The following is a 221,436-nucleotide window of genomic DNA, read 5'->3' on the forward strand; positions in this document are numbered from 1 at the left end:
TTGCGCAGCGCCTCGCCCTCGCGGACGATGGTGCTGCGGCAAAAGCTGCAGACGGCGAAGGCCGACGCGGCCGAGCGGAAGTCGACCGGCGCGCCGCAGTTCGGGCACGCGGCGCGGTAGGCGCGCTGTGGGCTGGGTTCGGTGACCAAGAGCGGCTGGCGAGGCTTAGATCAGCTTCTTCAGCAGCTCGGCCTTCTTGGCGTCGAACTCTTCCTGCGTGAGGATGCCCTTGCCCTTGAGGTCGGCGAGTTTCTCGATGGTGGCCATCACCTCGTCGGGGCGGATGGCCGCAGCAGCCGCTGCGGCGGCGGCCGGGGCTGGCTGGCCACCGTGCAGGCCGCCCGCCAGCTGGCCCGCCAGCACCTGGCCCAGCGCCACGCCGGCGCCCAGGCCCATCGCATCGCCGGCCACACCGCCACCGCCAGAGCCTGCGCCTTCGGCGAACTTCGGGATCGACTGCGCGGTCTGGTACTGCATGAACTTGCCCATGTCGTTGCCGACCATGCCCATGCCGATCTTCTGGTCGAGGATCTTCTGCAGCTCCTCGGGCAGCGAGACGCTCTGCATCGTCACACCTTCGAGCTTCAGGCCGAGCGCCGCGAACGACGGGGCGGTGGCCTCGTGCAGCGCCTTGGCGAACTCGATCTGGTTCGCCGCGAGATCGAGGAAGGCCACGCCGCTCGACGCGACCGCATCCGAGATGTGCTGCAACATCAGCCCGCGCAGCTGGCCATCGAGGTCAGAGACGGTGTAGGTGTCGCGCGTGCCCGAGATCTCGGTGTGGAAGAGCTTCGGGTCGACGATGCGGTAGCTGTAGTTGCCGAAGGCCCGCAGGCGCACGGCGCCGAAGTCCTTGTCGCGGATCGTCACGGGCTGGGTGGTGCCCCAGCGCTGGTCGATCTGCTGACGGGTGCTGAAGAAGTAGACGTCGCTCTTGAACGGGCTCTGGAAGAGCTTGTCCCAGTTCTTCAGATACGTGAGCACCGGCAGCGTCTGCGTGGTGAGCTTGTACATGCCGGGGCCGAACACGTCGGCCACCTTGCCCTCGTTCACGAAGACCGCCATCTGCGACTCGCGCACCGTGAGCGAGCCGCCGTACTGGATTTCATTGCCCGCCATCGGGTAGCGCCAGGCGAGCACGCCGTCGCCGGACTCCGTCCATTCCAGAACGTCGATGAACTGTTTCTTGATGAAATCCATCAGGCCCATGGTGATCTCCCGTTGAAGAGGCCAACGATCATAGGGGCGAACCTGGGCCCCCAAAAAGCAAAAGCGGGCCGAAGCCCGCTTTGCAAGACACACCCGAAATGGCGATCAGCTCCGCTGGCGGCGGCGGACCGTGGCGCCCACAGCCAACAGGCCGGCGGCCAGCAGTGCGTAGGTCTCAGGCTCCGGCACCGGAGCCGCCACGGCGTTGGCGGTGACCATCGTGCCGACGTAGCCGACCTGGCCGAACCAGTCGAAACCGTTGCGGCCGGTCACGTCACCCGTCACCACGAACTGGTACACACCCGCAGCGAGGTTGCTGAAGCTGAAGGTCGACGGCGAGGTGTCGGTCAGCGCGCTCGACAGGCCGCCGCCGGTCAGGCTCAGCGAGCTGATGTCGATGTTGCGCAGCGAGGAGAGGTCGAACTCGAACGTCGCACCGAAGGAGTCAGCGGCGCCGGTGAGCGTGAAGTTGTAGCAGTCCTCGAAGTGCGTGGTCGAGCCGAAGTCGTTGCCGAACACGCGCAGCGCCGGGGGGCCCATCACGCCGAGGTTGAACGTCTGGGTGCACGCGGCCGAGGCGGGGGTGCCTGCAACCATTGCCAGCAAGAGCAGAGCCAGCGCCTTGAACTTCATGAACAACCTCCGGGGTGTTTTTGGTGATGTCTGAATACGTTTCAGAATGTGCCAGCCCGCACGACCGCGGTGTTGCGCCGCGGCCCCCCGTTCACGGGGCGCAACGCGCGGCAACGCCCCCCTCGATCAGGTGGAAGAAAACGGTGGAATTTTTCGAAGCCCGCGCGGGGTGTGAAATACCTCTCACCCCAGGCCGATTTCCCCGGATTAAGGGCGAATGCACATCGCGCGCGTATGCTGCGGCCCATGTCTGAACTCGCCCCTTCTTTGCGGCTCGCCGTCGTGGGCGCCGGGCCGGTGGGCCTGAGCCTCGCGCTGCACGCCGCACGCGCATTGCCACACGCCCGCGTGAGCCTCTACGACAGCCGCGCCGCCACGCAGGATGTGTCGGCCGACCCCCGCACGCTGGCCCTGTCGCTGGGCAGTGTGCAGCTGCTTCAGCGCCTGGGCGCGTGGGACGGCGAGCGCGCGCAGGCCATCGTCGAGGTGCATGTGTCGCAGCAGGCGCCGTCGCTGGGCGGGCTGCTGGCCGACGTGATGGGCGAACCCGAGGTGCGCATCAGCGCGGCAGAAGAACGGGTGCCGCTGCTGGGCGCGGTGTTGAGCTACGGCGCGATCGTGGCGCCGCTGCAAGCCGCGTGGCTGGCCGCCTGCGAAGGTGAGCCGTCCCGGCTGCACGCCTGCTTCGACGCCAAGGTGCGGGCCTTGAAGCCGCTGGCCGACGGCGTCGAAGTGGATGCTGGCATCGCCGACACCTTCGACCTCGTGGTGGTGGCCGAGGGCGGCGTCTACACGAACGAAGCGGCGAGCACGGTGGCCCAGCCGGCGAAGCCCCCGCTGCGCCACGACTACGGCCAGCACGCCTGGGTGGGCACGGTGCAGCTCACCAAGGCCCGCCCCGGCGTTGCCTACGAGCGCTTCACGCGCCACGGCCCGGCGGCGCTGCTGCCGCTGAAAGACGGTCGCGCCGCGCTCGTGTGGTGTGTCAACGCCGAAGAAGACCCGGTGCTGGAGCTCAACGACACACAGCGCCTGGCCGTGCTCAACACGCTCTTCCACCCCGAGGTCGGCCCGCTCAGCGCGGTCTCGCCCCTCAAGTGCTTTCAACTCGGGCTGGTCGCCGAGCGCACGCTCACGCAAGGCCGCACGGTGCGCATCGGCAATGCGGCGCAGACGCTGCACCCGGTGGCCGGCCAGGGGCTCAACCTCGGGCTGCGTGACGGCTTCTCGCTCGTGCAGGCCCTGGCCCGCTCGAACGACGTGCCGGGCGTGCTGCGCAAGCTCGAATGGCAACGCGCACCCGACCGCTGGGCCATGATCGCCGCCACCGATTTCCTGGCGCGCAGCTTCACCTGGAAGCTGCCGGGCGCCGGTGCAGCACGCGGTCTGGGGCTGGCCGCGCTGCAGGCGCTGAAGCCCGTCAAGTCGGCGCTCGCGCGCCAGATGATGTACGGCTCGCGCTAAGCCGATTCAGCACAAGCGCCGGTGCGTCAACGCCGGCAGCTGCGCCCGCACTTCGGCGATGCGCTTGGTATCGAGCTGCGCCATCGCCACCCCTTCGCCTTCTTCCACCATCGCCACCACCTCGCCCCACGGGTCGACGATGAGGCTGTGGCCCCAGGTGCGCCGGCCGTTCTCGTGCAGACCGCCTTGTGCGGCCGCGATCACGTAGCACTGGTTCTCGATGGCACGGGCGCGCAGCAGCACTTCCCAGTGCGCGCGTCCGGTGGTGTGGGTGAAGGCCGAGGGCACTGCGATCAAGTCGCAGGGTGGCGTCATCAGCGCGCGGTAGAGCTCGGGGAAACGCAGGTCGTAGCACACGCTCAAGCCCAGCCGCAGCCCGCCCACTTCGCAGGCCTGCGGCACCTGCCCCGCCTGGAGCACGCGGCCTTCGTCATAGCTCTCGCGGCCGTTGTCGTAGCGGAAGAGGTGGACCTTGTCGTAGCGGGCGGCCAGCACGCCCTCGGGTGAGTACACGCAGCTCGCGTTGAACACCCGATCGGCCTGCTCGCTGCGCAGCGGCAACGTGCCGCCCACGACCCACACCGCGTGGCGTTTGGCGGTCTCGGCCAACATGGCCTGGATCGGCCCCTCGCCGGGCAGCTCGGCCAGCGCCAGCTTGTCGCGGTCGTGGTGACCCATGAAGCAGAAGTACTCGGGCAGCACCACCAGCTGGGCGCCATCACGCGCAGCCTCGGCGATCAGGCGGCGGGCGGTGTCGAGGTTGCGTTCCACATCCGGCGTGGCAACCGTTTGCAGCGCAGCAATCCACATGGCGGCTCTCCCGTGTCTTGACCTGTGAGATGGGTCGCACAAGCTTACCCATGCGCCTAAGCCACGCTGCCGCAAGGCGGTTAAGGCTGCGGCAAAATCCGCGCGCCATGGGCACCGAGACCTCCTCCGCCGGCGCAGAGCACAGCCGCTTCGTACAGCGGGTGCGCCGCCGTTATGAAGCCGAACTGCCGCTGCTGGCGCCGGGCCTGCCGGTGCGCGCAAGCATCGATGCCCTGATCAACGAGTTGCTGACGCGAGGCCGCGCCCTGCCGAGCGCACTGCGCGTGGCGCGCCACGTGGTCATCGAGCGCCTGGCCGTGCTCGACATCGAGCAAGCCGCGCCGATGACCGACATCACACGCGCCATGACCGAGCTGGCCGAGGCCACGCTCGACCGCGCGCTGATCCAGGCCTATGCCGACCAGGACGAGCGCCACGGCCCGCCGCTCAACGAGCAGGGCGAGCGCATCGACTTCTGGGTCGTCGGCATGGGCAAGCTCGGCGCGCACGAGCTCAACGTCTCGTCCGACATCGACCTCATCTACGTCTACGAAGAAGACGGCCAGACCACTGGCCCCAAGGTCATCACCGCGCACGAGTATTTCGCGCAGGTGGCGCGCAGCCTCTACACCCTGATCGGCGACACTACCGACGACGGCTTCGTCTTCCGCGTCGACCTCGCGCTGCGGCCCAACGGCAACTCGGGCCCGCCGGTGGTGAGCCTGTCGATGCTGGAGGAATACTTCCTCGTGCAAGGCCGCGAATGGGAGCGTTTCGCCTGGCTCAAGAGCCGCGTGATCGCGCCCTCGGCCAGCATCACGAGCGGCCGGGCCAAGCAGCTATCGGCCACCGTCACACCCTTCGTCTACCGGCGCTACCTCGACTACGGCGTGTTCGACGGCCTGCGGCAACTCCACCGCAAGGTGCGCGAGGAAGCGCAGCGCCGCGCCGCCGGCCGCCCCGAGCGCGCGAACGACGTGAAGCTCTCGCGCGGCGGCATCCGCGAGATCGAATTCATCGTGCAGCTGCTGCAGGTGGTGCGCGGTGGCCAGTTCCCCGAAATGCGCACGCGCTCCACCTTGAAGGCGCTCGACAAGCTCGCCGCCGGCGGCCTGATGAAGCCCGAGAGCGCCAAGCGCCTCGCAGAGGCCTACGTCTTCCTGCGCCGCGTGGAGCACCGCATCCAGTTCCTCGACGACCAGCAGACGCACGTGCTGCCCACGTCCGACGCCGACCTCGGCTGGATCGCCCGCAGCATGGGCTTCACCTGCACCGAAGACACCTGCGAACTGCTGCAGCACCTCGGCGAGACGCGCGAGTTCGTGGCGATGGAATTCGACGCGCTGCTGCACGACGGCAAGACGCCGGCCAGCCCGGCCGGGAACGACGGCTGCCGCTCCTGCGGCCAGCCGCCGCAGCCGGTCGACAGCCCCGCCTTCATCGAGCGCCTGCCGCCCGCGCTGGCCGACCGCGTGCGCGGCTGGGTCGACCACCCACGCGTGCGCATGCTGCGCGAGGAAAGCAAGCTGCGCCTGTCCAAGCTCGTGATGCGCTCGGCGCAGGCCGTGGCCGACGGCAGCTGCAGCCAGGAGGCCGCGGGCCGTTTCATCGACTGGCTGGAGCCGCTGCTGCGGCGCGAGAGTTACCTCGCGCTGCTGGTTGAGCGCCCCGAGGTGCAGAACCGGCTGCTGCGCCTGCTCGGCCTGGCACGCTGGCCCGCGCAGTTCCTGATGCGCCACCCCGGCGTGATCGACGAGCTGGCCGACGAGCGCCTGCTGCACGGCCGCTTCGAGCGCGACAGCTACATCGCCGACCTCGAAGCGCGCCACACCGCCTGGAGCCGCTTCAACCAGGCCGACGAAGAATCGCTGCTCGACACGCTGCGCCGTGCGCACCACGCCGAGGTCTTCCGCACCCTGGTGCGTGACGTCGAAGGCCACATCACCGTCGAGCAGGTGGCCGACGATCTTTCGGCCTTGGCCGACGCCACCGTCGAGTGCAGCATCAGCTGGGCCTGGCAGCACCTGAAGCAGCGCCACCGCGACACGCCGCAGTTCGGCGTGATCGCCTACGGCAAGCTCGGCGGCAAGGAGCTCGGCTACGGCAGCGACCTCGACCTCGTCTTCATCTTCGACGACACCGCCGAGCCCGACACCGACACCGCGGTCGTCGCCTACGGCGCCTTCGTGCGCAAGCTGATCAATTGGCTCACCACGCGCACCGCCGTCGGCGAGCTCTTCGACATCGACACGGCGCTTCGGCCCAACGGCAACTCGGGCCTGCTCGTGACCTCGCTCACCTCGTACAAGAACTACCAGGAAGGCCGCGGCAGCAACACCGCGTGGACCTGGGAGCACCAGGCCATCACCCGCGCCCGCTATTGCGCCGGCGCACCGGGCCTCGCGCCGCGCTTCGAAGCCGTGCGCCGCGCGGTGATCTGCGCAGAGCGCGACCCGGTGGCGCTGCGCGGCGAGATCCAGGCCATGCGCGAGAAGCTGCGCGCCGCCCGCCCGGTGAAGGAAGGCTTCTTCGACGTGAAGCACAGCCCGGGCGGCATGGTCGACGCCGAGTTCGCGGTGCAGTACCTCGTGCTCGCGCACGGCCGGCAACACCCGGGCCTGCTCGACAACGTGGGCAACATCGCCCTGCTGCAGCGTGCCGAAGCCTGCGGCCTCTTGCCCGCCGGCGTGGGCACCGCCGCCGCCGACGCCTACCGCGAGCTGCGCCGCGCGCAGCACCGCGCGCGCCTGGACGAGAAGCCCACGCAGGTCGACCCGGCCAGCGCCGCCACCGAGCGCGATGCCGTGCTCGCGCTGTGGCGCACGGTCTTCGCTTGAACCATCGCCACCGCCCCGGCGCCGCCTGGTGTGCGATGGCGCTGGTGCTGCTCGCCGGCAGCCTGATCGCCCAAGGGCCCACCGCACGGGCGGTGCTCGAGTGGCGCCCCGATGCCATCGTCGACGACCCCTGGCGTGCGTGGAGCGCGGCCTTCGTGCACTACAGCCGCCTGCACCTGATCGGCAACCTGACCGGGCTTGCACTCACCGCCGCCTTCGGCTGGGTGTCGCGCCTGCCCACCTCGGCCACCATCAGCTGGGCGCTGGCCTGGCCGCTCACGCATCTCGCCTTCTTGTGGCTCGCGCCCGAGCTGCGCCACTACGGCGGCTTGTCGGGCGTGGTGCATGCAGGCGTGGCGATCGGCCTCGTGCACCTCTTCGTCACCGGCACGCGCAGTCAGCGCCTCATCGCCGCCGCGCTCTGCGCCGGCCTCGTCGCCAAGATCCTCAGCGAGACCCCCTGGCGTGGCGCCGTGCAGCAGCAAGACGGCTGGGACATCGCCATCGCCCCCATCGCCCACGTGACCGGCGTGCTCGCCGGCACCACCCTCGCGCTGGCCGCGCACGCCCTGCGCCGGCTCAACGCGCCGCGCCCTTCCGCATGACCGAGCGCAAGACCCACCTCGACTCACTGGCCGTGGTCTCGCTCATCGGCTGCAGCTTTCTCTGGGGCCTGAACCAGGTCGCCGCGAAAGCCGCGCTCGGCGAAGTGGCGCCGCTCGTGCAGGCGACGATCCGCTCGCTGGGCGGCGTGTTGCTGGTGCTGCTGTGGGCGGCGTGGCGGCGCATCCCGCTCTTCCAGCGCGACGGCACGCTGCCCGGCGGCCTGCTCGCCGGCGCGCTCTTCGCGGCCGAGTTCGCCTGCATCTTCATCGGGCTGCAGTACACGACCGCCTCGCGCATGATCGTGTTCATCTACTTCGCGCCTTTCATAGTGGCGCTGGGCATGCCCTTCATCGCGAAGTCGGAACGGCTGGGTTGGGTGCAGACGGCGGGGCTGGTGCTGGCGTTCGCGGGTGTGGCGAGCGCCTTCGCCGAAGGTTTCACGCAGCCAGCGATCGGCCCCAAGCAATGGATCGGCGATGCGCTGGGTGTGCTGGCCGCGGCGCTGTGGGCGGCCACGACGCTGTCGATCCGCGCCACGCGGCTCGCGTCGGCCTCGGCGGAGAAAACGCTCGCCTACCAGCTCGGCGTCTCGGGCGTGCTGCTGGCCATCGGCACCTGGTGGCTGGGCGAGCCGGTTCCCCATTCACTGTCGCTGATGGCCAGCGCCTCGCTGGCGTACCAGACGGTGATCGTGGTGTTCGCGAGCTACCTGCTTTGGTTCTGGCTCATCCGCCACTACCCGGCCACGCGGCTCGCGGCCTTCACGCTGCTGACGCCGGTGTTCGGGCTCCTGATGGGTGTGGTCATGCTGAGCGAACCGCTGACCCTGCGCCTGCTGCTGGCCCTGGCCGGCGTCGCCGTCGGCATGGTGCTGGTGAACCGGAAGTAGTCAGCCCCGGATGCGCTTGACCAGGGACGTGGTCGAGTAGCCGTCGACGAAGGAGATCGCCCGCGCATCGCCGCCCCAGCTGCGCACGAGCTTCGTCTCGGCCAGCGTCTCGATGTCGTAGTCGCCGCCCTTCACGTAGAGGTCGGGCCTGACGATCTTCAAGAGCTCCACCGGCGTCTGCTCGTCGAAGAGCGTCACCAGGCTCACGCTCTCGAGCGCGGCCAGCACGCAGGCGCGGTCGGTCTCGGCGTTGAGCGGGCGGTCGGGGCCCTTGCCGAGCAGGCGTGCCGAGGCGTCGCTGTTGAGCCCGAGCACCAGGCAGGCGCCGAGCGCGCGCGCCCGTTCGAGGTAGGTCACGTGGCCGCGGTGCAGGATGTCGAACACGCCGTTGGTGAAGACCATCGGCCGCGGCAGTTGCGCCAGGCGAGAAGGCAGGTCGGCCCGGGGGCACAGCTTGTCGAAGAAGGTGGCGCTCATGGCGGTCGATTGTCGCTTGCGCGGCAGCCGCGGCGCACGCGTGCCACCTAGACTGAGTTGTCATCACCAGACCAGGAGACTCCCCATGATCACGCTCTGCGGCTCGACCATCTCGAACTACTACAACAAGGTGAAGATGGTGCTGCTCGAAAAAGGCATCCCCTTCACCGAAGAGCTGGTGAAGACCGGCCGCACCGACGAAGCGGTGCTGAAGGAGAGCCCGCTCGCCAAGGTGCCCTTCATCCGCACCGAGCACGGTGCGATGTGCGAGAGCCAGGTGATCGCCGACTACCTCGAAGCCACGCACCCGACGCCGGCGCTGGTGCCGGCCGACCCGTGGCAGGCCGCCAAGGTGCGCGAGCTGTGCACCTTCATCGAGCTGCACCTGGAGCTCGTGGCGCGCGAGCTGTACTACAAGGCCTTCTCTGGCGGCGAGCTGAGCGAAGCCAACCAGGCGCGCATCCGCAAGCAGCTCGAGAAGAACATCGCCGCCTTCAAGCGCCTGGCGAAGTTCTCGCCCTACGTGGCCGGCGACACCTTCACGCTCGCCGACTGCGCGGCCTACCCGAGCCTGCCGCTCGTGAGCATGTCGACCAAGATCGTCTACGGCGAAGACCTGCTGGCCGCCGCCGGCATCGACACCCGCGCGTACACCAAGCTCATCGGCGAGCGCCCCTCGGCGCAGAAGGTGACGGCCGACCGCAAGGCCGATCAAGCCAAAGGCTGAAAAAAAGGGCCCGCATCAGCGGGCCTCGTTTCTTGGAGCGGTAGCGCTCAGGCCGGCAGCGGACCGCCTTGCGACTTGCCCTTGGCCGCTGCGGCCACCGCGGCCGTCACTTCCTTGCGGAAGCGGTTCAGCTCCTGGACGCTCGCGAAGCTGCGCTCCATCAGCAGGCTCATGTTGTGCAGGATGCGCTCGACGACCTTGGTTTCCCACACGGCGTCGAACTGGATCTGCTTGTCGAGCCATTGCTCCAGCCACTGCGGGTTGGGCAGGCGGCTCTGGATGGTGTCGCGCGGGAAGAGCTTCTCGTTCACGTGCAGGTTGGTCGGGTGCAGCGCCTGCGCGGTGCGGCGGGCGCTGGCCATCAGCACACCCACCTTGGCGAAGGCGGCACGCGCCTCGTCGCCGAACTTCTGCAGCGCGCGCTTCATGTAGCGGAGATAAGCGCCACCGTGGCGGGCTTCGTCGCGGGCGAGCGTCTCGTAGATGGCCTTGATGACCGGCTCGGTGTGCCACTCGGCCGCGCGGCGGTACCAGTGGTTGAGGCGGATCTCGCCGCAGAAGTGCAGCATCAGCGTCTCGAGCGCCGGGGCCGGGTCGAACTCGAAGCGCACTTCGTGCAGCTCCTGCTCGGTGGGCACGAGGTCGGGGCGGAAGCGGCGCAGGTACTCCATCAGCACCAGCGAGTGCTTCTGCTCTTCGAAGAACCACACGCTCATGAAGGCGGAGAAGTCGCTGTCATCGCGGTTGTCGCGCAGGAACATCTCGGTGGCCGGCAATGCCGACCACTCGGTGATCGCGTTCATCTTGATGGTCTGGGCTTGCTCTTCACTGAGCTGGCTGCCATCGAACTGATCCCAGGGGATGTCCGTGTCCATGTTCCAGCGCACGGCTTCGAGCTGCTTGAAAAGTTCGGGGTAAAGCATGGTCAGCTTTCAAAGGTAGACCCGGCATTTTAAGGGGGGCTGTTGTGACAGGCGTGTGCAGGGCGGCCATTCCCGGCGCGCATCCGGACTTTCGGCGCGTGCGTAAGGGCCCGGAAGGGCGCAGCATTGGCGCTTTCCAAGCCACGAGGACCGACCATGCCCCTTCGACACCTGCTGTTTGTCTTGCTCACCCTCGCCGCCGGTGCCAGCCAGGCGGCGGACTGCCCGCCCCTGCTCCAGCGCGAGGTGCCGCGCCTGCAGGACGAGAAGCCGCAGAACCTCTGCCAGTACGCCGGCAAGGTCGTCGTGATCGTCAACACCGCGAGCTTTTGCGGCTTCACCGGCCAGTACAAGGGGTTGGAGGCGCTGCACCGCAAGTACAAGGACCGCGGCCTCGTCGTGCTCGGCTTCCCGTCCAACGACTTCTCCCAGGAGCCGGGTGACAACAAGGCCATCGCCGAGTTCTGCGAGAACACCTACGGGGTCAAGTTCCCGATGTTCACCAAGACCCGGGTGGCCGAATCGGCCGGGGCGCAGCGGCACCCGCTCTACGTCGACCTCAAGCAGATCACCGGCGAAGCGCCCCGCTGGAACTTCCATAAGTATGTGGTCGCTCGCGACGGAAAGGCCGTCCTCAGTTTCGGCAGCACCACGTCACCCGACAGCGCCGTCTTCATCGGCACGATTGAAAAACTGTTGGATGCAAAATGAAGACTGATGAGTTATATTTCATACCACTCAGTTCAACGCGGAGTGGGCCATGGCCAAAGCCAACGTCAGATTCAGGGAACTTCGATCTGGGGAGTGCTTCAAACCCCAGGCCGGCGCACACTGCGTTCCGGTAGCGACCAGTTCTATGCTGCACAGCCAGCCGGTTGATCCGGCTGGAATCCCGGGGCGGTTTTCCTCCTCCCTCCTCCCTCCCTTGTTCCCCCCGGGGCGCTGTGCAGCAATCTTTATTTCGCGGACCGCCCGAAGCGGCGCGCCGCACCCCCTTGATGGCCTGACGCCGGCGGTTCACCCATGAGCCGCCGCGTTGCCGTCATCGGCTCGGGCATCTCGGGGCTGGCCACCGCCTACTCGCTGGCCGACGACACGCAGGTCACGCTGTTCGAGGCCGGCTCGTATTTCGGCGGCCACACCAACACCGTCGACATCACGCTCGACGGGCCCACGGGCCAAGTCACCCACGGCGTCGACACCGGCTTTCTCGTCTTCAACGAGCGCACCTACCCGCAGCTGATCCGCCTCTTCGGCGAGCTGGGCGTGGCCACGGTGCCGTCCGACATGTCGTTTTCCGTCCAGGTGCCCGACCTCGGCCTGGAATGGAGTGGCAGCGACCTCAACACCGTCTTCGCGCAGCGCCGTAATCTCGTTCGGCCGGCCTTCCTGGGCATGCTGCGCGACATCCTGCGCTTCAACCGGCTCACCACCGCACTCGCGGTGAAAGGCGAAGACGCCCAACTGCAGCAGCCCATCGGCGACTTCCTCGCCGAGCACCGTTTCTCGGACGCGTTCCGCGACTGGTACTTCCTGCCCATGATCGGCTGCATCTGGTCATGCCCGACCGACCAGATGCTGCGTTTCCCCATCGCGACCATGATCCGCTTCTGCCACAACCACGGGCTGCTGCAGGTCGCGAACCGCCCGCGCTGGTTCACCGTCACCGGCGGCGCCCGCGAATACGTGCGCAAGATGCTGCCGCGCATCGCCGATGCACGCCTCAACACCCCGGTGCGCAGCGTGCGCCGCACACCGCAGGGCGTGATCGTCAGCACCGACCACGGCAGCGAGCGCTTCGACGAGGTCGTGCTCGCCTGCCACAGTGACCAGTCGCTCGCGCTGCTGGCCGACCCGACGCCCGACGAGCGCGCCGTGCTCGGCGCCATCCGCTACCACCGCAACCGCGCCGTGCTGCACACCGACACCTCGGTGCTGCCCACGCGCCCGCTCGCCTGGGCCGCCTGGAACTACGAGCGTGCCACCGACGCGCCGCGCGAAGACGCCGCGGTGTGCCTGCACTACCTGCTCAACAAGCTGCAGCCGCTGCCCTTCCAGCAGCCGGTGCTGGTGTCGCTCAACCCGGTGCGCGAGCCCGACGCCGCCAGCGTGCACGCCGAGATCGACTACGCCCACCCGGTGTTCGACCGCGCCGCCATCGCCGCGCAGGCCAAGGTGCCGGCCCTGCAAGGCCAGCAGCACACCTGGTATTGCGGCGCGTGGACGCGCTACGGCTTCCACGAAGATGGCCTGATGTCGGGCCAGGCCGTGGTCAACGGGCTGCGCCGCCGCTGGGTCGGCGAATCGCTGCCGGTGCGCATCGCGGAGGCCGCGTGAGCACGGCGCCCGCCCCGCTGATCGGCACCGGCCAGGTGCGCCACACGCGGCTGCGGCCGGTGGTGAACGACTTCAGCTACCGCACCTACTTCCTCATGCTGCCGATGCGCAGCCTGCGCGCGCAACCGTCGGCCGAGCTCAAGCGCAACCGCTTCGGCCTCATCAGCTTCCACGACCGTGACCACGGCGACGGCCGCGCCGACAGCCTGGCCTGGGTCGACGAGCTGCTGAAGAGCGAAGGCATCACCGACGCTGACGGCGAAGTCTGGCTGCATTGCTACCCGCGCGTGCTCGGCCACACCTTCAAGCCGGTGAGCTTCTGGTACTGCCACCGCGCCGACGACTCGCTCGCCGCCATCGTGGTCGAGGTCAACAACACCTTCGGCGAACGCCACTGCTACCTGCTGCGCGGAGACCGCCTCGCCTTCGGCCAGGAGCTGCAGGCGGCGAAGGTCTTCCACGTCTCGCCCTTCTGCAGCGTGAGCGGCCGGTATCGCTTCCGCTTCCTGCGTACCGCGCTGCATCCACACGCCGACGGCGCGCGTAACACCGCGCAGAGAACGGTGGTGCGCATCGACCACGACGACGAGCACGGCCCGCTACTGCAAACGAGTGTGGCCGGCCGGCTCGAAGCGTTGACGAAGGCATCCACCCTGCGCGCCTTCTTCGGCATGCCGCTGATGACGGTCTTCGTCGTCGCGCGAATCCATTGGCAGGCGCTCAAGCTGTGGACCCGGCACGTGCCGTTCTTTCGCAAGCCCGAGCCCCCTCGGGCCTTCATCACCCGCTGAGCGCCCCTGCGAGAGACCCAGACGATGAACACCACCACCCACGCCTCCCTCAACCCGCTGCAGCTGTCGCTGCCCGACAGCGCCCCGGCGACCGCGCGCGCCGTCTTCCGCCTGCTGGCCCGGCTGCGCCACGGCAGCCTCGACGTGCAGTTGCCCGACGGCACGCAGCTCCACTTCGGCCAAGCTCAAGGCCTGCGCGCCGCCATCCGCCTGCGCAACTGGAACGTCTGCAGCGCCGCGCTGAAGTCGGGCGACATCGGCTTCGCCGAAACCTTCATCGCCGGCGACTGGACGACGCCCGACCTCACCACGCTGCTCAAGCTCTTCATCGCCAACCGCGACGAGATCGAGCAGGTGGTCTACGGCAGCTGGTGGGGCTCGCTGCTGTACCGCGTGCGGCACCTCTTCAATCGCAACTCGCGCACCGGCAGCAAGAAGAACATCCACGCGCACTACGACCTCGGCAACGAGTTCTACCGTCTGTGGCTCGACCCGACGATGAACTACTCGAGCGCCTGGTTCGAGGGCGATGCGAGTGGCAACCTGGTCGACGCGCAATGGGCCAAGGTGCGGCGCGCGCTGCGCGAGTGCGACGTGAAGGCTGGGGACCGCGTGCTCGAGATCGGCTGCGGCTGGGGCGCGCTCGCCGAAAGCGCCGCCCGCGACTTCCAGGCGAGCGTGACCGGCGTGACGCTCTCCAGCGAACAACTCGCCTGGGGCCAGCAGCGCCTGCGTGACGCCGGCCTCGCGGGCGAGCTGCGCTTCCAGGACTACCGCGACATCACCGACGGCCCCTTCGACGCCATCTGCTCCATCGAGATGTTCGAAGCCGTCGGCCGCGAATACTGGAGCGGCTACTTCGACACCCTCAAGCGCAACCTCAAGCCCGGCGGCAAGGCCTGCATCCAGAGCATCACCATCCGCGACGATCTCTTCGAGCGCTACGTGAAGTCGACCGACTTCATCCAGCAATACATCTTCCCGGGCGGCCTGCTGCCCAGCCCGAGCGCCTTCCGCGAAGCCGCGGCCAAGGCCGGCCTGCGCGTGGTGAACGAACTCTCTTTCGGCACCGACTACGCCGAGACGCTCAAGCGCTGGCGCGAGAAGTTCCTCGCCGAAGAAACCCAGGTGCGACGCCTCGGCTTCGATACCCGCTTCATGCGCATCTGGGAGTTCTACCTCGGCTACTGCGAGGCCGCCTTCGCCACCGGCAACACCGGCGTCATGCAGTTCACGCTGCAGCGCGACTGAGCATGCTCACGCGCCGCCCGATCCTCGCCGCTGCCCTGCTGGCCCTGCCCTGGGCAGCGCAGGCGCGGCCGGCCGAGCTGAGCAGCGAGCTGCCGGGCGCCAAGCTGCAAGGCCAGGGCCTGCTGCGCTTCTTCGGCCTGCGGGTCTACGACGCCCGCCTGTGGGTGACCGAGGGCTTCAAACCCGACGACTACGCGCTCCACCCGGTCGCGCTCGAGCTGGAGTACGCGCGTGAACTCGTCGGCAAGCTGATCGCCGAGCGCTCGCTCGTGGAGATGCGCAAGGTCGGCGAGGTGCCCGCCGACAAGGGCAACGCCTGGCTCGCCGCGATGGAGCAGGCCTTTCCCGACGTGAAAGCCGGCGACCGCATCACCGGCCTCTACCGACCGGGCGAAGGCATGCGCTTCTTCGTCAACGGCAAGGCCGGGCGCGAGGTGCGCGACGCCACCTTCGCCCGGCTCTTCATCGGCATCTGGCTGTCGCCGCGCAGCTCCGAGCCGGCGTTGCGGCGCGCCTTGCTGGGCCTCGCATGAGCGCGGTGGCCGCCTCGACGCCCTCGACCACCGCACGCGGCTGGGACGGGTTGCGCTACGGCGCGCCCGGCTTCCCACTGGCCTTCGTCGCCCTGCCGCTCTACGTCGCCCTGCCCAACCACTACGCCGCCGAGTTCGGCGTGCCGCTCGCTGCCCTCGGCGCCGTGCTGCTCGCCGCCCGCCTGCTCGACGCCCTCGTCGACCCGTGGATCGGCCGCTGGGCCGATGCGCTGCTCGACCGTTCGGCTCACGCCGCGTGGCTCGCGATGGCCGGCGCGGCGGTGGTGCTGGCGCTCGGCTTTCGCGGGCTCTTCTTTCCGGCGGCGTCGGCGAACACCACCGCGTTGCTCGTGTGGTGCGGCGGGTTGCTCGTCATCACCTACCTCGCCTACAGCGTGATCAGCGTCATCCACCAGGCCTGGGGCGCCCGGCTGGGCGGCAACGAGCAGGCGCGCGCCACCGTCGTGGCCTGGCGGGAAGGGCTGTCGCTGTGCGGCGTGCTGGTGGCGAGCGTGCTGCCCTCGATGGCGGGCCTGCAGGTGAGCACGCTGGTGTTCGCCATCGTGCTGTGCCTGGCGCTGGCGCTGATGCGGCAGGCGCCCGCACCGCGCCGCCTGGCGGTGCTGGCCACCCACTCGCTCGCGCTGCCGTTCGGCAGCCCGGCCTTTCGCCGGCTGCTGGCGGTCTACCTGCTCAACGGCATCGCAAGCGCGGTGCCGGCCACGCTGGTGCTGTTCTTCATCCGCGACCGCCTGCAGGCGCCGGCCTACGAGCCGCTCTTCCTCGCCAGCTACTTCGCCGCGGCGGCCGTGTCGGTGCCGCTGTGGGTGCGGCTCGTGGCGCGCCTGGGCCTGGCGCGCAGCTGGCTCGTCGGCATGGGGCTGTCGGTGCTCGTCTTCGCCTGGGCGGCGCTGCTGTCGGCGGGCGATGTGGCGGCCTACACCGCCATCTGCCTGCTGAGCGGCGTGGCCCTCGGCGCCGACCTCGCCTTGCCCGCCGCGCTGCTGGCGGGCGTGGTGCAACGCGCCGGTCATGCCGGCCGTGCCGAAGGCGCGTACTTCGGCTGGTGGAACTTCGCGACCAAGCTCAACCTCGCGCTCGCCGCCGGCATCGCCTTGCCGGTGCTGCAGGCCTTCGGCTATGCGCCCGGCACGCGCGGCGCCGACGCCCTGCAGGCCCTCACCATCGCGTACTGCGTGTTGCCGTGCGTGCTCAAACTCGTTGCCGCAGCGCTCCTGTGGCGTCACTGGACCCAGGACCTCCGATGAAGAAACTTGCCCTCACCCTCGCCTGCGTGCTCGCCCTGGCCGGCTGCGCCTCGCCCACGCCGCAGGACTACGCCGCCGAGAAACCCACGCTCGACCTGCAGCGCTATTTCAACGGCGACGTGGTCGCGCACGGCATCTTCAGCGACCGCTCCGGCAAGGTCGTGCGCCGCTTCACCGTGCTGATGAAGTGCGAGTGGGTGGGCAACGAAGGCACGCTCGACGAAGCCTTCACCTACAGCGACGGCAAGACCGACCGCCGCATCTGGCGCCTGAAGAAGCTCGAGGGCGGGCGCTACACCGGCACCGCCGACGACGTGGTCGGCACGGCCAACGGGCAGGTCGCCGGCAACGCCTTCCAGTGGAACTACACGCTCAAGCTGCCGGTGGACGGCAAGGTCTACGAGGTGCAGTTCGACGACTGGATGTACCTGATGGACGAGCGCGTGATGCTCAACCGCGCGGTGATGAGCAAGTTCGGCATCCGGCTCGGCGAAGTCACGCTCGCCTTCCAGAAAGCGCAATGACATGCCACTCAACCCTCGCATCACCGACTGGAACGGCCAAGTGGTCTGGCTGGTCGGCGCCTCGACCGGCATCGGCCGCGCCACCGCCTCGGCGCTGCATGCCCGCGGCGCACAGGTCATCGTGTCGGCCCGCAACGAGGGCGCGCTGAAGGCCTTCGAGAAGAGCCACCCGGGCAGCGTGGGCCTGCCGCTCGACGTGACCGACCGCGAGGCGGTGTCGCGCGCCGCGCAGCAGCTGGTGCTGCACCACGGCCGCATCGACCTCGCGCTCTACTGCGCCGGCTACTACAAGGCACTTCGCGCCACGCAGTTCGACCTCGACGAAGCGGTGCGCCACCAGCAGGTCAACTACATCGGCGCGCTGCACCTGCTCGATGCGGTGCTGCCGGTGCTGCTGCAGCAGAAAAGCGGGCACCTGAGCCTCGTCTCCAGCGTGGCCGGCTACCGCGGCCTGCCGAATTCGCTGGCCTACGGGCCCACGAAGGCAGCGCTCATCAACCTCGCCGAAACGCTCTACCTCGACCTGGCACCGCTGGGCATCGGCGCGTCCGTCATCAACCCCGGGTTTGTCGAAACGCCGCTCACCGCGCAGAACGAATTCGCGATGCCGGCCTTGCTCACGCCCGAGCAGGCGGCCGAAGAGATCCTGAAGGGCTGGGCGCAAGGGCGCTTCGAGATCCACTTCCCCAAGCGCTTCACCTTGTGCCTGAAGGCGTTGACGCACGTGAGCGATGCGCTCTACTTCCGCGCCATCCGATGGAGCACCGGCCTGTGACGCAGAAGACGGCCGATCCGCGTGTCGCACGCATCGTCGAGCTTTTCGAGCACTTCACCCGCGATGACGTGGCGCGGCTCGGCGAGTTCTACGCCGCGCGTGCGCACTTCAAGGACCCGTTCAACGACGTGCGCGGTCTGGCGGCGATCCAGCAGGTCTTCCACCACATGTTCGAGGCGCTCGACGAGCCACGCTTCGTGGTGCGTGACGCCATCGTGCAGGGCGACCAGTGCTTCCTGAGCTGGGACTTCCTCTTCCGCTTCAAGCGCTACCGAGAGGGCCTGCAGACGGTGCACGGTGGCTCGCAGCTGCAGCTCGACGCGATCGGGCTCATCCTCCACCACCGCGACTACTGGGACGCCGCCGAGGAGCTGTACGAGAAGCTGCCGGTGATCGGCGGCCTCATGCGCTGGCTGAAGAAGCGCGCCTCAAGCTGACCTGCCTGACGGGGCGGCCCGCATCGCGAGCAGGTAGCCGATGCCCATGAAGCGGTGCAGCCGGAAGCGCTGCGTCAGTGGGTTGTAGCCGAGGCCGCGCTGCTCGTGCTGCGACAAGCCGGCGCGCGTGGCCATGTCCAGCAGCTCGGCCGGCTTGATCAGGCGCGCGTAGGTGTGCGTGCCGCGCGGCAAGAGGCGCAGCACCCGCTCGGCACCGACGATCGCGACGAGGTAGCTCAGCGGGTTGCGGTTGATGGTGGAGAAGAACACCCAGCCGCCCGGCTTGACGAGGCGCGCGCAGGCGGCCACCACCGCGGCGGGGTCGGGCACGTGCTCCAGCATCTCCATGCAGGTGACGACGTCGTAGCGGCCGGCGTGCCGCTGGGCCCAGTCTTCGGCGCTGCTGTCGGCATAGGCCACGTTGGCCTCGCCCACGCGCTCGGCATGCGAACGTGCGATGCGCAAGGGCATGGGTGCCATGTCGATGCCGTCGACCCGGGCTCCACGCCGCGCCATGCTCTCGGCGAGGATGCCGCCACCGCAGCCCACGTCGAGCACCTGCTGGCCGCGCAGGCTGGCCAAGGCGTCGATCCAGTCGAGGCGATGCGGGTTGATGCGGTGCAGGGGGCGGAATTCGGAGTTCTCGTCCCACCAGCGCTCGGCCAGGGCGTTGAAGCGGGCGAGTTCCGCGGGGTCGGCGTTGATCGTGCTCATGGCTCCCTCCTTGTGGCGAAGACGGTTGTCACCAATGGCCGCGCCGGCGGTTCCAGCGGTAGAGGGCGCGCGCGAAGGCGTTGTAGAGCGGCCGGCTGAGCCAGCGCAGGCGACGCGCCAGTCCGCCCAGCCAGCGCTGGCCCGGCGACTGCGACCAGAGCGCCGCGAGTGCATCGGCGCCGACGTGCAGGCGGCCGTCGGCGCCCTGCACGTGCAGGCGCTCGCGCACCCGTTCCAGCTCGACGCCCAGCGCCTGCGCGGCCTGCGGGTTCTCGTGCACGTCGACCCAGCGCACGTCGCAACCCTGCATGTGCTCGCGCTGCGATCTGATGCCGGCGTCGCACACCGGGCAGGCGCTGTTGTAGTAGACGGTGGCCGCCGCTTCGGGGGCATCGGGTGCTGCAGCTTGGGCCGGCGGGCGGTGGGTGGCATGGGTCGCATCCATGGCGCCCATCATAAGCCTATAGTTAGCTAAATGCCTAATTAAATAATCAACGAACAGCGCTATCATCCGCCGCCATGGACAAAGTGTTCGAAGCCCTGGCGTCCACGCCGCGCCGCAAGATCCTCGCCTACCTCGCCGAGACGGAGCTCTCTGCCGGCGAGATCGCCTCGCGCTTCGACATGACGAAGCCTTCGCTGTCCAAGCACCTGAAGATCCTGGAATCGGCCGGGCTCGTGACCGGCGAGAAGCGCGGGCAGTTCGTGTTCTACCGGCTGCAGGGCGACAACCTGGCCAGCACGCTGGCGTCGTTCATGCAGGCTGTGTGCCCGGTGTCGCGCGGGCTCAAGAAGGAAAGCAAGGCGCTGGCGGCTTCGAAGAAGAAGCCAGCGCGCTGACTACTTGAAGCTCACCGTCACCGGCTTGGCATCGGGCAGGCCGATGTAGGTGAGGCTGGCGCCCGCACCGGCCTTGGGTGGCAGCAGTGGCGAGAAAGAACCGAGGCTGATCAGGTCGCCCGGCTTCATCGCCTTGCCCTCTTTCGCCAGCGCCTCGGCCAGCCACACCACGGCGTTGAGCGGGTGGTTGAGGATGTCGCTGCCCTTGCCGCGCGCCAGCTCGGCCCCATTGGCGTCGCTCAGCACCACCGTCATGTCGCGCAGCGCGTCGAGCAGCGCAAAACGCTCGGCCCGGTACGGCGGGATCGCCACCGGCGTGCCCATCACGCCGAAGCGCGCGCCGACGTTGATCGCGCTGATCGCCGGGCCGTTGAGCTTGGGCGGCGCCTGCACCATCAGGTCGGGCAGCTCGATGAAGGGGATGAGCTGGTCGATGGCGGCCAGCACGTCTTCGGGTGTCTTGGCCTGGTTGACGGCAGCGCTCTTCACGCGCACCAGCAGGTCGGCCTCGTACAGCGGCCGCGCGCCGAAGCCGGCCTCGACGGTGCTGCCATTGGGCAGCAGCATGCCCTGGTAGAGCACGCCCCACACCGGGCGGTTGTAGTTGAAGCGCTTCTGCACCGCGGGGTTGGTGAGGCCAGCCTTGTAACCCACCACCGCGCCGTAGCGTTGGGCGAGCAGCGCATTGACCTTGGCGCGGCTGCAGCTGCCGTCGGCCTCGTTGAGACCCTCCGGGTTGGCCGCGGGCGCCTTGGCCACGAAGGCCTCGACCAGGGCCGCGGCCTGGGCATCGCTCAGGCATTCCGCCTGCGACGCCGCACCGACGGCGGCAAGGACCAGGGCAACAACGAAACGCGGAACGGTCATGGCAAGCTCTCCTCCGGAGGTGTTCACACCTTACTTGAGCCAGCCCTTGCGGTTGAAGTACCAGAAGGGCGACACGATGCTGACGATCATCAGGCCGATGGCAAACGGGTAGCCGAAGCGCCAGGTCAGCTCGGGCATGGCCTGGAAGTTCATGCCGTAGATGCTCGCGATCAGCGTCGGCGGCAGCAAGGCCACGCTCGCCACCGAGAAGATCTTGATGATCTTGTTCTGGTTGATGTTGATGAAGCCGACGGTGGCGTCCATCAGGAAGTTGATCTTGTCGAAGAGGAAGGCGGTGTGCGAATCGAGGGAATCGATGTCGCGCAGGATCTGCCGCGCCTCCTCGAACTGCTCGGCGTTGAGCATGCGGCTGCGCATCATGAAGCTCAAGGCACGGCGCGTGTCCATCACGTTGCGGCGGATGCGGCCGTTCAAGTCTTCCTCTTTGGCGATGGCGGCGAGCGCCTGGCCGGCGGCCTGGTCGTTGACCTCTTCCTTCAGCACGCGCGCGCTGACCTTCTCGAGGTTGTCGTAGATGCCTTCGAGCGCATCGGCGCTGTACTCGGCGTCGGCGTCGTAGAGCTTGAGCAGCACGTCCTTCGCGTCTTCGATCAGCGCCGGGATGCGGCGCGCACGCAGGCGCAGGAGGCGGAACACCGGCAGGTCTTCGCCGTGGATAGAGAACAGCACCTTGTTGTGCAGGATGAAGGCCACGCGCACGTTGCGGCGGGTCTCGTCGTCGTCGATCAGGAAGTCGGAGCGGATGTGCAGCTCGCCGTTGTCTTCCTCGTAGAAGCGGGCCGATTCCTCCAGGTCGTCGTCGACCACGTCTTCGGGGATGGTCACGCCGAAGCGTTCGGCGATCCAGGTCTTTTCTTCGGGCGTGGGCGACTCCAGGTCGACCCACACCGGGCGCACGTTGGCCAGGGCGCCGGGGTTTTCGATTTCTTCTTGGAACAGCCGGCCGTTGGCCAGCGTAAAGACGTTGAGCATGCAGGGCTCCGACAGGTCCGCACGGGCTGCATGGAGGCGCCGTGGGGTGTGGCCAGAAAACGGGTGAGGGGCTGACGCGGGGAACCGTCTCACTCAGGGCCACGGGCACATCACCGAGGGGTGGGCGCCTGTCGAGCGTCAGAGCGGACGGTCACCGAGGGTGACTGCTGTCCATATGCGGGGGTCGCACTCCGTGTACGAAAACGGCGGATTATCACACTCGTTTTGCAGGGCCATCAAGCCGAGCCAACCCGCGAAACACCCCCGAAAAACGGTGCTTCCGTGATGGAAAAGACGCCAGTTTGATCCGACGCAGAAATGCGCGCAAACAAGCCTGCGAACGTCGTTGTCACCCGCTTGTCACTGTTCGGTTTCGGGCGCACACTGATCTCGACTTCTCCGATTCCGCCCCCTCTTCCCCGCCTCCCCTCCTCTTTCTTCCTTCCCCCGGTTTTCCCACCCGCCTTGCGAAAGGAGTCCCCGATGAATTTGACGATCAGCGGCCATCACCTCGATGTGAGCCCAGCCCTGCGTGAGTACGTGCTTACGAAATTGGACCGGATCACGCGTCACTTCGATCAAGTCGTGGACATCAACGTGCTGCTGTCGGTCGAGAAGCTGAAGGAGAAGGAACGAAGGCAGAAGGCCGAGGTCACGCTGCACGTGAAGGGCAAGGACATCTTCGTCGAGCACTCGCACGAAGACCTCTACGCCGCGATCGACCAGCTGATGGACAAGCTCGACCGCCAGGTCATGCGGCACAAGGACAAGCTGCAAGACCACCACCACCTCGCGCCCAAGCGCATGGACGCCACCCTCTGAGCCGGAGGCCTCATCACGGTGCACACAAGCGGCCTGCGGGCCGCTTTTTCGTGCGTGCCACGCTTTCGCACGTTCACCACACACCCGGCCCCAGGGAGCCGCAGTCGTTGCTGCTGCGCAGCAGCGAGTGCACAATTCCTCGCATTGCCGATGCACGAGCGTGCGCAAGGAAAGGGCCCGGTTCTATGATCGGTCACCCGGGTCGCTCGTGGAACCGGGCGCCTCTTGCGAGGCTCGAACGTGACCTGCGATGAACCGACTGTCCGCCATCCTGCCGCTCGCCAACGTACTCGTTGACGTGGAGGCCACCAGCAAGAAGCGCGCGTTCGAGCACGCCGGTCTGCTGTTCGAAAACCAGCACTCCATCGCGCGTGCCACGGTCACCGACAACCTCTTTGCGCGCGAGCGGCTGGGCTCCACCGGCCTCGGCCACGGCGTGGCCATCCCCCACGGCCGCATCAAGGGTTTGAAGAATCCGCTGGCTGCGGTTGTGCGCGTCCAGCAGCCGATTCCCTTCGACGCGCCCGACGACGAGCCGGTGAGCCTCCTGATCTTCCTGCTGGTGCCGGAAGCGGCCACGCAGCGCCACCTCGAGATCCTGTCCGAGATTGCCGAGATGCTGAGCGATCGCGAGTTGCGTGAGCGCCTCAAGACCGAGCACACGGCAGCGAAGGTGCACGAGCTGATCTCCAACTGGGAACCGCTGAAGTCGGTCGCCTGAGCGGCCGGCTCGCCACTCGGTTTATCCTCGCCGCGTGAAGCCCTCAGTCATCAGCGCGGAAGCGCTGTTCGAAGAACACCGGCCAGCCCTGCGTTGGGAATGGGTTGCCGGCCATGCCCACCCCGAGCGTCGCTTCGACGAAGCCGCCGTGCGCAACGCGCAATCGGCGGCGGACCTCGTGGGTTATCTCAACTACATCCACCCCTACCGGGTGCAGATCGTCGGCCGGCGTGAAGTCGCCTATCTGCAGGACTCTTCTCCTGAAGACCAGGAACGCCGCATCCAGCGCATCGTGACGCTGGAGCCGCCGGTGGTGATCGTGGCCGACAACCAGACGCCGCCCGACAAGCTCGTGGCCCTGTGCGACCGCGCCGACATTCCGCTCTTCGTGACAGACGGCTCCGCTGGCCACGTGATCGACGTGGTGCGCGGTTACCTGGCGCAGCTGTTCGCAGAGCGCACCACGCGGCATGGGGTCTTCATGGACATCCTGGGCGTGGGCGTCCTGCTGACCGGTGAATCGGGCCTGGGCAAGAGCGAACTCGGCCTGGAATTGATCTCCCGCGGCCACGGCCTGGTGGCCGACGATGCGGTCGACCTGTACCGCATCTCGCAGACCGCCATCGAAGGCCGCTGCCCCGAGTTGCTGATGAACCTGCTCGAAGTGCGCGGCATCGGCCTGCTGGACATCAAGTCGATCTTCGGCGAGACGGCGGTGCGCCGGAAGATGAGGCTCAAGCTCATCGTGCACCTGGTGCGCAAGGAAACGCTGGAACGCGACTTCGAGCGCCTGCCCTATGAGCCGCTGAACGAAGACGTGCTGAGTGTCCCCATCCGCAAGGTGGTGATTGCGGTGGACGCCGGCCGCAACCTGGCCGTGCTGGTGGAAGCCGCGGTGCGCAACACCATCCTGCAACTGCGCGGCATCGACACCTACCGCGAGTTCATCGAGCGCCACCAGAAAGCCATGCAGAAACCCGAGTAGGGCTTACTTGCTCTGCTTGTACTGGCAGTTCTTCTTCGTGCAGACCGCGTAGAGCGACAGCGCGTGGTCCTGCAGCTGGAAGCCTTTGGTTTCGGCGATGGCGTTCTGCCGCTTCTCGATCTCGGGGTCGTAGAACTCTTCCACGCGCCCGCAGTCGATGCACACCAGGTGGTCGTGGTGCTGGCCCTCGTTGAGCTCGAAGACCGCCTTGCCCGACTCGAAATGGTTGCGCGACAGGATGCCCGCCTGCTCGAACTGCATCAGCACCCGGTAGACGGTGGCCAGGCCGATGTCGGCGCCTTCGGTCAGCAGCGACTTGAACACGTCTTCCGCGGTCATGTGCCGTTGGCTGGACTGGTGGAACACGTCCAGGATCTTGATGCGCGGCAGGGTGGCCTTGAGGCCACTGCTCTTGAGGTCTTCGGCGTTTGACATGGGGGCTGTCCAGCGGGGCGCAACGCACCCCTAGAATCCGCGGATCATATCGAGGTTGGCCTCTTCCCAGCAGGCCGCCACCCCTTCTGCAACGCCCCATGCGCATGTCGTTTCCTCGCATTGCCGGCCCGCTGGCCGCCATCCTGCTCGCGGGCTGCAGTTCGCTGCAATCCAGCGACCATTTCCTCGGCTTCATCACCCCTTACCGCATCGAGGTCGTGCAGGGCAACGTGCTGACCCAGGAGCAGGTCGCGCTCGTCAAACCCGGCCAGACGCGCAGCCAGGTGCGCGACATCCTCGGCTCGCCGCTGCTCACCGACGTCTTCCACGCCGACCGCTGGGACTACGTCTTCACCATCCGCCGCCAGGGCGCCGAGCCGCAGCAGCGCAAGGTGGTCGCACTCTTCGAGGGCGAGAAGCTGAAGAGCCTCGACGCCCCCGACCTGCCCTCCGAGCGCGATTTCGTGTCGTCGATCGACACCGCGAAGACGCCGCGCAAGGCGCCCAAGCTCGCCCTGACGCCTGACGAGATCAAGGCCCTGCCGGTGCCGCCCAAGCCCGAGCCCGCCGCCTCGGCACCCGAAGGCCCGGCGCGCAGCTACCCGCCGCTGGAGCCCCGCACATGAGCACCTCCCCCCTGCGCATCGCGATTGCGGGCGCCTCCGGCCGCATGGGCCGCATGCTGATCGAGGCGGTGATGGCCGCTGACGACTGCCAGCTCGCCGGTGCGCTCGACGTGCCCGGCAGCCCCGCCCTGGGCCAAGACGCTGCCGGCTTCCTCGGCCGCACGAGCGGCGTGCACATCACGGCCGACCTGAAGAGCGGCCTCGCCAACGCCGAGGTGCTGATCGACTTCACCCGCCCCGAAGGCACGATGGCCCACCTGGCCGTGTGCCGCGAGCTCGGCGTGAAGCTCGTGATCGGCACCACCGGCCTCACCGACGCCCAGAAGGCCGAGATCGCCGCGCAGGCCAAGCACATCGCCATCGTGCAGTCGCCCAACATGAGCGTGGGCGTCAACGTGCTGATGCGCCTGCTCGACGTGGCCGCGCGTGCGCTGAGCGAGGGCTACGACATCGAGATCATCGAAGCCCACCACCGCCACAAGGTCGACGCGCCGAGTGGCACCGCGCTCGCGATGGGCGAAACCATCGCCGCGGCGCTCGGCAAGAACCTCAAGGACTGCGCTGTGTACGCCCGCGAAGGCGTGACCGGCGAGCGCGACCCCTCGACCATCGGCTTCGCCACCATCCGCGGCGGCGACATCATCGGCGACCACACCGCCCTCTTCGCCGGCACCGGCGAGCGCATCGAGATCTCGCACAAGAGCGGCAGCCGCGCCGGATATGCCCAGGGCAGCGTGCGCGCCGCGCGCTTCCTGCGCGACAAGGCCACAGGCCTCTTCACCATGAACGACGTGCTGGGGCTGCGCTGAACATGGGCGGCTTCGCACAGTTCTGGCAACAGGGCGACGCCATCACGCGCGGCGTGGCCGTGCTGCTGCTGCTGATGTCGATCAGCGCGTGGGTGCTCATCTTCTGGAAGGGCTGGGTGCTCGGCCGCGTGAAGCGCGACATCGCCCGCGCCGTGCCGGCCTTCTGGGGCGCCGCCTCGCTGGACGAAGGCGAAAAGCAGCTCGCCGTGTTCGACCGCGAAGGCGTGCTGCGCCCGCTGCTCGCCGCCGCCACCGCCTCGCACTCCGGCCAGACGCTCGAATCGCGCGGCCACCTGGCCTCGCAGCTCACGCGCCGCCTGCGCGATGCGCTGCACCGCGTGCTCACGCAGCTGCAGTTCGGCCAGGTGGTACTGGCCTCCATCGGCAGCACCGCGCCCTTCATCGGCCTCTTCGGCACGGTCTGGGGCATCTACCACGCGCTGCTCAGCATCTCGGCCGCCGGCACGGTGACGATCGACCGCGTCTCGGGCCCGGTCGGTGAAGCGCTCGTGATGACGGCCGCCGGCCTCGCGGTCGCGATTCCCGCGGTGCTGGCCTACAACGTCTACAACAAGCGCGTCGCCGCCTGCGAAGCCGATCTCGAAGGCTTCGCCCACGACCTGCGCGAGCTGCTGGCCGAGCCCTCGGCCAACAAGACGGACGTCTGAGCCATGGCCTTCGGCCGCCTCGAACGCAGCTCGGCGCCCCCGCCGATGAGCGACATCAACATGACGCCGCTGATCGACGTGATGCTGGTGCTGCTGGTGATCTTCATGATCACCGCGCCGCTGATGAGCTCGAGCCTCAAGCTCGACCTGCCCAAGAGCGAAGCCGCCACCGCGAGCGACCAGCCCGACTTCATCGCCGTCTCGATCGACCCGCAAGGCCGGCTCTACATCGCCGACCAGCCGGTCAACGCCACCACCTTCGCCGAGCGTGTGGCCCAGGCCGCGCGCAAGAACCCGCAGACCGAGGTGCAGCTGCGCGCCGACAAGACCGTGCCCTATGGCCGGGTGGCCGAACTGATCGGCACGGTGCAGAAAGCCGGTCTCAACCGCATCGGCTTCGTGGCCGAGCCCGCGCCGGCCGAAGGCCAGAAGCCCTGAACAGCCCCAGCGCGCCGTGCACTGACGCTCAGTGCAAGGTGACGTTCATCCGGCTCTCGCCCTTGAGCTTCATCGCCGACAGGCGCGTCGTCCAACCGGTGGACCACGAGATGAATTCGCTGCTCGGCAGCGGCCGGCTCATGTGGAAACCCTGCGCTTCGTCGCAGGCCTGCTCGCGCAGCAGCTGCCACACCTGCGCGTTCTCCACCCCCTCGGCCACCACGGTGAGACCCAGGCCGTGTGCGAGGTCGATGGTCGAGCGCACGATGCGTGCGTCGTTGGGGTCTTTCTCCATGCTCATCACGAACGAGCGGTCGATCTTGATCTCGTCGACCGGCAGGCGCTTCAGGTAGGCGAGCGAGGAATAGCCGGTGCCGAAGTCGTCGATCGACAGGCGGAAGCCCAGGCCCGAGAGGCGCTCCAGCGTGCTCATCGCACGCTGGGGGTCGTCCATGATCGCGCTCTCGGTGATCTCGAGGCAGAAGCCCTCGGCCGGCACGATGTGCTTGACGAGCAGGGCCTCGAACTTCTGCGGCAGCTCCACGTCGAGCAGGTCGCGCGTCGAGAGGTTGACCGAGATGGTGATGCGCAGGCCCGATTCGTTGAGCACGCGCCACATGCGTGCCGACTCCTCGAACACCCAGAGCGTGAGCGTGCGGATGAATCCCGTCTGCTCGGCGAAGGGAATGAACTGCATCGGCGGCACCAGGCCGCGCTGCGGATGCTGCCAGCGCAGCAGCGCCTCGGCCCCCACCACGTGGCCGGTGTCGAGCGCGAGCTTGGGTTGCAGGTACAGGCGCAGCTCGCGGTGGTCGACGGCGTGGCGCAGCTCGCCCAGCAGCGTGAGCGTCTGGCTGCTGGCGGCGTCGAAGGCCGGGTCGTAGAGCACCGGCCCGTCGTTGCGGCGCTTGGACTGGTACATCGCCACTTCGGCGCGGTTGAGCAGGCCGTCGGCGTCTTGCGCGTGGTGCGGCCACACCGCCATGCCGAAGCTCGCGTTCATGTCGACGGTGTGATCTTCGAGCGTCATCACATCGCCAAACGCGGCATGCAGGCGCTGCGCCACCGAGCGGGTGTGCGCCAGGTCATCGGCCGGCTCCAGGTCGGCCAGCAGCACGGCGAACTCGTCGCCACCGAGGCGGGCCACGAGATCGCCGTTGCGCACGGCCTGCTGCGACAGGCGTTCGGCCACGCCCTTCAACATGAGGTCACCGAAGCGGTAGCCCAGCACGTCGTTGACGTGCTTGAAGCGGTCGAGGTCGAGCATCACCACCGCGACGGAGCGGCTGTCGGCCGCAGCCAGCGCCATCGCCTCCATCACCGCGTTGCGGAACTGCACGCGGTTGGGCAGGCCGGTGAGGCTGTCCCAGTAGGCGAGCTTGAGGATCTCTTCCTGCTGGCCGGCCACGTTGATGCGCATGCGCTCGAAGGCGTGGGCCAGGTCGCCGACCTCGTCGGTGCGGTGCTGGCCGCCGAGCGGGGTGGCGTAGTCGCCGGCGCCCAGGCGTTCGGCCGCGGCAGCCAGGCGGCGCAGCGGCGTCGTGACCCGGCGTGCCGTGAGCACGCTGCCGATGCCGAACACCAGCACGCCGAGCAGCGTGAGCGCGGCCAGGCCGAGCTGCAGCTGGCGGAACGGGGCCACGGCCTCGTCGACCGAGAGCATCAGCAAGGCCGAGACCGTGGGGCCGGGCACGTCGCCTTCGGTCAACGGCACGGCGCGGGTCTGGTATTCGCCGCTGGGCAGCACGACGCTGCCGGACTGGTCGCGGTCGACGCTCTGTTCCAGCCGCAAAAAGGCGTTGCGAGACTCCTGCGGCAGGGTCGAGAGCAGCAGCGTCCACGGTGCCTGCGGCGCGGGCCGCGCTTCGAGGATCACGTGCAGCGACGAATAGCCGAGCATTTCGTCGACCAACCGCTGGTCGACCGGGAAGCCCATCAGCACCCAGCCCACCGTGACCGGCGCACGCAGCGGCACCAGCACGAACTGGAAGGGCCGGTTGTCGACCATCACCACGTCGCCCGCGGCCTTGCGATCGTGCAACTGGCCCAGGCGGTTCAACACGGGCTGCAACGAGCGCGCATCGGCATGGGCCGAGGCGCGCAGCTTGAAGTCGGTGTCGAGCAGTGCGGCCACGCTCGCGCCGATGCGCTCGCCGTGGTTGGCGAGCACCGAGCCGATGGTGGCCTCGTCACCACTAGACACGGCCGAGCGGAAGCCGTAGTCAGAGGCGAGCAGCGTCGCGCCCTCGGTGAGCTTGGCGGCGTTTTGCAGCAGCAGGCGCCGCAGCAGCCGCTCGCCCACTTCGAGATCGCCACCGATCGCGGCGCGAGCGTTGTGGTCGATGCTGGCGCGGATGGCGAGGAAGCTCAGGCCCTGCACCACCAGCAGCAAGCCAAGGAACACGAACACGATGCGCGCGCTGAGCGACTTGCGCAGCCAGCGCCGCACCCGCGCGATCGGACCAGGGCGGGGCGACGGGGCGCTCATGCTCGTGTGGTTCACAGCGGCGCCGCCGGCAGGGTGAGCTGAGCGCGGGCATCGCCCCCGGCCACGGTGAAGGCGACGGGCGCCGGCTCCTTGCCCGCCGGCACCCCGGCGTGCCAGGCGCGCAGACGGTACTGACCGGGTGGCACGCCCTCGAGCTGCACCTGGCCCTGCGCATCGGTGCGCGCGAAATACGGCGTGTCGACCACCACCACCCAGGCCGCCATGCGGTCGTGGATGTTGCAGCCGAGCACGGCGGCACCCGGTTTGTCGAACACGATGGGCTTGGCCGGCACGCCGGCGTAGAGCTTCAGCTCGAAGGTCTTGGTCGGCGAGAACGAGTACACATGGTGGCGCACGGTGTCGAAGTTCGGGAAGTTCACCGGCGTGCCGACCGTCACCACCGTGAGGCTCGGGTTGAACTTGCGCTGCGCCTGCGCGATCTCGACCGTGGGCATGGGCTTGACCGGCGGGCGTGGGCCGGTCGCGTCGAGCATCACCACCGCGTCCGCGAGCGCCCGCCCGCCTTCATCGGTCACGGCCACGTGGACCGCGGCATGGGCGAGCGCCGGCACCAGCACGCTGAACGCAAACACGAAGGCAAGGGGAAATCGGGGCATGGCGGCGCGTCGACAGCAGCGCCCGGCCGGTTGGTCGGGCTCCTCGGTGTATCGGCTTGCAACCGGGGGACTTGAAGACGCGCGTGCCATCACACGCCGGGGCGTGCAGCAGTTCACGGCCATTTCCCAGGCCGTGCGTTGATGAGCGCTGGCTTACCTGGCTTCGGCTGTCTCGGGCTCGGTGATCGCCGCCGAGATCACGCCCCCGCCCAGGCAGACCTCGCCGTCGTAGACCACGGCTGACTGGCCGGGGGTCACGGCCCACTGCGGGCTGTCGAAGTGCAGCGTGAAGCCGCCCGCCGTCGGGGCGATGGTGCAGGGCGCATCGCTCTGCCGATAGCGGGTCTTGGCCGCCACCGGGCCGGCCTTCGGCGCTTGGCCGGCGACCCAGCTCAGGTCGTCGGCGACCAGGCCCGACGAGAGCAGCCACGGGTGGTCATGGCCCTGCACCACCGAGAGCGTGTTGCGCGCCATGTCCTTGCGCGCCACGAACCACGGCTCGTGCTCACTGCCACCCTTGGCCGCACCGCGCTCCTTCAGGCCGCCGATGCCGATGCCCTTGCGCTGGCCGAGCGTGTAGAAGGAGAGGCCCACGTGCTCGCCCACCTTGCGCCCGCGGTCGTCGAGGATGGGGCCGGGCTGGTTCGCCAGGTAGCGGTTGAGGAACTCGCGGAACGGCCGCTCGCCGATGAAGCAGATGCCGGTCGAATCCTTCTTCTTCGCATTGGGCAGGCCGATCTCGGCGGCGATGCGGCGCACCTCGGTCTTGGGCAGCTCGCCGACCGGGAACATCGTCTTGGAGAGCTGCGCCTGCGTCAGGCGGTGCAGGAAGTAGCTCTGGTCCTTCAGCGGGTCGAGGCCCTTCAGCAGCTGGAACTCGCCCTTCACCTCACGCACGCGGGCGTAGTGGCCTGTCGCGATCTTCCCGGCGCCGAGCCGCATCGCGTGGTCGAGGAAGGCCTTGAACTTGATCTCGGCGTTGCACAGCACGTCGGGGTTGGGCGTGCGGCCGGCCTGGTACTCGCGCAGGAATTCGGCGAAGACGCGGTCCTTGTACTCGGCGGCGAAATTCACGTGCTCGATCTCGATGCCAAGCACGTCGGCCACCGAGGCGGCGTCGAGGAAGTCCTGCCGTGACGAGCAGTACTCGTCGTCGTCATCGTCTTCCCAGTTCTTCATGAAGATGCCGATGACCTCATGGCCCTGCTGTTTGAGCAGGTGCGCGCTCACCGCGGAATCGACACCGCCGCTCAAGCCCACGACCACACGCTCTTTCACCATGGGGCGCGATTGTAGAAAGCGCGCCCCGGCGGCGCTGGCGCAAGGCCACTGAGAGCCTTCTCGCGCCGCCCCTCAGCGCGTGGCGTAGAAGGGCACGAACACCTCGTTGGCCTCGCGCCCCACGCTCTGCAGCCATTCGAGCGAGAAGCGCTCGCCGAGCCGGCGGATGACCGGCTGCAGCAGCGGCGGCGCCGGCTCGATGCGCAGGCCGTTGCGTCGCAGCTCCTGCGCCGATTCGGTGGCGGCCACGCGGCTGGCCGCCCAGCCGGCGGTTTCGGCGGCGCTGGCGGACTGGCGCACCGCCTGCCGCTGCGCGTCCGACAGCGCCGCATACGCGGCGGCGTTGGCGAAAGTGAGGTTCTTCGGGAACCAGGCGTTGATCTCGTAGAAGAACTTGAAGGCGCTCCAGACCTTGTTCTCCACGCCGGTCACGGCGGAGGTGATCATGGTGTCGATGCGGCCCTCGGCGAGCGCCTGGCCGACCTGGGACATCGGCACGTCGACCGGCTCGGCGCCAAGCAGCTGGGCGATCCGCACGGTGGTGGCGTTGTAGGTGCGCATGCGGCTGCCGCGCAGGTCGTCGGCACTGCGCACCGGGCGGATCGTGTAGAGCCCCTGCGGTGGCCACGGCACGGCAAAGAGCGGCTTCAACCCACGCGCCTCGAAGTGGCGCTCGACCAGCGGCCGCTGGTGCTGCCACAGGCGCTGCGCGTCTTCGTAGCTGGCGACGACAAAGGGCACGGCGTCGGCGCCGGCGATGGGGATGTCCTGCGCCAAGCCGGTCATGATGACCTCGCCCGCCTGCACGCGGCCGGCGCGCACCGCGGCGGCGATCTGCGGCAGCGGCACGCCCTGGTTGTCGGGCTGCACCTCGATGCGCAGGCTGCCGGCGCTGGCGGCCTCCACGCTCCGCGCGAAACGCGCGACGTTCTGGCCCTGGAAGGAATCGGCCTTGTAGCCGGTGGGCAGCGTCCAGGTCGTCGTCGCGGCCTGGCTCACGCGGGGCGCGAGCGTGGCGGCGGCGGTGAGCAGCAGGTGTCGGCGTCGCATGGGGCCTCCTGTCGTTCCGAGGTGCGCATGGTGAGGCGCGGCGCCCATGTGGTGGATGGAAAGTTTTTCGGTCGCGGCATCGGAAAAATCGATGCCCTCGCGTGCCTCGTCGCGCGCGGTGTCGTGCAGATGACAGCCGCGGCGCACGCGTTGGCCAAAGATCGCGGCGCCGGCCTTCGAGCCGGCACACGTCTTCAGGGCGGGGCGGAATTCCCCACCGGCGGTATGCGGCGCAAGCCGCGAGCCCGCGAGCGCCTCGCTCTTCTCAGGGCGAGGGTCAGCAGACCTGGTGCGATGCCAGGGCCGACGGTCACAGTCCGGATGCAAGAAGATGTGCCGACACATGGCTGCCCAGCCGGGCCACCGGCGTGGGCGTCGTGTGTCTGCGCGCCCTGAAACGTTTTTCGTCCACTCAACGAGGAGCGTTTCATGTCTCAACCGACCTTCAACACCTTCCCCCATCGCCTGCGAACCGCGCTGCGTGCGCTCTATGCGGGCCGGCCCATTCTTCTGTTCGACGACGACGAGCGCGAGAACGAGGCCGACCTCATCGTCGCCGCCGAGCACATCACGCCCGAGGTGATGGCGATGTTCATCCGCGAGGGCAGCGGCATCGTTTGCCTGTGCCTGCCGCCCGATCGGCTGGCGCAGCTCGCGCTGCAGCCCATGGTGCCGTGCAACGAGAGCCGCTACGGCACGGCCTTCACCGTGTCGATCGAGGCGCGGCATGGCGTGGCCACCGGCGTGAGCGCGGCCGACCGCGTGACGACGATCCGCGCGGCGATCGCCGAGGGCGCGCAGCCGCACGATCTGGTGCGCCCGGGCCATGTGTTCCCGCTCTGCGCCCGACCGGGCGGCGTGCTGGAGCGCGAGGGCCACACCGAAGGTTCGGTCGACCTCATGCGCATGGCGGGCCTGAAGCCCGCCGCGGTGCTGTGCGAGCTGATGAACCCCGACGGCACGATGGCGCGTGGCGACGAGGTGAGCCGCTTCGCACTCGCGCACGGCCTGCCCACGCTCACCATCGCCGAGATCGTGCACTGGCGGCGCCAGAGCGCGCCGGCGATGGCCTGAGGCACCGGCTCAGACCATCTTGAAGCTCGCGTTGCCGCGTGCGATGAGGCGTTCGCCACAGACCACGCGGCACTCGGCGAATGCAAGGCTGCGGCCGAGCTTGAGCACGGTCGGCCGCACCTCGAGGCACTCGCCGATGCGGGCGGTGTCGAGGTAGTCGAGGGCCAGCGTCACGGTCACCGCGCTGGCCTGCTCGTGGCCGGGCTGCAGGCGCGCCAGGCGCACGACCGACAGGCCCATCGCGTTGTCGGCCAAGGCGCTGATGAAACCGCCGTGTGCGAAGCCCCGCGCGTTGCAATGCGCCTCGCGGACCTCGACCGCGAGCTGCACCGCTTCGCCCGTCTCGCGCGCATAGAGCGGCTCCCAGGGGTCGGTGAGCGGGCTGCGCCGCGTGTGGCGTGTGTAGCCGTCGGGCATCATGCCGCGGGCCTCGCGTCGAAATTCCGGGCCGTGCCGAGCAGTGTGGCGCACAGCGTCTCTTCGCCTTGCGCATCGATGGCGTAGACATCAGCGGCGCAGACGGTGAGTTGCCGGCTCGCATCGACCACACGGCCCCGCGCGCGCAGCCGCACGCCGGAGGCGGGCGCGAGGAGCTTGAGCGTGGCGTCGACGGTGGCATTGGCGCTGCCGGCGGGCAGCAAGGTGCCCGCGGCCGACACGGCGGCAAAGTCCGCGGCGGCGAACAACGCCGTGGCCTGCAGCCGCCCAGGGGCGAAGCACCAGGCGTCTTGCACCGGCATCTCGAGCTCCACCTCGCCGGGGTCGAGGCGCGTGAAGCTGAGTTGTAGCGTGCGTGCCATCGGCATGGCGAGCACCGCGTGGCGCACACGGTCGAGCTGGGTCATGGGGGCAGTCATGGGCGTTCCTTTCGGGGGCGAGGCCAGGGACTCTTCGAGGTGGTACGGGCCGTCACGGCCTCGCGCTGGCGCTGCTGCAGCCAGCCGATGTGCGAGACCAGCTTCTTGCGCAGCGCGCGCTGCTCGGCGACGAGCGCGTCGACCTCGGCGATGCGCGCCTGCATGGCCTCGATCATGTGCTCGAAGGTGAGCGTGCCGGCGCGATAGCGCGGCACGGCATCACCGAGGTCTTGCAGCGAAAAGCCGAGGTCGCGGCCCATCGAGAGGAACACCACCTCGCGCACCGTGCGCTCGCCGAACTCGCGGTAGCCCGAAGGCTGGCGTTCGGCGTGGATCAACCCGGCGTCTTCGTAGCGCCGCAGTCGGTGCACCGAGACGCCGGTGCGGCGGGCCAGTTCGGAAATCTTCATGCCGGCAACCTTAGCAAGCCTCGCACTGTGCGAGGGTCGCGGCTGCGACCGGCGGACAGCGGATACTCGCGCCTCCGCTCTACTACAACACCCCCGAGACATGAAACACGTCCTCGCCCTGGCCCTGTGCCTCGCCCTGCCCGCCTTCGCCGCCGACCCGGCGCCCAAGCTCACCACCGAGGCGCAGAAGGCGGCCTATTCCATCGGCTTCAACTTCGGCTCCTCGGTCAGCAAGGAAGTGCCCGACATCGACACCGAAGCGCTGCAGCGCGGCGTGCAGGACGCGCTGAAGAAGAAGCAGCCCGCGCTCACGCAAGAGCAGCAGGCCGAGGTGATGGGCAAGTTCCAGCAGCAGTTGATGGCGCAGCGCACCACGCGCATGGAAGCCGCCGAGAAGAAGAACAGCGACGCCGCCGCCAAGTTCATGGCCGAGAACGCCAAGAAGCCCGGCGTGACGGCGCTGCCAAGCGGCCTGCAGTACCAGGTCATCACCAACGGCAAGGGCGCGAGCCCGAAGGCCACCGACCGCGTGAAGGTGCATTACACCGGCACCCTGCTCGACGGCACGGTGTTCGACAGCTCCGTCAAGCGCGGCGAGCCGGCCACCTTCCAGGTCGACCAGGTGATCCCGGGCTGGACGCAGGCGCTGCAGAAGATGAAGGTCGGCGACAAGTGGAAGCTCTTCATTCCGCCCGAGCTCGGCTACGGCAAGCGTGGCGCGCCGGGCGGCAAGATCGAGCCGAGCATGGCACTCGTCTTCGAGGTGGAGCTGCTGGAAGTGATCGCCTCGAAGTGACGCGAGGCCGCAGCCTTCAGCGCAGCGCGCGGAAGGCCGCGAGCAGGTAGTGCTCGGGCGGGTGGGTGTCGCAGGCGCTCGCGGGCTCGTCGAAGACGAGCAGCAGGCGTTCGTCGCCCACCCTCACGCTGCTCGCCAGGCAGGCCGCGGTGGCGGGCAGGAGCGGCAGCACCGCGTTTGTCGCCGGCCCCTTGAAGGATTCGAGCACCTGCAGCCGCGCGCGGCCGGTGGCAGGGTCGACCTCGATCACACGGCCGTAGACCGCCACCCGCGCTTTGTCGAGCGCCTCGCGCGCCGTCTTCTCCTGCACCTCGGGCGGGAAGCAGTTGCAGCCGCCTGCCCCCTGCGCGCCGGCGGCACCGGCCAGGGCCAGCCAGCCGAGGCTGCACAGCAGGGCGCGGCGGAGGCGGTCAAGGTTCACGGCGGGTGAACTCCATCGTCCAGTTGGTTTCCCAGGTGGCGCCGGCATCGGGCGAGAAGGCCTGCTCCCACGTCGGGCGGTCACCGCCGTTGGGCCGCCAGGTGAAGCGCACGCGGATGGGCCGCCCGTCCAGGGTGTCGTCGGCCAGGAAGACCCCCACCCCGCCGGAGAACCGGCCCACCACCGGCACGTCGAGGCGGTGCGGGTGACGGCCATCGAGCCACCAGATGGCCCAGGTGCCTGTTGCCGGGTCGAAGGACCGCATCGCGATCGCGCGCACGTCGCCGTCGGGAAAGTGCAGCAGGTTGTCTTCGACGTTGCCGAAGCCGCCCAGGGTCGCGCGGGTGGACGACAGGCCCTCGAACGCGGTCCATTCCGTGCAGCCCGACAGGCGGGCGTTCAGGCGGCGGTGCCGCACGCGCCAGTCGCCGAGGATGAAGTCGAAATCGTGCGGGGCGTCGGGGGCGGTGGGCAAGGGCATGTCGGTTCCTGGGCGAGTGGTCGAGGGGGCCGATCGTGCGCGAGGGCTGCCGCCAGCGGCGTGTCAGGAGCGTGGAGCCTCAGCGCTTGATCTCGGGCTCGTGGACCGTGGCATCGGCGTGCACCAGCGAAAGCGGGTGGCGCCGGCCGGCAAGGTAGTCCTCGATGCAGGTGAGCACCAGGGCGCTGCGGTGCCGCTCGCGACTCGCGCGCAGCTCGGGCAGGCTCATCCACAGGGTGCGGACGATGCCTTCGTCGAGACGGCGCGTCGGGTCGGGCTCGCCGACGGTGCCACCGTAGGCCAGGCGCAGATAGGTCACGTCTTCGCCGGTGGCCGGCCGCTGGAAGCGCGACAGGTACACGCCCACCAAGCATTGCGGCGAGAAGACGCAGGCCGTCTCTTCGAGCACCTCGCGCCGCACGCCCTGCTCGGGCGACTCGCCCTCTTCGAGGTGGCCGGCCGGGTTGTTGAGCTTCAAGCCTTCGGCGGTGTCTTCTTCCACCAACAGAAAGCGGCTCTCGCCGTCGACCACGCGCTCGATGACCGCGGCCACGGTGACACTGGGCTTCCAACGTTCAGTCATGGGCGGCATGGTAGTCGCGTGTCTCTCCTGTGACACCAAGGCGACGACGGCGTGCGCGCGATGCGTTACGCTCGCGTGTTTTTGTAAGTTCAGCGCAAGCTCGATGGGCTGCGCCCGCGACGGAGGAGTCAGTTCCATGTTGATTGGGGTACCGCTCGAGACGGTGGCCGGTGAGACGCGCGTGGCCGTCACGCCTGAAACCGCGAAGAAACTCAAGGCGCAGGGACACACCCTGCGCATCCAGTCGGGCGCCGGCGTGGCCGCCAGCGCCACCGACGAGGCCTACATCGCCGCCGGTGCCGAGATCACCGACCAGGCCGGCGCCTTCGGTGCCGACCTGGTGCTCAAGGTGCGTGCGCCGGTCGACTCGGAGCTGTCGCTGATGAAGAGCGGCGCCAACCTCGTGGGCATGCTCAACCCCTTCGACGCCGCCGGCCTGCAGCGCATCGCCCGCGCCGGCCTCACGAGCTTCGCGCTCGAAGCCGCGCCGCGCACGACCCGCGCACAGAGCATGGACGTGCTGTCCTCGCAGGCCAACATCGCCGGCTACAAGGCCGTGATGATCGCGGCCGACAAGTACCAGCGTTTCTTCCCGATGCTGATGACCGCGGCCGGCACGGTGAAGGCCGCGCGCGTGGTGATCCTCGGCGTGGGCGTGGCGGGCCTGCAGGCCATCGCCACCGCCAAGCGCCTGGGCGCCGTGATCGAAGCCTCCGACGTGCGGCCTTCGGTGAAGGAGCAGGTCGAGTCGCTCGGCGCGAAGTTCATCGACGTGTCCTACGACACGCCGGAAGAGAAGGAAGCCGCCGAAGGCGTGGGCGGCTACGCCAAGCCGATGCCGCAAAGCTGGCTCGACCGCCAGAAGGTCGAGGTCGCCAAGCGCGTGGCCGCAGCCGACATCGTGATCACCACCGCGCTGATCCCGGGCCGTGCCGCGCCGGTGCTCGTGACCGAAGAGATGGTCAAGGCGATGAAGCCGGGCTCGGTGATCGTCGACCTGGCCGCGGCGCAAGGTGGCAACTGCCCGCTGACCGAGGCCAACAAGACGGTCGTGAAGCACGGCGTCACGCTGGTGGGCGAGACCAACCTGCCGGCGCTGGTCGCCGCCGACGCGAGCGCGCTCTACGCGCGCAACGTGCTCGACTTCCTGAAGCTCGTCATCACCAAGGAAGGCGGCTTCAACGTGCCGATGGACGACGACATCGTGGCCGCCTGCCTGATGACGCAGGGCGGCGAAGTGAAGCGGAAGTAAGAGGCCAGCATGAACAACCGCGTGATGCTCCGTGCCAAGCTGCACAGAGCCACCGTCACCGAAGCCGACCTGCACTATGAGGGCTCGTGCGGCATCGACGAAGACCTGCTGGAAGCCGCCAACATGGTGGAGTACGAGCGCATCGAGCTCTACAACATCAACAACGGCGAGCGCTTCTCCACCTACATCATCAAGGCGCCGCGCGGCTCGGGGACGATCTCCCTCAACGGCGCCGCCGCCCGCCGGGCACATGTGGGCGACCTGCTCATCATCTGCACCTACGCGACGATGAGCGAGGTCAACTCCGCCACCTACAAGCCGACCGTGGTGCTGCTCGACGAGCGCAACAAGGTCAAAGAAATCCGCAAGCTGTAATTCCGCCAGAACCCATTCCAAGGAGAACGTCGAGATGGACATCATTTCGCCGACCATCACCAACCTCATCATCTTCGTGCTCGCGATCTACGTGGGCTACCACGTCGTCTGGACGGTGACCCCGGCCCTGCACACCCCGCTGATGGCCGTGACCAACGCCATCTCGGCCATCGTGATCGTGGGCGCCATGCTGGCCGCTGCGCTCACCGAGACGCCGCTCGGCAAGACCATGGGCGTGCTCGCCGTGGCGCTGGCCGCGGTCAACGTGTTCGGCGGCTTCCTCGTCACGCGGCGCATGCTCGAGATGTTCAAGAAGAAAGAGAAGAAGGCTCCCGCCGCCGCCAAGGAGGGCGCGAAATGAGCATGAATGTCGTCACGCTGCTCTACCTCGTTGCGAGCATCTGCTTCATCCAGGCCCTGAAGGGCCTGAGCCACCCCACCACCTCGATCCGCGGCAACCTCTTCGGCATGGTCGGCATGGCCATCGCCGTGGTGACCACGGGCGCGCTGATCGTCAAGCTGGCCGGCGGCAGTGCCCTCGGCCTCGGCTGGGTGCTGCTGGGCCTGCTGGTCGGCGGCACGGCCGGCGCCATCATGGCCAAGCGCGTCGAGATGACCAAGATGCCCGAGCTGGTCGCGTTCATGCACAGCATGATCGGCCTCGCGGCGGTGTTCATCGCCGTGGCCGCCGTCGCCGAGCCGCATGCGTTCAACATCGCGGCCAAGGGCGACCCCATCCCCACCGGCAACCGGCTTGAGCTCTTCCTCGGTGCGGCCATCGGCGCCATCACCTTCAGCGGCTCGGTGATCGCTTTCGGCAAGCTCTCGGGCAAGTACAAGTTCCGCCTGTTCCAGGGTGCGCCGGTGGTCTTCGCCGGCCAGCACATGCTGAACCTGGTGCTGGGCCTGGCCACCGTGGGCCTGGGCCTGGTGTTCATGTTCACCGGCAACTGGAATGCCTTCTTCGCGATGCTGGCGCTGAGCTTCGTGATGGGCGTCTTGATCATCATCCCGATCGGCGGTGCCGACATGCCGGTGGTGGTGTCGATGCTCAACAGCTACTCGGGCTGGGCCGCGGCCGGCATCGGCTTCTCGCTCAACAACAGCATGCTGATCATCGCGGGCTCGCTCGTCGGTTCGTCCGGCGCGATCCTGAGCTACATCATGTGCAAGGCGATGAACCGCTCGTTCTTCAACGTGATCCTCGGCGGCTTCGGCGGTGACGCCACGGCCGCGGTGGGCGGCGCTCAGCAGCAGCGCAACGTGAAGAGCGGCAGCGCCGACGACGCGGCCTTCGTGCTCGGCAACGCCGAGACGGTGGTGATCGTGCCGGGTTACGGCCTGGCCGTCGCCCGCGCCCAGCACGCCGTGAAGGAACTGGCCGCCAAGCTGACCGAGAAGGGCGTGACGGTGAAGTACGCCATCCACCCGGTCGCCGGCCGCATGCCAGGCCACATGAACGTGCTGCTGGCCGAAGCCGAAGTGCCTTATGACCAGGTCTTCGAGATGGAAGACATCAACGGCGAATTCGGCCAGGCCGACGTGGCCATCATCCTCGGCGCCAACGACGTGGTGAACCCGGCCGCGCACGTGAAGGGCAGCCCGATCTATGGCATGCCCATCCTCGAGGCGTACAAGGCCAAGACCATCATCGTGAACAAGCGCTCGATGGCCGCCGGTTACGCCGGCCTCGACAACGAGCTCTTCTACATGGACAAGACCATGATGGTCTTCGGCGATGCAAAGAAGGTCGTGGAAGACATGGTGAAGGCGGTCGAGTAAGCCCCCGCCCAAGCGTGACGCAGTTCTCGGCCCAGACCCTCCCAAAGGGGGTCTGGGCCGACGTCCTTTGGGGCCCGCCCTAGAGGCAAAACCTCAGAAAAGAACGATCGTTCGCTCGAAACCCCTGATGGAGTACACGTCAGTTCCACGTCAGAATCGCCCGCTTCATGCAGACCGCGGTCTCGGACTCTCTTTCGGAGAAATCAAAAATGGAAAAAGTGTGGCTCAAGCAGTACCCGGCCAGCGTGCCTGAGCAGATCGACTTCGGGCAGTACCCGTCTTTGCTGGCCCTGCTCGAAGAGTCGTTCAAGAAGCACGCCTCGGCCACGGCCTACAAGTTCATGGGCAAGGGCTTCACCTTCGCCCAGATCGACGAGCAGTCGCGTGCGCTCGCCGCCTACCTGCAGTCGCAAGGGCTGGAGAAGGGCGACCGCGTGGCCATCATGATGCCCAACGTGCCGCAGTACCCGGTGGCCGTGGCCGCGATCATCCGCGCCGGCCTGGTGGTGGTGAACGTGAACCCGCTCTACACCCCGCGCGAACTCGAGCACCAGTTGAAGGACTCGGGCGCCAAGGCCATCGTCATCATCGAGAACTTCGCCGCCACGCTGCAGGCCTGTTATGCCGCGGTGCCGACCAAGAAGGTGATCCTCGCCTCGATGGGCGACCTGCTCGGCGTGAAGGGCCTGATCGTCAACTACGTCGTGCGCAACGTGAAGAAGATGGTGCCGGCGTTCACGCTGCCCAACGCCGTGCGCTACAAGGACGCCGTGGCCGCCGGCCGCAAGGCCGCCTACCGCGCGCCCGACACCAAGCCGACCGACATCGCCGTGCTGCAGTACACCGGCGGCACGACCGGCGTGAGCAAGGGCGCGGTGCTGCTGCATCGCAACCTCGTGGCCAACACGCTGCAGTGCGAAGCCTGGTACCAGCCCGCGCTGAAGAAGATGACGCCGGGCGAGCAGATCACCACCGTGGCCGCCCTGCCGCTGTATCACATCTTCGGCTTCACCTCGAACATGATGCTGGGCATGCGCATGGGCGGCTGCAACATCCTGATCCCGAACCCACGCGACATCCCCGCCGTCTTCAAGGACCTCTCGCGCGAGCGCATCCACAGCTTTCCGGCGGTGAACACGCTCTTCATGGCGATGGCCAACCACCCCGACTTCAACACCGTCGACTGGAGCCACCTGAAGATCTCGGTCGGCGGCGGCATGGCCGTGCAGCAGGCGACCGCCAAGCTCTGGCTCGAGAAGACCGGCTGCCCGATCGTCGAAGGCTACGGCCTGTCGGAAACCTCGCCCACCGCGACCTGCAACCCGACCGACAGCGACAAGTTCACCGGCACCATCGGCCTGCCGCTGCCCGGCACCGAGCTCAAGCTGCTCGACGACGACGGTAACGAGGTGCCCCCGGGCACGCCGGGCGAGATCGCCATCCGCGGCCCGCAGGTGATGGCCGGCTACTGGCAGCGCCCCGACGAGACCGCCAAGGTGATGACGGCCGACGGCTTCTTCCGCACCGGCGACATCGGCACGGTGGACGACCGCGGCTTCTTCCGCATCGTCGACCGCAAGAAGGACATGATCCTCGTGAGCGGCTTCAACGTGTACCCGAACGAAGTCGAAGACGTGGTCACGCAGATGCCCGGCGTGCTCGAATGCGCCGCGGTGGGCGTGCCCGACGCGAAGGCCGGCGAAGCGGTGAAGCTCGTCATCGTGCGCAGCAACCCGGCCGTGACCGAAGCCGACGTCCGCGCCTACTGCGAGGCCAACATGACCGGCTACAAGCGGCCCAAGGTGGTGGAGTTCCGCAACGAGCTGCCCAAGACGCCGGTCGGCAAGATCCTGCGCCGCGAGCTGCGCGACAAGGCGGCCTGAACGCCGCCCAGCCCACGACTCACCCGCCGCCGGCAATACCTTCGCAAGCGGCGGGAATTCGTGAAAATTTCGTGGCGAGGCGGTTCTAATGCAGAACGTCGCCCCCACACGGGCGACCAAAGGGGTACCAACAGGCCCCAAGGGAGTTTGGTGACGGGCCGACCGAGCCCCGCAGCCGAAACCAGGTGGTCCACGGGAGGTTGTCAGTGATCTGGAGCAAGACCGAAGCAGGACGAGCGGAAGTGCAGGCACGCGCACTGGTGAAAGAGCGCCTGCAGCGCAACCTGCTGCTGCTGATCGACGGGGTCAAGACCGAAGAGATGCTGCTGGCCAACGTGGTCGGCCTGAAGCCCGAGGACTTCAAGTTCCTCGAATCGCTGCACCTGATCGCCCCGGCCCCTTCGTCGTCGAACGGGCGCTCGTCCGGTTCGTCGTCGGACCGCGGCGGCGCCGCGACCCAGCCGATGACGCTGCCCCCGCCGCTCGAAGACGCCGCGGACATGGACTACGGCCAGTTCACCGCCAAGCTGACGCAGCTCATCTCGAGCGAGCTCGGTCTGCGCGGCTTCACGCTCACGCTTGCGGTCGAGAAGGCCTCGACCATCGAAGAGCTGCGCGCCGTGGGTGAGCGGGTGCTGGAACAGATCCGCGAACGCAAAGGCGTGGCCGTCGCCGACAAGGCGCGCCGCTCGCTCTACGGCGGCTGAACCCGGCTGACCGCCGGCCGCCCCTCTTCACCTTGAACCCGCTGCAAGCGCTGCGGCGCGGCCTTCGGGCCGTGCTGCTGGGCGTGGCCGCCATCGTGCTCTTCGTCGAAGAGTGGGGCTGGCGCCCGCTCGCGGCCTGCGTGGCCTGGTTCGCCCGCTGGCCGCCGCTTGCGCGGCTCGAAGCCGCGATCCGGCGCCTGCCACCGCTCGGCGCGCTGCTGCTCTTCCTCGTGCCTGCGGTGCTGCTCTTTCCGGTGAAGCTGGCCGCGCTGTGGCTGATGCACCGGGGCCAGGCGGGCCTCGGCCTCCTGGTGATCGTGGTGGCGAAACTGGTCGGCACCGCCCTCGTGGGCCGCATCTACCTGCTCACGCAGGCGCAGCTGATGCAATACGCCTGGTTCGCGCGGGCGCTCGGCTGGTGGATCGCGACGAAGGCGCGTGTGAAGGCCGCGCTGCACCGCTCGGCGCTGTGGCGCAGCTTGCGCGGCCTGCGTCGCCGGGTGCGAGTGATGCTGCGCCGATTCCCTCGCTGAGCGCGCCGCCTGACACGGCTTGCGGCACACTCGCCGGATGCCCGCCCGCGTGTTCGTCGACCAAGCCCTTCCCCCCGATTCCGTGATCGACCTGCCGCCCGGCCCGGCCCGGCATGTGCAGGTGCTGCGCCTGCAACCCGGTGACGCCCTCACGCTCTTCAATGGCCAAGGCGGCGAATGCGCGGCCCGCGTGCAGCAGATGGGGCGCAGCCAGGTGAGCGTGCAGATCCTCGCGCACGATCCGGTCGACCGCGAGCTGGCCCAGCACGTCACGCTGGCCGTCGGCATGCCGGCCAACGAGCGCATGGACACGCTCGTCGAGAAGGCCACCGAACTCGGCGTGGCCGCGCTGCAGCCGCTGGTGTGCGAGCGCTCGGTGCTGCGGCTGGCCGGCGAGCGTGCCGAGAAGCGCCAGGCGCACTGGCAGGCGGTGGCCGTGGCCGCCTGCGAGCAGAGCGGGCGCACCCGCGTGCCCACCATCGCGCCGGTGCTCACCTTGCCCGCGTGGCTGGCGACCGGGCCGGTGCACCCCGGCGCCACCGCCTGCGTGCTTGACCCCCGCGCCGGCACCACAGCCCTGCCGCTGGCCGGCGCGGCCGTGTTCCTGAGCGGCCCCGAAGGCGGCCTGAGCGACGCCGAAGTGCAGCTCGCCGAAAACGCCGGCTTCCGCCGCGTCGGCCTCGGCCCGCGCGTGCTGCGCGCCGACACCGCGCCACTCGCCGTGCTCGCCCATCTCTCCCTGCGTTCGCTTTGAAAGCCCGCCCATGAATGCATCGCTGCTGTGGCTCACCCTCTGCCAGGGTTTCCTGCTGATCAACAACGTCACCTTCATCGCGATCAACGGCCTCGTCGGCCTGCAGCTCGCGCCCAACATCTGGCTCGCGACGCTACCGGTGATGGGCTACGTGGCGGGCGGTGCGCTCTTCACCGGCCTCGTGGCCCGCCATCACCGCGCCTGGGGCCGCCGGCGTGCCTTCCAGGTGAGCCTGCTGGTGGCGATGGCCTCCACCGCGCTGTGCGCCTGGGCGGCGATGGCCCACCAGTTCTGGTGGCTGGTGGCCGGCACGGTGATCGCGGGCTACTACAACGCGAGTGCCGGCCTCTACCGCTTCGCGGCCACCGAGCTCGTCACGCCCGCCTTCAAGGAGCGCGCGATCTCGTGGGTGCTGGCCGGCGGCATCCTCGGCGGCGTGGTGGGGCCGCAGCTCGCCAACCTCACGCGCGACGTGCTGCCGGTGCCCTTTGCAGGCGCGTATGCGGCGCTCGTCGTGGTGGCGCTGATGTCGCTCGCGGTGATCTCCTTCATCCCCTTCCCGCCGCTGCCGCTGCCGAGTGCCACCCACCCGGGGCGGCCGCTGCGCGAGATCGCCCGCCAGCCGGTGTTCATCGCCGCGGTGATGGCCTGTGCCCTCGGCTATGGCGTGATGAGCCTCTTGATGACGGCCACGCCGATCGCGATGGCGCAGTGCAAGCACCCGTTTTCCAGCGCGGCCCTGGTGCTCGAGTGGCACGTGCTCGGCATGTTCGTGCCGAGCTTCTTCACCGGCAGCCTCATCAAGCGCTTCGGCGTGATGCCGATCCTCATCGTGGGCCTGGTGCTCAACATCGCCTGCGTCGTCATCGCGCTGTCGGGTATCGACCTGATGCACTTCATCAGCGCGCTGCTGCTGCTCGGCGTGGGCTGGAATTTCCTCTACGTGGGCGGCACCACGCTCTTCACCGAGGCCTACCGGCCCGAAGAGCGCACCACAGCCCAGGCGGCGATGGACTTCTGGGTCTACATCACCATGGCCCTCACCGCCTTCGGCTCGGGCGCGCTCGTCACCACCGGTGGCTGGACGTGGATGAACCTCGGCACCCTGGTGCCCCTTGCCGTGCTGGCCGGCACGCTGGTGTGGCTGGCGCGGCAGCGGCGCGCCGCGCCCCCAAGAAGGGGGGCCGATCGCGGCGGGGCGCGCTGATATTCTGCTTCGCTCCCTTCCAGCGCACTTCACCTCATGATCGTCGGCATCGACCTCGGCACCACCAACAGCCTCGTGGGCGTGTTTCGCGATGGCCGCCCGCAACTCATTCCCAACGCCGTCGGCGACCTGCTCACCCCGTCGGCCGTGGCCCTCGACGCCCAGGGCCACACCCTGGTGGGCCTGCCGGCGCGCGAACGGATGGGCAGCGACCCCACCTCGGTGCAGCAGGGCTTCAAGCGCTGGATGGGGACGGACAAGCGCCTGCGCCTGGGCCAGCGAGACTTCCGCGCCGAGGAGCTGTCGGCGATGGTGCTGCGCTCGCTCAAGGCCGATGCAGAGGCCTTCCTAGGCGAGCCGGTCACCGAAGCGGTGATCACCGTGCCGGCCTACTTCAACGAGGCGCAGCGCCGGGCCACCCGCACCGCCGGCGAGCTGGCCGGCCTCAAGGTCGAGCGCCTGCTCAACGAGCCCACCGCAGCGGGCCTCGCCTACGGCCTGCAGGAACGGCCCGACCACAGCACCTTCCTCATCTTCGACCTGGGCGGCGGCACTTTCGACGTGTCAGTGCTCGAATACTTCGAAGGCGTGGTCGAGGTGCGTGCGAGCGCAGGTGACACCCGCCTCGGCGGCGAGGACTTCGCCCACGCACTGGGCCGCCTCTTCATCGAGCGCGCGTGCAGCGGCCTCAGCGCGACGCAACGCCAGCGCCTGCTCGAAGAAGGCGGCTGGTGGCGCGCGGCCGAGCAGGCCAAGCGTGACCTGAGCGACCGCGAGCGCACGGAGATGAGCCTGCTGCACAACGACCAGCGGCTGGCGTGCGAGGTCACACGCGCCGAGTTCGAAGCGGCCAGCGCCGAGCTGCTGCTGCGCCTGCGCCGGCCAATCGAACGCGCGCTGCACGATGCCCAGATCTCCCCGGGCGGCCTGAACGAGGTCGTGCTGGTGGGCGGGGCCACCCGCATGCACATGGTGCGCCAGCTCGCCACACGCCTTTTCCAGCGGCTGCCCCTTCGGACCATCGACCCCGACCTCGCCATCGCGCAGGGCGCGGCGGTGCAGGCCGGCCTGAAGGCGCGCGATGCCGCGCTGGACGAGGTCGTGCTGACCGACGTGATGCCCTACTCGCTGGGCATCATCGCCTCCGACCAGATCGACGGCCGACGTCTCGATGACCGCTTCTCGCCCATCATCGAGCGCAACACGCCGGTGCCCGTGTCGCGCGTGCAGACCTACGTCACGCTGCAGGACAGGCAGCCCCTGATCCGCATCGACATCCGCCAGGGCGAATCGCCGGTGGGCAGCGAGAACCTGCACCTCGGTGCGCTCGAGATGGAAGTCCCGCCGGCACCTGCCGGGCATGCGGGCGTGGAGGTGCGCTTCACCTACGACGCCAACGGGCTGCTGGAGGTCGATGCGCGCGAAACCAAGGGCGGGCGCACGATGAACACGCTCATCCGCAACACGCGGGCCGAGATGAGCGATGACGAGGTCCAGGAGGCGCTCGCCAAGCTGCGCCAGCTCAAGCTGCACCCGCGCGAGGAGCAGGACAACCGCTACCTGATCGAACGCGCCAAGCGGCTCTACGAAGACCGGCTAGGAGAGGAGCGCACCATGATCCAGGGCTGGCTGTCCCGTTTCGAGGCGACACTGGACACGCAGGATGGCCGCCTGATCCGCCAGTCGCGCGACGCCTTCCGCGAGGCGCTCGACAGCATCGACCGCGGCTTCCGCTTCTGACGCCTTCGCATGTACACCTCCGACTGGGAGCGGCTGGGCATCGGGCCCACACGAGACATCCCCGCCATCAAGCGGGCCTACGCCCTCAAGCTGAGGGCGACCCGGCCCGACGACGATGCGCGGGCGTACCAAGCGCTGCGCGCCGCCTACGAGCGGGTGCAGGACTGGGCGCGCTACGCACCGGACGACGATGACGCCGTCGACGCGGAGGCCGACGAGACGGAACGCGAAAACTCCCCGCCCGCCGAGCAGCTCGTGCAGGTGGCCACGCCGGCCTTGCAGCACGAGCCGCCGGACGAGGTCGACCTGCCCGCACCGCCTGCCGCGCGCGCCGAAACCGAGCCCGTGGGCGAAGCGACCGCCTGGCCGGAAGAAGCTGCACTGGCGCCTGACGAAACACCGGAAACCATCGTCGACGGCATCTACGAACTGTGGCGCGAGCAGGGTGGCGGGGCCTTGATGGACGCGTGGCCGCGACTCGAGCAGGTGCTCGATCGCCTGCCGCTGGACCGCCGCCCCGAGGCGTCGGCGCGCTTTGCCGATCTCGTGATCTCGTGTGCGTCCAGCCTGCCCCACGAATTCATGCAGCGCCTGCAGACCCACTTTGGGTGGATGGGTGACTTCCGCATCGACCGCATGATCGGGCCTGCGCGTGCCGAGGCCTTGCGCCAGGCCTTGAGCGACATGGTCGTCACGCCCGTGACCGATCAGCAGGTGCTGCGCCAGTACGCCGACGTGCGAGGCCTGCACCAGCTGTTGCAGCGCCGCTGGCGGCTGCATGCGTGGTTGCACGCGGCCTTGCTCGGGTGGCCCTTGCTGCGCCAGACCGCCGAGGCCGGCTCGCGCCTGCTGCGTCGTTTCGGCATCGAGCTGCCCGCGCAGGAGCGGCTCGCCGAGGCCATGACGGTGGGCATGTGGTGGCGCGTGGCGCTGATGACGGCACTGCTGTTCGGCGCAAGCGCCCTCGTCGCACGCGGCGACTGGGTGGTGGCGATCGCCGCCACGGCGACCACGCTGGCGGCCGGCACGGCGGTGTTCGGGGGTTCGTTGATCTTCGGTTCCCGGCTGTCCAACTTCCTGAACGAACTCGTGCAGGCCGACACCCGACCCGGCCGCTGGCTGCAGCGCTGGCGCGCGTCTCGCTGGGCCCCATGGATCGGCCTGGTGATCGGGCTGCTGGCCTTGCCCTTCTACGTGTGGGCTGCCACCGGCGACGACGCCCTCTGGTGGTGGCCGGTCGGTGTGGTCCTCACGCTCGTGCAGCTGTTGCTGGCCTGGCCGCAGCGGCCCGATGTCGGCGTGGTGACCCTCGGCACCTGGGGCTTCCTGCTGGCGTGCCTGATGCCGGTGGCATCGCTCGAAGTCCCCTTCTTCGCGCTGCTGGGCGGCGCCGGCGCGGTCACACTGCTTGCGGCGCAACATGCCGAGGGGCGGTGGCAGTTCGCGGGCGGCGGTCGCTGGACGTGGTGGATCGCGCTGGCGGCGTTTCAATTCGTTCGCCTGAACGAACGGGGGCAGGCGAGCAGCGTCATGCAGTGGCTCACTGTGACGCTGTGCGCGCTCGCCGCCGCGCTGCTCACGCTCTCGTGCGTGCCGCGCGACGGCTACCGCACCGCCATGGCACCGATGGCGCTGGCTGGTGGGCTGGTCTTCGCCCTCAGGAGCGTCGATGCGGTCGAGCGAGGCCCGCTGCTGCTCTATCTCTGGGTCGGCGCATGCCTCGTGGTGATGCTTCTCCAGCGCGGCGCGAACTGGCTCGATGCGCGCTGGTACGGCCGCGTCACCGACACGGACTGAGGAAGTTCAGCGCGCCGAGCCCGCCACGAGGTCGAAACGGAACAGGCGGCACTCGATGGGGCCGTTCCACATCGGCACGCGGCGCGATTCCTTCAGGCGCATCGCGCTCGGCAACTTCATGTCGGGGCTGAGCACGAAGGCCGTCCAGCCGGCCGGGTGCTGCGTGTAGGCGCGCTTCCAGTGCGCCGACAGGCGGGGGAAGAAATCGTCGGGTGCGGCGCGGTTGTCGTCGGGGCGCTCGTGCACGGACGGCCGCGCGGCCTTGCCGGCGACGTCGATGCGCTCGCCATACGGCGGGTTGATCATCAGCGTGCCGTGCAGGCCCTCGGGCAGCGGCGGTGCCGGCCGCTCGAGCGCGTCGCCGCCGTTGAACTGGATCGCATGCTCCACCCCCGCGCGCTGTGCGTTGCGGCGCGCGAAGTCGACCATGCGGAACGACACATCGCTCGCGAAGATGGGCACCGCGCTCGCGTGGATGCGCGACTGCGCGTGGCTCTTGAGGCGCTGCCACTGCGCGCGGCTGTCGGGGTCGGCGAAAGGCAGCAGGCGCTCGAAGGCGAAGCGGCGCTTCAGGCCCGGCGCCACGCCACAGGCGAGCTGCGCGGCCTCGATGGCGATGGTGCCCGAGCCGCAGCAGGGGTCGTGCAGCGCGCCACCTGCCTCGGGCGTGCCCTGCCAGCCGGCCGCAGCCAGCATCGCGGCAGCGAGCGTTTCCTTGAGCGGCGCCTCGCCCTTGTCTTCACGCCAGCCGCGCTTGAAGAGCGCTTCGCCGGAGGTGTCGACGTAGACCGAGGCGTGCGTCTCGCCGAGGTGGAGCGACAGCGGCAGGTCGGGGTGGCGGGTGTCGACGCTCGGGCGCTCGCCGGTCGCATCCCGCAGGACGTCGCAGACCGCGTCTTTCACGCGCAGCGCGACGAAGTTCAAGCTGCGCAGCGGGCTGCGGTGGGCGGTGGTGTCGACGCGCAGCGTGTGCTGCGGGGTGATCCATTGCGTCCAGTCGACGCTGCGGGCGAGCGCGTAGATGTCGTCTTCGGCGAAGTACGGGCCCGAGGCCACTTCGGCGAGCACCCGCTGCGCGAGGCGGCTCTCCAGGTTGAGCGCCATCACGTCGGCCGGGTCGCCATCGACGCCCACGCCGCCACGGCCCACGTGCACCTCGCGGCCCGGCAGGATGCGCTTCACCTCGTCCGCCAGCAAGGGCTCGACGCCGGCGGCACAGGGCAGGAAAAGTGGCAACGCCATCTACATCGCCTTGCGCAGGTTGGCCGGCGCGATGCGCAGCGCTTCGCGGTACTTGGCCACCGTGCGGCGCGCAACCTGGATGCCCTGCTCTTCCAGCATCTTCGAGAGCTGGCTGTCCGACAGCGGCTTGGCCGTGTCTTCGGCGGCGACGAGCTGCTTGATGAGCGCCCGCACCGCCGTGCTCGACGCATTGCCGCCCGCCTCGGTGTTGAGCGATGAGCCGAAGAAATACTTGAGCTCGAAGGTGCCGAACATGGTCGCCATGTACTTGGCGGTGGTCACGCGCGAGATGGTCGACTCGTGCAGGCCGAGCTCGTCGGCGATCTCGCGCAGCACCAGCGGCTTCATCGCGATCTCGCCGTGGGTGAAGAAGCTCTTCTGCCGCTCGACGATGGCCTGCGACACACGCTGGATGGTGTCGAAGCGCTGCTGGATGTTCTTCATGAACCAGCGCGCTTCCTGCAGGCGCGAACTGAGCGCGCCATTGGCGCCGCCTGAGCCGCGGTTGCCCCGGATCGCCTGCGCGTAGAGGTCGTTGATGCGTAGCTTGGGCATCACCTCGGGGTTCAGCACCACCTTCCAGTTGCGGCCCGACTTCTGCACGATCACGTCGGGCACGATGATGTTGGCCTCGGCGCGTGCGAACTGGCGGCCCGGCTTGGGCTCGCAGGCGACGATGAGCGCCTGGGCCTCCTTGATCAGCTCTTCGTCGGCGCCGGTCGCGGCCATGAGCTTCTTCATGTCGCGCCGGGCGAGCAGCTCCAGGTGCTGCTTGCAGATGAGGATGGCGATCATCTGCGCCTCGCAGCGCGGCGTGGCGCGCAGCTGCAGCGCAAGGCACTCGGAGAGGTCGCGCGCGCCCACGCCGAGCGGCTCCATGTTCTGCAGCCACTTGAGCGCGCAGCGCAGGCGCTCGAGCAGCTCTTCGCGTGCTTCCTCGTCGTCGCCCGCGAGGCTCGCGGCGATGTCTTCCAGCGGGTCGTCGAGGTAGCCGTCGTCGTTGAGCGACTCGATCAGCACCTTCACCGCGGCGGCGTCTTCGCCCGAGAGGCGCATGCCCAGCAGCTGGCGGTGCAGGTGGTCCTGCAGGCTCTCGCCGACGCTGTTGCGCTCGTGCGGGTCGAAGTCGTCGTTGTCGTTGTTGCTCGACGAACTGCTGCTCGGCTGCTCGCGGATGCCGTCGAAGTCGTCGCGCTCGGTGCCGTTTTCCCAGTCGTCGCGCTCGGTGGCGCCGAGTTCGACGCTGTCGACGCCCGGCGTGTCGTCACCGCCGCTGGTCTCGACCTCGGCAGACCGCTCGCTCTCGCGTTCGCCCGCCTGCTCGGACGCACTCAAGCGCTCGGTCATCGGCTCGAAGGCGGGGCCGTTGTCCTCTTCCATTTCGAGGAAGGGGTTGGCTTCGAGCATCTGCTCGACTTCCTGGTGCAGCTCGAGCGTCGACAGTTGCAGCAGCCGGATGGACTGCTGCAACTGCGGCGTGAGCGCCAGATGCTGGGAGAGGCGGACCTGAAGCGACGGTTTCATACTGCGGCCGTCACGTCACATGCGGAAGTGTTCTCCGAGGTAGACCTTGCGGACGTCGGCGTTCTCGACGATCTCGGTCGGTGTTCCCTCGGCCAACACCCGGCCTTCGCTGATGATGTAGGCGCGGTCGCAGATGCCCAGCGTCTCGCGCACGTTGTGGTCGGTGATCAGCACGCCGATGCCACGCGCCTTGAGGAAGCCGATGATGCGCTGGATCTCCAGCACCGCGATCGGGTCGACACCGGCGAAGGGCTCGTCGAGCAGGATGAAGCGCGGCTGCGTGGCGAGCGCACGGGCGATCTCGACACGGCGGCGCTCCCCGCCCGAAAGCGCCGGGGCCGGGCTCTCGCGCAGCTTCTCGATGCTGAGGTCGTTCAAGAGGCCATTGAGCAGCTGCTCGATCGTGGCCTTGGGCAGCGGCTTGCCATCGGGCCCGTGCTGCAACTCGAGCACGGCGCGGATGTTCTCTTCCACCGTCAGCTTGCGGAAGATCGACGCTTCCTGCGGCAGGTACGACAGCCCCATGCGCGAGCGCTGGTGGATGGGCAGGCGCTCGATGCGCTCACCGTCGATGGTGATCTGGCCGGCGTCGGCGCGCACCAGGCCCACGATCATGTAGAAGCTCGTGGTCTTGCCCGCGCCGTTGGGGCCGAGCAGGCCCACCACCTCGCCGCTGCGCACGCCCAGGCGCACGTCTTTCACCACCTTGCGGGCGCCGTAGGTCTTCTGCAGGCCGGCCGCTTCCAGCTGGCTCGGGCTGGCCCCCCGCTCGGGCAGCGCGGCGGCGGCGTTCAACGGCGGGCTCCCGGGGGCACGGCCGAGGCGGCCTCGGCAGCGGCCGGGCTGTCCTGGCGGGGCGACAGCACCGCGCGCACGCGGCCGGTCGGGTTGCCGGGCGTGGCGGCCGAGGCGCCACCGGCCACGGTGAAGAGTTCGGCGGTGTTGTCGTAGGTGATCTGGGCGCCGCTCACTTCGTCGGCCACCGTCTTGCCGCGCAGGCGCTTCACCGACGCCTTGCCGGTGAAGCGGATGGTGTCGGCCTTGCTGTCGTATTCGAGCTTCTCGGCCTCGCCCTCGATGTATTCGTCGACGCCTTCGCGCTTCTGGCGGAAGGTGGCGAGGGCCCCGGGCGCCCCGAGGGCGGTGGCGTGGTGGTAGCCGTCGGGCGTCTCGCGCACCTCGATGCGGCCGGCGCGAATGCTCATGGTGCCCTTGCTCACCACCACGTTGCCGTTGAAGACGACGATCTGGTTCTGCAGGTCGACCTTGCCCGGTTGGTCGGACTCGACCTCCATCTTCTGGTACCGATCGGCCTTCTCCGCATGCACCGGGAACGCCATGCTGCACAGCAACAAGGCACTCCACAGCGCGCGGCGGGGCCAGGAGGGGACCAGAAGGGGGGAGAAAAGTTGGCTCATGGCGGCATGAAACTTGCAGGCCATTCTAGCCACAGATCCGCGTCGACGACCCGGATCGCAGGGAAAAAAGGCCGCTTCGGAGCGGCCTTTTCACGCAGGGCAGATCAGCCCTTGCGAAGCGTCTGCAGCAGGTATTCGGTGACCTGCAAGGCCTTTTCCGGCGTGCCGGCGATGGTGCCCGAGGTGAAGAACTTGCCGTGGATGCCCATCGCGGGCACGCCGTCGATCTTGTAGGCGTCGGCCAGGCGGGTCGCCTGCTTGGCCTTGGTCTGCACCGCGAAGGAGTTGAAGACCTCGAGGAACTGCGCCTTGGGCACGCCGTTCTTTTCCATGAAGGCGACCATCTGGTCTTGCTTCTCGAGCGGGGCGCGCTCGTTGTGGATGGAATAGAAGACCTTGCGGTGCAGCGCCTCGACCTTGCCCAGCGCCTCGATCGCATAGAAGAACTGCTGCTGCCCGGCGTACATCTCGCGGAAGGCCACCGGCACACGGCGGAAGGCCACGTCGGCCGGCAACTTCTTCTGCCAGGCGTCGAGGTTGGGCTCGAAGGCGGCGCAGTGCGGGCAGTTGTACCAAAAGAACTCGATGACCTCGATCTTGCCGGCCGGGGCGCTCACCGGGGCCGGCGACCCCAGCTTCACGTAGTGCTTGCCTTCGACAGGCTTTTCCTGCGCCAGCGCGGGCAGGCTGGCCGACAGGGCGGTGGCACCGAGCCCCAGGCCCATCAGGTGTGCAGAGAAGTCGCGACGGTTCATGTGGTGTGTGAGTTGGGGTGAATGAACGGGGTGTGGAGTGCGCCCGGGCTTGATTGGTTCAAAGCTTCGTGTCGGGATTGTTTCCGGCCGGCGTCATTTCTGGACTTGCACCAGCGCCGACTCCACGCCGGTGCTTTCGAGCTTTTCCTTCACTTGCGCAGCCTCTTCCTTCTTGTCGAACGGCCCAAGCCGCACCCGGTACACCGTGCGGCCGGACTGCTCGCGCTCGGTGACCTTGGCCTGGTAGCCCGACATCGCGAGCTTCGCGCGCTGGGCCTCGGCGTCTTCGATGCGACCGAACGCGCCTGCCTGGATGAAATAGCTCAACGCATCGCTGCCGGGTTTGGTGGACGCATCGGGCGGCAACTTGCCCGCGAGGATGGCCGCCGGGTCGGGCTTGGGCGCACTCGCCGCCGCGTTGGGCGCAGCACCCGGCGGCAGCACAGCAGAAGCGGGCGGCGGCGCGCTCACCACGCCGCTCGATGCCGCACCCGGGCGCGGCACCTTGCTGTAGAGCGAGCTGTTCGGGTCCCAGTTCTTGTTCTTCTCGGCTTCGGCGGCGTCTTGCTCGGCGGTGCGCTGCGGCACCTTGTTGACGAAGGGCACCGGCACCTTGGCGATGTAGAGCGCCACGCCCAGCGCCAGCGCCAACCCGACCAGCAGGCCGACGATCAGGCCCAGCACGAAGCTGCCGCGCTGGCGGCCGGGGGTGCTACGAACAAGCTTCTTCATTCGGTCTCCGTCACATCTTGTCGGGGTGGCTCACGCCGAGCAGCGTGAGGCCGTTGCGCAGCACCTGGCGGGTTGCGGCCAGCAGGGCGAGGCGGGCCTGCGTGAGCGCGGCGTTGTCGTCGAGCAGGAAACGCTCGGCGGCATAGTAGCTGTGGAAGCTGGCCGACACGTCGCGCAGGTAGAAGGCCACGTCGTGCGGCGCGAGGTCGGCCGCGGCACGCTCCAGCATCTCGGGGTACTCGGCGAGCTTTTGCATCAGCGCGACTTCGGTGGGCGCGCCGAGCAGCGTGAAGTCGGCCTGCGCCAGGTCGTCGCCCGCGCGCTGTGCCAGCACCGAGCAGATGCGCGCATGGGCGTACTGCACGTAGAACACCGGGTTCTCGTCGTTCTGCTTCAACGCCAGGTCCACATCGAAGGTGAACTCGGTGTCGGCCTTGCGGCTGATGAGGAAGAAACGCACCGCGTCGCGGCTCGTCCACTCGATCAGGTCGCGCAGCGTCACGTAGCTGCCGGCGCGCTTGCTGATCTTCACCTCGGCGCCGTCGCGCACCACGCGCACCATGGTGTTGAGCACGTAGTCGGGGTAGCCCTTCGGAATGCCCACGCCCACGCCCTGCAGGCCGGCGCGCACGCGTGCGATGGTGCCGTAGTGGTCGGTGCCCTGGCAGTTGATGACCTTGGTGAAGCCACGCTCCCACTTGCTCACGTGGTAGGCCACGTCGGGCACGAAGTAGGTGTAGGTGCCGTCGGACTTGCGCATCACGCGGTCCTTGTCGTCACCGTCGTCGGTGGTCTTGAGCCACAGCGCGCCTTCGTGCTCGTAGGTCTTGCCAGCCTCGATGAGCTTCTTCACCGTCGCTTCGACCTTGCCCGTGGTGTACAGGCTCGACTCGAGGAAGTAGTGGTCGAACTTCACGCCGAAGGCCTGAAGATCCAGGTCCTGCTCATGGCGCAGGTAGGCCACCGCGAACTGGCGGATGTTGTCGAGGTCGTCGGGGTCGCCCGAGGCGGTGAACTCCCGGTCGTCGGCCTTGATGGTCTTCTTGTCGAGGTAGTCGCGGGCGACGTCGGCGATGTAGTCCCCGTTGTAGGCGTTCTCGGGCCACTCGGCGTCACCGGGCTTGAGGCCCTTGATGCGCGCCTGCGTCGACATCGCGAGCGTGGCGATCTGCACGCCGGCGTCGTTGTAATAGAACTCGCGCTGCACCTTCCAGCCTTGCGTCTCGAAGAGGTGGCAGATCGAGTCGCCCAAGGCGCCCTGGCGCGCATGGCCCACGTGCAACGGACCGGTCGGGTTGGCCGAGACGAACTCGACCATCAGCTTCTGCCCGTTGGCCGGCTTGCGGCCGAAGGCCTCGGCCTCGCGCAACACCTGCGGCACGATGGCCTGCTTGGCGGCAGCCTTCAGGCGCAGGTTGATGAAGCCGGGGCCGGCGATCTCCATCGCGTCGACCCACTGCTGCACCGCGGGGCGCTGCTGCAGCGCGGCGATCAGCGCCTGCGCGAACTCGCGCGGGTTCTTCTTCAGCGGCTTGGCCAGCTGCATCGCAGCCGTGCAGGCCAGGTCGCCGTGGGCGGCCTGCTTGGGGGACTCGAAGGCCGCGGGCACCGAGGTGCCGGGCGCGAGTTCGGCGAGCGCTTCGGCCAGCGCGGCCAGCAGCTCCTGTTTGGCTTGGATCATCGGCGGATTCTAAGTGGCCCCACCGGGCGTCTTGCACTGCACAAGAGCAGCCGGACGGGGCGTTTGACCCAGGGAAAATGGGCTACGTTTTGTGCTCAATTTGGCAAGCAGGGCCATGCGGGCGGTGCCAAGATGGCAGCTCCCATGTCGTCGTTCTCGCCCTCGTTCACCCCCGTTCCCAGTGCCACGCCCAGCGGGTTCGGTGGCTTGCCGTTGCCCACGCAGATCGGCAAGTACCCGGTGCTGCGCCGGCTCGGCGAAGGGGCGACAAGCGAGGTCTTCCTCGCACGCGACGACTTCCAGCAGCGCGACGTCGCCATCAAGCGCGTGCGCGCCGGCGCCACCAACGACCCCGGCGACGGCCGCTACTTCGAGCGCTTCTTCGCCGCCGAGGCCGCACTCGTGGGGCGGCTCAAGCACCCGAACGTGGTGCAGATCTACGACGCGGTGGTCGACCCGGCCGACTCCTATCTGGTGATGGAGTACGTGAACGGCACGACGCTGCGCCCCTATTGCCGCGCCGACCAGCTGCTGCCGCTGGAGCTCATCGTCGAAATCGGCTTCAAGTGCGCGATGGCGCTCGGCTATGTGTACCGCCAGGGCCTGATCCACCGCGACGTGAAGCCGGCGAATCTCCTGGCCGTGATCAACAACGGCCACATCACCGACGTGAAGATCAGCGACTTCGGCAGCGCGCTCAACATGGCGAGCGAGACGACGCAGGTCTACCGCGTGGGCTCGCTCGCCTACATGTCGCCCGAGCAGCTCGACGGCAACACGCTCGACTGCCGCGCCGACATGTACTCGCTCGGCGCCGTGCTCTACCACCTCATCGCCGGCCGGCCGCTCTTCGACTCGACCTCGCAGTCGGCCATGATGAACCAGATCTACAGCGCCGAGCCCACGCTCTTGAGCAGCCTGCGCTCGGGTGTGGGGCCGGGCGTCGACAGCGTGATCCTGTCGGCCGTGGCCAAGCGCCCGGAGGATCGTTACGCCAGCTGGGACGACTTCGCCCAGGCACTCTCCAGCCTCATCACCACCCAGCAGGTGCCGCGCGGCCACCTGCAGGGCGTGCTCGACTCCGAGCGCTTCAACCTGCTGCGCACGCTCGACTTCTTCTCCAACTTCGGCGACGTGGAGCTGTGGGAAGTGGTGCACCGCGCGAAGTGGCAACGCTTTCCGTTCGGCCACGCGCTTTACACCAAGGGCGAAGAGGGCAACACCTTCCACATCATTGCCCAGGGCGAGGTAGAGGTGTACCGCGAGGGCGACAAGGTGGCCCAGCTCGGCTCGGGCACCTCGGTGGGCGAGATGGCCTACCTCGCGCCCAGCCCCGAGCTGCGCCGCCACAGCACCAACGTGATCGTCACCGACCCGGCGACCACGATCTCGTTCACGCCGGAGACGCTCGCGCAGGTGAGCCCGAATTGCCGGCACTTGTTCGACGAGGCGTTCATCCGCGTGCTGGTGCGCCGATTGCACGTGGCCCACGAAGCACTCGCCCATCCCCGCAGAATCCTCTGATCTGCGTCAGCCACGCAACGCGCTGTTGCGTTGTAGCCATTGCTGGGCCCCTGGGGCAGTGCTTCAATCCGACCCGGCGAACCCCCTCGTCAACATCCCACCGGGAAGGAAGGACTACTCCATGAAGACACTTCTCAGCGCGATCGCCTTGGCCGTGGCCGGCTTCGCAGGCTCCGCACACGCCGCCGATGCCGCATCGGCCCCCACCAAGCAGCAGAACAAGATGGTTTCCTGCAACAAGGAAGCCGGCGACAAGAAGGGCGACGAGCGCAAGGCGTTCATGTCCGACTGTCTGAAGAAAGAGAAGGACGCGAAGACCGCGCAGCAGAACAAGATGAAGACCTGCAGCGCCGACTTCAAGGCGACCAAGAAGCCCGGCAGCGAGCGCCAGGCCTTCATGAAGGAATGCTTGAGCAAGTAAGGCCCCCCAGTCGCTAGCGCTCCTGCCCCCGAGGGGCGCCACCCAGCGGCCCGGCAGAGCCGGTTCCGCGGGTGTTGCTTGATGGGGCACTCGCTATGCTTGCGCATCGCCCGGCTTGCCGGGCGTTGTCGTTTATGCGGCTTGTTGCCAGTACGCCGGGTCGCCGTAGGTCTGCTTCAGGTGATCGACCCACAAGCGCACGCGCAGCGGCAAGTGCTTGCGTTGGGCGAACACGGCGTAGATGCCGTTGGGCGGCGCGGCGTAGTCGTCGAGCACGCTCACCAGGTCGCCGCTCGCAAGGTGGCTTTCCACTTCCCAGGTCGAGCGCCAGGCAAGGCCGAGGCCGGCGAGGCACCAGTCGTGCAGCACCTGGCCGTCGTTGCAGGAGAGGCTGCCGGTGAGGCGCAGGTGGTTCACCTCGCCATCGAGCGTGAAGGCCCAGCCGCGGGTTTGGCTGGCCTCGGTGCTCAGGGTCAGGCAGTCGTGCTGGGCCAGGTCGTTGGGGTGTCGGGGCGTGCCGGCGCGGGCCAGGTAGCTGGGTGACGCCACGCAGAGGCGGCGGTTGTCGGCCAGGCGCACGCTGACGAGGCTGCTTTCGGGCAGGTCGCCCACGCGCACGGCGCAGTCATAACCTTCGTTGACGATGTCCACCAGTCGGTCGCTGAGGTTGAGGGACACGTTCACATCCGGGTGCTGGGCCACGAAGCCCGGCACCAGCGGCGCCACGTGGCGGCGGCCGAAACCGGCCGGGGCGGTGATGCGTAAGTAGCCACTGGCTTTCACGCCGCCGGCACTGACACTGGCTTCGGCCGTGGCCAGGTCGGCCAGCAGGCGCTGGCAGTCTTCGAGGAAGGCGCTGCCCTCGTGGGTGAGCGTGATGCGGCGGGTGGTGCGCACAAGCAGCTTCACGCCGAGCCGCTCTTCCAGCGCGTCGATGCGCCGGCCCACCACGGCCGGGGCGATGCCCTCGGCGGCGGCCGCCGCGGTCAGGCTGCCCTTGGCGGCCACCGCGACGAAGGATTCGAGTTGCTTGAGTTTGTCCATGACCGGCGGAGATTACCCCCTTCCAAGTCATGAATCCCGAACTTGCGCGCCACTTACTCTTCGCCGCGAGATCGAATAGATTGGCGCCTTTCGTCTTTTTGCACCGCACATAAAAGGAGAGGGTTCATGTCCGCACGCACCACCGTCCACAGCCTGCAGGTCGATTCGGCCCTGCACGCGTTCATCGAAAACCAGGTGCTGCCCGGCACCGGCGTCGACGCCGCCGCCTTCTGGAAAGGTTTCGACGCCATCGTGCGCGACCTCGCGCCGAAGAACGTCGCCTTGCTCGCCGAGCGCGACCGCCTGCAAACCGAGATGGACCAGTGGCACACCGCCAACCCCGGCCCGATCTCGAACATGAAGGCTTACCGCGCCCACCTTGAGAAGATCGGCTACCTCGTGCCCCCGCCCAAGAAGGCCAAGGCCACGACGAAGAACGTCGACGCCGAACTCGCCATCCAGGCCGGCCCGCAGCTGGTGGTGCCCATCCTCAATGCACGTTATGCGCTCAACGCTGCCAACGCCCGCTGGGGCTCGCTGTACGACGCGCTCTACGGCACCGATGCCATCAGCGAGAAGGACGGCGCCGAGCGCGCCGGTGCCTACAACCCGGTGCGTGGCGCCAAGGTCATCGAGTACGCCCGTTACGTGCTCGACCGCACCGCGCCGCTGAAGAAGGGTTCGCACATCGACTCCGTGGGCTACACCGTGGAAGACGGCAAGCTCGTCATCACGCTGAAGAACGGCAAGACCACCGGCCTCGAAGAGAAGGACCAGTTCGTCGGTTATCAAGGTGACGCGAAGTCGCCCTCGTCGGTGCTGCTCGCCCACAACGGCCTGCACCTCGACATCCGCATCGACCGCAACACCCCCATCGGCAAGACCGACCCGGCCGGCGTGAGCGACCTGGTGCTCGAAGCCGCGCTCTCGACCATCCTCGACCTCGAGGACTCGGTGGCCGCCGTCGACGCCGAAGACAAGCTGCTGGCCTACAGCAACTGGCTCGGCATCCTGAAGGGCACGCTGACCGAAGAAGTGAGCAAGGGTGGCAAGACCTTCACCCGCGGCCTGAACGAAGACCGTGTCTACACCGCCCCCAAGGGCAAGGGCGAAGTCGTGCTCCATGGCCGCTCGCTGCTCTTCGTGCGCAACGTGGGCCACCTGATGACCAACCCCGCGATCCTCTACGCCGACGGCAAGGAAATCCCGGAAGGCATCATGGACGCGGTCATCACGACCACCATCGCGCTGCACGACCTCAAGCGCACCGGCAACAAGAAGATCCGCAACTCGCGCACCGGCAGCGTCTACATCGTGAAGCCGAAGATGCACGGCCCCGATGAAGTGGCCTTCGCCGCCGAACTCTTCGGCCGCGTCGAGCAACTGCTCGGCCTCGCCGACAGCACGGTGAAGCTCGGCATCATGGACGAAGAGCGCCGCACCAGCGTCAACCTCAAGGCCTGCATCGCCGCCGCCGCGAGCCGCGTGGCCTTCATCAACACCGGCTTCCTCGACCGCACCGGCGACGAGATGCACACCGCCATGCTCGCCGGCCCGATGATGCGCAAGGGCGACATGAAGACCAGCGCCTGGATCCAGGCCTACGAGAAGAGCAACGTGCTCGTGGGCCTCGGCATGGGCCTGCGCGGCCGCGCGCAGATCGGCAAGGGCATGTGGGCCATGCCCGACCTGATGGCCGGCATGCTGGAGCAGAAGATCGTCCACCCCAAGGCCGGTGCCAACACCGCTTGGGTGCCGAGCCCCACTGCCGCCACGCTGCACGCCCTGCACTACCACCAGGTGAAGGTGAGCGACGTGCAGAAGGAGCTGGAGAAGACCGACGCCGACGAGATGCGCGACGAGCTGCTCAAGGGCCTGCTGCAGGTGCCCGTGGTGAAGGAAGCCACCTGGTCTGCCGCTGAGCGCCAGCAAGAGCTCGACAACAACGTGCAGGGCATCCTCGGCTACGTGGTGCGCTGGATCGACCAGGGCGTCGGCTGCTCCAAGGTGCCCGACATCCACAACGTCGGCCTGATGGAAGACCGCGCCACGCTGCGCATCAGCAGCCAGCACATCGCCAACTGGCTGCAGCACAAGGTCGTGACCGAGAAGCAGGTGCGCGACACCTTCGAGCGCATGGCCGCAGTGGTCGACAAGCAGAACGCCGGTGACCCGCTCTACAAGAAGCTCGCGGGCAATGCGAAGACCTCGATGGCCTATCAAGCGGCGCTCGACCTCGTCTTCAAGGGCAAGGAACAGCCGAGTGGCTACACCGAGCCGCTGCTGCATGCGTGGCGGTTGAAGTTGAAGGCGGCTTCGCGCTGATTCTTCTTTGTTGATTTGAAAGCGGCGTCCTTTTCGGGCGCCGTTTTTCTTTGTGTGCGTGTAGTGGCGCGACGAGAAGGGCTTGGGGACGCGGATTCCTCCATGTCCCCCGGGCTGGGCTTGCAGCCCAGCCCTCCTCCTTTACTTACGGAATCCGCGTCCCCAAGCCCTTCTCGCGACACACAGTGCACCGCCACCTTTTCGGGCGGGCACGGTGGTTCGCGCCAAGGGGCTGGGGTGAGTGAATCCCGCAGGTTAAGGAGGAGCGTTTGATCGCGGGAGCGATCAAACGCGGGGGACACGGAGGGATTCACTCACCCCAGCCCCTTGGCGCCGCTCCGAAGACACGAAGCAGGGAAACTCCCTCCCCCACTGGCACGACGCGCCAGCCTTTGGCGCGGATTGCCACTTACGCCAATCGCGCAGCAGTTCAAGAATTTCCTGCATCAACGTATCGCCCCGTCAGTGGACGAACGGTGATCGTCAGGCGCCTGGAGGGCGTCGGCGCATCTCACCCCACAAGCAGGAGACAACATGACCCTTCGCCATCGCCTGATGCGCGGCCTGTGCAGTGCCGCGCTCGCTGCAGGCCTTTCCTTCGGTGCCACCACGCACGCCGCTGCCGCCGACACCTACACCCAGACCAAGTACCCCGTCGTGCTCGTGCACGGTGCCTTCGGCTTCGACGCCATCGGGCCGGTGAGCTATTGGTACGGCATCGTGAGTGCGCTCCGCAGTGGCGGTGCCACCGTCTACACACCGAGCGTGTCGGGTGCGGAAACGTCCGAGGCGCGCGGTGAACAGCTGCTGCGCGCGCTTCGCTCGTACAAGGCCGCCTATGGCCACCAGAAGTTCAACCTCATCGGCCACAGCCACGGCGGCCCGACCGCGCGCTACGTCGCGGCGGTTGCACCTGAACTCATCGCCTCGGTGACGACGGTCGGCTCGCCGCACGCCGGCAGCAAGGTGGCCGATGCAATCGAGGCCGTGACCTCGTGGACCGGCACCACCGGCTTCGCCGCCACGCTCGCGAATGGCCTGGCCTCGACGATCGCCTTCCTCTCTGGCTCGCCCACGCTGCCGCAGGATGCACTGGGCTCGCTCAAGTCGCTCAGCACGCGCGGCGCCGCCGATTTCAACCGCCGCTTCCCGCAGGGCAAACCCACCTCCTCGTGCGGCCAAGGGCCGGCCTCGGTGAACGGCATCCGCTACTGGTCGGTGGGCGGCACGAGCGTGGCGACCAACGTGCTCGACGTGAGCGATGCGCTGCTGGTGTCGACCAGCGTGCTTTTCGGCTTCGAGCAGAACGACGGCCTCGTGAGCCAGTGCTCCAGCCACTGGGGCACGGTGCTGAAAGACAACTACGCGTGGAACCACCTCGACGAAGTGAACCAGGCCTTCGGCCTGCGTGGCCTCTTCTCGCAGGACCCGGTGGCGTTCTACCGCTCGCAGGCCAACCGCATCAAGTCGGCAGGCCTGTGATGCTCGCGCGGCACCGTTGGCTCTACGGCGCGGTGCCGCTCGCACTCGCATTGGTGTGGGCCGCCCACGGGTGGCTCACATCCGAAGACGGCCAGCGGCCACAAGCGGCTGCGCCGGTCTTCACCGATTGGAACTTCAGCCCCTACGCCAAAGGCGAGCCGCTGCCCGCGGTTCAACACAACGCCGATGCTGCACGTGCAGCCGATGCGGCACGCGCCCATGTGCAGGCCGTGCTCGAGCGTGGCTCGCTGCGCGAGTCGGAACTCGACGGCGACTGGGGCCGCTGGGTCGACGTGCAACTGCAGCCCAGTCGCAGCTTGCGGCAACGCTTCGACTACCTGCTCACCTCGCTCGGCGAAGCCGACCCCACGCAACTGCGCCACTGGATCGAGCAGGAGGTCACCGCGCAGAAGAGCGCCGCCGCCGCGCGCCAGGTGCTCGCCGTGTGGGACCGCTACATCGCCCTGCAGCAACACCGCTTCCGCCACGCGCCCAACGTGGCCGACCCCGGCACCTGGGCCGTCGCCCTCACCGAGCGCTCGCAAGTGCGCCAGCAGCTGCTGGGCCGCGACTGGGCACAAGCGTTCTACGCCGATGAAGAAGCCACGTTGACGCAGTACATCGAGCAGCGCAAGCAACAGCGTGTCGAGCCAGACCCGAGCGTGCTGCTGATCGCCACCCCCGGCACCGCACCCGACCAACTGCACAGCCAGCGTGTGCAGCAACTCGGCGCCGACGCCGCCGAGCGCCTGCGCGCCGAAGACCAGGCCTGGGCCGATTGGGAGCGCCGCCTTGCCGCCGCACAACAAGCGCTCAACACCCTCGCCGCCGCACCGAACCTGTCGGCCCCGCAACGGCAGCAGGCGCAGGACGACCACCTCGCGCAACACTTCAGCGGCTCCGAGCTGCAACGTGCGCGTGCCTTGTTGCTGAAATAGCCTGCACGCCACAATCGCGGGCGTGACGACCTTCACCGCCCGCCTCCGGCGCCTGCTGCTCACCGCGCTGCTGGCCTGCACGACCAGCGCCCACGCCGCCGACGGCTACACCGCCACCCGCCACCCCATCGTGCTGGTGCACGGTCTCTTCGGCTTCCACACCATCGGCCCGGTCGACTACTTCCACGGCATCGCCGATGCCCTGCGTGAGGGCGGCGCCACGGTCTATGCGCCCGCGGTGTCGGCCGCGAATCTCTCCGAGGTGCGCGGCGAGCAGCTGCTGCAGGAGCTGCTCGCGCTGAAGGCCGCCTACGGCCACGAGAAATTCCACCTGATCGGCCACAGCCACGGCGGGCCCACCGCGCGCTACGTCGCCGCCGTGGCGCCCGAACTCGTGGCGTCGGTGACCACCATCGGCTCGCCGCACACCGGCAGCAAGACCGCCGATGCGATGAAAGACCTGTCTCGCAGCAGCGGCGTGCCGGCCTGGCTGGCCAACACGGTGTCGGGTGCGTTGTCGTGGCTGGCGGGCGCACCGAGCCTGCCGCAAGACGCACTCGGCGCGCTGGCCTCGCTCGACAGCGCGGGCGCGGCCGCCTTCAACCGGCGATTTCCGCAGGCGATGCCCTTCCAGCCCTGCGGCGAGGGCGCGGCGGTGGTCAACGGGGTGCACTACTTTTCGATGAGCGGCACGCGCGTCGCCACCAACGCGCTCGACGCCAGCGATGCGGTGCTCGCCATCACCAGCCGCGATTTCGGCGACGAACCCAACGACGGGCTCGTGGGCCGCTGTTCCAGCCACTGGGGCACGGTGCTGCGCGACGACTACGAGTGGAACCACCTCGACGAGGTGAACCAGGCGCTCGGCCTGCGTGCGCCGCTGTCGCCCGACCCGCTGGCGGTCTACCGACTGCACGCCAACCGCCTGCGCAAGCTGGGGCTGTGACGATGAAACGCGTGCTGATGCTGTGCCTGCTCACCACCGGCCTCGCCGCGTGCGCCGCACCGCCCACGGCGACCACCCCGCGCAGCGTCGACGAGGTGCGCGCCCGCGGCTCGCTGCGCGGCACCGACCTCGACGGCGCCTGGGCCACCCCCGGCACGCGCCGCGACGCCGAAGCCCAGCTGCTGCGCCGCTTCGACCACCTGCTCACCGCGCTCGGGGAGACCAGCCTGCCCGAGCTGCGCCGCTTCATCGAACGCGAGGTGACGCGCGAGCGTGGCGCCACCGCCGCGCAGGAGACGGTCGCCGCGTGGGACGCCCACCTCGCCCTGCTGCGCGGCGAGCCGCCCGCGCAGCTGCCGAACAACCCGGCGCCCGAGGCCACGGCGCCTACACCGAAGCGGCCCACCGTCGCCCCGCGCGCGCTGCTCATCCCCGACCCGCCCGCCAGCGAGGCCGAGGCCCAGGCCGTGCACGCCCAGCGTGTCAGCCAGTTCGGCAGCGCCGCGGCCGAACGCCTGCACGCGCAGGACCTCGCCCGCTGGGACTGGGCGCGCCGCCTCGAAGAGGCGCGAGCCGCCCTGCAAACCATGCCGGCCCCGGCGCAGGAGGCCGAACTCGCACGTCGCTTCAAAGGGCCTGAGCTGCAGCGCGCGCGGGCCCTGCTGCTCAGAGAGCGCTGACGCCACCCACCGCGTGGTCGTCGGCGCCAGTGGGTGCGCTGCGATGTGGCGCGAGCGGCAGCGACACCTGCACCGTGGTGCCCTCCGAACTCTCGATGCGCAAGCGGGCCCCGATGCCGCGGGCGCGCTTTTCCATGATGCCCACGCCCTTGCCACGCGAGGCCGGCTGCTCCGACAGGCCACGCCCGTTGTCCTGCACCGTGATGTGAAGGTGCTCGGCGTCGCTCGTGAGCGTCACCGCGATGCGGGTGGCCTGCGAGTGCTTGAGCGCGTTGCTGAGGCTTTCCTGGAGGATGCGCAGCAGCGGCAGCGCATGCGCGGCGGGGATCACCGCCGAGTCCTGCAGGCCGGCGCTGTGCCAGGTGAGGGTGATGCCGGCGGCGCGCAGGCGCGGCGCCATGCGGAAGCGCAGGTTGCCGGCCATCACCGCGAAGGCGTCTTCGTCGCCCGACAGGCTGTCGATGGCCAGGCGCAGGTCGTCGATGCATTCGCGCAGCAGGGCGCTGGTCTGCTGCGCATCGAGCTCGCCTCGCTCGCTCAGGGCCAGCGAGCTCACGAGCTGCGAGCCGAGCCCGTCGTGGATGTCTTGCATGATGCGCTGGCGCTCTTCCAGCGCGGCGCGCTCGCGCTCGCGCTGCTGGCTCTGCTCGTGCAGGCGTTGCAGGGTGAGCTGCTGCTCTTCGAGCTTGCGGGCCATCAACTCGTTCTGCTGGCGCTGGGCGACGAGGAAGGTGGCGAAGTCCTTCACCAGCACCGCCACCATCGCCGTGAACCACAAGGGCGAGGTGGCCTGCGCCGAGTAGCCGATGGCACCGAACACGCTCTGGCCGGTGGCCGACATGAGCAGGTCGGCGCCGCCGGTGAGGATGCCGGCGACCGCGGCAATCAGGTACACACCGCGCCGCCAGTCCCACTGGCGCAGCAGCGCCCGCGCCAGACGGAAGAGCGGGTACAGCCCAAGCGCGAGCAGCGCGCTGCCCCACACCGCCTCCAGGCGGCTCGAGTCCGTGCTGTTGTGCAGCCAGAGATCGCCCAGATACCACAGCGGCCCCACCATCGCCCACGCCACGCACAAGCGACCGAAGCCCTGGCGCTCGGGCGCGGTCTCGAGCCACAGCACCAGCCAGCAGCAGGCGGCCACGCCCGAGATGCCGAGGATGCGCACGAAGAGCCAGTACGGGTACAGCGCGGCCGGCATCGGCGGCAGCAGGTAGGCGAAGCAGACGTTGGCCCAGCTCAGTGCCGTGAGGCCCATCAGCAGGTAGCGCACCTCGCTGCGGCGCAGCGCGAAGATGCCCATCAGCATCGCCGCGTTGACGAGCGCGAAGTCGAGGCCCACCTGGGCCATCGTGTTCTGCCAGAAGAAGCGGCGCTCGTAGTGGGCCCGCACCAGGTCGAAGGGCCCGACCACCATGCCGGCCACGTGGACCATCGAGTCGTGCGTGGCCCATTCCATCTCGATCCGGTTGGGCCCGTTGCGCAGCAGCTCCACCGGCAGCACGAACATGTAGGGCCGCACGTTGAGCACGGCGGTCGTGGGCGTGGAAGTAGCCACGTCACCCACCACCACGCCGTTCACGCGCACGCGCGCGCCATCGCTCAGCTGGTGGTGGTAGATCGCCCACAGCGGCGCGGCCGTCTTGTCGGGCAGATCGAACTGCGCGTCGAGCCGGTAGTGCCGGAAGACGCGTGGCGCGCGGGTGAGCCGGGCTGGCAGCGTGGCCAGTTCCCTCGTCGAGCCGGCGTCGCCCAGCTCCTGCAAGGTGGCGTGGTCGATGCGGATGGCGAGCGCCTCGGGCGACACCGCCGGCTGCGCCGACGCGCAGGGCAGCGCGCCCATCACGAGCGCGAGGCACAGCGCCGCAGCGCGCCACATCTAGAGAATCCCGCGCTGGCGTGCCTCGAAGACCGCCTCGCCGCGCGAGTGCACCTGCAGCTTGCGATACACCCGCCGCAGGTAGGCGGTGACGGTGTGCCACGACAGCGCGAGCACCTGCGCCACCTCGTCGTAGGTCATGCCCTTCTCGATGAGGCGCAGCACCTCGAGCTCGCGCTGGCTCAGCGGGTTGTCTTCCGGCGGCTCCTGCGCGCCAGCGGCCGGCTTCACGAAGCGCCGGATCACCGAACGCGCCACCGACGGGCTGATCGGCGAGCCGCCTTCGAAGAGCTCGACGATGCGGCCGGCGATCTCGCTGCTCGGCGAGTCCTTCAGCAGGTAGCCCATCGCGCCGGCCTCCAGGCTCGTGAGCACGTGTTCGTCGTCGCCGAAGACGGTGACCACCATCGGCAGCGCGTCGGGGCACTGCCGCACCAGCCAGCGGATGAAGTCGCGCCCGTCGCGGTCGGGCAGGCCGAGGTCCACCAGGTACACATCGGCCTGGCGCTGCGCCGCGAGGGCCATCGCCTCCGACACGCTGCCCGCCGAGAACTGCCACGACAAGCGCGGATGCGCGCGCACCGCGTCCTCGAAGCGCTGCCGCACCTCGCGTTCGTCTTCGACGATCGCCACGGCGATCGGCAGCGCGCTCGCGGCCGAGTCAGGCACAGCGGTGGCGGTGTCAGCGTTCATGGATCGGCCCTCTCGATGGCGCGACGCTAGGGCTTCGACCGGCGGGCGTCAATCCAGTGCCGCGCCGTCGAGGCGCGCTCAGGCCACCTCGCGCTGCGCCCGGCCTTCGAGCAGGTCGAGGATGCGCGGCAGGTGGTGCGTCGCCGCGCGGCGGCCGGCTTCATAGAGGTAGGGCAACGCACCGGTCTCCCACAGGCCCACCTTGCGCTCCAGGCCGAGTTCGATGCTGACGATGCGCTGGCCCCGCGCCACGGCAGCTTCGAGCCGCGCCTGCATCAGGTTGTTGATGAGCGAGGTGGTGGCCTGGGCGACCAGGCGCGAGGCGCGGTCGACACGCCGCGGCATGGCCCCTTCGAAGCCCAGCGCGAGGATGAGGTCGGCATCGCGGGCCGCATCGAGCGGCAAGGGGTCGGACACCACGCCGTCCACCAGGCGGCGGCCATCGACCTCGACGCTCGGGAAGATGAAGGGCACGGCCATGCTCGCGAGCAGCGCCTGCGTCAGCAGCCCTTCGGACAGCACCACCGGCTTGCCCGTGGTGGCATCGGTGGCCGCCACACGCAGCGGCGTGGGCAGCGATTCGATCTTGCGTCCCCCGAAGGCCGCCTCCAGGCGCAGGGCGATGAGGCTGTTGTCGCGCAGCCCGAAATCGGCGTCGAAGCCCATCAGCTTGGGCGCCACCATCTGCGGGTAGGCACGCCAGCGCGGCTGCTGCGTCAGCTCGGCCGACCACAGCGTGGTGGCGGCGTGCAGCGCGTCCTTCGGCGACATCTCCATCGCGATGGTGGCGCCGAAGAGCGCGCCCGAGCTGCAGCCCACCACCAGGTCGGGCCAGATGCCTTCCAGGCGCAGGCGCTCGACGATGCCGACGGCCGCGATGCTGCGCACGCCGCCGCTGCCCAGCACGAGCGCCACGCGCGGGCGGCGCTTGCGGGGCTGCACCGGCACGGCAGCGCGGGGGTAGGCAGCGGCCACGGCGTGGCCGTTGAGGGGATGAGAAGAAGAAGGAGAGGTCTGGGGCTGCATGACAGGGGCTCCGAAAGCGTTTGAAGAAGGCGACCGCAGTATTCGTGTCGCCCCGTGCCCTGTCTGCACCCAGAGCTTGTACGCACACGCGCCGGCTGTCGCAAGGGTTGGGGACACGCCGGCCCTGCCGCCTTCATGACAGGCAGGGCACAAGCCACCGCTTAGGATGCCGGGGTGTCCGGCACCTCCCATCCCCACAGCCTTGCGCTGATGCAAGAGCGTCACGGCCCCGCCTACCGCTGGCGGGTGCTGATCACGGTGATGCTGGGCACGATGGCGTCGATCATGGCGTCGACCATCGTCAACGTGGCCCTGCCCGACATGAGCCATGTGTTCACGCTGGGCCAGGAGCGGGCGCAGTGGCTGTCGGCCGGCTTCATGGCCGCCGTCACCGTGGCGATGCTGACCACGCCCTGGCTGCTCGGCCGTTTCGGCTACCGGCACACCTACTTCGCCGGTGTGTGGATGCTGCTGGTGGGCGGCATCGCGGGTGGCCTGAGTTCCAGCTTCGAGATGGTGCTCGCCATGCGTGTGATCGAAGGCCTCGCGGCCGGCATCATGCAGCCCATCCCGCCGGTGATCGTGCTGCATGTGTTCGGCCGCCAGGAGCAGGGGCGCGCCATGGGCCTCTTCGGCTTCGGCGTGGTGCTGGCACCGGCGCTCGGGCCGTCGATCGGCGGCATCCTCGTCGAGGCCTGGGGTTGGCGCTCGATCTTCTTCGTGGTGGTGCCGTTCTGCCTGGCGGCGTTTGCGATGGGGCGCGTGTACCTGCCGCACACCTCGCCCGGCGCCGAGTCGGTGAACCAGAGCGAGCGGCGTTTCGACCTGCCGGGCCTCGTGCTGCTGGCCATCGCCGTCGTCACCGGCATGAACGGGCTGGTGGAGCTGCACAGCCCCACGCCGCATGCCTACGTGCTGCTGGCGGTCTCGGCGGTCACCGCTGGCGTCTTCATCTGGCGGCAGCGCCACGCCGAGCACCCGCTGATGGAGTTCAAGCTCTTCGACATCCGCTCCTTCCGCATGGGCGCCTGCGTGGCCTTCATCTACGGCATGGCACTCTTCGGCTCGACCTACCTCGTGCCGGTGTTCATGCAGATCGGCCTGAAGCTGCCGCCCTCGCAGGCCGGCGCGGTGCTGCTGCCGGCGGGCATCGTGCTCGCGTTCATGCTGCCGCTGGGCGGGCGGCTGGCCGACCATTACCCCTTCAATAAGCTGGTGGCCATCGGCATCACGCTGCTCACGCTGTCGTTCTGGTTGATGGCGCTGGTGGGGCTGCAGACCTCGCTGTGGGTCATCACCGCATTTGCCATCGTCGGCCGCATCGGCCTGGGCACCGTGCTGCCCTCACTGAACCTCGGCGCCATCCGCCGGCTGCCGATGGAGAACATCTCGCACGGCTCGAGCACCATCAACTTCCTGCGCCAGCTCGGCGGCGCGGTGGGCGTGGCGACGGCAGGCATCTTCCTCGAGTGGCGGCTCAAGGTGCACGTCGACGACCCGATGCGGGCGTTTCATCAAACGTTCGTGCTGCTCGGTGCGATCTGCGCACTGGCGATCGTGGCAGGCTGGCGCATGCAGCCGCCGGGGGCCGGCGTGGTGCGGCGTGATGCCGAGCCGCCCGCCAGCGAACACCAGGCGACCGACATCACCTGACCCCCAGCGCGCCTTGGGGTTTGCCCAGGTTGGACTTCACGCATTTGTTGGCCGATGCTTCATCGAGCCGTGCGACAGCAGCAGCACCCGGTGATCGCACGTCCCACCACAAGGAGACACCACCGTGAGCACCAGCCTGAAGATCAACGGCAAGACGATGACCGTCAAGGCCGAACCCGACACCCCGCTGTTGTGGGTGATCCGCGATGAAGTCGGCCTGACCGGCACCAAGTTCGGTTGCGGCATGGCGCTGTGTGGCGCCTGCACCGTGCACCTCGACGGCCAGCCGGTGCGCTCATGCCAGACCCCGCTGTCGGCCGCGGCCGGCAAGTCGGTCGCGACCATCGAGAGCCTGTCGCGCAACAACACCCACCCGCTGCAGAAGGCCTGGATTGCGCACGACGTGCCGCAGTGCGGTTACTGCCAGAGTGGCCAGCTGATGAGCGCCGCCGCGCTGCTCAAGGCCAACAAGAACCCGAGCGATGCCGACATCGATGCCGCGATGAGCGGCAACATCTGCCGCTGTGGCACCTACTCCCGCATCAAGGCCGCGATCAAGACCGCTGCGGCCGAGATGAACAAGGCCTGAAGGAGGAGATGACATGACCACCATCACCACCTCGCGCCGCGGCTTCCTGCAAGCCTCCACCCTCGCCGCCTCGGGCGGCCTCTTGCTGGGCGTCGACGTCGGCGGCCTCGGCAAGGCGCTGGCCGCCGGCACCGTGCACACGCCCAATGCCTGGGTGCACATCAGCGACGACAACACCATCACGCTGATCTCGGCCCGCTCCGAGATGGGCCAGGGGGTCTACACCTCCATGCCCATGCTCATCGCCGAAGAGCTCAACGTCGACATCAAGAACATCCGCGTCGCGATGGCGCCGCCCAACGGCAAGATCTACGGCAACGCCCTGCTCGGCGGCCCGCAGCTCACCGGCGGCTCCACCTCCGTGCGCGACGGCTGGGACAAGCTGCGCGTGGCCGGCGCCCAGGTGCGCATGATGCTCACCACCGCCGCTGCGCTGAAATGGAACATCCCGGAAGACCAGCTGCGCGCCGAGAACGGCATGGTGCTCGGCCCGAAAGGCAAGAAGGCGACCTACGGCCAGCTCGCGGCCGACGCCGCCCGGCTGCCGGTGCCGCAGACCCCGAAGCTCAAGGACCCGAAGGACTTCCGCATCGTCGGCAAGCCCACCAAGCGGCTCGACACGCCCGCCAAGACCAACGGCACGGCCGAGTTTGGCATCGACGTGAAGCTGCCCGGCATGGTCTACGCCGCGCTTGAGCAGTGCCCGGTGATCGGCGGCAAGGTGAAGAGCTTCGACGCCAGCGCCGCCAAGAAGATGCCCGGCGTGATCGACGTGGTGCAGATCCCTGACGGCGTGGCCGTGGTGGCCGACACCTGGTGGCACGCCAACAAGGCCCGCACCGGCGTGAAGATCGAGTGGGACGAAGGCGCCGGCGCCGCGCTCACCGACAAGACCATGCTCGCGAGCATCAAGGCCGCCGCGGTGGCCGAGGGTGCCAAGCCCCTGCCGCTGCCCAAGGCGGGCGATGCCGACGCGGTGATCAAGGCGGCGGGCGCCAAGGTCTTCAAGGCCGAGTACGTGATGCCGCTGCTCTCGCACTCGCCGCTGGAGCCGATGAACTTCACCGCCTGGTACCACGACAACAAGGTCGACCTCATCGGCCCCACGCAATGGCAGGACGCCGCCGCCGGCACCGTGGCCAAGGTCTGCGGCGTGCCGATCGAGAACGTGACCCTGCGCACCACCTTCCTCGGCGGCGGGTTCGGGCGGCGCATCGACATCGACTTCATCATCCAGGCCGCACAGATCAGCAAGGCGGTCGGCAAGCCGGTCAAGCTCGTGTGGACGCGTGAAGACGACATGACGCACGACTTCTACCGGCCGCAGTCGGTGCACCACCTGGCCGCGGCCATCGGCGACGACGGCAAGCCCACCGCCATGACCTTCCGCATGACCTCGCAGTCGGTCACCGGGCGTGTGTTCGGCCTGCCCGCCCCGGTGCAGGACCCGCTGATGACCGAGGCCGCGATGGCGGCCTACGAGATCCCGGCGACCAAGCACGAGATCCTGAAGCACGACGCCGGCCTGCGCGTGGGCTACTGGCGCAGCGTGAGCCACGCGCTCAACGCCTTTGCCAACGAGACCTTCATCGACGAGCTGGCGGCCAACGCCAAGCAGGACCCGTATCAGTACCGCCTGTCGCTGCTCGCGAACAAGCCGCGCTTTGCCAACGTGCTCAAGCAGGTGGCCGAGAAGTCGGGCTGGGGCACGGCCGCGCCGGCCGGCCGCTCACGCGGCATCGCGCTGATGGAGGGCTACGACACCTACATGGCGATGGTGGCCGAGATCTCGCTCAAGAACGGCGAGATCACCGTGCACAAGGTGACCACCGTGGCCGACCTCGGCCGCATGGTCAACCCCGACACGGTGGAAGCGCAGATCCAGTCGAGCATCGTCTTCGGCCTCACGGCCGCGCTCTACGGCGAGATCACGCTCGACAAGGGCCGGGTGCAGCAGACCAACTTCCACCAGTACAAGCTCTTGCGCATGAACGAGTCGCCCGAGATGGTGACGGTGCTCGTGCCGAGCACCGAGAAGCCTGGCGGCGTGGGTGAGCCCGGCACGGCGCTCATCGGCCCGGCGGTCGGCAACGCGGTTTTCGCCGCGACCGGCAAGCGCCTGCGTTCGATGCCGTTCACGCCGGAGAAGATCCAGTCGGCCTAGAACGATTCGACGGGGGTTGTTGATGGCGGGACCAGGCCACCTTCGGGTGGCCTTTTTTGCGGCCGGGGAATTCGATCGCCGAGCCCGCCTGTATCCTGACGGGCTCATTCACTCGAAAGGATCGACATGGCACTGGCAAAGAAGAAGCGCGTGGGCAAGAGAACCATCTCGGCGACCCAGGTCCGCAAGACGGCAAGCGGGCGCAAGCGCCGCAAGTCCGACGGCACCCAGCCGTCGAAAGAAGCCCTGCTGGCCAAGACGCAGACGCCCGCGGCGTCCTGAGGACGCCGGCGGGGCCTCGCCCCGCTCAGCAGGGCGAGTTGGTCTGCGTGAGCAGGCCCAGGCGGTACGGCAGCCGGTCGTAGCTGCCGCTCGCCCCGGGCGCGAGCCCCTGGTAGAGCATGCGCATGTTGCAGGCGCTGATCTCCAGGTTCTGGTCGTAGCCGGTGCGCAGGATCTCGCCGTGGCTGATGCCCTGGCTCCACTTGCCGGTGGGGAAACTCACGTTGGCGTCGCCGGCAAAGGGGTTGCTCTCGGTGGCGGCGAGCGTCGTCCACGGGCCGCTCAGGCTCGGTGAGGTGAACGAGCGGAAGTAGCGCCCGCTGCTGCCGATGGCCTCGACGATCATCAGGTACTGCCCCGTCTCGCGCACCTTGTAGACCTGCGGTGCTTCGAAGAGGTTGTTGCGGTTCGAGTCCTGCAAGGTGACCACCGTGCTGCCGAACCCGTTGGGGAAGTTCGCGAGCGTCGTCTGCGAGCGGTAGATCTTGCCGTTGTCGCCCGCCGAGAAGAGGTGGCAGTTGACCGTGTCGCAGGCCACCGCGAAATCGAGCCAGTTGGCGCCGGCGCGGATATCTGCCTGGATGTTGCTCGGCACGCTGCTGTAGAAGGTCTTCACCGCGCTCCAGCCGCCCGGGTTGTTGATGTCGGGGTTGGTGGAGTAGGCGGCGTTGCCGTTCTGGAACACGAGGTACCACAGCCGCGAGGGCGAGTGATAGAAGACGAAGGGTGCCGCGCGGTAGCCCGCGCCGATGGCGGTGGAGTCGAGGAAATACGGGTTGGCCGAGCCGGCGTTCGACCAGTCGGTGAACGAGCGGTATTCGAGCCCCCAGCCGTTGCCCTTGGCCTGCGTGGAGAACACATGCCAGCGGCCACCGTAGTAGACGACGGTCGGGTCCTTGATCGCCACTTCGGGGTACTGCGACGAGGGCTTGGCCACCATGAGCGCTGCGCTCGACGTCCAGCGGAAGCTGGTGGGCAGCTTCACGCCGCCCGTCGGCGGCGGCGTGGTCGTGGTGACGGGCACCAGCGCCCAGGTCTGGTTGCTGCCCGCCCAGTCGGTGTACTGCTGGATGTCGCCACCGTCGGCCGTGGACCCACCGACCACGTCGAGCGCCTTGCCCGAATTGGCGTTGACGAAGCGCACCGCGCCGTTGTCGCTGCCGGCCAGGCGGAATTGCTGGCTGGCCGCGTTCTGGTCGGTGTACTGGTTGATGGCCGCGCCGTTGGCCGTCGACGCGCCGGCCACGCCCACCACCTTGCCCGAGTGGCGGTTCTTCAGCCGGTAGTAGCCGTTGCCGGAACTCACGAACTGGAACTGCTGGTTGTTGCCATCGGCACGCGTCCACTGGCGGAATTCGGCGCCGTCGGCGGTGACCCAGTTGTAGAGGTCGAGCGCCTTGCCGCTGTTGGCGTTGACGAGCACGTACCAGGCGTTGGTGTCGATGGTGATGGCGGCATCGGCTGAGCGCGGGCCCAGCAGGAGCGCCGCGCCGGCGGCGAAGACGAGCGCCGAGATCGTGCGGCGCGCGCGGGTGGTGATGAGGTTCATCGGGTGTCCTTTCGCAACCGGCGGGTTCACAGGTCGCCGAAGCCGATGGCGCCGTTGCAGTGCAGCCACTCGCTCAGGCCATTGCCGCCGCCGCAGGCGCCGTTCTGGTAGACGCCGGTGTTGTAGCTCTGCGCCTCGGCCTGGCGCACGCTGCCGTTGACGCTGAGGTAGTCGACCTGCACGTCACGGCCGGTCGCGTCGTTGGTGAACTCGACGGTCGAGCCGCCCGACAGCGAGGTGGTGATCGTGTAGTTGGTCATCGTGGTGCTCAACGTCCAGGTGCGCACCGCCGTGCCACCGATGCGCAGCGTCACGCTTTCCTGGCCCGTGGTGCCGCGAGCGCGCACGACGATGTTCTTGCTGGTGCCGCCGCCGCCACCGCCGATGGTGGTGGTGCGCACGTAGTTCTTGAGCCAGGCCATCGCCGGGCGCTCGCTGCCATCGCGGCGCACGAGGTGGGTGTTGTTGACCCAGGTCTGGCCTTCGATGTAGCCCCAGAGCGTCACGTGGGCCACGCCGGGGTGCGTCCACAGGCCGGGGAAGAGCCGCTGGTAGCGCGCGAGCTGGGTCGAGTCGTCGCCGGTCATGTCGAGCTCCGAGACGAAGATGGGCACGCCCGTCTGCGCCAGCGCGTCGAGGTTGCTCTTCATCGTGGCCGCCGTGAGGTTGTCCATGCTGAAGTGGTGGGCCTGGATGCCCACGCCGTCGATCAGCCCGCGCGCCTTGAGGATGTTGACGATGCCCTTGTAGCGGTTCAGCTTGTTGATGTCGTTGATGATCCCGTACTCGTTGATCAGCAGCTTGGCCGTGGGGCAATGCTGGCGCGCCTTCTGGAACGACCAGACGATCCAGTCCCAGCCGGTCGAGCCCGAGCCGCCCAGCGCATTGCGGTAGCTGGCCGGCTGGCTGATGGGCTCGTTGACGACGTCGATGTACTGCGTCTGCGGATAGCGCGCGCAGTACAGGCGCATGAACTCTTCCACCTCATACGCCTGCTGCGAGGCGCTGACCGAGCCGATCCAGCCCGGCTCCTGCGCACCCCACACGAAGGTGTGCTGCTTGAACGGGAAGCCGTTGGCGCGTGCGTAGTTGTAGGCGGTGTCGAGCGGGCCCCAGTTCATCTGGTTGCGCGTGGCCTCCACCGAGCCCCATTTGCCCGCGTTCTCGGGCGTGACCTGGTTCCAGTAGGCGTTGAAGTTCGAGGGCACGCCGCCCGCGATGATGTTGCCCAGGAACTTGGGCTTGCCCGTGGCGATCTGCGCCTGCGCGAAGCCGGCCGCACCGAGCAGCGCGACGGCGCCAGTGCAGACGACGGCGCGGCGAAGCGCCTTGAAGACGAAGTGGGAAGTGATCACAGGCGCGCTCCTTGGACGTGCTGAGCGGACCGGGATGGCCCAGCTGGGGACGCGATCCTCGTGGAAGCGCCCGCGTGGTGCGATTGGTGCTTGTGTGCCCCCTTTTTGTACAAGCTGGGGCCAGTCGCCTGTGCTACGGCATGCGCCTCACGGTCACGCCGCACAATGCGCCGACCTCCCCGCACGCCGGCTCTCGCACCCGGCCTTCGTCGCCATGCGTCTTCGCCACGGACTCGCCCGCTGGTCGACCCTCGTCATCGCCCTCTTGTTGGCGGGGCTCAGCGCTGCGGCGCCGGCCGGCGCCGCACCCCCATCGATGCCGGCCTCCGCACCCACCCTCGGTCCGGGCCATCTCGACGTGAGCGACGCCGAGGCCGCGGGGCTGCTGCGCGCGGTGGCGGATGTGGCCAAGGTCAACCTGGTGGTTGCAGTGCCCCTGGATGAGCGCAGGCTGTCGCTCACGCTGCGCTACGCGTCCATCGACGACCTGCTCGCCAAACTGGCAACGGCGCTCGACCTCCAGCTCACGGTGCAGGGGCGGGTCATCGTGATGCACCCTCGCTGCGAGCGCGCGGTGCGCGACGCGCGCGATGGCCTGGCATCGAGCGTCGGCGGCGAGGGTTGCTGGCGCGGCAAGTTGGCCGTGCAGCCGGTTCCCTCGTTGAGCGCGTCCAGCCGCCCGGCGCTTGCCCCCCACGGCCATTGCCCGTATCGGGCGCCCAGCTCGGAAGAGAACGCCAGGGTGTGCGAGCCGCTGGAGTTGTTTCCACTGGGATCGCTCGTGATGCGCGGCCACATGGAGTGGTCCGGCCGCTGGAGGGCCTTGATCGAGTCGCCCGACGGCCTGCTGCACGCGGTGGGGGTCCAGCATTACATGGGGCGCGATTTCGGCCGCATCCAGTCCATCGGCGCGGACGGGCTGATCCTGAGCGAGATCATCCAGAACGACAAGGACGAATGGGTGGAGGTGCGCACACAGGTGAAGCGTGGCGTGAAGACGCGGCTGCCGCCTGAGCGACTCGGCCTGTACTACCTGGGCGCCAGCTCACCCCAACAGCTGTACGACAAGGCCGTGAACGACCTGCTCGCATTCGTCGAGACGGTCGCGGCCACGCCGGGACTGTGCCGCGAGCCGCTTCCACAGGCCGAGCACGCCCTCGATCAGGCCGCCGAGCATTGGCGGGCACGCAACGCCGCACCGCTGGACGTCGTCGAGCGGCATGCCCGAGCCCATGTGGAACGTCTGGCCCAGGACTTCGAGCTGTCGCCTTGGCGCGTCTTCGCGCATGAGCGCGACCGGCGTGCCACAGCCCGGGCCCGTGCGTTCGAAGCGCTGGGGAAACCCGGTGGCGACGCGGTCCAGGCCCACTGCAAGGGCTACCTCGCGAAATTGCAGGGCTCCGCATTCGACCTGCAAGTGCTCTTCCCCTCGGAACTCCAGCGGCTGCGCAGCTGCCGCGAAGACCGGACCTGCTACAACCTGCCCTCGCCATGAAGCACCGCCGACGCGAGGCCGGCGGGTTCACGGAAACGCCAGGCGGCGAACGTGCCTACTTCTTCGGCCGGATCGAATCCGGCACGCCCTGGATGAAGGCCTTCAGCTTCGGGATGTCTTCGGGCTTCAGCCGGCCGGTGAAGTCGGGCATGCCACGCTCCTTGGCCGCGCCGCCGAGCACGTAGGCCTCGAGGTTGTTGATCACGTCGGGGTGCGAGTAGCCAAGGTTGGGGATGTTGCCGCCTCGGTCGACGCCCGGCACGCCGTGACAGAGCACGCAGCTCGCCACATACAGGCCCTGCCCTTCGGGCACCTGCTTGGGGTCGTAGGCCACGCCTTGCAGCAGCGCGTTCATCTTCACCTGCGCCATCTCGGGCATCGGGTTCTTCGCCCCCACCGCGAAGGTGTAGACCGTGCCCGGGCCGACCTTGTCGCTGGCGCGCTGGGAGACGCCGTAGGAGCCGCCCCAGCCGACCGCGATCGACACGTACTGCTTGCCGTCGACCATGTAGGTGCTGGGCGCGGCGATCACGCCCGTGCCGGTGGGCGTTTCCCAGAGCTTCTCGCCGGTCTTGGCATTGAAGGCCATGAAGCGGCCCTCGGCCGTGCCCTGGAAGACGAGGTTGCCGGCGGTGGCGAGCGTGCCGCCATTCCACGGCGACACATGCTCATGCCGCCAGGCTTCCTTCTGCTGGATCGGGTCCCACGCGAGCAGGCGGCCGAAGGGCTTGCTGGTGGCGGGCACCGCGCCGATGAACATCGCGGTGTTCCAGCCCTGGTTGGAGCCGGGCACGCCGAGCGTCATCTCGTTGAACTTGTAGTTCTTGTTGTCCATCAGCGTGAGCGGGATGTTCTGCGCCGGCAGGTAGACGAGGCCCGTCTTGGGGCTGAACGACATCGGGTGCCAGTTGTGCGCGCCCAGCGGGCCGGGGATGCTGTCGTAGCCCTTGTCGGGGCTGCGCGCGATTGCGGTCTCGATGGGGAAGCCTTTCTCGTCGTAGCCGGTGGCCCAGTTCACGTCGACGAAATTCTTCGCGCTGATGAACTTGCCGTTGGTGCGGTCGATGACGAAGAAGAAGCCGTTCTTCGGGGCGTGCAGGATCACCTTGCGCGTCTTGCCGCCGAGCTGGATGTCGGCCAGGATCATCGGCTGGGTGGAGGTGTAGTCCCAGTTGTCGCCCGGGGTCTCCTGGTAGTGCCACACGTACTTGCCGGTGTCGGGGTTGATCGCGACGATGGAGGCGAGGAAGAGGTTGTCGCCGCCGCCCGGGCTGCGCTTGGCGCGCGACCACGGCGAGCCGTTGCCGGTGCCGATGTAGAGCAGGTTGAGCTTGGGGTCGAAGGTGATGCTGTCCCACACCGTGCCGCCGCCGCCGGCTTCCCAGTACTTGTTGCTCGGGTCCCAGGTCTTGGCGGCGCGGGCCAGCGCTTCGTTCTCATACGGCTTGGCCGGGTCGCCCGGCACGGTGAAGAAGCGCCACTTCTCGGCGCCGGTCTCGGCGTCATACGCGGTGATGTAGCCGCGCACGCCGTACTCGGCGCCGCCGTTGCCGATGATCACCATGCCCTTGAACACTCTTGGCGCGCCGGTGATCGTGTAGGGGCGCTTGCGGTCGATGGAGGTGTCTTTCTCCCACACCAGCTTGCCGGTGGCGGCATCGAGTGCGATCAGGCGTGCGTCGAACGAGCCGACGTAGACCTTGCCCTTGTAGAGCGCCACGCCGCGGTTGACCACGTCGCAGCAGCCCTTGACGCCCACCTCGCGCGGCACCTTGGGGTCATACGTCCAGAGGCGCTTGCCGGTGCGCACGTCGATCGCGTGCACCACGCTCCACGAGGCGGTGACGTACATGATCCCGTCGACCACCAGCGGCGTGGCTTCCACACCGCGCGTGGATTCGAGGTTGTAGCTCCAGACGAGGCCGAGCTCCTTGACGTTCTTCTCGTTGATCTGGTCCAGCTTGCTGAAGCGCGTCTCGGCGTAGTCGAGGCCGTAGCTCGGCCAGTCGCGCGTGGTGGTGTTGTTGGCGATGGCCTTGCCGTCGATGCGCGAGGTGACGGCGCGGATGTGCGCTTCCGAGCCCTTGGCCGGGGCTTGTGCGTGCGCGGCCAGGGGCACGGCGGCGCCCACGGCCACGGCGAGCATGGCGATCCAGTGCTTCTTCATGCGGGAGGTCTCCTGTGTGATTCGAGGCTGGCCGGCTGGGCGCCGCCATCCGTCCCTGCATCGAGTCGGCAGGGTGTCGATGGATCATCAGGAGATCGCAGATCGATCACAACAAGGTGTTTTCCCGCAAGCCTGAAGCCTCTTGCTGCGGTGGTGTCGCACCGCGTGCGCCAGCCTGTCACACGGGTGGGCGAAAGCGGCCCGCTATGCTTGCCGGATGAACTTGACCCTGGCCCAACTCCCCGAGCGCTGCGAGGTGCTGGTGGTGGGCGCCGGCCCCGCCGGCAGTGCTGCCGCCACCGCGCTTGCGCGGGCCGGCAAAGACGTGGTGCTGGTCGACCAGCGCAGCTTCCCGCGCGAGAAGGTGTGCGGCGACGGGCTCATCCCCGATGCGCACACCGCGCTCGCGCGCCTGGGTGTGCTCGACGAGGTGATGGCGCGCGCGCAGCGGGCCACGCACGTGGGCTGCATCGCGCCGCGCGGCGGGCGTGTCGACGTGCCGGGGCGGCTGGCGGTGCTGCCGCGGCGCGAGCTTGACGACATCGTCTGCCGCAACGCGGTGCGCGCGGGGGCGCGCATGTTTGCGCCGGTGCATTTCGAATCGCCGCTCACCGACACCGCCGGCCGCGTGAGTGGCACGAAGCTTTCGCACGGCGGCGAGACACGCGAGGTCTACGCCGACTGGGTGGTGCTCGCCACCGGCGCGGTGCCGCAGGCGCTGCTGGCCGCGGGCCTGTGCGACCGGCAGGGGCCGTCGGCCGTGGCGCTGCGTGGTTATGTGAAGAACGAGTCGCAGGCCAGCCAGATCCGCGCGCTCGAAGTGGTGTGGCACCGCCAGCTGCGGCCGGGCTACGGCTGGATCTTCCCGTGCGCCGAGGGGGTGTTCAACATCGGCGTGGGCGTCTTCGGCCATGCGAAGGAAGACGTGAACCTGAAGCGCCTCTTCGAGAGCTTCTGCGAGTTCTATGCGCCGGCGCGCGAGCTGATGGCCGGTGGCGAGCTGCTCGGCCCGCTGAAGGGCGCGCCGCTGCGCTGCACGCTCGACGGCGCACGCCACAGCCGCCCCGGCCTGCTGGTGACGGGCGAAGCCGCAGGCAGCACCTATGCGTTCACCGGTGAGGGCATCGGCAAGGCGCTCGAGACCGGCCTGCTCGCGGCCGAAGCCATCCTCTCGCAGCGAGCTGACGCCGACGTGCGCCACGCCTACGACAAGAGCCTGCAAGCCCTCAAGCCCCGCTTCCAGCTCTACGAGCGCGCCAACCGCGTGAACGCTCACCCGTGGCTGGTCGACCTCCTGATCTGGCGTGCGCGCAAGAGCGAGCGCCTCGTGCGGCGCATGGCCGGCGTGCTCGAAGAGAACGGCAACCCGGCGCAGCTGCTGAGCGCGAAGGGTGTGTTCCGCTTGTTCACGGAGTAGCCGCCATGTGTCAACTCCTCGGGATGAATGCCAACACACCGACCGACCTGGTGTTCAGCTTCACCGGCTTCTCGAAACGCGCCGAGGAGCACAAGGACGGCTTCGGCATCGCCTTCTTCGAAGACGCCGGCGTGCGCCTCTTCGTCGATGCGCAGAGCGCCGCGGTCTCGCCCGTGGCCGAGATGGTGCGGCGCTACCCCATCCACAGCGCCAACGTCATCGCGCACATCCGCAAGGCCACGCAGGGCCACGTGGCGCTGCAGAACACGCACCCCTTCCAGCGCGAGCTGTGGGGCCGCTACTGGGCCTTTGCGCACAACGGCGACTTGAAAGGCTACGCGCCCACGCTGCACAGCGCCTTCCACCCGGTGGGCGACACCGACAGCGAGCGCGCCTTCTGCTGGCTGATGCAGGAGCTGGCCAAAGCGCACGCGGGCGTGCCCTCGATCGCCGAACTCACCCGCACGCTCGGCGAGCTCGTGCCGCGCATCGCCGCCCATGGCACCTTCAACTTCATGCTGAGCAACGGGCAGGCGCTGTGGGCGCACTGCTCGACCAAGCTGCACTACCTGGTGCGCCAGCACCCTTTTCGCGCCGCTCGCCTGCAAGACGAGGACATGAGCGTCGACTTCTCGCAGCTCACCACGCCGCGCGACCGCGTGGCCGTCGTCGTGACGGAGCCGCTCACGGCCGACGAGCCCTGGATCGCGCTGCAGCCGGGCGAGCTGAAGGTGTTCGTGGACGGGTCGGTGGTGTGACCTCGTAAGGCCCCACCACTGGCCGCTTGCCGCTGGCGAGCCACTCGCCGTAGTAATCGATCTTGCGGTCGAGCAGCTTCAAGCCGAGCTTCCAGTCTTCGATGGTGGCCAGCACCCGCTCGCGATGCGCCGCGAAGAGTGCATGCCGGTCGGCGATGGTGGCCTTGCCCTGCTTCACGAGCGTGGCGTAGCGGCGCATCTCGCGGATCGTCATGCCGGTCAGGCGCAGCCGCTCCATCAGGTCGAGCCAGGCCACGTGCTCTTCCTGGTAGAGGCGGCGGCCCGCCGCATCGCGCTGCACGCCCGGCATCAGGCCCTGCGCCTCGTACCAGCGGATGGTGTGCACGCTGCGCAGCGTGCGGCGAGACAGCTCGCCGATCTTGATCGTGCCGGGCTTGCGGGGCATCAGGTGCTCTTGGTGAGTTCGGGGTCGTCGGGGCGGAAGAAGGTGTCCCACACGTGGAAGGTGTCGTAGTACTCCTTCAGGTCGACGATCTTGCCCTCGCGCAGGGTGATGAGCATGTGGTACTCGTTGTTGTAGACGCGGCCGTTCTTCATCTCGCCGCGTGACTCGACTTCCATCGCCACCTGATCGCGTTCGGCGATGGTGTTCTTGACCCACATGCGCAGGCCACCGTTGAGGCGCGAGTTCATGCGCTCGAAGACGGCGGCGATCTGCGCCTTGTCTTTCGGCCCCGCGCTCGGCAGCCGGTCGGGCTTGCCCATCAGCCGGTAGCAGATGTCGTCGGCGAAGAGCTCGAGCACGCCTGGGATGTCGTTGTCGTTGAAGCGCTCGATGAAGTGGCGGGCGACGCGGGTGTTCTCGGCCGCAAGGGTGGTGGTGCTCATGGTCAGCTCCTGATGAGGTGAAGGGGAGCTCGGCATTGGGCGATCTAGAGTGCACTCTATGTCAAGGCCCTTGCTAGGCTGACTATCACGCCCGACCGGGCCATATCATTCATTCCGCGACTGACGCTGTGCAAAGTGACGTCACGAGGCGACAGGGGACGGCATGCGGCAACTGACTTTGTTTGATGTATTGACGCCAACCAGCGAAGGCAACGACATTGAGTTCAAGGCCGCTCGCGGGGGTCTGCCTGGGGCCTTCTGGGAAACCTATTCGGCCATGGCCAACACGCAAGGTGGCCGCATCATCTTGGGTGTGTCAGAAAAACAGGGCGCGCTGTCGTGGGACGGTGTACCGGATGCTGCAGCACTGCGCACGGTACTCTGGAATCAACTCAACGACCGCAACAAGATCAGCGCCAACCTGTTGACCGACGGCAACCTCGAAACCATAGACCGCGATGGGCGAACCTTTCTGATTGTCACGGTGCCGCGTGCGTCACGTGCGCAACGCCCCGTCTATGTCGGGCCGAACCCGATGGCCGGCACGTTCCGCCGGGCCGAAGAAGGGGACTATCGCTGCAGCGAAGACGAAGTGCGCCGCATGTTGGCCGATCAGTCTTCCACGCCGGCCGACGCTGCCATCCTTGAACATTTCGGCATTGCCGATTTCGACAGCGACACGCTCAAACAGTACCGCAATCGCTTTGCTTCTCGTGACCCGGATCACCCATGGTTGTCCGAAGACGACGAAGGCTTGTTGTACAAGCTCGGCGCGTTGCGACGTGACCGCGCCACTGGTTTGCAAGGCGCCACCGTGGCCGGCTTGGTGATGTTCGCGACCTTCGATGCCTTGCGCGAAGGACTGCCCACGTTTCACATCGACTACCGGGAGAAGCTGTCTGCCGACCCTAAGGTGCGCTGGACAGATCGCCTCGCGCCTGATGGCTCTTGGCAGAGCAACGCCTTTCAGTTCTATCAGCGCGTAGTGCAGCGCCTGGCGGCTGACCTGAAGATTCCGTTCCAGCTCAGCCGGGAGCTTTACCGGCGCGACGACACCATCGTGCATGAGGCCTTGCGCGAAGCCGTGGTCAACGCTTTGATTCACGCCGACCATCACGGGCAGGGCGGCATCGTGATCGAGCGCTACGCAGATCGCATCGAACTGTCCAACCCGGGCTCCTTGCTGCTGTCTCGCGAGCAGCTGCTGCGTGGGGGCGTCAGCGAGTGCCGCAACAAGTCGCTGCAGTTGATGTTTCAAATGATCGGCGGCGGTGAAAAGGCTGGCTCCGGCATGGACAAGATTCGCAGCGGCTGGCGCAGCCAGCACTGGCGCTCGCCCAAGATCGAAGAAAGCGTGCAACCTGATCGCGTCAAGCTGGTGTTGCCCATGGTCAGCCTGATCCCTGATGAAGTCGATCGGGCGTTGAACCAGCGCTTCGGTGAGCGCTACACCCAGCTCAGCCCGCTGGGGGTACAGGCAGTAGTCACCGCGCAGATCGAAGGGGCGGTAACCAACAGCCGGTTGCAAGAGATCACTGGCGAGCATCCGGCCGACATCACCATTGCCTTGCAAGGCCTGGTGCGCCATGGCCTGCTGCGCCAACAAAACCAGCGGCGATGGACCAGCTACTCGGTGCCCGAGGACTTCCCTCAATCCGACCTGAGCTCCCCTCAATACACAGGTGACTCCCCTCAATACACAGGCGACTCCCCTCAATATGCGGAGGACTCCCCTCAATCGGGCGCCGAATCACCTGAAACTTCAGCCACCGACAACGGCCTGTGGCAGCGAGCCGCTCCCGCACGCGAGCGACCGCGCATGCGCATCGAGACCTTGAAGGCGCTGATTGAGGACTTGTGCCAGGGCCGTTGGCTCACGAGCCGCGAGCTGGGACTTTTGCTGGGGCGAGAGCCCGACAACCTGCAAACCCGGGTGCTGACGGCCATGGTGCGTGAGCAGCGGCTGGCCATGCGCTACCCCGACGTGCCGAATCGACCGGATCAGGCCTACCAGGCGGTGGAAGCCGCGCGTGCACGGTAGCCCGACCTGGAAAACGCCTGTCATCCATTTCGACCCCACCATGCCCCAGCCGCCCGCCCAACGCTTCGACAGCTTCTACCCCTACGACGCGCTGACCCAGCTGCTGTTCGACTACGCCACCGCCTACCCGGCCCTGGTGCGGGTCGACAGCATCGGCAAGAGCCACGAAGGGCGCGACATCTGGGTGGCCACCGTCACCAACCAGCACACCGGCGACGCGGCCGACAAGCCCGGCTTCTGGGTCGACGGCAACATCCACGCGGCCGAGCTCACCGCGAGCACCGCGGTGCTGTACTACCTGCAGCAGCTGGTGCAAGGTTTCGACACCGACCGCGAGATCGCCCACCTGCTCGACACCCGCGTGGTCTACCTCTGCCCGCGCCTCAACCCCGACGGCGCCGAGCTCGCGCTGGCCGAGCGGCCGCGGCACATCCGCTCGTCCACCCGCCGCTACCCCTTCGACGACGAGCCGGTCGACGGCCTCACGATGGAAGACGTGGACGGCGACGGCCGCATCCTCTTCATGCGCCAGCGCGACCCGCACGGCGCCTACAAGAAGTGCGCGCAAGACCCGCGGCTCATGGTGCCGCGCGAGCCGGGCGAGTTCGGCGGCGAGTACTACCGGCTGATGCCCGAAGGCTTCGTGAAGAACTACGACGGCCTCACCATCCAGGTCAACAAGGACCTCGAAGGCCTCGACCTCAACCGCAACTTCCCCGCCGGCTGGCGGCAGGAGCACGAGCAGGTGGGTGCCGGCCCCTACCCGACCAGCGAGCCCGAGGTGCGCGCGATGGTCGACTTCATCTTCGCGCACCCCAACATCGGTGCCGGCATCAGCTACCACACGCACAGCGGCGTGATCCTGCGCCCGCCGGGCACGCATGGCGACGACGACATGACGCCCGAAGACCTGTGGGCCTACAAGCGTTTCAGCGCTTTGGGCGAGAAGCTCACCGGCTACCCCGCCATCAGCATCTGGCACGACTTCAAGTACCACCCGAAGGAAGTCATCACCGGCACACAGGACTGGATGTACGAGCACCTGGGCGCGCTCTTCTGGGTGGTGGAACTCTGGGCGCCGAACCGCGAGGCCGGCATCACCGACTACAAGTGGATCGACTGGTACCGCGAGCACCCGGTGGAAGACGACCTCAAGCTCATCAAGTGGAGCGACGAACAGTGCGGTGGCCTCGCACACGTCGACTGGAAGCCCTTCCACCACCCGCAGCTCGGCGCGGTCGAGATCGGCGGCTGGGACAAGATGAACTACTGGCGCAACCCGCCGCCGCACCTTCGCGAACGCGAGGCCGCACGGTTCCCGAAGTGGATGACGCAGATCGCTTTGAGTCTGCCCAGACTCGAAGTGCTGCGCACAGAAGTGCGCGCGCTCGGCCCCGACACCTGGCGTGTGCGCTTCGCGGTGGGCAACAGCGGCTGGCTGCCCGCTTACGTGACCAAGCGGGCGCTTGAGCGCAAGGCGGTGCGCGGCGTGGTGTTCGAGATCCACCTGCCGGCCGGTGACCCGACGGTGTCGCTCGTGAGCGGCCAGGAGCGCCTCGAAGGCCCGCAGCTCGAAGGCCATGCGCCGCCCAGTTCGCTGCAGGCCTTCCTGCCGCAACGCGAGGTCACGGCGGATCGGGCCGTGGGCGAATGGGTGGTGCGCGCACCCAAGGGCACGCGCCTCGCGCTCAGTGCGCGTGCCGACCGCGCCGGTGCGGTGCGCGCCGAAGTCTCACTCGATTGAGTCAATCCAGGTCGCGACTCGAGGCCGGCTTCGACAGCACCGGCGCCTCGCTCATCGCATCGCGCCACACCTTCTTGGGCAGGAAGGTGCGCAGCTGCTCGATGGCTTTCTCCATCAGCGCGGGGTGCAGCTCGTGGCCGATGTGCGGCAGCACGTCGGCCGTCACGTCGCCACCGAGCGCCACGAGCCGCTCGGCCGAGTCGATGGCCGGGCCGGGCGGGATCACCGTGTCGGCCATGCCGTGGAAGAGGTGCACCGTGGTGTCGTGCGGCGCGTGTTCAGGCGGCGTGGCATGGCGGCCGGCAAACGCGAGCACGCGGCCGGCGAGCTGCGGCTCGGCCTGCACGGCTTCGAGCGACATCACAGCGCCTTGCGAAAAGCCGGCGAGCGCCGTGCGCTCCCAGCCCATGTGGAACTGCTGCTGCACCGCGCGCACGATGCCCACGAACCGCGGCAGCGCGGCGGCCACCCGCTCCACGCGCCGCGCCTCGGTCAGCCCGACCGGCGAAAACCACTGCCAGCCACTTCCCTTGCCTTCGAAGGCGTCAGGCGCGTTGAGGCAGACGATGGCGGCTTGCGGGTACTCGGCCGCCAGGCGCTGCGCGAGCGGCGTCATGGTCGACGCGTCCTGCCCCACGCCATGAAAGAGCAGGAACAGCAGTTCGGTCGGGCCGTCAGGCGGCAAGTGGGCAAGGGCAGAAGCGGTCATGCCCCGGAGTGTGGATCAACACAAAGGCCAGGGTTTCTCGGGGGTCGCACCCCCTTCCGGCCGTGAAATGCCGCACGTAGACTACAAGTGGTTACAGGCACCACGCGTGCCGCTTTCCACCAGTCCGCCACAGAGGAGGTCTCATGAGCGACGCGATCCAAGCCCGCGAGTACCAGGAGTCCCGGATTGAAGACGAACCCATCCTCGGCCCCGTGCTGGCGATGCCCGATGGGCGCATCCAGCCGCTGACCTGGGTGGAGCGCCTGATGGTGAGGCTGCACCTCACCAACGCCAAGACGCTGGAAGCGCGCTACTTCAAGCCGGTGAGCGCCTGATCGGCGCCCGCGCCGGGGCGGCACCGCCCGCCCTGCCCGCGCAGACCCTGCGCCCCCTGAGCGTCGACCCGCGCCAGCACCCGCGCGGGCTCGCCCACGTGTCGGCCGCGAGCGGCCTCGTGTGCGCGTTCGGCCACGCCTACGTGGTGTGTGACGACGAGCACCACCTCGTCGTGTTCCACGACGCGCATCGCCCCGGCCGCCTGCACCGGCTGCTGCACGGCGACCTGCCGGCCGATGCCGCCGAACGCAAACGGCGCAAGGCCGACTTCGAAGCGCTGGTGCTGCTCGACGACCACCCGCGCCGGCACGCCCACACCCTGGTGGCGCTCGGCTCGGGCTCCACCGCGCAGCGCGACACCGGCGTCGCCCTCGTGCTCGATGCGAACGGCCGGCCGACGAACGCGCTGCGCCGCTTCACGCTGACCGCGCTCTACCAGCCGCTGCGCCACGCGCTCGGCGAGATCAACATCGAAGGCGCTTTCATGCAAGGCGATGATCTGGTGCTGCTGCACCGTGGCGGCCAGGGCGGCGCCGACAACGCGGTGCTGCGCCTGCAACGCGCGCAGCTCGTGGCCGCCATCGACGGGCGCGGCGGCATCGGGCCCGCACCGCGCATCAAACCCATGCCGCTGGGCACGCTCGACGGCGTGCCGCTTGGCTTCACCGACGGGGCGGCACTGCCGGGGGGAGGCTGGGTGTTCTGCGCCGCGGCCGAAGACACCGCCAGCAGCTATGCCGACGGCGCCTGCGCGGGCGGCGCCATCGGCCTCGTGAACGCCGGTGGCGAGCTGGCCGCGCTGCACCGCCTGGCCACCCCCCACAAGCCCGAAGGCATTGCAGTGCGCGAACACGCAGGCGGGCTCGACGTGTGCCTGGTCACCGACGCCGACGACCCGGCCCGCGCCGCCGAGCTGCTGCTCGTGCGGCTCTGATCAGGCCACGCCGGTCAGAACTTCACCCGCAGGCCGAGCGCGAAGGTGTTGCCGGTGTTGGTGCCGGTCAGCTTGTCGTTCATGTAGACCGCGTACACATCGGTGGCCTTCGACAGCCAGTAGTCGTAGCCCAGTGTGAGCGTCTTGTTCTTCACGTCGGCGGTGGGGAACTCGGCCGTCGCCGCGCCGTACTGCGCGAGCACCTTGCCCGCACCCACCGGCACCGAGACGCCGAGGCCGAAGTAGTTGGTCTCGGTGTCGGTGGCGGCCTCGGTCTTCACGAGGGCGTACTGGCCGAACACCTTCACCACCTTCGCGTCGTAGGCAACGCCGACGGTCGCCGCGTCCTGGTACTTGAAGCCGGTGGACACGATGGCCGGCGTGAAACCCGACAGGCCATGCTTGACGCGCTGGTAGGCCACCGTCGCCGAGAACGGGCCGCCGAAATACAGCACGTTGGCGCCCACGCTGTGGCCGACCGCGCTCGCGCTGCCTTCGCCGAGCGCGCCCTGCAGGTTGAAGCTGAAGCCACCGGCGCTCGGGCTCGAATAGAGCAGCGAATTGCTCCAGCCGGTGTCGCCAAGGAAGGGCAGCATCGCCGCCTTCGGGATCAGCACCTGGCGGATCGACGGCGAGTAGCCGAACGAGTCGCCGAAGGCATTGAAGATCAGCGTGGAGACGAAGTATTGGTTGGTGGTGCGGCCGAGCGTGGTGGAGCCGAAGTCGCCTTCGAGGCCCACCCAGGCCGAGCGCGCCCAGAAGGCGTCGCCGGTGAAGCGGCCGGCGCTGCCGGTGTCGGCCAGCAGAAAGCCCTCGATCGCGAACTTGGCCTTGAGCGTGTTGCTCAGCTGCTCCTTGCCGCCGAAGCCGAAATAGCTGGTGGCCATGTTGCCGCTTTGCACCTTGTTCACCTTGCTCGTGCCCGCGTCCTGGAACTGCCCGGCTGACATGTCGATCAGGCCGTAGAGCGACACCGACGACTGGGCGTGGGCGGGGGCGGCGAGGCACAGCGTCGCGGCGGCGAGTGCGACGGCTTTGGCGAGGGGCGAGAGGTTCAGCGAAGAGAGGTGCAGGGAAGATTGCGAAGGCATGAGCGGGCGAAGCATGGCGAGAGGCTCCAACGGTCGTTTGGTTTGAGGGAAGAGTGTGTCGTGTGAGACGCGCAACTTGTATGCAAGCGCCGTACCTGCAACATTTGGTGCCAGCGCATTGTGTGGGGTGATCGGCCTACAGCTCTTGGCTGAGAATGCGCCACCCCCGACCTCGGAAAGACTTGTATGGACCTGAGCGTCAACGGCCAGACCCACCGCCTGCCCGAAGCCGACGTGCCGCCCGACATGCCCTTGCTGTGGGTGCTGCGCGACGTGCTGAACCTCACCGGCACCAAGTTTGGGTGCGGCGTGGCGGCCTGCGGTGCCTGCACGGTGCACGTCGACGGGCTGGCCGTGCGCTCGTGCGTGACGCCCATCGGCGCCGTGCAGGGCAAGCCGGTGCGCACCATCGAAGCCCTGGGCACCGCCGCGCAGCCGCACGCATTGCAGAAGGCCTGGGTCGACCACCAGGTGCCGCAATGCGGCTACTGCCAGAGCGGCATGCTGATGGCCGCGGCCGACCTGCTGGCGAAGAACCGCACGCCCACCGATGCCGACATCGACGCGGCCATCACCAACATCTGCCGCTGCGGCACCTACCCGCGCATCCGCGAAGCCATCAAGTCGGCGGCAAAGCAGCTGCGCAGCGGCGGGGTGGCGACATGAGCGCCCCCGCCCGGCAGCCCGAAGGGGGCGCTCATCCTCCCTCGGGGAGGACGTCACGCAGTGACAGGAGGGCTCCATGAAGCGGCGCAGCCTGCTCCTGCTGGGCGCTGGCGCGGCCGGCGCACTCGTCGTCGGCTGGGGCCTGATGCCGCCGCGCAGCCGCCTGGGCAGCGCACAGCGCCCGCCGGCCGCCGAGGGCCCCGTCATGCTCAATGGCTGGCTCAAGATCGCGCCCGACGGCCACGTGCTGCTGGCCATGAACCGCAGCGAGATGGGCCAGGGCGTGCACACCGCACTCGCCATGCTGGTGGCCGAAGAACTGGACATCTCGCTCGGCAAGGTCGAGCTGGTCGAGGCCGGCCCGAGCAAGATCTACGGCAACGTGGCGATGTTCGTCGGCAGCCTGCCGCTGCACCCGAAAGACAGCGAGCCCGGCCACGAAACGCAAGGCGTGAAGGCCGGCCGCTGGATCGTCAGCAAGGTGGCACGCGAACTCGGCATCAGTGTGACGGGCGGCTCGTCGAGCGTGGCCGATGCGTGGGACGTGCTGCGCCTGGCCGCCGCCACCGCACGCGCGCAGCTGCTGGGCGCCGCCTCGCTGCAATGGAAGCTGCCGCGCGAAGAGCTGCAGATCGTCGACGGCGTGATCGGCCACGCCGGAGCGAAACAAAGCGCGCATTTCGGCCAGTTCGCGAAAGAGGCCGCCGCCACGCCGGTGAGCACCGTGCAGCCGAAAGACCCGAAGACCTGGCGCCTCGTCGGCACCCGCGCGCCGCGCACCGACCTCGCCGACAAGGTGAACGGCCGCGCACGTTTCGGCATCGACGTGCGCCAGCCCGGCCAGCTCTTCGCCTCGGTGCGCCACAGCCCGGTGCTCGGCGGCAGCCCGGGCCGCGTCGACGTCGAGGCGGCGATGAAGCTGCCGGGCGTCGAGCGGGTGGTGCGCCTGAACCCGCTGGGCGGTGCCACCGCCGCCGTGGCCGTGGTGGGCCGCAGCACCTGGCACGCCAAGCAGGGCGCGCAGGCGCTCGACATCGAATGGCGTGCACCGCCCGCCGGCACGGTCGACTCGGCACGCATCGCCGCCTCGCTCGAAGCGGCGGCCCGCGAGGCTGCGGCACGGCAAGGCGGCTTCGCCTTCCACAAGCAAGGCGACGTGCAGGCCGCGAGCGCCGCCGCCACGCGCCGCATCGAAGCCGTCTACCACGCGCCCTACCTCGCACACGCGGCGATGGAGCCGATGAACTGCACCGCGCAGGTGAAAGACGGCCGCGTCGAAGTCTGGGTGCCGACGCAGGTGCCCGACATGGCGCGGGCGATGGCTGCGCGTGTGGCCGGGGTCGACGTGCGCAACGTGGTGCTGCACGTGACCTACCTCGGCGGTGGCTTCGGGCGCCGACTGGAGGTCGACGTGGTGGGCCAGGCGGTGCGCATCGCGATGGAGACCAACGGCCGCCCGGTGCAGCTCACCTGGCCGCGCGAGGAAGACACCACGCACGACTTCTACCGCCCCGCCGGCGCGGCGGTGATGCAGGCGAGCGTCGACGACAAGGGCGCGGTGAGCGGCCTCTCGATCACGAGCGCCGGCGACCTCATCACGCCGCGCTGGATCGAGCGCGGCCTGCCGGCGCTCGCCGGCCCCATCGACGCGCCCGACAAGACCGCGAGCGAAGGCCTCTTCGACCTGCCCTACGCCATCGCCAACCAGCGCATCGCCCACGTGGCCACGAAGAGCGGCGTGCCCATCGGCTTCTGGCGCTCGGTGGGCCACTCGCACAACGCCTTCTTCTCCGAGTGCTTCATCGACGAACTCGCGCACGAGCTCCAGCAAGACCCGGTGGCCTTCCGCCTCTCGATGCTGCACGACATGCCGCGCCACGCGGCGGTGCTCAAGCTCGCAGCCGACAAGGCCGGCTGGGGCAAGCCGCTCGCGGCCGGCCGGGCGCGCGGCGTGGCGCTGCACGAGAGTTTCGGCAGCATCGTGGCCGAGGTGGCCGAGGTGTCACTCGTGGACGGCAAGCCACGCGTGCACCGCGTGGTGTGCGCCGCCGACATCGGCACCGTGGTCAACCCCGGCATCGTGGCGCAGCAGATGGAAGGCGCGGTGATCTTCGGCCTGAGCGCCGCGCTCTACGGCCGCATCGACATCGAAGGCGGCGCAGTGAAGCAGACCAACTTCCCCGACCTGCCGCTGCTCAAGATGGCCGACGCGCCGCCGGTCATCGAGACGCATCTCGTCCAGAGCGTGAACCCGCCCGGTGGCGTGGGCGAGCCCGGCACGCCGCCCATCGCGCCGGCGGTGGCGAATGCACTCTTCGTGTTGACCCAAAAGCGTGTCCGCGCGCTGCCGCTGGTGTCTTAAGCCTTCGTGATCCGCAGGCCGGCGTCGACGAGCAGCAGCTCCCCCGTCGTCTTCGCCGCGCTCGCGCCCAGGTACCACGCCGTCTCGGCCACGTCGTCGGCCGAGATCACCTGCTCCAGCGCCGCGCGGCCCTTGTACCAGTCGACACCCGCCTGGTACTTCTCGGCGCCCAGGCCTTCCTGCAGCCACGGCGTCTCCACCAGCCCCGGCGCGATCGCGTTGACGCGGATGTGCGGCGCGAGCGCACGCGCCAAGCCCACCGTCATCGCATTCAACGCGCCCTTCGAGGCCATGTAGGCGAGCGACGAGCCGCGCCCCATGATCGAGGCCACCGACGACACGTTCACGATGCCGGCCACCGGGTGCTGGCGCATCAGCGGCGCGAAGGCGCGCACCATCTGATACGCGCCGATCACGTTCACGCTGTAGATCTTGTGGAAGTCGTCGGCCTCCAGGCCGTCGAGGTCCTTGATGTCGACGAACTTGGTTGTGCCGGCGTTGTTGACCAGCACGTCGGCGCGGCCGAAGCGGGCTTGCGTCTCGGCGGCGAGGCGGCGGCAGTCGGCGTCTTGCGAGACGTCGGCCTTCACCACCAGCACCTCGGCGCCGAGCGCCTTGCATGCCTCGGCCACGGCCTGCGCCGGCGCCGGGTCGCGCGAGTAGTTGATCACCACGTTCCAGCCGTGGCTGGCGTACAGGCGGGCCGTGGCCGCCCCGATGCCCGACGACGACCCGGTGACGACGGCGACTTTTTTCTGGCCTTGCTTGTGGCTCATGGCAGGGGCTTGTGCAAGAGTGGCGAAGCGGCCATCGTAGCCAGGGCCCTTTTTCCCTGCTGTCCCCTGCAGCACATCCGCAGGCTGGCTCGAAACCTGCTGGAAGCGTGCATCCGATGCTGACCCCACTGCCGCCCATGAACACCCTCATCAAGGCCGTCGAAACCTGGTTGCCCACGCCCGACGGCAGCCTGCTCGAATTCGGCGGCGGCCTGTACGGCCGTGCGACCGCTTTTGGTGCGATCAGCCGCAGCCTGTGCTTCGGCCGTGGCGAAGGCCTGCCGGGCCGCGCCTGGTACGACGGCCAGCCCATCGTGCTGAAGGAGCTCGACGGCTCCTACTTCCGCCGCGCCGAAGTGGCCCGCGACGCCGGCTACACCTGCGCCATCGGCCTGCCGCTCTTCCACGGCGACGCACTCTCCGGCGTGGTGGTGCTCTTCTGCGGCCCCAACCGGCACGAAGACGGCGATGGCGACGACGGCGCGGTCGAGCTGTGGCGGCACAACGCGCGGGTGTCGTCCGACATGACGCTCGTCGACGGCTATTTCGGCGGGCGCATCTCCGAGAGCTTCGCCGCCATCAGCCGCGACACCTACCTGCCACGCGGCACCGGCCTGCCCGGCCTCGCCTGGCAGAAAGGCGCGGCCGTGCTGATCGACGACCTGGGCCAGGCCGGCAAGTTCGTGCGCGCCGACACCGCCGCCGAACTTGGCATCAACCGCGGCCTGGCCATCCCCTGCGCCACGCCCAGCGACGACGCCTACGTGCTCACGCTGCTGTCGACGGCCGACACGCCCATCGCGTTGCGCGTGGAGTGCTGGGCGCCCGACGACGGGCACCTGGGGCTGCAGCGCGTCTTCGGTTTCTGCGAACGCATGGGGGCACTGCGCGCCTCCGACGGCGGCACCGTGCTCGCCGGCTCGATCGGCAAGGCCTTCGCGAGCGGCGTGCCGGTGATCAACGAACACGCCGAGACCGAGCCCGGCCCGGTGGGCGACGCGGCACGCGATGCGGGCCTGAGCGCCCTGGTGGCGGTGCCGGTGATGACGAACGATGGGGTGGGCGAGGTGATCGCCCTTTACTTCTGACGGGTGCTCAGCCGAGAAGGTTGAGCGAGAGCAGCAACCCGAGGCCGATGGCGATCGCGAGGCCACGCGCCTGGCGCGTGAGCATCGGGGCCGACACCGGCTGGCGCTGCTGGCGCAGGCCCAGCACGCCCATCACGAAGGCCGCCGAGGCCGCGGCGACGAACACCGTCGAGATGCCGAAGCCGGCCCAGCCGGCCGCATTGCGCTGCGCCATCAGCGCGACGACCTGGCCGAGCAAGAGCCCGAGCATCAGGGCCATCGCTTGCGGATGGCGGGTGAGGGTGTGGACGACCGTGTGGGAGAGGGCAGAGCGCTTCATGGTGAGCGGCATCGTGGCACGCAGGCCGCCGCCCAGGCGCATCAAATCGTGACGGTTCTCCCCGCAGCGCGTGGCATTCCGCACGCCGGCGCCGGCTTTCAGGGCTGGCCGAGGAAGAGGTAGGCCGAACGGTTGCCGCGGTCGCCCACGCCATAGGCCAGGTAGAAGGGGCCGATGGGCGTGTCGAGCGCGAAGTAGAGCGCGCTGCCGCGGCGCAGCGGCGCGCGGTCGGGGCCGAAGACGGTGTCGCCGATGCGCCCGAATTCGAGAGACCCTCCGACGTACATGCCATCGAGGAAGCCCGGGCGGGCCAGCCGGTAGTTGTAGACGAGGCGGCCGAAGCGCATCTCCTTGCCGAGCAGCTGCCCCGTCTGGTAGCCCGACAGGTTCAGGAAGCCGCCCAGCTGCAGGATCTCGTGGTCGGGCAGCGGCCCGGAGCGCAGGTTGCCGCCCAGGCGCGTGGCGGCGCGCAGCGTGTGCGGGCCGGTGTGCGTGGCGCCCTGCAGCGCGAGCTGCGCCTTGCTGTAGGTGTCGCTCGCGCCGAGCGCGGTGTGTGACATGAACACCTGCAGCTCGCCCGCATACCCTTCGCGCGGGAAGCGCAGGTTGTCGAGCCGGTCGATGCGCACGCGGCCGAGCACGCCGGCCAGCTGGCGGTCGATGCCGAGCAGGCGCGCCGGCACGAAGCTCGTGTCGTCGGCCAGCGTCACCCGCCCGCGCACGACCCCGAGCCGGCCTTCGCCCAGGGTGCCGATCGGCACGCCCACGTCGAGCCCGAACACGTAGGCGCGACGGCGAAAGCGCGCCAGGCGCTCGCGGGTGTCGTCGTCGTACACGTCGAAGGGCTCGTCGACCGCCTCGAGGCGCGGCGCGACGAAGACCCGCTGCGCGGTGGTGAGCGGCTGGTACCACTCGGTGTGCAGCGCGCTCGTGTGGCCGAGCTGCACGTCGTTGCGCCACTCGGCGCCGAGCGCGTTGAGCCAGGTGGCGCGGTGGCTCGCCTGCAGGTTGAAGAAGGCGTTGCCCTCCAGCGTGGACGAGAGCGACAGGCCCAGGCGCAGGTAGTTCGGCCCCCACGATTTCTCGTTGGCCTCGACCTGCAGCACACGGCCGATGCCGGCTTCTTCGAACACGCTGTAGTTGACGCTCTCGAAATCGCCGCGGCTGTAGATGCGCTTCAGGTCGCGGTCGAGGCGCTGCGCGTCGAGTGCGTCGCCGGCCTGCGTGTCCATCGCGGCGAGCACCACGTCGGGGTTGACGACCCGCGCGCCGACCACGCGCACCTCGTCGATCTTCAGCGCCTCGTCGCCCGGCGCACTGGCACGCGCGCGGCGCAGCGCGGCCCAGGTGGGCTCGGGCAGGCTCAGGCGCTCGAGCTGGCCGGTCACCGCGCGGGCCGCCACTTCGCCCGCGGCGGCGGCTTCGCCCAGGCGGTCAAAGGCGGTGGAGCCGATGTCCTTCAGGTCGGGGGCGATCAGCACGTCGCGCTCGCTCAGCTCCTTCAGCGACTGGGTGACGTTGGCCTCGGTCAGGATGCGCAGCACCTGGTCGGTCACGTCGAGCAGCGAGTGGATGTCGCCGCGCTTGAGCAAGGGGGTGCCGATGTTGACCGCGATCACCACCTCGGCCCCGAGCTGGCGCGCCACGTCGACCGGCAGGTTGCGCTTCAAGCCCCCGTCGACCAGCAGCCGGCCATCGATCTCGACCGGGTTCACCGCGCCCGGCACCGCCATGCTCGCGCGCGCGGCGAGCGCCAGCTGGCCGTGGCCGATGACCACCATCTCCGAGCTGGCGAGGTCGGTGGCCACCGCGCGGAAGGGAATCGGCAGCTTGTCGAAGTTGCTGGTGTTCTGCCGGCGTGTGAGCCGGCGCAGCACCGCTTCGAGCGAGACACCGGCCACCGCACCCTTCGGCAGCGCGATGCCCCGGGCGTTGATGCCCATCTCGGGGCCGAGGTAGTTGACGCCGTCGTCGGCCTTGCGCCGAAAGGGCGCGTCGATGCGCGACACGTCGCGAAAGAGGGTGGAGGTCGACAGGCCCTTCATCTCCTCCTCGATCTCGGCCAGGGGCAGGCCGCTCGCGTAGGCCGAGCCGACGATGGAGCCGGCGCTCGTGCCCACGATCACGTCGACCGGCACGCGCAGCTCTTCGAGCACCTTGAGCACGCCGATGTGCGCACCGCCGCGGGCCCCGCCACCCGAGAGCACGAGGCCGACCTTGGGCCGGGCGGCCGGCGCCACGGGTGTGGGGGTGGGCGTCTGCGCCGGTGCCTGCGCCGTCAGCAGCGAGAGCAGCGCCGCCAGCACGGCGGCGCGACGCACGGCACCGCCCATGCGCGCCCGCTCAGCGCGACGCCGCCGAGGCCGGCGCCGACGCGCCGGGCGGCACCGGCACGATCACGCCCGGCATCAGCGAGATCTCGTCCTGCACACGCACGCCGGTCACGAAGGCGCGCGTCTCGCCGAAGCAGCTGGTGGGCAGCCCCACCTTCTCTTCGTAGTGCAGCGCCACGCGCTTGCCCATCACCTTGTTGATCTCGGCAGCGACCGCGTCGTCGTGCACGGTGAAGAGGAATTTCTCGGGCGCCGAGCCCGGCATCGACACCAGCGACAGCTCGCCTTCCCAGGTCTTGCAGAGCCAGCCCTTGCGCGAGAGCTTCTGCACCCAGCCCGCCCGCTCGCCATCGGAGTAGCTCCAGCTCATCACCACCGCGATGTACGCGGCACCGAGCAGCACGACGACGAGAAGCGCGATCAGCCAACGGGTCGCACGCATAAGGAATCCTCCGGGGGTGGGTGTTCTTGGGTGCTCGGTTTATAACCCACGCATGAAGAAAAACGCCGCCAGCGCCGAGCCGTTGCCCGAGGGCCTGGACAAGACCGACGCCCGCATCCTGCGCCTCTTGCAGGCCGACGGGCGCATCAGCAACCTGAAGCTCGCCGAGGCGGTGCACCTGTCGCCCACGGCGGTGCTCGAGCGGGTGAAGCGGCTCACGCGCGATGGCTACATCCTCGGCTACGAGGCGCGGCTCAACCCGAAGAAGCTCGGCGCCGGCATGATGGTCTTCATCCAGGTGGTGCTCGACCGCACCACGCCCGACGTGTTCGACCATTTCAAGGCCGCGGTGCAGGTGCGCCCCGAGATCCTCGAGTGCCACATGGTGGCCGGCGGCTTCGACTACCTCATCAAGACCCGCGTGGCCGACATGGAGGCCTATCGCGCGCTGGTGGGCTCGGTGATCTGGACGCTGCCCGGCGTGCGCGAAACCCACACCTACGCGGTGATGGAAGAGGTGAAGGACACGACGGCGCTGCCGTTCTGAGCGTGTCTCAGCTCAAGGGCGCCAGCAGGTCGTGCAGGTCCTGCTCGCTGAACTTCGCCGCCGCCTCGTCGTCGTGCCCGAGCACACCGTCGGCCAGCGTGCGCTTGCGCGCCTGCAGGGCCAGCATGCGCTCCTCGATGCTGCCTTCGGCGATGAGCTTGTAGACGAAGACCGGCTGCGTCTGGCCGATGCGGTGGGCGCGCGCGGTGGCCTGCGCTTCGACGGCCGGGTTCCACCACGGGTCGAAGTGGATCACGGTGTCGGCCGCGGTGAGGTTCAGGCCCTGGCCGCCCGCCTTCAGGCTCACCAGCAGCAGCGGCGCCTCGCCACGCTGGAAACGCTGCACCACCTCGCCGCGCCGCGCGACCGGCGTGCGGCCGGTGAGCGCGAGCCAGGGGAGTTGCAGCTCGTCGAGCGCCAGTTCGATGAGCGACAACGCTTGCGTGAACTGCGAGAACAGCAGCACGCGCCGGCCTTCGGCCACCAGCGCGGGCAGCTGCTGGCACAGCCAGTCGAGCTTGGCGCGCTCCATGCCGCGCGGGTTCTGGTGGCCTTTCAGCAGCCGCGGGTCGCAGCACACCTGGCGCAGCTTGAGCAGCGCATCGAGGATGGTGATCTGCGCCCCGGCGAAGCCGCGCCGCGTGAGCAGGCGCCGCACGATCTCGTCGGAGGCAACGCGCACGCTCTCGTACAGCTCGCGTTGCTGGCCTTGCAGCTGCACCCGCTCGACCACCCCGGTGAGCGGCGGCAGCTCGGTGGCCACGTCCTGCTTGCGGCGGCGCAGGATGAAGGGGCGCACACGCTGCGCGAGCCGCTCGGCGCGCAAGGTCTCGCCGTTCTCTTCGATGGGCTTGCGCCACTGGCGGGCGAAGCTGCGGCTGTCGCCGAGGAAGCCGGGCATGAGGAAGTCGAACTGCGCCCACAGTTCGGAAAGGTTGTTTTCGAGCGGCGTGCCGGTGAGGCAGAGGCGGTGGCGCGTCTCCAGGCGACGCAGGGCGCCGGCGCTGCGGCCGGTGGCGTTTTTCACCGCCTGCGCTTCGTCGAGGAGGACGATGTGAAAGCTGTGCGGGAGCAGTGCCTCGATGTCGCGCCACAAGAGCGGGTAGGTGGTGAGCACCACGTCGTGCTCGGCGATGCGGGGGAAGTCTTTCGCGCGCTCGGGCCCTTGCAGCACGAGCAAGCGCAGGCCGGGCGCCATGCGCTGCGCTTCGGCGCGCCAGTTGAAAAGCAGCGAGGTGGGCAGCACCACGAGCGCGGGGCGGTCGAGGCGGCCGGCTTCTTTCTCGACCAGCAAGTGCGCCAGCGCCTGCGCCGTCTTGCCCAGGCCCATGTCGTCGGCCAGGATGCCGCCGAGCCGGTGCTCGCGCAGGTATTGCAGCCAGTCGAGGCCGCGTTGCTGGTAGGCGCGCAGGCTGAGCTGAAGCCCCGCCGGTGGCGGCACCGGCGGCGGCGTGCCGGCGCTGCGCAGCCGCTCGGCGAGCAGCTGCAGGCCGGCCTCGCCCTGCAGTTGCCAGGCGCCGTGCGGGCCGGCGCGCTGCGCCTGCGTGTCGTGCAGCGCGCTGCGCAGCAGCTCGAGCCGGTGCGCGTCCCAACCGCCGAGCGGCAGGGGCCCGTGCTGGCGCGCGGGGTCGGTGAGCAGGTCCACCATCGCGCGCACGATGGCCTTGATCGGCGCGGCGGGCGCGTCGATGCGCCGGCCGCCGGGCGCGCGCAGGCGCACCGTCGCGCGGTCGTCGAGGCTCGCGATGTGGGCCACCGAGAGCCAGCGGCTGTCGCGCTTGAGCAGGTCGGCCAGCAGGGGCACGAGGTCCCAGGTCTCGCCCGCGATCTCGACGCCGAGCGAGAGCATCCAGCTGCCTTCGCGCCAGGGCTGGCGCAAGGCCTCGACGGGCACCTCGTCGCGGCGCAGCGGCGCGGCGAGTTCGCGGCCCAGCACCTCGCCGGTGGCCGGCTCGACGACGAGCTTCCAGCCCTGCACCTGCAGCGTCTCGTGCGCGAAGCCGGGCAGCACCACCACGCTCCAGCCGGCGGCCTGCCACTCGGGCACACGCTCGGCCCAGAACTCGCCGAACTGCTCTTCGCGCAGCAGCGTCCACAGCGGGCCCGCCGGGCGCGGCAGGTCGGCCGAGCGCCATTGCAAGGCGTCGTCGGGCAGCGGGTGCAGGCCGGCGGCCCACACCGCGTCGAGTGCGTCGGCCTCGGCGGCACGCTCGCGGGTGAGCGACCACGGGCCGCCGTCGGCGTCGTCAACCTGCACGACCGCCGGGCCGCGGCTGTTGAGCACCGAGGTGGGCGCGGGCAGCTCGGTCTCGCGGCCGTCGTCGTGGCGGTAGAGCCAGCCGATGCGCGCCACCGTGACCTCGGGGCCACGCGGGCCGAAGGGGCCGCTCGGCCGCAGGCCCAGCAGGCCGTGGCCGCGGTTCAGGGTCTGCAGCGTGAGGCGTGGGCGGAAACGTGAACGGGATGGGGACGGGGCGGTGTGCGCGGGCCCGGGAACACTCATGCGCCCGATTGTGGGTGCCCCGGGCCCTCGGCCGGCGCCGGGGCCACCGGCAGCGAGACGGTGAAGAGCGAGCCCTGGCCCGGCTCGCTCTGCGCCTCGATGCGCCCGCCCATCAGCTCGACCAGGCGGCGGCTGAGCGCCAGGCCGAGGCCGCTGCCGGGCACGGCCGTCGCTTCGGCGCCGAGACGGTCGAAGGGGGTGAAGAGGCGCTGCAGCTGGGCGGCGTCCATGCCGATGCCGTCGTCTTGCACGCGCAGCGCGATCTCGTCGCCGCCGACGCGCGCCGACACCGTCACCCGCCCGCCCGCGCGGCCGTACTTGATCGCGTTCGACAGCAGGTTGTGCACCACCTGGCGCACGCGCCGCGGGTCGGCGTGCACCGGCAGCGCCTGCGCCGGCAGCGAGTCGACGAGACGGATGCGCGCGCCCTCGGCCACCTGCGACAGCTGCACCAGGCAGCCGCGCACGACCTCGGCCAGGTCCATGCGGGCATTGGCCACGCGCAGCTGGCCCAGCTCGGCACTCGACAGGTCGAGGATCTCGTCGATCAGGTCGAGCATGTGCTGCCCGCTGCTGCGGATGAGGCCGCCCCAGCCGCGGTGCTTCTCGGAAAGCGAGAGGTCGATCTCGAAGAGCTGCGCGAAGCCGAGGATGGCGTTGAGCGGCGTGCGCAGCTCGTGGCTCACGCGCGAGAGGAACTGCGTCTTGTTGACGCTCGCGGCTTCGGCCACGTCGCGCTCGACCTGCGCGCTCTGCATCAGTCGACGCGCAGTGATCTCGGTCACCGTGCCGCGCAGGCCGGTGCTTCGGCCGTGCTCGTCGCGCACGGCTTCGCCGCGGGCTTCGATCCAGCCGCCCCCGCCGCCGCGGCGCCGGTACTCCACTTCGAGGGCGAAGGGCTCGCCGGTCTTCATCGTGCGCACGACGGCCGCCTGCACGATCGCCAGGCTGCGCGGCGGGTAGGTCTGGGCACGGCCCGCGTCGGCCGGCGGCGGCGGCTCGCTGGGGTCGTAGCCGAAGATGGCGTAGAGCTGCTCCGACCAGGTGGTGCGGTTGGTGGCCATGTCCCATTCCCAGCTGCCGATCTGGCCGAGGCGCTGCGCCTCGCGCATGGCGGCCTCGCTGCGTCGCAGCAGGTCGAGCGCCCGTTGGTGCTCGGCCACCTCGGCGCGCAAGGCGGCTTCGATCTCCTTCAGCCGCGTGACGTCGGTGACCTCGACCATGAAGCCGACCGCGCGGCCGTCGACCATGTCGGGCAGGTAGTGCGCCACGATGTGCCGCATGTCGCCGCCAGGCGAGCGCACATGCCGCTCGAACATCTGTTCCTGCCCCGCGAGCGCACCGCGCGCATAAGGCTCGTTGAGCGCGAACACCTTCGGGTCGAGCAGGTCCTGCAGGCGGGTGCCGACGAGGCTGCCGGGCGCGGCGCCAAACCAGCGCTCGTAGGCCCGGTTGGCAAAGCGGCAGCGCAGCTCGCTGTCCCAGTAGCCGAGCATCGACGGCACATGGTCGACCAAGCGGCGCACGTGATAGGCGACGCCTTCCCTGAACGGGTCCTCACTCATGCAGGCCACGCTATCCCTGGGCCGGCACTTGTGTATCGGGGAGAACGAGGGGCACGCGCGAGCGCGATCGGCTCAAGATGCGGTGTTGCGCCCCCACGCGACTCCCCTCGAACATGGCGATGACCACCTCCGAATCCACGCCCACCCGTGACGACGCCCCTCGGCCCAGCACCGCCTTCGACATCCCCTTGCGCCCGCTGGCCTGGCGCACGCTCGTGCACTGCCTGCGGCTCGGCCTGCGCGACTTCGCCCGCGCCCCGTGGATCGGCCTCTTCTACGGCGCCTGCTTCGTGGCGATGGGCTGGGCGCTGCTGGCGGTGTTCCAGCATGCGCCGGTGTACGTGCTCGCGCTGTCGGCCGGCTTCCTGCTGATGGGGCCGTTTCTCTGCATGGGCCTGTACCGCGTGAGCCAGCAGCTCGAAGCCGGTGGCGCGCCGCGCTTCGCCGACTCGCTCTTCGCCTGGCGCACCCGGCTCGGCACGCTCGCGATCTTCGGCTTTGCGCTGCTCGTGCTCGAGATGCTGTGGGGCCGCGCGGCGCTGGTGGTGTTTGCAGTGAGCTTCGACGGCATGCCCGACTTCAAGGGCTCGCTGCTCGCGCTGCTCGACCTCGACAACCTCGGCTTCATCGTTGCCTACCTGGCGGTGGGCGCGGTGTTCGCCGGGCTCATCTACGCGGTGAGCGTGGTGGCGATCCCGATGATCCTCGACCGGCAGACCGATGCGATCACCGCCGCGCTCACCAGCCTGCGCCTGGTGCTCACGCAGACGCCGGTGCTGCTCGCGTGGGGCGCGATCGTCACCGTGCTCGTGGTGCTGGCGCTGCTGCCGGCCTTCGCGGGGCTGCTCGTGATCGGCCCGTGGCTCGGGCATGCGAGCTGGCACCTGTACCGGCACGCGGTGGGCTGACGCTCACCGCCACAATCGGGGGCTCCTCCGTCTTCCGCCCCTGCCACTTTGCTCGCCCTCAAGCTCCTGCTCGTCCCCGCCTTCCTGCTGATGGTCTCGCTGGCCGGCCGGCGCTGGGGGCCGCAAGTGGCGGGCTGGCTGGCCGGGCTGCCGGTGGTGGCCGGGCCCATCCTCTTCTTCCTCGCGGTGGAGCGTGGCGCGGGCTTCGCGGCCACGGCGGCCACGCTGTCGCTCTCGGCGGTGCTGGCCTCGGTGAGCTTCAGCCTCGCCTTCGCCCACGCTGGGCGGCGCGGGCCGTGGTGGCCGGCCTTGTTCGCAGGGCTGGCGGCTTGGGCGCTCGCCGCCACGGCGCTCGCGCGTTGGCCGCTGCCGATCGGGTGGGCATTGGCGCTGTCGCTGGCCACCTTGTGGATGGCCCCGAGGCTCTTCCCGGCCGTCGCGCCTCAACCTTCGGGCCGCGCGATGGGCCGCGGCGAACTGCTGCTGCGCATGGCCACCGGCGCCGGGCTGACGGTGGGCGTCACCGCCGCCGCGGCGGCGCTCGGGCCGGCCTGGAGCGGGCTGCTGGCGGTGTTCCCGGTGCTGGGCATCGTGCTCGCGGTGTTCTCGCACCGCAGCCAGGGAGGCGGCTTCGCCGCCGCCTTGCTGCGCGCGATGGCGACCGGGCTTTACGCCTTCGTCGCCTTCTGCTTCGTGCTCGCCCTGGCGCTGCCGGCCTGGGGCACGGGCTGGGCCTTCACCGTGGCCACCGTGGCGTCGCTCGCGGTGCAGCTGGCCACCCGCGGGCGCGTGGCCGTGCAGCGCCCGCAGGCGGCTACTTGAAGCACTGGCCGCGCCGCTCCAGCCAGTAGACGACGTTGCCGATCACGGCGATGCTGCCCGAGATGACGGCACTCGCCGTGGCCACCGCCCCCGCGCCCACCAGCAGCGTCACGCAGCCTTCGTTGGCGCAGCCGCCGAACCAGCCGATCTGCTGCACGTCGAGCACCATCTGGCGCTTCTGGATCTTGCAGTCGTCGTCGAACACGATCTCGGTGCGCGGCACCACGATGCAGGCCGACAACAGCAAGGGCAGCAAGAACAGGCTGGGGACTTTCACGTAAGCGCGCACGGGGACGGTCCGATCGTGGTGTTTGCCACAGCCTAACCCACGCTGCACAGGGCACCCGCACCTTTGTGCAAATTGCTCACGGAATGCGCGGCGCGTCGTCAGGGAGCCCCTCCTAACATCGCGACCATGCACCGATTGCTGCTCGTCGAGTCGTCGCCCACCCTGCGCCGCGGCATGGAGAAGCTGCTGCTGCGCCACGGCTTCGCCGTGGTGGCGCTGCCGGCCGACGCGAGCGCGCTCGACACCTTCGACCAGGAGCTGTCGCGCGGCCTGGCCACGCTGATCCTCGGCTGGTCGAACACGCCGGCGGCCGTCTGCGAGGCCTTCGTGCAGCGCCTGCAGAAGCCCGACTGCCAGCAGCTCGCGGTGGTGGTGCTCGCCGCCGACCCGGCGCGTGTCGACGCGGGCCTCTCGTCGGGGCGCGCCTACACCCGCGTGCAGCGCCTGCAGCGCCCGTCTGAAGTGCCGCGCCTGGTGCGCGGCCTGCTGGCCCAGGTGGCCAGCGAGCTGCGGCCCGATGCCGAGTCGCCCGCGGCGCTGAAGGTGCTGCTGGTCGACGACTCGCGCACCAGCCGCACCAAGTACCAGCGCCTGCTGCGCCACCACGGCTATGCGGTGGTCGCCTGCGAAGACGCCGAAGCCGCGCTCGAGCGGGTGCAGACCGAGCACTTCGACCTCGCCGTCATCGACTACTTCATGCCCGGCATGAACGGCGCCGCACTCTGCCGCGCGTTGCGCGAGCTGCCCGCCACGCGCGACATGACGCTCGCCGTGCTCACCGGCTCGTATGAAGAAGGCCTCATCAGCGACTGCCTCGAAGCCGGCGCCAGCGAGTGCATGTTCAAGAACGAGTCCGACGAACTCGTGGTCGCCCGCGTCGACAGCATGGCGCGCCTGTGCGAGCGCGAGCGCCGCCTGAAGGAAGAAGGCCAGCGGCTGGAGCTCATCCTCTCGTCGGTGGGCGACGGCGTGTACGGTGTCGACCGCCACGGCCGCATCACCTTCGTCAACCCGGCTGCGCTGCGCCTCCTGCAGTGCACGCACGAAGACGAGCTCGTGGGCCTGTCGGCGCACGAGCGCCTGCACCACCGCGACGAGCGTGGCCGCCCGGTGCCGGCCGAGACCTGCTTCCTGCAGCAGGCCTACGAGCTGGGCGATTCACTCAGCAACTGGGAGACGGTGTTCTGGCGCGCCGACGGCGAGATGCTCAACGTGGAATGCACGGTGCGCCCGCAGCATCAAGGCGACGAGTGCGTGGGCGTGGTCGTCGCCTTCCGCGACATCGCCGAGCGCAAGCGCCACGAGGCCGAGACGCAATGGCAGCTGCGCCACGACCACCTCACCAAGCTGCACAACCGCCGCCACTTCGAATACATGCTGGAGCAGGAGATCTTCCGCCTGCGCCGCAGCGCCGAGCAGAGCGCGCTGCTCTTCATCGACCTCGACCGCTTCAAGCACATCAACGACACCGCCGGCCACGCCGCCGGCGATGCGCTCTTGGCGAGCATCGGGCGCAAGCTCAAATCGCGCTCGCGCCAGTCCGACCTCGTGGCGCGGCTGGGCGGAGACGAGTTCGCGGTGCTCCTGCGCAACGTCGACGACGGCAGCGTGCTCGCACTCGCCGAGAAATTCCGCGCCATCCTCGACGACGGCAACTTCAGCCACGGCGGGCGCGAGTTCGAGGTCTCGGGCAGCGTGGGCATCGCGCGCCTGAGCCGCCACACGCTCTCGCCGGCGTATGCGATGAACTGCGCCGACGCCGCCTGCCACATCGCCAAGCGCGAAGGCCGCAACCGCATCCACATGTTCGACCTCGGCGGCGACGCCGGCGCGCTGGCCACGCTGCAGCAGTCGTGGTCGGAGCGGCTCAAGATCGCACTCGCCGCCGGCAACTTCGCGCTGCAGTTCCAACCCATCTTCGACCTGCGCCGCCTGCCCGAGGAGGCGGCCGACGAGCTGCCGGGCGAGGCCGTCTACGGGCACGAGGTCTTCGTGCGGCTCGATGACGTCGACACCCTGCTCGCCCCACGCGCCTTCCTCTCGCAGGCCGAGCGCTTCGAGCTGATGCCCGCGCTCGACGGCTGGGTGATGGACCGCATCGCGCTCATGCTCGCCCGAGAGGCGCGGCCCGTCACCTCGCGCTTCCACCTCAACGTGGCCACCGCCTCGCTGCTCGACGCGGGTTACCTCGCCCGCCTCACGACGCTGCTGCGCGAAGGGGCCTTCGCGCCCGGCCAGCTGTGCCTGGAGATCAAGGAAAGCGAACTCGCCGGCCAGCTGCAGGCGCTGCTGCCGGTGCTGGGCGAGCTGCACCAGCTCGGCGTGCGCCTGCTGCTCGACGAATACGGCCGTGGCCTCGGTGGCCTCGGCCACCTGCGCGGCCTGCCGCTGTCGGCCGTCAAGCTCGACGGCAGCCTGGTGCAGGGCCTCGCCGGCGACGAGGTGGGCGTGCTGATGGTGCGCGCCATGACCGACCTCGCCCACGCGATGAAGGCGGTGGTGATCGCCCCGCTGATCGAAGACAACACCGTGCTGCAGCGCCTGCGCAGCGCCGGGGTCGACTACGCCCAGGGCTTCGTGCTCGGCGAGCCACGCACGAGCTGGTCGGAGCTGGCCGCGCACTGAGCGCCGCCAGGCGGTCAGTGCTTGGCGCGGCGGCTCAGCCCGGCCGCTTCGGGATCTGCAGCCCGCGCTGCACCGCCGGGCGGGCCTTGAACGCCTCGAGCACCCGCTGCACCTGCTTGAAGTCGGCAAAGCCGACCAGCTCGCCCGCGCCGTAGAAGCCCACGAGGTTGTTGACCCAGGGGAAGGTCGCGATGTCGGCGATGGTGTACTCGTCGCCCATGCTCCAGGTGCGGCCGGCGAGGTGCCTGTCGAGCACGCCCAAGAGCCGCTTGCTCTCGGCCACGTAGCGGTCGCGCGGGCGCTTGTCTTCGTAGTCCTTGCCGGCGAACTTGTGGAAGAAGCCGAGCTGGCCAAACATCGGGCCGATGCCGCCCATCTGGAACATCAGCCACTGCAGCGTCTCGTAGCGCTTCGCCACGTCGACCGGCATCAGCTGGCCGGTCTTGGCCGCGAGGTAGACGAGGATCGCACCCGACTCGAAGAGCGCCAGCGGCTCGCCGTTGGGCCCGTGCGGGTCGATGATGGCGGGGATCTTGTTGTTCGGGTTCAGCGAGATGAACTCGGGCGAGAGCTGGTCGTTGGTGTTGAAGTCGACCAGGTGCGGCTCATACGGCAGGCCGGTCTCTTCGAGCGCGATCGACACCTTCACGCCGTTGGGCGTGGGCAGCGAGTAGAGCTGCAGGCGGTCGGGGTGCTGGGCGGGCCACTTCTTCGTGATGGGGAAGTCGTTGAGGTTCATGGGGGTCGTGGAGGTCAGGCGCGCCGGGAGGGCTCGGACTGGTGGAGGAATCGGGTGAAGAGGTCGCGCGGCGGCGTGAGCGCGGCACTCTTCATCAGGCGGCCGACTTCGCCGCGGTGGTAGGCGCCGTGCGTGATGACGTGGGCGAGGATCTCCTCGCGCGACATCAGGCCCTTGTCGCCGTCGGTGAAGGTGAAGGCCAGGCGCTCGTCGAGCTGCGGCTGGGTGAGCTCGCGCGTGTAGTCGACGTACCAGCGGTCGAGTTCGGCCACCGCGTCGCGCAGCTGCGCCACGGTGGGCGTCTCGGGTGTGTTGGTGCCGTCCAGGCCGTGCGCTTGCCCGCTCAGGTGGCCGCGGAAGATGCGGTCCACCGTGTGGATGTGGTTGAGCGTGCGCAGCGCGGTGTGGCGGTTCGCGTCGTCGAGCTGGTCGAGCTGCGCGAAGAACTGCGCGTTGATCCAGGCTTTCTCCTGGAAGAGAGACTGCAAGAGGGTCGATGCGCTCATGACGTGGCTCCTTTTGCATCATCGGGAACGAGCACCGCCATCGTGATGCGCGACAGGCAGGTGAGCTTGCCTTCCTCGTTCTTGATCTCGATCTGCCACACCTGCGTGGTGCGGCCGATGTGCACCGGCCGCGCCGTGCCCGTCACCCAGCCGCCCGTCACCGGGCGGATGTGGTTGGCGTTGATGTCGAGCCCCACCACGCGGTGGCCTTTCGGTGCGGCGAAGGCCGCGCCACAGGAGCCGAGCGTCTCGGCCAGCACCACCGACACCCCGCCGTGCAGGATGCCAGCCGGTTGCTTGGTGCGCTGGTCGACCGGCATGCGGGCGCTGAGGTAGTCGTCCCCCAGCTCCGTGAACTCGATGCCGAGGTGCTCGGAGGCGGTGTTGACGCTGATCTTGGTGAGCAGCTCGACGGAGGCAGGTTGTTTCCAGATCGCAGGCATGGCGGTGCGGGTGGCCGGGAAGCGGCGAGTGTGGCAGAGCCTCGTGCTTCGTGCAGGCCGCGGGGTTCAGGCCGGGCGTTCGTAGACGAGGCGTGTCCAGGTGACACCAGCCGCCTGGTTGTGCAGCTGGCGCGATGGGGTGCGCAGGCGCAGCCGCGGCAGCAGGCCGTTCCGTGCGGCGAGGGCATCGGTTTCTTCGGCGCTCACCTCGAACATGCGCCGGCCTGCCGGCACGGGGCCGTGGCGCAGCGCCATCACGAGGCGGCCGCCCGGGGCGGTCAAGGCGGCCAGGTGCGGGAAGGCTTCGCGGCGCTCGCCAGCATCGAGGTGCATCCACACGGCGGTGAGCATCACGAGCGCGTGCTGCTCGCGCCGGGCGCGCGCGTGCGTGAGGTCGGGCAGGCCGTCGTCGAGCCAGGTGATGCGCGGCGAGCCGTGCAGGCGCCGGCCGGCTTCGCGCAATTCGGCGGTCGGCTCCACCGCGAGCACCGTGTGCCCCCGGTCGGCGAGCCAGGCGGCATCGGCCCCGGTGCCGGCACCAATGTCGAGCACGCTCGACGGCGCTGCCGGCAACAGGTGCAGCACCTCGCTGTGCTTGTGCTCGAAGCCGAGCGCCTCGTACTGCTCGACGAGCGCCTGCGCCTGTTCGGCATAGCCCTGCGTGCCCGGCCTCACGGCGAACTCACGCCGGCTTGTGGCACACGGCCTCCACGTTGTGCCCATCCGGGCCGATGACGAAGGCGCCGTAATAGTTCGGGTGGTAGTGCGGGCGCAGGCCGGGGCCGCCGTTGTCCTTCGCGCCGGCCGCCATCGCGGCCTTGTAGAAGGCGTCGACGTCGGCGCGGCTGTCGGCGCTGAAGGCGAGGTGCAGCTTCGCGGGCTTCTCGTCGGTGGGGTGGATCCACAGCGTGGGCTTGCCCTGGCGGCCGAGGCCGGCGCCGGCACCGGGCGGGCCTTCCATCGCGACCGCGTAGCCCAGCGGCGCGAGGGCCGCCTTGAAGAACGCCATGCTGGCGGCGTAGTCGCTGACGCCGAAACCGAGGTGATCGATCATGCAAACCTCCTGGGGATGTGGGGGCGGGCCAGCTTGCCACGCGTGACAGGCGCCGTCATGCGCCAAGTCAAGGCCGCACGGCGGGCGACTCGATCGCCATGCCCTGGTCGCGCTTCGCAAGATACAGCTCCAGTTCGACCAGCGCCATGTCACCAAACGGGTAAGGCTCGGCGCGCACACCGGTGAGGCAGTTGCGCAGGCGGCGCTGCAGCGAGCCGAGCGATTGCCACTCCAGGCGGTACAGCGGGTAGCCGTTCGCATGGCCCTGCGGGATGCGGCTGCCGCCCAGGCGCAGGCCGGCGCGCTGGTCGTGGCATTGCGCGCACGAGAGGTCGAGCTGGCCGAGGCGCTGGCGGTACATCGCCTCGCCACGCGCGCGATACGGCTGCAGGCGGGCGTCGTCGGGCGGTGCGATGGGCAGGCCGCGCGACTGGTGGGCGACGAAGCTTTCGAGGGCCAGCAGCTCCGGGCCCTCGTAGGCGAGCGGCGCGGCCTTCTGGTGGCGCTCGCGGCAGAGGTTGAGGCGCTGGGGCAGGTTCACCGGGCGCTGCAGCACCGCGTCGATCGCCGGGTAGCGTGGGGCCACGCCGCGCATCGAGGCCACCGTGTGGCAGCCGCTGCAGGCCGGGCGGTCGCCGGGCGGTGGCTTGGCCCACAGGGCCGCGCCCTCCTGCACCCACAGCATGCCGGGGTTCTGCAAGTCGTCGCGCTGCATGGCCTGCGTCTCGCGGCTCATGTCGTCGAAGCCGGAGCGGCGCGCGTCCTGGGCCCACACCGCGGTGGCCGCACAGGCGAGGAGCAGCGCCACGAACTTCATGTGACGGTGATCTTCACGCTCTCGCTTTGCTGGAAGCCGTTGTCGCCGGTCCATTCGAATTGCAGCGTGCCGCTCTCGGTGGCCACGGTGCTGAAGACGATGTACGGGTTGGCGGCCACGGCGGGGTACAGCTCGGCGTTGAAGACGAGCTCGCCGTTGTAGCGGCAGCTGAAGTGGGTGATGAGGTCGCGCGGCTTGGTGGTGCCGTTGGCGTCGGGGCGGAAGCCGGTTTCCATCACGTGCGCGATGAGCGTGCGCAGCTCGATCACCTCGCCTTTCCTGGCGGTGCTGGGGGCGGTGATCAGGGTGCGGGCCATCGTGCGCTCATTCCAGGCAGGCGGCGAGCGTGACCAGCACGTCCACCGCGTCCGACCAGTAGCTGCCGTCGCTCAGCCGCGCCACGGCGACGAGCTGCTGCGAGGTGGCGAGCCGGATGCGCGTCGACACCTGCGCGCGGCCCGAGCGCGGCGTGAGCGTGAAGCGCACCACGTCGCGCTGCGGGTTGCGGTCGTTGAAGACGGCGATGCCGGTCACGTGCGCCTCGGGCGTCATCGGGCTGTCGACGCTGACGGTGATGGGCACCGCGTTGCCGTTTTCCACCAGCGGCGGCACGTCGAGCTTCACCTTGCCGCGTGTCACCGGCTTGCCGTCGGCATAACCGCGGATGGCGGCCTCCATCTCCGACGAGGTGGCGTGCGCCGGCAGCACCACCACGGCTCCGAGGGAAAGAAGCGCATCGCGTCGATTCATGCCACGACCCTACTTCAGCGTGACCAGCCAGGCGACCACGTCTTCCACCTCCTGCGCCGTCAGCAAGGTCTTGCCGCGCAGCGCCGGGGCCACGCGCGTGAGCCCGTCGCTGCGGTGGTACGCCGGCATGATGGTCTCGGGGTTGAAGCGGCGTGCGTCGACCACGCGCGCGCGCAGCTGGCCGGCGCTGTAGCGGCTGCCCACGCCCGCAAGATCCGGCGCGAGCGTGCCCTGGAAGCGGTCTTCGGGAATGGGTGCGGTGTGGCACAGCAGGCACAGGCCCGCCTGCCGGCTGGCCGCGATGGCACGACCGCGCGCCGCATCGCCGGGTGTGGCGGTGAGCGGTGGCAGCGTGTCACCCGGCGGTGTGGCGCAGGCGGCCAACAGCAACAACGGCAGCGCAAGCAATCGCCGCATCAAGCCTTCTTCAAGCTGTGGTGCCGCAGCGGCAGGTCGCGGATGCGCTTGCCGGTGGCGGCGAAGATCGCGTTGAGCACCGCTGGCGCGGCCACCGCGATGGTGGGCTCGCCCACCCCGCCCCAGAAGCCGCCCGACGGCATGACGATGGTTTCGACCTGGGGCATGCCGTCCATCTGCAGCACGGGGTAGGTGCTGAAGTTGTCTTGCTCGATGCGGCCGTCTTTCACGGTGCACTCGCCGAAGAGCGCGGCCGAGAGCCCGTAGACGAACGAGCCTTCCACCTGCGCCGCGATCTGCTGCGGGTTCACCGCATGGCCCGGGTCGGTGGCGGCCACGATGCGGTGGATCTTGAGCTTGCCCTCGTCGCTCACCGAGACCTCGGCACACGCGGCGACATAGCTGCCGAAGCCCATCGTCTGCGAGAGGCCGCGGTACACGCCCGCCGGCGCCGGTGTGCCCCAGCCGGCGCGCTCGGCCGCCGCGTTGAGCACCGCCAGGTGCTTCGGGTGGTTCGCCATCAGCGCGCGGCGGAAGGCGAGCGGGTCGGTCTTCGTCGCATGCGCCAGCTCATCGATGAAGCACTCGAGGTAGATGGTGTTCTGGTTCAGGTTGACCCCACGCCAGAAGCCGGGCGGCACATGCGGGTTGCGCATCGCATGGTCGACGAGCAGGTGCGGCACGCTGTAGCCGATCGACGCTTCGGGCCCCGGCGGGTTGAGCCCCTGGAAAACGACCGGGTCCTTGCCGTCGCGGATCATCTGCGGGAACACACCCGCGAGGATCGACTGGCCTGAGATGCGCATGTGTAGCGCCTGCAGCTTGCCGTCGGCATCGAGCCCCGCGCGCAGCTTGCACTGCGTGACGGGGTGGTAGCGGCCGTGCGTCATGTCTTCCTCGCGCGACCAGATCAGCTTGACCGGCGTGCCGGGCAGTTGCTTGGCGATCGCCACCGCCTGGTGCACCCAGTCGTGCACCGCGCCACGCCGGCCGAAGCCGCCGCCGAGCAGCAGCTTGTAGACCTCGCACTTCTCGGCCGGCAGGCCCGAGGCTTCACTGGCGGCGGCCAGCGCCGCTTCGCCGTTCTGCGTGGGTGTCCAGGCCTCGCATTTCTCCGGCGTGTACTTCACCGTCGCGTTCATCGTTTCCATCGTCGCGTGGTTCTGGAAGGGGTACGAATACACCGCTTCGATCACCCGCGCGCTGCTGGCGAGTGCCGCCTTGGCGTCGCCGTTGCTGTTGCCGACCACCGCCTGCGGGGCGTCGAGGCCTTCCTTCAGCATCGCCGCGATGTCGGCGCTCGACACCTTCGCGTTCGGCCCTTCGTCCCACTCGATGGGCAGCGCATCGAGCGCGCTCTTGGCGTGCCACCAGGTGTCGGCCACCACGGCCACGGCGCTCTCGCCCACGCGCACGACCTTCTTCACGCCGGGGCGTTTGGCGATGGCCGCTTCATCGATGCGCTTCACCTTGCCGCCGAAGACCGGGCAGTCTTTGATCGCCGCGTTGAGCATGCCGGGCAGTTGCAGGTCGCTGCCGTAGATTTGCGCGCCGGTGGTCTTGTCGATCGTGTCGAGGCGGGCGAGGGGCTTGCCGGCGAGCTTCCAGTCCTTCGGGTCTTTCAGTTTCACGTCGGCGGGTGGCGTGAGCTTCGCGGCATCGAGCGCGACCTGGCCGTAGCGGAGCGTGCGGCCGCTCGGCGTGTGCGTGATGAGGCTGTTGGCCGCCGTGCATTCGCTCGCCGGCACCTTCCACTGGTCGGCCGCGGCCTGGACGAGCATCACGCGCGCGGTGGCCCCACCCTTGCGCACGTACTCATGCGACTCGCGGATGCCGCGGCTGCCGCCGGTCGAGAAGTTGCCCCAGGCGCGCTTGCGCGCGAGGTTCTGCCCCGGCGTGGGGTACTCGGTCGTGACCTTGGCCCAGTTGGCCTCGAGCTCTTCGGCCACGAGTTGCGCGAGGCCCGTCAGCGTGCCCTGGCCCATCTCGGAACGAGCGATGCGGATCACGATGGTGTCGTCGGGTTTCACCACCACCCAGGCGTTGATCTCGGGCGTGGCGGTCGGTGTCGCCGCGCGCGCGAACGGAATGTGGAAGCCGACGACGAGTCCGGCCGAAGCGCCCACGAAGGAACGGCGAGAGAGCGTCACGGTGTTCATGCCCGGCCCCCTTCCGCCACGATGTGCTGGATGTCGACCGCCAGCTTCTTCATGTCGCCACCCTTCGCCGCCGCCTTGATCGCGGCGCGCACGCGGTTGTAGGTGCCGCAGCGGCAGATGTTGGTCATGGCCGCATCGATGTCGGCATCGGTCGGGTCGGGCTTGGCCTTGAGCAGCGCCGCCGCGGCCATGATCATCCCGGACTGGCAGTAGCCGCACTGCGGTACGTCCATCGCCTGCCAGGCCTTCTGCACCGGATGGTCGCCCTGGGCCGACAGGCCTTCGATGGTGACGATCTTCTCCTTCGCGCCCACCGACGACACCGGCCGCACGCAGCTGCGGGTCGGCTGGCCGTCGATGTGCACCGTGCAGGCGCCGCACTGCGCGATGCCGCAGCCGTACTTCGTGCCGGTCAAGCCCAGCTGCTCGCGCAGCACCCACAGCAGCGGGGTGTCGGGTTCGACCTTGAGGGTGCGCGGTGTGCCGTTGACGTGAAGGGTGGCCATCGAAACGTCTCCTCGTGGCGGTCGGGGTGGATGAGGCAGGCGAGCATGCGGCAAGGCTAAAACCCTGACGTGACAGGGGAATGGGGTGGTGCGGCGCAAGATGCGGCGCCTCACGACGCGGAGACCCACGCATGGCGAGACGACACGCGAGCATTCTTCTGGCCGGCCTCGTGGCGGCGGCCGCAGCCCCGGCGCAGACGGCCGCCCCCCTCGCCACGCGCTCGCTCGCCGCCACCTGCGCCGCCTGCCACGGCACCGACGGCCAGGCCGTCGGCGGCGCCGGCATGGCGAGCCTGCGCGGGCTCGACCGGCAGTACCTGCGGGCGCAGCTCGTCGCGTTTCGCGACGGCAGCCGCCCCGCCACCGTGATGCACCAGATCGCCAAGGGCTACACACCCGAGCAGATCGACCAGCTCGCCGCCTACTTCGCGGCCCTGCCGAGGGTATCGCCATGAAGCGCCGCCGTCTGCTGCTGGGCGCGGGGGCCGCCACCACGCTCGCGGCCTGCGGCACCCCGGCCACCCGCGTGCCGGCGCGAGCGCAGGTCGTGGTGGTGGGCGGTGGGTATGGCGGAGCGACGGCCGCGCGCTACGTGCGGCTGCTGTCCGACCACCGCATCGACGTCGTGCTGATCGAGCCGCAGGCGAGCTTCGTCTCGTGCCCGGTGTCGAACCTGGTGCTGAGCGGCCTGCGCAGCCTGGCCGACATCACCACACCGTATGACACGCTCGTCTCGCGCCACGGCATCCGCTGGGTGCGCGACCGTGCCACGCGCCTCGACACCATGGCCAAGACCGTCACGCTCGCCAGCGGGGCCGCGATCGGCTACGACACGCTGGTGGTCTCGCCCGGCGTGGAGCTGCTCTTCGACGAGATCGCCGGCCTGCGCGCCGCGCACGCGAGCGGCCAGGTGCTGCAGGCGTGGAAGGCCGGGCCCGAGACACTGGCGCTGCGCCGCCAGCTCGAAGCCATGCCCGACGGGGGCGTGTATGCGATCTCGGTGCCCGAGTCGCCCTACCGTTGCCCGCCCGGGCCCTACGAGCGGGCGAGCGTGATCGCGGCCTACTTCCAGCGCGCCAAGCCGAAGTCGAAGGTGCTGATCCTCGACGCCAACCCCGACGTCACCTCCAAACCCGCGCTCTTCAAGAAGGCCTGGGCTGAGCTCTACCCCGGCATGGTGGAGTTCCGGCCCCTGCACAAGGTGGTCGGCGTGGAGGGCCGGCGTGTGCGCATCGAAGTGCAGGACGACGTGCAGGCCGACGTGCTGAACCTGCTGCCGCCGATGCGCGCCAACACCATCGCGGCCGAGAGCGGGCTCATGAACGCCGGGCGCTGGTGCAAGGTCGATTGGCTCAGCTTCGAGTCGACCGCCGCGAAAGACGTGCACGTGCTCGGCGATGCGGTGCTCGCCGCGGGCGGCATGCCCAAGAGCGCCCACATGGCCAACGCACACGCCAAGGTGGCGGCGGCCGCCATCGTCGCGCGCCTGCGTGGCCTGCCGGTGAACCCGCAGCCGATGCTCACCAACACCTGCTACAGCTATGTGGGCGATGCGAGCGCCATCCACGTGGCGAGCGTGCACGAATACGTGGTGGCCGAGGCCACCTTCAAGCCGGTGCCCGGCTCGGGCGGCGTCTCGGCGCAGCGCAACGAGGCCGAGGCCGCCTACGCGGCGGGTTGGGCGCGCAACATCTGGGCCGACACCCTGGGCTGACAGGCTCGGCAGATCTCGCGCCCCGGCCTGCTTTTTGCGAGCAGCCCGGGCATGAGCCCGATCCGCATCTTCCCCAGTGCCGAGTTCTTCCAGCCCACCACCGAGGGCGAGCCGCTGCGCACCGTGGTGGTGGAGACCGCCGATGCGGTGATCGTGGCCTGGCACGTCGCGCCCGGCCAGTGCATCCCGGCCCATGTGCACCCCGAGGGGCAGGACACCTGGACCATCCTCAGCGGCACCGGCCAATACCGGCTCGACCCCGAAGGCACGGCCCGCGAGGTCTACGCGGGCGACGTGGTGGTGGCGCCGCGCGGCTTCGTGCACGGCGTGTTCAACCACGGCCGCCATCCCTTGCGCTTCATCTCGGTGGTGTCGCCGGGCAGTGCCGGCTACGAACGTCTGCCCGACTGAGCCTCAGCGCGCGCCGCTCAGCAGGCCGGCGTAGCCGGGGGCAAGCGAGATGTCGTTGTGGCCGGTGCCCGGCAGCAGGTGCAGGGTGGCGCGGCCCGCGGCGAAGCGGGTCATCAGCGTCTCGGTGCTGTCGCGCGGGATCACCTCGTCGTGCTCGGCCATCAGCACCGTGGTCGGCGCCTGCACCTGCGCGGCGTAGCGCCACGACGCGTATTTGTCGAGCAGCAGCCAACGCACCGGGAAGACACGAAAGCGTGCCGCCGCGATGTCTTCGATGCTGTCGTAGGGCGTGACCAGCACCAGCCGCGCCGCCGGCCGCCGGCTCGCGAGGCGCGTGGCCACACCGCTGCCGAGGCTGCGACCGATCACCGTGACCTGCGGGTGCTGCCGGTGCACCTGGTCGAAGAGCGCGAGTGCGTCGTCGGCGATGTCGGCCTCGGTCGGCTTGCCGCGGCTTGCGCCATAGCCGCGGTAGTGCAGCAGGTAGAGCGCATGCTGCGGAAAGGCCTGCGCGAGCGGCGCGAAGGCCTGCGTCACGTCTTCGCCGTTGCCCCCGAAATACACCACCGCCTGTGCGCCCGGCAGCGCGCGGTGGCTGGCGACCACGCCCACGCGCCCGTCGACCGGCACGAGCGGCGTGGCCACATGCGCCGGCTGCGGGAAGTAGAGCAGCGAGCGCTGGAAGAAGAGCGCCGCGCATGCGGCCACGTAAGCCAGCACGGCAACGACGAGAAGGCTGCTCAGCACGCGCCGCATGGCCTCAGCTCGACAACCAAGGTCAGCCCGCCTTTCCGTACAACACCATCTGCGTGCAACGGAAGAGTGCGATCGTCTTGCCGGTCTCGCGGTGCGTCACCACCGAGTCCCACACCTGCGTGTTGCGGCCTTTGTGCACCGGCGTGGCGGTCACCTCCACCGTGCCGTCGCGGGCCGTGCCGAGGTGGTTGGACTTGAGCTCGATGGTGGTGAAGCCCACGGCACCGTCGGGCAGGTTGGCCAGGCAGCCGAAGCCGGCCGCGGTGTCGGCCAGCGTGACCACGCTGCCAGCGTGCAGGAAGCCGTTGGGCGCCATCAGGAATTTCTCCACCGGCATCTCGGCGCGGATCACGTCCGGCCCGCCCTGGGTGATGGTGATGCCCAGGTGCCCGGGGAGGTTGTGCGCAGCGCGCTGGTTGAAGTCGTCGGCGGTCCGCATGGCTCGATGGGGTGAGTGAGGTGGCGTCGATTCTGCCGAGGCGCCGCCATTCCTGCTGACGCGGGCAGCAGTTGTCTTGGCCGCCGGCTTGTGACACGCTGGCTGCACAGGCTCGCCCCACGAGGTCAGGCCATGCATGAACGGAGACAACACGGCCACGCACGATGGGCCGTGCCGGTCGCAGCCGGCGCGGTGGGGGCATGGCTGTGGCTGGCACAGCCGGCACCCCCCGGGCCCCACCCCGCCGTCGTCACCGCGCCGGCGCCAGTTGCATCGGCCCAGCGGCTGGCCACCGCCCCCACGCTGCCCTACACCCGCCCACCCGTGCTGCGCACCCCCACGCCACGGGCCTCACCGCCGCGCCGCCCGACCGGTGTGGCCGAGGTCTGCGGCTACGGCGAGGTGCAGCTGCCACCCGACGACCCCGACCCGGTGCAGCGCATTCCACCCGATGTGCGCCGCGCGGCGCTGGAGGCGATGGACGCGCTGATGCTCGCAAGCGACGACGACCAGGTGCGCGCCGCGGCCCTTTGGATGGGCGCCCGCCTGCGTGGCCGCGAGGTGACGAGCCGCATCGAGCAGATCGCGCGCCTCGCGGCCGCCTCGCGAGACCCTTTCGTCTACGCCATCGCCCTCGAAGCCTGCCGCGGCCGGCAGGGGCCCGAGGGCGGCTCGTGCAACCTCCTGAGCACGGCGCAGTGGGTGCGGCTCGACCCCGACAACGCCGTGCCCTGGCAGGCCCTCGCCGCCGAAGCCCGCGCACGCGACGAGCCGCAAGCCGAAGACGAAGCCCTGCAACTGGCCGCGCTCGCCGCCCGCTCCGACGTGCACACCGGCCGCCTGCCGCGCCTGGTCGACAAGGCACTCGGCCCGCAGGTCACGGCGCTGCAACGCACGCTCGCCCTCAGCGCCGGCCTGAGCGCGGAAGCGGTGTGGTCGGCATCGCACGGGGTGGCGGTGGTGCACACCGCGCAGGGCTTCGACCTCAGCTGCGAGGGCATGCAGCGCCGGCTGGCGCTCAACAGCGTGCGCTGAGCCGGGCCCGCGCCTCAGCCGATGCCGGCTTCCTTCTCGGCCCGCAGGCGCGCATTGACGTAGGCGCCCTGCGGCACGTGCAGCAGGTCGGCGATGCGCCACAGCACGTGGCGTTCGTGCGCGCTCAGGTGGCCGTCGGCGTAGGCCACGCGCCACATGTGCTCGACCATGCGCAGCTTCTGCGGCATCTCGAAACGCTCGTTGATGCGCGAGGTGAAGCTGAAGAGGTCGGTGGCGCGCTTGGCCGCGTCTTCAGCCAGCTCGGTGAGGCGCTGGGCTTCGTCGTCGGACAGCGCGAACTTGTCGCGCAGGCCAGCCAGCACCGCCTCGCGCTCGCCGGCGTGGAAGCCGGGGTCGGCGCGCATCACCTCGACCAGCATCACCGCGGTGGCGAGCTGCAGCGCGTGTTCGGCGGCGGCGGGGTCGGTGGCCGCCGCGGGCGGGCACAGGCTGTCGAAGAGGTCTTTCAGCGTCTTGAGCATGCGCCGATGATGGCACCGCACGCCGCGCGGCCCGCTCGCCCAGGCGCGTAAACCCTCGGTGCAACGATACGAATCGTTGCACTCTCCAGGGACGCACCGCTCGGCCTCGCCCGCCATCCCTAGAGTCGGGTGGTAGGGTCTTCCGAAAAGGGAAGTCGCGACTGCCAAAATTTTCAACACCTGTTGCCTTCCGAGGTGGTCGATGGTGTTGTCAAGCTTGGCTGGCACATGGCGTGTACGGCGTTTTCTGGTGAGTTCCCTGGTGGTCGCCGGCCTTCTGGCCGGCTGCGGCGGCGGCGGTGACGACGGCACGGCCGCAACCGGCGGCACCGACCAGACCACCCCCGGTGTCGACGACGCCGAAGGCCTGGGCCTCGACGGCCTGCTCGGCCGCGGCAGCGAATACTTCCCGCTCGGCCAGCAAGACCAGTGGGTCTACCGCACCGGCGACGGCGGGCAGCTCAAGTTCAAGGTGACGGGCCGCGAGCGCGTGGGCGAGATCGACACCAGCGTCATCAGCCACAACGTGCCGGGCTTCGCGCCCTTCGAGCAGGTCAACTTCGCGGTCAACGGCCGCGCGCTGCGGCAGGTGCCCGGCCCGAACGCCGGGCCGGTGCTGCAGGCGCTCGGCCCGCTCGACGTGATGCGCTTCCCGCTCACCCCGGGCGAGCGTTTCACGCAGGTCGACCGCACGGTCGACGCCGGCGTCGACATCGACGGCGACGGCCGCAACGACATGCTCAGCGTGCGTTCCGACGTGACCATGGTCGGCTTCGAGCTGCTCACGCAGACCGAGGCCGGCCGCTTCGCCCGCACCGCGCACTTGCGCACCCACATCGAGCAGACGCTCGTGGCCTCAGCCACCGCCACCCGCTCCACCATCACCGCCACCATCGACGACTGGTACGCGCCGGGCGTGGGCCTGGTGCGCAGCCGCGGCGTCTTCCGCGACGGCGAGGCGGTGCAGAACACCAGCCAGAGCCTGCTCGCCTACCGCGTGGGCGGCCGGCGCAGCGATGCGATCGCGCCCACTGTCACCACGCTGGACCCGGCCCCGCGCAGCCTCAACGGCAGCCGCACGGTCGTGAACGTCGACTTCAGCGAGCCGCTCGATGCCGATGCGCTGGTGCCCACCAGCGTGGCGGTCACCGATGCAAACGGCCGCGCGGTCTACGGCAACCTCTCGCTCAACGGCAGCCGCCTCACCTTCGTGCCCTACGAGCCCTGGCCGAGCGGCGTGTACACCGTGCGCCTGGGCGCAGGCCTGGTCGACCTGGCGGGCAACGCGCTGCGCCCGCGCAGCTGGGCCTTCACCATCGAAGCCGAGGCCCCCACCGCGGTGCGGCTGTCGCCGGCCCGCGATGCGGGCGACGTGGCGCTCGACGCCGTGCTGCGCGCCGAGTTCAGCGAAGCGCTGGCCGCGAGCACCGTGCCCGGCAACGTGCACCTCTTCGACACCGCCACCGGCACCGAGGTCGCGGCCACCGTGACGCTCGTGAACCCGCGCTCGATCACCATCCGCCCGCAGGCCCCGCTGCAACGCGCCACGCGCTACCTGGTGCAGCTCGACCCGGCGATCACCGACCTGCGCGGCAACCCGCTCCTGATGAGCCAGCCCTGGACCTTCGGCACCGACCCCGGCCTCTTCGGCTACCCCACGCTCGTGCAGCCGCAGTACGCCCCGGAAGCCGTGGCCATCGGCGACGTGAACGGCGACGGCCTCGACGACGTGGTGATGAGCACCTATTTCTCGTTCGACCCCGCCAACGACTTCAAGCTCGTGGTCTACCTGCAGCAGGCCGACGGCACGCTGGCCGCGCCGGTGCGTTATTCGAACGCCAGCTACAGCGAGTGCAAGGCCAGCTCGCTGGCGATCGCCGACCTCGACGGCGACGGCCGGAAAGACGTGGCCATCGCCCAAGGCGGCTGCGGTGTCGAGATCTTCCTGCAGCGCCCCGACGGCACGCTCGCGAGCGGCAACTGGCTGCCCTACGGCGAATCGCACCGCATCCGCGCCGCCGACGTCAACGGCGACGGCCTCGCCGACCTCGTGGGCATGAGCGCGCAGACCGGCCAGGTGGCCGTGTGGTACCAGGTCGGTGGCCGCATCTCGCTGCCGACCTTCTACCCGGTCGATGCCGGTGGCGGCAGCGTCTTCACCGCGGGCGACCTCGACGTGGGTGACCTCAACGGCGACGGCCGCCCCGACATCGTGGTCAGCAACCCCAATGGCGACGCGGCCCGCTCGATCGCCGTGCTGTACCAGCAGGCCGACGGCCGCTACGGCGCGCCGCTCACGCTGAGCGTCGACAGCAGCTGGGCCGCACGCGGCGTGGCGATCGGCGACCTGAACGGCGACGGCCGGCGCGACCTCGCCGTCACCTGGGGCGGTGCGGCGCCAGCTGCGCTCTCGGTCTTCTACCAGCGCACCGACGGCACGCTCGCGCCGCCGGTCACGCTCACGAGCCTCGACTACCCGGGCGCCATCGAGATCGCCGACTTCAATCAAGACGGCCGCCTCGACGCCGTGGTGGCGCACGACGGTTGGGGCAGCGTGGGCGTCTACCTGCAGGCGGCCAACGGCACGCTGCAGGCCGAGGAGCGTTTCGCCGGCACCGACGGCAGCGCCAACCCGCACGGCCTCGCGGTCGGCGATCTCAACGGCGACGGCCGCATCGACATCGCCCAGGCCGGCGTGTCGGTGCTCTACAACCGCGGCACGCCGACGGCGGCGGCGGCCAGCGAGCGCCGCATGGGCAGCACGGCCGCCGCGCCCAAGCTGCGCTGGTGGCTGGGCGTGGGCGGGCGCGCCTCGTCGCAGGCACCGCAAGCGCGCGCCAACGCGCGCTGAGCGACGGCTTGCGCCCCCGGGCCGGCATTTCGCACCGGCCCGCGGCGCTTCGTCGCACCGGCCTCGCGGCGCCCTCCCGGGTTGGGAAGAATGGCTTCATTCCCACACCCCACCCCAGGAGGACACGCATGCGCTTCCGCTTCGCTTCGACACTCGCCGGGCTGGCGCTGGCCGCCCTGTGCAGCGTGCCCGCCTCGGCCCAGGTCGGCCTGCAGCGCGAGACCTGGACCCTCGCCAACACCGAAGGCCCCGCCGACACGGTGCCCGGCATGGTCTGGTACCCCACCGACGCGAAGAGCGACAGCCTGCGCTTCGGCCCGTTCCGCCTGCAGGCCGCGCTCGGCGCCACGCCCAAGCAGGGCCGCCACCCGCTGGTGCTCGTCTCGCACGGCAACGGCGGCACCGACGTCGGCCACGCGTGGCTGGCCGAGACGCTGGCCACCGCCGGCTACGTGGTGGTGGCGATCCGCCACCCGGGCTCCAACTACCAGGACATGAGCGCCCAGGGCCGGCCGGCCTATTTCACCGAGCGGCCACGCCACCTCTCGAAGGTGCTCGACCAATTGCTCGCGAGCGAGCGCTGGGCCCCGCTGATCGACACCACACGCATCGCCGCCCTCGGCACCTCGGCCGGTGGGCACACCGTGCTGGCGCTGGCCGGTGCGCAGGTCCAGCCGGCACGGCCCGCGCTGCATTGCAGCGTGCAAGGCCGGGGCCTCGACGAAGACCCCACCATGTGCTTGCAAGGCGGCTTCACCAAGGCCCGGCCGGCGCCGGTGCCGGTGGGCGCCTCGCAACCGATCGACCGCCGCGATGCGCGCATCCGCGCCGTGGTGGCCGACGTGCCGCTGGCAACAGGCCTCGCCCCCGAGTCGCTGCCCGGCATCACCGTGCCGCTGCTCATCCAGTACGGGGCGCGCGACGACAACCTGGTGCCGCGTTTCCACGCCGAGGCGCTGTGCCAGGCCCTGCCCAAGGCCACCTGCTTCCGCGACGAGCGCGCCGGCCACCACGCCATCTTCCAGATGGGCACCGGCCGCCTCGGCCCGCCGGGGCTCGACCCGGCCGAAGACCCGGACGGCTTCGACCGCGCCGCGTGGCAAGCCGCAGCGGGCCCGCGCATCACCGCCTTCCTCAACGCCGCCCTGCGGTGATCAGTGGCTGATCATCCAGGGCCGCTTGCTGGGGAAGGCCTTGGCCCCGTTGGGTGCGGTGACGGTGGCCTTGCGCTTCGTGCCCGTCGAGCAGCAGCCGCAACCCGACGGGTGCTTGAGCCGCGCGTAGTCGCTGGAACGCTGGGGCTCGTGGCGCGCCCGCTCGTTGACGTCCATCGCGCGGCGCGTCGTGCTCTCCATCAGGCCGAGCCGCGGCGCGGTCGCAAACACACGCGGCGAGGGCGCGCCGCAGTCGGGGCAGGCCGCGGCCTCGTTGCGCATCGCGAGCGTGCGGAAGGCATCGAAGCCACCGCAGTCGGCACAGGCGTAGTCGTAGGTCGGCATGCGTGCTCCCTCTAGACGAGGTCGGGTGAGAGCGGCATCTGGATAGACCCGTCGATGAACTTCTGCGGCCCGGCCGCATTCGGGTTGATGTCGAAGTCGAAGATCTGCGTGGGCAGCCACAGCGTGGCACACGCATTCGGCACGTCGACCACACCGCTGATGTGGCCCTGCACCGGCGCCGTGCCGAGGATGGAATAGGCCTGCGCGCCCGAGTAGCCGAACTTCTTCAGGTACTCGATCGCGTTGAGGCAGGCCTGGCGGTAGGCCACGTTGACGTCGAGGTAGTACTGCTTGCCGCTCTCGTCGACGCTGATGCCTTCGAAGATCACATAGTCGTTGTAGGTCGGCGTGATCGGGCTGGGCTTGAAGATCGGGTTCTTGATGCCGTACTTGGCCATGCCGCCCTTGATGAGGTTGACCTTCATGTGCACCCAGCCGGCCATCTCGATGGCGCCGCAGAAGGTGATCTCGCCGTCGCCCTGGCTGAAGTGCAGGTCGCCGACCGAGAGGCCCGCGCCGTCGACGTAGACCGGGAAGAAGATCTTCGAGCCGCGCGAGAGGTCCTTGATGTCGCAGTTGCCGCCGTGCTCGCGCGGCGGCACGGTGCGCGCGCCGGTGGCGGCCGCTTTCGTGAGCGCATCGCCCTTGAGCTTGCCCATGTGCGCCGTGCCGGCGAAGGGCGGGTTGGCGAGGCCGGTGTTGGCCGGGTCGGAATCGATCAGCGCCTGCTCGCGCGTGTTCCACGTCTCCAGCATCTTCGGGTCGGGCAGGCAGCCAATGAGGCCGGGGTGGATGAGGCCCGCGTACTTCACGCCCGGCACATGGCGCGAGGTGGTGAACATGCCGTGGAAGTCCCAGATCGACTTCTGCGCCTGCGGGAAGTGCTCGGTGAGGAAGCCACCGCCGTTCTTCTTCGAGAAGAAGCCGTTGAAGCCCCAGAGGCTGTCGTCCTTGGCGCCGATGTCGAGCAGGTCCACCACCAAGAGGTCGCCGGGCTCGGCACCTTTCACGCCCACCGGGCCGCTCAGGTAGTGCACGGTGGTGAGGTCGATGTCGCGCACGTCGTCGGCGGAGTCGTTGTTCTTGATGAAGCCGCCGGTCCAGTCGTAGGTCTCGAGCACGAAGTCGTCACCGGGGTTGACCCAGCAGGCCATCGGGATGTCGGGGTGCCAGCGGTTGTGCACCTTCTCGTTCGACGGGGCGGGCTGGGTCAGGTCAACCTTGATGAGGGTTTCGGGCATGGTGGGCTCCTCGGTGTGGATGGGTCAGACGGAGAGGTATTGCTTGATGTGCGCGACGTCGGTGTCGGCACGCTTGGTTTCGTGCACCAGGCGGCCGCCTTCGATGACGAAGAGCCGGTCGGCCACGTCCATCGCGAAGCTCAGCACCTGCTCGCTCACGACGATGGTGATCTCGCGCAGCTTGCGGATCTCGTTGAGCGCCTTCGCGATGTCCTTGATGATGGAAGGCTGGATGCCTTCGGTGGGCTCGTCGAGCAGCAGCACCTTGGGGTTAGTGACGAGCGCGCGCGCAATGGCGAGCTGCTGCTGCTGGCCGCCCGAGAGGTTGCCGCCCTTGCGGCGGCGCATGTCCCACAGCACCGGGAAGAGCGCGTAGATCTCCTCGGGGATGCGCTTGTGCTTCGCGTTTTCGAGCCCGGTCTGGATGTTCTCTTCCACCGAGAGCGTCGGGAAGATCATGCGGCCCTGCGGCACGTAGGCGATGCCCTTGGCCACGCGGCGGTAGCTCTCGTCGTGGCTGATCTCGGAGCCCGCCACCTGCACGCTGCCGCTCTTGGTGGGCAGCACGCCCATCAGGCTCTTGAACAGCGTGGTCTTGCCCATGCCGTTGCGGCCCATGATGGCGACGGTCTCCTTGGTGTTCGCCTCGAACGAGATGCCGTGCAGCGCTTCGCTCTGGCCGTAGGCGACGTAGAGGTCCTTGACGTTCAGCATGTGTGGGTCCTGTTCAATGGCCGAGGTAGACGTCGATGACCTTGGGGTCGTTCTGCACCTTCTCCATCGACCCTTCGGCGAGGATCTTTCCCTGGTGCATCACGGTGACCTTGTGGGCGATCTGCTTGACGAAGTCCATGTCGTGCTCGATCACGATCACCGCGCGGTTGGCGCAGATGCGCTTGAGCAGCTCGGCGGTGAGCTCGCGTTCGCGCGCGCTCATGCCGGCGATGGGCTCGTCGAGCATCAGGAGCTCGGGCTCCTGCATGAGCAACATCCCGATCTCCAGCCACTGCTTCTGGCCGTGGCTCAGGAGGCCCGCTTCCATCGCGAGCATCTCGGCGAGGCCCACTTCCTCGGCCACCACCTGCACCCGCGCCTTCACCTCGTCGCTGCATTGGAAGAAGAGCGCGCCCAGCACCGAGCGGCCTTTCGGGAACGAGACCTCCAGGTTCTGGAAGACGGTGAGGTTCTCGTAGATCGAGGGCGTCTGGAACTTGCGGCCGATGCCGCGGCGCACGCGGGTGTGCTCGGCGAGTTTCGTCAGCTCTTCGTTCTTGAACTTGATGCTGCCGGCGCTGGCTTTCGTCTTGCCGCAGATCAGGTCGAGCAGGGTGGTCTTGCCGGCGCCGTTGGGGCCGATGATCACGCGCAGCTCGTTCTTGTCGATGTAGAGCGTGAGCGCGTCGATGGCCTTGAAGCCGTCGAAGCTGACGGTGAGGTCTTCGACCGCCAACGCGAAGTCGGTGTTGCTCATGGGACTTTCCTCCTCAGGCCTGCTGGCCGCTCAGCGTGGGGTTCAGGGGCTTGGGCGCGGGGCGCGGCGCCGGCGGCTCGGGGTAGGAGGCCTGGGCGGCGGCCACCCGCTCGCGGATCGAGCGGCGCTCGGCCTGGCGCTTCTGCCACCACGGCTTGAGGTGGCTCTCGACCAGGCCGGCCAAGCCGTTCGGGAAGGCCATCGTCACGCCGATGAAGAGGGCGGCCATCAGGAAGAGCCAGAGGTCGGGGAAGGTCTCGGAGAAGAGCGTCTTGCCCGCGTTCACCAAGAGCGCGCCGTACACCGCGCCGACCAGGCTCATGCGCCCACCCACCGCGGCGTAGATCACCATTTCGATCGAGGGCACGATGCCCACGAAGCTCGGCGACATGAAGCCCACCTGCAGCGCGAAGAGCGCACCGCCGATGCCCGAGAGCGCCGCCCCCAAGCAAAACACCGCGACCTTGAACATCGCCACGTCGTAGCCGGAGAAGCGCACCCGGTCTTCCTTGTCGCGCATGGCGAGCAGCAGCGTGCCGAGCTTGCTCTTCTGCACCCAGGCGCAGAGCACGATGCTCGCGAGCAGCAGCGCGCAGCACACGTAGTAGAGGATGACCTTGGCGCTGTCGGTGCGGATGTCCCAGCCGACGAGCGTCTTCAGGTCGGTCATGCCGTTGACGCCGCCGGTGTAGCCCTGCCGGCCGATGATGAGCACCGAGAGGATCAGCGCCACCGCCTGCGTGATGATGGCGAAGTACACCCCGCCCACGCGGCGCTTGAACATCGCGTAGCTGATGATGAAGGCGAGCAGCGTCGGGATCGCGATCACCGCGAAAAGCGTGAAGGGCAGGCTCTTGAACGGGATCCAGAACGTGGGCAGCTCGGTGAGCTGGTTCCAGTCCATGAAGTCGGGGATGCCCGGCGTGCTCTGGATCTTGGTGCTCACCGGGTCGCTGGCTTCCAGCTTCAGGAACATCGCCATCGCATAGCCGCCGAGCCCGAAGAACACACCTTGCCCGAGGCTCAGCACGCCGCCGTAACCCCACACCATCACCAGGCCGATGGCGACGAAGGCATACGTGAGGTACTTGCCGACGAGGTTGAGTCGGAAGACGTCGAGCGTGAGCGGCAGCACCGCGAGCAGGAAGACCGCGAGGATCAGCGTGCTGCCCGTACCGGGCTTCAACAACCACTTCTTCAAGGGAATCATTCCGAGTACTCCAGAGAACTGCAGGTCAGCGCCGCACCTTCACCGCGAACAGCCCCTGCGGCCGCGCCATCAGGATCAGCACGATCAGCGAGAGCGTGAGCACCTTGGCCATCGAGCCGGTCATGAAGAACTCGCTGATCGACTGCGTCTGCGCAATGCCGAAGGCCGAGGCCACGGTGCCAAGCAGGCTGGCCGCGCCGCCGAAGGTGACGACGAGGAAGGCGTCGACGATGTAGAGCGAGCCGCTGGTGGGCCCGGTGGAGCCGATGGTCGTGAAGGCCGCACCCGCCACGCCGGCGATGCCGCAGCCGATGGCAAACGTGAGCCGGTCGGTCTTCTTCGTGTTGATGCCGATCGCATTGGCCATCTGGCGGTTGCTCACCGTGGCACGCACGCGCAGGCCCCAGCGGCTCTTGTAGAGCGCGAGCATCACGCCGCCCGTCACCACGGCGGTGAGCGCGAGCACGAAGAGCCCGTTGATGGGAATGTCGAGCCCTTCCTTGGGCGACCATGAGCCCATCAGCCACTCGGGCAGCGTGGGGCTCACTTCCTTCGGGCCGATGCCGGTGCGGAAGCACTGCTGCAGCGCGAGGCTCACGCCCCAGGTGGCCAGCAGCGTGTCGAGCGGTCGCTTGTAGAGGTGGCGGATCAACGCCCACTCGACCAGCCAACCCGCGATGAACGCGAACACGAAGGCCACGACGATGGCGAGCGGGAAGTAGTAGGGCACGAAGCCCGGCGCGAACTTCTCGGTGAGCGTGCTGCCGAGGAAGATGGTGTAGGCGCCGATGGTCATGAACTCGCCATGCGCCATGTTGATCACGCCCATCTGCCCGAAGATGATGGCCAGGCCCAGGCCCATCAGCAACAGCACCGAGAAGAGGCTCAGGCCGGCAAAGCCTTGCATGAGCCCGATGTTCATGAATTCGGAGAAGGTCATTCGCGGCTCCGGGAAGAGGGGTCGACTCGCCCCACACCACCGTTCGGGCTGAGCCTGTCGAAGCCGGCGTGTGGCACGGCAGGCCCTTCGACAGGCTCAGGGCGAACGGACTCGTTCTGCTTACTGGTAACCCTTCGGGAACGGGTTGGGCTCGATCAAGTTGGGCGACTCGGCCACCAGCTTGAACTGCCCGTCCGCCGTCATCTGCCCGATGCGCGCCTTGCTCCACAGGTGGTGGTTCTCGTGGATCTTCACGTAGCCCTCGGGCGCTTCCTTGAACTCCACGCCGGTCGAGGCGACGGCGATCTTGTCGACGTCGAAGCTGCCGGCCTTCTCGACGGTCGCCTTCCACAACCACGGGCCGAGGTAGGCGGCCTGCGTCACGTCGCCGATCACCGCCTTCTCGCCGTACTTGGCCTTGAAGGCCGACACGAACTTCTTGTTGTTCGGGTTGTCGAGCGACTGGAAGTACTTCATGCAGGCGTAGAAGCCGGCCGTGTTTTCACCGCCGATGCCGAGCAGCTCGTCTTCCGTCACCGAGATGGTGAGCAGGAACTGCTTGTCGGAGGTGATGCCCGCGGCCTTCAGCTGCTTGTAGAAGCTCACGTTGGAGCCGCCCACCACCACCGCGTAGATGCAGTCGGGCTTGGCAACCTTGATCTTGTTGATGAGCGAGTTGAAGTTGGTGTGGCCGAGCGGGTAGTACTCCTCGCCGACGACCTTGCCCTTGAGCTGGTTCTCGATGTGCTTGCGCGCGATCTTGTTGCTGGTGCGCGGCCAGATGTAGTCGCTGCCGATGAGGAAGAAGCTCTTGCTCTTCTTTTCCTTGTTGGCCCAGTCGAGGCCCCAGAGGATCTGCTGCGTGGCCTCCTGGCCGGTGTAGATGACGTTCTTGCTCTGCTCCAGGCCTTCGTAGAAGGTCGGGTAATAGAGCATGCCGTTCTCCTTCTCGAAGACTGGCAGCACCGCCTTGCGCGAGGCGCTGGTCCAGCAGCCGAAGACGGCCGCGACCTTGTCGTTGACGAGCAGCTTCTTGCTCTTCTCGGCGAAGGTGGGCCAGTCACTCGCACCGTCTTCCTTGATGACCTTGATCTTGCGGCCCAGCACGCCGCCCATCGCGTTGATCTGGTCGATGGCGAGTTGCTCGGCCTGGATCGAGCCGGTCTCGCTGATGGCCATGGTGCCGGTGGCCGAGTGCAGCTGGCCCACCGTGACTTCGGTGTCGGTGACGGCGAGCTTGGTGGTGTTCACCTTCGCGGTCGGGAAAGCTTGAGCAAACGAAGGCGCGGCCAGCCCCGCCAGCGGCAGGGCGGCGGCGCCTTGCAACAGGCGGCGGCGTTGGGCGTCGGGGGTGCGGTCGTGGTCGCGTGACATGGCGGTGCTCCTGGCGGGCAGTGGTGGTGAAGAAACCGTGCAGATCAGCACCAGCCTTGTGCAGCGTGATGCGATCGCGTTGGGTTCACTGTCCAAGAACCGCTGCGTATGGCGAATACGTCATTCAACGTAGCCCCGGCTCCGTTCGCCCTGAGCCTGTCGAAGGGCCAGTCCTGAGCTTGTCGAAGGGGGCTTCGACAAGCTCAGCCCGAACGGAGTGGGGCGTGGGTTCGCTTCTTGCATTGACGCTGGTCAGAGCAGGAGTACGAGCTGTGTCCGGGGCCACGCAAAAGATCTTTCGCATCCGTCGCGACTACAACACCTGGGTCGCCGACGAAACGCTGGAGGACTACGCGCTGCGCTACACGCCGCGCCACTTCCGCAAGTGGAGCGAGTTCCGCGTGGCCAATACCGCGTTCGGCGCCACCTCGTTCCTGGCCCTCGAAGCCATCGGCGGTGCGATCGCCATCAACTACGGCTTCTCGAACGCGCTGTGGGCCATCCTCGTCGTCGGGTTGATCACCTTCCTGACCGGCCTGCCCATCAGCTACTACGCCGCCAAGTACGGCGTCGACATGGACCTGCTGACCCGCGGCGCGGGCTTCGGCTACCTCGGCTCCACGCTCACCTCGCTGATCTACGCGAGCTTCACCTTCATCTTCTTCGCGCTCGAAGCGGCCATCCTCGCGCTCGCGCTGCAGATGTACTTCGGCTGGCCGCTCGCGTGGTGCTACCTGCTGTCGTCGCTGGGCATCCTGCCGCTCGTGATGTATGGCATCACGCTCATCTCGCGCCTGCAGACCTGGACGCAGCCGCTCTGGCTCTTCCTGCTCGCGCTGCCCTTCGTGTGGGTGCTCGCGAAGAACCCGCAGGCCTATGCCGACTTCACCGGCCTCGTGGGCCGCGCCTCGGGCTCGAGCGGCTTCGACTGGCTGATGTTCGGCGCCGCGGCCACCGTCGCCTTCTCGCTCGTGGTGCAGATCGGTGAGCAGGTCGACTACCTGCGCTTCCTGCCCGAGAAGACGGCCGCCAACAAGCGCCGCTGGTGGACGGCGGTGCTCGTGGCCGGCCCGGGCTGGATCGTGCTCGGCATGGTGAAGATGCTGGGCGGCGCCTTCCTCGCCTTCCTCGCCTTGCAGCACCAGGTGCCCACCCACAAGGCCATCGAGCCGACGCAGATGTACCTGGCCGGTTTCGCCTACGTGTTCGACAACGCCGCGTGGGTGCTCGCGGCCACCGTGCTCTTCGTCGTGGTCTCGCAGGTGAAGATCAACCTCACCAACGCGTATGCCGGCTCGCTGGCGTGGAGCAACTTCTTCGCACGGCTCACGCACAGCCATCCGGGGCGCGTGGTGTGGCTGGTCTTCAACGTGCTGATCGCGGTGCTCTTGATGACGCTCGGCGTCTTCGAGGCGCTGGAGCGGGTGCTCGGGCTCTACAGCAACGTGGCCATCGCCTGGGTGGGCGCGCTGGTGGCCGACCTCGTGATCAACAAGCCGCTGGGCCTGAGCCCGAAGCACATCGAGTTCAAGCGCGCGCACCTGTACGACATCAACCCGGTGGGCCTGGGCGCGATGCTCACGGCCACGGTGGTCGCGATCGTGGCCTACGCCGGCGCCCTGGGCCCGACGGCCGAGGCCTTCTCGCCCTTCATCGCGCTCGCCACGGCGATGCTGCTCTCGCCGCTGCTGGCCTGGGCCACGCGCGGGCGCTACTACCTCGCACGCCCCAACCTCACGCGCTGGGCGCCGGGGCAAAACGTGCAGTGCTCGGTGTGCGACAACACCTTCGAGTCGGAAGACATGGCGCACTGCCCCGCCTACGACGCGCCGATCTGCTCGCTGTGCTGCACGCTCGAGTCGCGCTGCCACGACCGCTGCAAGACCGACTCGCGCGCGGCCGAGCAGGTGAGTGCTGCGCTCGCCACCGTGCTGCCCGAGCGGCTGGCCGCGCGCGTGAACTCGCGCGTGGCGCACTACCTCGTGGTGCTGGCCTCGCTGATCGGGCTGCTGGCGGTCATCCTCGGCGTGGTGTACGACCAGCACCGCGTGCTGCACGCCGGCGAGCAACTGCTGCTGCAGGCGCCGCTGCTGAAGGTGTTCGCGCTGCTGTCGCTGGTGGCCGCGGTGGGCGCCTGGTGGATCGTGCTCGGCAGCGAGAGCCGCCACATGGCGCAAGACGAGTCGAACCGCCAGAACCTGCTGCTCACGCGCGAGATCGAAGCCCACCAGCGCACCGACGCCGCGCTGCAGCAGGCGAAAGATCTCGCCGAAGCCGCCAACCAGGCCAAGACCCGCTACGTGGCGGGCATGACGCACGAGCTGCGCACACCGCTCAACAGCATCCTCGGCTACGCGCAGATCCTCTTGAAGGACGAGCAGGTGCAAGGCGCGCGGCGCGCCTCGGTGGCCACCATCCACCGCAGCGGCGAGCACCTGCACGGCCTGATCGACGGCCTGCTTGACCTCGCGCGCATCGAGGCCGGCCGCCTGCGGCTCGACCCCGCGCCGCTGCCCATGCACGAGTTCCTCGACGACCTGGTGCGCATGGTCGCGCCGCAGGCCGAAGCGAAGGGCCTCGCGTTCAAGCTCGAGACGAGCGGGCGCATTCCGGACTACGTGAACGCCGACGCGCGGCGACTGCGGCAGATCCTCATCAACCTGCTCGGCAACGCCGTGCGCTTCACCGACCGCGGCAGCGTGACGCTGCGCCTCGACCACCGCCGCGAAGTGGCGCGCTTCGAGGTCATCGACACCGGCATCGGCATCGCCGCGCAAGACCAGGAGCGCATCTTCCTGCCCTTCGAGCGCGGCAGCGCCGGCCGCCGCACCGGCGACCCCGGCACCGGCCTCGGCCTCACCATCACGCATCTGCTCACGCAGCTGATGGGTGGCGAGCTCACGCTCAAGAGCACGCCCGGCGAAGGCAGCACCTTCAGCGTGCGGCTCTACCTGCGCGAAGTCAGCGCGCCCACCCGGCCGCGCCTGCCGCACCGGCCGGTGACGGGCTACGTGGGCCCGCGCCGCACGCTGCTGGTGGTGGACGACCAGCCCACGCAGCGGCAGATGCTGGTGGGCATGCTGGTGCCGCTGGGCTTCCAGATCCGCGAGGCAGCGAGCGGCAGCGAATGCCTGGAGAGCGTGCTCGCGCAGCCGCCCGATGCGGTGCTGCTCGACGTCTCGATGGACGACATGGACGGCTGGGAGACCGCCCGCCGCATCCGCCACGCCGGCTTTGCGCAGCTCCCGATCGTGATGGTCTCGGCCAACGCCTTCGAGAACCAGCCCGACAAGCTGGCCGAGGCCGGCGTGCAAGGTTTCGTCGACAAGCCGGTGATCGAGTCGGAGCTGCTCGCGGCCCTGCAGCGGCACCTGCAGCTCGAATGGCTGGCCGAACTGGCGATGCCGGCGTGGACGGGCTCGGTGGTGTCCGACGTGGAAGCGTCGCTGCCGGCACAGCTGGTGGGCGAGCTGATGCGGCTGGCGCGCCTGGGCCACGTGCAGGGCCTCAAGGCTGCCGTCGAGAGTGCGCTGCAGACCCACGCCGAATGCGCCCCCGAGTTGCAGCGCCTGGCCGAGCTCGTTGCGCGTTACGACCTCGAAGGCGTGTTGCAGCAGCTGGTGAAGAACCTGCAGGGCCGCGCCGCCGAAGAAGAGGTGCCGCTGTGAGCGCGGGGAGCGGCACGCGCCTGGCCGGCGTGGTGATGCTGGTCGACGACGCGCCGCAGTCGCTCGGCCCGGTGTGCATGGCGCTCGAGGAACACGGCTACAGCGTGGTGGTGGCGCACGACGGCGAATCGGCGCTCGCGCGGCTGGAGCTGGTCTCGCCCGATGCCATCCTGCTCGATGCGCTGATGCCCGGCCTGTCGGGCTTCGAAGTGTGCCGGCGCCTCAAGGCCGATGCGGCGCTCGCGCACGTGCCGGTGATCTTCATGACGGGCCTGTCGGAGACGGCGCACATCGTCGAAGGTTTCGAGAGCGGCGGCGTCGACTACGTGGTGAAGCCGGTGCGCGCGCAGGAGGTGCTGGCGCGCCTGGCCACGCACCTGCGCAACGCCCGCGCGGTGCGGCTCGCCCGCGATGCGATCGACGTGGGCGGCCACGGCGTGCTCGTGATCGATGCGCAGCAGCGCGTGGCCTGGCGCTCGCCGCAGGCGGCGGCGTGGATGCGCGAGCTGTACCCGGGCGAGGCCGGCTTGCCGGCGCCGTGGCGCCACTGGCTCGCCGAAGGAACGTCGCAAGAGCATGCGAGCGACGCGCTGCTGCTGCGCAACCTCGGCGCCGTCGGCCTCGGCGAGCAGATGCTGCTGCTGCAACGGCGCTCGCCCGAAGCGGCCACGCCCAGCCGCCTGAGCACCGCCGCGCTCACCCCGCGCGAAGCCGAGGTGCTGTCGTGGGTCGCCAAGGGCAAGACCAACCGCGACGTGGCCGACATCCTCGGCATGAGCCCGCGCACGGTGAACAAGCACCTGGAGCATGTGTTCGAGAAGCTCGGGGTGGAGACGCGGGCCGCCGCAGCCGCATTGGCGAGCCGGGAGTTGGGCTGAGTGGCAGCGCCCCCGTTGGCGCAACCGAGGGGACAATCGGTGCCAGGAGGCGTTGAACATGACGATGTGGAAAGTCCTGCTGGGTGCGGTGATGTTGGTGGTGGGCGCGGGTTGCGCATCTCCGGAGCGGGCTCCGGCCGATTCGATCCAGCGTGTCAAGCGAGTGGCCGTCGTCTCGACGGTGGGCAACGTCTTCGGGCGCACGTATATCGGCCACACCGCCTTCGGCAACGAACGGCACGTGAAGCCCATTCCGGAATGGGGCCTCAATCGCATCTACGAGGCGCAGATGTCGGAAGTCTTGCGCACGCGCTACCGCCTGACGGTGGTCGACACCGGTCTCGATCCAGCACCGTTTTCGAAGGTCGATCGCAGCTACCCCGACAAGTGGCCGGGCTGGGGTGCGATCGAGGAGCTCACGCGCAAGACCTGCGCCGACCAACAGCTCGACGCGCTGTTCGTGCTCGCCAAGGTGGGCGATTGGGGCATACACGTCTCGGCGTCCAATCACCCGCAGCAGCGGCACGGCCACCTCATGATCTCGGCCCAGTTGGCGATGCTCGACTGCAAGTCCGGCCGCCCGCTCGCGGCACGGCTGTTGCAGAACGGCGCCCTGGAGTCCAAGGTCCTCTACAACCGGGTAAGCCCGCCGATGATGGCGCTACCGGAAACTTGGCCGCGCTACGGCGACTGGACGCCGGAGATCTATGAACAGGCGCGAGCCGAACTCGTCCGCCTGCCCCAGCGTGCGTGGACCGACACGCTCGACTTCATGTTGAAGTCGCCCCCGGGATAAGGCCCGAGCCCGTCGCTATACTGCGAGCCCAGCGCTGATTTGTTCCGGATTGCGAGCGCTTAATAAATTCAGCTAAAGACAGGACGCACACCCGGTGTCCCGCTTTGGCGGCGCCGGGTTTTTTCTTAGGCATGACGTGCGTGATGAGTTCTCTCGGTAACGTGACACCGCAGGCGATGCATTTCGCCGAGCCATTGCCCCTGCGCAGCGGGGCCCGCCTGCGCGACTACACCCTCGCCTTCGAAACCTACGGCACGCTCAACGCCGACAAGAGCAACGCCGTGCTGGTGTGCCACGCGCTCAACGCGTCGCACCACGTGGCCGGCACCTACGAAGGCCAGCCCAAGAGCGAAGGCTGGTGGGACAACCTCGTCGGCCCCGGCAAGCCACTCGACACCAACCGCTTCTTCGTGATCGGGGTCAACAACCCCGGTTCCTGCTTCGGCTCCACCGGGCCGATGCACACGAACCCCGACACGGGCCGCCCCTACGGGGCCGACTTCCCCGTGGTGACGGTGGAAGACTGGGTCGACGCACAGGCCCGCTTGCTCGACCGCCTGGGCATCACGCAGCTCGCCGCCGTGCTGGGCGGCAGCCTCGGCGGCATGCAGGCGCTCGGCTGGGCCATCCGCCACCCGCAGCGCGTGCGCCACTGCGTGGCCGTGGCCACCGCGCCCAACCTCTCGGCCCAGAACATCGCCTTCAACGAAGTGGCCCGCCGCGCCATCATCACCGACCCCGAGTTCCACGGCGGCCACTTCTACGCGCATGGCGTGGTGCCCAAGCGCGGCCTGCGCGTGGCGCGCATGATCGGCCACATCACGTATCTCTCCGACGACTCGATGGAGGCCAAGTTCGGCCGCAGCCTCAAAGGCGAGCAACCGGCCTACAGCACGCAGGACATCGAGTTCGAGATCGAGAGCTACCTGCGCTACCAGGGAGACAAGTTCAGCGAGTATTTCGACGCCAACACCTACCTGCTCATCACCCGCGCGCTCGACTACTTCGACCCCGCGCGCGAGCACGGTGGCAACCTCGCCGCGGCGTTCGCCCCCGCGCGCTGCAAGTTCCAGCTCGTGAGCTTCACCACCGACTGGCGCTTCTCGCCCGCCCGCTCGCGCGAGATCGTGAAGGCGCTGCTGCACAACCGCTTCGACGTGAGCTATGCCGAGATCGACGCGCCGCACGGCCACGATGCCTTCCTGCTCGACGACCCGCGCTACCACGCGCTGATGCGGGCGCGCTTCGAGGGCATCGCGAAGGAGTTCGAGGACAAGCCAGTTGCCGTGGCGCTGAAGGGGATCGCCGTATGAGCGACCGGAAAGACATCGAACTGATCGCCGAACTCGTGCCCCCCGGCTCGCGCGTGCTCGACCTCGGCTGCGGCAGCGGCGAGCTGCTCGCCCACCTGCGCGACAAGCGTGGCTGCACCGGCTACGGCATCGAGATCGACGACGCGAACGTGCTGGCGTGCACCCAGCGCGGCGTCAACGTCATCCAGCTCAACCTCGAAGACGGCCTCGCGATCTTCGAAGACCAGAGCTTCGACGTGGTGTTGCAGTTGGAGACGATGCAGCACCTGCGCCACACCGAGCGCCTCTTGCGCGAGACGGCCCGCGTGGGGCGGGTGGGCGTGATGAGCTTCCCCAACTTCGCGCACTGGCCCAACCGCCTTCGCGTGGCCACCGGCCGCATGCCGGTGACCAAGGCGCTGCCCTACCAGTGGTACGACACGCCCAACATCCGCGTGGGCACCTACACCGACTGCGAAGTGCTGCTGCGCAAGGACGGCTTCGAGGTGCTCGACGGCTTCGGCATCCAGAACGGCGAGGTGGTGCGCCGCTTCCCCAACCTCATGGCCAGCGTGGCGGTGTTCAAGTTCCAGCGCCGGTGACACCCGCATGAATCTCCTTCTGGGGTAGACCCGAAGGGCGCAAGTGCGGGCTCACTGGCTAGGATCGGCCGCATGGTCGAAGAGTCTCTGTGCTTTCGCGCTGCCACCGTGGCCGATGCCGCGCTGCTGGGGTGCCTGAACCACCTGCTGATCCGGGACGAGGGCCATCGCAACCCGATGGGGGTGGACGAGCTGGTCGAGCGCATGCGCCGCTGGCTCACCGACGAGGGTTATGAAGCGCTGCTCGGCTTCGACGGCGACGACCTGGTCGCCTACGTGCTGTGGAGAGACGAGCCCGATTGCGTCTACCTGCGCCAGATCTTCGTGCAGCGCGAGCACCGCCGGCAGGGCGTGGCACGCCACCTGATGCTGAGCGTCTTCGAGCGCTGGCCCGACAAGCGCCTCACCGTCGACGTGCTCGCCGGCAACGCCCGCGCGCTCGCCTTCTGGCGCCGCATGGGCTACCGCGACTACGCGGTGCTGCTGGAGCGGCTGCCGCTGGCCGACGACGCCGGTTAGGCGGTCGTCGCCTGCCCGAGCGCCGAGCGCACCGCGCGGGCCAGTTCGACCAGCCGGTAGGGCTTGGCGAGCAGCTGCACGCCGGGGTCGAGCCGACCGTGGTGGACGATCGCGTTTTCGGTGTAGCCCGAGGTGTAGAGCACCCGCAGGCCGGGGCGGAGCTTGCGCGCCGCGTCGGCCAGGGCGCGGCCGTTCATGCCGCCCGGCATGACGACGTCGGTGAAGAGCAGGTCGATGTTGTCGTGCTGCTCGATGTGCGCCAGCGCGTCGGCACCGTTATCCATGTCGATCACGCGGTAGCCGAGTGAGCGCAGCTGCTGGCAGGCGTAGCGGCGCACCATCTCGTCGTCTTCGACCACGAGGATGCTTTCCTTGCCGCCGGTGGGCATGACCCGCTCGTGCGTCTCGGGGCTGCCGGCCTGGGTGTAGAGCGCCCGCGGCAGGTAGAGCTTGACGGCGGTGCCGTGCCCCTGCTCGGAGTAGATGTTGATGTGGCCGGCCGACTGCTTGACGAAGCCGTAGACCATCGCGAGGCCGAGTCCGGTGCCCTTGCCTTTTTCCTTGGTGGTGAAAAAAGGCTGGAAGACGAGCTCCAGGTGCTCGGGCGCGATGCCCTGCCCGGTGTCGGACACGGCCAGCATCACGTACTGGCCCGGCTTCACCTCGGGGTGGCTGTCGGCGTAGGCCTGGTCGAGCACGGTGTTGGCGGTCTCGATGGTCAGCCGCCCGCCCTTGGGCATGGCGTCGCGGGCGTTCAGGCACAGGTTGAGCAGCGCGTTTTCGAGCTGGCCCTGGTCGACCATGCCCTGCCACAGCCCAGCCGCGCGGATGAGCTCGATCTCGATGTGCTCGCCGAGCGTGCGGCGCAGCATCGAGTCCATCTGCGCGATGAGCTGGTTGACGTCGAGCGGCTTGGGGCTCAGCGCCTGCTTGCGCGCGAAGGCGAGCAGCTGCTGCGTGAGCGCAGCCCCGCGCTGCGCGGCGCCGACGATCATCTCGGCGAGCTGGCGTTGCTCGGCGCACTCGGGCTTCTCGCCGGCCTGCTCGGCCAGCAGCTCGGCATTGCCCATCACGACGGTGAGCAGGTTGTTGAAGTCGTGGGCCACGCCGCCGGTGAGCTGGCCCACGGCCTCCAGCCGCTGCGACTGCATCAGCCGGGCGTTGAGCTTGGTGATGTCGTCGCGCTGGTGCTGCAGCGACTCGGCGGCCTGGTTGAGCCGCGTCATCAGCTCGCCCAGCTCGCCGCGTGGCAGCGGTGGCGCGATGCGCGCGCTCAGGTCGCCTTCGGCGAGCTGGCGGGCCATGCGGGTGCTGCGCACGATCTGCCGGCGCAGCACGATCTCGGCGAAGAACCACACCACGAAGAAGAGCACCAGCGCGAGCCCGGCGAGCAGCGAGATGTCTTGCCCGAAGCGGCGGTTGGCGGTGGCGAGCAGGCTGCTCTTGGGGGCACCGGCCGCGATGCGCAGGCCGGCGGCCTGCAGGGGTGCGCTGTCGGCCAGGGCCCACACGTGCGCGTGGCCGGCGGTGTCGGCCAGCTCGTCACTGGCGGCGCCAGCGTGCTGCCCGGCAAACTGGTGCAGCGCGGTGCCGGCGAGGGAGGCCCCTTCGGGCAGCGCCGCGTCGGGGCCGTGCGAACGGGCGTAGACCGCGCCCTTGCGGTCGAAGAGCATCAGGCTCGCCCCCGGCAGCGGCGGCGTGTCGCCGTCGAAGAGCTTTTGCAGGTTGAGCGAGGCGAGCAGCACGAACTGCAGGCTGCCGTCGGCTGCGCGCACCGGGTAGGCGATCTGCAGCACGGCCACGCCGGTCAGGCGGCCGAAGGTCGGCTCGAGCACGACCTTCTCGTCGCGCGAGGCGAGTGCGGCCTTGAAATAGGCGCGGTCGCGCAGGTCGAGGTCGCGGCCGGTGCGCAACGAGTCGCAGAAGAGCCGGCCATCGGGTTTGATGGTGAGGATGCCGGTGTACTGCGGGTAGGTCTCGCGCACGTTGGAGAGAAAGGCCGAGCACGCATCGCGGTCGTCGGTCTGCAGGTCGCGTGCGCGGCCCAGGCCGTAGAGCAGCTGGGCGGTGCCCTGGATGCGGTCGACCAAGGTCTCGCTGCGCCGCTGCGCGAAGGCCACCAGCACGGCGGTGTCGGCCTCGACAGCGCGGTCACGGTCGTGGAAGAAGCGCGCCAGCGCCAGCAAGGCGGGCAGGGCGGTGGCCAACAACGTGAGCAGCAACAGCCGGGTTCGGATGCTCATGGTTCTCCCTGCTGTCTGTGCGTGCGGTGTGCGCTGCTATGCTGCTTTGGCCTGGCGGCAGCGGGTGTGCCGAGGGCGAAACTGCGGCGGATCATAAGCGCCGACCGTGCGAGTGGCTGTATCTGACAGAGGTCTTGCCCGATGCCCGATGGACGACTGTTGATCCTCGACGACGACCCCGCGGTGGGCCAGATCCTGCAGATGGCGGCCAAGAGCGCGGGGGTCGAAGCACGATGGTGCGAGCACGTTCACACCTTCTTTGAAAACCTCGCCGACTGGCGCCCCACGCACGTGGCGGTCGACCTGCTGATGCCCGACATTTCCGGCCAGGAAGTGCTGCGCCGCTTGGCCGAGGCGGGCTGCCGCGCGAAGGTGATCGTCTCGAGCGGCCTGGGCGCCGGTGAGCTCGACGAAGCGCTCGGCGAAGCGCGCGCACTCGGGCTGCAGACGGCGGGCGTGCTGCCCAAGCCGTTTTCGCTGGCGGCGGTGCGTGCGCTGCTGGCGCCGCCCGCCTGACATGGGGGCGGCCTCAGCCGCCCAGCAGCGCTTCTTTCAGCAGGTTGTCGGCGGGCGAAGCGCCGACCCAGATCTTCATGATCATCGAGAAGAACTCGGCGTCGCCCACGGGCTCGCCCTGGGCCTTGCCGGTGATGAAGAACTGCGTGCCCTTGCCGGGCACGAACTCCATCGCGAACGAGTCGCCGGGCATCAGCTTGGCCTTGCCCGAGAAGACTTCGATCAGCCGCGTGGAGGCCAGCGCGTGCTTGGTCATCAGGTCTTTCGAGGAGTTCTCGCCCATGCCCTTGAGGAAGAGGCGGCCGAGCTCGGTGCTCGGCAGCTCGCGCAGCGCCACGAAGTTGAGGCGCTTGGGCCCGGGCAGCGCCAGCAGGTCGTCGACCTTGCTCACCTTCTTGGTGGTGTAGAGCGCCATGTCGTAGACCTTGAACACGGTGCGGTGGCGCGTGCCGGCCCCGTTGAGCACGAGCGGGGTGCCGGCCACCACGGTGGACGCTTCGAATTTGGTGGATGTGTTTTGCGCCTGCGCGGCACCCAGCGTCAGCACCAGGCTGGTCACGAAGGCGGCTAACGGGCGGGCAAGGGCAGCACACATGGGAACTCCGGATTTCGAGATGTCGGTATGGGCCGGATTATTCCCGCCCCGCCGAAGCACGCGGCTCCCGGGAAACCCCGCGCCGGGGTCACGCGGCGTGCGATATGGCGCGACTGGGCGCGGGTTCTGCCCTGCGCACCGGCTGCCGCTCGATGAGCACGGAGTCCCCAAACTCGTGCGTGCGGTATCCGCCCGCGTCGAGGCTGCGGTCGACCTGCTGCAGCAGCGCCGCCGGCGCGAACGCGTGCAGCAGCCCGTGGTGACTGGAGCCCGGCTCGTGCGTGCCGGTGACGATGGCGTCGACCACCTGCAGCCAGCCGAAGCTCTGCGGGCCCAGGCGCTGGGTGGCCACACCGGGGCCGGCGCGCAAGGTGCCGCGGCGGCCGGCGTGTTCGAGCGCGCGTGTGACGGTGGTGCCGAGCGCGATGACGCGGCCTCCTTGCGCGTGCGCGGCGTGGATCGCCTGCACGGTGGCGGCGGGCAGGTGGTAAGGCTCGTCGAAGGGCAGGCGCGCGTCGAGCTCAGGGTCGCCGGTCGACGACAGTCCGGCCGCATGTGTCAGCGTGGCGAAACCCACCCCCTGGTCGCGCAGCGTGTGCAGCAGGCCCCAGTCGAGCAGGAAGCCGGCCGAGGGCGGCTCGAAGGCGACGGGCAGCGCGGCCACGCGGGTCCACACGTCCCACAGCGCCAGCGTCTGCGGCACGTGGGCGTATTGCACTGGCTTGCCGTGGTGCGCGAGGCCGGCCCAGATGGCATCGGGCGTGCCCTCGAAGCGCAGCGCGATGAGGCGCGGGTGGTCGAGCAGGCGCAGCACCTGCGCGCGCAGCGGGCCGAGCGCGAGCCGGTCTCCGGGCTTCAGGGGCGGCGGCAAGGGGCGGTCTTCGGTTCGGGTGCGGTGGTCGCCGGCGCCGAAGACGATGGCGGTGAACTCGTGAACATCGTCGACTGCCAGCGAGCGGCGGCCGGCAAGGCGCACCTCGATCACCTCGCCTGTGGGCAGGTGCAGGCCGTGCAGGCTGGCGGGTAGCGTGGCCGCATCGTTGGCCACGAGCAGGTCGCCTGCGCGCAGGAAGCGAGGCAGTGCGGTGCGGGCGGCATGGTGCAGCCGCCCTTGGCCGTCGACGACGAGCAGGCGCGCATCGCGCGGGCGTTGCACCGGGGTGGTGGCGGGTGTCATGCAGGCTCCTTTTCGGTCAGGCGGCGCAGGATCTCGCGCGCCGCGTCGTCGGGGCGCTTGAGGGTCGCGGGGTCGGCGTCGGGAAGCGCCAGCGCGTGGAACGGCGTGTCCATGTCGCCCGGGTCGAGCGCCAGCACGCGCACGCCGTGCTCGCGCAGCTCTTCGTGCCAGATGCGGCTCAGGTGCGAGAGCGCAGCCTTGCTTGCGCCATAGGCGCCCCAGCCGGGGTAGGGCGTGGTGGCGGCGTCGCTCGTGATGTTGATCACCGTGGCGGGCCGCCCGTCTCGGGCCGAGGCGCGCAGGGCGCCCAACAGCGCCTTGGTGAGGCGGAAGGGGCCGAGCAGGTTGGCGGCAAGCGCCGCCTCGAGGTCTTCGCAGTCGGTGTCGGCCAGCAGCGCCAGCGGCACCGGGCCGAGGTGCGAGGCGTTGTGGATGAGCACGTCGAGCCCGTCGAGTGCGGCGGTGATTTGCAGGGCCAGCGGGTAGATGTCGTGCTTGCGGGTGATGTCGCCGACGAGCCCGTGCGTGCCGGGCAGGCTGCGCGCGACGTCGGCCACACGCCCGGGCGTGCGGGCGACGAAGGCGACATGGGCGCCAGCCGCGTGCAGCTGTCGCACGAGCGCGAGGCCGAGGCCCGAGGTGCCGCCGGTGACGGCGACGCGCAGGTCTTGAAGCGGGGAGTGATGCATGGTGTGGCTTCCGAGGTGTCGATGGCCTGCACGATAGGCAGCCGTGCCCTGCGAGACGAGCGTCTTGTCCATCCGATTGGCAAGCCGGCCTTCGAACGGACAATGCAGCCCACCATGCCGGCCGACGACCCGTCTTCGATTCCTGCCCACCTCGCCCGCAACCTCGCCGGCCTGCGCCACACCCGCTCGTTGACGCAGGAGCAGCTGGCCAAGGCCGCCTCCGTGCCGCGATCGACGATCGCCAACCTGGAGTCGGGCGTGGGCAACCCGTCGCTCGCGGTGCTGGTGAAGGTGGCCGGCGCGCTCGGCGTGCCGATCGACGAGCTGCTGGCATCGCCGCGCGCGCTGGTGCGGCACTGGTCGGCCACGGAGGTGGCGAAGCGGCACAAGGGGCGCGGCGTCACCATCCGCGAGCTGGTGCCCGAGCCCGTGCCCGACGAGATGATGGAAGTGATGGACTTCGCCCCGGGCGCGGTGATGGCCGGCACGCCGCACCTGCCGGGCACGCGCGAGTTCTTCACCTGCCTGCACGGCCAGGTGGTGGTCAGCGTGGCCGGCGAGCGCTACCCGCTGGCAGCGGGCGAAGTGCTGGCCTTCCCGGGCAACCTGCCGCATTCGTACCAGAACGCCGATGCGCTGGCAGCGGCGCAAGGCGTGTCGGTGGTGGTGCTGGCCAAAGCAGGGGTCTGAGCATTCCCTGTCATGAATGCGGATTAGTGCGCCCCGCCTATGCTCGCGTCCCCACTCACAACACCAAGAGGGACTCCCATGACGATTGCACGATCACTTCGCCGCGCCGTTGCGGCCTTCGCCGGCGCCCTGCTGCTCTCGACCGCCGCCCACGCCGAGGCGCCGCAGGTCAAGACCCAGGCCCCTGGCTGGTACCGCCTGATGATCGGCGACATCGAGGTCACCGCGCTGCTCGACGGCGTCATCAACCTCGAGCCGCACAAGCTCCTGACCAACACCAAGCCGAAAGACGTGAGCCAGCTGCTGGCGAAATCCTTCCTCGGCGACTCGGTGCCGACCTCGGTCAACGCCTACCTCGTCAACACCGGCGGCAAGCTGGTGCTGATCGACGCCGGCGCGGCCACGCTCTTCGGCCCCGGGCTCGACCAGCTGCACGCCAACCTCAAGGCCTCGGGCTACAAGCCGGAGCAGGTCGACGTGGTGGTCATCACCCACATGCACGGCGACCACATCGGCGGCCTGATCCAGGGCGGCAAGATCGCCTTCCCCAACGCCACCGTGATGGCCGACCAGCACGACGCCGACTTCTGGCTCAGCGCCGAGAACCTGGCCAAGGCGCCCGAGGGCATGAAGATGTTCTTCCAGGGCGCGCAGATGACGCTCAACCCCTACGTGGCGGCTGGCAAGTTCAAGCCCTTCGAGGGCAACACCGAGATCGTGCCGGGCGTGAAGGCCGTCGCCGCACACGGCCACACGCCGGGCCATGCGGTGTACAGCGTCGAGTCCAAGGGACAGAAGCTCGTGCTGTGGGGTGACCTGATGCACGTGGCCGCGGTGCAGTTCCCCAAGCCCGAGGTGACCATCCAGTTCGACAGCGACAGCAAGGCAGCGATGGCCCAGCGCAAACGCGCGTTTGCCGACGCGGCCAAGGGCGGCTACTGGGTGGCCAGCGCGCACCTGCCCTTCCCGGGCATCGGCCACCTGCGCGCCGACGGCAAGGGCTATGTGTTCGTTCCGGTGCACTACACGCCGGTCAAGTGAACGGATGACGCTCGTCAAGCAGCCCGCAAGGGGGTGACGGCGGCGGTGGTGGGCCGGGGCAGAATCCTGCTCCGACCCGACCACCTCGGCGTGTGCGCCGATCCGCATGACCACCCTCAGCGTTCCCCGCATCAGTTTTGCGCCGCGCGCGCCGTTTGCCGACGCGCTCAAGTCGCGTGTCGCCGCGTATTTCGCCAGCACCGGCCGCAGTGAGCGTGGAGACTGGCGCCTCTTCACCAAGACGGTCTTCGCTTACGCCCTCCTGATAGCCAGTTATTCGAGCGCCGTCTGGTGGGTGCAGAGCGGCTGGGGCCTGCTGCTGGTCGCGCTCGGCATGGTGCAAGGCTACGTGCTGATCGCCTTCAACGTGATGCACGATGGCGCCCACGGCAGCTACTCGCGCCGCACCTGGGTCAACCGGCTGGCCGGCGCGTCGATGGACTTCATCGGCTCCAGCGCCTTGCTGTGGCGCCAGAAGCACAACCTGCTGCACCACACCTACACCAACATCGACGGCAAGGACGACGACCTCGCCCTCGGCCGGCTGCTGCGCCTGAGCCCGCACCAGGCCTGGCACCCCTGGCACCGCGTGCAGCACTGGTACGCCCCGCTGCTGTACAGCCTGCTCACGCTCTACCTCGCCATCTACTCCGACTGGCACAAACTCATCACCGGCCGCATCGGCCACACGCCACTGATGGAGCGCAAGTGGACCGACGTGGCCTACTTCCTCGCCACCAAGGCGTTCTACGTCACCTATGCGCTGGTGATCCCGATGCTCTTCCATCCGGTGTGGCTGGTGCTGCTGGTGTTCTTCGGCATCCACGCCCTCTTCGGCCTGACGCTGAGCCTCGTCTTCCAGCTGGCGCACATCGTCGAAGACCTGCAGTTCCCGCAGCCCGACCCGGCCAACGGGCGCATGGCCACCGACTGGGCCACGCACCAGGTGCAGACCACCGCCGACTTCGCGCCGCGCAACCGGCTGGCCACCTTCTACATGGGCGGCCTGAACTTCCAGGTGGAGCACCACCTCTTCCACCACGTGAGCCACGTGCACTACCCGGCCATCCACCACATCGTGCGCGAGACCTGCGCGGAATACGGTGTGCCCTACCGCTGCTTCGGCACGGTGCGCGAAGCGGTGGGCTCGCACTTCCGCTTCTTGCGGCAGATGGGGCAGCGGCCCGCGGCGCTATAGGCGCACGAGCCCCGGCAGCAGCTGGAAGCTGGTGTCGCGCAAGGTCTCCACGAACGCACGCACGTAGGGCCGCTGCGACAGGCCCGCCTTGTGCGCCGCATGCAGGCGCGACACCAGGCCGCGCTTGCCCACCGGCCGTGTGCTGACGTAGCCGCGCTCCACATACGGCTGCACGCTCCAGCTCGGCAGCACCGCGATGCCGCGCCGGCTGGCCACCAGCTGCAGGATGGCGACGGTGAGCTCCGAGGTGCGCCGCGGCGGGTTCACGCCGGCGGGGGCGAGCACACGCATGATGTCGAGCAGGCTGTCGGGCACCGGGTAGTGGATCAGCGTCTCGCCCGCAAAGTCTTTCGGCGTGAGGTGCGTGCGTGCGGTGAGCCGGTGGTCGTTGGCCATCACCGCGACCATCGGGTACTGGAAGAGCGGCACGAACTCGATGCCGCTGCTGTCGTCGACCTCGGAGGTGATGGCCAGCTCGGCGCGGTCGCTCACCACCAGCCCCACCGGGTCGGCGTGGAAGCCCGAAACGATGTCGAGCTCGACCTCAGGCCAGTGCGGGCGGAAGGCGTCCATCGCCGGCATCAGCCAGTCGAAGCAGGTGTGGCACTCCACCGCGATGCGCAGCGGCCCCGCGCTGCCGCCGGCCATGTTGGCGAGGTCGCGCTCGGCGGCCTGCACCGCCTCCATCACCTGCAGGCCCAGCTGCGCCAAGCGCAGGCCGGCCGGCGTGAGCCGCACCGGCTGCGTGCGGCGCTCCAGCAGCTCGAGTTCGTACACGCCCTCCAGCAGCTTCAGCTGGTGCGACAGCGCCGACTGCGTGAGGTGCAGCCGCTCGGCGGCAGCGCTCAGCGAGGGCGCTTCCATCAGCACGGCGAGGGTGCGCAGGTGGCGCAGTTCGAGGGGCGTGGGCATGGGGGTATGAATCCGATTCAAGCGAATGCTGAAATTCTTTCGCTTGAATCATAGAGCCCCCGTTCCTAGCATCGCCGGATTCCTTCGACACCACGAGAACGGCATGAAAACGCACACCCTGGGCTTCCCGCGCATCGGCGCACAACGCGAACTCAAGTTCGCCCTCGAGCGCCACTGGCGCGGCGAGTCGCAGCCCGAGGTGCTGCCGCTGATGGCACAGGAGCTGCGCACCCGCCACTGGCTGCTGCAGCGGCACGCGGGGCTCGACTTCGCCACCACCGGCGACTTCTCGCTCTACGACGCGATGCTCGACCACGCCCTCATGTTCGGCGCCGTGCCGGCGCGCTTCGGCTTCACGCCGGGCCAGATCGGGCTGCCCGAATACTTCGCCCTCGCCCGCGGCAACGCCACACAGGGCGCGATGGAGATGACGAAGTGGTTCGACACCAACTACCACTACCTCGTGCCCGAGCTCTCAGCCGACCAGCACTTCAGCCTGCACGCGCAAGGTCTGCTCGACGCAGTGCGCGAGGTCGAGAACCGCAGCTTCACGCCGAAGCCAGTGCTGATCGGGCCGCTGACCTTCCTGTGGCTGTCGAAGATCCACGGCCTGCCCGAAGGCGCCGACGAAGTGGCGGCCAAGCTCGCGCTGCTGCCGCGCCTGCTGCCGGTCTACCAGCAGCTGCTCGCGGCGCTGGAAGCGCGTGCCGTGGCCTGGGTGCAGATCGACGAGCCGGTGCTGGCACTCGACCTGCCGCCCGCCTGGGGGCAGGCGCTGCCCGAGGTGTACCGGGCCCTCGCGCCGCAGCACCTGCGCATCCTGCTGGCCACCTATTTCGAGTCGGTGGAAGCCCACCTGCCGGCGCTCGCCACGCTGCCGGTGCACGGCCTGCACCTCGACCTCGTGCGCGCCCCGCAGCAGGCCGCCGCGGCGCTGCGCCTGTGGCCACGCGACAAGGTGCTGTCAGCCGGCGTGATCGACGGCCGCAACATCTGGCGTGCCGACCTGCGCGCCGTGCTGGCGCAGCTGAAGCCGCTGCACGCCCGCTGGGGCCAGCGGCTGTGGCTCGCACCGAGCTGCTCGCTGCTGCACTGCCCAGTCGACCTTGCGGCGGAGACGCGGCTCGACCCGCAGGTGAAGCGCTGGCTCGCGTTCTCGGTGCAGAAGCTCGCCGAGCTCGGCACCTTGAAGCGGGCGCTGCAAGACGGCGAGGCCGCCGAAGCGAAAGCCCTCGACGAGAGCGACGACGCCCAACGCTCTCGCCGCAGCAGCCCGCAGGTGCAGCAACCCGCCGTGCGCGCCCGCGTGGCCGCACTGCAGGCGGCCGACGCCGAGCGCCAACACCCGTATGCCGAGCGCAGCGTGCAGCAGCGCGCACGCCTGAAGCTGCCGCCCTTTCCCACCACCACCATCGGCTCCTTCCCGCAGACCAACGAGATCCGCGTGGCCCGCGCGCGCTTCAAGCGCGGCGAGCTGCGCGAAGCGCTCTACCGCGAGCAGATGCAAGACGCCATCGGCCAGGCCGTGCGCGAGCAGGAAGCGCTGGGCCTCGATGTGCTGGTGCATGGCGAAGCCGAGCGCAACGACATGGTCGAATACTTCGGTGAGCAGCTCTCGGGCTATGCCTTCACCGACAACGGCTGGGTGCAGAGCTACGGCTCGCGCTGCGTGAAGCCGCCGGTGCTCTTCGGCGACGTGGCGCGCCCCGCACCGATGACGGTGGAGTGGACACGTCATGCGCAGAGCCTCACCTCACGCTGGATGAAGGGCATGCTCACCGGCCCGGTGACGATGCTGCAGTGGTCCTTCGTGCGCGACGACCTGCCGCGTGAGCAGGTGGCGCTGCAACTGGCGCTTGCGCTGCGCGATGAAGTCACCGACCTCGAAGCCGCAGGCATCGCCGTGATCCAGATCGACGAGCCGGCTTTCCGCGAAGGCCTGCCGCTGCGCCGCGCCGATTGGGCGGCCTACCTCGAATGGGCGGCGCGCGCCTTCCGCATCAGCGCGAGTGGCGTGCGCGACGACACGCAGATTCACACCCACATGTGCTACTCGGAGTTCAACGACATCCTGCCGTCGATCGCCGCGATGGACGCCGACGTGATCACCATCGAAACCTCACGCTCGCAGATGGAGCTGCTGCGCGGCTTCGGCGACTTCGCCTACCCCAACGAGATCGGCCCCGGCGTCTACGACATCCACTCGCCGCGTGTGCCCGATGCCAACGAGATGCTGAGCCTCCTGCGCAAGGCCCGTGAGGTGATTCCCGACGACAGGTTGTGGGTCAACCCCGACTGCGGATTGAAGACCCGCGGATGGGAAGAGACGCGGGGGGCGCTGCGTCACATGGTGGAAGCAGCGCAGGCGTTGCGGCGCGAGATTGCTTGAGGATCTAGTCGGCTCGGCGTTGCTGCGACAGGGCGCCGTGTTCCGTTCATGTCCCTTCTTGGTGAACGCTCCCGCGTTCACCAATTCATTCCTTTACTTGTATCTTTCTTTCACCCCCTTGCAGGAGACTGCAGGGAGAGCCAAGTTCGCGGTCGGCGCGCCAAACCTGATCCTTACGAGAGCTTGCAGTTCGAAGTGAAGCTATTGGCCAACGCGCCGGCCCGTTCTTCCCACAACCGTGTAGCCCGAACAGTTGCCAATCATGAACATGCATCCGCAAGTCAGGGTAGCGAGCGGCGAGCAGCGGCCCAACGCAGGCATCGACGTGTCCAAACAGCATCTGGATGCTTGTTGGAGCGAAGTTGAACTGCGCGTGGCCAACGACGCCGGTGGGTGGAACGAGCTGATCGCCAGGCTCGTGGCCGAGCGCGTAGACCTCGTGGTCATAGAAGCCACGGGAGGCTACGAGCGAGGCTTGGTGTGTGCGCTGCAGGAAGCGGACGTAGCCGTCGCACGGATCAATCCGCGCCAAGCGCGCGACTTTGCCAAGTCGATGGGTGTACTGGCCAAGACCGATCGGGTGGACGCACGCTGCCTGCGTGACCTGGCCGACGTGCTGGCACGGCACAAGGAGCGCCACAAGTACATCACCGCTCCGTCGGACCCGCAGCGTGAGGCGCTCAACTCGCTGATGCTGCGGCGGCGCCAGCTGGTGGACATGCGTGCCGCAGAAGCCAACCGCCTGGCGGTGGCGGCGCACAAGAAGGCCAAGAGCAGCGTCCTGGCCGTCAAGCGTGTGCTGGATAAGCAGATCGAGCAAATCGACCAGGAAATCCAGCGGCACATCGATGACCACTTCGACAGCCAGAGGCAGCTGCTGGACAGTGTCAAAGGCGTGGGTGCAGTGACCATCGTGACGCTGCTGGCGGCCTTGCCGGAGTTGGGCAAGTTGAACCGGCGGGCCATCGCCAAGCTCGTGGGGACGGCCCCCATGGCGCACGATTCGGGCCCGCGCAAGGGAAGTCGCCACATCTGGGGTGGTCGTGCGGCGGTGCGCTCGGTGATCTACATGGCGGCGTTGTCGGCGAGCCGAAGCAACCCGGTCATCAGCACGCACTACCAGCGCTTGGTGGCCGCAGGCAAGCCCAAGAAGGTCGCGCTGGTGGCCTGCATGCGCAAGCTTCTCGTCATCCTCAACGCAATGCTGCGTGACGGCTCCGCATGGAATCCCGACAAACACATCCCTCTCAAGACCTCTTCTTGACTTGACACCGAACACAGTTGCTTCACTCCACACGGCGCCCTGCCGCAGCAACGCGGCACGGCCGTCGCACGGCAAAGATTTCTAGCGGGCGACCACTGTGTCTCCCGGCGCGGGTGTGGGGTGGGTGACGCAGTGAAGTCAAGGAGGAGACGAAGACCACGGGAGTGGTCTTCGTCGGGGGACATGAACGGAGTCACCCACCCCACGCCCGCGACGCCGCTCCGACGACGACAGGCCCCAACGCCCGAGCCGCCGAACGGAGCGCCCGCTCCGAAAACCCCGCGTACCCAAACACCCACCCGCGCCGGCGTGTCTCCACGCCATACAAGGACAGCGGCGCGAGGTACACGCCCGCCTCTCCGGCCGCGCGGCTCAACGCCGTGTCATCCCGCCCCGCCGCGATCTCGAAGGACAGATGCATGCCCTGCCCCGCCGGCGTCAACTGCAGCCGCCCGTCGGTCGCCTTGCGCAAGGACTCGACCAGCACCGCCTGCCGTTCCTGATACAGCTCGCGCATTCGCCGCAGGTGGCGCAGCAGGTGGCCCTCGGTGATGAAGCGCGCCAGCACCTCCTGCGAGGCGCCCGGGCTGTGGCGGTCGGTGAGCGAGCGGGCGCTGGCAAAAGCTTCCACCAGGTGGTGTGGCAGCACGATGAAGCCGAGCCGCAGGCCCGGGTGCAGCGTCTTCGAGAAAGTGCCCACGTAGAGCACACGTTCGCTGTGCGGCAGGCTGCACAGCGCGGGGATGCGGTGCGTGCCGTACTGGAATTCGCCGTCGTAGTCGTCTTCCACGATCCACGCGCGCTGCTGGCGCGCCCACTCCAGCAGCTCCAGCCGGCGCGGCAGGCCCATGTGCACGCCGAGCGGGAACTGGTGCGTGGGCGTGACCACCGCCATGCGCGCCCGCGGCCAGCGCGCCGCACCCTCGGCGATGTCGAAGCCCTGGGCGTCGACCTCCACCGGCCGCACCGTGACGCCGTGGCTGAGGAGGCACGCACGGATGCCGAGGTAGCCCGGGTCTTCGACCATCACCTCGTCGCCCACGTCGAGCAGCAGCCGGGCCAGCAGGTCGATGGCCTGCTGCGAGCCCGAGGTCACCACGACCTGACCCGGCTCGCAGCGGATGCCGCGCGACACCAGCAGCCACTGCGCGATCGCCTCGCGCAGTGGCGGGTGGCCGGCCGGCGAGCCGTACTGCGCGGTGCTCTGCTGCAGGCCGAGCGGCACCTGGCGCGCCAGGCGCGACCACAGCTCGAACGGGAAATCGGCCACCGAGGGCGCGCCGATGCGGTACGGCACCACCGCCGACACCGGCGGGCGCCAGCGCAAGGCGGTGTCGGCGATCTGCCGGCCGCGGCCCGACAAGCCGCTCTCGGGTTGCAGGGCCGCGCGCTGGCGGGGCGCGGCCGCGGGGTGCAGCGCGGCGAGGTCGGGCGCGACGTAGCTGCCGTCGCCCACCCGCGCCACGATGTAGCCCTCGGCGCGCAGCCGGTCGAGCGCCCACAGCACCGTGTTGCGCGCCACGCCCAGCGCCTGGGCGTGCTCGCGTGACGGCGGCAGCTTGCTGCCGGGCGCGAAGGTGCCCTGCTCGATGGCGCTGCGCAGCTGCAGGTAGACCCGCTGGCGCAGCGACGGCGCCGTGGCCGTCAGAACGCCACCACCGCCGCCAGCGTGAAGCCCTGGGTGGTGTCGCGTGCGTCCTGCTTGATGACGGGCGCCGTGGGCACGCTGGTGTCGCTGCTCAGCGAGAGGCCCTTCGCCTTGATGATCTGCGTGCGGTAGCCGAGGTTGAAGTTGATGGCCTTGACGAAGCGCCCGAGCGGCAGGGTGTAGCCCAAGCCCACTTCGCTCAGCGAGTAGTCGGCCGACACGTCGCGCGAGCCCTTGATGTTGAGCACGCCGATGCCGAGTGCCCCGTATACCGAGAAGCCGCCCGACAGCGCCGACGCCGCGCTCACGCCGACCGTGGGGCCGGAGACCTGGTAGATCTTGAGGCCCGAGGCGGTGATCTGGTCGAACTTCTTGTAGCCGATGGTGGCCGCGAGGCCCGGGGTGATGTGGTAGCCGAAGTTGGCGTCGACCTCGCGCCGCTTGAACTCGGAGGGCCCGCCGAAATCCTCGAAGCTGTGGGTCGAGTTGACGGCCCCACTCACCGAGCCGATGAAGTCGCGGTAGCGGAAGCTCAGCTGGGGGATCACCATCGCCTTGGTCTTGGCGGACTCCTGGGTCACGAACTCCTGGTTGCTGCCGTTTTCCTGGATGAACCAGGTCGACCAGTCGGCCACCCAGACCTTGGTGCCGAAGTTGACACCGAAATTGGACTCCTGGGCCTGGGCGGCACCGCCCGCCAGGGCGAAAGTCAGGGCGCAAAGGGTGGGCAGGCGCGGCGACACACGCCGGCCAGAGCGATCGGTTGTTTGCATGAGAGGCTCCAACGACAGACGGGGTGGGCGAAGCCGGTGCGGACCCGGCTTCGGACGGGTGGCTTGGCGCACCCAACGGCCATGCGTCCAAGCGGAAAGCATGTTAGGCGTGACGTAAGTCAGCCTCCCCCTCAAAACAGCGGATGCCACACCGGCAGGCTCGGGGTATCTTTTGATACAGGGACGTGATAGAGCCGCACAGGCCGTCACCGCACGCGAGCCGATCCGTGCGACGGGATACCACCATGAGCCAGAGCAAGACCTTCTTCGCCACCTGTGCCGCCGCCGCATGGCTGGCAGCGCTGTGCCTCGTGCCCACCGCGGCGCTGGCCCAGGCCCGCGCCGCCGCGCCGGCCGAACTCAAGCGCGTGGCGCTCGTGGTCGGCAACGCCCGCTACACCGGCGTGCCGGTGTTGACCAACACCCTGAGCGACGCCGACGACATGTGCAAGGCGCTGCGCGAACTCAAGTTCGACGTGCTGTGCGTGCGCGACCTCAAGACCCGGCGCGACTTCAAGCGCGCGGTGCAAGACTTCACCGGCAAGCTCGGCACCGGCGTGGCCGGCCTCTTCTACTACGCCGGGCACGGCCTGCAGATCGACGGCGAGAACTACCTCGTGCCCACCGACGCCCGCATCGAGCGCAAGGAGGACGTGGAAGACGAAACGGTGAGCCTGCGCTACGTGATGGCCGCGCTCGATGAGGCCCGCAGCGACTTCAGCTTCATCATCCTCGACGCCTGCCGCAACAGCCCCTTCACCCGCGGCTTCACCCGCGCCGTCAACCGCGGTCTGGCCGCCGTGAGCGACACCCCCACCGGCTCGCTGGTGCTCTACTCCACCGCCGCCAACGACACCGCCTCCGACGGCCCGAGCGGCCAGCGCAACAGCCCCTTCACCAAGCACCTGCTGACCCACATGCGGCAACCCGGCCTCACGGTCGAGGCCATGATCAAGCGGGTGTCGGCCGGCGTGCAAAACGACACCCAGGTGCAGGGCGGCAAACGCCAGGTGCCCTTCAGCTACGGCTCGTTCACCGGCGAGTTCTGCTTCGCCGGCTGCGCCAACCCGACCGAGCAGGCCGAGATGGCGCGCCTGAAGAAGGAGCGCGAGGCGCTCGAGAAGGCGCAGGCCGAACTGGCGCTGCGCGAAGCCGAACTCAAGCGCGCCACCCCGGCACCCGCTCCGGCACCGCCGCCTGCAGCCGAGCCGGCCACGCGCGCCACGGCGCCCAAGCCGGCGCCGCGGCCGGTGGTCGTGCCCTCGTTCTGAGGCCGACGGCGCGCCGGCACGGCGCGATTGGCTCCGGCACCCTGCGGGAATTGGCCCCTGTTGGTGGCGCGCAGCCCTCTACGATCAGGAGCCAATCCACTCCCTGACCGTGCGCGCCATGACGCTCCAGATCGCCCCGCTGGCCCCCGAAGACCGCCTGCCCTGGGAGACGCTCGCCCGCGGCTACAAGACCTTCTACAAGACCGAGGCCACGCCCGAGCAGTACGAGACCGCGTGGCAGCGCCTGCTCAAGCGTGACGAGGTCTACGGCCTGGGCGCGAAGCTCGGCGGCCGGCTGGTGGGCATCGCCCACCACCTCTTCCACACCGGCGTGTGGGCCCCGCGCTACTGCTACCTGCAAGACCTCTTCGTCGCGCCGGAGCAGCGCGGGCGCGGCGTGGCTCGGGCCCTGATCCACGCGGTGGCCGCCGCGGCACGCGAGCGCGGCGCCCAGCGCTATTACTGGCTCACCCAGGAGCACAACCACACGGCGCGCACGCTGTACGACAAGGTGGCCCAATTCCAGGGCTTCATCCGTTACGACTTCCCCCTCTGACCCGGAGCACCCCATGGCCGATCACGTCTACACCGCCACCACCGTCTGGCAGCGCGGCGACGCGCCCTTCAGCGACAAGCGCTACAGCCGGCGCCACGAGATCCATTTCGATGGCGGGCACGTGCTGCCGGCGTCGTCGTCCCCGCTGTCGGTGCGGGTGCCGTACTCCGACGCCGCGGCCGTCGACCCGGAAGAGAGCTTCATCGGCTCGATCTCCAGCTGCCACCTGCTGTGGTTCCTCGACATCGCCTGCCGCGCCGGCTTCGTGGTCGACGGCTACCGCGACGAGGCGGTGGGCGTGATGGAGCCCAACGCCGAGGGCCGCGTGGCGATCACGCGCGTCACGCTGCGGCCGGCTGTGCGCTTTGCGGGCAAGCAACCCACAAAAGAAGAGCACGAGCACCTGCACCACCGCGCGCATGAAGAGTGCTTCATCGCCAACTCGGTGAAGAGCGAGATCCTCTGCGAACCCACCATCGAGCGTTGAGCCCATGTACACCCCGAGCCACTTCGACGAGACGCGGCCCGAGCCGCTGCAGCAGCTGCTGCACGACCACCCGCTGGGCCTCCTGATCACGCACGGTGCCAACGGGTTGGACGCCAACCCCCTGCCCTTCCTGTACGACGCGCAGCCCGGTGGCGCCGGGGTGCTCACCGCCCACGTGGCCCGCGCCAACCCGGTCTGGAAAGACGCCGCCGACAGCGATGTGCTTGTCGTCTTCCAGGGCCCGCAGGCCTACATCTCACCCAGCTGGTACCCGAGCAAAGCCGAGAACGGCAAGGCGGTGCCGACCTGGAACTACATCGTGGTACAGGCGCGCGGCCGGCTCGTGGTGCGAGACGACGTGGAATGGCTGCGCCGCCTCGTCACCCGGCTCACGCTGCGGCATGAATCGACGCAGGCCGTGCCGTGGCAGGTGAGCGATGCGCCGGCCGACTACCTCGACGCGATGCTGCGCGGCATCGTGGGCCTCGAGATCCCGCTCACCTCGCTGCGCGGCAAATGGAAGATGAGCCAGAACCACCCGGCCGCCAACCGCGAAGGGGTGGCCCGCGGCCTGCGCACGCAGGGCGCCGCGGCGGGCGCGGTGGCCGACTGGGTGGAGAAGGCGGCGCGCTGAATCAGAAGCCGGGCGTGGGCGCGGCGCTGCTGCGCAGCGCCAGCTCGGTCTTGCGCGAGCTGTCGGGCGAGAGCGTCAGCTGCGAGTGTTCGCCGCGCGAGACCAGCTCGCCCCGCGCGTCGGTCGCCTTGCGGCCCCAGGTGGCGTTGAGGCCACGGCGTGCATCGGGGCGGCCGTAGGCACGCTCGACTTCGGCGGCCAGCGCCTTTGCGCCCACCGCCGCTTCGAGCCGCACGGTGTAGAGGCGGTCGTTCACGAAGCAGTAGTGCACCGCCTTGAGTTCGGTGTCGCCGAAAAGCAGGTTCTCGTTGGCGCGCTGGTAGCAGGTCAGCTCGCCTTCGCGCGACACGACCGTCGCATCGGGCCCGAGCCGCTCGGCTTCGGCACCCCACTCGACGCCGCGGAAGCCGCGCAGCTGGAAGGCCTGCGCGCCCACGGCGGCGAGCACGAGAGAAAACGCGATCAGGCGGGCGGCAGTGCGTGCGGTCTTCATGGCGTCAAGGCTCCGTGTGCTGCGGTGAGGCCAGTGTCTTGGGGCGCTGCGGGCTGTGTCAATTCGTAAACGACTGATACAACGCGTCGTCATTGCGCACAAATTCGCGCTCGATCCGCGTCTGAAGTGACGTTGTGCGTCACTTCACGAACCGCAGCTGCAACCGAAATGCAGCGACCGTATCAATCTGTACACAACCCTCAACCGTGAAAAAAGTCGGCCGAGAACCCGTCACCCCACCCGTCCTCCGCGGACGGACGGCAGTTCTTTCTCAGGTCCACTGTTCTAGCTAGGGAGAGTTGAAATGAAGCGCAGACACCTCGTGATCGGCAGCCCCGCCATCGTCGCCGGCAGCATGCTCGGCCCCTGGGCGGCCAGCCGCGCCGCCAACGGCCCGGTCATCAAGTTCGGTCAATCGGCCTCGCTGAGCGGCGGCCAGGCCAGCTACGGCAAGGACATCCGCGACGGCATCACCGCCGCCTTCGCCGCGGCCTCGGCCGTGCCGGGCAGCCCGCGCTTCGAACTCGTGACGCTGGACGACGGTGGCGTGAAAGACCGCTGCATCCAGAACGTGAACACGCTCGTCGAAGGTGGCGTGTCGGCCATCGTCGGCCTCACCAACGGCATCGCGGCCGAGGCCTGCGTGCCGCTGGCCAACAAGGAACAGATGGCACTGCTGGGCACGGCCAGCGGCAACATGGGCCTGCGCACCGGCGTGTCGGGCGGGGTGTTCCATGTGCGCGCCGGCTACGACCTCGAATACAAGCGCATGGCGAACTACATCAAGGAGTTCGGCATGCGCCGCATCGGCTACGTGTACCTGAAAGACACCTCGCCGGCCAACCTGGCGGTGATGACGCAGGCGCTCAACGCGGTGCAGATCACACCGACGGTGTCGATCGCGATCGAACGCGCCGGCACCAACTTCGAAGACGTGGCCGCCTCGCTGCTGGCCGCGAAAGTCGACATCGTGCTGATCTCGGCCAACGCCGGCCCGGTGGCCACCATCATCGACCACATGTCGAACGCGAAGTACCCGGGGCTCTTCTACGCCTCGTCGTATGCCGGCCAGGGGCTGATGGACACGCTCACCGCGCGCAAGCAGAGCTGCATCATGAGCATGGTGGTGCCGCGCCCGAACTCGGGTGCCGCCAACGTGGTGAGCCGCGCCAAGCAGGACTTCGCCGCGTTCGGCGGTGAGGCCAAGCTCGGCATCACCACGCTCGAGGGCTACATCGCCGGCCGCACCGCCATCGAAGCGGCGCGTGCCGCACTCAAGGTGAGCGGTGGCGAGCGGGTGAGCCGTGCGCGCCTGAAGGAATCGATCGCCGGCCTGCGCACCGACCTCGGTGGCTACCGCGTGGAGTTCGCACCCGGCGTGACGCAGGGCTCGCAGTACGTCGACCTGATCGCGATCGACCGCTACGGGCGCCTGGTCGGCTAAGAGGAGTCATTCCCCTGGCCGATGGGGTCCATCGGCCGGGGAGGCGTCATCGCACGTCAGTCGCGGTCCTTGCCGTGGCCCTTGCCATGGCCCTTGCCCGGGTGCTTGTCCTTCGGACCGCCGCGGCCATGCTCGTGCTCGTAGCGCTCGCGCACCCAGCTTTCCTTGACGAAGTACACCTGCTGCCCGCACGCGTTGTAGCGGCGGCAGTGCTTGCGCCAGTTCTTCTGGTGGCCGGGCGGCACGTAGAGGTACACCGGCTGCGCCGGCACCACGACGGCCGGCTGCGCGATCACCACCGGCCGTGCGTAGACCACGGGCGGGGGCGGCATGTTGCCGATGTCGATGCGGCCGTAGACACCCGGCTGCGCCACCTGCACCGACACACCCACGCTGGTCTGCGCCGAGGCGGCGCCGCCGCATGCCAGGGCCGCAACGGCGGCCGCGAGGCCCAAGAGATTCGAAAACTGCTTCATGACACTGCTCCGTGAACAAAGGCACCCTGGGGTCGTGTGCCGCCGTGGCGGGCCAGCACGTCGGCCAGGGCGCGGGCCGAGAAAGGTTTGAGGATCACATCATCCATCCCCGCCGCGCGGTAGGCCTCGCATTCGGTGCTCATCGCGCTCGCCGTGACGGCGACGATGGGCGTGCGCATGCGATGGTGCTCGCGCTCCCACTGGCGGATTTGCCGCGTGGCCTCGATGCCGTTGGCCACCGGCATCAGGTAGTCCATCAGCACCAGCGTGTAGCCCCCGGCCTTCACCGCCGCGACGGCCTGCTCGCCATCGGTGACGAGCGTGGCGTCGACGCCGTGGTGGTCGAGCATCAGCGTGAGCAGCAGCGCCTGCACCGGGTCGTCTTCCACCACCAGCACGTGGGTGCGGCGGCTGCCGGCGATGAAGGTCGGAGCGTCGTGGCGCTCGTGCCAGAGCGGCGCCCGGCGTGGCGAGGGGTTGAGGTCGGTCTTCATCGTTCGAATCGAATGGAATCGGCGTGGATCCGCACGCCGCCCGAGGGCAGGCCGCGCACCTCGAGCCGGGCGCCGACCGCGAGATCGCCGGCGCTGCCGGCGGCGAAGCGGGTGCTGCCGTCCCAGGCGACGGTGACGCCGCGCAGCACCAGGGTCTGCGCGCCGAAGTCGATCGACTCGACCGCCCCGTGCAGCTCGAACTCCTGCCGGCCGCCGCGCTTGAAGTCGACCACGCTGGCCACCAGCACTCCGGCCCGCATGACCCCTTCGACCTCCACGCGCTCGCCATCGGCCAGGTCGGCCAGCGTGCCGTGGCGCACGCTCACGCCGGGGCCGCTCGCGTCCACCGGCAAGCCGGCCACACGGAAACTGGCGCTGCTGGCATAGCCACTCACGAAGCCCTCGAGTTCGGCCTCGTCGTCGTCGGGGAACTGGCGCTGCGCGCTGTGCACCGAGCTCGCCACCCAGCGCCCCGACACCGGCGTGGTGTTGAGGCTCACCCGCACCGACAGCCCGTCGGCGAGCGTCGGCAGCGAGGCCGGGGCCACGCTGCCGTAGTCGATGAGCGCAGCCCCGATCGCGAAGGTGCGCACCGGCGGGCCCTGCAGGGCGCTGATGCGGCCACGCAGCGTGTACTGCGCCAGCGACGCGCGCCGCTCGATGCGCGTGGCGGTGTAGCGGCCCGCGCTCGGGTCGTAGAAGCCGTGCACCGCCGCCAGCTGGCCCGCCAGCACGTCGGCGAGGCCAGCGGCATAACCGTCGAAGAGCGTGTCGGCGTCGACGAGCACCGTCTGGCCCAGTACCACGAGCGTCGAGCCCGGCACGTCGACCGACTCCACCGGCCCCGCGATCTCATGGCCGAACTGGATCTGCCGCGCCGTGCCCTGGCCGGAGTTGCCGCGCAGCCGGCCCTGCACCTCGACGACCATGCCCAGGCGCAGGTCGCTGCGCGGGTGCATCACACCGTCGTCGTCGATGACGATCGCCTGGCCGTCGTCGAAGCGCAGGCCGTTGACGATCACCGAGCCGAAGCCGCTCAGGCGGCCGGAGGTGGTGCTCGGGTCTTCCACGGTCTGGCCGGTGCCGCCGCTGTCGACCCCGCCGCAACCGGGCAGCACCGCGGCCAGCAGCAGGAGGGCCAGCACGGCCGCCAGCGAAAGCGCGGCGGTGGTGGATGAGGACGCCGTGAACCGCAGGCGCTTCATGGGCTGCTCCTTCGTGCGGCCTTGCGGGCGGCAGCGCGCCGCGGGGCCTTCTCGGTCTCGTCAGGTGGGGAGGCGTCGGGCGCGGCGGCGGCACCGTCTTGCATCGGTGCGTGGTAGCCGTAGAGGCCCACGCGCAGGCGCTGGTCTTGCGGGCGGCCGTTCGCGGCGTCATCGTCGATCGCCTGTTGCAGCACGGGCGCCAGCGCCCGCAGCAGGTGCTGCCATTGCTCGCGGATCAGCGGCTGCAGCCGCTGCACCGATTCGGCCGAGAGTTCGTCGGCAAACACGGCCTGCTCCAGGTGCAGCGGCTTGGGCGCGAGCACGTTGGCCACCGCGGCACGCAGGTGGTCGCCCACGTTGCTGGCCACGAAGCCGAGCATGCGCGGCTCGTCTCCAGCGGGGGTGAAACGTTCGAGCAGGAGTTCGACCCGGTCGGTCGACTCGTCGAGCCGCGCGAGCCCCAGGCGGCTCAGCTCTTCGAGCAGGCTGCGCGGGTGCACGTCTTTCGTGACCGACTGGGCCAGGGCCTCGAAGCTGGCCCCGGCGCCCTGGCGCGGCAGCGAGGTCTGCTCGCGCCAGGCCGGGTCGCTGAGCCAACGGGTGAAGACCTGGGTGGCCGGCGTGCGCTTGGCAGTGAGCACAGGCTCTCGCTGCAGCAGTCGATTCACCTCGCGCCGGTGCAGGCCGGTGGCGGTGCTGACCCGGCTCACCGCCCGGTGCGGCGTCACATCGGGGTGGGCGGCGAGGGCGGCGTCGACGAAGGCGCCGCGCAGCAGCTCGTCAATGTCGGCGTGGTGCAGGCCGCGGGCGATCGCCAGTTCGGCCAGCGGCCTCAGCAGCGCGCGGCAGGCGGCCAGCACCGCCGACGCGTCGGGCGCGGAGGGCGGAGTGGCAGGCGGCGGGGTGAGGTCGTCGAGGAACAATGCGTGCACGGACGGGCCACGGGAAGGCCGACTCTACCTGAATGTGCTTTTTGCACATTCATGGGTTTGTCCGGGGTCGGCCCTCGGTCACGACCAGGACAGCGGGTTCAGCCGGTAGCAGCGCGCGAGCTCGTCATACAGCGCGGGGTGCCGCTCGGCCAGCGCCTGCGGCTGCTCGAAGAAGACCTCGCTCGCCACCGCGAAGAACTCGGCCGGGTGGGTGGCGCCATAGGGGTTGAGCAGCGTCGGCATGCCGCCCTCGACGGCCGACTGCAGCTGCGCGAACTCGGCCGTCATCACCTGCGCCCAGCATTCGCGCGCGCGGCGGCCGGGCACGTGCGGGGCGCCGTTGGCAGCACCGTTTTCCTGGTCGAGCTGGTGCGCGAACTCGTGGATCACCACGTTCTGCCCATCGCCCGGCGAGGCGGCGCCGTCGAGCGTGTCTTGCCACGACAGGATCACCTGGCCCTGCGACCACGACTCGCCCGAGAGCGCGAGCCGCTGCTCCTGCAGCACACCGCTGCCATCGGCATGCACCCGGTCGACGGCAAAGGCGCCGGGGTAGACCAGCACCTGCCGCAACAACGGGTAATACGCCGGCCGCCGCCGGTTGAGCAGCAGCAGGCAGGCCTGCGCCGCGATGGTGATGCGCATCTCGTCGGTGACCGTGAGGCCAGCGCAGCCGATGAAGGGCTTCTCGGCCACGAACACCTGGATGTGCTTCTTCAGCTGCAGCTGCAGGTCAGCCGGCAGGTGCCGCACATAGGGCACTCGGCGGCGCAGGATCTCGCGCCAGGCCTGTGGAAACGGCTGGCGGCGTACACGCGCACGCCGCAGCGCCACCCACAGCGGCTGGCCGGCGAACCAGGCCACGAGCAGCGCCATCACACCGAAGGCGACAAAGAGGGTCACGCGCGGGCCTTTGAAGCGGGGAGACCTGCCAGTTGAGGCCCCGGCCCGCCGGTTTCAAGTCACCGCCCTACTTCACCCGATCGCCATAGGAGATGGCCGCGAGCCGGCCCGACTCGAAGCGCAGGGTGGTCATGAACTGGCCTCGCCCGGGGTTGTAGGTCCACTCGTCGACGGTCTCGCAGGGCGTCACGTTGACGATGGTCGTGCCGCCTGGGGCCGGGGTCGGCGTCTGCGCGACGGGCTTGCAGAACGACTCGCGGTGCACCGGCTCGCCGCATTTCTGCAGAACCGAGGCCTTGCCCTCGCCGACGTTGGCGAGGTCGTTCTTGCAGCGCATCGATTGCGCCTGGCTGTGCGTTGCCGTCAACGCGGCGACGGCCGCCAGCACGAGGGCGGCCTGGTCACGGGGGCTCATCATGAGGGGCTCCGGTTGGGCGTGGGCGATGCGCCGGATCATCGCGCCGGCGCCCCCGGGCCGTCATGGCCGCTCTGTAAAGCCCAGGCAAAGATGCCTGTCGTTCACTCGCGGGTGAGGTGGAAGAAGAAGTCCAGCGGCTTCCCCTTGATGTCGCCGAGGCCGATGATCACGTTGTCGGTGACCTTGCGGAAGTAATCCATGATCGGCTGCTTGTCGTAGATCAGCGCGGCCGACACCACGCCGTTGTGCGCCACCTCGCGCAGCTGCGCGAAGCCGAGCTTGTCGTAGGAATAGATGGAGCCGTCTTCGGCGCGACACATCAGCGGGTCGACGTGCTCGCGCGAGACGAAGCGCTTGCCGTACCACTTGATCGGGTCGGGGTCCTTGCCGCCGTCGAACTTGCCGCCGCGCCACATGCCGATGATCTCGGCGGCGCTGATGGGCTTGAGCTGGTCGAAGAGGGGCATCAGCATCGAGGCCGGGTAGGCGGCCTTGGTGGCGATCATCTCCAGCAGTTGGGTCTCTGCACTCATGTTGTCTCCCTTGAAGGTTGGTTGAAGAAGCTATTCAGGCGTGAGGTCGAGCGCCACGAGGAAGCGCGACACCATGTTGTAGGACGAGATCACCGCGATCAGCTCGACGAGGTGGGTGTCGTTGGCGAGCGCCGCACGCGCCGCGGCGAAGGTGGCATCGGCCACTTTCACGTCGCGTGTCATCTCCACCGTGAGTTGCAGTGCGGCCCGCTCGGTGGCGTTGAAGCGCGAGGCGTCGATCGCCGGCAGCTTGCGCAAAGCCTCGAGCTGCGCGGGCGTGCCACCCGCGTCGAGAAAGGGCTGGCTGTGGTGGTGGAACTCGTACTCCGCACCGTTGAGCACCGCCACGCCCAGCATGCCGATCTCGCGCAGCAAGGGCGACAGCGACAGCTCGGTGCGCACGCGACCCATCATCAAGCCCCAGCCGGTGGCGAACGGGGTGCTGTAGAGCAGCAGCCGGTCGAGCTCGGCGAGCCGGCCGCCACGGCGTTTGCGGATCGCTTCGACCAGCTCGGGCGGGCCGGCCTCTTCGTCGGTGATGCAGGGAATGCGGGGCATGGTCTTCCTTTCAGCGCAGCTGCAGGCCGGTGATGCCGCCGTCGGCCACGATCACCTGGGCGTTGACGAACGAAGCCTCGTGCGAGAGGAGGAAGAGTGTGGCGTAGCCCACCTCCCACGCCGTGCCTTCGCGGCCGAAGGGCAGGCGTTGCGCCGCGCGGGCCGGGCGGCGGGCGCTGGCGTTGCGGCCGAGCGGGGTGTCGATGGGGCCGGGGGCGAGCACGTTGGCGCGCACGCCGAGCGCTTCGCCTTCGAGGGCCACGTGGCGACACAGCCCGGCGAGCGCGGCCTTTGAGGTGTCATACGACGGGATGCGCGTGCCGGGGCGCAGGCTCGCCGTCGACGAGATGAAGACGATGGCGCTGCCGGGTGCCAGCACCGGCAGGCCGGCTCGGCAGAAAAGCATGTGGGCGCGCAGGTTGACGGCCATCGCGGCGTCCCACGCGTCGGGCGTCTGGCCGGCCAGCAGCGGCGGGCCGCCGATGCCGACGTTGATGACCAGGCCGTCGAGCTTTCCCATCGCCGCCAGGCTCTCCTGCACCGCACGCTCGATGTCGGGCGGCTGCGCCACGTCGGCGATCACGGGAAAGGCCTGGCCGCCTTCGCGCTGGATCAGGTCGACCGTCGCCTGCGCCGCCGCGGCATCGCGGTCGAGGCAGGCCACGTGCGCGCCTTCGCGCGCGAGCAGCACCGCGATGGCGCGGCCATTGCCGGTGGGCGGCGACGGGTCGTCGGGCACCACCTGCTGGCCGGCGCCGACCACGAGCACCGAGCGGCCCTGCATGCGCCCGCGCGCGGGGGCGCGGCCCAGGGTTTCGTCGAAGACGTGGCGGGCGGGGTCGGGCTGCGTGAGGCCGCGGGCGGGAAGATCGCTCATCGTCTGTCGTGTGTTGAGAGGGCGTTCGTCAATCGTGCATCCGTCAAGGCCTGCAGTCCATCAAAGTCCAGCCCCGGCACGATCTCGCGCACCCGCAGCTCGCCGGCGTCAACGTCGATCACCGCGAGGTCGGTGTACACGCGGTCCACCACGCCGCGGCCGGTGAGCGGGTAGCTGCACTCGCGCACGAGCTTCGGGCGGCCTTGCTTGTCGACGTGCTCCATCACCACGAACATGCGGCGAGCGCCCACGGCGAGGTCCATCGCGCCGCCGACCGCCGGGATGGCGCCGGGGGCGCCGGTGTCCCAGTTGGCGAGGTCGCCGTTCTGCGACACCTGGAAGCCGCCGAGCACGGTGAGGTCGAGGTGGCCGCCGCGCATCATCGCGAACGAGAGCACATGGTCGAAGAGCGCTGCGCCGGGCAGGAGCGTGACCTGCTCCTTGCTCGCGTTGATGAGGCTCACGTCGGTGATCTGCGCCGGCCCCGGGCCCATGCCGAGGATGCCGTTCTCGCTGTGCAGGATGACCTCGCGTTCGGTCGGCAGGCACTTCGCGATCAGCGTGGGGATGCCGATGCCGAGGTTCACATACGAACCGTCGGGGATGTCCTGCGCCACGCGCTGGGCCATCTGCATGCGTGTCAACGGTGTATGACTCATATCCACGGCTCGTGACGGCATTGCACCACCCGCTGCACGAAGATCCCGGGCAGCATCACCTGCTCGGGCGCGATGGCACCGAGCGGCACGATCTCTTCCACCTGCACCACCGTCGTCTTCGCGGCGGTGGCCATCACGTGGCCGAAGTTGCGCTCGGCGTTCTTGAAGACGAGGTTGCCGTGGCGGTCGGCGGCCTGCGCTTTCACGAAGGCGAAGTCGCCGTGCAGCGGGTGTTCGAGCACGTAGCCGATGCCGTCGATCACGCGTGCCTCCTTGCCTTCGGCGAGCGGCGTGCCATACGACACCGGCGTGAAGAAGGGCCCGATGCCGGCGCCGGCTGCGCGCAGCCGCTCGGCGATGGTGCCCTGCGGCACGCATTCGAGTTCGACACGCCCCGCGTGGTAGGCCTCGGCCAGCGCCTGCGCACTCGGCCGCGCCGGGTTGGCCGAGCGCGCATACGAGGTGATCACCTTGCGCACACGCCCGGCTTCGATCAGCTGGCTCAGGCCCCTGGGCCCATTGCCGCCGTTGTTGTTGACGACCACGAGATCGCGCGCGCCCTGTTCGAGCAGCGCGCACAGGAGCTCCTGCGGCACGCCCGAGACGCCGAAGCCGCCCACGAGCAGCGTGGCGCCGTCGTGCACGCCGCGCACGGCGTCGGCCAAGGTGGCGACGGTCTTGTCGAGCATCGCTTACGAGAGCGCGATGACCGCCTGGCCTTCGCTGATCTCGTCGCCCTCGGCCACCAGCACGCGGGCAACGACGCCGGAAGTCTCGGCTTCGAGCGGGATCTCCATCTTCATCGACTCGATGAGCATCAGCGACATGCTGGGCGTGACGGCATCGCCTTCGGCGACGAGGACCGACAGCACGCGGCCGGTGAGGGGGGATTCGATCTGGGGCATGGCAGTGTCTTGAAAGTGGCAGGGCCGCTCAGGCTGAGGTATCGAAGCCCGGCACGGTCGGCGCGGCCCTTCGATACCTCAGGCTGAGCGGGTGGTGCTCGTTCACGGGCGGAAGGCGAATCGCGTCACGCCGGCCACGCGCAAGGGCGCCGCGAGGTTGGCGAACTCGACGGCCAGCTTGCGCGTGTCGGCCGGGTCGACGATGTCTTCGACCACAAAGGCCTCGGCGCTGCGGAAGGGCGAGGTCAGGCCGCGCACTCGGTCCTCGATCTCGGCGCGCTTGGCCTCGGGGTCGGCGGCGCCTTCGATCTCGGCCTTGTAGGCGACTTCGAGGCCACCCTCGATGGGCAGCGAGCCCCATTGCGCCGAGGGCCACGCATAGCGGAAGGCAAAACGCTCCGGGTGCTGGTGCGAGGCCGCGGCCACGCCGAAGGCCTTGCGCAGGATGAAGCTGCACCAGGGCACCGTCGTCTGCGACAAGGCCGTGAGCGCGCGCACGCCGGCCCGCATCACGCCTTCCTCTTCGGCTTCGAGGCCGATGCGGAAGCCCGGGATGTCGACGAAGTTGATGACCGGCAGGTGGAAGAGCTCGGCGAAATCGATGAAGCGGGTGTACTTCTCGGCGCTCAGCCGGTCGAACGCACCGCCGTAGTGATACGGGTCGCTCGCGATCACCGCCACCGGCCAGCCGTCGAGGCGCGCGAGGCCCGTGGCGATGGCACGGCCCCAGTGGCGGCCGATCTCCATGAAGCTGCCAGCATCGACCACCGATTCCACGATGCTGCGCACCTTGTAGACGGCGCGCGGGTTCTTCGGGATCGCGTTGCGCAGCAGGGTGGGATCGCTCGCCTGCTCGCGTCCCACGTCGCTGCGAGGCGGCAACCCGTGCACCGACGACGGCAGGTAGGAGAGGAAGCGCCGCGCCCGCGCAAAGCCCTCGGCCTCGCTCGCCACCTCGTCGTCGACGACGCCGTTGCGGGTGTGGATGTGGCTGCCGCCGAGTTCGTTCTTGCCGATCTTCTGGCCGGTGCGCTCCACCACCGGCGGGCCGGCGACGAAGACCTGCGAGATGTCTTTCACCATCAACGAGTAGTGCGCCGCCGAGACACGCGCCGCGCCCATGCCGGCCACCGAGCCGAGGCCGAGCGACACCACCGGCACGGTGGCCAGGTTGCGCGCGATGTAGGGCCAGGCCTTGAGCTTCGGGAGCAGCGTGTGGCCCTTGAGCTCGATGTTCTTCACCGAGCCGCCACCGCCGGTGCCGTCGACCAGGCGGATCAGCGGCAGCTTCAGGTCGTGCGCCATCTGCTCGGCGACGATGAGCTTGTCGCCCACCGCGCCATCGTTGGCGCCGCCGCGCACGGTGAAGTCGTCACCGACCACCACCACCGACCGCTGCGCCACCTGCGCGCGGCCCATCAGCACGTTGGACGGGGTGAAGTCCTTCAGCTGCCCCCGCTCGTCGTACTGGCCGCTGCCGGCCAGGCCGCCGACCTCGATGAACGAACCGTCGTCCACGAGCGCCGCGATGCGCTCGCGCACCGGCAGCTTGCCGTTGTCGCGGTGCCGCTTGAGCTTCTCGTCGCCGCCCATGCGCGCGGCAAGCTGCTGGCGCTTCGCCAGTTCATCGAGTTCGGCCTGCCAGGGAGAGCTCATTCCTTCAGCTCGATGTTGGAGCGCTTGATGATCTCGGCGTACTGCGCCGTCTCGCTCTTGATGCGCGCGGCAAAGTCTTTCGGCCCCAGCGCCAGGATGTTCCCCTGCTGCGCGAGCAGGGCGCGGGTGGCCGGGTCTTCGGTGGCAGCCTTCATCGCATCGGCCAGCACCTTCACCACCGCAGGCGGCGTGTTCGCCGGCACGAAGGCGCCCACCCAGAACGAGATGTCGTAGCCCGGATAACCCTGCTCGGCGATGCTCGGCACCTCGGGCAGGTCGCGCCAGCGCTGCGCCGACGAGACCGCGATCGCGCGCAGCTTGCCGGCCTTGATCTGCTGCATCGCGGCCGGGTTGTCGAAGGCGGCGTCGACCTCCTTGCCGAGCAAGGCGAGCTGCGCCGGCGCCGAGCCCTTGTAGGGCACGTGCGTGATCTTCATGCCCGACTGCTGCGCGAGCAGCTCCATGCTCAGCTGCGTGAGATTGCCGATGCCGGCCGAGCCGTAGGCGAGCGAATTCGCCTTCGCGGCCTTCACGAAGTCGGGCACGTTCATCACCTTGGCCGTCGTGTCCTTCTCGGGGTTGACGGTCAGGATGAAGGGCACCGACACCACCAGCGACACCGGCGCGAGGTCGCGCTCCACGTCGTAGGCCATCTTCTTGCCGTAGAGCAGCGGGTTGACGGTGATGGTGCTGGAGTTGCTCACGAGCACGGTGTAGCCGTCGGCGGGCGAGCGGGCGAGTTCGCTCGCCGCGAGCATGCCGTTGGCGCCGGTGCGGTTGTCGACGGTGACCGGCTGGCCGAGCTTCGTCTTCAGGTGCTCGGCCACGATGCGCGCCACGGTGTCGATCGAGCTGCCGGGGCTGAAGCCCACCACGAAGCGGATCGGCTTGGCCGGGTAGCCCTGCGCCTGCGCGGGGGCGGCACCCACCGCGGCGCACAGCACCGCGGCGAGGCAAAGAGCTCTTCTGGCCTTGCGAGGGGTCATCGGTTCGCCTCCTGTGAATTCCGGTGGGCCCGGTGAATTCCGCGAGTTCTGTTGAATGGAACTCATGGTCCGTTTTTTCAGTATCCGAACCAGCCGGCCGGCAGGTCAATAGGGATCACCCGAGGAACGGTCGACCCCTTTGCTGCCGCACACTGATGCCACAAAGAGAATCGAAATTCCACTTAGCAGAACACCCTCCGTGCCTCACCACGCGGGTGTATTCGGAGGTCTCCGTGTCCCATGTCTTGACGCCCCCCACCGCCACCACCCCCGTGGCGCCCGCTCCTGCCGTGCTCGCGCACGACACGCCCACCGTGGCCCCTCCGCCCTCGGCCCCGGCCGACGGTGTGGCCGCGGTGGACCGTGCGCTGTCGATCGCCACCACGCTGGCCCGCGCCAGCGCGCCGCTCACGCTCGCGGAACTCGCGCGCCGCACCGGCATGTACAAGAGCACGCTGCTGCGCCTGCTGGCCTCGCTGGCGCGCGCCGGCCTCGTCGTGCACCGCAGCGACAAGCGCTACGCACTCGGGCCGCTGGCCTTCCTCTTCGGCCGCTCGTTCGAGCAGACCTACGGGCTCAAGGAGGGCGTGCAACCGGTGCTCGAATGGCTGGTGAGCAAGGGCACCGAAAGCCCGTCGTTCCACGTGCGGCACGGCAAGGATTCGCGCCTGTGCCTCTTCCGCATCGACTCGGCCCATTCCACGCTCGACCGCGTGCGCGCCGGCGACGTGCTGCCGCTCAACCGCGGCGCGGCCGGCAAGGTGCTGCAGGCATTTGCCGGTGGCCTCAACGTGGCCGGCGACACGCCGCTCTTGCACAACTCCTTCGGCGAGCGTGACCCGCTGTGCGGTGCGGTGGCCGCGCCGGTGTTCGGCCCGGCTGGCATCCTGCTGGGCGCGCTGTCGCTGTCGGGGCCGCTCGAGCGCTTCTCGGACCTCGCCGTGCAGCGCATGAACTCGCTGCTCTTCACTGCCGCCGAAACCGCCACACGCACGCTGGGCGGCCAGTGGCCGGTGACCTCGGGGCAACGGCTGGCCGGCTGAGGCCGCTCAGGGCGCGGTGACGAAAGCCGTCACCGCCGCCACCACCTCGGGCGCCTGCAGGATGCGCCGGTGGCCAAGGCCCTCGAGCCGCAGGAACTGCGCCGGCCCGGCCCACTTCGCATGGCTGGCCTCGGCATCGGCGATCGGCACCACACGGTCGTCGGCCGAGTGGGCGAAGAGCACCGGCTGCTGCAAACCCGCAGCGCGGCGGGGCGTGGAGATCGCGTGCACGTCGACACCCATCTCGCGCAACACCTGCAGCATCTGCTCCGTCTGCTCGGGTGACAGGCCGGCCTGCGCCGCGAAGCCCTTCGCATACATCGCATAACGCGCCGGCGCCGAGATCAGCGCAAGCCGCTGCGCCGGCAGGCCGAGCGCCACCGCCTCCACCGTGACCGCCGTGCCGATGGAGTGCGCCACCACCGCGTGCAGCGGGCCCAGCGCGTCCTGAGCTGCGACGAACGCCCGCGCCGAGCCCGGGATGGAGGTGCGCTCGCCCGCCGAATCGCCGTGCGCCGGCAGGTTGACGGCCATCACCTTGTGGCCGGCCGCCAGCAGCGGCGGCGCAAACGCGGCGAGGTCGCTGGCCTTGCCGTCCCAGCCATGCAGCAAGAGCACCGCCGGCCCGTCGCCCCACTCGGCCACGGCCAGCGCGCCGCTTGGGCTGTCGATCAGCCGACGGCGCGCGCCGGGCAGGAAATCAAGCGACGGCGCCTTGGCAAGCGGCGAGGGCGTGAGAAAGGCCAGCGCCGCGCGCGCGATGGCAGGGTCGACGGTCAAGGTGGTGTCGCTCATGGGCTTCTCCTTTACATGATGATCATCATACTAAAGCAGAACGGCGTCGCCTGCACGACACCCTTGCCTCGGGATCGCACCGGGGCCGGGTGGCCGCGCCTGCGCCTATGCTTGGCGATTTGGAAACATCGGTACGGAGCACCCCATGAAACGTCTTGAAGGCAAATCCGCCGTCGTCACCGGCGCCGCCAGCGGCATCGGCCGCGCCACCGCCAAGCTTTTTGCCGAGCAGGGCGCCAAGGTGGTCGCTGTCGACCGCGCCCCTGAAGTCGAGGCCACCGTCGCCGACATCCGCGCGGCCGGCGGCACCGCCCTCGCGCTCGTGCGCGACACCTCGCAGGAGGAGGCGGTCGCCGACTACATCGAAACCGCAGTACGCCAGCACGGCGGGCTCGACGTGTGTTTCGCCAACGCCGGCGTGAGCGGCGGCATGCGCGCCTTCGACGAGTGGACGGTGGAGGAATGGAACCGCATCCTCTCGATCAACCTGGTCGGGACGTTTCTCGCGATCAAGTACGCCACCCGCGTGATGGTGCCGGCCGGGCACGGCTCGATCATCTGCACCGCGTCGGTGGCCGGGCTGCGCTCCGGGGCGGGCGGGCCGCCGTACAGCGCCAGCAAGGCGGGCGTGATCAGCCTGGTGCAGACGAGTGCGAACCAGTTTGGCGGCACCGGGGTGCGGATCAATGCGATCTGCCCGGGGTTGATCGAGACCGGGATGACGAAGCCGGTGTTCGAGCGGGCGCGCGAGCGGGGGACCGAGAACAAGATCGGGCAGCTGAACCCGCTGCGGCGTGGGGGCTTGCCACATGAGATTGCGTATGCGGCGCTGTTTCTGGTGAGCGATGAGGCGTCTTATGTGAATGGGCAGGCGATTCCGGTGGATGGGGGGTTGTCGTCTTCGTTGCCGGTGGTGCCGCCTCGGATGTGAATTTCACTGCGTGGCTGCTTGCCGGGTCTCGCCCCGGCGGGCGAGTTACTTCTTTTGCTTCGCCAAAAGAAGTAACCAAGAAAAGGCGACCCGACGGTGGCGGTCCGGCCGGAGGCCGGACTGCTCTGCGGTGCTCGGGCTCGAGGGGCCGCGCCGAACTCACTTCGCGCCCGCAGGGCGCTACGTTCAGACAGGCGGCGCGAAGTCAGTTGTTGATGCGCGCTGACGCGCGCGCCCCTCAAGCCCTGCGCTCCTCGACGCCACCCACGGGAAGCGGTGCGATACGGCTCGCTTCGCATCGCCTCATTCCCCACCCCCGTTCGCCCTGAGCTTGTCGAAGGGCCGGTGCCATGCGCTGGCTTCGACAGGCTCAGCCCGAACGGTGAGGGAGGTGAGGGTGATCCAGCACGAGGCGAAGCGAGCCGAGAGTACGAGGCCAGCGAAGCTGGCGAGGGTTTCCCGGGGCCCTTGAGAGCCGTCGAGCAGCGCAGGGCTTTGTGGGGCGCGCGTCAGCGCGCTTTGTGAACTGACTTCGGGCAGCTGTTTGAGCGCAGCGGCCAACGGCCGCGTAGCGAGTTCTGCCCGACCCACAAAGACCGAGCAGCGCAGAGCAGTCGGCCCTAGGCCGACCGGCGAACGGGGTGCCCTTTCTTTTGGTTCCTTTTCTTTGGGCAAGCAAAGAAAAGGGACTCGCCTGCCGGGGCGAAATCCCGGCAAAGCCGCCACGCAGTGAACCCCTTCACCCAAGAGCCCGAATCAACGCCACCCTCAACTTGTGCACATCAATCGGCTTCGTCAAAAAATCATTCATCCCCGAAGCCAACGCCTCCTCCCGCTCGGACACAAGCGCCGCAGCCGTCAAAGCGATGATCGGCAACTCCTCCGGGGAGTACAGACACCGCAGCTGACGCGCCGCCTCATGCCCGCTCAAGCGCGGCATCTGCACATCCATCAACACCACATGGAACGGCCGCTGCGCCGCCTGCGCCCGCTCCACCGCGGCCACGCCCTCGGCGCCATCGGCCGCCTGCGTCACCTCCACGCCCCACTGCTCCAGCATGGCCACGCCGATCATCATGTTGACCGGGTTGTCTTCCACCAGCAGCACGCGCAGGCCTTCGAGGCGCTGGATGTCCTCGGCCTCCACGCGGGGGTCGATCACCGGCAGGTCCGTCGGCGGCAAGGGCAACTCGGCCCAGAAGCGGCTGCCGATGCCGGGGGTGCTGTCGACGCCCACCGCGCCATCCATCAGCTCCGCGAGCTCCTTGCAGATCGAGAGCCCGAGGCCGGTGCCGCCGAAACGCCGCGTCGTTGAATCGTCGGCCTGCGTGAACGGCTGGAAGAGGCGCTTCTGCGTGGCGGTGTCGATGCCCGGGCCGGTGTCGCTGACCGTGAAGCGCACCTGCCCGGCACGCGCGGTGTGGGACGACATCGTCACCTCCAGCCGCACCTCGCCGCGCTCGGTGAACTTCAAACCGTTGGTGATGTAGTTGCTCAGGATCTGCCGCAGCCGCACCGGGTCACCCAGCACCGTGGCCGGCACCTCGGGCGATATCTCGAGATGCAGCTGCAGCGAGCGGGCCGTGGCGAGCGACTGGTAGGCGTGGTGCACGGCCTTCAGCAGGTGCCGCAGATTGAAGGGCACGGCCTCGATGCTGAACTTGCCGGCCTCGATCTTCGACAGGTCGAGGATGTCGCTGATGATCCCCGAGAGGCTTTGCGCGCTGTCCTGGATCTGCTCCAGGTACTGCATGCGCCGCTGCTCGTCGACACCCTTTTGCATCGCAAGGCTCGCCAGGCCCAGCAGGCCGTTGAGCGGCGTGCGGATCTCGTGGCTCGTGTTGGCGAGGAAGGCGCTCTTGGCGCGGCTCGCCGCTTCGGCCACGTCGCGCGCCGCAGCGAGCGCCTGCTCGATCTGGCGCCGCTCGGTCACGTCTTCGGCAATCCAGATGGTGCCGCCCATGCTCGGGTGGCCGGGGTCGACGACCTGCGCGAGCAGGCGGCACCAGAAGAGCGTGCCGTCGTGGCGCAGCATCTGGCGTTCGATCTCGACCGGCTTGCCCTCCGAGAGCAGCGGCCCGGCGATGCGGCCGACCTCGGCATAGTCGTCTTCGGTGGCCCACACCACCGCGCCGGGCTTGCCGATCAGCTCGCCGCTGGCCCAGCCGAACATGCGCTCGAAGCTCGGGTTGGCCTGCAGGAAGCGCTGGTTGCGCGTGAGCGCGATGCCGATCGACGCGTTCTTGAGAATCGCCTCGTGCTCCAGGCGCGTGCGCTGGATCTCGGTCACGTCGCGGCCGTTGACCACGAGGTAGTCGCGCCCGTCCATCGAGAAGCGGCCGGCCGACATCATCAGCGTGACCGGCGCGCCCGACTTGTGCACGAAGAGCGTCTCCACTTCGTTGACGCCGCCGTGCGCCAGCAGCTCGGCCACCATCTTCTTGCGGTCGGCCGGCTCGTACCAGATGCCGAGTTCCAGCGCGCTCTTGCCGACGACCTCGCCCGCGCTGTAGCCGAACATGCGCGTGAAGCTCTCGTTGACCATCACGTAGACGCCGGTCTCCATGTCGCTGAGCGTGATGAAGTCGGGGCTGGTGGCGAAGAGGTGCGACAGCATCGCCTGCGAGCGGCGCAGTTGCGCCTCGGTGCTCACACGCTCGGTCACGTCGTAATACATCGACAGCAAGGCCGTGCCGTCGCTGGTGCTCACGCGCGAGCCGCTGGCCTGTACCGTGAGGCGCCGGCCGTCGATCGCCTGCAGCTGGAACTCGGCCAGATCCAGGGTCTTGCCGATGGGGTAGCTGTTGAGCATGCAGATGCGGTCGTGCAGCAGCCCACGCTGCGGCACCGGGTAGAGCTGCTCGAGGTTGAAGCCGCCCATGGCCTCGGGGCTGGCAAAGCCGAAGAGGCGCGCCGCGGCTTCGTTGGCGAGCATGGTGATGCCGCCGCGGTGCAGCACCAGCGGCGTGGGCGACATCGCAAACAGCTCGCGGTAGCGCGTCTCGCTGGCGCGGTGCGCTTCGCGCGCCTGCACCTCGGGCGTGATGTCGCGGCCCACGCCCCAGTAGCCACGGAACTTGCCGTCCTCGTCGTGCCGGGGTCGCCCGCTCACGCTGAAGTGCAGCATGCGGCCCGAGGGCGAGCGGTAGCGCACCGGCAGGTCGCTGAAGGGGCGGTGCGCCTCGAGGTCCTGGCGGTGCAGGTCAAGCGCGATCGGGTCCATGTCGAGCTGCGAGCTCTCCCAGGGGCGCTGGCCGATGCGCGCTTCGGCGGCCGGGCCGGCGCTCGCGTGCACGTGGGTGTCGATGCGCTTGAAGCGCAGGTCGGCGTCGAGCTCCCAGTACCAGTCGGCGGCGATGGCGAGCAGGTTGCGGAACCGCTGCTGGCGCTCTTCGGCGTCGCGCATGGCGCGGTTGATCATGCGCGACATCTGCGTGCCGGTCACCACCGCAGAGGCGAGCAGCATCAGATGCGCGATCACGTGCAGCGCGGTCGGGTTTCGCTGCAGCGCGAGGCCGCCCTGCAGCAGCCCGGCCGACTCGGCCCAGGTGAGGGCGAGCACCGCCGCCACGCAGCCGAGCGCGAGCACCAGGCCGGCCCTCAGGCTGGTGAGCACGGTCACCAGGCACACCATGAGCCCGAAGAAGCCGAGGCTCAGGCTGCGCACCCCTTCACCGACCCCGACCGCGGTGAGCGTGACCACGGTCACGCCGCTCCAGCCCACCACCAGCATCACCGTCGACAGCGGTGCACGGCGCAGCAGCACCATGGAGAGCGCGAAGACGAGGGCCAGCACCGAACACACCGTGACCAGCATGGCCCGCATGCCCGGCTCGAGGGTGAGGCCGAGCAGCCCATAGGCCGCCGCACCGACCAGCGACATGCCGCAGCCCAGCCCGAAGAACAGGCGGGCGATGGTGGCATTGAGGCCGTCGCGCGTGGCAGCGGCGGCGCTTCCCTCGGACGTGTCGTGTACTTCTGTCATGCGGCAGCCTGGGCACGCTCAGGCGCCACGGCCAGCCGCAAGTGTCCCGCGCTCTGCACGGGCGTGCGATGGGTGGTTTACCCGGCTGCGGAGGATGACCGTGCGGCATTTAACGCCGCACGCGTCTGCACCGCCACGGCCCGCGCGGCGCTCGCGAAGTCGTCGCCCGACGAGGCGTAGAGCACCGCCCGCGAGGAGTTGACGACGATGGTGCCGCCGGGCTTGAAGCCGGCCTTCACCGTGGCCACGGCATCACCGCCTTGCGCGCCGACCCCGGGGATCAGCAGCGGCAGCGTGGGCGCGAGTTCGCGCACGCGGGCGATCTCGCTGGGGAAGGTCGCGCCCACCACCAGGCCGAGCTGGCCGGTGGTGTTCCACGGGCCTTGTGCGAGCTTGGCGACGTGCTCGTACAGCAGGTCGCCCGCTTTTCCATCTGAGCTCGCCAACTTCTGCGCCTGCAGGTCGGAGCCGCCGGGGTTGGACGTGCGGCACAGGAGGATCAGCCCCTTGCCGCTGTAGCGCAGCCAAGGCTCGAGGGAGTCGAAGCCCATGAAGGGCGAGAGCGTGACGGCATCGGCCTGGTAGCGCTCGAAGGCTTCGCGTGCGTACTGCTCGGCGGTGGAGCCGATGTCGCCGCGCTTGGCATCAAGGATCACCGGCACGCCAGGCGCCACGCGCTTGATGTGGGCCATCAGGCGCTCGAGCTGGTCTTCGGCGCGGTTGCCGGCGAAGTAGGCGATCTGCGGCTTGAAGGCGCAGGCCAGGTCTTTGGTCGCATCGACGATCGCGGCGCAGAAGTCGTAGATGCGACCGGGGTCGCCCTTCCACTTGGTGGGGAACTTGCCCGGCTCGGGGTCGAGGCCCACGCAGAGCAGGGAATCGTTGCCACGCTGAGCGGCGGCGAGCTGGTCGGTGAATTTCATGAGGAGCGGATTTTAGGGAGCGGAGCGGACGGTCGACATCAAAGAGCGATGTGCTCGGCAAGGTGCGACGCCACGGTGGCAATGCGCCGCAGGTGGCGCGACTCGGGGTGCGTGAGCAGCCAGAGCTGCACGTCGCACTCAGGCACGGGCTCGCTCACCTGCATGACGTCGTTGCGATCTCGGGCCAGGAAGACGGGCACCAAGCCCACGCCCAAGCCAGCCACCACCGCGTCGAACACGGCCTGCACGCTGTTGACGCACAGCACCGGCTCGGCACGCGGGAAGTGCTTGCGGCGCCAGCGGACCGAGGGGTGGTCGGGCATCGCGTCGTCGACGCTGATCCACGCTGCGGTGCTCAGGTCGACCGCGCGCGCACGCCGGCCCGCAGGCTTGGGCGCGAACACCGCGTTGCGGACCGTGCCGAGCTCGCGGCCCACCACGTGCGGCGGCGGCTTGGCGGTGGCCCGCAGGGCGATGTCGGCCTCGCGTTGCGTGAGGTTGGCGAGCTCGTTGCGCGCAGTGATGTCGAGCCGCAGGCCGGGGTGGGCTTCGTGCAGGGGCTTGAGCACCGGCATCAAGAGGCCTTTGAGCAACGTGTCGGCCGTGGCGATGCGCACCACGCCGCTCACCGCGCCGGCATCGAGCCGCGCCTCGGCCCGCGCCGCTTCCAGCTCGGCCTCGATGCGCTCGGCGTGGTGGGCGAGGCGCTGGCCGAGTTCGGTCGGCTGGTAGCCGCTGCGCGAGCGCTCGAAGAGCCGCTGGCCCAGCGCCTTCTCGGCGCGCTGCACGGTGCGAAAGACGGTGGATCCGTCGACGCCCGCGAGCTGCGCCGCCGCGGCGAGGTTGCCGCCGCGCACCAGCGCCAGCAGCACCGCCAGCTCGGCCGCGCCGAGAGTCGATTGCATGGATGCATTCATCGCTTGTCGATCTGCCTATTTCAACTGCACCCCCGCAATCATAGATTTCGCTCCGTCATCACTCAACGGAGCTTTTCCATGACCCCTTCCACCTCCCTCGGCCTGCTCTTGCTGCGCGTCGCCCTCGGCACGATGTGGATCGCCCACGCACTGCTCAAGCTCATCGTCTTCACGCTGCCCGGCACGGCGCAGTTCTTCGAGTCCATCGGCCTGCCCGGTGTGCTGGCCTACCCGGTGTTCGCCGCCGAGCTGCTGGGCGGCATCGCCCTGCTGGCGGGTGTGTACGCCCGCCAGGTCTCGCTGCTGCTGGTGCCGGTGCTGCTGGCCGCCGCCTGGGTACACCTGCCCAACGGCTGGCTGCACACCAGCACCGGCGGCGGCTGGGAGTACCCGGTGTTCCTCGCCGCCGCCTCGCTCGTGCACTGGCTGCTCGGCGATGGCGACTACAGCGTGAAGCGCAGCCCCTTCCTCACCCTCGGCGCCTCGCGCGCCTGATCATTCCTCAACCCTGAAAGGACTTGAACCATGAAGCTCTACCACGCCCCCGGTGCCTGCTCGCTCGCCGTCCACATCGCCTTGCGCGAAGCCGGCCAGGCCTTCGACCTGGTGAAGGTCGACCTCGCGAAGCACACGCTCGACGACGGCCGCAACTACTTCGACCTCTCGCCGCGCGGCTACGTGCCGATGCTCGAGTTCGACGACGGCAGCCGCCACACCGAAGCGGCCGCGCTGCTGGCGCACATCGCCGACCAGGATGCCGACTTCACGCTCATCGGCGCACCGCGCAGCGAGCGCCGCCTGCAGGTGACGCAATGGCTCGCCTTCGTGGCGAGCGAGCTGCACAAGGCCTTCAGCCCCTGGCTGTGGCACAAGGAAACGGCCGACTCGACGAAGCAGGCCGTGCGCGAGAAGCTCGCCACGCGCTTCGCCGAACTCGACCGCCACCTCGCCTCACGCGAGTACCTGGCCGGCGAGTTCAGCGTGGCCGACGCCTATGCGTTCACGATCGTGAACTGGTCGAACTTCCTCGGCCTGCCGCTGTCGGACGTGCCGAACCTGAAGCGCTACCTCGCCCGTGTGGCAGCGCGCCCGCAGGTGCAGGCGGCGCTGAAGGCCGAAGGCCTGGCGGGTTGATCAAGCGCCCGAGCTGATCCCACCATCGATGCGCCCGGCCAGCGCCGCCGCCTGGCCGGTGTAGCTGCCGGGCGTCATCGCCATCAGGCGGGTCTTCTCGCTCTCGGGGATTTCGAGCGTGCCGATGAAGGCCTGGATGTCCTCGCGCGTGATGGCCTTGCCGCGCGTCAGCTCCTTCAGGCGCTCATACGGGTTGGGCAGCTTGTAGCGGCGCATCACGGTCTGGATGGGCTCGGCCAAGACTTCCCAGGCCGAGTCGAGGTCGGCGGCGAGCGCCTCGCGGTTGACTTCGAGCTTGCCGAGGCCCTTCAGCAGGCTGTCGTAGCCGAGCACCGCGTAGCCGATGGCCACGCCCATGTTGCGCAGCACCGTGCTGTCGGTCAGATCCCGCTGCCAGCGGCTGATGGGGAGCTTCTGGCTCAGGTGGCTGAGCAGCGCGTTGGCGAGGCCGAAGTTGCCCTCGGCGTTCTCGAAGTCGATCGGGTTGACCTTGTGCGGCATGGTCGACGAGCCGATCTCGCCCGCCTTGGTGCGCTGCTTGAAGTAGCCGAGGCTGATGTAACCCCAGACGTCGCGCGACCAGTCGATGAGGATGGTGTTGGTGCGGGTGACCGCATCGAACAGCTCGGCCATGTAATCGTGCGGCTCGATCTGGATGGTGTAGGGGTTGAACTCCAGGCCGAGCTGCTTCTCGATGACCTTGCGGCTGAAGGACTCCCAGTCGAAGTCGGGGTAGGCCGACAGGTGGGCGTTGTAGTTGCCGACGGCACCGTTCATCTTGGCGAGCAGCTTCACGCCGGCGATGCGCGCGCGGGCGTGCTGCAGGCGGGCCACCACGTTGGCGACCTCCTTGCCCACCGTCGTGGGGCTGGCGGTCTGGCCGTGGGTGCGCGCGAGCATGGGCACGTCGGCCAGGTCTTTCGCGAGCGTGGTGAGCGCGCCGATGATCTTGTCGAGCGTGGGCAAGAGCACGTCTTGCCGCGCGGCCTTGAGCATCAAGCCGTGGCTCGTGTTGTTGATGTCTTCGCTGGTGCAGGCGAAGTGAACGAACTCCGACGCCGCCTTGAGCTCGGCGCTGTTCTCGAAGCGGCTCTTGAGCCAGTACTCCACCGCCTTCACGTCGTGGTTGGTGGTCTTCTCGATCTCCTTGATGGCCTGCGCATCGGCCTCGGAGAAGCGCGTGACGAGCCCGCGCAGCAGGCCGCGGCCGGCGCCGGTGAGCGGCTTGAACTCGGCGAAGCCGGCATCCGAGAGCGCGATGAACCACTCCACTTCCACCTGCACCCGGCGGTGCATCAGGCCGAACTCGGACAGGAGGCCTCGCAGCGGCCCCATGCGAGAGGCGTAGCGGCCGTCGAGCGGCGAGAGGGCGGTGAGGGAGCTGAGGTTCATGACGACAGGCCGGGCGTCGAGGCGCCGGAAAAGCTGGAGGGAAGAGCAGCCCGCGATTTTAGGCGGGTGCGCTATCGTCGCGCGTCTTTTGCTGACCGCCCTTCATGCCCATGTTCACGCCGCGCCGGATCGTCGTCACTTCTCGCTTGATCTTGCCGCTCTTGTTGCTCCTGTCGGCCTGCCAGCGACAGGAAGTCGCACTGCCCGTCGCCGCGTCTTCCCCCACACCCACCATCGCCGCCAGCACGCCAGCGCCTGCATCGCAGAACGCCCCTCTCACGCCCCTGGCCGATGCCGTGCTCGCCGCGCACCGCCAGATGATCGTGCTGATGAACGGCGAGCGCAGCCTCAAGCCCGCTGAGCGCCGAGCGGTCGCCGCCGTCGGCCAGCTGCTGTTCCACGACATGCAGCAGCGCATGGACACACTCACCACCGCGGCCACCGCGCTCGACCCGGCCGTGGTCGGCGCCGTCAACACGCTGCTCGACCGCATCGAAAGCGAACCCTCGTGGTTCGACGCCGACCGGCTCGCCTTCAAGGAATTCCTCGTTCGCCTCGCCGCGCACTACAGCGCCTCGCAATCCATCGCCGGCCTGAAGCTCGCCAAACGCGCCAACGAAGACCTGGCCGTGCTCGCCGAGGTGGAGCAGGCCTACGACAAGGAGCTGAAAGAGGTCTTCGGCCGCTTCGCCAAGCGTGGCATCGAACTCAAGCGCGAGAAGTGGAGCGACTACGTCGCGAAGCTTTCAACGCTCTACACCCGCGAGCAGATCCTGAAGGACTACGCGACCGTCGTGCCCTACACCGCGCCGAGCGGCAAGGCCGGCGCCGAAGAGGCCGACACACGCGAGATCTTCGGCATGTCGCTGCCGCCCAAGACCGTGGTGCTGACCTTCGACGACGGCCCGCACGCGCGCTACACCGACGACATCCTCGACATCCTCAAGCGCTACGACGCGCCGGCCATCTTCTTCCATCTCGGGCGCAACCTCGGCAGCGTCGACGCCGAGGGCAAGGCCAAGCCGGGCGCGTATGCCGCCGTCGCCAAACGTGTGCTCGCCGCCGGCCACCAGCTGGCCAACCACAGCTACAGCCACAGCGTGATGGCCAAGCTGCCGGGCGATGCGGTGAAGGTGGAAGCGGCCAACACCGAAGCGCTGCTCGACGCCACCGGCCGCCAGCCCTCGAAGCTCTTCCGCTTCCCCTACGGCGCGCGCAACGAAGCCTCGCTGGCGACCGTGGAAGGCCTGAAGCTGCACTCGATGATGTGGAACATCGACTCGCAGGACTGGGCCGACCCGGTGCCGCGCTCGATCGCCGAGCGGGTGCTGAGCGAGGTCGACAAGCAGCAGCGCGGCGTGATCCTCTTCCACGACATCCAGGGCCGCACGGTGCAGGCGCTGCCCGCCGTGCTCGATGCGCTGGTCGCCGACGGCTACCGCTTCGCCACCTGGCGCGACGGCAAGTTCATCGTGGGCACGCCGAAGAAGGCCGCACCCGATGCGGCGATGGCCGCGTCGAGCGAAACGCTCTACCGCGACAGCCACGCCCTCGTGATCGGCATCGACAAATACGGCAAGTGGCCCGGCCTGCACCACGCGGTGCGCGATGCCAAGGCGGTGCACGAAGCGCTCACCACCCGCTTCGGCTTCAAGCCCGAGAACGTGACCGCGCTCTACGATGGCGAGGCCACGCGCGCCAACATCCTGAAGGCGCTCAACGAGCGCCTGGCCGACGGGCAGCGCATCAAGCGCGACGACCGCGTGCTGGTCTTCTTCGCCGGCCACGGCGGCACGCGCAAGCTCACGAGCGGGCGCGACGTGGGCTACCTGATCCCCGTCGACGCCTCGCTGCAAGACTTCGCGAGCGACGCCATCTCGATGCCGCAACTGCAGGAGGTGGCCGAAGCCATCAGCGCCAAGCACGTGATGTTCATGGTCGACGCGTGTTACTCCGGCCTTGGCCTCACGCGTGGCGGCGCGGGCAGCAGCAAGAACTTCCTCGCCGACAACGCACGGCGCCTGGGCCGCCAGATGCTCACCGCCGGCGGCGCCGACCAGCAGGTGGCCGACGACGGCCCCGGCGGCCATTCGGTCTTCACCTGGACGCTCCTGCAAGCCCTCAACGGCAAGGCCGACCTGAACGGCGACGGCGTCATCACCGGCACCGAGCTCGCGGCTTATGTCGCGCCCTCGGTGAGCGCCATCGCGAAGCAGACCCCGGCCTTCGGCAACCTGCCCGGCTCGGAAGGTGGCGAGTTCGTGTTCGAGCTGCCCATCGAGCGCGACGGCCTGAGCGCCGACACCCGCCAGCTCGACGCCGCCGCCAGCCAGCTCGCCAAGCGCCTCGACGAGGCCGCCCCCGAAGCCGCCAAGCCCGGTGCGGCGGTGCAGGTGACGGTGAAGAACCTCGACGGCGCCGACGTGAAGCTCACCACCACCGCCGCCACCGCCGTGCCGCCCCGCGTGGCCGCGCAGCGCGCCAACGACCGCGGCCTCGCGCTCTACCGCGAGCGCCGCTACGACGAAGCCGAAGCCGCCTTCACCGAAGCGCTCAAGCTGCAGCCGAAATTCGCGCTCGCCGCCAACAACCTCGGCTTCGTCTACTTCAAGCGCGGCAAGCCGGTCGAAGCGGCGCGCTGGTTCGAGAAAGCCATCGAGATGGACGGCAGCCGCGCGCTCGCCTACCTCAACCTGGGCGACGCGCACCTGCAGGCCGGCGACGACAAGAAGGCGCTCGCGGCCTACGGCACCTTCGTGGGCCTGTCACCCAAGCACGCGCGCAGCGCCGAGTTGCAGGCCTTCATCGCCACCCCCGACGCGGCGCACCGCCCACGCCTGCCCTGAGCCCCGCTCGGCGCCTCAGGCCGTCGACGTGGTGCCGCTGTCGCGGAGGTGCGCCAGCAGGCTGCGCGCCTCGCGCGCATGCCGATCGCCCGGGTGGTGCAGCATCAGCGCCTGCAGCTGCGCCACGCCTTCCGGCCCACGGCCAGCTTCGATCAGCGCCTGCCCATGCAGCCAGCGGTAGAGCGCGGTGCGCGTGTCGGCCGGCCGCCGCTGGCCGAAGGCTTCGAGCAGCTGCAGGGCGAGGTCGGGCCGCTGTTGTTTCAGTGCCTGCTTGGTGAGGGGCACCACCGCCACCGTGCCCGGGTCGAAACCGGGATGCACCTTGAGCGCCGCAATGTAGAGGGCCAGCGCATCGGCCGAGCGCCGCTGCTCCAGCAGGCGCCGCAGGCGAGCCCGTGCCCCGGAGCCCTGCGCGCCGGCCGCCGCGGGCGGCGGCGCGCCCATCCTCAGCCGGCGCCGCACCCAGTCGCGCAAGCGGCTCGCCATGCCGCGCCCCATCGAGCCCAAGGCCCATCCATGCCACATACACACTCCCTTCGGGTCATCGACGTGCCCGGTTTTATGCGCGGGAGTGTCACACGGGTTTCATGCCGACGTCATGCAATGGGGGCTGCACCGTCGCAGTCTTTCAATGACCATGAAACAACCCACTCGCTCCTGGGCCGCCCTCGCCGCGGCCGCCTTTCTCGCCACCGCCTGCGGCGGCGGCGATGATGAACCCACCGGCCCCACCGCGCCTGCACCGCAGGCCTACGCGCAGACCCAGGCGCTCGGCAATGTCTCGGTGAGCATCACCAAGCACGAGTTGCAAGCGGCCACGAGCTTCCACGTTCCCTACGAAGGCCGCAACACGGCCATTGCCGCCGACTTCGCGAACGGCTTCCTGCCCGCCTACGGCTCGGGCCTCGCCTTCAAGGAACGCCTCGCCGACGGCACGCTCGAGTTCTACGCCATCACCGACCGCGGTCCCAACGGCGACGGCCCCACCGCGCCCGTGCCCGGCGGCGCCGGCAACGGCATCAGCAAGGTGTTCCCGGCGCCGTCGTTCGCGCCGAGCTTCGGCGTGATCCGCGTGGGCGCCACGGCCGTGCTCCAGAGCAGCACACCGATCAAGCGCGATGCCACCACCCGCATCACCGGCCTGCCGCCGCAGGCCGGCGTGGGCTCGACCGGCGAGACGCCGCTCAACGATGCCTACCGCTTCGACGCGGCCACCGCCAACTACGACGCCCACGGCCTCGACCCCGAATCCATCGTCGTCGACGCCGCGCGCAACGTGCTGTGGGCGAGCGACGAATACGGCCCCTTCATCGTGCGCATCAACCGCACGACCGGCGTGATCGAGCGCAAGTACGGCCCGGGGCCGGGCGCCGCCGACCTGCCCGCAGTGCTCGCCAAGCGGCGCGTCAACCGCGGCATGGAAGGCCTCACGCTCGACGTTGCCAGCGGCAAGCTGCACGGCTTCCTGCAAAGCCCGATCGACCCGAAGGATGCGAACGGCGCGTCCATCCGCGCGCGCCCACCCGGCGGCAGCAACACCGACGTGCGCCACATCGCGAAGTTCGTGCGCTGGCTCGAGTTCGACCCGACCACAGAGACCTCGAAGCTCTACGCCTACCCGATCGACGGCACGCAGTACGACCGCGACCGCACCGGCAACGCCAAGCTCGGCGACGTGGTGAGCTTGGGGCAGGGCAAGTTCATCGTCATCGAGCAGGGCGCCCGCAAGAGCGACGCCCGCGTGATGAACAAGCTCTACCTGGTGGAGATTCCGGCGAATGCGACCGACATCACCGCGCAGGGCCATGACCTCGAAGTGAGCAGCATCACGCAGGCCGGCTCCAACGGCGCCGACTACGCCACCGTCGTCACCCTGCGCAAGACCGAGCTGCTCGACCTCAACGCCGCCGGCTGGGTGGCCGAGAAGGCCGAGGGCCTGACGCTGGTGGACGCGAACACGCTGGCGCTCGTCAACGACAACGACTTCGGCCTGCGCACCATCCTCGTCGACGCGGCCGGTGCCACGGTGGCCGGCAGCATCGAAGACTGCACGGTCGACGCCAGCGGCGCCATCGTCTCCGGCTGCCCCGCCGGCGTGGTGGGTGCACGCCTCACGCGTGGGGCCGACAGCGAGCGGGCCACGCGCCTGTGGTTGATCCGTTTCAGCCAGCCGCTGGCGGGCTACGCCGTGCCCTGAAAGAGGTCAGAGTCGTCTAGACCTTTCATCTCCCTGCCCAGGAGTCGTCACGCAATCGTCACGCTCGCTTTCCACAATCTTCGAGGTTTGAAGAAGAGGTGACGAGCATGACGAACAACGTGATCCAGGTGACGCAGCTGCGCAAGAACTTCGGCGCCCACACCGCCTTGCGCGACGTGTCGCTCAGCGTGCAGCGCGGCGAGATGGTGGCGCTGCTCGGGGCCTCGGGCTCGGGCAAGTCGACGCTCCTGCGCCACCTGAACGGGCTGCACCGGGCCGATGCCGGCCGCGTGGAGGTGCTGGGCCGCACGCTGCAGCACAACGGCCGGCTGGCCCGCGATGCCCGCGCCACGCGGGCGCAGGTGGCCGCGATCTTCCAGCAGTTCAACCTGGTCGACCGCCTCAGCGTGATGAAGAACGTGCTGGCCGGTGCGTTGCACCGCCAGCCGCTGTGGCGTGGCCTCTTCGCGCAATTCCCGCAACACGAGCTGCAACGGGCGCATGAGGCGCTCAAGCGCGTGGGCATCGAGCGCTGTGCCTGGCAGCGCGCGTCCACGCTCTCCGGCGGCCAGCAGCAGCGCGCCGCGATCTCGCGCGCACTGGTGCAGGGCGCGCAGATCATCCTGGCCGACGAGCCCATCGCCTCGCTCGACCCCGAATCGAGCCGGCGTGTGATGGAGCTGCTGGCCGAAGTCAACCGCGAGCTCGGCGTGACGGTGATCGTCTCGCTGCACCAGATCGACTACGCCTTCGCCTACTGCCCGCGCACCGTGGCGCTGCGCGCCGGCGAGGTGGTGCACGACGGCGCCACGCGCGACCTCACCCCGCAACGCCTGCGTGACCTCTACGGCACGCAGACCGATGAACTCATGCCGAGGCCACACGACGCCCCGGCGCCCTTCCACCCCGTGCCCCTGGCCGCCTGATCTCTTCTGGAGCCCCTCATGAACCGCAGAGCCATTCTTCTCGTCCTCGCCACCACTGCCTCGATGTGGCTGAACCAGCATGCCCACGCCCAATCGCGTGAATCCACTCGTGAGTTGCAGATGGGCATCATCGCCACCGAGTCCTCGGCCAACCTCAAGACCGCCTGGCAGCCGCTGATCGACGACCTGCAGAAGCAGACCGGCCTCAAGGTCACCGCCTTCTTCGCGCCCGACTACGCCGGCGTGATCGAGGCGATGCGCTTCAACAAGGTGCAGCTCGCCTGGATGGGCAACAAGTCGGGCATGGAGGCGGTCGACCGCGCCAACGGCGAAGTCTTCGCCAAGGTCGTCTCGCTCGACGGCACCCAGGGCTACTGGAGCCTGATGGTCGTGCACAAGGACAGCGCGCTCAAGTCGCTCGACGACGTGCTCAAGCAGCGCGCCAGCCTCACGCTCGGCATGGGCGACACCAACTCCACCAGCGGCACGCTGGTGCCCGGCTTCTACGCCTGGGCCGCGAACAAGGTCGACCCGGTGCGCGACTTCAAGCGCAGCGCCCGCGCCAACCACGAGAGCAACATCCTGGCCGTGGCGAACAAGCAGGTCGACGTGGCCACGGTGGCGAGCGACACCTTCGACCGTGTGAAGGCGAAGTTGCCGGAAAAGGCGGCCGAGCTGCGCGAGGTCTGGCGCTCGCCGTTGATCCCGAGCGACCCGCTGCTGTACCGCAAGGATCTCGACGACGCCACCAAGCAGAAGCTGCGCAACTTCTTCTTCACCTACGGCAGCAAGGACGCGCGCGAGAAAGAGGTGATGAAGGCGCTCACCTGGTCGGCCTTCGTGAAGTCCGACAACCAGCAGCTCACGCCGATCCGCCAGCTCGAGCTCGCCAAGGAGCGCAGCAAGGTCGAGGCCGACACGGCGCTGTCGGCCGACGACAAGGCCAAGAAGCTGAAGGACATCGACCAGCGCCTCGCCGAGCTGGCGCAGCAGATCGCCCTCGCGAAGTAAGCCGTGTCGTCCTTGAGCCTCGCCCCCGTGGCCGCCCGCATCGCCCCGCCGCGCAGCTCGCTCCTCACCCTCGTGGTGTGGGGCCTGCTGATCGCGGTGCTGGCCGCCTGCTGGAAGGGCGCCGACATGCGCCCGCTCGACCTGCTGCGCGACGGCGGCAACATGGGCGAGTACGCCCGCGGCTTCTTCCCGCCCGACTTCAGCGACTGGCGGCACTACGTCACCGAGCTGGTGGTCACGCTGCAGATCGCGCTGTGGGGCACGGCACTCGCCATCGCCTGCTCGGTGCCACTTGCACTCCTCGCCTCGGCCAACATCACACCGTGGTGGGTGCACCAGCCGGTGCGCCGCCTGCTCGACGGCTGCCGCGCGATCAACGAGATGCTCTTCGCGCTGCTCTTCGTGGTGGCCGTGGGCCTGGGCCCTTTCGCCGGCGTGCTGGCACTCTGGGTGCACACGACCGGCGTGCTGGCCAAGCTCTTCTCCGAAGCGGTGGAAGCCATCGACCCCCAGCCGGTGGAAGGCATCCGCGCCACCGGCGCGCACCCGCTGGCCGAGATCGTCTACGGCGTGATCCCGCAGGTGATGCCGCTGTGGATCTCGTATGCGCTGTACCGCTTCGAGTCCAACGTGCGCTCGGCCTCGGTGGTGGGCATGGTGGGCGCGGGCGGCATCGGCATGGTGCTGTGGGACGTGATCCGCGGCTTCGCCTACGCGCAGACGGCGGCGGTGCTCATCATGCTGGTGCTGTCGGTGTCGCTGATCGACGTGGCCTCCTCGCGGCTGCGCAAGCTCGCCACCTGAGGCACCGCCCCATGCCGCGCACCCTCACGCTCCGCGACATCGAGTCCCTCTTCACGCAGCACGGGCAGCAGCTCTACGACGGCAGCCGGCGCGAGTCGGTCACCGCGTTGCAGCATGCCTTGCAGTGCGCGCAGCTGGCCGAGTGGGCGCATGCCGACGATGCGCTCGTCGCGGCGGCGCTGCTGCACGACCTCGGCCACTTCCTCACGCCCGTCGAGGGCGACGAAGACGACGACCGCCACGAAACGATCGCGCTGCCTTACCTCGCGGGCCTTTTCGACGCGAGCGTGCTGGAGCCGATCCGCCTGCACGTGGCGGCCAAGCGCTACCTGGTGGCCATCGACGAGGCCTACCTCGCCGGGCTCTCGCAGGCCTCGGTGCACTCCCTGGCCTTGCAGGGTGGGCCGATGACGCCTTTCGAGGTGGCCGAGTTCGAGGCCACGCCTTTCGCGATGGACGCGGTGCGGCTGCGCCGCTGGGACGACCTCGCCAAGACCCCCGAGCAGGCCACGCCGCCGTTCAGCTACTACCTCGCGCTGCTGGCGGGCCTTCAGCCGGGAGCGCGCGCGCTGGCCACGCCCTCGGCACGGCAGGGCGCGTAGGCATCGAGCGTGCGTTGGTACACGCGCGTGTGCACGCCCATCAGGCCGAGCACCGAGTGGAAGTAGCCGTCGTGCGTGAGCATCTCGTCGCGGCGCGACGCGAGGCAAGCCAGGTCGACACCCGACTCGCGCTGCCAGGCCGGTGACATCCACGTCACCCACGGCACGCGCTTCTGCACCTCGGGGGCGATGGCGTAGGGCATGCCGTGCAGGAAGAGGTTGTTCTCGCCCAGCGACTCGCCGTGGTCGGCCACGTAGACCATTGCCGTCGGTGCGTCGCCACGCGCCTTGAGCCAGCGGATGGTCAGCGCCAGCGCGTGGTCGGTGGCGGCGATGGAGTTGTCATACGCGTTGACGATGGCCTCGCGGCTGCACGCGGTGAGCGAGGACGCCGTGCACTCCGGCAGGAAGCGCTTCTGCGCCGGCCCCGAGCGCAGGTGGTAGGCCGGCCCGTGGCTGCCGATCTGGTGCATCACGATCACCGTGCCGCGGGCGCGGCGGGCCGGGTCGAGCGCGGCGAGGCGCTCGTCGAGGCCGGCCAGCATCACGTCGTCGAGGCAATCGCCTTGCGGGCAGGTGGCGGCGTGCGGCACACGGTCGCACACGCCCTTGCAGCCCGACTGGTTGTCGAGCCAGAGCACGGCCAGGCCGGCGTGCTGCAGCACGTCGAGCAGGCCTTCGGCACGCTGGGCAGCGTCGGGCTTGAACTGCTCGCGCCCGAGGCCCGAGAACATGCAGGGCACCGACACCGCCGTGCTGGTGCCGCAGGCCCACGCGTTGCGGAAGCTCACGACCGCCTCGCGCGCCAGCTCGGGCGTGGTGTCGCGCGCGTAGCCGTTGAGGCCGAAGTTGCCGCTGCGGCCGGTCTCGCCCAGCACCAGCACCAGGAGCGGCGCCCGCGCGGCCGACACCGCCGACGCGACCTGCGCATCGGCGCCCAGCGGCTCGATCGGCGTCGCTGCGTTCGCCCGCGGCAGGCCCACGTCGCGCGCGAGGGCGTAGACGCTGTTGAGCGGGTTGAAGAGGTAGCGCAGGTCCTTGTGGTTGCGCATCGACGAAGCCAGCGGCTGGAAGCTCGCGAGGCCCGCGGCCACGAGCACGAGCAGCGCGGCCCCCACCGTGGCGGCGTTCTGCCACAGCGCGCGGCCGAAGCGGCGCGGCGCGAGCGGCTGCCGCCACAACCACCAGGCTGGCAGGCCGGCCAGCAGCCCGAGCGCGAGCAGCAGGCGCACGTCGATCAGGGCGCGTGCTTCGTGCACGTCGGTCTCGAGCACGTTGCGCATCATCCCGGGGTCGATGACCACGCCGTAGCTGCCCATGAAGTGGCTGCCGGCCGCGGTGGCCACCAGCAGCAGCGTGGCCGCCGGCTTGAGCGTGAGGCGCCAGGCCAGCAAGGCCATCAGCGCCGCCAGGGCTGCGGCGAGCATCACCCCCAGCGCCACGGCAAACGCCACCCCGCCCACGCCCTGCAGCAGGCCCAGCTCACCGAGCTTGCGCCACAGCACCCAGTTGCCCGGCCCGGCCATCCACAGGCTGCAGACGACGAGCACCCACAGCGGCGACATCGGAGACGCGGTGGGCGACATGAACATGCGGCGGGTCATGCGCGCACCTCCTCAGCGTCAGCGGCGAACCAACGGTCGGAGACGCTCGCGAGCATCCAGCAGATCCAGCCCGACCACAGCGTGTGGCTCGCGAAATGCGCGCCGCGCCATTGCTGGGCGAGCCCAAGCGCGAGGCCGGTGGCGAGTGCCGCCCACAGCCAGCGCGAGGCCACCGCCGGCGAGGTGTCGCGCCAGGCAAACCAGCCGCCAACCCAGGCGAAGCCCGTCGTGGCGTGGCCGGCGGGGAAGCAGTGCCCCGCGCCGCCGTCGCTCACCAGCCAGCCCTGCCAGTGCCACACCGGGTGGGCCACGCCGCCGAATTCGGCCATGTCCCAGGGGCAGCTGGTCGCGTTGCCTGCCTTGAGCAGGGCGACTGCAGCCGTGGCCATCAAGGCCACCACCGGCACCTGCAGGCGGCGCCGGAACGGCAGCCGTGCGAAGGCGCCCACCGGCCACACCACCGCCAGGCACAGCGCGACGACGAGCGCCCACGCCGCGTGGCGCGCGCCATCGTGCAAGACGGCGGTGAGCCACCAGGCGTCGCGCCAGGCGAAGCCCTGCGAGTTGCCGGCCAGATGGGCCAGCGCCAGGTCGAAGCCGGATCGGTCCCACAGCAGCAGGACGGGCAACAGGAACAGGCCCCACACGGCCGCACGCGTCGATCTCATGCCGGAAGCATCTCGCCGCCGGCTTAAGTACGGCTTAACGAAACGCAAAGTGCAGAATCCGCCGCATGCGGGTACTGGTGATCGAAGACGACGAGGGCATTGCCCACGGCCTGGGCCTGGCGCTGCGGCAGGACGGCTGGGCCGCCGACACCGTGCCGAGCGTGGCCGCCGCCTGGGCCGCGCTCACGGCCGAGCCCTTCGACATGGTGCTGCTCGACCTGGGCCTGGCCGACGGCGACGGCACCCAGGTGCTGCGCCGGCTGCGCGCCGCACCGCCCGGCGGCCTGCCCGACCCGGCCACGCCCACGCTCATCATGACCGCGCGCGACGAGGTGGCCTCGCGCATCGCCGGCCTCGACATGGGCGCCGACGACTACGTCACCAAACCCTTCAGCCCCGCCGAGCTGGCCGCCCGCATGCGCGCCCTGCGCCGCCGCGCCACCGGCCGCGCACAGGTGCTGCTGACCTGGGGCGATCTCGTGATCGACCCGGCGCAGCGCACCGTGCGGCGCGCCGGCCAGCCGGTGGAGCTCTCCACACGCGAGTTCAACCTGCTGATGACGCTGATGGAAGCGCGACCTCGCGTGCTCTCGCGCCAGCAGATCGAAGCCAGCCTCTACAACTTCGACACCCCACTGGAGAGCAACGCGATCGAGGTGCACGTGCACCACCTGCGGCGCAAGCTCGGCGAGCGGGTGATCCGCACGCTGCGCGGTGTGGGCTATTTCGTGCCGACCGACGAAGACCGATGAAGCGCCTGCTGACACTGACACGCGGCTCGCTGCTGCAACACCTGCTGGCCTGGGCCCTGGCCGCGCTGTGCGCGGTGTGGCTCTTCTTCGTGGTGGTGGGCTACAACACCGGCGAGCACGAGGCCGACGAGCTGACCGACGGCCACCTCGCGAGCGTGGCCACGCTGCTGCTGCGCCAGCGCAACCCCGAGTTCCTGCCCACGCCCGAGGGGCAGGCGATGGGCAGCCACCCCGAGCTGAAGGCGCACGACTACCAGCAGTCGCTGAGCATCGTGGTGTGGGACGGCGAGGGCCGCGTCGTCACGCGCAGCGGCAGCGCGCCCACCCCGGCGTTCAGCGCGCAGGAAGGCTTCGAGACGCTGCAACTCGGCGCCGACCGGAAGGCGTGGCGCGCCTTCTCGCGCTGGAGCAGCGCCGAGCACCAGCGCAAGATCATGGTGCTGCTCAGCATGGCCGAGCGCGACGACCTCGCCGAAGACATCGCCGAGCAGGTGGCCGAGCCGGGCCTGTGGCTGCTGCCGGTGGTGGCGCTCGGGCTGGTGCTGGCCATCCGGCGCGGCCTGCGCCCGTTGAACGACCTCGGCCGCCAGGTGCTCGCGCTCGACATCCACCACGACAAACGCCTGCACGCCCCACCGCACGACGAGTTCAAGGCCACGGTCGACGCGATCAACACGCTGATGGAACGCTACAACGCCGCGCTCGAACGCGAGCGGGCGCTGGCCAGCGAGATCGCGCACGAGTTGCGCACGCCGCTCGCCTCGCTGCAGCTGCACGCGGCCTCGCTGCAGAAGCCGCTGTCGCCCGAGGAAAAGGCCGACGTGCTGCGCCGGCTCGACGACGACGCCAAGCGCGCCGGCGGCGTGCTCACCGACCTGCTGGCGCTGGCCCGCGCGAGCCGCACCCAGCTGGCCGAAGCGGCCCAGCCGGTCGACCTGGCCGAGCTGGCCCGGCGCGTGACCGCCGACTACGCCCAGGCCGCCGACCACCACGACCACGAGCTGTCGCTCGACGCCGACGGGCCCTGCACGGTCACCGGCCACCCGGTGCTGCTGGAGCTGGCGCTGCGCAACCTGATCGACAACGCGATCCTGCACACGCCGCGCGGCACCGCCGTGCAGGTGCGGGTGACGGCCGAGCCCGCCGGCGTGGAAGTGGTCGACAACGGCCGCGCGTCGGGCGCGCCGCCCTCACGCCGCAGCGCGGGCCTCGGCCTCGGGCATCAGCTGGTGCGGCGGGTGGCCGCCATCCACGGGGGCACGCTCGACGCGGTGCCCTGCGACGACCCGGGGCTCACCTGCTGGCGGCTGTCGGTTGCGCGTGGATGAAGTTCAGCGCGGCTTGCGCTTGGCCGCCGGTGCGGCGGCCTTCTTGCCGGCCGCCTCGGGCCGGGTCGTCTCGCCGGGGGCGAGGGTGAAGAGCTTGGCGGCACGGCCCTTGAGTTCGAGCAGCTCGTTGGGCGTCACCGAATATTGGCCGGTGGCGAGGTTCACCTGGATGCCGAACTCGACTTCCTTCTTGCCGTTGGACAGCGCGCCCGAGGTGAACTCGTAGTCTTCGCGTTCGGCTGGCAGGCCCAGGCGGTCGGCGTCGTAATCCTTGTAGTCGACGCTGCGGATCTCGCCACTGGCCAAGTCGAGCATGCCGGTCGAGTGGATGACGTCGTCGGTCAGCTCGTCGGTGATGGTGATGGGCAGCTTGAGGTCCACGGTGTGTGTGTCGATGAGGGCGGGGTGGGGATTCTAGGTGCCTGAGAATGGGCGCGTTCCCATGTCTGCCGCCCCTCACCCGCTTCGCCGCATCGCCGTTCCGGCCTTCGGCCCGTCGCTGCTTTTCGGCATCGGCGAAGGTGCCATCCTGCCCATCCTGCCGCTCACCGCGCGCGACCTCGGTGGCTCGGTCTCGGAGGCGGCCCTGATGGTGGCGCTGATGGGCATCGGCTCGCTGCTGTCGAACCTGCCCGCCTCGGTGCTCACGCTGCGCTTCGGCGAGCGCTGGGCCATCGTGGCGGCGGCGCTGTGGGCGGCGCTCGGGCTGGTCTTGTGCGTGGCGACGCAGCACCTCGGCGTCTTCGCGGCGGGCTGCTTCATGGTGGGCATGTCGCAGGCGGTGTTCAACCTCGCGCGGCAAAGTTACCTGAGCGAAGCGGTGCCACCCGAGTGGCGGGCGCGGGCGCTCTCCACGCTGGGCGGGGTGATGCGCATCGGGCTCTTCATCGGGCCGTTCGTCTCGGCGGCGGCGGTGCACGCCTGGGGTTTCGTCGGTGCGTATGGGGCCGGCGTCGTCGCGTTGCTGGTCGCCGCCGCCGTGGCGGCGCGCATTCCCGACCTCGAAGCACACGCGCTGCCCGGCACGCGGCTCTCGTTCGCCGCGACGCTGCGCGAGCACCGCCACGTCTTCGTGACGCTCGGCATCGGCGTGATGCTGGTGGCCGCGGTGCGGGCGAGCCGGCAGGCAGTGATCCCGCTCTGGGCCGACCACCTCGGGCTCGCGCCCTCGGTCGCCTCATTGATCTACGGCCTGGCCGGGGGCATCGACATGCTGGTGTTCTACCCGGCCGGCAAGGTGATGGACCTGAAAGGCCGCCGCTGGGTCGCGGTGCCCTCGATGCTCGTCATGGGCACGGCCATGCTGTTGATGCCGTTCACCACGGGCGCGTGGACGCTGCTCCTCGCCGCGATGGCCATCGGCTTCGGCAACGGCATCGGCTCGGGCCTCGTGATGACGCTCGGCGCTGACCACTCCCCACCTGGCGGTCGCGCGCACTTCCTCGGCGTGTGGCGCCTGATGGCCGACCTGGGTTCGACCTGCGGGCCGGTGCTGCTGTCGTTCGTGGCGGGCGCGTTGACGCTGGGCGCCGGCGTGGCGGTGACGGGGCTGCTGGCCCTCGGCGGCGCCGCGGTGCTGGGCTACTGGATCCCGCGCGCCGGCCGGCACTGAACAAGTCAAGCCTTGTATTTCAACGTTACAAGCTTTGGCTTGTTTCTTGACATTACAAGCTTTGGCTTTTAACGTGCATGGCATGGACTACCCCCTCCAACTGGCCGACCAGCTGCGCCCGCAGCTGCAGGCCCTGCGCAAGCAGCGCGGCATGACGCAGGCCCAGCTGGGGGCCGCCCTCGGCGTCTCGCAGGCCCGTGTGGTCGAGATCGAGGCCAACCCGGGCGCGGTGAGCCTGCAGCAGGTGATGCAGGTGCTGGGCGTGCTCGGCGCCACGCTCGTGATCCGCGACCCGGGCCCCACGGCCTCGGAGCCCACGCCGAGGGCGGGCCGCTGGTGAGCGCGGCCCTCGTCGCGTGGATGAACGGCGAGCTCGTCGGCCGCTGGTCGGTCGAGCGCGGCACCCACCGCTTCACCTACGACGAGGCCTGGCTGCGCTCGCCCCGGTGCCGGGCCTTGTCGCTCTCGCTGCCCATCACCCCGGGCCGCGAGCTGCGCGGCCCGGTGGTGGCGCACTACTTCGACAACCTGCTGCCCGACAACGAGCGCATCCGCCAGCGGTTGCAACGCCGCTTCAAGACCGGCTCCGCCGATGCCTTCGCCCTGCTCGAAGCCATCGGCCGCGACTGCGTGGGCGCGGTGCAGCTGCTGCCCGAGGGCACCGCCCCCCTCGGCTGGGACCGCATCGCGAGCGAACCCTTGAGCGAAGCGCAGGTGGCCGCCACGCTGCGCGCGGTGCCGTCCGAGGCGGTGCTTGGCCAGGCCGGTGACGACGAGAACTTCCGCATCTCGCTGGCCGGCGCCCAGGAGAAAACCGCCCTGCTGCGCCACCGGGGCCAATGGCATCGGCCGCTCGGCGCCACGCCCACCACGCACATCCTCAAGCTGCCGCTCGGCCTGGTGGGTGGCTCGCGCCGCGTCGACCTCGGCGACTCGGTGGAAAACGAGTGGCTGTGCGCGCTCATCCTGCACCACCTCGGCCTGCCGGTGGCGCCGGCGGAGATCTGGCGCTTCGAAGACCAGAAGGCGCTGGCCGTCACCCGCTTCGACCGCGCGCTGCAACACGGCGCCAACGGCCGCGAGTGGATCGCCCGCCTGCCGCAGGAAGACTTCTGCCAGGCGCTCGGCCACCCGCCCACCCGCAAGTACGAAAAAGACGGCGGCCCCGGCATCGCCGACTGCCTGCGCCTGCTGGCCGGCAGCCGCGAGCCGCATGACCGCGCCAGCTTCGCGCTCGCGCAGCTCGCCTTCTGGCTGATGGCCGCGACCGACGGCCACGCGAAGAACCACTCGCTCTTCCTGCACCCGGGCGATGCCTACGTGATGACGCCGCTGTACGACGTGCTGTCGATCTTTCCCTACGTGGGTGACGCGGCCAACCAGTTCCGCTGGCGCAAGGCCGAGCTGGCCTTCGCGCTGCGCGCGAAGAACGTCCACTACCAGTTGCACAGCCAGCAGCCACGCCACTGGCACGCACTCGCCATGCAGGCCGGTGGCACGCCGGTGTGGGCGCGCATGCTGGAGCAGGTGGCCCACGTGGGCCCGGCGCTCGAGGCGGTGGAGCGCCACCTGCCGGCCGACTACCCGCCCCGCACCTGGCAGGCCATCTCTGGCGGCATGCGCACACAAGCCGCGCGCTTCCAGGCCGGGCTCGACGGCCTGCCCACGCCGGCTTGAGCGTCGCCCCAACAAACGAAACAAACGCGCCCCGCGCTGAAACGGCGGCGAAACCGCTGCGGTCGAGACTGCTGGCTTTGGCCAGGAGCATCTGCATGAACCGCCGCCGCGTCCTTCTCCCGCTGCTGTTGATCGCCGCTTTCGCCAGCCACGCGCTGGAGTCCCGCGCCGCCTCGCCCGGCGTCGTGCACGACCTTCGCATGGCGCAAGACAGCCAGCCCTTCCGACAGGCCGCCGACGAGTTCATCGCCCGCTCGATGGCCGGCGACGTGGCGGGCACGCAATCGCTGCTGAGCCGAAGCCTCGTCGAGCGCACCGGTGGCGAGGCCGTGACACGCGCGCTGCAGTCGCAGATCGTGCCCTTCTTCCAGCGCGGCCGCGAGCCCGGCAAGAGCGTGACCATCGCCCGCACCACCGACGCCTCGGGCCAGCAGGGTTTCGCGTTCTACATGTGGATGGAATACGCCGAAGCGCCCACCGCACGCCCCTTCACCGTGTACGTGGTGCGGGAGCAGGGCCGGCTCGTCGTCGCCAACATCGTGCCCGACCGGCTCGTCGAAGGCCGCCACCGCTGATGGGCACGAAGCACCCCTTCGTGCTCTACGCCGCGACCGTGGCGCTGGCCGCCGCGTCCTTCGTCGGCGAGGCGAATGCTGCCCCCGCCGACGGCGCGGCCTTCGTGAAGCAGCTGCGCGATGCCGCCGCCCAGCCGGGCGGCGTGGCCCTCGCGGAGCTGACGCAATTCCCCTTCCTCTTCGACGGCCAGCCGCTCAAGCGCGACGCCTTCATCGCCAAGGCCGTGCCCGCGCTCTTCACGCCACGCGTGCGCCAGTGCCTGCAACGCGCGAGGCCACAGGCCGAAGACGACCGCCTCGTGCTGTGGTGCAAGCCCTACGGCTTCTACCTCGGCGAGGTGCAGGGCCGCTGGCGGCTGATCGAATTCGGCACCGACGCGGAGTGAGGCCGCGAGCCTGTCGCCAAGGCGAGGGCATGCAGATGACTGGTTAGCATCGAGCGGTCTCAACGCCCCCTTGCCGCATGCCGACCCTCGCCGAAGTCCGCAAACGCCTGGAATCGAAGCGCTTCACCACCCGCAAGCGCGGCATGCAGGAGCTGCTGGCGCTGGGCCTGCGGGACGAACTCATCGAACGCGCCCTCGCCGACAAGGATGGCGCCCTGGTCTCCCATGTCGTGACCTGGCTCGAACCCGACGTGCCGGCGAAGCTGCTGGTGCACAACTTCCACCTCGGCCGGCAGCCCGTGCCCCTGTCGGAGATCCGCAGCTACCTGCCGTATCACAACTGCCTGTACGCCGAGAAAGAGATCTTCGAGCACTACGCACCGCAAGGCCGCAAGCTGGCCCTGATGACGATCGAGGCCGTGGGCTACGGCTACTTGCGCTCATTCGAGCCGCTGCTTCGCAAGGTGGCCGACCGCAAGCTCGAGGTGGCGCAAGACGCGGTCGACCGCGACGGCAAACGGGCCCTCGTCGGGGGTGAGAACGCCTTCACGCGCGTCGGCCCGCACGAGGTGAAGTACACCGACCTGCCCCACGAATGGTCGACCGAATCGCAGAAGGTCCTCGAAGCGCTGGTGGCACTGCGTCGCCTCGATCACACCGTTGCGCCCGAACTCCTGGAGCGCCTGAAGACGCAAGTGCGTGCCCTCGCGCCCGAGGGCAGCCCGCTCCGCCAGCGGACGATGCACACGCTCGACTGGGTGGCGTTCGACGGGCTGCCCGATGCGGCGTTTGCCGACCTGCTGGCCTCGGGCGGCGAAGGCCTGCCCAACGTGGCGTATTGGGCTGCCGACATCGGCACCTCGCTGCTCAAGCGCGGCATGGCCGACCGCCTGGCCAAGCTGATCTCCGGCATGGACCCCTTCCGCTTCTACAGCGTCAAGTTCTGTCACTGGCCGCTGACGGAGCACCTGGACCGCACGGGCCTGCTGCCGCTCGATCCCGAATGGTTCCAGGCCGACACCTACCTGAAGAACCGGGAACGCGGCATCGCCGGCCCACCGTGGGCGAAGCGCTGACGGCCCTGTCGAAACCGGCCACGGTCGTTCGTCGTGGAGGGAGCGGCTGCGCATCGCCGCGATTCCCGCAACCCGGAAGGACCCTGCCATGACCTTGCACATCGTCGAACGCCCCGCGATCACCGTGATGGGCCTGCACATCGAGACCCAGCCCATGTCGCCCGACATCCCCGCCCTCTGGCCATGCTTCATGAGCCGCGTGGGCGAGATCGGCCGCCGCACCGAGCCCCAGGTGACCTACGGCGTGATGAAGAGCGACCCCGCCGACATGCGCCGCCTCGACTACTGGGCCGCGGTGGCCGTGCCCCCGAACACGCGCGCACCGGCCGGCATGGAGAGCGTGGTGCTGCCCAACGCGCACTACGCCTTCTTCCGCTACCCGCTCGCCGGCCTGGGCGCGGGCTTCGGCGAGATCTTCGGCACGCTGCTGCCCGCGTCCAACTACGTGCAGGTGCCCGGGCCGATGTTCGAGCGCTACAACGAGGCCTTCGAGCCCGACGATCCGCGGTCGATCGTCGAGATCTACCTGCCGGTGCAGCGCAAGGCGAGCTGAGGGCGCGCGATCCGCAAACTGGGCGCAGGCTCAGGCATCGGCTCGGTGAATCGCCTGCACCAGCCGATCGATGTTGCGGAAGGCGAGCAGGTGGGTGTCGCCTTCCAGCACGGTGAGCTCGGCCCCGGGCAGCGCCTGGCGAAAGCCTTCCACCATGTCCATCGGGACCAGGCCGTCGTGCGTGCCGTGCCACAGGTGCACCGGCACGCGCACTTCGGCGAGGTCGATCGACCAGGGCTGGTTGATCAGCACGCTCTCCAGCGCCCAGGCGCGCGGGCCCTGGTGCAGGGATTCCATGGTCGACGCCACGAAGTACGGCAGGTGCTCGGGCCGCGTGATGTACGCGATGTCGGGCTCGGCGAGGCTGAAGGCGTTGTTGCCGCGCGCGGTCGACATCGCACCCAGCAGCGATTCGACCGTCTGCCCGAAAAGCGCCAGCTCCATCGCCGGCCGCAGGAGGCTCGGCACCACGCGGAAGAACTGGTTCATCATGCCGTTCAGCACCGAGGGTGAGTCCGAGGCCAGGATGTGGTCGATCGGCGGCACGACCGCCGTGCACTGCACGCTGCGCACACGCTCGGGCATCGCCCACGCGGTGTGGATCGCATGCGCACTGCCGGCCGAGGCGCTGAGCAGGTGCACCGCATCGAGCCGCAGCTCGTCGAGCAGCGCGCGCACATCGGGCGTGAACTCGCGGTAGTCCCGCCGCTCGAGAAACGAGCTGTGGCCGTAGCCGGGCCGGTCGACCGCGATCAGGCGCACGCCGCCTTCGCGCAGCTTGCCGGCGTGCAGGAGCAGCTCCAGGCGCGAGGCATTGAGCGCATGGAAATACAGCACCGGCACGCCGTCGGGCGCGCCGTACTCCGCATAGCTCAGCTGACGGCCATCGGCCAGGCGCAGCACGCGGCTGTGCGCAAGGCCGGTGATGTGCGGCAGGAGCTGCGGGTTGCGGCTGCTGCCGGCCTGCTCGAGCACGATGTTGCGCAGCACCAGCGCGAAGAGCGCGTTCTGGTTGTGCACGCCGGTCTTGGCGTAGATGTTCTTGATGTGCTGGCGCAGCGTGTGCAGCGTGATGCCGGTGCGCTGGCAGATGTCGTCGAGCGCCAGGCCCTGGAGGGAGAGGTCGATCACCTCGGCTTCGCGCGCCGTGAGCCTCACACGCTGCGCCAGGCCGTCGATGGATTGGGTGACGCAGCGCTGGCGGTCGATCAGCAGCAGCGAGTACGACGCCGACCCGGTGCGGTTGCGGTGCGCCTCGTTCTTGTAGAGGTAGGCCAGCAGGCCCGTCTGCGCCTCGCCACCGAGCCGGGCGCAGGCATACGACTGGCGATCGGCCTGCGCCATCAACCTCGCCAGCAGACCGGGCTCGCGACATTGCAGCGTGCCCGCCTCGATGCCGAACTGGCCGCCACGGGCCATCAACGCCTCGGCGTCGAGGTTCATGCCGAGAATGCGCAGGCGCTCGTCGACCACCACGATGGGCGGCGCCACCGCGTTGATGACGGCCATCAAGCGCTGCCGCTCGCGCTGCATGGCCGAGTGCGTGGCGCCGAGGCGCAGCGCCCGCTTGATGTGGCTGAGGATCACGCGCGTGAGCGGCGTGTCGTCGCGGCTGCGGTCTTCGCGGAAGTGGAACAGCAGCTGGTGATGCAGGCGCCCCGTCTGGTCGGGCTTGAGCGCCGACTGGTAGATCGCTTCGAGCAGGGCCTCGACCGGGCCGCCGGAGGTGGCTATCGCCATGGCAGTTGCGGGGCGGATTCGAGCGTCGGCAGCTCACGCTCGGCGGTCAACGCGGCCACGCCCGTACCGATTTCCTGCAGCGTGACGGCATGCAGCGCATCGAAGAGGACGAGGCTGACACCCTTCTGATCGGCCACGCCCAACTTGCGAAAAACCGCCTTGAGCTGCGCCCTCGGCGTCTCGATCGATCGCCCGGAGAGCGCCGCGTACTGCTTGAGCGGCATGCCTTGCGCGAGGTTCCAGGCAAGACCGACTTCCTTGTCGGTGAGGCCGTATTGGCGTTGCAGGTGCTGCGCGAGCCGTGGCAGTGGCGTGTCGATCTGGCGCAGAGGGACAAGCCCGCCTGGCCGATCGGTGCGCGCGAGCCATTCGTCGCCCTGGCGGTTGCTCACCACCACCTCGGCCTGCTCGTCGAGCGCCACGAGGCCCATGGGCAGCCCATCGATCACGCGTTGCAGCGAGGCCAGGCTGGCCTTCGTCGCGTCGAGCGACGAGCGCAGGGCCCAGGCGGTGTGCAGATGCGAGCAGAAGAGCTGGAACTCCTGCGCCTGTTCGTCGGTGAAGCCCTCGGGCGTGGCGCTTTGCGCCGAGATCACCTGGCCGGTGATGCGGCGGTGCCACAGAAGACCAGCCTCTCGACCCGGCGATTGCGGGGCCATGCGTGCACCGAAGGGCGATGCGATTTGTATGGAACGGGCGCCGATGCGCGCCGTCCAGCGCTCGACGAGTGGCCGCCACAGCGCGGGCCATTCATCGACGGTGCCGGCGAGCGCCGCCTCGGCGTCCTCGGCCTCGACCAGCGCGTAGAGCTGGTCGAGCAGGTGGAGCCAGTGCAGGTCGACGGGCGTGTCAAGACGCATCGCGGCTTAACCCGATTTCGGTATTCAGCCGAACGGGCCGCGTGCCTACAAACGCCGAGCCCTGCTGCCGCAGGCGCAACCCTTCGGAGACAAACAAAGGACCCGTCATGCACAAACTCCTGTCGAAATCGCTGCTGCTGTGCGCACTCGTGCTCGGCCTCACCGGCGCCGCCCAGGCCGACACCCTGGTGTCACCCACCACGCTCAAATCGACCGAGCGCGGCGTCCTGCTCAACGGCCGCTATTTCGTGGGCGGCCAGTACGGCATCCACGAGATCAAACGGACCGCCGACAACAGCCCCAACTGCCGGCTCGACGCGAGCACGGGTCTCACGGTCTGCGAGCTCCTCTCCACCGTATACGGAGCCGACCAGTGCGACTACTCGGGAATGACTGCGGACAACACCTACTTGTATGCCGCCTGCACCGTGGCCGACAAGACGGCCGCCATCCCGCTGCTGGCGCCGCCCAAGCGCGCCGCGCTCTTCCGCGTGAAGCCCGCGGCCAGCGGCAGCACCGCCGACGAAGTCGTGAGCAAGGCATTCACCACACCCGTTTGGTACAACGGCATGGCGGTGCTCGACAGCAACACGCTGCTGATGACCCCCTCGGCGCCGCTCGGCACCAAGCCGGCCATCGTCAAGCTCAAGATCACCAACACGCTGACGCTGGCCCACACCATCACCACGTGGCTGCCCGGCTCACCGCTTTACCTGCTCAACAACGGCGTGACCGTCAACAACGGCAACGTCTACTTCGTCGGCGGGCAGAACCTGTGGCGCATTCCGGTCAGGAGCGACGGCTCGGCGGGCATTCCGCTGCCGCTTTACCAGACCACCATCAACCAGACGATGGACGACCTGACCGTCAAGGGCGACTGGGTCGTGGTGGCCGAAATCGGCATCGTCAACGGCCTCGGCCTCAACTCGCTCACCTTCGTGCACAAGACCGGCCTCGGCCCCACCTACAAGCTGTGGACCGGCCTCACGCAACTGAGCGGCGTGGTGGTCGACCCGGGCACCTTCGGCACGCCCGGCGCGTTCATCGCGACGAGCTACTTCCAGGGGGGCGTGTACCGCTACTTCTACTGAGCGCGGCCAGCAGGAGCCAAGCTGCTGGCCGCGTCCAACGGACGTGCGGCGGTCCGGGCCGCTCTTCTAGCGCGACCGCGAGGCGGCCCTGAGCTTGCGCCGCATCACGTGCCGCCGCGAGCCCTCGCGGCCGATCTCGACGAAGCCCGCGTCGGCAAACAGGGGTACGAAACCCATGTAGCGGTAGCTCGGGGAGTCTTCGTCGACCGGGTAGGCCTCGACCACCTTCGCCCCGCGCGCGCGGCCGTGTTTCAGCGCCGCGGCGAGCAGGCGCCGGGTGAGGCCCTGGCCGCGCCATTCACGGCGGATGTAGAAGCAGGCGATCGACCAGACGCCCTCGTGCGACGAACCGTCGCGCACCACCGGGCGGTAGCTCGCGCGCGGCGCGATCGAACACCAGGCGACGGGCTCGCCGTCGATGTAGCCCAGCAGCCCGATCGGCACGCCGCCATCCACCCGCGACTTCATCGCCGCCTTGCGGCTGGCGTTGTCGGGCAGCGGGCCGTCATCGGCGGTGTGGCGCCACGCCATGCACCAGCAATACTTGGGCGCGCCCTTCGATTCGAAGAGCCGCGCGAAGTCGTCCCAGCGCTGGCCGTCGACTTCATGCACCGTGAGCTTGGGGCTGGCCATGCGACCCAGGGAGCAAGCCGCGTTCCGCGTCACCTCGCCGCGGCCGGCTCAGCCCAGCAGCAGCCAGTGGTTGTCGGGCGCCATCGCCGTCGGCCAGCGCAACATGCGCGCCGCGTCGGTGGCATGCCAGCGCGCCACGCCGCGGCGGGCGGCGATGAGCACGCCCTGACCGTCGTCCCAGCTGGCGAGCGCGCAGGGCTCGCCGAGTTCGGCCACGCGGGTGAGCTGCGCGGCGGCGCCGGGGTGCCACCAGAGGCCGAGGCCCACCTTCTGCCCGCTCAGCACGAAGCCACCGCCCGGTGCGGCGGCGATGTCGCCGGCATACCCCTCGCCCTGCGGGTCGCGCGTGGGCAGGTGCAGGCCCTGGGCGTCGAGCACCGCCAGCAGCGGCGCGCGGCGGCGGCGTGTCTCGTCGGCGTGTTCGGCCTGCAGCGCCACGCCCAGGCGCCCGCTGCCGTCGGCCGCCCAGGCGAGGTGGCGCAGGCTCAGGCGCGCATCGTCGAGGCGGTGCTCGGCCAGCACGCGGCCATCCGCCGTCGCCAGGCGCACGAGCGACGGCGCCATGCGCTCCATCGCAGTCTTGCGCCCGTCGCGCAGACGCGGAATGCCGCCATTGGCCACCCAGAGCTGGCCGTCGTCGTCGAGCAGCATCTGGTGCGGGTCGAGCCCGCCGCTGGCGAAACCGCCCAGGCGGCGCAGCGTGTCGGGCGAGCGCACGCCGATCGTGCCCTCGCCGGTGTCGGCATCGGTCTCGCTGGTGAAGAGGTGGCGGCCGTCGGCCGACAGCAGGGCGTGGCCACCGAGCGTGTGAGGCGTCTTGTCGTCGCCGAGCGCATGGCGCTGCATCGTGCGGCCCTCGCGGTCGCAGCGCAACAGCCAGCGGCCGGGCCGGTTGGCCACGGCGATGAAGCCGCCATCGGGCATCGCGAAGAGCCCGTGCGCGCGCCCCGGGGCCGGGTGGTCGGCGAGGATGCGCACACGCGCTTCGGCCCAGTCGACCTCGAGCACGCCCACACGGTCGACCTCGTCGACGCTGCCGTCGGGCAGGCGCCAGGCGGCGGCGAGGCGTTGCACCGGCGCCAGCGGCCCACCGGAGGCCGCCTTCAAGGGTGTTGCAGCGAGCGTGGCGGCGGCAAGGCCGGCCAGTTGAACAAGGGCGTGACGGCGGCGGGGCATCGGCGCATCGTAGGCACGCCGCTGCGGCGCGCGCTTGCGGTGGATCACACGCCCTGCAGATCAGGCCGCCGCCGACGGCCCCACCGCCTGCCGCAGCGCGGCGAGGCGCGCGCCGTGCGCGGCCACCATCGTGGCGAAGTTCGACTCCACCGCGAACAGCTCGAGTTCGGTGCCCAGCGGATCGTGGTCGAGCAGCAGGCACTCGGCCAGGCGCAGGCGGGTCTCGGCCTCGCCCACGGGCGAACCCACTTCGCGCCAGTGGCGCACCGCCTGGCGCAGGCGGGCCACGGCGGGTTTGAACTCGCCTTCGTGCACGCACACCTCGGCCTGCGCGCAGCAGTGCATGGCTTTCAGGGCTTCGGTGGCCAGCATCTCGGGGTCGGCCACCAGTTGCTGCAAGGCCTCGCGGGCACGCGTCGCATCACCCATCGCCACGGCCGCGTGCACCAGCAGGCACAGCAGGTGAGCGCGGCGCTCGCGCAGCGTCCAGTCGGTCTCTTCGAGCGCACGCTCGAGGCCATTGCGGGCGAGCGTCGCGCGGCCGGTCAGCAGGTGCAGGCGGGCGAGGCCGGGCTGCGGGTCCCAGCCCAAGGCATGGGCCTGCCGGAACGAGGCCTCGGCGCCGGCGAAGTCGCCGTGGCTGGTCTGGATGTCGCCAAGCACGCAGTAGGCATCGCCCTCGGCCCACGGCGCGGCGTGGGCAAGCAGGGCCGCGGCGGCCCGCACCTCGGTGCCGGCCTGCTCCAGCTCGCCCTGCACGCCGAGCACCGCGGCACGGTGCAGCCGGCAAGTGCCGGGAAAGGCCGGCATGCGGCTCGCACGGCTCCAGTCGAGAAAAGCATCGGCGAACTGCGCGGCACGCAGCCAGTCGCAGCGGTGGCGGGCGGCATAGAGGATGGAGCACAACGCCCAGCCGGCCACCCACGAGCGCACGCCGCCGAGGCGGATCACGGCCGCCGCCTCTTCGTGCTGCGCGAGGCCGCCCGCCACGTCGCCCTGCGCCATCAGCGCATGGCCGCGGTAGACGAGGCCGAGGCATTCGACGTCGGGGTCGCGCAGGTGGCGGCCGAGCGTGCAGGCTTCGTCGGCCATCGCGAGTGCGGTGCCGGGGTCGCCGCTGCCGATGGCCATGCGGCTCGCCATCCACGCGAAATGGCCGCGCTCGCGGCTGTGCGTCTGGCCGTCGAGGTAGCGCGAGGCGCGCTGCAGCAGGCCGCGGGCCATCGCGCCCTCTTTGTGGTCGATGCGGATCTGCACCAGCAGCAGCGTGGCGCGCGCCGCGCCGAGCGCATCGCCGTCGGCGTCGCGCTGGGCCACAGCGCGTTCGAGGGCGGCGCCCACGCTCGGGCCCAGGCCGGCGCAGATGGCGGCGCGGCCCCACTCTTCCACGTCGTCGGGCGGCAAGGGTTGATTTGCATCGAGCGCCGCGTAGATCTCGCAGGCGGCGGCCCAGTCGCTGCGCTCGGTGGCGGCGCGCGCCGCGGCGAGGCTGGTCTCGGCCAGCGGCTCGTCAGGCAAGGCGGGGTCGTCGTCGGGGCAGTCGTCGTAACAGAAGCGGTAGCCGTGGCGCGGGTAGGTGCGCACCGCGTCGCCCAGGCCAGCGTCGGCCAGCGCGCCGCGGGCCAGGCTCACCACGCGCTGCAAGGCGTTGTCGACCACCACGACGCCGGGCCACAGCGCATCGAGCAGCTCGTCTTTCGGCACCACGCGCTCGCGGTGGCGCACCAGGTAGCACAGCACGTCGAACACGCGCGGCTGCAGCTTGACCTCCTGCCCGTGCGCGGTGAGCGAGCGCCGGGCTTCGTCGATCTCGCAGGGTCCGAAACGGTAGGTCGTCGCGTCTGTCACGGGGCACCATCGCAGCAGCTGGCCGAACCCTTCGCAGGGGCCGGCAGATTGTGCCGCAGCGGGTGCGGCGGGCAGTGCTTCAAGCAACACCGGGCAGCGTCTGCCACAGGCCGACGAGCGCGCCCACCGCATCTTCGATGAGCGCGATGCGCGCCATGCCCTGCACGTCGAACGGTGCCACCAGCACACGGCCCGAATGCGCGACGGCGCGACGCGCGCTGTCGTCGACACTGTCGACGCGCACATAGGGCGTCCAGTGCGAGGGCACGCCCTGCGCGAGCTGCACCCGGCGCAGCGGGTACAGCGAGGCGATGGCGTGCCGGCCCACCTGGCACAGCGTGAAGCTTCCGCCGTTGGCCGAGCGCTCGTGGAAGCTCCAGCCGAAGGCGTTGGCGTAGAAGCGCTTGGCCGCGGCGAGGTCGCTGGCCGCGAGGTCGAGCCAACAGAACTCTCCCGGCGGGGCCAGCGCCCCGCTCATGGCCGCACCCAGCCCCGCACCCGGCGCCCCAGGCGCGGCCACAGCATGCCCACCTGCTCGCGGTAGTCGCGGTAGCGCTGGCCGAACTGCGCCACCAGGTCGCGCTCTTCGAACCAGATGCCCACGAGGATGTAGCCCGTGGTCATCACCGCGAAGAGCAGGTGGCCGGCCGTCATCACCGGCGTGCTCCAGAACGCGAGGATGAAGCCGAGGTAGATCGGGTGCCGCACGTGCCGGTAGAAGAGCGGCGTGCGGAACTGCACCGCCGGCTCGCGTCGGCCGGTGAGCCGCCACCACACCTGCTTCAGGCCGAAGAGTTCGAAGTGGTCGATCTGGAAGGTGCTCGCCAGCACCAGCACCCAGCCGAGCGCAAACACCGCGGTGCTCAGCACCAGCCCGGCCGGGTGGCTGGAGACGTTCCACACCACCGCGCCGAGTGGGCGCCACTGGGCGAAGAGCAGGACGAGCGCCAGGCTCGCCAGCAGCACGAAGGTGGCGCGCTCGGCCGGCTTGGGCACGAGGCGTGTCCACCAGCGCTTGAAGCCGGGGCGGGCCATCACGCTGTGCTGCACGGCAAAGAGCGCAAGCAGCAACACGTCGACGAGCACCGACACGCCGAGCGGCTCGCCGCTGGCCGAGGCCGGCAGGCCCACGTCGATGGTCTTCGGCACGAAGACGTTGCCGGTGAACGCCGCCGCGTAGACGAAGGTGGCAAGGAAGATGGCGTAGGCGGCCACACCATAGAGCGCAATCAGCAGGCCCATGTCGAATGCTCCGGAAAAGAGGAGGAAGAAAAAAGCCGCCCGGCGCACCGGGCGGCGACGTGGGCCGTCAGATGGCGGTCATCGGCTCGATGACGGTGCGCACCTCGGTCACCTTGTTGGCCGGGAAGCCGCTCAGGCGGGCGTGCTCGTGCACCAGGTCTTCCTTGTCGGCGAGGTAGATGCAGAAGGTCTTGTCTTCGACCACATACGACTGCACCCACTGCACCTTGCCCGCAAGCTTGGCCAGCGCGGCGTTGGAGGTCGCCGAGGCGTCCTTCAGCTCCTTGGCGTTCATGCGGTCGACGGCGGGGATGTGGCGTTCGATCAGATAGCGTTTCATGGTGTCTTCCATTGAGAGAGAGTCCCGCAGCGGTGGGAACCTCCTGGCCGTGCTGCGGGGTCGCGGCCGTTCGGTTGTGGCAGGTGATGCCATGGGGGAAATCGTAGAAATCGGGGGCCGAAGAGTCCTCTGCGTGGGCTGATCGTTTCCTGATCCGTGCAGCGCTCCGTGCAGCGTTCAGGCGGCGGCGCGCGACGCATCGCGCACCACCACGCGCCCGAGCACCGGCACGATCTCGTCGGCCGGCAGCCCGGCGCGTGCGGCATGGCGAGCCAGCGCCGCGGCGTCGATGCCCTGATAGAGACAGACGGTGCCGAGCCAGCCGTCGGCTTCGCGAACCACGTGGCTGTGCAGCCAGCTCACCTCGCGGCCGATCACCGCCTCGGCCACGCGGCGCGCCACGGCGCCCTGGCGGTCGAGGTCGGTGCCCGGCGGCCACGCATGGCGGCGGCGCAAGAGGTAAACGCGGGTGGGCGCAAAGGCCTGCTCGAAGAGCGTGTGCGCAAGCGGCAGCACCTCGTGCGCCGGCAAGCCACAGGCCTCGGCATGGCGGTGCAGCGTGGCCGCCTCGTCAGCCTGGAACACGCAGGCGAGGCCGAAGCGCCCGTCGGGCTCGCACACCGCGTAGGAGTGCAGCCAGCGCGCCTGCGGCACGCGGCCTTCGGCGGCACGCAGGCGCATCAGCGCCGCTTCGAGTTCGGCGGCGTTGGCGGCGATGCCGACGCGCCGGACGACGTGGGGGTGCAGGGTGGTCATGACCCGTGAGGTGGCCCGCGAGGGCCTTCGTTGAACCAGTGGGGTCAGCGTAGGCAGCGCGGGCGCGCCCGTCCTTGGCGGGCGCTGATGCTTTGCTGATCTCGCGTCGGGGCCGACGCGCCATCAGCAAACGATCAGGTCAGCCGAAGGACGTGGCCGCCTCGCGTGCCTAGCCTTGCGCCACCTTCTTTTCACAGGACACGACCATGAGCCTCCACCCCCTGCCTCTTCCCGCCACCCGGCCGCTCGCCGGCAAGGTGATCTTCGTGACCGGCGGCAGCGCCGGCATCGGCCGCGCCACCGCGCAGGTGCTGGCCGCCCGCGGCGCCGTGGTCGCCATCGCCGACATCGACGAAGCGCCCGGCCTCGCCACCGCGCTCGCGCTCTGCGAGGCCGGTGGCCGCGCGAGCTTCCACCGCATGGACGTGCGCGACAGCACCCAGGTGCAGGCCACGCTGCAGGAGATCGTGCGGCTGCACGGCCGCCTCGACGGCGCCTTCAACAACGCCGGCGTGCTCGAAGGCCTCTTCCTCGCCTCGGCCGAGCAGGACGAGGCCACCTGGTCACGCGTGATCGACGTCAACCTCACCGGCGTGTGGCGCTGCATGAAGCACGAGATCCCGCTGATGCTGGCGCAGGGTGGCGGCGTGATCGTCAACCACGCCTCGGTGGCCGGCCTGTACGCCAACCGCCTCGTCGGCGCGGCCTACATCGCCAGCAAGCACGGCGTGGTCGGCCTCACCCGGGCCGCGGCCCTGGAGTACGCCGCGCAGGGCCTGCGCATCAACGCGGTGTGCCCCGGCATCGTCGACGAGACCTCGATGAGCGAGGTGATCTTCGGCGGCAACGCTGAACGCGAGGCGCAGGTGAAGGCGCTCTACCCGGCGGGCCGCGTGGGCACGCTGGCCGAAGTGGCGGAAGCGGTGGCGTGGTTGTTCTCCGACGCCACGAGCTTCATCACCGGGCATGCCCTGCCGATCGACGGGGGTTTGCTGGCGGCATGAGGGCATGCCGAACACGTGATTGACGCAGCACAAGCGCCCCCGGCGCCCCGGCCCCAGAATCGGACCCGCCCTCGGCCGGGTCATCTCGACGCCCCGCGAGGCGAGGAGCCTCGATGAGCACCGTTCCACTGCCTGCACCGACCCCGGCCGCGCTGCCGATGCCACGGGCGCGCGGCACACGATGAGCCGGCGCGACGTCCCGCTCGAGCGGCTGGCCGGGCTGTCGGCTGCCGACGGCCTGAGCAGCGCCCAGGTCGAGGCCCGGCGCAGCCACGGCTTCAACGACATCGTGGCCTCGGCGGCCGGGGGCTGGCGGGCTGTCGCGCGCGACACGGCGCGCGACCCGATGCTGTGGTTCCTGGTGCTCACGGCCGGCCTCTTCGCGCTGCTGGGCCAGCTCACCGAGTCGCTCACGCTCCTGGCCGCGCTGGCCCCGCTGCTCGGCATGGACGCCTACCTGCACCGGCGCACGTCGGCCTCGTCGGCCGGGCTCGCCAGCCGCCTGGCGAGCACCGCACGCGTGCTGCGCGACGGCCGGTGGCAGGAGATCGCGTCGCGCGAGCTGGTGCCCGGCGACCTGGCCGAGGTGACGCCTGGCGAGTACTTTCCCGCCGACGGCCTGCTGGTCGAGGGCAGCGGCCTGCAGGCCGACGAATCGACCCTCACCGGCGAGTCGCTGCCGGTGGCCAAGCAGGCGCTCGCCCCCGCCGCCCTTTCGGCCGACGTCCCCGAAGCGCACTGGGGTACCGCCGGTACGCGCCTGCTGACGGGCACCGCCCGCCTGCGCATCGTCTACATCGGCGGCGAGACGCGCTACGGCGAGATCGTGCGCTCCGCCACCGAAGGCGGCCACGCGGCCACGCCGCTGCAGAAGGCGATCGGCGAGCTGGTGGCGGTGCTCGTGGGCGTGGCCGTGGTGATGTGCGGCGTGCTGGCCGCGATCCGGCTGTGGCACGGCCACGGGTGGATCGATGCGCTGCTCAGTGCGGTGACGCTGGCCGTGGCGGCGCTGCCCGAGGAGTTCCCGGTCGTCTACACCTTCTTCCTCGGTGTCGGCGTGTTCCGGCTCGCACGCAAGAAGGCGCTGGTGCGCCGCGCGGTGGCGGTGGAAAACATCGGCCGCGTGAGCTGCATCGTGTCCGACAAGACCGGCACCATCACGGCCGGCTCGCTGGTGCTGGCCCACGAGGCCCCCGCGAGCGGCTTCACCGAGGCCTCGCTGCGGCAGGCCGCCGCCTTCGCCTCGCGGCCCGACAGCGGCGACCCGCTCGATCTGGCCCTGCATGCCGCCGCCGGCCCGCTGCCGCCGGCCACGCGGCTGGCCGACTTCCCGTTCACCGAAGCGCGGCGCCGCGAGACGGTGGTCTTGCGCGTGGACGGTGCGAACACCACCGCGTTCATGAAGGGCGCCCCCGAGACCGTGCTCGCGGCCTGCGCCCTGCCCGAGGACGACCGCAACGCCTGGCTCGCCGAGGTGGACAGCTTCGCCCGCACGGGCCACAAGGTCATCGCCTGCGCCACACGAAGCCTGGCCACGGACGCCTCGATCGACCGCGAGCCCGACACCGGCTACACCTTCGCCGGCCTGCTCGCGCTCGAAGACCCGGTGCGAGACGGCGTGCGCGACGCCGTCGCCGACTGCCTCGCCGCGGGCATGCGGGTCATCATGGTCACCGGCGATCACCCGGCCACCGCGGCGGCGATCGCGCGCGAGATCGGGCTCGGCGGCGCGGCGCCACAGGTCATCGTGCTCTCACCCGACGACGACGCGGCGGCCGTTCTCCGCGAGCAGGACGGCGTGCACGTGGTGGCGCGGGCCACGCCACCCCAGAAGCTCGCCCTGGTGCAGGCCCTGCAGGCGCAAGGCGAGCTGGTCGCAGTGACGGGCGATGGCGTGAACGACGTGCCGGCCCTGCGCATGGCCGACATCGGCGTGGCGATGGGAGAGCGCGGCACGCGCAGCGCCCGCGAGGTGGCGCCAGTGGTGCTGCTCGACGACAACTTCCGCACCATCGTCGACGCCGTGGCCGAAGGCCGGCAACTCTTCCAGAACCTGCGGCTCGCGTTTGCGTACCTGCTGCTGGTGCACCTGCCGCTCGTGATCGGCGCGGCGGCGATCCCGCTGATGGGGCTGCCGCTGCTCTTCCTGCCGGTGCACATCGTGTGGCTGGAGCTCGTGATCCACCCGACCGCGATGCTCGCCTTCCAGGACCTGCCCGCCGCGGGCCCGCTCACCCCGGTGCGGCGCCAGCGTGGCGCGCGTTTCTTCTCGGCCGGCGGGTGGCTGGCCATCGTGCTCGTCGGCGGTCTCTTGAGCGTGGCGGTGGTGTGGAGCTACCTGCACGCGCTCGGCGCAGACCGCGACGTCGAACACGCACGCGCCATGGCGCTGAGCGTGTTGCTGGTGGCGAGCGCCGGCATGACGGCCGGCCTCACCCGGCTGCGCCGGGCCACCGCACGATGGCTCGTGGTGGGCACGCTGGCCTCGCTCGGCGCACTCGTGCAGTGGCCGCTGCTCAGCCGGCTCTTGAACCTGCGGCCGCTGCACGCGGCCGACTGGGCGCTGGTCGCAGCGGTGTTCGTCGCGTCGGCCGCCGTCGCCCTGGCGGTGGCGACGCGGCTGAACCGGCGTCTCGACTGACTAGCGCCGGCCCGCGCCGCGCGAGGCCTCTGCCTCCGGCGCCGCGAACTGCGGGTAGGACACGCCGGTCACCGAGTTGACCCGCACCAGGCCTTCGCTGGTCAGGCGCGTGAGGGCCTGTTCCACCGCATCGTCGGTGGCCTCGGCGCCGAGCAGCGACTTCAACAGCCGCCACAAGGACTTCACCTTCGTCGGCCGCGCGTCGCCCATCTTGCGCAGGCTCTGGCTCAGGTGCTTGAGGGTCGCGGCCTCGTTCGAGGCGGGCGGCTTGGCGGCCGGCGGGGCCTTCGTCTTGGTGGCGGCCGTCTTCTTGGTGGGTGCCACTTTCTTCGCCGCAGGGGATGGTGGCGGCGCCGCCGTCGTCGTCTTCTTGGCTGCCACCTTCTTGGCCGGCGCCTTCTTCGCCGGGGTCGTTGTCTTGGCGCTGGCCTTCGTGGGCGCCACTTTCGCAGGCGCCTTCTTCGCCACGGCCTTCTTCTCCACCGTCTTCTTCGCGGCCGGCGCCTTCGCCGCCACGGCGCGCTTCGCCCTGGTGTGCCCCAGCTGTTGCGCCGCAAAGCCGAGGTCACGCGCGTGCGCGAGCATGGGCTCGTAGCCCTTGTCGTTGGCGATCACCACCAGCGTGGCCAGCGGGTTGCGCGAGGCGATGTAGCCGACGTAGAAGGACAGGTGGAAGTCGAGCGCGTTCTTGCCGACCTTGCTGATGGGCACGGCGGTCACCGCATCGCCGAAGCCGGCGAAGTGCTTCTCCACCTGCCGCTGGTGCGGGCCGTGGAAGACCCACACCTGGCTCGCGTCGGGCACCAGGGCGCGCAGCGCGGCTTCCGTCGGCTGCACGTTCTCGTAGTCGAGCAGCACGTGCACGCCCGGCGCCACCGCGTGGGCGGGCGAGGGGCGGGGGATCGTCCGCACGGGCGGGAAGCGCTCGGCGTTGCGCGCGAGCTTGTGCGCGGTGGCCCGCGCGAGGTCGACCTCGCAGTGGTCGGCCACCTGCAGCAGGTACAGCAGCACGTCGGCCAGCTCGTCGGCGATGCGGGTCTTGCGCTCGGGGTCGAGGCTCGCCTGCTGCGACTGCTCCGGCGTCATCCACTGGAAGATCTCGGCCAGCTCCGCGGCCTCGACCATCAGTGCGGTCGACAGGTTCTTCGGCGTGTGGAACGGTTGCCAATCGCGCTCGGCGGCGAAGTGGCGCAGCGCCGCCTGCATGTCCGTGAGGTTCATCCGTCATCCTTCCGAGTGGCCGTGACGGCGCATCTTGCCAGGGCGTTCTCGGTACAGTGGGTGCCGTCCTGCCCGATCCTGCGCGCCGCTCCATGACCAACCTCGTTCCGCCCGCCGACACTGCCCACGCCACCTCGGCACCTGGCGGGCCCATCCACCAGCTCTCGCTCTCGGGCGGCGGCTTCCGCGCGGCCTTCTTCCACCTCGGCGCCCTGCATGCGCTGGCCACGCAGGGCCGGCTGCGTGAGCTGAAGATGCTGGTCACCATCTCGGGCGGCTCGATCGCGGCGGGCTTCTTCCTCCAGGAGTGGCTGGCCGTGGCGCGGGAAGGCGCGGTGAGCGACGACGCGCTGGCGCAATGCGCGCTGCGCGCGCAGCAGGCGCTCTTTCGCAAGAGCCGGCACAACCCGCGGCTGCGCGCGCTGGCTTCGGTGCGAGCGCTGAGCAGCGGCCTGGTGCGCAACGAGTTCGGCTTCTCGCAGGCCATGGCACGCATCAACCGGCGCTGGCTGCGCGCGCTGCACAAGGTGGCGTCGACGGGCCTCTGGCCCGCGCCGCTGCCCGAGTGGCGCATCGCCTGTTCCGACTACGCGCGCGGCAACCGCTGCGTGGTGGTGCTGGGCGACAAGGGCCTGCCGCGCCAGCCCGACGCGAGCTACCTCACGATGAAAGACATTCCGCTGCCGCGCGCGCTCGCATCGTCGAGCGCGGTGCCCGGCGTCTTCGAACCCATCCGCTGCGGCGAGCTCTACCTGGGCGACGGCGGCGTGCTCGACAACCACGGCCTGCGCGAGTTCGACCTCGCGCTCGGCCACGCCACCTGTATCGACGCCTCGGCGCCGGTGTTGCCCATGCAGCCGATCGACGGCTGGGCCACGCCGATGCGTGCGATGGACCTGATGATGGAGCAGACCCGCGGCGACGTGCTGCGCGCCCGCAACTGCACCCTGATCTCGCTGCGCGACCCGGTGCCGCAGCCGAGCGGCCTCGACTGGTGGCCGCACCTGCGCGCGCTGCGCACCGACCTCGACGACTTCGCGGCGACCGAAGCGCACCTGCTTTTCCTCGCCGGCCACCAGAGCGCCACCGGCCGCCCCGACATCCCCGCCGGCTGCCCGCCCGACATGACGGCCCTCTGGCGCACCATGAGCGAGGCCGCCCCCGCCGAGCTGCCGAGCGACCAGGCCCAGCACCTGGCCGACGCGCGCGATGCCTGCATGGACGATCTCGAGCGTGGCCAGCACGTGCTCTTCGCGGGCATGCAGAAGCGCTCGGCCGCTTCGGTGATGGTGACGATGGGCTCGCTCTTCATGCTGGCGATCACCGTGGTGCTGCTGCTCACGATGGCGCGGCTGGCGTGGAACTTCACCCTCGGGTACATCCCGCAGTCGTCGCGCACACTGTCGAGCAATGCCTTGCTGGGTCTCGGCTGGATCGGCGGCGGCGTGTGGCTGTGGCAGTACTACACGCCACGGGCCGGTGCACTCTTCCACAACATGCGGCAGTGGATGGGCGTGATCGCCGGGCCCATCGTGCTGCCGGCGATCGTGACCATGTCGATCGCGCTGCGGCTCAAGGTGCTCGCGTTCTCGAACCGCGACCTCACCGCGTGGGCCCGCTCGGCCCTCTTGCGCTACGAGCGGCGCCGGCAACGGGCGGCGCTGGAGCGTGAGGCGCAGCGGGCGGCGCAGGCAGCGGCCAAGGAAGCGGCGGCGAAAGACACCGCGCCGGTCTCGACCAAGCTGCCCGCGGACTGAAGGCGCTCGTTTCTCGTCAGGCCACGCGGCGGCCCTGCACCCAGGTCTCTCGCACCAGCGGCTGGCGGCCGAGCACACGCACGCGCAGCAGGTCGCCGCGCAGGCCGGGGGCGACCTCGCCGCGGTCGTGCAGGCCCACCGCGCGAGCGGCGTTGCGCGTCACGACCTTCACCGCGTCGGGAAGGCTGAAGCCCGCGTCGTCCGACAACTGCCACGCCGCGCGCAAGAGGCTCGACGGCACGTAGTCGGACGACAGCGCATCCAGCACGCCTTCGCGCGCCAGCGTCATCGCGGCCACGTTGCCCGAGTGCGAACCGCCGCGGATCACGTTGGGCGCGCCCATCACCGTGCTGAGGCCCAGCGCCTTGGCGCGCTGCGCGGCGGCCAGGGTGGTGGGGAACTCGCTCATGCTGGCGCCCAAGGCCTTGGCCTCGTCCACATGCTCGACGGTGGTGTCGTCGTGCGTGGCGAGCGCCACGCCGTGGGTGTGCGCGAAGTCGGTGAACCAGGCGCGGTTGGGCATGGCGTATTTCTGCTGGCGCTCGGGCGCGATGCGCACCTCGGCCTCGAACTGCTCGCGGCTCCAGCCCTTCTTGCCGGTGTAGTAGGTGCGGGCATGCTCGATCTCGCTCCACTGGCGCTGGCCGGGCGTGTGGTCCATCAGCGAGATGAGGCGCAGGCGCGGGTGCTTCGCGAAGGGCTCGAAGAGCGCGCGGGCGTTGTGCGCGGGCAGCTCGCAGCGCACATGGATCAGGTGGTCGGCGCGCAGCAGGCCGGCGTCATCCAGCCGGTCGAGCACGTGCAGCAGCTCGCTCTGGTCCTTGGAGCGAAAACCTTCGTCATACGGGTCGCCCACGCCGATGGCATCGAGCACGGTCGTGATGCCGGCCGAGGCCACCTCGGCGTCGTGCGCCTGCACCGCGCCGAGCATGGGGAAGTGGACCTTGGGGCGCGGCGTGACGTGGCGCTCGAGGTTGTCGGTGTGCACCTCCACCAGGCCGGGCAGGAGGAAGTCGCCATCGAGGTCGTGGGCCTGGGGCACGGCGGTGGCGCCAGGCGTGATGTCGGTGATCTGGCCATCTTGCACGCGCACGCTGCCGTGCACGAGCTCGCCCGCGAGCACGATGCGGGCGTTGGTGAGGATGAGGTCGTTCATGGGGTGCACGGGTTCCCGTTCGCCCTGAGCTTGTCGAAGGGCATGACGGCATGGCTGAGAGGGGCTTCGACAGGCTCAGCCCGAACGGGGTGGGGCGCTGGTGCGATGGCGACACAACGGCTCGCCACGGCGTCGCGCACTTCCTCGTCGTGGAAGATGCCGACGACCGCGGTGCCGGCGGCGCGGGCTTCGTGGATGAGCTCGATCACCACGCGGCGGTTGGCCGCGTCGAGCGAGGCGGTGGGCTCGTCGAGCAGCAACAGCCGGGCGGGCTCGATGAAGCCGCGGGCGATGTTGACACGCTGCTGCTCGCCGCCCGAGAAGGTGGCGGGCGGCAGCGTCCACAGGCTCTCGGGCAGGTTCAGGCGCGTGAAGAGGCGACGCACTTCGTCTCTCGCTTCTTCCTGGGCGTCGTCCGCATCCAGTGCGGGCCGGGCCTGCAGCCAGCGCTCGGCCACCACGTCGAGAGCCGGCACGCGCGGCACGGCGCGCAGGAACTGACTGACGTAGGCGATGTCCTTGCGGCGCAGCGCGAGCATCTGCTGCGGCGTGGCCTGCGCGATGTCGACGCGGCCTTCGCTTGCGTCGAACCAGATGGCGCCGCTGTTGGCGCCGTAGCTGCCGTAGAGGCACTTCATCAGCGTGCTCTTGCCCTGGCCCGAGGCGCCGAGCAGGGCCACGCATTCGCCTGGCTGCACGGTGAGCGACACGCGCTTGAGCACGGGCAGCTCCAGCCCGCCGCGCAGGTGCAAGGTGAAGTGTTTGGAAAGCGATTCGATCTGCAGCATCGTCATGGGGCCACCACGGAAGAGACGAGCAGCTGCGTGTACGCGTGCTGCGGGTCGTCGAGCACCCGGTCGGTGAGACCCTGCTCGACGATGCGGCCTTCGCGCATCACCAGCGTGCGGTGCGCGAGCAGCCGTGCCACGCCGAGGTCGTGCGTGACGATGATGGCCGAGAGGTGCAGCCGCGCCACCAGCAGGCGGATGAGGTCGAGCAGGCGGGCCTGCACCGAGACGTCGAGGCCGGAGGTGGGCTCGTCCATCAACACCAGGCGCGGGCGGGTGACGAGGTTGCGCGCGATCTGCAGGCGCTGGCGCATGCCGCCCGAGAAGGCACGAGGCGAATCGTCGATGCGCTCGGGTTGCAGCTCCACGCGCTGCATCCACTCGGTGGCGGTGCTGCGCAGCTCGCCGTAGTGGCGCTGGCCCTGGCCCATCAGGCGCTCGCCGATGTTGGCCCCGGCGCTCACGTTCATGCGCAGGCCAAGGCTCGCGTCCTGCTGCACGTGGCCCCACTCGGTGCGCTCGAGCCGGCGGCGCTCGCGCTCGGTCAGGCGGTGCACGTCGAGCACCTCGCCGTCGGCCGCGGTGTAGAGCACCTGGCCGCGGGTGGGTTGCAGGCGGCCGGCGATGCAGTTGAGCAGCGTGCTCTTGCCCGAGCCCGACTCGCCGACGAGGGCGATCACCTCGCCGGGGTGCAATTCGAGGCTCGCGTCCTCCACCGCGAAGCGGCGTGCAAGGGGGAACTGGTGGTGCAGGCCCTGCACCTTCAGAAGCGGTGCGGTCATGGCGTCACCACGAAGCTGAACCCGTGTCGCTCGAAGCCGAGGCGCTCGTAGAAGGCATGCGCCTCCACGCGTTTCTGGTTCGACGAGAGCGCGAGCTTGTAGCAGCCGGCCTCGCGCGCCAGCTCGCGGGCGTGCTCCATCATGCGGCGGCCGATGCCCTGGCCTTGCGCCTCGGGGTGCACCGCCACGTCTTCGACGATCGCCTCGGGCGCGCCGTTGTGCGCGAGCAGCGGCAGGATGAAGAGCGTGTAGGTGCCCACCGGCAGGCCGGCGAGCGAGAAGATGAAAACGCGCACGCCGGGCGCGGCGGTGTGCATGCGGTCCCAGTTCATGCGCATCTCGGCCTCGTCGTGCGGGCCGCGGGTGTCGAGGCCGGCGGCGGTGTAGAGGTCGATCAGCGTGCGGATGTCGGTGCGCTTGGCTTCGCGCACGTCGAGTTCAGCGGGCATCGGTGGCCTCCTTCGCTTCTTGTTGTTCGCGGCACCAGTCGGTGTCGGAGCAGGTCCACAGGCGCTCGCCGCCGGCCTGCAGCACTTCGTCGAGGTAGCTCGTGGTGCAGCCGCACAGCGCACAGGCGTGGCCGTGCGGCTCGACGGTGAACGGGTGGTCTTCGAAGTCGAGGCTCTTCACCTCGGTGTAGGGCGGCACGGCGTAGATGCGTTTCTCGCGGCCGGCACCGAAGAGCTGTAGCGCGGGCATGCGGTGCATCTTGGGGTTGTCGAAGCTCGGGATGGGCGAGGGCGACATCACGTAGCGCTGGTTCACCAGCACGGGGTAGTCGTAGGTGGTCTCCACGCGGCCCCAGTGCGCGAGATCTTCGTAGAGCTTCACATTGACGAGGCCGTATTCCTCGCAGGCGTGCAGCTTGAGCGTTTCGCTGCGGCGCGCTTCGAGCTTGTAGAGCGGCTCGGGTTGCGGCACCTGGTAGACGAGCACCTGGTGCTCGCCGAGCGGCGCCTCGGGGATGCGGTGGCGCGTCTGGATCACGCTCGCCTCGCGCGTGCGCTCGGTGGTCTGCACGCCGGCCGTGCGCGCGAAGAACTGGCGGATGTTGACGGCGTTGGTGGTGTCGTCACTGCCCTGGTCGATGACCTTGAGCACGTCGTGCTGGCCGAGGATGGCGGCCGTCACCTGGATGCCGCCGGTGCCCCAGCCGTAGGCGAGCGGCATTTCTCTGGACCCGAACGGGACTTGATGGCCCGGGATGGCAACCGCCTTGAGGATGGCGCGCCGGATCATCCGCTTGGAGCGCTCATCCAGGTATGCGAAGTTGTAGCCCTGCATCATTTCGCGAACTCCTCGCGCAGTTTGCGGATCAGCTGAAGCTCCGACTCGAAGGTCACGTAGTGCGGCAGCTTCAGGTGCTGCACGAAGCCCGAGGCCTCGATGCTGTCGCCTTGCGGCAGCACGAACTCCTGTTGTTGCACCGGCGCGGTGATGTCTTCGCCGAACTCGTCGGCCCGCAACGCGCGGTCGACCAGCGACATGGCCATCGCCTTGCGCTCGCCGTGGCCGTAGACGAGGCCGTAGCCGCAGGTGAACTGCGGCGGCACGCTCGCCGAGCCTTCGAACTGGTTGATCATCTGGCACTCGGTGACCTCGATCTCGCCGACCACGACCGGGAAGCCCAACTCGTCGGGCACGATCTCCACCTCGACCTGGCCGAAGCGGATGTCGCCGCCGAAGGGGTGGCTGTGCGCGTAGCCGCGCTGCGTGGCGTAGGCCATGCCGAGCACCCAGCCTTCGTCGGCACGGGCCAGCATCTGCAGGCGGGCGCTGCGTGGGAGCGGGAAGACGGGCGGGTTGCGCGTGATGTCGGGCGGTGTGGGGTCGCCGTCGCTCGGGGTGGTAGCTTCGACCAGGCCTTCGGCGATGAGGGTGTCGAGGGCGTGGGGCACCCCGCCCTCCGTTCGCCCTGGGCCTGTCGAAGGGCTCGTGCCGGTTTCGAGCGGGGCTTCGACAAGCTCAGCCCGAACGGGTTGGGGAACGGACGCCAGCGAAAAATCCAGCAGCCGCTGCGTGTAGTCATACGTCGGCCCGAGCAGCTGCCCCCCCGGCAGATCTTTGAAGATGGCCGACACACGGCGTCGCACCTGCATGCGGGCGGTGTCAATCGGCTCGGTGGCGGCCAGCAGCGGCAGCGTGGTGCGGTAGGCGCGCAGCAGGAAGATCGCTTCGACCGCATCGCCCCGCGCCTGCTTGAGCGCGAGCGCGGCGAGCTCGGGGTCGTAGAGCGAGGCTTCGGCCATCACCCGGTCGACCAGGAGGCCGAGCTGTTCGCGGATCTGCGCGACTTCGAGCTCGCGCACCGCCGGGTCGCCGCGGCGCGCGGTGGCGAGCAGGGTGCGCGAAGCCTCGATGGCGGCTTCACCGCCTTTGACGGCGATGTACATCAGGTCGTCTCCATCGTGATGTGGGTCGAGCGCGGAACCGCGATGAGCTGCGACCCGCAGACGATCAAGAGATCGACGCCACGCGGGAAGAGCCGCTCCTGCGCGATACGCCGTTGCCAGAACTCGACGGAGAGTCCGCACAGGCCGATGCGCTGCGTGTGCTCGATGCCAGGGCCGCTGAGCACCAGCGATTGACCGGCGAGCGTGCTGGTGTCGACGATCAGCGTGGCGCCGTGTTGCGGGGCTTCATCGGTGCCCAGGCGCAAGCCTTCGAGACTCGCCTCGGCGGCGCGCACGGCCACGAAATCGGCGGCCTCGCGTGCGGCCGGCTGCACGCCGGTGTGGAAGCGCGCGTACAGCCAGGCGGCATCGCTCGCGAGCGGGCCGTCGAGGTGCAGCGAGGTCTCGGCGTCGAGCAGCGTGAGCAGCACGGCCGTCAAGCCGCGCGAGAGCGGCGCGGGCGCTTGCAGGCCGTCGCTCGCAGCAAGCGTCTGCAGGCGGCCGGGGCGCGAGAGGGCGTCGAGCACCGCGCGGAAGACGGCCTGCGCATCGTGCGTGGCGTCGGCAAAGCCGCGCGGCATGTTGGCGAGAAGGTCGGCTCTGGCGTTCATGGTGCGGCCCCCTCCGGCGCGAGTGTGTAGAACGACACACGGCTCGCCGCATGCCGGGCACGCTCGGCCGCCAGCACCTGCTCGCGTGCCACCTTCAGCGGCGCGATCACCTCGCGCTGCAGCGTGTCGTGCAGCGTGGGCTGCTGCAGCAGCGCGTCGAGCTGCGCGATCCAGCGCGCCCGCTCGTCGTCGCGCCCGAGCACATGGCCGACACCCGCCGTGGTGTGGCCCCCGAGCGTGACGCGGGCGATGCAGCGGGTGAGCGTGGCTTCGCCGACGTTGAACCG

General features: G+C 69.4%; 222 protein-coding genes and 1 riboswitch (2 of these 223 cut by a window edge). Of the genes, 106 read left to right on the forward strand and 116 right to left on the reverse strand.

Annotation, left to right across the window (positions count from 1 at the left end; genetic code table 11):
- From KF892_13980 to KF892_13990, 3 genes are all read right to left on the reverse strand, one after another.
- Positions 1-149, reverse strand: partial view of a DUF4178 domain-containing protein gene (locus tag KF892_13980; protein MBX3626119.1) — the beginning only. 1,432 nt of this gene lie to the left of the window's left edge; 149 of the gene's 1,581 nt are visible here — the first part of the coding sequence; the start codon lies at positions 147-149; the stop codon falls past the left edge of the window.
- A gap of 16 nt (positions 150-165) precedes the next feature.
- Positions 166-1,209, reverse strand: a complete 1,044-nt coding sequence (locus KF892_13985) for an SPFH domain-containing protein (GenBank protein MBX3626120.1) — start codon at positions 1,207-1,209, stop codon at positions 166-168.
- Between the two features lie 105 nt (positions 1,210-1,314).
- Positions 1,315-1,842, reverse strand: coding sequence for an FxDxF family PEP-CTERM protein (locus KF892_13990; protein MBX3626121.1), 528 nt, complete (start codon positions 1,840-1,842; stop codon positions 1,315-1,317).
- Positions 1,843-2,088: 246 nt separating this feature from the next.
- On the opposite strand from KF892_13990, the gene KF892_13995 reads away from it, so the two are divergent.
- Complete coding sequence (locus KF892_13995; GenBank protein ID MBX3626122.1) at positions 2,089-3,306, forward strand: FAD-dependent monooxygenase; 1,218 nt, start codon at positions 2,089-2,091, stop codon at positions 3,304-3,306.
- A 6-nt stretch (positions 3,307-3,312) separates the two neighbouring features.
- Here KF892_13995 and KF892_14000 read toward each other — a convergent pair whose 3' ends face one another.
- Entirely contained in the window at positions 3,313-4,116 is an 804-nt protein-coding gene (locus KF892_14000) for a carbon-nitrogen hydrolase family protein (protein MBX3626123.1), read from the reverse strand.
- Between the two features lie 107 nt (positions 4,117-4,223).
- Between KF892_14000 and glnE the strand changes: the two genes are divergently transcribed.
- Genes glnE through KF892_14015 form a run of 3 tightly spaced genes read left to right on the forward strand, consistent with a single transcriptional unit; the run spans position 4,224 to position 8,448 of the window.
- On the forward strand, positions 4,224-6,953 hold the full coding sequence (glnE, locus tag KF892_14005; GenBank protein MBX3626124.1) for a bifunctional [glutamate--ammonia ligase]-adenylyl-L-tyrosine phosphorylase/[glutamate--ammonia-ligase] adenylyltransferase: 2,730 nt from the start codon (positions 4,224-4,226) through the stop codon (positions 6,951-6,953).
- Positions 6,950-7,558 carry a rhombosortase gene (gene rrtA, locus KF892_14010; protein MBX3626125.1) on the forward strand — a complete coding sequence of 203 codons (609 nt, stop codon included), beginning with the start codon at positions 6,950-6,952 and terminating at the stop codon, positions 7,556-7,558. Before glnE ends, rrtA begins: the two co-directional genes overlap by 4 nt.
- On the forward strand, positions 7,555-8,448 hold the full coding sequence (locus KF892_14015; GenBank protein ID MBX3626126.1) for a DMT family transporter: 894 nt from the start codon (positions 7,555-7,557) through the stop codon (positions 8,446-8,448). Before rrtA ends, KF892_14015 begins: the two co-directional genes overlap by 4 nt.
- Here KF892_14015 and rfaE2 read toward each other — a convergent pair whose 3' ends face one another.
- Positions 8,449-8,925, reverse strand: a complete 477-nt coding sequence (rfaE2, locus tag KF892_14020; protein MBX3626127.1) for a D-glycero-beta-D-manno-heptose 1-phosphate adenylyltransferase — start codon at positions 8,923-8,925, stop codon at positions 8,449-8,451.
- Positions 8,926-9,010: 85 nt separating this feature from the next.
- Here rfaE2 and KF892_14025 point away from each other — a divergent pair, with 85 nt between their 5' ends.
- Entirely contained in the window at positions 9,011-9,652 is a 642-nt protein-coding gene (locus KF892_14025) for a glutathione S-transferase family protein (GenBank protein MBX3626128.1), read from the forward strand.
- 47 nt (positions 9,653-9,699) lie between these two features.
- On the opposite strand, the gene KF892_14030 is transcribed toward KF892_14025, so the two are convergent.
- Entirely contained in the window at positions 9,700-10,575 is an 876-nt protein-coding gene (locus tag KF892_14030; GenBank protein MBX3626129.1) for a ferritin-like domain-containing protein, read from the reverse strand.
- Between the two features lie 156 nt (positions 10,576-10,731).
- Between KF892_14030 and KF892_14035 the strand changes: the two genes are divergently transcribed.
- The 9 genes from KF892_14035 (at position 10,732) to KF892_14075 (ending at position 18,491) form a co-directional block, all read left to right on the forward strand.
- Positions 10,732-11,286 (forward strand): glutathione peroxidase, encoded by a 555-nt coding sequence (locus tag KF892_14035; protein MBX3626130.1) that lies wholly within the window; start codon positions 10,732-10,734, stop codon positions 11,284-11,286.
- A gap of 312 nt (positions 11,287-11,598) precedes the next feature.
- Positions 11,599-12,912, forward strand: a complete 1,314-nt coding sequence (locus KF892_14040; protein MBX3626131.1) for an FAD-dependent oxidoreductase — start codon at positions 11,599-11,601, stop codon at positions 12,910-12,912.
- Positions 12,867-13,703: a DUF1365 domain-containing protein gene (locus tag KF892_14045; GenBank protein MBX3626132.1), complete on the forward strand. Its 837-nt coding sequence runs from the start codon at positions 12,867-12,869 to the stop codon at positions 13,701-13,703. Before KF892_14040 ends, KF892_14045 begins: the two co-directional genes overlap by 46 nt.
- A gap of 24 nt (positions 13,704-13,727) precedes the next feature.
- The gene (locus tag KF892_14050) at positions 13,728-14,954 is read left to right on the forward strand and encodes a class I SAM-dependent methyltransferase (GenBank protein MBX3626133.1); all 1,227 of its coding nucleotides are present in this window, start codon (positions 13,728-13,730) and stop codon (positions 14,952-14,954) included.
- A 2-nt stretch (positions 14,955-14,956) separates the two neighbouring features.
- Positions 14,957-15,487, forward strand: coding sequence for a chalcone isomerase family protein (locus KF892_14055; protein MBX3626134.1), 531 nt, complete (start codon positions 14,957-14,959; stop codon positions 15,485-15,487).
- Positions 15,484-16,755 (forward strand): MFS transporter, encoded by a 1,272-nt coding sequence (locus tag KF892_14060; protein ID MBX3626135.1) that lies wholly within the window; start codon positions 15,484-15,486, stop codon positions 16,753-16,755. The genes KF892_14055 and KF892_14060 overlap by 4 nt, the downstream gene beginning before the upstream one ends.
- Positions 16,752-17,279: a DUF3833 domain-containing protein gene (locus tag KF892_14065; protein MBX3626136.1), complete on the forward strand. Its 528-nt coding sequence runs from the start codon at positions 16,752-16,754 to the stop codon at positions 17,277-17,279. Before KF892_14060 ends, KF892_14065 begins: the two co-directional genes overlap by 4 nt.
- Position 17,280: 1 nt before the next feature.
- A complete protein-coding gene (locus tag KF892_14070; protein MBX3626137.1) occupies positions 17,281-18,054 on the forward strand; it encodes an SDR family NAD(P)-dependent oxidoreductase in 774 nt (257 codons plus the stop codon).
- Entirely contained in the window at positions 18,036-18,491 is a 456-nt protein-coding gene (locus KF892_14075; GenBank protein ID MBX3626138.1) for a nuclear transport factor 2 family protein, read from the forward strand. Before KF892_14070 ends, KF892_14075 begins: the two co-directional genes overlap by 19 nt.
- On the opposite strand, the gene ubiG is transcribed toward KF892_14075, so the two are convergent.
- On the reverse strand, positions 18,483-19,205 hold the full coding sequence (ubiG, locus tag KF892_14080) for a bifunctional 2-polyprenyl-6-hydroxyphenol methylase/3-demethylubiquinol 3-O-methyltransferase UbiG (protein MBX3626139.1): 723 nt from the start codon (positions 19,203-19,205) through the stop codon (positions 18,483-18,485). The genes KF892_14075 and ubiG overlap by 9 nt on opposite strands.
- 28 nt (positions 19,206-19,233) lie before the next feature.
- A complete protein-coding gene (locus KF892_14085; GenBank protein MBX3626140.1) occupies positions 19,234-19,650 on the reverse strand; it encodes a DUF393 domain-containing protein in 417 nt (138 codons plus the stop codon).
- Positions 19,651-19,724: 74 nt separating this feature from the next.
- Between KF892_14085 and KF892_14090 the strand changes: the two genes are divergently transcribed.
- Positions 19,725-20,045 carry a winged helix-turn-helix transcriptional regulator gene (locus KF892_14090; protein MBX3626141.1) on the forward strand — a complete coding sequence of 107 codons (321 nt, stop codon included), beginning with the start codon at positions 19,725-19,727 and terminating at the stop codon, positions 20,043-20,045.
- Here KF892_14090 and KF892_14095 read toward each other — a convergent pair whose 3' ends face one another.
- Together KF892_14095 and corA are read right to left on the reverse strand one after the other, a co-directional pair.
- Complete coding sequence (locus tag KF892_14095; protein ID MBX3626142.1) at positions 20,046-20,912, reverse strand: fumarylacetoacetate hydrolase; 867 nt, start codon at positions 20,910-20,912, stop codon at positions 20,046-20,048.
- A 30-nt stretch (positions 20,913-20,942) separates the two neighbouring features.
- Positions 20,943-21,905: a magnesium/cobalt transporter CorA gene (gene corA / locus KF892_14100; GenBank protein ID MBX3626143.1), complete on the reverse strand. Its 963-nt coding sequence runs from the start codon at positions 21,903-21,905 to the stop codon at positions 20,943-20,945.
- Positions 21,906-22,388: 483 nt separating this feature from the next.
- Here corA and raiA point away from each other — a divergent pair, with 483 nt between their 5' ends.
- From raiA to KF892_14115, 3 genes are all read left to right on the forward strand, one after another.
- Positions 22,389-22,727, forward strand: coding sequence for a ribosome-associated translation inhibitor RaiA (gene raiA / locus KF892_14105; protein ID MBX3626144.1), 339 nt, complete (start codon positions 22,389-22,391; stop codon positions 22,725-22,727).
- A gap of 250 nt (positions 22,728-22,977) precedes the next feature.
- Entirely contained in the window at positions 22,978-23,448 is a 471-nt protein-coding gene (ptsN, locus tag KF892_14110) for a PTS IIA-like nitrogen regulatory protein PtsN (protein ID MBX3626145.1), read from the forward strand.
- A gap of 34 nt (positions 23,449-23,482) precedes the next feature.
- Entirely contained in the window at positions 23,483-24,433 is a 951-nt protein-coding gene (locus tag KF892_14115) for an HPr kinase/phosphorylase (GenBank protein MBX3626146.1), read from the forward strand.
- A gap of 3 nt (positions 24,434-24,436) precedes the next feature.
- Here KF892_14115 and fur read toward each other — a convergent pair whose 3' ends face one another.
- Entirely contained in the window at positions 24,437-24,868 is a 432-nt protein-coding gene (fur, locus tag KF892_14120) for a ferric iron uptake transcriptional regulator (GenBank protein ID MBX3626147.1), read from the reverse strand.
- A gap of 98 nt (positions 24,869-24,966) precedes the next feature.
- Here fur and KF892_14125 point away from each other — a divergent pair, with 98 nt between their 5' ends.
- From KF892_14125 to KF892_14140, 4 genes are read left to right on the forward strand one after another with little or no spacing between them, the layout of a single operon-like run.
- Positions 24,967-25,494: an outer membrane protein assembly factor BamE gene (locus KF892_14125; GenBank protein ID MBX3626148.1), complete on the forward strand. Its 528-nt coding sequence runs from the start codon at positions 24,967-24,969 to the stop codon at positions 25,492-25,494.
- The gene (gene dapB / locus KF892_14130; protein ID MBX3626149.1) at positions 25,491-26,303 is read left to right on the forward strand and encodes a 4-hydroxy-tetrahydrodipicolinate reductase; all 813 of its coding nucleotides are present in this window, start codon (positions 25,491-25,493) and stop codon (positions 26,301-26,303) included. The genes KF892_14125 and dapB overlap by 4 nt, the downstream gene beginning before the upstream one ends.
- Before the next feature lie 2 nt (positions 26,304-26,305).
- Positions 26,306-26,971, forward strand: coding sequence for a MotA/TolQ/ExbB proton channel family protein (locus KF892_14135; protein MBX3626150.1), 666 nt, complete (start codon positions 26,306-26,308; stop codon positions 26,969-26,971).
- A gap of 3 nt (positions 26,972-26,974) precedes the next feature.
- Entirely contained in the window at positions 26,975-27,409 is a 435-nt protein-coding gene (locus KF892_14140) for a biopolymer transporter ExbD (GenBank protein ID MBX3626151.1), read from the forward strand.
- Positions 27,410-27,437: 28 nt separating this feature from the next.
- Here KF892_14140 and KF892_14145 read toward each other — a convergent pair whose 3' ends face one another.
- The 4 genes from KF892_14145 to KF892_14160 all read right to left on the reverse strand — a co-directional run bounded on the left by KF892_14145 (position 27,438) and on the right by KF892_14160 (position 32,845).
- The gene (locus KF892_14145) at positions 27,438-29,897 is read right to left on the reverse strand and encodes an EAL domain-containing protein (GenBank protein MBX3626152.1); all 2,460 of its coding nucleotides are present in this window, start codon (positions 29,895-29,897) and stop codon (positions 27,438-27,440) included.
- 11 nt (positions 29,898-29,908) lie between these two features.
- Positions 29,909-30,514, reverse strand: coding sequence for a methylamine utilization protein (locus tag KF892_14150; protein MBX3626153.1), 606 nt, complete (start codon positions 30,512-30,514; stop codon positions 29,909-29,911).
- Positions 30,515-30,667: 153 nt separating this feature from the next.
- Positions 30,668-31,795 (reverse strand): tRNA 2-thiouridine(34) synthase MnmA, encoded by a 1,128-nt coding sequence (gene mnmA, locus KF892_14155; GenBank protein MBX3626154.1) that lies wholly within the window; start codon positions 31,793-31,795, stop codon positions 30,668-30,670.
- A 72-nt stretch (positions 31,796-31,867) separates the two neighbouring features.
- Positions 31,868-32,845: a TRAP transporter substrate-binding protein gene (locus KF892_14160; protein MBX3626155.1), complete on the reverse strand. Its 978-nt coding sequence runs from the start codon at positions 32,843-32,845 to the stop codon at positions 31,868-31,870.
- Positions 32,846-33,031: 186 nt separating this feature from the next.
- A riboswitch (FMN riboswitch) is annotated at positions 33,032-33,182 on the forward strand.
- Positions 33,183-33,274: 92 nt separating this feature from the next.
- On the opposite strand from KF892_14160, the gene ribB reads away from it, so the two are divergent.
- On the forward strand, positions 33,275-33,919 hold the full coding sequence (gene ribB, locus KF892_14165; GenBank protein MBX3626156.1) for a 3,4-dihydroxy-2-butanone-4-phosphate synthase: 645 nt from the start codon (positions 33,275-33,277) through the stop codon (positions 33,917-33,919).
- 9 nt (positions 33,920-33,928) lie between these two features.
- On the opposite strand, the gene KF892_14170 is transcribed toward ribB, so the two are convergent.
- From KF892_14170 to KF892_14180, 3 genes are read right to left on the reverse strand one after another with little or no spacing between them, the layout of a single operon-like run.
- On the reverse strand, positions 33,929-34,339 hold the full coding sequence (locus KF892_14170) for a PaaI family thioesterase (protein ID MBX3626157.1): 411 nt from the start codon (positions 34,337-34,339) through the stop codon (positions 33,929-33,931).
- Complete coding sequence (locus tag KF892_14175) at positions 34,336-34,725, reverse strand: PaaI family thioesterase (GenBank protein ID MBX3626158.1); 390 nt, start codon at positions 34,723-34,725, stop codon at positions 34,336-34,338. The genes KF892_14170 and KF892_14175 overlap by 4 nt, the downstream gene beginning before the upstream one ends.
- Positions 34,726-34,772: 47 nt before the next feature.
- Positions 34,773-35,186: a MerR family DNA-binding transcriptional regulator gene (locus KF892_14180; protein MBX3626159.1), complete on the reverse strand. Its 414-nt coding sequence runs from the start codon at positions 35,184-35,186 to the stop codon at positions 34,773-34,775.
- Between the two features lie 100 nt (positions 35,187-35,286).
- On the opposite strand from KF892_14180, the gene KF892_14185 reads away from it, so the two are divergent.
- On the forward strand, positions 35,287-35,982 hold the full coding sequence (locus tag KF892_14185) for an FKBP-type peptidyl-prolyl cis-trans isomerase (protein ID MBX3626160.1): 696 nt from the start codon (positions 35,287-35,289) through the stop codon (positions 35,980-35,982).
- Between the two features lie 16 nt (positions 35,983-35,998).
- Here the strand turns inward: KF892_14185 and KF892_14190 are convergent, their stop codons facing one another.
- From KF892_14190 to KF892_14200, 3 genes are all read right to left on the reverse strand, one after another.
- Positions 35,999-36,403, reverse strand: coding sequence for a hypothetical protein (locus KF892_14190; protein ID MBX3626161.1), 405 nt, complete (start codon positions 36,401-36,403; stop codon positions 35,999-36,001).
- Complete coding sequence (locus tag KF892_14195; protein ID MBX3626162.1) at positions 36,393-36,884, reverse strand: DUF1579 domain-containing protein; 492 nt, start codon at positions 36,882-36,884, stop codon at positions 36,393-36,395. The genes KF892_14190 and KF892_14195 overlap by 11 nt, the downstream gene beginning before the upstream one ends.
- A 79-nt stretch (positions 36,885-36,963) precedes the next feature.
- Positions 36,964-37,467 carry an NUDIX hydrolase gene (locus tag KF892_14200; GenBank protein ID MBX3626163.1) on the reverse strand — a complete coding sequence of 168 codons (504 nt, stop codon included), beginning with the start codon at positions 37,465-37,467 and terminating at the stop codon, positions 36,964-36,966.
- A 136-nt stretch (positions 37,468-37,603) separates the two neighbouring features.
- Here KF892_14200 and KF892_14205 point away from each other — a divergent pair, with 136 nt between their 5' ends.
- The 11 genes from KF892_14205 (at position 37,604) to KF892_14255 (ending at position 49,497) form a co-directional block, all read left to right on the forward strand.
- Positions 37,604-38,719, forward strand: a complete 1,116-nt coding sequence (locus KF892_14205) for a Re/Si-specific NAD(P)(+) transhydrogenase subunit alpha (protein ID MBX3626164.1) — start codon at positions 37,604-37,606, stop codon at positions 38,717-38,719.
- A 9-nt stretch (positions 38,720-38,728) separates the two neighbouring features.
- Positions 38,729-39,094 (forward strand): aspartate 1-decarboxylase, encoded by a 366-nt coding sequence (locus KF892_14210; GenBank protein MBX3626165.1) that lies wholly within the window; start codon positions 38,729-38,731, stop codon positions 39,092-39,094.
- A gap of 34 nt (positions 39,095-39,128) precedes the next feature.
- Positions 39,129-39,455 (forward strand): NAD(P) transhydrogenase subunit alpha, encoded by a 327-nt coding sequence (locus tag KF892_14215; GenBank protein MBX3626166.1) that lies wholly within the window; start codon positions 39,129-39,131, stop codon positions 39,453-39,455.
- A complete protein-coding gene (locus KF892_14220) occupies positions 39,452-40,876 on the forward strand; it encodes an NAD(P)(+) transhydrogenase (Re/Si-specific) subunit beta (GenBank protein MBX3626167.1) in 1,425 nt (474 codons plus the stop codon). The genes KF892_14215 and KF892_14220 overlap by 4 nt, the downstream gene beginning before the upstream one ends.
- A gap of 209 nt (positions 40,877-41,085) precedes the next feature.
- A complete protein-coding gene (locus tag KF892_14225; protein MBX3626168.1) occupies positions 41,086-42,759 on the forward strand; it encodes a long-chain-fatty-acid--CoA ligase in 1,674 nt (557 codons plus the stop codon).
- A gap of 242 nt (positions 42,760-43,001) precedes the next feature.
- Positions 43,002-43,466: a hypothetical protein gene (locus tag KF892_14230; protein ID MBX3626169.1), complete on the forward strand. Its 465-nt coding sequence runs from the start codon at positions 43,002-43,004 to the stop codon at positions 43,464-43,466.
- 32 nt (positions 43,467-43,498) lie between these two features.
- Positions 43,499-43,999 carry a hypothetical protein gene (locus KF892_14235; protein ID MBX3626170.1) on the forward strand — a complete coding sequence of 167 codons (501 nt, stop codon included), beginning with the start codon at positions 43,499-43,501 and terminating at the stop codon, positions 43,997-43,999.
- A gap of 37 nt (positions 44,000-44,036) precedes the next feature.
- A complete protein-coding gene (locus KF892_14240) occupies positions 44,037-44,753 on the forward strand; it encodes a 16S rRNA (uracil(1498)-N(3))-methyltransferase (GenBank protein ID MBX3626171.1) in 717 nt (238 codons plus the stop codon).
- A 10-nt stretch (positions 44,754-44,763) separates the two neighbouring features.
- Positions 44,764-45,960, forward strand: coding sequence for an MFS transporter (locus KF892_14245; GenBank protein MBX3626172.1), 1,197 nt, complete (start codon positions 44,764-44,766; stop codon positions 45,958-45,960).
- A 36-nt stretch (positions 45,961-45,996) separates the two neighbouring features.
- Positions 45,997-47,700 (forward strand): molecular chaperone HscC, encoded by a 1,704-nt coding sequence (locus KF892_14250; GenBank protein MBX3626173.1) that lies wholly within the window; start codon positions 45,997-45,999, stop codon positions 47,698-47,700.
- Between the two features lie 9 nt (positions 47,701-47,709).
- Positions 47,710-49,497 carry a hypothetical protein gene (locus KF892_14255; GenBank protein ID MBX3626174.1) on the forward strand — a complete coding sequence of 596 codons (1,788 nt, stop codon included), beginning with the start codon at positions 47,710-47,712 and terminating at the stop codon, positions 49,495-49,497.
- Positions 49,498-49,503: 6 nt separating this feature from the next.
- Here the strand turns inward: KF892_14255 and KF892_14260 are convergent, their stop codons facing one another.
- The 7 genes from KF892_14260 to KF892_14290 all read right to left on the reverse strand — a co-directional run bounded on the left by KF892_14260 (position 49,504) and on the right by KF892_14290 (position 56,849).
- A complete protein-coding gene (locus tag KF892_14260; protein MBX3626175.1) occupies positions 49,504-50,739 on the reverse strand; it encodes a class I SAM-dependent RNA methyltransferase in 1,236 nt (411 codons plus the stop codon).
- Positions 50,740-52,263, reverse strand: coding sequence for an RNA polymerase factor sigma-54 (locus KF892_14265; protein ID MBX3626176.1), 1,524 nt, complete (start codon positions 52,261-52,263; stop codon positions 50,740-50,742).
- A 15-nt stretch (positions 52,264-52,278) separates the two neighbouring features.
- Complete coding sequence (gene lptB, locus KF892_14270; GenBank protein MBX3626177.1) at positions 52,279-53,040, reverse strand: LPS export ABC transporter ATP-binding protein; 762 nt, start codon at positions 53,038-53,040, stop codon at positions 52,279-52,281.
- Between the two features lie 14 nt (positions 53,041-53,054).
- Entirely contained in the window at positions 53,055-53,681 is a 627-nt protein-coding gene (gene lptA / locus KF892_14275) for a lipopolysaccharide transport periplasmic protein LptA (protein ID MBX3626178.1), read from the reverse strand.
- A 104-nt stretch (positions 53,682-53,785) separates the two neighbouring features.
- The gene (locus KF892_14280) at positions 53,786-54,436 is read right to left on the reverse strand and encodes a thiol:disulfide interchange protein DsbA/DsbL (GenBank protein ID MBX3626179.1); all 651 of its coding nucleotides are present in this window, start codon (positions 54,434-54,436) and stop codon (positions 53,786-53,788) included.
- A 93-nt stretch (positions 54,437-54,529) separates the two neighbouring features.
- Positions 54,530-55,168 (reverse strand): SPOR domain-containing protein, encoded by a 639-nt coding sequence (locus KF892_14285; GenBank protein ID MBX3626180.1) that lies wholly within the window; start codon positions 55,166-55,168, stop codon positions 54,530-54,532.
- 10 nt (positions 55,169-55,178) lie between these two features.
- The gene (locus tag KF892_14290) at positions 55,179-56,849 is read right to left on the reverse strand and encodes an arginine--tRNA ligase (protein ID MBX3626181.1); all 1,671 of its coding nucleotides are present in this window, start codon (positions 56,847-56,849) and stop codon (positions 55,179-55,181) included.
- Positions 56,850-56,993: 144 nt separating this feature from the next.
- Between KF892_14290 and KF892_14295 the strand changes: the two genes are divergently transcribed.
- Complete coding sequence (locus KF892_14295) at positions 56,994-58,373, forward strand: protein kinase (GenBank protein MBX3626182.1); 1,380 nt, start codon at positions 56,994-56,996, stop codon at positions 58,371-58,373.
- A gap of 121 nt (positions 58,374-58,494) precedes the next feature.
- Positions 58,495-58,794: a phosphate starvation-inducible protein PsiF gene (locus KF892_14300; GenBank protein MBX3626183.1), complete on the forward strand. Its 300-nt coding sequence runs from the start codon at positions 58,495-58,497 to the stop codon at positions 58,792-58,794.
- 132 nt (positions 58,795-58,926) lie between these two features.
- Here the strand turns inward: KF892_14300 and KF892_14305 are convergent, their stop codons facing one another.
- Entirely contained in the window at positions 58,927-59,838 is a 912-nt protein-coding gene (locus tag KF892_14305; GenBank protein ID MBX3626184.1) for a LysR family transcriptional regulator, read from the reverse strand.
- Between the two features lie 126 nt (positions 59,839-59,964).
- On the opposite strand from KF892_14305, the gene KF892_14310 reads away from it, so the two are divergent.
- The 5 genes from KF892_14310 (at position 59,965) to KF892_14330 (ending at position 66,209) form a co-directional block, all read left to right on the forward strand.
- On the forward strand, positions 59,965-62,163 hold the full coding sequence (locus tag KF892_14310; GenBank protein MBX3626185.1) for a malate synthase G: 2,199 nt from the start codon (positions 59,965-59,967) through the stop codon (positions 62,161-62,163).
- A 534-nt stretch (positions 62,164-62,697) separates the two neighbouring features.
- Positions 62,698-63,645 carry a triacylglycerol lipase gene (locus tag KF892_14315; protein ID MBX3626186.1) on the forward strand — a complete coding sequence of 316 codons (948 nt, stop codon included), beginning with the start codon at positions 62,698-62,700 and terminating at the stop codon, positions 63,643-63,645.
- Positions 63,645-64,583 (forward strand): hypothetical protein, encoded by a 939-nt coding sequence (locus KF892_14320; GenBank protein ID MBX3626187.1) that lies wholly within the window; start codon positions 63,645-63,647, stop codon positions 64,581-64,583. Before KF892_14315 ends, KF892_14320 begins: the two co-directional genes overlap by 1 nt.
- 22 nt (positions 64,584-64,605) lie before the next feature.
- Positions 64,606-65,529, forward strand: a complete 924-nt coding sequence (locus KF892_14325; GenBank protein MBX3626188.1) for a triacylglycerol lipase — start codon at positions 64,606-64,608, stop codon at positions 65,527-65,529.
- A gap of 2 nt (positions 65,530-65,531) precedes the next feature.
- Positions 65,532-66,209, forward strand: a complete 678-nt coding sequence (locus tag KF892_14330; GenBank protein ID MBX3626189.1) for a hypothetical protein — start codon at positions 65,532-65,534, stop codon at positions 66,207-66,209.
- Here the strand turns inward: KF892_14330 and KF892_14335 are convergent.
- The 3 genes from KF892_14335 to KF892_14345 form a co-directional block, all read right to left on the reverse strand.
- Positions 66,196-68,085 carry a sensor histidine kinase gene (locus KF892_14335; GenBank protein ID MBX3626190.1) on the reverse strand — a complete coding sequence of 630 codons (1,890 nt, stop codon included), beginning with the start codon at positions 68,083-68,085 and terminating at the stop codon, positions 66,196-66,198. The genes KF892_14330 and KF892_14335 overlap by 14 nt on opposite strands.
- Positions 68,086-68,730 carry a response regulator transcription factor gene (locus KF892_14340; protein MBX3626191.1) on the reverse strand — a complete coding sequence of 215 codons (645 nt, stop codon included), beginning with the start codon at positions 68,728-68,730 and terminating at the stop codon, positions 68,086-68,088.
- 126 nt (positions 68,731-68,856) lie between these two features.
- Entirely contained in the window at positions 68,857-69,804 is a 948-nt protein-coding gene (locus KF892_14345; GenBank protein MBX3626192.1) for a patatin-like phospholipase family protein, read from the reverse strand.
- Between the two features lie 210 nt (positions 69,805-70,014).
- Here KF892_14345 and KF892_14350 point away from each other — a divergent pair, with 210 nt between their 5' ends.
- The 4 genes from KF892_14350 (at position 70,015) to KF892_14365 (ending at position 74,492) form a co-directional block, all read left to right on the forward strand.
- A complete protein-coding gene (locus KF892_14350) occupies positions 70,015-71,457 on the forward strand; it encodes a DHA2 family efflux MFS transporter permease subunit (GenBank protein MBX3626193.1) in 1,443 nt (480 codons plus the stop codon).
- 124 nt (positions 71,458-71,581) lie between these two features.
- A complete protein-coding gene (locus KF892_14355) occupies positions 71,582-72,046 on the forward strand; it encodes a (2Fe-2S)-binding protein (GenBank protein ID MBX3626194.1) in 465 nt (154 codons plus the stop codon).
- Positions 72,047-72,059: 13 nt separating this feature from the next.
- Entirely contained in the window at positions 72,060-74,210 is a 2,151-nt protein-coding gene (locus KF892_14360; GenBank protein ID MBX3626195.1) for a xanthine dehydrogenase family protein molybdopterin-binding subunit, read from the forward strand.
- A 126-nt stretch (positions 74,211-74,336) separates the two neighbouring features.
- Positions 74,337-74,492 carry a hypothetical protein gene (locus tag KF892_14365; protein MBX3626196.1) on the forward strand — a complete coding sequence of 52 codons (156 nt, stop codon included), beginning with the start codon at positions 74,337-74,339 and terminating at the stop codon, positions 74,490-74,492.
- A 25-nt stretch (positions 74,493-74,517) separates the two neighbouring features.
- Here KF892_14365 and KF892_14370 read toward each other — a convergent pair whose 3' ends face one another.
- Positions 74,518-76,041, reverse strand: a complete 1,524-nt coding sequence (locus KF892_14370; GenBank protein MBX3626197.1) for an RICIN domain-containing protein — start codon at positions 76,039-76,041, stop codon at positions 74,518-74,520.
- A 26-nt stretch (positions 76,042-76,067) separates the two neighbouring features.
- The gene (locus tag KF892_14375; protein MBX3626198.1) at positions 76,068-77,396 is read right to left on the reverse strand and encodes an endo-1,4-beta-xylanase; all 1,329 of its coding nucleotides are present in this window, start codon (positions 77,394-77,396) and stop codon (positions 76,068-76,070) included.
- Positions 77,397-77,610: 214 nt separating this feature from the next.
- Between KF892_14375 and KF892_14380 the strand changes: the two genes are divergently transcribed.
- Positions 77,611-78,891 (forward strand): pilus assembly protein PilP, encoded by a 1,281-nt coding sequence (locus tag KF892_14380; GenBank protein MBX3626199.1) that lies wholly within the window; start codon positions 77,611-77,613, stop codon positions 78,889-78,891.
- Between the two features lie 55 nt (positions 78,892-78,946).
- On the opposite strand, the gene KF892_14385 is transcribed toward KF892_14380, so the two are convergent.
- The gene (locus tag KF892_14385) at positions 78,947-81,058 is read right to left on the reverse strand and encodes a PQQ-dependent dehydrogenase, methanol/ethanol family (GenBank protein MBX3626200.1); all 2,112 of its coding nucleotides are present in this window, start codon (positions 81,056-81,058) and stop codon (positions 78,947-78,949) included.
- Between the two features lie 217 nt (positions 81,059-81,275).
- Between KF892_14385 and KF892_14390 the strand changes: the two genes are divergently transcribed.
- Positions 81,276-82,475 carry a geranylgeranyl reductase family protein gene (locus KF892_14390; protein MBX3626201.1) on the forward strand — a complete coding sequence of 400 codons (1,200 nt, stop codon included), beginning with the start codon at positions 81,276-81,278 and terminating at the stop codon, positions 82,473-82,475.
- A gap of 5 nt (positions 82,476-82,480) precedes the next feature.
- Positions 82,481-83,233: a class II glutamine amidotransferase gene (locus tag KF892_14395; protein ID MBX3626202.1), complete on the forward strand. Its 753-nt coding sequence runs from the start codon at positions 82,481-82,483 to the stop codon at positions 83,231-83,233.
- Here the strand turns inward: KF892_14395 and KF892_14400 are convergent.
- The gene (locus KF892_14400) at positions 83,160-83,639 is read right to left on the reverse strand and encodes a MerR family transcriptional regulator (GenBank protein MBX3626203.1); all 480 of its coding nucleotides are present in this window, start codon (positions 83,637-83,639) and stop codon (positions 83,160-83,162) included. The genes KF892_14395 and KF892_14400 overlap by 74 nt on opposite strands.
- Positions 83,639-84,082, reverse strand: coding sequence for a nuclear transport factor 2 family protein (locus KF892_14405; protein ID MBX3626204.1), 444 nt, complete (start codon positions 84,080-84,082; stop codon positions 83,639-83,641). Before KF892_14405 ends, KF892_14400 begins: the two co-directional genes overlap by 1 nt.
- Positions 84,083-84,245: 163 nt before the next feature.
- Between KF892_14405 and KF892_14410 the strand changes: the two genes are divergently transcribed.
- Together KF892_14410 and KF892_14415 are read left to right on the forward strand one after the other, a co-directional pair.
- A complete protein-coding gene (locus KF892_14410) occupies positions 84,246-86,123 on the forward strand; it encodes a putative DNA binding domain-containing protein (GenBank protein MBX3626205.1) in 1,878 nt (625 codons plus the stop codon).
- Between the two features lie 40 nt (positions 86,124-86,163).
- Positions 86,164-87,867 (forward strand): carboxypeptidase, encoded by a 1,704-nt coding sequence (locus KF892_14415; protein MBX3626206.1) that lies wholly within the window; start codon positions 86,164-86,166, stop codon positions 87,865-87,867.
- A gap of 1 nt (position 87,868) precedes the next feature.
- Here the strand turns inward: KF892_14415 and ypfH are convergent, their stop codons facing one another.
- A complete protein-coding gene (gene ypfH, locus KF892_14420; GenBank protein ID MBX3626207.1) occupies positions 87,869-88,576 on the reverse strand; it encodes an esterase in 708 nt (235 codons plus the stop codon).
- Positions 88,577-88,719: 143 nt separating this feature from the next.
- On the opposite strand from ypfH, the gene KF892_14425 reads away from it, so the two are divergent.
- Together KF892_14425 and KF892_14430 are read left to right on the forward strand one after the other, a co-directional pair.
- Positions 88,720-88,911 carry a hypothetical protein gene (locus tag KF892_14425; GenBank protein ID MBX3626208.1) on the forward strand — a complete coding sequence of 64 codons (192 nt, stop codon included), beginning with the start codon at positions 88,720-88,722 and terminating at the stop codon, positions 88,909-88,911.
- 98 nt (positions 88,912-89,009) lie between these two features.
- Complete coding sequence (locus tag KF892_14430) at positions 89,010-89,846, forward strand: hypothetical protein (protein MBX3626209.1); 837 nt, start codon at positions 89,010-89,012, stop codon at positions 89,844-89,846.
- A 14-nt stretch (positions 89,847-89,860) separates the two neighbouring features.
- On the opposite strand, the gene KF892_14435 is transcribed toward KF892_14430, so the two are convergent.
- The gene (locus KF892_14435) at positions 89,861-90,937 is read right to left on the reverse strand and encodes a porin (GenBank protein MBX3626210.1); all 1,077 of its coding nucleotides are present in this window, start codon (positions 90,935-90,937) and stop codon (positions 89,861-89,863) included.
- 186 nt (positions 90,938-91,123) lie between these two features.
- On the opposite strand from KF892_14435, the gene KF892_14440 reads away from it, so the two are divergent.
- Positions 91,124-91,603: a (2Fe-2S)-binding protein gene (locus tag KF892_14440; GenBank protein MBX3626211.1), complete on the forward strand. Its 480-nt coding sequence runs from the start codon at positions 91,124-91,126 to the stop codon at positions 91,601-91,603.
- A 76-nt stretch (positions 91,604-91,679) separates the two neighbouring features.
- Positions 91,680-93,965 carry a xanthine dehydrogenase family protein molybdopterin-binding subunit gene (locus KF892_14445; protein ID MBX3626212.1) on the forward strand — a complete coding sequence of 762 codons (2,286 nt, stop codon included), beginning with the start codon at positions 91,680-91,682 and terminating at the stop codon, positions 93,963-93,965.
- Here KF892_14445 and KF892_14450 read toward each other — a convergent pair.
- Complete coding sequence (locus KF892_14450; GenBank protein ID MBX3626213.1) at positions 93,962-94,741, reverse strand: SDR family oxidoreductase; 780 nt, start codon at positions 94,739-94,741, stop codon at positions 93,962-93,964. The genes KF892_14445 and KF892_14450 overlap by 4 nt on opposite strands.
- Before the next feature lie 137 nt (positions 94,742-94,878).
- Between KF892_14450 and KF892_14455 the strand changes: the two genes are divergently transcribed.
- A complete protein-coding gene (locus KF892_14455) occupies positions 94,879-95,829 on the forward strand; it encodes a GAF domain-containing protein (protein ID MBX3626214.1) in 951 nt (316 codons plus the stop codon).
- A gap of 7 nt (positions 95,830-95,836) precedes the next feature.
- Here KF892_14455 and KF892_14460 read toward each other — a convergent pair whose 3' ends face one another.
- The 3 genes from KF892_14460 to KF892_14470 all read right to left on the reverse strand — a co-directional run bounded on the left by KF892_14460 (position 95,837) and on the right by KF892_14470 (position 98,923).
- The gene (locus KF892_14460) at positions 95,837-96,148 is read right to left on the reverse strand and encodes a hypothetical protein (GenBank protein MBX3626215.1); all 312 of its coding nucleotides are present in this window, start codon (positions 96,146-96,148) and stop codon (positions 95,837-95,839) included.
- Between the two features lie 98 nt (positions 96,149-96,246).
- Positions 96,247-98,481, reverse strand: a complete 2,235-nt coding sequence (locus tag KF892_14465; protein ID MBX3626216.1) for a patatin-like phospholipase family protein — start codon at positions 98,479-98,481, stop codon at positions 96,247-96,249.
- A 10-nt stretch (positions 98,482-98,491) separates the two neighbouring features.
- On the reverse strand, positions 98,492-98,923 hold the full coding sequence (locus tag KF892_14470) for a hypothetical protein (protein ID MBX3626217.1): 432 nt from the start codon (positions 98,921-98,923) through the stop codon (positions 98,492-98,494).
- A 52-nt stretch (positions 98,924-98,975) separates the two neighbouring features.
- On the opposite strand from KF892_14470, the gene KF892_14475 reads away from it, so the two are divergent.
- Positions 98,976-99,470, forward strand: a complete 495-nt coding sequence (locus KF892_14475) for an Lrp/AsnC ligand binding domain-containing protein (GenBank protein ID MBX3626218.1) — start codon at positions 98,976-98,978, stop codon at positions 99,468-99,470.
- A 7-nt stretch (positions 99,471-99,477) separates the two neighbouring features.
- Here KF892_14475 and KF892_14480 read toward each other — a convergent pair whose 3' ends face one another.
- Together KF892_14480 and KF892_14485 are read right to left on the reverse strand one after the other, a co-directional pair.
- Positions 99,478-101,973, reverse strand: coding sequence for a DEAD/DEAH box helicase (locus tag KF892_14480; protein ID MBX3626219.1), 2,496 nt, complete (start codon positions 101,971-101,973; stop codon positions 99,478-99,480).
- Positions 101,970-103,538: a PAS domain-containing protein gene (locus KF892_14485; protein ID MBX3626220.1), complete on the reverse strand. Its 1,569-nt coding sequence runs from the start codon at positions 103,536-103,538 to the stop codon at positions 101,970-101,972. Before KF892_14485 ends, KF892_14480 begins: the two co-directional genes overlap by 4 nt.
- 119 nt (positions 103,539-103,657) lie before the next feature.
- On the opposite strand from KF892_14485, the gene KF892_14490 reads away from it, so the two are divergent.
- Together KF892_14490 and KF892_14495 are read left to right on the forward strand one after the other, a co-directional pair.
- Positions 103,658-104,446: a DUF2189 domain-containing protein gene (locus KF892_14490; protein ID MBX3626221.1), complete on the forward strand. Its 789-nt coding sequence runs from the start codon at positions 103,658-103,660 to the stop codon at positions 104,444-104,446.
- 48 nt (positions 104,447-104,494) lie between these two features.
- Positions 104,495-105,268, forward strand: coding sequence for a hypothetical protein (locus KF892_14495; protein ID MBX3626222.1), 774 nt, complete (start codon positions 104,495-104,497; stop codon positions 105,266-105,268).
- Here the strand turns inward: KF892_14495 and KF892_14500 are convergent.
- Positions 105,261-105,545: a hypothetical protein gene (locus KF892_14500; protein MBX3626223.1), complete on the reverse strand. Its 285-nt coding sequence runs from the start codon at positions 105,543-105,545 to the stop codon at positions 105,261-105,263. The genes KF892_14495 and KF892_14500 overlap by 8 nt on opposite strands.
- A gap of 138 nt (positions 105,546-105,683) precedes the next feature.
- On the opposite strand from KF892_14500, the gene KF892_14505 reads away from it, so the two are divergent.
- Positions 105,684-108,182: an EAL domain-containing protein gene (locus tag KF892_14505; protein ID MBX3626224.1), complete on the forward strand. Its 2,499-nt coding sequence runs from the start codon at positions 105,684-105,686 to the stop codon at positions 108,180-108,182.
- 34 nt (positions 108,183-108,216) lie between these two features.
- On the opposite strand, the gene KF892_14510 is transcribed toward KF892_14505, so the two are convergent.
- The 11 genes from KF892_14510 to KF892_14560 all read right to left on the reverse strand — a co-directional run bounded on the left by KF892_14510 (position 108,217) and on the right by KF892_14560 (position 115,573).
- Positions 108,217-108,921 carry a glutathione S-transferase N-terminal domain-containing protein gene (locus KF892_14510; GenBank protein ID MBX3626225.1) on the reverse strand — a complete coding sequence of 235 codons (705 nt, stop codon included), beginning with the start codon at positions 108,919-108,921 and terminating at the stop codon, positions 108,217-108,219.
- Positions 108,922-108,935: 14 nt separating this feature from the next.
- Positions 108,936-109,427, reverse strand: a complete 492-nt coding sequence (locus KF892_14515) for a DinB family protein (GenBank protein ID MBX3626226.1) — start codon at positions 109,425-109,427, stop codon at positions 108,936-108,938.
- Entirely contained in the window at positions 109,424-109,870 is a 447-nt protein-coding gene (locus KF892_14520; protein MBX3626227.1) for a hotdog fold thioesterase, read from the reverse strand. The genes KF892_14515 and KF892_14520 overlap by 4 nt, the downstream gene beginning before the upstream one ends.
- A 66-nt stretch (positions 109,871-109,936) precedes the next feature.
- Positions 109,937-110,593, reverse strand: coding sequence for a methyltransferase domain-containing protein (locus tag KF892_14525; GenBank protein MBX3626228.1), 657 nt, complete (start codon positions 110,591-110,593; stop codon positions 109,937-109,939).
- Positions 110,553-110,924 carry a VOC family protein gene (locus KF892_14530; protein ID MBX3626229.1) on the reverse strand — a complete coding sequence of 124 codons (372 nt, stop codon included), beginning with the start codon at positions 110,922-110,924 and terminating at the stop codon, positions 110,553-110,555. Before KF892_14530 ends, KF892_14525 begins: the two co-directional genes overlap by 41 nt.
- A gap of 67 nt (positions 110,925-110,991) precedes the next feature.
- On the reverse strand, positions 110,992-111,741 hold the full coding sequence (gene soxA / locus KF892_14535; protein ID MBX3626230.1) for a sulfur oxidation c-type cytochrome SoxA: 750 nt from the start codon (positions 111,739-111,741) through the stop codon (positions 110,992-110,994).
- The gene (gene soxZ, locus KF892_14540; protein MBX3626231.1) at positions 111,738-112,058 is read right to left on the reverse strand and encodes a thiosulfate oxidation carrier complex protein SoxZ; all 321 of its coding nucleotides are present in this window, start codon (positions 112,056-112,058) and stop codon (positions 111,738-111,740) included. Before soxZ ends, soxA begins: the two co-directional genes overlap by 4 nt.
- Before the next feature lie 7 nt (positions 112,059-112,065).
- Complete coding sequence (locus tag KF892_14545) at positions 112,066-112,491, reverse strand: SoxY-related AACIE arm protein (GenBank protein ID MBX3626232.1); 426 nt, start codon at positions 112,489-112,491, stop codon at positions 112,066-112,068.
- A gap of 9 nt (positions 112,492-112,500) precedes the next feature.
- Positions 112,501-112,908 (reverse strand): sulfur oxidation c-type cytochrome SoxX, encoded by a 408-nt coding sequence (gene soxX / locus KF892_14550; protein MBX3626233.1) that lies wholly within the window; start codon positions 112,906-112,908, stop codon positions 112,501-112,503.
- Positions 112,908-115,067: a xanthine dehydrogenase family protein molybdopterin-binding subunit gene (locus tag KF892_14555; GenBank protein MBX3626234.1), complete on the reverse strand. Its 2,160-nt coding sequence runs from the start codon at positions 115,065-115,067 to the stop codon at positions 112,908-112,910. The genes soxX and KF892_14555 overlap by 1 nt, the downstream gene beginning before the upstream one ends.
- The gene (locus KF892_14560) at positions 115,064-115,573 is read right to left on the reverse strand and encodes a (2Fe-2S)-binding protein (protein ID MBX3626235.1); all 510 of its coding nucleotides are present in this window, start codon (positions 115,571-115,573) and stop codon (positions 115,064-115,066) included. Before KF892_14560 ends, KF892_14555 begins: the two co-directional genes overlap by 4 nt.
- A 131-nt stretch (positions 115,574-115,704) precedes the next feature.
- Here KF892_14560 and KF892_14565 point away from each other — a divergent pair, with 131 nt between their 5' ends.
- From KF892_14565 to KF892_14575, 3 genes are read left to right on the forward strand one after another with little or no spacing between them, the layout of a single operon-like run.
- Complete coding sequence (locus tag KF892_14565; protein ID MBX3626236.1) at positions 115,705-116,028, forward strand: c-type cytochrome; 324 nt, start codon at positions 115,705-115,707, stop codon at positions 116,026-116,028.
- Positions 116,025-117,287 (forward strand): FAD-dependent oxidoreductase, encoded by a 1,263-nt coding sequence (locus tag KF892_14570; GenBank protein MBX3626237.1) that lies wholly within the window; start codon positions 116,025-116,027, stop codon positions 117,285-117,287. The genes KF892_14565 and KF892_14570 overlap by 4 nt, the downstream gene beginning before the upstream one ends.
- Positions 117,288-117,338: 51 nt before the next feature.
- Positions 117,339-117,698 carry a cupin domain-containing protein gene (locus KF892_14575; GenBank protein ID MBX3626238.1) on the forward strand — a complete coding sequence of 120 codons (360 nt, stop codon included), beginning with the start codon at positions 117,339-117,341 and terminating at the stop codon, positions 117,696-117,698.
- Positions 117,699-117,701: 3 nt separating this feature from the next.
- On the opposite strand, the gene KF892_14580 is transcribed toward KF892_14575, so the two are convergent.
- Both KF892_14580 and KF892_14585 read right to left on the reverse strand, forming a co-directional pair.
- On the reverse strand, positions 117,702-118,454 hold the full coding sequence (locus KF892_14580) for an alpha/beta fold hydrolase (GenBank protein MBX3626239.1): 753 nt from the start codon (positions 118,452-118,454) through the stop codon (positions 117,702-117,704).
- A 22-nt stretch (positions 118,455-118,476) separates the two neighbouring features.
- Positions 118,477-118,893: a PaaI family thioesterase gene (locus KF892_14585; protein MBX3626240.1), complete on the reverse strand. Its 417-nt coding sequence runs from the start codon at positions 118,891-118,893 to the stop codon at positions 118,477-118,479.
- A 132-nt stretch (positions 118,894-119,025) separates the two neighbouring features.
- Between KF892_14585 and KF892_14590 the strand changes: the two genes are divergently transcribed.
- Positions 119,026-119,928, forward strand: a complete 903-nt coding sequence (locus tag KF892_14590) for a hypothetical protein (GenBank protein ID MBX3626241.1) — start codon at positions 119,026-119,028, stop codon at positions 119,926-119,928.
- Positions 119,929-119,942: 14 nt separating this feature from the next.
- On the opposite strand, the gene KF892_14595 is transcribed toward KF892_14590, so the two are convergent.
- Complete coding sequence (locus KF892_14595) at positions 119,943-120,410, reverse strand: TerB family tellurite resistance protein (protein ID MBX3626242.1); 468 nt, start codon at positions 120,408-120,410, stop codon at positions 119,943-119,945.
- Positions 120,411-120,660: 250 nt separating this feature from the next.
- On the opposite strand from KF892_14595, the gene KF892_14600 reads away from it, so the two are divergent.
- Both KF892_14600 and KF892_14605 read left to right on the forward strand, forming a co-directional pair.
- Positions 120,661-123,261 (forward strand): VCBS repeat-containing protein, encoded by a 2,601-nt coding sequence (locus KF892_14600; protein MBX3626243.1) that lies wholly within the window; start codon positions 120,661-120,663, stop codon positions 123,259-123,261.
- A 128-nt stretch (positions 123,262-123,389) separates the two neighbouring features.
- Positions 123,390-124,415 (forward strand): hypothetical protein, encoded by a 1,026-nt coding sequence (locus KF892_14605; GenBank protein MBX3626244.1) that lies wholly within the window; start codon positions 123,390-123,392, stop codon positions 124,413-124,415.
- Here KF892_14605 and KF892_14610 read toward each other — a convergent pair whose 3' ends face one another.
- The 7 genes from KF892_14610 to urtA all read right to left on the reverse strand — a co-directional run bounded on the left by KF892_14610 (position 124,416) and on the right by urtA (position 130,996).
- The gene (locus KF892_14610; protein ID MBX3626245.1) at positions 124,416-124,760 is read right to left on the reverse strand and encodes a zinc ribbon domain-containing protein; all 345 of its coding nucleotides are present in this window, start codon (positions 124,758-124,760) and stop codon (positions 124,416-124,418) included.
- Between the two features lie 11 nt (positions 124,761-124,771).
- Entirely contained in the window at positions 124,772-126,001 is a 1,230-nt protein-coding gene (locus KF892_14615; protein MBX3626246.1) for an acetamidase/formamidase family protein, read from the reverse strand.
- A 24-nt stretch (positions 126,002-126,025) separates the two neighbouring features.
- The gene (gene urtE / locus KF892_14620) at positions 126,026-126,715 is read right to left on the reverse strand and encodes an urea ABC transporter ATP-binding subunit UrtE (GenBank protein MBX3626247.1); all 690 of its coding nucleotides are present in this window, start codon (positions 126,713-126,715) and stop codon (positions 126,026-126,028) included.
- A 13-nt stretch (positions 126,716-126,728) separates the two neighbouring features.
- Positions 126,729-127,472, reverse strand: a complete 744-nt coding sequence (gene urtD / locus KF892_14625) for an urea ABC transporter ATP-binding protein UrtD (GenBank protein ID MBX3626248.1) — start codon at positions 127,470-127,472, stop codon at positions 126,729-126,731.
- A gap of 13 nt (positions 127,473-127,485) precedes the next feature.
- The gene (urtC, locus tag KF892_14630) at positions 127,486-128,682 is read right to left on the reverse strand and encodes an urea ABC transporter permease subunit UrtC (GenBank protein MBX3626249.1); all 1,197 of its coding nucleotides are present in this window, start codon (positions 128,680-128,682) and stop codon (positions 127,486-127,488) included.
- A 25-nt stretch (positions 128,683-128,707) separates the two neighbouring features.
- The gene (urtB, locus tag KF892_14635) at positions 128,708-129,622 is read right to left on the reverse strand and encodes an urea ABC transporter permease subunit UrtB (GenBank protein MBX3626250.1); all 915 of its coding nucleotides are present in this window, start codon (positions 129,620-129,622) and stop codon (positions 128,708-128,710) included.
- 120 nt (positions 129,623-129,742) lie between these two features.
- Positions 129,743-130,996, reverse strand: coding sequence for an urea ABC transporter substrate-binding protein (gene urtA / locus KF892_14640; protein MBX3626251.1), 1,254 nt, complete (start codon positions 130,994-130,996; stop codon positions 129,743-129,745).
- 68 nt (positions 130,997-131,064) lie between these two features.
- Between urtA and KF892_14645 the strand changes: the two genes are divergently transcribed.
- From KF892_14645 to KF892_14670, 6 genes are all read left to right on the forward strand, one after another.
- Positions 131,065-134,664: a response regulator gene (locus tag KF892_14645; GenBank protein MBX3626252.1), complete on the forward strand. Its 3,600-nt coding sequence runs from the start codon at positions 131,065-131,067 to the stop codon at positions 134,662-134,664.
- A 35-nt stretch (positions 134,665-134,699) separates the two neighbouring features.
- Positions 134,700-135,542 carry a response regulator gene (locus KF892_14650; GenBank protein ID MBX3626253.1) on the forward strand — a complete coding sequence of 281 codons (843 nt, stop codon included), beginning with the start codon at positions 134,700-134,702 and terminating at the stop codon, positions 135,540-135,542.
- Between the two features lie 58 nt (positions 135,543-135,600).
- Positions 135,601-136,338, forward strand: coding sequence for a hypothetical protein (locus KF892_14655; GenBank protein ID MBX3626254.1), 738 nt, complete (start codon positions 135,601-135,603; stop codon positions 136,336-136,338).
- Positions 136,339-136,481: 143 nt separating this feature from the next.
- Positions 136,482-137,651, forward strand: a complete 1,170-nt coding sequence (locus KF892_14660) for a homoserine O-acetyltransferase (protein ID MBX3626255.1) — start codon at positions 136,482-136,484, stop codon at positions 137,649-137,651.
- Positions 137,648-138,232 carry a methionine biosynthesis protein MetW gene (gene metW, locus KF892_14665; GenBank protein MBX3626256.1) on the forward strand — a complete coding sequence of 195 codons (585 nt, stop codon included), beginning with the start codon at positions 137,648-137,650 and terminating at the stop codon, positions 138,230-138,232. The genes KF892_14660 and metW overlap by 4 nt, the downstream gene beginning before the upstream one ends.
- 72 nt (positions 138,233-138,304) lie before the next feature.
- Positions 138,305-138,751 (forward strand): GNAT family N-acetyltransferase, encoded by a 447-nt coding sequence (locus KF892_14670; GenBank protein MBX3626257.1) that lies wholly within the window; start codon positions 138,305-138,307, stop codon positions 138,749-138,751.
- Here the strand turns inward: KF892_14670 and KF892_14675 are convergent.
- Complete coding sequence (locus KF892_14675) at positions 138,748-140,994, reverse strand: response regulator (GenBank protein MBX3626258.1); 2,247 nt, start codon at positions 140,992-140,994, stop codon at positions 138,748-138,750. The two genes, KF892_14670 and KF892_14675, sit on opposite strands and share 4 nt — an antisense overlap.
- A gap of 141 nt (positions 140,995-141,135) precedes the next feature.
- Here KF892_14675 and KF892_14680 point away from each other — a divergent pair, with 141 nt between their 5' ends.
- Complete coding sequence (locus KF892_14680; protein ID MBX3626259.1) at positions 141,136-141,510, forward strand: response regulator; 375 nt, start codon at positions 141,136-141,138, stop codon at positions 141,508-141,510.
- Between the two features lie 13 nt (positions 141,511-141,523).
- Here KF892_14680 and KF892_14685 read toward each other — a convergent pair whose 3' ends face one another.
- The 3 genes from KF892_14685 to KF892_14695 form a co-directional block, all read right to left on the reverse strand.
- The gene (locus KF892_14685; protein MBX3626260.1) at positions 141,524-142,105 is read right to left on the reverse strand and encodes a chalcone isomerase family protein; all 582 of its coding nucleotides are present in this window, start codon (positions 142,103-142,105) and stop codon (positions 141,524-141,526) included.
- Between the two features lie 88 nt (positions 142,106-142,193).
- A complete protein-coding gene (locus KF892_14690; GenBank protein ID MBX3626261.1) occupies positions 142,194-143,282 on the reverse strand; it encodes an S-adenosylmethionine:tRNA ribosyltransferase-isomerase in 1,089 nt (362 codons plus the stop codon).
- Positions 143,279-143,971, reverse strand: a complete 693-nt coding sequence (locus tag KF892_14695; GenBank protein MBX3626262.1) for an SDR family oxidoreductase — start codon at positions 143,969-143,971, stop codon at positions 143,279-143,281. The genes KF892_14690 and KF892_14695 overlap by 4 nt, the downstream gene beginning before the upstream one ends.
- A gap of 114 nt (positions 143,972-144,085) precedes the next feature.
- Between KF892_14695 and KF892_14700 the strand changes: the two genes are divergently transcribed.
- The 3 genes from KF892_14700 (at position 144,086) to KF892_14710 (ending at position 146,900) form a co-directional block, all read left to right on the forward strand.
- Positions 144,086-144,661, forward strand: a complete 576-nt coding sequence (locus KF892_14700) for a helix-turn-helix domain-containing protein (protein MBX3626263.1) — start codon at positions 144,086-144,088, stop codon at positions 144,659-144,661.
- 78 nt (positions 144,662-144,739) lie between these two features.
- Positions 144,740-145,702 (forward strand): MBL fold metallo-hydrolase, encoded by a 963-nt coding sequence (locus KF892_14705; protein ID MBX3626264.1) that lies wholly within the window; start codon positions 144,740-144,742, stop codon positions 145,700-145,702.
- 106 nt (positions 145,703-145,808) lie between these two features.
- A complete protein-coding gene (locus KF892_14710; protein MBX3626265.1) occupies positions 145,809-146,900 on the forward strand; it encodes an acyl-CoA desaturase in 1,092 nt (363 codons plus the stop codon).
- On the opposite strand, the gene KF892_14715 is transcribed toward KF892_14710, so the two are convergent.
- Positions 146,895-147,812: a LysR family transcriptional regulator gene (locus KF892_14715; protein ID MBX3626266.1), complete on the reverse strand. Its 918-nt coding sequence runs from the start codon at positions 147,810-147,812 to the stop codon at positions 146,895-146,897. The two genes, KF892_14710 and KF892_14715, sit on opposite strands and share 6 nt — an antisense overlap.
- Before the next feature lie 103 nt (positions 147,813-147,915).
- Between KF892_14715 and metE the strand changes: the two genes are divergently transcribed.
- Together metE and KF892_14725 are read left to right on the forward strand one after the other, a co-directional pair.
- The gene (gene metE, locus KF892_14720; GenBank protein ID MBX3626267.1) at positions 147,916-150,201 is read left to right on the forward strand and encodes a 5-methyltetrahydropteroyltriglutamate--homocysteine S-methyltransferase; all 2,286 of its coding nucleotides are present in this window, start codon (positions 147,916-147,918) and stop codon (positions 150,199-150,201) included.
- A 268-nt stretch (positions 150,202-150,469) separates the two neighbouring features.
- Positions 150,470-151,465 (forward strand): IS110 family transposase, encoded by a 996-nt coding sequence (locus KF892_14725; GenBank protein ID MBX3626268.1) that lies wholly within the window; start codon positions 150,470-150,472, stop codon positions 151,463-151,465.
- Between the two features lie 193 nt (positions 151,466-151,658).
- Here the strand turns inward: KF892_14725 and KF892_14730 are convergent, their stop codons facing one another.
- Together KF892_14730 and KF892_14735 are read right to left on the reverse strand one after the other, a co-directional pair.
- Positions 151,659-153,113 carry a PLP-dependent aminotransferase family protein gene (locus KF892_14730; GenBank protein ID MBX3626269.1) on the reverse strand — a complete coding sequence of 485 codons (1,455 nt, stop codon included), beginning with the start codon at positions 153,111-153,113 and terminating at the stop codon, positions 151,659-151,661.
- Positions 153,110-153,886 (reverse strand): hypothetical protein, encoded by a 777-nt coding sequence (locus KF892_14735; GenBank protein ID MBX3626270.1) that lies wholly within the window; start codon positions 153,884-153,886, stop codon positions 153,110-153,112. Before KF892_14735 ends, KF892_14730 begins: the two co-directional genes overlap by 4 nt.
- Positions 153,887-154,131: 245 nt before the next feature.
- Between KF892_14735 and KF892_14740 the strand changes: the two genes are divergently transcribed.
- From KF892_14740 to KF892_14755, 4 genes are all read left to right on the forward strand, one after another.
- The gene (locus tag KF892_14740) at positions 154,132-155,157 is read left to right on the forward strand and encodes a caspase family protein (protein MBX3626271.1); all 1,026 of its coding nucleotides are present in this window, start codon (positions 154,132-154,134) and stop codon (positions 155,155-155,157) included.
- Positions 155,158-155,275: 118 nt separating this feature from the next.
- On the forward strand, positions 155,276-155,713 hold the full coding sequence (locus KF892_14745) for a GNAT family N-acetyltransferase (protein ID MBX3626272.1): 438 nt from the start codon (positions 155,276-155,278) through the stop codon (positions 155,711-155,713).
- Positions 155,714-155,726: 13 nt separating this feature from the next.
- Positions 155,727-156,200 carry an OsmC family protein gene (locus KF892_14750; GenBank protein ID MBX3626273.1) on the forward strand — a complete coding sequence of 158 codons (474 nt, stop codon included), beginning with the start codon at positions 155,727-155,729 and terminating at the stop codon, positions 156,198-156,200.
- Between the two features lie 4 nt (positions 156,201-156,204).
- The gene (locus tag KF892_14755; protein MBX3626274.1) at positions 156,205-156,834 is read left to right on the forward strand and encodes an FMN-binding negative transcriptional regulator; all 630 of its coding nucleotides are present in this window, start codon (positions 156,205-156,207) and stop codon (positions 156,832-156,834) included.
- A gap of 1 nt (position 156,835) precedes the next feature.
- On the opposite strand, the gene KF892_14760 is transcribed toward KF892_14755, so the two are convergent.
- Positions 156,836-157,327, reverse strand: coding sequence for a hypothetical protein (locus KF892_14760; protein ID MBX3626275.1), 492 nt, complete (start codon positions 157,325-157,327; stop codon positions 156,836-156,838).
- 304 nt (positions 157,328-157,631) lie between these two features.
- Between KF892_14760 and KF892_14765 the strand changes: the two genes are divergently transcribed.
- Positions 157,632-158,771, forward strand: a complete 1,140-nt coding sequence (locus tag KF892_14765) for an ABC transporter substrate-binding protein (protein ID MBX3626276.1) — start codon at positions 157,632-157,634, stop codon at positions 158,769-158,771.
- A 56-nt stretch (positions 158,772-158,827) separates the two neighbouring features.
- On the opposite strand, the gene KF892_14770 is transcribed toward KF892_14765, so the two are convergent.
- From KF892_14770 to KF892_14835, 14 genes are all read right to left on the reverse strand, one after another.
- Complete coding sequence (locus KF892_14770) at positions 158,828-159,247, reverse strand: hypothetical protein (GenBank protein ID MBX3626277.1); 420 nt, start codon at positions 159,245-159,247, stop codon at positions 158,828-158,830.
- Positions 159,244-159,741, reverse strand: coding sequence for a response regulator (locus tag KF892_14775; protein MBX3626278.1), 498 nt, complete (start codon positions 159,739-159,741; stop codon positions 159,244-159,246). Before KF892_14775 ends, KF892_14770 begins: the two co-directional genes overlap by 4 nt.
- Positions 159,738-160,946, reverse strand: coding sequence for a hypothetical protein (locus KF892_14780; protein ID MBX3626279.1), 1,209 nt, complete (start codon positions 160,944-160,946; stop codon positions 159,738-159,740). The genes KF892_14775 and KF892_14780 overlap by 4 nt, the downstream gene beginning before the upstream one ends.
- Positions 160,943-161,878, reverse strand: coding sequence for a hypothetical protein (locus KF892_14785; GenBank protein MBX3626280.1), 936 nt, complete (start codon positions 161,876-161,878; stop codon positions 160,943-160,945). The genes KF892_14780 and KF892_14785 overlap by 4 nt, the downstream gene beginning before the upstream one ends.
- 78 nt (positions 161,879-161,956) lie before the next feature.
- Positions 161,957-162,754: a zinc-dependent peptidase gene (locus KF892_14790; protein ID MBX3626281.1), complete on the reverse strand. Its 798-nt coding sequence runs from the start codon at positions 162,752-162,754 to the stop codon at positions 161,957-161,959.
- 94 nt (positions 162,755-162,848) lie between these two features.
- Positions 162,849-163,199, reverse strand: coding sequence for a DUF2845 domain-containing protein (locus KF892_14795; protein MBX3626282.1), 351 nt, complete (start codon positions 163,197-163,199; stop codon positions 162,849-162,851).
- Positions 163,200-163,300: 101 nt separating this feature from the next.
- Positions 163,301-163,732: a DUF4334 domain-containing protein gene (locus KF892_14800; protein MBX3626283.1), complete on the reverse strand. Its 432-nt coding sequence runs from the start codon at positions 163,730-163,732 to the stop codon at positions 163,301-163,303.
- A 30-nt stretch (positions 163,733-163,762) separates the two neighbouring features.
- The gene (locus tag KF892_14805) at positions 163,763-164,290 is read right to left on the reverse strand and encodes a carboxymuconolactone decarboxylase family protein (protein MBX3626284.1); all 528 of its coding nucleotides are present in this window, start codon (positions 164,288-164,290) and stop codon (positions 163,763-163,765) included.
- 10 nt (positions 164,291-164,300) lie between these two features.
- Positions 164,301-165,167, reverse strand: a complete 867-nt coding sequence (locus KF892_14810) for an SDR family oxidoreductase (protein ID MBX3626285.1) — start codon at positions 165,165-165,167, stop codon at positions 164,301-164,303.
- Positions 165,164-165,826 carry a 3-oxoacid CoA-transferase subunit B gene (locus KF892_14815; GenBank protein ID MBX3626286.1) on the reverse strand — a complete coding sequence of 221 codons (663 nt, stop codon included), beginning with the start codon at positions 165,824-165,826 and terminating at the stop codon, positions 165,164-165,166. The genes KF892_14810 and KF892_14815 overlap by 4 nt, the downstream gene beginning before the upstream one ends.
- On the reverse strand, positions 165,823-166,515 hold the full coding sequence (locus KF892_14820; GenBank protein MBX3626287.1) for a 3-oxoacid CoA-transferase subunit A: 693 nt from the start codon (positions 166,513-166,515) through the stop codon (positions 165,823-165,825). Before KF892_14820 ends, KF892_14815 begins: the two co-directional genes overlap by 4 nt.
- 3 nt (positions 166,516-166,518) lie before the next feature.
- Positions 166,519-166,731 carry an acetyl-CoA carboxylase biotin carboxyl carrier protein subunit gene (locus tag KF892_14825; GenBank protein MBX3626288.1) on the reverse strand — a complete coding sequence of 71 codons (213 nt, stop codon included), beginning with the start codon at positions 166,729-166,731 and terminating at the stop codon, positions 166,519-166,521.
- 102 nt (positions 166,732-166,833) lie between these two features.
- Positions 166,834-168,387: a methylmalonyl-CoA carboxyltransferase gene (locus KF892_14830; GenBank protein MBX3626289.1), complete on the reverse strand. Its 1,554-nt coding sequence runs from the start codon at positions 168,385-168,387 to the stop codon at positions 166,834-166,836.
- Positions 168,384-169,373, reverse strand: a complete 990-nt coding sequence (locus tag KF892_14835; protein ID MBX3626290.1) for a tripartite tricarboxylate transporter substrate binding protein — start codon at positions 169,371-169,373, stop codon at positions 168,384-168,386. Before KF892_14835 ends, KF892_14830 begins: the two co-directional genes overlap by 4 nt.
- A 155-nt stretch (positions 169,374-169,528) precedes the next feature.
- Between KF892_14835 and KF892_14840 the strand changes: the two genes are divergently transcribed.
- A complete protein-coding gene (locus tag KF892_14840; GenBank protein ID MBX3626291.1) occupies positions 169,529-170,416 on the forward strand; it encodes a helix-turn-helix domain-containing protein in 888 nt (295 codons plus the stop codon).
- 6 nt (positions 170,417-170,422) lie between these two features.
- On the opposite strand, the gene KF892_14845 is transcribed toward KF892_14840, so the two are convergent.
- Entirely contained in the window at positions 170,423-171,211 is a 789-nt protein-coding gene (locus KF892_14845; protein MBX3626292.1) for an alpha/beta hydrolase, read from the reverse strand.
- Positions 171,212-171,356: 145 nt separating this feature from the next.
- Between KF892_14845 and KF892_14850 the strand changes: the two genes are divergently transcribed.
- Complete coding sequence (locus KF892_14850) at positions 171,357-172,142, forward strand: SDR family oxidoreductase (protein ID MBX3626293.1); 786 nt, start codon at positions 171,357-171,359, stop codon at positions 172,140-172,142.
- A 739-nt stretch (positions 172,143-172,881) separates the two neighbouring features.
- Here KF892_14850 and KF892_14855 read toward each other — a convergent pair.
- The 3 genes from KF892_14855 to KF892_14865 form a co-directional block, all read right to left on the reverse strand.
- Positions 172,882-176,127 (reverse strand): PAS domain S-box protein, encoded by a 3,246-nt coding sequence (locus KF892_14855; protein MBX3626294.1) that lies wholly within the window; start codon positions 176,125-176,127, stop codon positions 172,882-172,884.
- A 77-nt stretch (positions 176,128-176,204) separates the two neighbouring features.
- On the reverse strand, positions 176,205-177,050 hold the full coding sequence (gene pyrF / locus KF892_14860) for an orotidine-5'-phosphate decarboxylase (GenBank protein ID MBX3626295.1): 846 nt from the start codon (positions 177,048-177,050) through the stop codon (positions 176,205-176,207).
- 38 nt (positions 177,051-177,088) lie between these two features.
- On the reverse strand, positions 177,089-177,967 hold the full coding sequence (locus tag KF892_14865; protein MBX3626296.1) for a LysR family transcriptional regulator: 879 nt from the start codon (positions 177,965-177,967) through the stop codon (positions 177,089-177,091).
- 78 nt (positions 177,968-178,045) lie between these two features.
- On the opposite strand from KF892_14865, the gene KF892_14870 reads away from it, so the two are divergent.
- Entirely contained in the window at positions 178,046-178,462 is a 417-nt protein-coding gene (locus tag KF892_14870) for a DoxX family protein (GenBank protein MBX3626297.1), read from the forward strand.
- A gap of 30 nt (positions 178,463-178,492) precedes the next feature.
- The gene (gene gstA / locus KF892_14875) at positions 178,493-179,101 is read left to right on the forward strand and encodes a glutathione transferase GstA (protein ID MBX3626298.1); all 609 of its coding nucleotides are present in this window, start codon (positions 178,493-178,495) and stop codon (positions 179,099-179,101) included.
- Here gstA and purB read toward each other — a convergent pair whose 3' ends face one another.
- Entirely contained in the window at positions 179,102-180,493 is a 1,392-nt protein-coding gene (gene purB, locus KF892_14880; protein ID MBX3626299.1) for an adenylosuccinate lyase, read from the reverse strand.
- Between the two features lie 104 nt (positions 180,494-180,597).
- On the opposite strand from purB, the gene KF892_14885 reads away from it, so the two are divergent.
- On the forward strand, positions 180,598-183,339 hold the full coding sequence (locus tag KF892_14885; GenBank protein MBX3626300.1) for a polysaccharide deacetylase family protein: 2,742 nt from the start codon (positions 180,598-180,600) through the stop codon (positions 183,337-183,339).
- A gap of 15 nt (positions 183,340-183,354) precedes the next feature.
- Here the strand turns inward: KF892_14885 and KF892_14890 are convergent, their stop codons facing one another.
- Positions 183,355-183,864, reverse strand: coding sequence for a hypothetical protein (locus tag KF892_14890; GenBank protein MBX3626301.1), 510 nt, complete (start codon positions 183,862-183,864; stop codon positions 183,355-183,357).
- A 112-nt stretch (positions 183,865-183,976) separates the two neighbouring features.
- Between KF892_14890 and KF892_14895 the strand changes: the two genes are divergently transcribed.
- From KF892_14895 to KF892_14915, 5 genes are all read left to right on the forward strand, one after another.
- On the forward strand, positions 183,977-185,536 hold the full coding sequence (locus KF892_14895; GenBank protein MBX3626302.1) for an esterase-like activity of phytase family protein: 1,560 nt from the start codon (positions 183,977-183,979) through the stop codon (positions 185,534-185,536).
- Between the two features lie 107 nt (positions 185,537-185,643).
- Positions 185,644-186,462: a phosphonate ABC transporter ATP-binding protein gene (gene phnC / locus KF892_14900; protein MBX3626303.1), complete on the forward strand. Its 819-nt coding sequence runs from the start codon at positions 185,644-185,646 to the stop codon at positions 186,460-186,462.
- Between the two features lie 18 nt (positions 186,463-186,480).
- Positions 186,481-187,473 carry a phosphonate ABC transporter substrate-binding protein gene (gene phnD, locus KF892_14905; protein ID MBX3626304.1) on the forward strand — a complete coding sequence of 331 codons (993 nt, stop codon included), beginning with the start codon at positions 186,481-186,483 and terminating at the stop codon, positions 187,471-187,473.
- Positions 187,474-187,476: 3 nt separating this feature from the next.
- On the forward strand, positions 187,477-188,277 hold the full coding sequence (gene phnE / locus KF892_14910; protein MBX3626305.1) for a phosphonate ABC transporter, permease protein PhnE: 801 nt from the start codon (positions 187,477-187,479) through the stop codon (positions 188,275-188,277).
- 11 nt (positions 188,278-188,288) lie between these two features.
- Positions 188,289-188,879: an HD domain-containing protein gene (locus KF892_14915; protein ID MBX3626306.1), complete on the forward strand. Its 591-nt coding sequence runs from the start codon at positions 188,289-188,291 to the stop codon at positions 188,877-188,879.
- Here KF892_14915 and KF892_14920 read toward each other — a convergent pair.
- Together KF892_14920 and KF892_14925 are read right to left on the reverse strand one after the other, a co-directional pair.
- On the reverse strand, positions 188,828-190,471 hold the full coding sequence (locus KF892_14920; protein MBX3626307.1) for a phosphoethanolamine--lipid A transferase: 1,644 nt from the start codon (positions 190,469-190,471) through the stop codon (positions 188,828-188,830). The genes KF892_14915 and KF892_14920 overlap by 52 nt on opposite strands.
- Before the next feature lie 8 nt (positions 190,472-190,479).
- Positions 190,480-191,151 (reverse strand): phosphatase PAP2 family protein, encoded by a 672-nt coding sequence (locus KF892_14925; GenBank protein ID MBX3626308.1) that lies wholly within the window; start codon positions 191,149-191,151, stop codon positions 190,480-190,482.
- A 65-nt stretch (positions 191,152-191,216) separates the two neighbouring features.
- Here KF892_14925 and KF892_14930 point away from each other — a divergent pair, with 65 nt between their 5' ends.
- Together KF892_14930 and KF892_14935 are read left to right on the forward strand one after the other, a co-directional pair.
- The gene (locus KF892_14930) at positions 191,217-191,903 is read left to right on the forward strand and encodes a response regulator transcription factor (protein MBX3626309.1); all 687 of its coding nucleotides are present in this window, start codon (positions 191,217-191,219) and stop codon (positions 191,901-191,903) included.
- Positions 191,900-193,231 carry a sensor histidine kinase N-terminal domain-containing protein gene (locus KF892_14935; GenBank protein MBX3626310.1) on the forward strand — a complete coding sequence of 444 codons (1,332 nt, stop codon included), beginning with the start codon at positions 191,900-191,902 and terminating at the stop codon, positions 193,229-193,231. The genes KF892_14930 and KF892_14935 overlap by 4 nt, the downstream gene beginning before the upstream one ends.
- Positions 193,232-193,234: 3 nt before the next feature.
- On the opposite strand, the gene KF892_14940 is transcribed toward KF892_14935, so the two are convergent.
- On the reverse strand, positions 193,235-193,612 hold the full coding sequence (locus KF892_14940) for a hypothetical protein (GenBank protein MBX3626311.1): 378 nt from the start codon (positions 193,610-193,612) through the stop codon (positions 193,235-193,237).
- Between the two features lie 61 nt (positions 193,613-193,673).
- Between KF892_14940 and KF892_14945 the strand changes: the two genes are divergently transcribed.
- The 7 genes from KF892_14945 to KF892_14975 all read left to right on the forward strand — a co-directional run bounded on the left by KF892_14945 (position 193,674) and on the right by KF892_14975 (position 199,110).
- Positions 193,674-194,843, forward strand: coding sequence for an MFS transporter (locus KF892_14945; protein MBX3626312.1), 1,170 nt, complete (start codon positions 193,674-193,676; stop codon positions 194,841-194,843).
- Positions 194,844-194,925: 82 nt separating this feature from the next.
- Complete coding sequence (locus KF892_14950) at positions 194,926-195,183, forward strand: helix-turn-helix transcriptional regulator (protein MBX3626313.1); 258 nt, start codon at positions 194,926-194,928, stop codon at positions 195,181-195,183.
- 20 nt (positions 195,184-195,203) lie between these two features.
- Complete coding sequence (locus tag KF892_14955) at positions 195,204-196,520, forward strand: type II toxin-antitoxin system HipA family toxin (protein ID MBX3626314.1); 1,317 nt, start codon at positions 195,204-195,206, stop codon at positions 196,518-196,520.
- 95 nt (positions 196,521-196,615) lie between these two features.
- Positions 196,616-197,095 carry a hypothetical protein gene (locus KF892_14960; protein MBX3626315.1) on the forward strand — a complete coding sequence of 160 codons (480 nt, stop codon included), beginning with the start codon at positions 196,616-196,618 and terminating at the stop codon, positions 197,093-197,095.
- Positions 197,095-197,481, forward strand: coding sequence for a hypothetical protein (locus KF892_14965; GenBank protein MBX3626316.1), 387 nt, complete (start codon positions 197,095-197,097; stop codon positions 197,479-197,481). The genes KF892_14960 and KF892_14965 overlap by 1 nt, the downstream gene beginning before the upstream one ends.
- Positions 197,482-197,558: 77 nt before the next feature.
- On the forward strand, positions 197,559-198,557 hold the full coding sequence (locus KF892_14970; protein MBX3626317.1) for a hypothetical protein: 999 nt from the start codon (positions 197,559-197,561) through the stop codon (positions 198,555-198,557).
- A gap of 88 nt (positions 198,558-198,645) precedes the next feature.
- The gene (locus KF892_14975) at positions 198,646-199,110 is read left to right on the forward strand and encodes a GyrI-like domain-containing protein (protein MBX3626318.1); all 465 of its coding nucleotides are present in this window, start codon (positions 198,646-198,648) and stop codon (positions 199,108-199,110) included.
- A 30-nt stretch (positions 199,111-199,140) separates the two neighbouring features.
- On the opposite strand, the gene KF892_14980 is transcribed toward KF892_14975, so the two are convergent.
- On the reverse strand, positions 199,141-200,850 hold the full coding sequence (locus KF892_14980) for an alpha/beta fold hydrolase (protein MBX3626319.1): 1,710 nt from the start codon (positions 200,848-200,850) through the stop codon (positions 199,141-199,143).
- Positions 200,841-201,710 (reverse strand): hypothetical protein, encoded by an 870-nt coding sequence (locus KF892_14985; GenBank protein ID MBX3626320.1) that lies wholly within the window; start codon positions 201,708-201,710, stop codon positions 200,841-200,843. Before KF892_14985 ends, KF892_14980 begins: the two co-directional genes overlap by 10 nt.
- 107 nt (positions 201,711-201,817) lie before the next feature.
- On the opposite strand from KF892_14985, the gene KF892_14990 reads away from it, so the two are divergent.
- Positions 201,818-202,801, forward strand: coding sequence for a hypothetical protein (locus KF892_14990; protein MBX3626321.1), 984 nt, complete (start codon positions 201,818-201,820; stop codon positions 202,799-202,801).
- Between the two features lie 66 nt (positions 202,802-202,867).
- On the opposite strand, the gene KF892_14995 is transcribed toward KF892_14990, so the two are convergent.
- The 7 genes from KF892_14995 to KF892_15025 all read right to left on the reverse strand — a co-directional run bounded on the left by KF892_14995 (position 202,868) and on the right by KF892_15025 (position 208,796).
- Complete coding sequence (locus tag KF892_14995; GenBank protein MBX3626322.1) at positions 202,868-203,434, reverse strand: GNAT family N-acetyltransferase; 567 nt, start codon at positions 203,432-203,434, stop codon at positions 202,868-202,870.
- A gap of 48 nt (positions 203,435-203,482) precedes the next feature.
- Positions 203,483-204,610 (reverse strand): DUF1513 domain-containing protein, encoded by a 1,128-nt coding sequence (locus KF892_15000; GenBank protein ID MBX3626323.1) that lies wholly within the window; start codon positions 204,608-204,610, stop codon positions 203,483-203,485.
- Between the two features lie 60 nt (positions 204,611-204,670).
- The gene (locus KF892_15005; GenBank protein MBX3626324.1) at positions 204,671-206,458 is read right to left on the reverse strand and encodes a winged helix-turn-helix domain-containing protein; all 1,788 of its coding nucleotides are present in this window, start codon (positions 206,456-206,458) and stop codon (positions 204,671-204,673) included.
- Between the two features lie 79 nt (positions 206,459-206,537).
- Positions 206,538-206,936 carry a VOC family protein gene (locus tag KF892_15010; protein MBX3626325.1) on the reverse strand — a complete coding sequence of 133 codons (399 nt, stop codon included), beginning with the start codon at positions 206,934-206,936 and terminating at the stop codon, positions 206,538-206,540.
- Positions 206,933-207,700, reverse strand: coding sequence for an isoprenylcysteine carboxylmethyltransferase family protein (locus tag KF892_15015; protein MBX3626326.1), 768 nt, complete (start codon positions 207,698-207,700; stop codon positions 206,933-206,935). Before KF892_15015 ends, KF892_15010 begins: the two co-directional genes overlap by 4 nt.
- A gap of 67 nt (positions 207,701-207,767) precedes the next feature.
- Positions 207,768-208,040: a DUF4242 domain-containing protein gene (locus KF892_15020; GenBank protein MBX3626327.1), complete on the reverse strand. Its 273-nt coding sequence runs from the start codon at positions 208,038-208,040 to the stop codon at positions 207,768-207,770.
- 177 nt (positions 208,041-208,217) lie between these two features.
- Entirely contained in the window at positions 208,218-208,796 is a 579-nt protein-coding gene (locus tag KF892_15025; GenBank protein ID MBX3626328.1) for a DUF4242 domain-containing protein, read from the reverse strand.
- A 206-nt stretch (positions 208,797-209,002) separates the two neighbouring features.
- Here KF892_15025 and KF892_15030 point away from each other — a divergent pair, with 206 nt between their 5' ends.
- Both KF892_15030 and KF892_15035 read left to right on the forward strand, forming a co-directional pair.
- Positions 209,003-209,800, forward strand: coding sequence for an SDR family oxidoreductase (locus KF892_15030; protein MBX3626329.1), 798 nt, complete (start codon positions 209,003-209,005; stop codon positions 209,798-209,800).
- Positions 209,801-209,981: 181 nt separating this feature from the next.
- Positions 209,982-212,441, forward strand: coding sequence for a cation-transporting P-type ATPase (locus KF892_15035; protein MBX3626330.1), 2,460 nt, complete (start codon positions 209,982-209,984; stop codon positions 212,439-212,441).
- Here the strand turns inward: KF892_15035 and KF892_15040 are convergent, their stop codons facing one another.
- Positions 212,442-213,662 carry a nucleotide pyrophosphohydrolase gene (locus KF892_15040; GenBank protein MBX3626331.1) on the reverse strand — a complete coding sequence of 407 codons (1,221 nt, stop codon included), beginning with the start codon at positions 213,660-213,662 and terminating at the stop codon, positions 212,442-212,444.
- A 92-nt stretch (positions 213,663-213,754) separates the two neighbouring features.
- Between KF892_15040 and KF892_15045 the strand changes: the two genes are divergently transcribed.
- Positions 213,755-215,419 carry a patatin-like phospholipase family protein gene (locus KF892_15045; GenBank protein ID MBX3626332.1) on the forward strand — a complete coding sequence of 555 codons (1,665 nt, stop codon included), beginning with the start codon at positions 213,755-213,757 and terminating at the stop codon, positions 215,417-215,419.
- A 16-nt stretch (positions 215,420-215,435) separates the two neighbouring features.
- On the opposite strand, the gene KF892_15050 is transcribed toward KF892_15045, so the two are convergent.
- The 8 genes in view from KF892_15050 to phnG are tightly spaced (each overlapping or abutting the next) and all read right to left on the reverse strand, a layout consistent with a single transcriptional unit that may run on beyond the window.
- The gene (locus KF892_15050) at positions 215,436-216,575 is read right to left on the reverse strand and encodes an alpha-D-ribose 1-methylphosphonate 5-triphosphate diphosphatase (protein MBX3626333.1); all 1,140 of its coding nucleotides are present in this window, start codon (positions 216,573-216,575) and stop codon (positions 215,436-215,438) included.
- Positions 216,572-217,369: a phosphonate C-P lyase system protein PhnL gene (phnL, locus tag KF892_15055; protein MBX3626334.1), complete on the reverse strand. Its 798-nt coding sequence runs from the start codon at positions 217,367-217,369 to the stop codon at positions 216,572-216,574. The genes KF892_15050 and phnL overlap by 4 nt, the downstream gene beginning before the upstream one ends.
- Positions 217,366-218,145 (reverse strand): phosphonate C-P lyase system protein PhnK, encoded by a 780-nt coding sequence (phnK, locus tag KF892_15060; GenBank protein MBX3626335.1) that lies wholly within the window; start codon positions 218,143-218,145, stop codon positions 217,366-217,368. Before phnK ends, phnL begins: the two co-directional genes overlap by 4 nt.
- Positions 218,142-218,594: a GNAT family N-acetyltransferase gene (locus tag KF892_15065; GenBank protein ID MBX3626336.1), complete on the reverse strand. Its 453-nt coding sequence runs from the start codon at positions 218,592-218,594 to the stop codon at positions 218,142-218,144. The genes phnK and KF892_15065 overlap by 4 nt, the downstream gene beginning before the upstream one ends.
- Positions 218,584-219,432 (reverse strand): alpha-D-ribose 1-methylphosphonate 5-phosphate C-P-lyase PhnJ, encoded by an 849-nt coding sequence (locus KF892_15070; protein MBX3626337.1) that lies wholly within the window; start codon positions 219,430-219,432, stop codon positions 218,584-218,586. The genes KF892_15065 and KF892_15070 overlap by 11 nt, the downstream gene beginning before the upstream one ends.
- Entirely contained in the window at positions 219,429-220,538 is a 1,110-nt protein-coding gene (locus tag KF892_15075; protein ID MBX3626338.1) for a carbon-phosphorus lyase complex subunit PhnI, read from the reverse strand. The genes KF892_15070 and KF892_15075 overlap by 4 nt, the downstream gene beginning before the upstream one ends.
- Positions 220,538-221,149 (reverse strand): phosphonate C-P lyase system protein PhnH, encoded by a 612-nt coding sequence (gene phnH, locus KF892_15080; protein MBX3626339.1) that lies wholly within the window; start codon positions 221,147-221,149, stop codon positions 220,538-220,540. The genes KF892_15075 and phnH overlap by 1 nt, the downstream gene beginning before the upstream one ends.
- A protein-coding gene (gene phnG / locus KF892_15085) for a phosphonate C-P lyase system protein PhnG (GenBank protein MBX3626340.1) crosses the window boundary here: on the reverse strand, positions 221,146-221,436 show its 3' portion. 177 nt of this gene lie beyond the right edge of the window; the window shows 291 of its 468 coding nt (coding positions 178-468); its start codon lies off the right edge, out of view; the stop codon is at positions 221,146-221,148. The genes phnH and phnG overlap by 4 nt, the downstream gene beginning before the upstream one ends.

Origin of the sequence: Rhizobacter sp., from assembly GCA_019635355.1 — a bacterium.
In the GTDB taxonomy this organism is placed as follows: Bacteria; Pseudomonadota; Gammaproteobacteria; order Burkholderiales; family Burkholderiaceae_C; genus Rhizobacter.

Excerpts from the sequence above, each read along its gene's own strand:
- KF892_13985 (MBX3626120.1), bottom strand. The coding sequence starts at position 1,209 with ATGGGCCTGATGGATTTCATCAAGAAACAGTTCATCGACGTTCTGGAA.
- KF892_13990 (MBX3626121.1), bottom strand. The coding sequence starts at position 1,842 with ATGAAGTTCAAGGCGCTGGCTCTGCTCTTGCTGGCAATGGTTGCAGGC.
- KF892_13995 (MBX3626122.1), top strand. The coding sequence starts at position 2,089 with ATGTCTGAACTCGCCCCTTCTTTGCGGCTCGCCGTCGTGGGCGCCGGG.
- KF892_14000 (MBX3626123.1), bottom strand. The coding sequence starts at position 4,116 with ATGTGGATTGCTGCGCTGCAAACGGTTGCCACGCCGGATGTGGAACGC.
- glnE (MBX3626124.1), top strand. The coding sequence starts at position 4,224 with ATGGGCACCGAGACCTCCTCCGCCGGCGCAGAGCACAGCCGCTTCGTA.
- KF892_14015 (MBX3626126.1), top strand. The coding sequence starts at position 7,555 with ATGACCGAGCGCAAGACCCACCTCGACTCACTGGCCGTGGTCTCGCTC.
- rfaE2 (MBX3626127.1), bottom strand. The coding sequence starts at position 8,925 with ATGAGCGCCACCTTCTTCGACAAGCTGTGCCCCCGGGCCGACCTGCCT.
- KF892_14025 (MBX3626128.1), top strand. The coding sequence starts at position 9,011 with ATGATCACGCTCTGCGGCTCGACCATCTCGAACTACTACAACAAGGTG.
- KF892_14030 (MBX3626129.1), bottom strand. The coding sequence starts at position 10,575 with ATGCTTTACCCCGAACTTTTCAAGCAGCTCGAAGCCGTGCGCTGGAAC.
- KF892_14035 (MBX3626130.1), top strand. The coding sequence starts at position 10,732 with ATGCCCCTTCGACACCTGCTGTTTGTCTTGCTCACCCTCGCCGCCGGT.
- KF892_14040 (MBX3626131.1), top strand. The coding sequence starts at position 11,599 with ATGAGCCGCCGCGTTGCCGTCATCGGCTCGGGCATCTCGGGGCTGGCC.
- KF892_14050 (MBX3626133.1), top strand. The coding sequence starts at position 13,728 with ATGAACACCACCACCCACGCCTCCCTCAACCCGCTGCAGCTGTCGCTG.
- KF892_14055 (MBX3626134.1), top strand. The coding sequence starts at position 14,957 with ATGCTCACGCGCCGCCCGATCCTCGCCGCTGCCCTGCTGGCCCTGCCC.
- KF892_14060 (MBX3626135.1), top strand. The coding sequence starts at position 15,484 with ATGAGCGCGGTGGCCGCCTCGACGCCCTCGACCACCGCACGCGGCTGG.
- KF892_14065 (MBX3626136.1), top strand. The coding sequence starts at position 16,752 with ATGAAGAAACTTGCCCTCACCCTCGCCTGCGTGCTCGCCCTGGCCGGC.
- KF892_14070 (MBX3626137.1), top strand. The coding sequence starts at position 17,281 with ATGCCACTCAACCCTCGCATCACCGACTGGAACGGCCAAGTGGTCTGG.
- KF892_14075 (MBX3626138.1), top strand. The coding sequence starts at position 18,036 with ATGGAGCACCGGCCTGTGACGCAGAAGACGGCCGATCCGCGTGTCGCA.
- ubiG (MBX3626139.1), bottom strand. The coding sequence starts at position 19,205 with ATGAGCACGATCAACGCCGACCCCGCGGAACTCGCCCGCTTCAACGCC.
- KF892_14085 (MBX3626140.1), bottom strand. The coding sequence starts at position 19,650 with ATGGATGCGACCCATGCCACCCACCGCCCGCCGGCCCAAGCTGCAGCA.
- KF892_14090 (MBX3626141.1), top strand. The coding sequence starts at position 19,725 with ATGGACAAAGTGTTCGAAGCCCTGGCGTCCACGCCGCGCCGCAAGATC.
- KF892_14095 (MBX3626142.1), bottom strand. The coding sequence starts at position 20,912 with ATGACCGTTCCGCGTTTCGTTGTTGCCCTGGTCCTTGCCGCCGTCGGT.
- corA (MBX3626143.1), bottom strand. The coding sequence starts at position 21,905 with ATGCTCAACGTCTTTACGCTGGCCAACGGCCGGCTGTTCCAAGAAGAA.
- raiA (MBX3626144.1), top strand. The coding sequence starts at position 22,389 with ATGAATTTGACGATCAGCGGCCATCACCTCGATGTGAGCCCAGCCCTG.
- ptsN (MBX3626145.1), top strand. The coding sequence starts at position 22,978 with ATGAACCGACTGTCCGCCATCCTGCCGCTCGCCAACGTACTCGTTGAC.
- fur (MBX3626147.1), bottom strand. The coding sequence starts at position 24,868 with ATGTCAAACGCCGAAGACCTCAAGAGCAGTGGCCTCAAGGCCACCCTG.
- KF892_14125 (MBX3626148.1), top strand. The coding sequence starts at position 24,967 with ATGCGCATGTCGTTTCCTCGCATTGCCGGCCCGCTGGCCGCCATCCTG.
- dapB (MBX3626149.1), top strand. The coding sequence starts at position 25,491 with ATGAGCACCTCCCCCCTGCGCATCGCGATTGCGGGCGCCTCCGGCCGC.
- KF892_14135 (MBX3626150.1), top strand. The coding sequence starts at position 26,306 with ATGGGCGGCTTCGCACAGTTCTGGCAACAGGGCGACGCCATCACGCGC.
- KF892_14140 (MBX3626151.1), top strand. The coding sequence starts at position 26,975 with ATGGCCTTCGGCCGCCTCGAACGCAGCTCGGCGCCCCCGCCGATGAGC.
- KF892_14145 (MBX3626152.1), bottom strand. The coding sequence starts at position 29,897 with ATGAGCGCCCCGTCGCCCCGCCCTGGTCCGATCGCGCGGGTGCGGCGC.
- KF892_14150 (MBX3626153.1), bottom strand. The coding sequence starts at position 30,514 with ATGCCCCGATTTCCCCTTGCCTTCGTGTTTGCGTTCAGCGTGCTGGTG.
- mnmA (MBX3626154.1), bottom strand. The coding sequence starts at position 31,795 with ATGGTGAAAGAGCGTGTGGTCGTGGGCTTGAGCGGCGGTGTCGATTCC.
- KF892_14160 (MBX3626155.1), bottom strand. The coding sequence starts at position 32,845 with ATGCGACGCCGACACCTGCTGCTCACCGCCGCCGCCACGCTCGCGCCC.
- ribB (MBX3626156.1), top strand. The coding sequence starts at position 33,275 with ATGTCTCAACCGACCTTCAACACCTTCCCCCATCGCCTGCGAACCGCG.
- KF892_14170 (MBX3626157.1), bottom strand. The coding sequence starts at position 34,339 with ATGATGCCCGACGGCTACACACGCCACACGCGGCGCAGCCCGCTCACC.
- KF892_14175 (MBX3626158.1), bottom strand. The coding sequence starts at position 34,725 with ATGCCGATGGCACGCACGCTACAACTCAGCTTCACGCGCCTCGACCCC.
- KF892_14180 (MBX3626159.1), bottom strand. The coding sequence starts at position 35,186 with ATGAAGATTTCCGAACTGGCCCGCCGCACCGGCGTCTCGGTGCACCGA.
- KF892_14185 (MBX3626160.1), top strand. The coding sequence starts at position 35,287 with ATGAAACACGTCCTCGCCCTGGCCCTGTGCCTCGCCCTGCCCGCCTTC.
- KF892_14195 (MBX3626162.1), bottom strand. The coding sequence starts at position 36,884 with ATGCCCTTGCCCACCGCCCCCGACGCCCCGCACGATTTCGACTTCATC.
- KF892_14200 (MBX3626163.1), bottom strand. The coding sequence starts at position 37,467 with ATGACTGAACGTTGGAAGCCCAGTGTCACCGTGGCCGCGGTCATCGAG.
- KF892_14205 (MBX3626164.1), top strand. The coding sequence starts at position 37,604 with ATGTTGATTGGGGTACCGCTCGAGACGGTGGCCGGTGAGACGCGCGTG.
- KF892_14210 (MBX3626165.1), top strand. The coding sequence starts at position 38,729 with ATGAACAACCGCGTGATGCTCCGTGCCAAGCTGCACAGAGCCACCGTC.
- KF892_14215 (MBX3626166.1), top strand. The coding sequence starts at position 39,129 with ATGGACATCATTTCGCCGACCATCACCAACCTCATCATCTTCGTGCTC.
- KF892_14220 (MBX3626167.1), top strand. The coding sequence starts at position 39,452 with ATGAGCATGAATGTCGTCACGCTGCTCTACCTCGTTGCGAGCATCTGC.
- KF892_14225 (MBX3626168.1), top strand. The coding sequence starts at position 41,086 with ATGGAAAAAGTGTGGCTCAAGCAGTACCCGGCCAGCGTGCCTGAGCAG.
- KF892_14240 (MBX3626171.1), top strand. The coding sequence starts at position 44,037 with ATGCCCGCCCGCGTGTTCGTCGACCAAGCCCTTCCCCCCGATTCCGTG.
- KF892_14245 (MBX3626172.1), top strand. The coding sequence starts at position 44,764 with ATGAATGCATCGCTGCTGTGGCTCACCCTCTGCCAGGGTTTCCTGCTG.
- KF892_14250 (MBX3626173.1), top strand. The coding sequence starts at position 45,997 with ATGATCGTCGGCATCGACCTCGGCACCACCAACAGCCTCGTGGGCGTG.
- KF892_14255 (MBX3626174.1), top strand. The coding sequence starts at position 47,710 with ATGTACACCTCCGACTGGGAGCGGCTGGGCATCGGGCCCACACGAGAC.
- KF892_14260 (MBX3626175.1), bottom strand. The coding sequence starts at position 50,739 with ATGGCGTTGCCACTTTTCCTGCCCTGTGCCGCCGGCGTCGAGCCCTTG.
- KF892_14265 (MBX3626176.1), bottom strand. The coding sequence starts at position 52,263 with ATGAAACCGTCGCTTCAGGTCCGCCTCTCCCAGCATCTGGCGCTCACG.
- lptA (MBX3626178.1), bottom strand. The coding sequence starts at position 53,681 with ATGAGCCAACTTTTCTCCCCCCTTCTGGTCCCCTCCTGGCCCCGCCGC.
- KF892_14280 (MBX3626179.1), bottom strand. The coding sequence starts at position 54,436 with ATGAACCGTCGCGACTTCTCTGCACACCTGATGGGCCTGGGGCTCGGT.
- KF892_14285 (MBX3626180.1), bottom strand. The coding sequence starts at position 55,168 with ATGAAGAAGCTTGTTCGTAGCACCCCCGGCCGCCAGCGCGGCAGCTTC.
- KF892_14290 (MBX3626181.1), bottom strand. The coding sequence starts at position 56,849 with ATGATCCAAGCCAAACAGGAGCTGCTGGCCGCGCTGGCCGAAGCGCTC.
- KF892_14295 (MBX3626182.1), top strand. The coding sequence starts at position 56,994 with ATGTCGTCGTTCTCGCCCTCGTTCACCCCCGTTCCCAGTGCCACGCCC.
- KF892_14300 (MBX3626183.1), top strand. The coding sequence starts at position 58,495 with ATGAAGACACTTCTCAGCGCGATCGCCTTGGCCGTGGCCGGCTTCGCA.
- KF892_14305 (MBX3626184.1), bottom strand. The coding sequence starts at position 59,838 with ATGGACAAACTCAAGCAACTCGAATCCTTCGTCGCGGTGGCCGCCAAG.
- KF892_14310 (MBX3626185.1), top strand. The coding sequence starts at position 59,965 with ATGTCCGCACGCACCACCGTCCACAGCCTGCAGGTCGATTCGGCCCTG.
- KF892_14315 (MBX3626186.1), top strand. The coding sequence starts at position 62,698 with ATGACCCTTCGCCATCGCCTGATGCGCGGCCTGTGCAGTGCCGCGCTC.
- KF892_14320 (MBX3626187.1), top strand. The coding sequence starts at position 63,645 with ATGCTCGCGCGGCACCGTTGGCTCTACGGCGCGGTGCCGCTCGCACTC.
- KF892_14330 (MBX3626189.1), top strand. The coding sequence starts at position 65,532 with ATGAAACGCGTGCTGATGCTGTGCCTGCTCACCACCGGCCTCGCCGCG.
- KF892_14335 (MBX3626190.1), bottom strand. The coding sequence starts at position 68,085 with ATGTGGCGCGCTGCGGCGCTGTGCCTCGCGCTCGTGATGGGCGCGCTG.
- KF892_14345 (MBX3626192.1), bottom strand. The coding sequence starts at position 69,804 with ATGCAGCCCCAGACCTCTCCTTCTTCTTCTCATCCCCTCAACGGCCAC.
- KF892_14350 (MBX3626193.1), top strand. The coding sequence starts at position 70,015 with ATGCAAGAGCGTCACGGCCCCGCCTACCGCTGGCGGGTGCTGATCACG.
- KF892_14360 (MBX3626195.1), top strand. The coding sequence starts at position 72,060 with ATGACCACCATCACCACCTCGCGCCGCGGCTTCCTGCAAGCCTCCACC.
- KF892_14365 (MBX3626196.1), top strand. The coding sequence starts at position 74,337 with ATGGCACTGGCAAAGAAGAAGCGCGTGGGCAAGAGAACCATCTCGGCG.
- KF892_14370 (MBX3626197.1), bottom strand. The coding sequence starts at position 76,041 with ATGAACCTCATCACCACCCGCGCGCGCCGCACGATCTCGGCGCTCGTC.
- KF892_14380 (MBX3626199.1), top strand. The coding sequence starts at position 77,611 with ATGCGTCTTCGCCACGGACTCGCCCGCTGGTCGACCCTCGTCATCGCC.
- KF892_14385 (MBX3626200.1), bottom strand. The coding sequence starts at position 81,058 with ATGAAGAAGCACTGGATCGCCATGCTCGCCGTGGCCGTGGGCGCCGCC.
- KF892_14390 (MBX3626201.1), top strand. The coding sequence starts at position 81,276 with ATGAACTTGACCCTGGCCCAACTCCCCGAGCGCTGCGAGGTGCTGGTG.
- KF892_14395 (MBX3626202.1), top strand. The coding sequence starts at position 82,481 with ATGTGTCAACTCCTCGGGATGAATGCCAACACACCGACCGACCTGGTG.
- KF892_14400 (MBX3626203.1), bottom strand. The coding sequence starts at position 83,639 with ATGCCCCGCAAGCCCGGCACGATCAAGATCGGCGAGCTGTCTCGCCGC.
- KF892_14405 (MBX3626204.1), bottom strand. The coding sequence starts at position 84,082 with ATGAGCACCACCACCCTTGCGGCCGAGAACACCCGCGTCGCCCGCCAC.
- KF892_14410 (MBX3626205.1), top strand. The coding sequence starts at position 84,246 with ATGCGGCAACTGACTTTGTTTGATGTATTGACGCCAACCAGCGAAGGC.
- KF892_14415 (MBX3626206.1), top strand. The coding sequence starts at position 86,164 with ATGCCCCAGCCGCCCGCCCAACGCTTCGACAGCTTCTACCCCTACGAC.
- ypfH (MBX3626207.1), bottom strand. The coding sequence starts at position 88,576 with ATGACCGCTTCTGCCCTTGCCCACTTGCCGCCTGACGGCCCGACCGAA.
- KF892_14425 (MBX3626208.1), top strand. The coding sequence starts at position 88,720 with ATGAGCGACGCGATCCAAGCCCGCGAGTACCAGGAGTCCCGGATTGAA.
- KF892_14435 (MBX3626210.1), bottom strand. The coding sequence starts at position 90,937 with ATGCCTTCGCAATCTTCCCTGCACCTCTCTTCGCTGAACCTCTCGCCC.
- KF892_14440 (MBX3626211.1), top strand. The coding sequence starts at position 91,124 with ATGGACCTGAGCGTCAACGGCCAGACCCACCGCCTGCCCGAAGCCGAC.
- KF892_14445 (MBX3626212.1), top strand. The coding sequence starts at position 91,680 with ATGAAGCGGCGCAGCCTGCTCCTGCTGGGCGCTGGCGCGGCCGGCGCA.
- KF892_14450 (MBX3626213.1), bottom strand. The coding sequence starts at position 94,741 with ATGAGCCACAAGCAAGGCCAGAAAAAAGTCGCCGTCGTCACCGGGTCG.
- KF892_14455 (MBX3626214.1), top strand. The coding sequence starts at position 94,879 with ATGAACACCCTCATCAAGGCCGTCGAAACCTGGTTGCCCACGCCCGAC.
- KF892_14460 (MBX3626215.1), bottom strand. The coding sequence starts at position 96,148 with ATGAAGCGCTCTGCCCTCTCCCACACGGTCGTCCACACCCTCACCCGC.
- KF892_14465 (MBX3626216.1), bottom strand. The coding sequence starts at position 98,481 with ATGGGCGGTGCCGTGCGTCGCGCCGCCGTGCTGGCGGCGCTGCTCTCG.
- KF892_14470 (MBX3626217.1), bottom strand. The coding sequence starts at position 98,923 with ATGCGTGCGACCCGTTGGCTGATCGCGCTTCTCGTCGTCGTGCTGCTC.
- KF892_14475 (MBX3626218.1), top strand. The coding sequence starts at position 98,976 with ATGAAGAAAAACGCCGCCAGCGCCGAGCCGTTGCCCGAGGGCCTGGAC.
- KF892_14480 (MBX3626219.1), bottom strand. The coding sequence starts at position 101,973 with ATGAGTGTTCCCGGGCCCGCGCACACCGCCCCGTCCCCATCCCGTTCA.
- KF892_14485 (MBX3626220.1), bottom strand. The coding sequence starts at position 103,538 with ATGAGTGAGGACCCGTTCAGGGAAGGCGTCGCCTATCACGTGCGCCGC.
- KF892_14490 (MBX3626221.1), top strand. The coding sequence starts at position 103,658 with ATGACCACCTCCGAATCCACGCCCACCCGTGACGACGCCCCTCGGCCC.
- KF892_14505 (MBX3626224.1), top strand. The coding sequence starts at position 105,684 with ATGCACCGATTGCTGCTCGTCGAGTCGTCGCCCACCCTGCGCCGCGGC.
- KF892_14510 (MBX3626225.1), bottom strand. The coding sequence starts at position 108,921 with ATGAACCTCAACGACTTCCCCATCACGAAGAAGTGGCCCGCCCAGCAC.
- KF892_14515 (MBX3626226.1), bottom strand. The coding sequence starts at position 109,427 with ATGAGCGCATCGACCCTCTTGCAGTCTCTCTTCCAGGAGAAAGCCTGG.
- KF892_14520 (MBX3626227.1), bottom strand. The coding sequence starts at position 109,870 with ATGCCTGCGATCTGGAAACAACCTGCCTCCGTCGAGCTGCTCACCAAG.
- KF892_14525 (MBX3626228.1), bottom strand. The coding sequence starts at position 110,593 with ATGGGCACAACGTGGAGGCCGTGTGCCACAAGCCGGCGTGAGTTCGCC.
- KF892_14530 (MBX3626229.1), bottom strand. The coding sequence starts at position 110,924 with ATGATCGATCACCTCGGTTTCGGCGTCAGCGACTACGCCGCCAGCATG.
- soxA (MBX3626230.1), bottom strand. The coding sequence starts at position 111,741 with ATGAAGTTCGTGGCGCTGCTCCTCGCCTGTGCGGCCACCGCGGTGTGG.
- soxZ (MBX3626231.1), bottom strand. The coding sequence starts at position 112,058 with ATGGCCCGCACCCTGATCACCGCCCCCAGCACCGCCAGGAAAGGCGAG.
- KF892_14545 (MBX3626232.1), bottom strand. The coding sequence starts at position 112,491 with ATGAATCGACGCGATGCGCTTCTTTCCCTCGGAGCCGTGGTGGTGCTG.
- soxX (MBX3626233.1), bottom strand. The coding sequence starts at position 112,908 with ATGCGGCGATTGCTTGCGCTGCCGTTGTTGCTGTTGGCCGCCTGCGCC.
- KF892_14555 (MBX3626234.1), bottom strand. The coding sequence starts at position 115,067 with ATGAACACCGTGACGCTCTCTCGCCGTTCCTTCGTGGGCGCTTCGGCC.
- KF892_14560 (MBX3626235.1), bottom strand. The coding sequence starts at position 115,573 with ATGGCCACCCTTCACGTCAACGGCACACCGCGCACCCTCAAGGTCGAA.
- KF892_14565 (MBX3626236.1), top strand. The coding sequence starts at position 115,705 with ATGGCGAGACGACACGCGAGCATTCTTCTGGCCGGCCTCGTGGCGGCG.
- KF892_14570 (MBX3626237.1), top strand. The coding sequence starts at position 116,025 with ATGAAGCGCCGCCGTCTGCTGCTGGGCGCGGGGGCCGCCACCACGCTC.
- KF892_14575 (MBX3626238.1), top strand. The coding sequence starts at position 117,339 with ATGAGCCCGATCCGCATCTTCCCCAGTGCCGAGTTCTTCCAGCCCACC.
- KF892_14580 (MBX3626239.1), bottom strand. The coding sequence starts at position 118,454 with ATGCGGCGCGTGCTGAGCAGCCTTCTCGTCGTTGCCGTGCTGGCTTAC.
- KF892_14585 (MBX3626240.1), bottom strand. The coding sequence starts at position 118,893 with ATGCGGACCGCCGACGACTTCAACCAGCGCGCTGCGCACAACCTCCCC.
- KF892_14590 (MBX3626241.1), top strand. The coding sequence starts at position 119,026 with ATGCATGAACGGAGACAACACGGCCACGCACGATGGGCCGTGCCGGTC.
- KF892_14595 (MBX3626242.1), bottom strand. The coding sequence starts at position 120,410 with ATGCTCAAGACGCTGAAAGACCTCTTCGACAGCCTGTGCCCGCCCGCG.
- KF892_14605 (MBX3626244.1), top strand. The coding sequence starts at position 123,390 with ATGCGCTTCCGCTTCGCTTCGACACTCGCCGGGCTGGCGCTGGCCGCC.
- KF892_14610 (MBX3626245.1), bottom strand. The coding sequence starts at position 124,760 with ATGCCGACCTACGACTACGCCTGTGCCGACTGCGGTGGCTTCGATGCC.
- KF892_14615 (MBX3626246.1), bottom strand. The coding sequence starts at position 126,001 with ATGCCCGAAACCCTCATCAAGGTTGACCTGACCCAGCCCGCCCCGTCG.
- urtE (MBX3626247.1), bottom strand. The coding sequence starts at position 126,715 with ATGCTGAACGTCAAGGACCTCTACGTCGCCTACGGCCAGAGCGAAGCG.
- urtD (MBX3626248.1), bottom strand. The coding sequence starts at position 127,472 with ATGAGCAACACCGACTTCGCGTTGGCGGTCGAAGACCTCACCGTCAGC.
- urtC (MBX3626249.1), bottom strand. The coding sequence starts at position 128,682 with ATGATTCCCTTGAAGAAGTGGTTGTTGAAGCCCGGTACGGGCAGCACG.
- urtB (MBX3626250.1), bottom strand. The coding sequence starts at position 129,622 with ATGACCTTCTCCGAATTCATGAACATCGGGCTCATGCAAGGCTTTGCC.
- urtA (MBX3626251.1), bottom strand. The coding sequence starts at position 130,996 with ATGTCACGCGACCACGACCGCACCCCCGACGCCCAACGCCGCCGCCTG.
- KF892_14645 (MBX3626252.1), top strand. The coding sequence starts at position 131,065 with ATGCGATCGCGTTGGGTTCACTGTCCAAGAACCGCTGCGTATGGCGAA.
- KF892_14650 (MBX3626253.1), top strand. The coding sequence starts at position 134,700 with ATGCTGGTCGACGACGCGCCGCAGTCGCTCGGCCCGGTGTGCATGGCG.
- KF892_14655 (MBX3626254.1), top strand. The coding sequence starts at position 135,601 with ATGACGATGTGGAAAGTCCTGCTGGGTGCGGTGATGTTGGTGGTGGGC.
- KF892_14660 (MBX3626255.1), top strand. The coding sequence starts at position 136,482 with ATGAGTTCTCTCGGTAACGTGACACCGCAGGCGATGCATTTCGCCGAG.
- metW (MBX3626256.1), top strand. The coding sequence starts at position 137,648 with ATGAGCGACCGGAAAGACATCGAACTGATCGCCGAACTCGTGCCCCCC.
- KF892_14670 (MBX3626257.1), top strand. The coding sequence starts at position 138,305 with ATGGTCGAAGAGTCTCTGTGCTTTCGCGCTGCCACCGTGGCCGATGCC.
- KF892_14675 (MBX3626258.1), bottom strand. The coding sequence starts at position 140,994 with ATGAGCATCCGAACCCGGCTGTTGCTGCTCACGTTGTTGGCCACCGCC.
- KF892_14680 (MBX3626259.1), top strand. The coding sequence starts at position 141,136 with ATGCCCGATGGACGACTGTTGATCCTCGACGACGACCCCGCGGTGGGC.
- KF892_14685 (MBX3626260.1), bottom strand. The coding sequence starts at position 142,105 with ATGTGTGCTGCCCTTGCCCGCCCGTTAGCCGCCTTCGTGACCAGCCTG.
- KF892_14690 (MBX3626261.1), bottom strand. The coding sequence starts at position 143,282 with ATGACACCCGCCACCACCCCGGTGCAACGCCCGCGCGATGCGCGCCTG.
- KF892_14695 (MBX3626262.1), bottom strand. The coding sequence starts at position 143,971 with ATGCATCACTCCCCGCTTCAAGACCTGCGCGTCGCCGTCACCGGCGGC.
- KF892_14700 (MBX3626263.1), top strand. The coding sequence starts at position 144,086 with ATGCCGGCCGACGACCCGTCTTCGATTCCTGCCCACCTCGCCCGCAAC.
- KF892_14705 (MBX3626264.1), top strand. The coding sequence starts at position 144,740 with ATGACGATTGCACGATCACTTCGCCGCGCCGTTGCGGCCTTCGCCGGC.
- KF892_14710 (MBX3626265.1), top strand. The coding sequence starts at position 145,809 with ATGACCACCCTCAGCGTTCCCCGCATCAGTTTTGCGCCGCGCGCGCCG.
- KF892_14715 (MBX3626266.1), bottom strand. The coding sequence starts at position 147,812 with ATGCCCACGCCCCTCGAACTGCGCCACCTGCGCACCCTCGCCGTGCTG.
- metE (MBX3626267.1), top strand. The coding sequence starts at position 147,916 with ATGAAAACGCACACCCTGGGCTTCCCGCGCATCGGCGCACAACGCGAA.
- KF892_14725 (MBX3626268.1), top strand. The coding sequence starts at position 150,470 with ATGCATCCGCAAGTCAGGGTAGCGAGCGGCGAGCAGCGGCCCAACGCA.
- KF892_14735 (MBX3626270.1), bottom strand. The coding sequence starts at position 153,886 with ATGCAAACAACCGATCGCTCTGGCCGGCGTGTGTCGCCGCGCCTGCCC.
- KF892_14740 (MBX3626271.1), top strand. The coding sequence starts at position 154,132 with ATGAGCCAGAGCAAGACCTTCTTCGCCACCTGTGCCGCCGCCGCATGG.
- KF892_14745 (MBX3626272.1), top strand. The coding sequence starts at position 155,276 with ATGACGCTCCAGATCGCCCCGCTGGCCCCCGAAGACCGCCTGCCCTGG.
- KF892_14750 (MBX3626273.1), top strand. The coding sequence starts at position 155,727 with ATGGCCGATCACGTCTACACCGCCACCACCGTCTGGCAGCGCGGCGAC.
- KF892_14755 (MBX3626274.1), top strand. The coding sequence starts at position 156,205 with ATGTACACCCCGAGCCACTTCGACGAGACGCGGCCCGAGCCGCTGCAG.
- KF892_14760 (MBX3626275.1), bottom strand. The coding sequence starts at position 157,327 with ATGAAGACCGCACGCACTGCCGCCCGCCTGATCGCGTTTTCTCTCGTG.
- KF892_14765 (MBX3626276.1), top strand. The coding sequence starts at position 157,632 with ATGAAGCGCAGACACCTCGTGATCGGCAGCCCCGCCATCGTCGCCGGC.
- KF892_14770 (MBX3626277.1), bottom strand. The coding sequence starts at position 159,247 with ATGAAGCAGTTTTCGAATCTCTTGGGCCTCGCGGCCGCCGTTGCGGCC.
- KF892_14775 (MBX3626278.1), bottom strand. The coding sequence starts at position 159,741 with ATGAAGACCGACCTCAACCCCTCGCCACGCCGGGCGCCGCTCTGGCAC.
- KF892_14780 (MBX3626279.1), bottom strand. The coding sequence starts at position 160,946 with ATGAAGCGCCTGCGGTTCACGGCGTCCTCATCCACCACCGCCGCGCTT.
- KF892_14790 (MBX3626281.1), bottom strand. The coding sequence starts at position 162,754 with ATGGCGCTGCTCGTGGCCTGGTTCGCCGGCCAGCCGCTGTGGGTGGCG.
- KF892_14795 (MBX3626282.1), bottom strand. The coding sequence starts at position 163,199 with ATGATGAGCCCCCGTGACCAGGCCGCCCTCGTGCTGGCGGCCGTCGCC.
- KF892_14800 (MBX3626283.1), bottom strand. The coding sequence starts at position 163,732 with ATGAGTGCAGAGACCCAACTGCTGGAGATGATCGCCACCAAGGCCGCC.
- KF892_14805 (MBX3626284.1), bottom strand. The coding sequence starts at position 164,290 with ATGCCCCGCATTCCCTGCATCACCGACGAAGAGGCCGGCCCGCCCGAG.
- KF892_14810 (MBX3626285.1), bottom strand. The coding sequence starts at position 165,167 with ATGAGCGATCTTCCCGCCCGCGGCCTCACGCAGCCCGACCCCGCCCGC.
- KF892_14815 (MBX3626286.1), bottom strand. The coding sequence starts at position 165,826 with ATGAGTCATACACCGTTGACACGCATGCAGATGGCCCAGCGCGTGGCG.
- KF892_14820 (MBX3626287.1), bottom strand. The coding sequence starts at position 166,515 with ATGCTCGACAAGACCGTCGCCACCTTGGCCGACGCCGTGCGCGGCGTG.
- KF892_14825 (MBX3626288.1), bottom strand. The coding sequence starts at position 166,731 with ATGCCCCAGATCGAATCCCCCCTCACCGGCCGCGTGCTGTCGGTCCTC.
- KF892_14830 (MBX3626289.1), bottom strand. The coding sequence starts at position 168,387 with ATGAGCTCTCCCTGGCAGGCCGAACTCGATGAACTGGCGAAGCGCCAG.
- KF892_14835 (MBX3626290.1), bottom strand. The coding sequence starts at position 169,373 with ATGACCCCTCGCAAGGCCAGAAGAGCTCTTTGCCTCGCCGCGGTGCTG.
- KF892_14840 (MBX3626291.1), top strand. The coding sequence starts at position 169,529 with ATGCCACAAAGAGAATCGAAATTCCACTTAGCAGAACACCCTCCGTGC.
- KF892_14845 (MBX3626292.1), bottom strand. The coding sequence starts at position 171,211 with ATGAGCGACACCACCTTGACCGTCGACCCTGCCATCGCGCGCGCGGCG.
- KF892_14850 (MBX3626293.1), top strand. The coding sequence starts at position 171,357 with ATGAAACGTCTTGAAGGCAAATCCGCCGTCGTCACCGGCGCCGCCAGC.
- KF892_14855 (MBX3626294.1), bottom strand. The coding sequence starts at position 176,127 with ATGACAGAAGTACACGACACGTCCGAGGGAAGCGCCGCCGCTGCCACG.
- pyrF (MBX3626295.1), bottom strand. The coding sequence starts at position 177,050 with ATGAAATTCACCGACCAGCTCGCCGCCGCTCAGCGTGGCAACGATTCC.
- KF892_14865 (MBX3626296.1), bottom strand. The coding sequence starts at position 177,967 with ATGAATGCATCCATGCAATCGACTCTCGGCGCGGCCGAGCTGGCGGTG.
- KF892_14870 (MBX3626297.1), top strand. The coding sequence starts at position 178,046 with ATGACCCCTTCCACCTCCCTCGGCCTGCTCTTGCTGCGCGTCGCCCTC.
- gstA (MBX3626298.1), top strand. The coding sequence starts at position 178,493 with ATGAAGCTCTACCACGCCCCCGGTGCCTGCTCGCTCGCCGTCCACATC.
- purB (MBX3626299.1), bottom strand. The coding sequence starts at position 180,493 with ATGAACCTCAGCTCCCTCACCGCCCTCTCGCCGCTCGACGGCCGCTAC.
- KF892_14885 (MBX3626300.1), top strand. The coding sequence starts at position 180,598 with ATGCCCATGTTCACGCCGCGCCGGATCGTCGTCACTTCTCGCTTGATC.
- KF892_14890 (MBX3626301.1), bottom strand. The coding sequence starts at position 183,864 with ATGTGGCATGGATGGGCCTTGGGCTCGATGGGGCGCGGCATGGCGAGC.
- KF892_14895 (MBX3626302.1), top strand. The coding sequence starts at position 183,977 with ATGAAACAACCCACTCGCTCCTGGGCCGCCCTCGCCGCGGCCGCCTTT.
- phnC (MBX3626303.1), top strand. The coding sequence starts at position 185,644 with ATGACGAACAACGTGATCCAGGTGACGCAGCTGCGCAAGAACTTCGGC.
- phnD (MBX3626304.1), top strand. The coding sequence starts at position 186,481 with ATGAACCGCAGAGCCATTCTTCTCGTCCTCGCCACCACTGCCTCGATG.
- KF892_14915 (MBX3626306.1), top strand. The coding sequence starts at position 188,289 with ATGCCGCGCACCCTCACGCTCCGCGACATCGAGTCCCTCTTCACGCAG.
- KF892_14920 (MBX3626307.1), bottom strand. The coding sequence starts at position 190,471 with ATGTTCATGTCGCCCACCGCGTCTCCGATGTCGCCGCTGTGGGTGCTC.
- KF892_14925 (MBX3626308.1), bottom strand. The coding sequence starts at position 191,151 with ATGAGATCGACGCGTGCGGCCGTGTGGGGCCTGTTCCTGTTGCCCGTC.
- KF892_14930 (MBX3626309.1), top strand. The coding sequence starts at position 191,217 with ATGCGGGTACTGGTGATCGAAGACGACGAGGGCATTGCCCACGGCCTG.
- KF892_14935 (MBX3626310.1), top strand. The coding sequence starts at position 191,900 with ATGAAGCGCCTGCTGACACTGACACGCGGCTCGCTGCTGCAACACCTG.
- KF892_14945 (MBX3626312.1), top strand. The coding sequence starts at position 193,674 with ATGTCTGCCGCCCCTCACCCGCTTCGCCGCATCGCCGTTCCGGCCTTC.
- KF892_14950 (MBX3626313.1), top strand. The coding sequence starts at position 194,926 with ATGGACTACCCCCTCCAACTGGCCGACCAGCTGCGCCCGCAGCTGCAG.
- KF892_14955 (MBX3626314.1), top strand. The coding sequence starts at position 195,204 with ATGAACGGCGAGCTCGTCGGCCGCTGGTCGGTCGAGCGCGGCACCCAC.
- KF892_14960 (MBX3626315.1), top strand. The coding sequence starts at position 196,616 with ATGAACCGCCGCCGCGTCCTTCTCCCGCTGCTGTTGATCGCCGCTTTC.
- KF892_14965 (MBX3626316.1), top strand. The coding sequence starts at position 197,095 with ATGGGCACGAAGCACCCCTTCGTGCTCTACGCCGCGACCGTGGCGCTG.
- KF892_14970 (MBX3626317.1), top strand. The coding sequence starts at position 197,559 with ATGCCGACCCTCGCCGAAGTCCGCAAACGCCTGGAATCGAAGCGCTTC.
- KF892_14975 (MBX3626318.1), top strand. The coding sequence starts at position 198,646 with ATGACCTTGCACATCGTCGAACGCCCCGCGATCACCGTGATGGGCCTG.
- KF892_14980 (MBX3626319.1), bottom strand. The coding sequence starts at position 200,850 with ATGGCGATAGCCACCTCCGGCGGCCCGGTCGAGGCCCTGCTCGAAGCG.
- KF892_14985 (MBX3626320.1), bottom strand. The coding sequence starts at position 201,710 with ATGCGTCTTGACACGCCCGTCGACCTGCACTGGCTCCACCTGCTCGAC.
- KF892_14990 (MBX3626321.1), top strand. The coding sequence starts at position 201,818 with ATGCACAAACTCCTGTCGAAATCGCTGCTGCTGTGCGCACTCGTGCTC.
- KF892_14995 (MBX3626322.1), bottom strand. The coding sequence starts at position 203,434 with ATGGCCAGCCCCAAGCTCACGGTGCATGAAGTCGACGGCCAGCGCTGG.
- KF892_15000 (MBX3626323.1), bottom strand. The coding sequence starts at position 204,610 with ATGCCCCGCCGCCGTCACGCCCTTGTTCAACTGGCCGGCCTTGCCGCC.
- KF892_15010 (MBX3626325.1), bottom strand. The coding sequence starts at position 206,936 with ATGAGCGGGGCGCTGGCCCCGCCGGGAGAGTTCTGTTGGCTCGACCTC.
- KF892_15015 (MBX3626326.1), bottom strand. The coding sequence starts at position 207,700 with ATGGGCCTGCTGATTGCGCTCTATGGTGTGGCCGCCTACGCCATCTTC.
- KF892_15020 (MBX3626327.1), bottom strand. The coding sequence starts at position 208,040 with ATGAAACGCTATCTGATCGAACGCCACATCCCCGCCGTCGACCGCATG.
- KF892_15025 (MBX3626328.1), bottom strand. The coding sequence starts at position 208,796 with ATGACCACCCTGCACCCCCACGTCGTCCGGCGCGTCGGCATCGCCGCC.
- KF892_15030 (MBX3626329.1), top strand. The coding sequence starts at position 209,003 with ATGAGCCTCCACCCCCTGCCTCTTCCCGCCACCCGGCCGCTCGCCGGC.
- KF892_15035 (MBX3626330.1), top strand. The coding sequence starts at position 209,982 with ATGAGCCGGCGCGACGTCCCGCTCGAGCGGCTGGCCGGGCTGTCGGCT.
- KF892_15040 (MBX3626331.1), bottom strand. The coding sequence starts at position 213,662 with ATGAACCTCACGGACATGCAGGCGGCGCTGCGCCACTTCGCCGCCGAG.
- KF892_15045 (MBX3626332.1), top strand. The coding sequence starts at position 213,755 with ATGACCAACCTCGTTCCGCCCGCCGACACTGCCCACGCCACCTCGGCA.
- KF892_15050 (MBX3626333.1), bottom strand. The coding sequence starts at position 216,575 with ATGAACGACCTCATCCTCACCAACGCCCGCATCGTGCTCGCGGGCGAG.
- phnL (MBX3626334.1), bottom strand. The coding sequence starts at position 217,369 with ATGACGATGCTGCAGATCGAATCGCTTTCCAAACACTTCACCTTGCAC.
- phnK (MBX3626335.1), bottom strand. The coding sequence starts at position 218,145 with ATGACCGCACCGCTTCTGAAGGTGCAGGGCCTGCACCACCAGTTCCCC.
- KF892_15065 (MBX3626336.1), bottom strand. The coding sequence starts at position 218,594 with ATGCCCGCTGAACTCGACGTGCGCGAAGCCAAGCGCACCGACATCCGC.
- KF892_15070 (MBX3626337.1), bottom strand. The coding sequence starts at position 219,432 with ATGATGCAGGGCTACAACTTCGCATACCTGGATGAGCGCTCCAAGCGG.
- KF892_15075 (MBX3626338.1), bottom strand. The coding sequence starts at position 220,538 with ATGTACATCGCCGTCAAAGGCGGTGAAGCCGCCATCGAGGCTTCGCGC.
- phnH (MBX3626339.1), bottom strand. The coding sequence starts at position 221,149 with ATGAACGCCAGAGCCGACCTTCTCGCCAACATGCCGCGCGGCTTTGCC.